225 protein-coding genes, 4 tRNA genes, 2 riboswitches and 1 other annotated feature (2 of these 232 only partly in view) are annotated in these 223181 nt (G+C 71.9%); of the genes, 170 read left to right on the forward strand and 59 right to left on the reverse strand.

All coding sequences use genetic code 11. The features are described 5' to 3' along the window. The 7 genes from QMG39_RS10355 to QMG39_RS10385 all read left to right on the forward strand — a co-directional run. A protein-coding gene (locus QMG39_RS10355) for a YcnI family copper-binding membrane protein (RefSeq protein ID WP_281884695.1) crosses the window boundary here: on the forward strand, positions 1–227 show its end. Its footprint begins 481 nt before the window's first position; only the last 227 of its 708 coding nucleotides appear in the window; its start codon lies beyond the left edge, outside the window; its stop codon occupies positions 225–227. Next, entirely contained in the window at positions 224–832 is a 609-nt protein-coding gene (locus QMG39_RS10360; protein ID WP_281884697.1) for a copper resistance CopC family protein, read from the forward strand. The genes QMG39_RS10355 and QMG39_RS10360 overlap by 4 nt, the downstream gene beginning before the upstream one ends. Before the next feature lie 91 nt (positions 833–923). Continuing rightward, positions 924–2948, forward strand: coding sequence for a DNA helicase RecQ (recQ, locus tag QMG39_RS10365; RefSeq protein WP_281884699.1), 2025 nt, complete (start codon positions 924–926; stop codon positions 2946–2948). Between the two features lie 44 nt (positions 2949–2992). After that, positions 2993–3436: a hypothetical protein gene (locus QMG39_RS10370; RefSeq protein WP_281884701.1), complete on the forward strand. Its 444-nt coding sequence runs from the start codon at positions 2993–2995 to the stop codon at positions 3434–3436. A gap of 108 nt (positions 3437–3544) precedes the next feature. Then, positions 3545–3979 (forward strand): hypothetical protein, encoded by a 435-nt coding sequence (locus QMG39_RS10375; protein ID WP_281884703.1) that lies wholly within the window; start codon positions 3545–3547, stop codon positions 3977–3979. A gap of 12 nt (positions 3980–3991) precedes the next feature. After that, on the forward strand, positions 3992–4375 hold the full coding sequence (locus QMG39_RS10380; RefSeq protein ID WP_281884705.1) for a DUF7144 family membrane protein: 384 nt from the start codon (positions 3992–3994) through the stop codon (positions 4373–4375). A 151-nt stretch (positions 4376–4526) separates the two neighbouring features. After that, entirely contained in the window at positions 4527–6602 is a 2076-nt protein-coding gene (locus QMG39_RS10385) for an acyl-CoA dehydrogenase family protein (RefSeq protein ID WP_281884707.1), read from the forward strand. 77 nt (positions 6603–6679) lie between these two features. Here QMG39_RS10385 and QMG39_RS10390 read toward each other — a convergent pair whose 3' ends face one another. Then, positions 6680–6853, reverse strand: a complete 174-nt coding sequence (locus tag QMG39_RS10390; protein WP_281884709.1) for an HPP family protein — start codon at positions 6851–6853, stop codon at positions 6680–6682. 193 nt (positions 6854–7046) lie between these two features. Here QMG39_RS10390 and QMG39_RS10395 point away from each other — a divergent pair, with 193 nt between their 5' ends. From QMG39_RS10395 to QMG39_RS10405, 3 genes are read left to right on the forward strand one after another with little or no spacing between them, the layout of a single operon-like run. Further along, a complete protein-coding gene (locus tag QMG39_RS10395; protein WP_281884711.1) occupies positions 7047–7826 on the forward strand; it encodes a M15 family metallopeptidase in 780 nt (259 codons plus the stop codon). Positions 7827–7879: 53 nt separating this feature from the next. After that, on the forward strand, positions 7880–8065 hold the full coding sequence (locus QMG39_RS10400; protein ID WP_281884713.1) for a hypothetical protein: 186 nt from the start codon (positions 7880–7882) through the stop codon (positions 8063–8065). Between the two features lie 43 nt (positions 8066–8108). After that, a complete protein-coding gene (locus tag QMG39_RS10405) occupies positions 8109–8294 on the forward strand; it encodes a hypothetical protein (protein ID WP_281884715.1) in 186 nt (61 codons plus the stop codon). A 54-nt stretch (positions 8295–8348) separates the two neighbouring features. On the opposite strand, the gene QMG39_RS10410 is transcribed toward QMG39_RS10405, so the two are convergent. Then, positions 8349–9356: a malate dehydrogenase gene (locus QMG39_RS10410; RefSeq protein ID WP_281884716.1), complete on the reverse strand. Its 1008-nt coding sequence runs from the start codon at positions 9354–9356 to the stop codon at positions 8349–8351. 39 nt (positions 9357–9395) lie between these two features. Further along, positions 9396–9890 (reverse strand): DUF427 domain-containing protein, encoded by a 495-nt coding sequence (locus QMG39_RS10415; protein WP_281884717.1) that lies wholly within the window; start codon positions 9888–9890, stop codon positions 9396–9398. A 69-nt stretch (positions 9891–9959) separates the two neighbouring features. On the opposite strand from QMG39_RS10415, the gene pip reads away from it, so the two are divergent. Then, positions 9960–10937, forward strand: coding sequence for a prolyl aminopeptidase (gene pip, locus QMG39_RS10420; protein WP_281884718.1), 978 nt, complete (start codon positions 9960–9962; stop codon positions 10935–10937). Next, a complete protein-coding gene (locus QMG39_RS10425; protein ID WP_281884719.1) occupies positions 10934–11668 on the forward strand; it encodes an alpha/beta hydrolase in 735 nt (244 codons plus the stop codon). The genes pip and QMG39_RS10425 overlap by 4 nt, the downstream gene beginning before the upstream one ends. A 22-nt stretch (positions 11669–11690) precedes the next feature. Here QMG39_RS10425 and QMG39_RS10430 read toward each other — a convergent pair whose 3' ends face one another. Beyond that, positions 11691–12653: a DMT family transporter gene (locus QMG39_RS10430; protein WP_281884720.1), complete on the reverse strand. Its 963-nt coding sequence runs from the start codon at positions 12651–12653 to the stop codon at positions 11691–11693. Between the two features lie 152 nt (positions 12654–12805). On the opposite strand from QMG39_RS10430, the gene QMG39_RS10435 reads away from it, so the two are divergent. Together QMG39_RS10435 and QMG39_RS10440 are read left to right on the forward strand one after the other, a co-directional pair. Further along, complete coding sequence (locus QMG39_RS10435) at positions 12806–13627, forward strand: GTP pyrophosphokinase (RefSeq protein WP_373878321.1); 822 nt, start codon at positions 12806–12808, stop codon at positions 13625–13627. A 17-nt stretch (positions 13628–13644) separates the two neighbouring features. After that, positions 13645–14475, forward strand: coding sequence for a DNA/RNA non-specific endonuclease (locus tag QMG39_RS10440; RefSeq protein WP_281884721.1), 831 nt, complete (start codon positions 13645–13647; stop codon positions 14473–14475). A 28-nt stretch (positions 14476–14503) separates the two neighbouring features. Here QMG39_RS10440 and QMG39_RS10445 read toward each other — a convergent pair whose 3' ends face one another. After that, a complete protein-coding gene (locus tag QMG39_RS10445; protein ID WP_281884722.1) occupies positions 14504–15442 on the reverse strand; it encodes a M48 family metalloprotease in 939 nt (312 codons plus the stop codon). Positions 15443–15616: 174 nt separating this feature from the next. Beyond that, positions 15617–15714, forward strand: a riboswitch (glycine riboswitch). Between the two features lie 3 nt (positions 15715–15717). Then, positions 15718–15801, forward strand: a riboswitch (glycine riboswitch). Between the two features lie 144 nt (positions 15802–15945). Between QMG39_RS10445 and QMG39_RS10450 the strand changes: the two genes are divergently transcribed. Continuing rightward, positions 15946–17298 carry an L-serine ammonia-lyase gene (locus tag QMG39_RS10450; RefSeq protein ID WP_281887247.1) on the forward strand — a complete coding sequence of 451 codons (1353 nt, stop codon included), beginning with the start codon at positions 15946–15948 and terminating at the stop codon, positions 17296–17298. Between the two features lie 75 nt (positions 17299–17373). Here the strand turns inward: QMG39_RS10450 and QMG39_RS10455 are convergent. The 3 genes from QMG39_RS10455 to QMG39_RS10465 form a co-directional block, all read right to left on the reverse strand. After that, positions 17374–17449: transfer RNA gene (locus QMG39_RS10455), tRNA-Phe, on the reverse strand. An 89-nt stretch (positions 17450–17538) separates the two neighbouring features. Continuing rightward, positions 17539–17612: transfer RNA gene (locus QMG39_RS10460), tRNA-Asp, on the reverse strand. Between the two features lie 31 nt (positions 17613–17643). After that, a tRNA-Glu gene (locus QMG39_RS10465) sits at positions 17644–17716 on the reverse strand. Positions 17717–18001: 285 nt separating this feature from the next. Here QMG39_RS10465 and QMG39_RS10470 point away from each other — a divergent pair. The 3 genes from QMG39_RS10470 to QMG39_RS10480 all read left to right on the forward strand — a co-directional run bounded on the left by QMG39_RS10470 (position 18002) and on the right by QMG39_RS10480 (position 21239). Next, entirely contained in the window at positions 18002–19381 is a 1380-nt protein-coding gene (locus QMG39_RS10470) for a M23 family metallopeptidase (RefSeq protein ID WP_281884723.1), read from the forward strand. A 75-nt stretch (positions 19382–19456) separates the two neighbouring features. Further along, positions 19457–20050, forward strand: a complete 594-nt coding sequence (locus tag QMG39_RS10475; protein ID WP_281884725.1) for a TetR/AcrR family transcriptional regulator — start codon at positions 19457–19459, stop codon at positions 20048–20050. Positions 20051–20054: 4 nt separating this feature from the next. Then, positions 20055–21239, forward strand: coding sequence for an FAD-dependent oxidoreductase (locus QMG39_RS10480; RefSeq protein WP_281884727.1), 1185 nt, complete (start codon positions 20055–20057; stop codon positions 21237–21239). Between the two features lie 66 nt (positions 21240–21305). On the opposite strand, the gene QMG39_RS10485 is transcribed toward QMG39_RS10480, so the two are convergent. Continuing rightward, entirely contained in the window at positions 21306–21791 is a 486-nt protein-coding gene (locus QMG39_RS10485) for an inorganic diphosphatase (RefSeq protein ID WP_281884729.1), read from the reverse strand. A 68-nt stretch (positions 21792–21859) separates the two neighbouring features. Here QMG39_RS10485 and tilS point away from each other — a divergent pair, with 68 nt between their 5' ends. After that, positions 21860–22918: a tRNA lysidine(34) synthetase TilS gene (gene tilS / locus QMG39_RS10490; protein ID WP_281884731.1), complete on the forward strand. Its 1059-nt coding sequence runs from the start codon at positions 21860–21862 to the stop codon at positions 22916–22918. A gap of 14 nt (positions 22919–22932) precedes the next feature. Here the strand turns inward: tilS and QMG39_RS10495 are convergent, their stop codons facing one another. After that, positions 22933–23151: an SCO4848 family membrane protein gene (locus QMG39_RS10495; RefSeq protein WP_281884733.1), complete on the reverse strand. Its 219-nt coding sequence runs from the start codon at positions 23149–23151 to the stop codon at positions 22933–22935. A 130-nt stretch (positions 23152–23281) separates the two neighbouring features. Here QMG39_RS10495 and hpt point away from each other — a divergent pair, with 130 nt between their 5' ends. The 20 genes from hpt to cls all read left to right on the forward strand — a co-directional run bounded on the left by hpt (position 23282) and on the right by cls (position 42305). Next, positions 23282–23833 (forward strand): hypoxanthine phosphoribosyltransferase, encoded by a 552-nt coding sequence (gene hpt, locus QMG39_RS10500; protein ID WP_281884735.1) that lies wholly within the window; start codon positions 23282–23284, stop codon positions 23831–23833. A 121-nt stretch (positions 23834–23954) separates the two neighbouring features. After that, positions 23955–25973 (forward strand): ATP-dependent zinc metalloprotease FtsH, encoded by a 2019-nt coding sequence (ftsH, locus tag QMG39_RS10505; RefSeq protein ID WP_281884737.1) that lies wholly within the window; start codon positions 23955–23957, stop codon positions 25971–25973. Between the two features lie 8 nt (positions 25974–25981). Beyond that, positions 25982–26581: a GTP cyclohydrolase I gene (folE, locus tag QMG39_RS10510; protein ID WP_281884739.1), complete on the forward strand. Its 600-nt coding sequence runs from the start codon at positions 25982–25984 to the stop codon at positions 26579–26581. Further along, the gene (folP, locus tag QMG39_RS10515; RefSeq protein ID WP_281884741.1) at positions 26574–27422 is read left to right on the forward strand and encodes a dihydropteroate synthase; all 849 of its coding nucleotides are present in this window, start codon (positions 26574–26576) and stop codon (positions 27420–27422) included. Before folE ends, folP begins: the two co-directional genes overlap by 8 nt. Continuing rightward, positions 27415–27786: a dihydroneopterin aldolase gene (folB, locus tag QMG39_RS10520; protein ID WP_281884743.1), complete on the forward strand. Its 372-nt coding sequence runs from the start codon at positions 27415–27417 to the stop codon at positions 27784–27786. The genes folP and folB overlap by 8 nt, the downstream gene beginning before the upstream one ends. After that, positions 27786–28325: a 2-amino-4-hydroxy-6-hydroxymethyldihydropteridine diphosphokinase gene (folK, locus tag QMG39_RS10525; RefSeq protein WP_281887248.1), complete on the forward strand. Its 540-nt coding sequence runs from the start codon at positions 27786–27788 to the stop codon at positions 28323–28325. The genes folB and folK overlap by 1 nt, the downstream gene beginning before the upstream one ends. Further along, positions 28322–28792: a DUF3180 domain-containing protein gene (locus QMG39_RS10530; protein WP_281884745.1), complete on the forward strand. Its 471-nt coding sequence runs from the start codon at positions 28322–28324 to the stop codon at positions 28790–28792. The genes folK and QMG39_RS10530 overlap by 4 nt, the downstream gene beginning before the upstream one ends. After that, entirely contained in the window at positions 28785–29342 is a 558-nt protein-coding gene (locus QMG39_RS10535; protein WP_281884747.1) for a PH domain-containing protein, read from the forward strand. The genes QMG39_RS10530 and QMG39_RS10535 overlap by 8 nt, the downstream gene beginning before the upstream one ends. Continuing rightward, a complete protein-coding gene (locus QMG39_RS10540; RefSeq protein ID WP_281884749.1) occupies positions 29339–30985 on the forward strand; it encodes a PH domain-containing protein in 1647 nt (548 codons plus the stop codon). Before QMG39_RS10535 ends, QMG39_RS10540 begins: the two co-directional genes overlap by 4 nt. Beyond that, a complete protein-coding gene (locus tag QMG39_RS10545; RefSeq protein ID WP_281884751.1) occupies positions 30969–31715 on the forward strand; it encodes a Rossmann-like and DUF2520 domain-containing protein in 747 nt (248 codons plus the stop codon). Before QMG39_RS10540 ends, QMG39_RS10545 begins: the two co-directional genes overlap by 17 nt. Continuing rightward, positions 31712–32596, forward strand: a complete 885-nt coding sequence (panC, locus tag QMG39_RS10550) for a pantoate--beta-alanine ligase (RefSeq protein ID WP_281884753.1) — start codon at positions 31712–31714, stop codon at positions 32594–32596. The genes QMG39_RS10545 and panC overlap by 4 nt, the downstream gene beginning before the upstream one ends. Positions 32597–32704: 108 nt before the next feature. Beyond that, positions 32705–34225: a lysine--tRNA ligase gene (gene lysS / locus QMG39_RS10555; RefSeq protein WP_281884755.1), complete on the forward strand. Its 1521-nt coding sequence runs from the start codon at positions 32705–32707 to the stop codon at positions 34223–34225. A 13-nt stretch (positions 34226–34238) separates the two neighbouring features. Next, a complete protein-coding gene (locus QMG39_RS10560; protein WP_281884757.1) occupies positions 34239–34388 on the forward strand; it encodes a hypothetical protein in 150 nt (49 codons plus the stop codon). A 10-nt stretch (positions 34389–34398) separates the two neighbouring features. Further along, complete coding sequence (locus QMG39_RS10565; protein WP_281884759.1) at positions 34399–35208, forward strand: hypothetical protein; 810 nt, start codon at positions 34399–34401, stop codon at positions 35206–35208. Between the two features lie 135 nt (positions 35209–35343). Next, on the forward strand, positions 35344–36132 hold the full coding sequence (locus QMG39_RS10570; protein WP_281884762.1) for a DeoR/GlpR family DNA-binding transcription regulator: 789 nt from the start codon (positions 35344–35346) through the stop codon (positions 36130–36132). After that, positions 36129–37118 (forward strand): 1-phosphofructokinase family hexose kinase, encoded by a 990-nt coding sequence (locus QMG39_RS10575; RefSeq protein ID WP_281884764.1) that lies wholly within the window; start codon positions 36129–36131, stop codon positions 37116–37118. The genes QMG39_RS10570 and QMG39_RS10575 overlap by 4 nt, the downstream gene beginning before the upstream one ends. Continuing rightward, entirely contained in the window at positions 37111–39168 is a 2058-nt protein-coding gene (locus QMG39_RS10580; protein ID WP_281884766.1) for a PTS fructose transporter subunit IIABC, read from the forward strand. The genes QMG39_RS10575 and QMG39_RS10580 overlap by 8 nt, the downstream gene beginning before the upstream one ends. A 544-nt stretch (positions 39169–39712) precedes the next feature. Beyond that, the gene (locus tag QMG39_RS10585) at positions 39713–40561 is read left to right on the forward strand and encodes an endonuclease domain-containing protein (RefSeq protein WP_281884768.1); all 849 of its coding nucleotides are present in this window, start codon (positions 39713–39715) and stop codon (positions 40559–40561) included. Positions 40562–40636: 75 nt separating this feature from the next. Then, positions 40637–40825 (forward strand): hypothetical protein, encoded by a 189-nt coding sequence (locus tag QMG39_RS10590; RefSeq protein ID WP_281884770.1) that lies wholly within the window; start codon positions 40637–40639, stop codon positions 40823–40825. A 4-nt stretch (positions 40826–40829) separates the two neighbouring features. Next, complete coding sequence (gene cls, locus QMG39_RS10595; RefSeq protein WP_281884772.1) at positions 40830–42305, forward strand: cardiolipin synthase; 1476 nt, start codon at positions 40830–40832, stop codon at positions 42303–42305. A gap of 73 nt (positions 42306–42378) precedes the next feature. On the opposite strand, the gene QMG39_RS10600 is transcribed toward cls, so the two are convergent. Then, entirely contained in the window at positions 42379–43386 is a 1008-nt protein-coding gene (locus tag QMG39_RS10600) for a pirin family protein (protein WP_281884774.1), read from the reverse strand. 182 nt (positions 43387–43568) lie between these two features. Here QMG39_RS10600 and QMG39_RS10605 point away from each other — a divergent pair, with 182 nt between their 5' ends. Then, on the forward strand, positions 43569–46094 hold the full coding sequence (locus QMG39_RS10605; RefSeq protein WP_281884776.1) for an ATP-dependent Clp protease ATP-binding subunit: 2526 nt from the start codon (positions 43569–43571) through the stop codon (positions 46092–46094). Positions 46095–46179: 85 nt separating this feature from the next. On the opposite strand, the gene QMG39_RS10610 is transcribed toward QMG39_RS10605, so the two are convergent. Then, positions 46180–47070: an aminoglycoside phosphotransferase family protein gene (locus QMG39_RS10610; RefSeq protein ID WP_281884778.1), complete on the reverse strand. Its 891-nt coding sequence runs from the start codon at positions 47068–47070 to the stop codon at positions 46180–46182. Positions 47071–47088: 18 nt separating this feature from the next. Between QMG39_RS10610 and QMG39_RS10615 the strand changes: the two genes are divergently transcribed. The 3 genes from QMG39_RS10615 to QMG39_RS10625 all read left to right on the forward strand — a co-directional run bounded on the left by QMG39_RS10615 (position 47089) and on the right by QMG39_RS10625 (position 48839). Continuing rightward, the gene (locus QMG39_RS10615) at positions 47089–47613 is read left to right on the forward strand and encodes an amino-acid N-acetyltransferase (protein ID WP_281884779.1); all 525 of its coding nucleotides are present in this window, start codon (positions 47089–47091) and stop codon (positions 47611–47613) included. An 81-nt stretch (positions 47614–47694) separates the two neighbouring features. Beyond that, positions 47695–48336: a hypothetical protein gene (locus QMG39_RS10620; protein ID WP_281884781.1), complete on the forward strand. Its 642-nt coding sequence runs from the start codon at positions 47695–47697 to the stop codon at positions 48334–48336. Positions 48337–48431: 95 nt separating this feature from the next. Further along, the gene (locus QMG39_RS10625; RefSeq protein ID WP_281884783.1) at positions 48432–48839 is read left to right on the forward strand and encodes a dehydrogenase; all 408 of its coding nucleotides are present in this window, start codon (positions 48432–48434) and stop codon (positions 48837–48839) included. Between the two features lie 60 nt (positions 48840–48899). On the opposite strand, the gene radA is transcribed toward QMG39_RS10625, so the two are convergent. Beyond that, complete coding sequence (gene radA, locus QMG39_RS10630) at positions 48900–50264, reverse strand: DNA repair protein RadA (RefSeq protein ID WP_281884785.1); 1365 nt, start codon at positions 50262–50264, stop codon at positions 48900–48902. A 118-nt stretch (positions 50265–50382) separates the two neighbouring features. Here radA and QMG39_RS10635 point away from each other — a divergent pair. Then, positions 50383–50469, forward strand: a tRNA-Ser gene (locus QMG39_RS10635). 50 nt (positions 50470–50519) lie between these two features. Here the strand turns inward: QMG39_RS10635 and QMG39_RS10640 are convergent. Continuing rightward, positions 50520–51233 carry a trimeric intracellular cation channel family protein gene (locus QMG39_RS10640; RefSeq protein WP_281884787.1) on the reverse strand — a complete coding sequence of 238 codons (714 nt, stop codon included), beginning with the start codon at positions 51231–51233 and terminating at the stop codon, positions 50520–50522. Between the two features lie 100 nt (positions 51234–51333). On the opposite strand from QMG39_RS10640, the gene QMG39_RS10645 reads away from it, so the two are divergent. Beyond that, the gene (locus QMG39_RS10645; protein ID WP_281884789.1) at positions 51334–54279 is read left to right on the forward strand and encodes a helix-turn-helix transcriptional regulator; all 2946 of its coding nucleotides are present in this window, start codon (positions 51334–51336) and stop codon (positions 54277–54279) included. Positions 54280–54285: 6 nt separating this feature from the next. On the opposite strand, the gene QMG39_RS10650 is transcribed toward QMG39_RS10645, so the two are convergent. Together QMG39_RS10650 and QMG39_RS10655 are read right to left on the reverse strand one after the other, a co-directional pair. Beyond that, positions 54286–55551: a multidrug effflux MFS transporter gene (locus QMG39_RS10650; RefSeq protein WP_281884790.1), complete on the reverse strand. Its 1266-nt coding sequence runs from the start codon at positions 55549–55551 to the stop codon at positions 54286–54288. Positions 55552–55620: 69 nt separating this feature from the next. Further along, a complete protein-coding gene (locus tag QMG39_RS10655; protein ID WP_281884792.1) occupies positions 55621–57120 on the reverse strand; it encodes an arylsulfatase in 1500 nt (499 codons plus the stop codon). A gap of 152 nt (positions 57121–57272) precedes the next feature. Between QMG39_RS10655 and QMG39_RS10660 the strand changes: the two genes are divergently transcribed. After that, on the forward strand, positions 57273–58745 hold the full coding sequence (locus QMG39_RS10660; protein ID WP_281884794.1) for a multicopper oxidase family protein: 1473 nt from the start codon (positions 57273–57275) through the stop codon (positions 58743–58745). Between the two features lie 27 nt (positions 58746–58772). Here QMG39_RS10660 and QMG39_RS10665 read toward each other — a convergent pair whose 3' ends face one another. Next, positions 58773–59666, reverse strand: a complete 894-nt coding sequence (locus QMG39_RS10665; protein ID WP_281887250.1) for a formylglycine-generating enzyme family protein — start codon at positions 59664–59666, stop codon at positions 58773–58775. Positions 59667–59749: 83 nt separating this feature from the next. Then, on the reverse strand, positions 59750–60511 hold the full coding sequence (locus tag QMG39_RS10670) for a GntR family transcriptional regulator (RefSeq protein ID WP_281884796.1): 762 nt from the start codon (positions 60509–60511) through the stop codon (positions 59750–59752). A gap of 206 nt (positions 60512–60717) precedes the next feature. On the opposite strand from QMG39_RS10670, the gene iolC reads away from it, so the two are divergent. Genes iolC through budC form a run of 9 tightly spaced genes read left to right on the forward strand, consistent with a single transcriptional unit; the run spans position 60718 to position 70685 of the window. Then, positions 60718–61650 carry a 5-dehydro-2-deoxygluconokinase gene (gene iolC / locus QMG39_RS10675; protein ID WP_281884798.1) on the forward strand — a complete coding sequence of 311 codons (933 nt, stop codon included), beginning with the start codon at positions 60718–60720 and terminating at the stop codon, positions 61648–61650. 1 nt (position 61651) lies between these two features. Continuing rightward, positions 61652–62563, forward strand: coding sequence for a Cgl0159 family (beta/alpha)8-fold protein (locus tag QMG39_RS10680; protein WP_281884799.1), 912 nt, complete (start codon positions 61652–61654; stop codon positions 62561–62563). 13 nt (positions 62564–62576) lie between these two features. Further along, a complete protein-coding gene (locus tag QMG39_RS10685; protein WP_281884801.1) occupies positions 62577–64127 on the forward strand; it encodes a CoA-acylating methylmalonate-semialdehyde dehydrogenase in 1551 nt (516 codons plus the stop codon). A gap of 36 nt (positions 64128–64163) precedes the next feature. Continuing rightward, positions 64164–65078, forward strand: coding sequence for a 5-deoxy-glucuronate isomerase (iolB, locus tag QMG39_RS10690; RefSeq protein WP_281884803.1), 915 nt, complete (start codon positions 64164–64166; stop codon positions 65076–65078). Further along, positions 65078–66991: a 3D-(3,5/4)-trihydroxycyclohexane-1,2-dione acylhydrolase (decyclizing) gene (gene iolD / locus QMG39_RS10695; RefSeq protein WP_281884805.1), complete on the forward strand. Its 1914-nt coding sequence runs from the start codon at positions 65078–65080 to the stop codon at positions 66989–66991. The genes iolB and iolD overlap by 1 nt, the downstream gene beginning before the upstream one ends. Positions 66992–67020: 29 nt before the next feature. Beyond that, positions 67021–67977: a sugar phosphate isomerase/epimerase family protein gene (locus tag QMG39_RS10700; RefSeq protein ID WP_281884807.1), complete on the forward strand. Its 957-nt coding sequence runs from the start codon at positions 67021–67023 to the stop codon at positions 67975–67977. Between the two features lie 26 nt (positions 67978–68003). Next, the gene (locus QMG39_RS10705; RefSeq protein WP_281884809.1) at positions 68004–69017 is read left to right on the forward strand and encodes a Gfo/Idh/MocA family protein; all 1014 of its coding nucleotides are present in this window, start codon (positions 68004–68006) and stop codon (positions 69015–69017) included. A 14-nt stretch (positions 69018–69031) separates the two neighbouring features. Further along, entirely contained in the window at positions 69032–69898 is an 867-nt protein-coding gene (locus QMG39_RS10710) for a sugar phosphate isomerase/epimerase family protein (protein WP_281884811.1), read from the forward strand. Next, the gene (gene budC, locus QMG39_RS10715; RefSeq protein ID WP_281884813.1) at positions 69882–70685 is read left to right on the forward strand and encodes a meso-2,3-butanediol dehydrogenase; all 804 of its coding nucleotides are present in this window, start codon (positions 69882–69884) and stop codon (positions 70683–70685) included. The genes QMG39_RS10710 and budC overlap by 17 nt, the downstream gene beginning before the upstream one ends. A gap of 13 nt (positions 70686–70698) precedes the next feature. On the opposite strand, the gene QMG39_RS10720 is transcribed toward budC, so the two are convergent. Both QMG39_RS10720 and QMG39_RS10725 read right to left on the reverse strand, forming a co-directional pair. Next, complete coding sequence (locus QMG39_RS10720) at positions 70699–71712, reverse strand: sugar phosphate isomerase/epimerase family protein (protein ID WP_281884815.1); 1014 nt, start codon at positions 71710–71712, stop codon at positions 70699–70701. A gap of 68 nt (positions 71713–71780) precedes the next feature. Next, positions 71781–73220, reverse strand: a complete 1440-nt coding sequence (locus tag QMG39_RS10725) for a sugar porter family MFS transporter (RefSeq protein ID WP_281884817.1) — start codon at positions 73218–73220, stop codon at positions 71781–71783. Between the two features lie 148 nt (positions 73221–73368). Here QMG39_RS10725 and QMG39_RS10730 point away from each other — a divergent pair, with 148 nt between their 5' ends. Beyond that, positions 73369–73776: a tautomerase family protein gene (locus QMG39_RS10730; protein ID WP_281884819.1), complete on the forward strand. Its 408-nt coding sequence runs from the start codon at positions 73369–73371 to the stop codon at positions 73774–73776. 48 nt (positions 73777–73824) lie between these two features. Here the strand turns inward: QMG39_RS10730 and QMG39_RS10735 are convergent, their stop codons facing one another. The 3 genes from QMG39_RS10735 to QMG39_RS10745 all read right to left on the reverse strand — a co-directional run bounded on the left by QMG39_RS10735 (position 73825) and on the right by QMG39_RS10745 (position 77076). Next, positions 73825–75042, reverse strand: coding sequence for an MFS transporter (locus QMG39_RS10735; RefSeq protein ID WP_281887252.1), 1218 nt, complete (start codon positions 75040–75042; stop codon positions 73825–73827). Positions 75043–75216: 174 nt separating this feature from the next. Beyond that, positions 75217–76092, reverse strand: coding sequence for a hypothetical protein (locus QMG39_RS10740; RefSeq protein WP_281884821.1), 876 nt, complete (start codon positions 76090–76092; stop codon positions 75217–75219). A gap of 9 nt (positions 76093–76101) precedes the next feature. Next, a complete protein-coding gene (locus tag QMG39_RS10745) occupies positions 76102–77076 on the reverse strand; it encodes a hypothetical protein (RefSeq protein ID WP_281884823.1) in 975 nt (324 codons plus the stop codon). A 157-nt stretch (positions 77077–77233) separates the two neighbouring features. Between QMG39_RS10745 and QMG39_RS10750 the strand changes: the two genes are divergently transcribed. The 4 genes from QMG39_RS10750 to QMG39_RS10765 all read left to right on the forward strand — a co-directional run bounded on the left by QMG39_RS10750 (position 77234) and on the right by QMG39_RS10765 (position 80103). Continuing rightward, on the forward strand, positions 77234–77491 hold the full coding sequence (locus QMG39_RS10750; RefSeq protein ID WP_281884825.1) for a GlsB/YeaQ/YmgE family stress response membrane protein: 258 nt from the start codon (positions 77234–77236) through the stop codon (positions 77489–77491). A 187-nt stretch (positions 77492–77678) separates the two neighbouring features. Beyond that, positions 77679–78209 carry a type IV toxin-antitoxin system AbiEi family antitoxin domain-containing protein gene (locus QMG39_RS10755; RefSeq protein WP_281884827.1) on the forward strand — a complete coding sequence of 177 codons (531 nt, stop codon included), beginning with the start codon at positions 77679–77681 and terminating at the stop codon, positions 78207–78209. A 556-nt stretch (positions 78210–78765) separates the two neighbouring features. Then, the gene (locus QMG39_RS10760; RefSeq protein ID WP_281884829.1) at positions 78766–79281 is read left to right on the forward strand and encodes a hypothetical protein; all 516 of its coding nucleotides are present in this window, start codon (positions 78766–78768) and stop codon (positions 79279–79281) included. Positions 79282–79299: 18 nt separating this feature from the next. Continuing rightward, the gene (locus QMG39_RS10765) at positions 79300–80103 is read left to right on the forward strand and encodes a hypothetical protein (RefSeq protein ID WP_281884830.1); all 804 of its coding nucleotides are present in this window, start codon (positions 79300–79302) and stop codon (positions 80101–80103) included. Here the strand turns inward: QMG39_RS10765 and QMG39_RS10770 are convergent. Next, positions 80049–81286 (reverse strand): IS3 family transposase gene (locus tag QMG39_RS10770; protein WP_373878349.1). Its coding sequence is split into 2 segments (ribosomal slippage): positions 80049–81001 and positions 81001–81286, totalling 1239 coding nucleotides; the frame shifts between segments, so codons are not numbered across the junction. The two genes, QMG39_RS10765 and QMG39_RS10770, sit on opposite strands and share 55 nt — an antisense overlap. Next, positions 80901–81014: a sequence feature (AL1L pseudoknot), on the reverse strand. It overlaps the preceding gene by 114 nt. Positions 81287–81369: 83 nt before the next feature. Between QMG39_RS10770 and QMG39_RS10775 the strand changes: the two genes are divergently transcribed. From QMG39_RS10775 to QMG39_RS10785, 3 genes are all read left to right on the forward strand, one after another. Then, the gene (locus tag QMG39_RS10775; protein WP_281884831.1) at positions 81370–82941 is read left to right on the forward strand and encodes an RHS repeat-associated core domain-containing protein; all 1572 of its coding nucleotides are present in this window, start codon (positions 81370–81372) and stop codon (positions 82939–82941) included. Further along, positions 82923–83558, forward strand: coding sequence for a hypothetical protein (locus tag QMG39_RS10780; RefSeq protein WP_281884833.1), 636 nt, complete (start codon positions 82923–82925; stop codon positions 83556–83558). The genes QMG39_RS10775 and QMG39_RS10780 overlap by 19 nt, the downstream gene beginning before the upstream one ends. A gap of 249 nt (positions 83559–83807) precedes the next feature. Further along, on the forward strand, positions 83808–84347 hold the full coding sequence (locus QMG39_RS10785; RefSeq protein WP_281884834.1) for a polymorphic toxin-type HINT domain-containing protein: 540 nt from the start codon (positions 83808–83810) through the stop codon (positions 84345–84347). An 89-nt stretch (positions 84348–84436) separates the two neighbouring features. Here the strand turns inward: QMG39_RS10785 and ku are convergent, their stop codons facing one another. Then, complete coding sequence (gene ku / locus QMG39_RS10790) at positions 84437–85237, reverse strand: non-homologous end joining protein Ku (protein WP_281884836.1); 801 nt, start codon at positions 85235–85237, stop codon at positions 84437–84439. A gap of 60 nt (positions 85238–85297) precedes the next feature. On the opposite strand from ku, the gene QMG39_RS10795 reads away from it, so the two are divergent. Continuing rightward, positions 85298–87754, forward strand: a complete 2457-nt coding sequence (locus QMG39_RS10795; RefSeq protein ID WP_281884837.1) for an ATP-dependent DNA ligase — start codon at positions 85298–85300, stop codon at positions 87752–87754. 14 nt (positions 87755–87768) lie between these two features. Here QMG39_RS10795 and QMG39_RS10800 read toward each other — a convergent pair whose 3' ends face one another. Together QMG39_RS10800 and QMG39_RS10805 are read right to left on the reverse strand one after the other, a co-directional pair. Beyond that, positions 87769–88497: a glutamine amidotransferase gene (locus QMG39_RS10800; protein ID WP_281884838.1), complete on the reverse strand. Its 729-nt coding sequence runs from the start codon at positions 88495–88497 to the stop codon at positions 87769–87771. Then, positions 88494–89180: a LysR family substrate-binding domain-containing protein gene (locus QMG39_RS10805; RefSeq protein ID WP_281884840.1), complete on the reverse strand. Its 687-nt coding sequence runs from the start codon at positions 89178–89180 to the stop codon at positions 88494–88496. The genes QMG39_RS10800 and QMG39_RS10805 overlap by 4 nt, the downstream gene beginning before the upstream one ends. Positions 89181–89244: 64 nt before the next feature. On the opposite strand from QMG39_RS10805, the gene QMG39_RS10810 reads away from it, so the two are divergent. Continuing rightward, positions 89245–89637 carry a DUF5997 family protein gene (locus tag QMG39_RS10810; protein ID WP_281884841.1) on the forward strand — a complete coding sequence of 131 codons (393 nt, stop codon included), beginning with the start codon at positions 89245–89247 and terminating at the stop codon, positions 89635–89637. A 24-nt stretch (positions 89638–89661) separates the two neighbouring features. Here QMG39_RS10810 and QMG39_RS10815 read toward each other — a convergent pair whose 3' ends face one another. Further along, positions 89662–90369: an alpha/beta hydrolase gene (locus QMG39_RS10815; RefSeq protein WP_281884843.1), complete on the reverse strand. Its 708-nt coding sequence runs from the start codon at positions 90367–90369 to the stop codon at positions 89662–89664. A 53-nt stretch (positions 90370–90422) separates the two neighbouring features. Here QMG39_RS10815 and QMG39_RS10820 point away from each other — a divergent pair, with 53 nt between their 5' ends. After that, positions 90423–91007: an NUDIX hydrolase family protein gene (locus tag QMG39_RS10820; RefSeq protein WP_281884844.1), complete on the forward strand. Its 585-nt coding sequence runs from the start codon at positions 90423–90425 to the stop codon at positions 91005–91007. Positions 91008–91029: 22 nt separating this feature from the next. Here the strand turns inward: QMG39_RS10820 and QMG39_RS10825 are convergent, their stop codons facing one another. The 3 genes from QMG39_RS10825 to QMG39_RS10835 form a co-directional block, all read right to left on the reverse strand. After that, complete coding sequence (locus QMG39_RS10825) at positions 91030–91533, reverse strand: GNAT family N-acetyltransferase (RefSeq protein WP_281884845.1); 504 nt, start codon at positions 91531–91533, stop codon at positions 91030–91032. 106 nt (positions 91534–91639) lie between these two features. Further along, positions 91640–93181 (reverse strand): DEAD/DEAH box helicase, encoded by a 1542-nt coding sequence (locus tag QMG39_RS10830; protein ID WP_281884847.1) that lies wholly within the window; start codon positions 93179–93181, stop codon positions 91640–91642. A 213-nt stretch (positions 93182–93394) separates the two neighbouring features. Then, positions 93395–93934: a hypothetical protein gene (locus QMG39_RS10835; RefSeq protein WP_281884848.1), complete on the reverse strand. Its 540-nt coding sequence runs from the start codon at positions 93932–93934 to the stop codon at positions 93395–93397. A 56-nt stretch (positions 93935–93990) separates the two neighbouring features. Between QMG39_RS10835 and QMG39_RS10840 the strand changes: the two genes are divergently transcribed. Continuing rightward, positions 93991–94734, forward strand: coding sequence for a 2-phosphosulfolactate phosphatase (locus QMG39_RS10840; RefSeq protein ID WP_281884850.1), 744 nt, complete (start codon positions 93991–93993; stop codon positions 94732–94734). A gap of 16 nt (positions 94735–94750) precedes the next feature. On the opposite strand, the gene QMG39_RS10845 is transcribed toward QMG39_RS10840, so the two are convergent. After that, on the reverse strand, positions 94751–95257 hold the full coding sequence (locus tag QMG39_RS10845; RefSeq protein WP_281884851.1) for a SprT-like domain-containing protein: 507 nt from the start codon (positions 95255–95257) through the stop codon (positions 94751–94753). On the opposite strand from QMG39_RS10845, the gene QMG39_RS10850 reads away from it, so the two are divergent. From QMG39_RS10850 to QMG39_RS10860, 3 genes are read left to right on the forward strand one after another with little or no spacing between them, the layout of a single operon-like run. After that, entirely contained in the window at positions 95256–96065 is an 810-nt protein-coding gene (locus tag QMG39_RS10850; RefSeq protein WP_281884853.1) for a LamB/YcsF family protein, read from the forward strand. The two genes, QMG39_RS10845 and QMG39_RS10850, sit on opposite strands and share 2 nt — an antisense overlap. Beyond that, on the forward strand, positions 96062–96709 hold the full coding sequence (locus QMG39_RS10855; RefSeq protein ID WP_281884854.1) for a 5-oxoprolinase subunit B family protein: 648 nt from the start codon (positions 96062–96064) through the stop codon (positions 96707–96709). The genes QMG39_RS10850 and QMG39_RS10855 overlap by 4 nt, the downstream gene beginning before the upstream one ends. Continuing rightward, a complete protein-coding gene (locus QMG39_RS10860; RefSeq protein ID WP_281884856.1) occupies positions 96706–97569 on the forward strand; it encodes a 5-oxoprolinase subunit C family protein in 864 nt (287 codons plus the stop codon). The genes QMG39_RS10855 and QMG39_RS10860 overlap by 4 nt, the downstream gene beginning before the upstream one ends. Positions 97570–97593: 24 nt before the next feature. Here the strand turns inward: QMG39_RS10860 and QMG39_RS10865 are convergent, their stop codons facing one another. Further along, positions 97594–98454: a spermidine synthase gene (locus QMG39_RS10865; RefSeq protein ID WP_281884857.1), complete on the reverse strand. Its 861-nt coding sequence runs from the start codon at positions 98452–98454 to the stop codon at positions 97594–97596. 9 nt (positions 98455–98463) lie between these two features. Beyond that, positions 98464–99222: a spermidine synthase gene (locus tag QMG39_RS10870; protein ID WP_281884859.1), complete on the reverse strand. Its 759-nt coding sequence runs from the start codon at positions 99220–99222 to the stop codon at positions 98464–98466. Positions 99223–99500: 278 nt separating this feature from the next. Between QMG39_RS10870 and rpoB the strand changes: the two genes are divergently transcribed. From rpoB to map, 43 genes are all read left to right on the forward strand, one after another. Continuing rightward, positions 99501–102992, forward strand: coding sequence for a DNA-directed RNA polymerase subunit beta (rpoB, locus tag QMG39_RS10875; protein ID WP_281884860.1), 3492 nt, complete (start codon positions 99501–99503; stop codon positions 102990–102992). 44 nt (positions 102993–103036) lie between these two features. Beyond that, complete coding sequence (gene rpoC, locus QMG39_RS10880; protein ID WP_281884862.1) at positions 103037–106948, forward strand: DNA-directed RNA polymerase subunit beta'; 3912 nt, start codon at positions 103037–103039, stop codon at positions 106946–106948. A 114-nt stretch (positions 106949–107062) separates the two neighbouring features. After that, a complete protein-coding gene (locus QMG39_RS10885; protein WP_281884864.1) occupies positions 107063–107746 on the forward strand; it encodes a hypothetical protein in 684 nt (227 codons plus the stop codon). A 123-nt stretch (positions 107747–107869) separates the two neighbouring features. Next, positions 107870–108841 carry a hypothetical protein gene (locus QMG39_RS10890; protein WP_281884865.1) on the forward strand — a complete coding sequence of 324 codons (972 nt, stop codon included), beginning with the start codon at positions 107870–107872 and terminating at the stop codon, positions 108839–108841. A 219-nt stretch (positions 108842–109060) separates the two neighbouring features. After that, complete coding sequence (locus QMG39_RS10895; RefSeq protein ID WP_281884867.1) at positions 109061–110179, forward strand: RDD family protein; 1119 nt, start codon at positions 109061–109063, stop codon at positions 110177–110179. Continuing rightward, on the forward strand, positions 110176–114645 hold the full coding sequence (locus QMG39_RS10900) for a type VII secretion EssC family protein (RefSeq protein WP_281884869.1): 4470 nt from the start codon (positions 110176–110178) through the stop codon (positions 114643–114645). Before QMG39_RS10895 ends, QMG39_RS10900 begins: the two co-directional genes overlap by 4 nt. 106 nt (positions 114646–114751) lie before the next feature. After that, the gene (locus QMG39_RS10905) at positions 114752–115078 is read left to right on the forward strand and encodes a hypothetical protein (protein WP_281884871.1); all 327 of its coding nucleotides are present in this window, start codon (positions 114752–114754) and stop codon (positions 115076–115078) included. Between the two features lie 36 nt (positions 115079–115114). Further along, positions 115115–116335 carry a UbiA family prenyltransferase gene (locus tag QMG39_RS10910; RefSeq protein WP_281884873.1) on the forward strand — a complete coding sequence of 407 codons (1221 nt, stop codon included), beginning with the start codon at positions 115115–115117 and terminating at the stop codon, positions 116333–116335. A gap of 58 nt (positions 116336–116393) precedes the next feature. Beyond that, entirely contained in the window at positions 116394–117017 is a 624-nt protein-coding gene (locus QMG39_RS10915) for a hypothetical protein (RefSeq protein ID WP_281884875.1), read from the forward strand. After that, on the forward strand, positions 117014–117604 hold the full coding sequence (locus tag QMG39_RS10920) for a hypothetical protein (protein WP_281884877.1): 591 nt from the start codon (positions 117014–117016) through the stop codon (positions 117602–117604). The genes QMG39_RS10915 and QMG39_RS10920 overlap by 4 nt, the downstream gene beginning before the upstream one ends. Beyond that, complete coding sequence (locus QMG39_RS10925) at positions 117597–118532, forward strand: hypothetical protein (RefSeq protein WP_281884879.1); 936 nt, start codon at positions 117597–117599, stop codon at positions 118530–118532. Before QMG39_RS10920 ends, QMG39_RS10925 begins: the two co-directional genes overlap by 8 nt. 116 nt (positions 118533–118648) lie before the next feature. Continuing rightward, positions 118649–118936 (forward strand): WXG100 family type VII secretion target, encoded by a 288-nt coding sequence (locus QMG39_RS10930; RefSeq protein WP_281884881.1) that lies wholly within the window; start codon positions 118649–118651, stop codon positions 118934–118936. A gap of 73 nt (positions 118937–119009) precedes the next feature. Beyond that, positions 119010–119486, forward strand: a complete 477-nt coding sequence (locus QMG39_RS10935; protein WP_281884883.1) for a DUF6121 family protein — start codon at positions 119010–119012, stop codon at positions 119484–119486. Between the two features lie 59 nt (positions 119487–119545). Next, positions 119546–120196: a spermidine/putrescine ABC transporter substrate-binding protein gene (locus QMG39_RS10940; protein WP_281884884.1), complete on the forward strand. Its 651-nt coding sequence runs from the start codon at positions 119546–119548 to the stop codon at positions 120194–120196. A 278-nt stretch (positions 120197–120474) separates the two neighbouring features. Further along, positions 120475–120849, forward strand: coding sequence for a 30S ribosomal protein S12 (rpsL, locus tag QMG39_RS10945; RefSeq protein ID WP_281884886.1), 375 nt, complete (start codon positions 120475–120477; stop codon positions 120847–120849). Next, positions 120849–121319, forward strand: a complete 471-nt coding sequence (gene rpsG, locus QMG39_RS10950; protein WP_281884888.1) for a 30S ribosomal protein S7 — start codon at positions 120849–120851, stop codon at positions 121317–121319. Before rpsL ends, rpsG begins: the two co-directional genes overlap by 1 nt. A gap of 81 nt (positions 121320–121400) precedes the next feature. Next, positions 121401–123515 (forward strand): elongation factor G, encoded by a 2115-nt coding sequence (fusA, locus tag QMG39_RS10955; protein WP_281884890.1) that lies wholly within the window; start codon positions 121401–121403, stop codon positions 123513–123515. Positions 123516–123631: 116 nt separating this feature from the next. Beyond that, positions 123632–124825, forward strand: a complete 1194-nt coding sequence (gene tuf, locus QMG39_RS10960) for an elongation factor Tu (protein ID WP_281884892.1) — start codon at positions 123632–123634, stop codon at positions 124823–124825. Between the two features lie 115 nt (positions 124826–124940). Continuing rightward, a complete protein-coding gene (locus tag QMG39_RS10965; protein WP_281884894.1) occupies positions 124941–125963 on the forward strand; it encodes an acyltransferase family protein in 1023 nt (340 codons plus the stop codon). Positions 125964–126118: 155 nt separating this feature from the next. Beyond that, a complete protein-coding gene (locus tag QMG39_RS10970) occupies positions 126119–127672 on the forward strand; it encodes a Mur ligase family protein (RefSeq protein WP_281884896.1) in 1554 nt (517 codons plus the stop codon). 456 nt (positions 127673–128128) lie between these two features. Then, positions 128129–128437, forward strand: a complete 309-nt coding sequence (gene rpsJ / locus QMG39_RS10975; protein ID WP_017201594.1) for a 30S ribosomal protein S10 — start codon at positions 128129–128131, stop codon at positions 128435–128437. 8 nt (positions 128438–128445) lie between these two features. Next, complete coding sequence (gene rplC, locus QMG39_RS10980; protein WP_281884898.1) at positions 128446–129105, forward strand: 50S ribosomal protein L3; 660 nt, start codon at positions 128446–128448, stop codon at positions 129103–129105. A gap of 3 nt (positions 129106–129108) precedes the next feature. After that, the gene (gene rplD, locus QMG39_RS10985; protein WP_281884900.1) at positions 129109–129759 is read left to right on the forward strand and encodes a 50S ribosomal protein L4; all 651 of its coding nucleotides are present in this window, start codon (positions 129109–129111) and stop codon (positions 129757–129759) included. Next, entirely contained in the window at positions 129756–130058 is a 303-nt protein-coding gene (rplW, locus tag QMG39_RS10990; RefSeq protein WP_281884903.1) for a 50S ribosomal protein L23, read from the forward strand. Before rplD ends, rplW begins: the two co-directional genes overlap by 4 nt. 14 nt (positions 130059–130072) lie before the next feature. Beyond that, complete coding sequence (gene rplB, locus QMG39_RS10995; RefSeq protein WP_281884905.1) at positions 130073–130912, forward strand: 50S ribosomal protein L2; 840 nt, start codon at positions 130073–130075, stop codon at positions 130910–130912. Positions 130913–130924: 12 nt separating this feature from the next. After that, the gene (rpsS, locus tag QMG39_RS11000) at positions 130925–131206 is read left to right on the forward strand and encodes a 30S ribosomal protein S19 (protein WP_281884907.1); all 282 of its coding nucleotides are present in this window, start codon (positions 130925–130927) and stop codon (positions 131204–131206) included. Between the two features lie 25 nt (positions 131207–131231). Then, positions 131232–131597: a 50S ribosomal protein L22 gene (rplV, locus tag QMG39_RS11005; protein WP_281884909.1), complete on the forward strand. Its 366-nt coding sequence runs from the start codon at positions 131232–131234 to the stop codon at positions 131595–131597. Beyond that, entirely contained in the window at positions 131597–132346 is a 750-nt protein-coding gene (gene rpsC / locus QMG39_RS11010) for a 30S ribosomal protein S3 (RefSeq protein WP_281884911.1), read from the forward strand. The genes rplV and rpsC overlap by 1 nt, the downstream gene beginning before the upstream one ends. A gap of 2 nt (positions 132347–132348) precedes the next feature. Next, a complete protein-coding gene (gene rplP, locus QMG39_RS11015) occupies positions 132349–132768 on the forward strand; it encodes a 50S ribosomal protein L16 (protein WP_281884913.1) in 420 nt (139 codons plus the stop codon). Further along, on the forward strand, positions 132768–133085 hold the full coding sequence (rpmC, locus tag QMG39_RS11020; RefSeq protein ID WP_281884915.1) for a 50S ribosomal protein L29: 318 nt from the start codon (positions 132768–132770) through the stop codon (positions 133083–133085). Before rplP ends, rpmC begins: the two co-directional genes overlap by 1 nt. Position 133086: 1 nt before the next feature. Then, positions 133087–133389, forward strand: coding sequence for a 30S ribosomal protein S17 (gene rpsQ, locus QMG39_RS11025; protein WP_281884917.1), 303 nt, complete (start codon positions 133087–133089; stop codon positions 133387–133389). Positions 133390–133423: 34 nt separating this feature from the next. Further along, positions 133424–133792 (forward strand): 50S ribosomal protein L14, encoded by a 369-nt coding sequence (gene rplN, locus QMG39_RS11030; RefSeq protein ID WP_281884919.1) that lies wholly within the window; start codon positions 133424–133426, stop codon positions 133790–133792. Positions 133793–133795: 3 nt separating this feature from the next. Continuing rightward, a complete protein-coding gene (gene rplX, locus QMG39_RS11035) occupies positions 133796–134155 on the forward strand; it encodes a 50S ribosomal protein L24 (protein WP_281884920.1) in 360 nt (119 codons plus the stop codon). A gap of 2 nt (positions 134156–134157) precedes the next feature. Beyond that, on the forward strand, positions 134158–134745 hold the full coding sequence (gene rplE, locus QMG39_RS11040) for a 50S ribosomal protein L5 (protein WP_281884922.1): 588 nt from the start codon (positions 134158–134160) through the stop codon (positions 134743–134745). A gap of 126 nt (positions 134746–134871) precedes the next feature. Further along, a complete protein-coding gene (rpsH, locus tag QMG39_RS11045; RefSeq protein ID WP_281884924.1) occupies positions 134872–135270 on the forward strand; it encodes a 30S ribosomal protein S8 in 399 nt (132 codons plus the stop codon). 6 nt (positions 135271–135276) lie between these two features. After that, positions 135277–135813, forward strand: a complete 537-nt coding sequence (rplF, locus tag QMG39_RS11050) for a 50S ribosomal protein L6 (RefSeq protein ID WP_281884925.1) — start codon at positions 135277–135279, stop codon at positions 135811–135813. 2 nt (positions 135814–135815) lie between these two features. Beyond that, a complete protein-coding gene (rplR, locus tag QMG39_RS11055; protein WP_281884927.1) occupies positions 135816–136175 on the forward strand; it encodes a 50S ribosomal protein L18 in 360 nt (119 codons plus the stop codon). Next, complete coding sequence (rpsE, locus tag QMG39_RS11060; RefSeq protein ID WP_281884929.1) at positions 136172–136873, forward strand: 30S ribosomal protein S5; 702 nt, start codon at positions 136172–136174, stop codon at positions 136871–136873. Before rplR ends, rpsE begins: the two co-directional genes overlap by 4 nt. Beyond that, the gene (gene rpmD, locus QMG39_RS11065) at positions 136873–137058 is read left to right on the forward strand and encodes a 50S ribosomal protein L30 (protein ID WP_281884931.1); all 186 of its coding nucleotides are present in this window, start codon (positions 136873–136875) and stop codon (positions 137056–137058) included. The genes rpsE and rpmD overlap by 1 nt, the downstream gene beginning before the upstream one ends. Continuing rightward, complete coding sequence (rplO, locus tag QMG39_RS11070; RefSeq protein WP_281884933.1) at positions 137058–137864, forward strand: 50S ribosomal protein L15; 807 nt, start codon at positions 137058–137060, stop codon at positions 137862–137864. The genes rpmD and rplO overlap by 1 nt, the downstream gene beginning before the upstream one ends. A 117-nt stretch (positions 137865–137981) precedes the next feature. Then, positions 137982–139304, forward strand: a complete 1323-nt coding sequence (secY, locus tag QMG39_RS11075) for a preprotein translocase subunit SecY (protein ID WP_281884935.1) — start codon at positions 137982–137984, stop codon at positions 139302–139304. After that, complete coding sequence (locus QMG39_RS11080; protein ID WP_281884937.1) at positions 139301–139903, forward strand: adenylate kinase; 603 nt, start codon at positions 139301–139303, stop codon at positions 139901–139903. Before secY ends, QMG39_RS11080 begins: the two co-directional genes overlap by 4 nt. Positions 139904–139908: 5 nt before the next feature. Then, positions 139909–140736: a type I methionyl aminopeptidase gene (gene map, locus QMG39_RS11085; protein WP_281884939.1), complete on the forward strand. Its 828-nt coding sequence runs from the start codon at positions 139909–139911 to the stop codon at positions 140734–140736. 27 nt (positions 140737–140763) lie between these two features. Here the strand turns inward: map and QMG39_RS11090 are convergent, their stop codons facing one another. After that, positions 140764–142662, reverse strand: a complete 1899-nt coding sequence (locus QMG39_RS11090) for a BglG family transcription antiterminator (protein ID WP_281884940.1) — start codon at positions 142660–142662, stop codon at positions 140764–140766. A 243-nt stretch (positions 142663–142905) separates the two neighbouring features. Here QMG39_RS11090 and QMG39_RS11095 point away from each other — a divergent pair, with 243 nt between their 5' ends. The 17 genes from QMG39_RS11095 (at position 142906) to glmM (ending at position 156350) form a co-directional block, all read left to right on the forward strand. Then, positions 142906–143217 (forward strand): PTS sugar transporter subunit IIB, encoded by a 312-nt coding sequence (locus QMG39_RS11095; protein WP_281884942.1) that lies wholly within the window; start codon positions 142906–142908, stop codon positions 143215–143217. 88 nt (positions 143218–143305) lie between these two features. After that, positions 143306–143572, forward strand: coding sequence for an HPr family phosphocarrier protein (locus tag QMG39_RS11100; protein ID WP_281884944.1), 267 nt, complete (start codon positions 143306–143308; stop codon positions 143570–143572). A gap of 42 nt (positions 143573–143614) precedes the next feature. After that, positions 143615–145303: a phosphoenolpyruvate--protein phosphotransferase gene (gene ptsP / locus QMG39_RS11105; protein ID WP_281884946.1), complete on the forward strand. Its 1689-nt coding sequence runs from the start codon at positions 143615–143617 to the stop codon at positions 145301–145303. A 15-nt stretch (positions 145304–145318) separates the two neighbouring features. Further along, complete coding sequence (locus tag QMG39_RS11110) at positions 145319–146857, forward strand: PTS mannitol transporter subunit IIBC (RefSeq protein WP_281884948.1); 1539 nt, start codon at positions 145319–145321, stop codon at positions 146855–146857. A gap of 39 nt (positions 146858–146896) precedes the next feature. After that, positions 146897–147334, forward strand: a complete 438-nt coding sequence (locus QMG39_RS11115) for a PTS mannitol transporter subunit IIA (RefSeq protein WP_281884949.1) — start codon at positions 146897–146899, stop codon at positions 147332–147334. After that, positions 147334–148482 carry a mannitol-1-phosphate 5-dehydrogenase gene (locus QMG39_RS11120; RefSeq protein WP_281884951.1) on the forward strand — a complete coding sequence of 383 codons (1149 nt, stop codon included), beginning with the start codon at positions 147334–147336 and terminating at the stop codon, positions 148480–148482. Before QMG39_RS11115 ends, QMG39_RS11120 begins: the two co-directional genes overlap by 1 nt. Before the next feature lie 177 nt (positions 148483–148659). Continuing rightward, positions 148660–148881 (forward strand): translation initiation factor IF-1, encoded by a 222-nt coding sequence (gene infA / locus QMG39_RS11125; RefSeq protein ID WP_021759551.1) that lies wholly within the window; start codon positions 148660–148662, stop codon positions 148879–148881. Between the two features lie 70 nt (positions 148882–148951). Continuing rightward, on the forward strand, positions 148952–149068 hold the full coding sequence (rpmJ, locus tag QMG39_RS11130) for a 50S ribosomal protein L36 (RefSeq protein ID WP_055821300.1): 117 nt from the start codon (positions 148952–148954) through the stop codon (positions 149066–149068). Between the two features lie 152 nt (positions 149069–149220). Continuing rightward, the gene (gene rpsM, locus QMG39_RS11135; protein WP_281884961.1) at positions 149221–149595 is read left to right on the forward strand and encodes a 30S ribosomal protein S13; all 375 of its coding nucleotides are present in this window, start codon (positions 149221–149223) and stop codon (positions 149593–149595) included. 33 nt (positions 149596–149628) lie between these two features. After that, positions 149629–150027, forward strand: a complete 399-nt coding sequence (gene rpsK, locus QMG39_RS11140) for a 30S ribosomal protein S11 (RefSeq protein ID WP_281884963.1) — start codon at positions 149629–149631, stop codon at positions 150025–150027. 175 nt (positions 150028–150202) lie between these two features. Then, positions 150203–151189: a DNA-directed RNA polymerase subunit alpha gene (locus QMG39_RS11145; protein ID WP_281884965.1), complete on the forward strand. Its 987-nt coding sequence runs from the start codon at positions 150203–150205 to the stop codon at positions 151187–151189. Positions 151190–151237: 48 nt separating this feature from the next. Continuing rightward, positions 151238–151750 (forward strand): 50S ribosomal protein L17, encoded by a 513-nt coding sequence (gene rplQ / locus QMG39_RS11150; RefSeq protein WP_281884967.1) that lies wholly within the window; start codon positions 151238–151240, stop codon positions 151748–151750. 94 nt (positions 151751–151844) lie between these two features. Next, the gene (locus QMG39_RS11155) at positions 151845–152888 is read left to right on the forward strand and encodes a GNAT family N-acetyltransferase (protein ID WP_281884969.1); all 1044 of its coding nucleotides are present in this window, start codon (positions 151845–151847) and stop codon (positions 152886–152888) included. A gap of 27 nt (positions 152889–152915) precedes the next feature. Beyond that, on the forward strand, positions 152916–153863 hold the full coding sequence (locus tag QMG39_RS11160) for a tRNA pseudouridine synthase A (protein WP_373878322.1): 948 nt from the start codon (positions 152916–152918) through the stop codon (positions 153861–153863). Between the two features lie 134 nt (positions 153864–153997). Further along, on the forward strand, positions 153998–154444 hold the full coding sequence (rplM, locus tag QMG39_RS11165) for a 50S ribosomal protein L13 (RefSeq protein WP_281884971.1): 447 nt from the start codon (positions 153998–154000) through the stop codon (positions 154442–154444). Positions 154445–154488: 44 nt separating this feature from the next. Further along, positions 154489–154974 carry a 30S ribosomal protein S9 gene (gene rpsI / locus QMG39_RS11170; protein WP_281884973.1) on the forward strand — a complete coding sequence of 162 codons (486 nt, stop codon included), beginning with the start codon at positions 154489–154491 and terminating at the stop codon, positions 154972–154974. Between the two features lie 14 nt (positions 154975–154988). Next, positions 154989–156350: a phosphoglucosamine mutase gene (gene glmM, locus QMG39_RS11175; protein ID WP_281884975.1), complete on the forward strand. Its 1362-nt coding sequence runs from the start codon at positions 154989–154991 to the stop codon at positions 156348–156350. Positions 156351–156395: 45 nt separating this feature from the next. Here the strand turns inward: glmM and coaA are convergent, their stop codons facing one another. Next, on the reverse strand, positions 156396–157352 hold the full coding sequence (coaA, locus tag QMG39_RS11180; protein WP_281884977.1) for a type I pantothenate kinase: 957 nt from the start codon (positions 157350–157352) through the stop codon (positions 156396–156398). A 103-nt stretch (positions 157353–157455) separates the two neighbouring features. Here coaA and glmS point away from each other — a divergent pair, with 103 nt between their 5' ends. From glmS to QMG39_RS11230, 10 genes are all read left to right on the forward strand, one after another. Continuing rightward, a complete protein-coding gene (gene glmS / locus QMG39_RS11185; RefSeq protein ID WP_281884979.1) occupies positions 157456–159306 on the forward strand; it encodes a glutamine--fructose-6-phosphate transaminase (isomerizing) in 1851 nt (616 codons plus the stop codon). 25 nt (positions 159307–159331) lie between these two features. Further along, on the forward strand, positions 159332–159688 hold the full coding sequence (locus QMG39_RS11190; RefSeq protein ID WP_281884981.1) for a holo-ACP synthase: 357 nt from the start codon (positions 159332–159334) through the stop codon (positions 159686–159688). After that, a complete protein-coding gene (gene alr / locus QMG39_RS11195) occupies positions 159685–160821 on the forward strand; it encodes an alanine racemase (RefSeq protein WP_281884983.1) in 1137 nt (378 codons plus the stop codon). Before QMG39_RS11190 ends, alr begins: the two co-directional genes overlap by 4 nt. A gap of 29 nt (positions 160822–160850) precedes the next feature. Continuing rightward, positions 160851–161336, forward strand: a complete 486-nt coding sequence (gene tsaE / locus QMG39_RS11200; RefSeq protein WP_281887256.1) for a tRNA (adenosine(37)-N6)-threonylcarbamoyltransferase complex ATPase subunit type 1 TsaE — start codon at positions 160851–160853, stop codon at positions 161334–161336. Positions 161337–161345: 9 nt separating this feature from the next. Further along, positions 161346–161966 (forward strand): tRNA (adenosine(37)-N6)-threonylcarbamoyltransferase complex dimerization subunit type 1 TsaB, encoded by a 621-nt coding sequence (tsaB, locus tag QMG39_RS11205; RefSeq protein WP_281884985.1) that lies wholly within the window; start codon positions 161346–161348, stop codon positions 161964–161966. Further along, entirely contained in the window at positions 161963–162472 is a 510-nt protein-coding gene (rimI, locus tag QMG39_RS11210; protein WP_281884987.1) for a ribosomal protein S18-alanine N-acetyltransferase, read from the forward strand. The genes tsaB and rimI overlap by 4 nt, the downstream gene beginning before the upstream one ends. Then, on the forward strand, positions 162469–163521 hold the full coding sequence (gene tsaD, locus QMG39_RS11215; RefSeq protein ID WP_281884989.1) for a tRNA (adenosine(37)-N6)-threonylcarbamoyltransferase complex transferase subunit TsaD: 1053 nt from the start codon (positions 162469–162471) through the stop codon (positions 163519–163521). Before rimI ends, tsaD begins: the two co-directional genes overlap by 4 nt. 148 nt (positions 163522–163669) lie before the next feature. Next, positions 163670–163993: a DUF4190 domain-containing protein gene (locus tag QMG39_RS11220; protein WP_281884991.1), complete on the forward strand. Its 324-nt coding sequence runs from the start codon at positions 163670–163672 to the stop codon at positions 163991–163993. A 44-nt stretch (positions 163994–164037) separates the two neighbouring features. Continuing rightward, positions 164038–164643 (forward strand): DUF4190 domain-containing protein, encoded by a 606-nt coding sequence (locus QMG39_RS11225; protein ID WP_281884993.1) that lies wholly within the window; start codon positions 164038–164040, stop codon positions 164641–164643. A gap of 8 nt (positions 164644–164651) precedes the next feature. Beyond that, a complete protein-coding gene (locus tag QMG39_RS11230) occupies positions 164652–165131 on the forward strand; it encodes a DUF4190 domain-containing protein (RefSeq protein WP_281884995.1) in 480 nt (159 codons plus the stop codon). A gap of 51 nt (positions 165132–165182) precedes the next feature. Here QMG39_RS11230 and QMG39_RS11235 read toward each other — a convergent pair whose 3' ends face one another. After that, positions 165183–166367 (reverse strand): class I SAM-dependent methyltransferase, encoded by a 1185-nt coding sequence (locus tag QMG39_RS11235; protein ID WP_281884997.1) that lies wholly within the window; start codon positions 166365–166367, stop codon positions 165183–165185. A gap of 168 nt (positions 166368–166535) precedes the next feature. Between QMG39_RS11235 and groES the strand changes: the two genes are divergently transcribed. The 3 genes from groES to QMG39_RS11250 all read left to right on the forward strand — a co-directional run bounded on the left by groES (position 166536) and on the right by QMG39_RS11250 (position 169453). Continuing rightward, positions 166536–166832: a co-chaperone GroES gene (gene groES, locus QMG39_RS11240; protein ID WP_281884999.1), complete on the forward strand. Its 297-nt coding sequence runs from the start codon at positions 166536–166538 to the stop codon at positions 166830–166832. A gap of 106 nt (positions 166833–166938) precedes the next feature. Then, on the forward strand, positions 166939–167940 hold the full coding sequence (rarD, locus tag QMG39_RS11245; protein WP_281885001.1) for an EamA family transporter RarD: 1002 nt from the start codon (positions 166939–166941) through the stop codon (positions 167938–167940). Between the two features lie 208 nt (positions 167941–168148). Then, the gene (locus QMG39_RS11250; RefSeq protein WP_281885003.1) at positions 168149–169453 is read left to right on the forward strand and encodes an ABC transporter substrate-binding protein; all 1305 of its coding nucleotides are present in this window, start codon (positions 168149–168151) and stop codon (positions 169451–169453) included. 357 nt (positions 169454–169810) lie between these two features. Here the strand turns inward: QMG39_RS11250 and QMG39_RS11255 are convergent, their stop codons facing one another. Genes QMG39_RS11255 through QMG39_RS11270 form a run of 4 tightly spaced genes read right to left on the reverse strand, consistent with a single transcriptional unit; the run spans position 169811 to position 173712 of the window. Further along, entirely contained in the window at positions 169811–170548 is a 738-nt protein-coding gene (locus tag QMG39_RS11255) for an ABC transporter ATP-binding protein (RefSeq protein WP_281887258.1), read from the reverse strand. Positions 170549–170567: 19 nt separating this feature from the next. Continuing rightward, positions 170568–171482: an ABC transporter ATP-binding protein gene (locus QMG39_RS11260; protein WP_281885005.1), complete on the reverse strand. Its 915-nt coding sequence runs from the start codon at positions 171480–171482 to the stop codon at positions 170568–170570. Next, positions 171472–172455: a branched-chain amino acid ABC transporter permease gene (locus QMG39_RS11265; RefSeq protein ID WP_281885007.1), complete on the reverse strand. Its 984-nt coding sequence runs from the start codon at positions 172453–172455 to the stop codon at positions 171472–171474. Before QMG39_RS11265 ends, QMG39_RS11260 begins: the two co-directional genes overlap by 11 nt. 12 nt (positions 172456–172467) lie before the next feature. Beyond that, positions 172468–173712 (reverse strand): ABC transporter permease subunit, encoded by a 1245-nt coding sequence (locus QMG39_RS11270; protein WP_281885009.1) that lies wholly within the window; start codon positions 173710–173712, stop codon positions 172468–172470. A gap of 317 nt (positions 173713–174029) precedes the next feature. Between QMG39_RS11270 and guaB the strand changes: the two genes are divergently transcribed. The 6 genes from guaB (at position 174030) to guaA (ending at position 181489) form a co-directional block, all read left to right on the forward strand. Next, complete coding sequence (guaB, locus tag QMG39_RS11275) at positions 174030–175535, forward strand: IMP dehydrogenase (RefSeq protein ID WP_281885011.1); 1506 nt, start codon at positions 174030–174032, stop codon at positions 175533–175535. A gap of 79 nt (positions 175536–175614) precedes the next feature. Then, complete coding sequence (locus QMG39_RS11280; RefSeq protein WP_281885013.1) at positions 175615–176739, forward strand: GuaB3 family IMP dehydrogenase-related protein; 1125 nt, start codon at positions 175615–175617, stop codon at positions 176737–176739. A gap of 74 nt (positions 176740–176813) precedes the next feature. Beyond that, positions 176814–178544, forward strand: a complete 1731-nt coding sequence (locus tag QMG39_RS11285; RefSeq protein WP_281885014.1) for a glycerol-3-phosphate dehydrogenase/oxidase — start codon at positions 176814–176816, stop codon at positions 178542–178544. Between the two features lie 81 nt (positions 178545–178625). Beyond that, a complete protein-coding gene (locus QMG39_RS11290) occupies positions 178626–179426 on the forward strand; it encodes an SURF1 family cytochrome oxidase biogenesis protein (RefSeq protein ID WP_281885017.1) in 801 nt (266 codons plus the stop codon). A 9-nt stretch (positions 179427–179435) separates the two neighbouring features. Then, the gene (locus QMG39_RS11295; RefSeq protein ID WP_281885018.1) at positions 179436–179888 is read left to right on the forward strand and encodes a DUF3817 domain-containing protein; all 453 of its coding nucleotides are present in this window, start codon (positions 179436–179438) and stop codon (positions 179886–179888) included. Then, positions 179885–181489 carry a glutamine-hydrolyzing GMP synthase gene (gene guaA / locus QMG39_RS11300; protein ID WP_281885020.1) on the forward strand — a complete coding sequence of 535 codons (1605 nt, stop codon included), beginning with the start codon at positions 179885–179887 and terminating at the stop codon, positions 181487–181489. The genes QMG39_RS11295 and guaA overlap by 4 nt, the downstream gene beginning before the upstream one ends. 16 nt (positions 181490–181505) lie before the next feature. On the opposite strand, the gene QMG39_RS11305 is transcribed toward guaA, so the two are convergent. Beyond that, the gene (locus QMG39_RS11305; protein ID WP_281885022.1) at positions 181506–181916 is read right to left on the reverse strand and encodes a type II toxin-antitoxin system VapC family toxin; all 411 of its coding nucleotides are present in this window, start codon (positions 181914–181916) and stop codon (positions 181506–181508) included. Beyond that, a complete protein-coding gene (locus QMG39_RS11310) occupies positions 181913–182146 on the reverse strand; it encodes a type II toxin-antitoxin system Phd/YefM family antitoxin (protein ID WP_281885024.1) in 234 nt (77 codons plus the stop codon). Before QMG39_RS11310 ends, QMG39_RS11305 begins: the two co-directional genes overlap by 4 nt. Before the next feature lie 132 nt (positions 182147–182278). On the opposite strand from QMG39_RS11310, the gene QMG39_RS11315 reads away from it, so the two are divergent. Both QMG39_RS11315 and QMG39_RS11320 read left to right on the forward strand, forming a co-directional pair. Beyond that, positions 182279–182695 carry a YciI family protein gene (locus QMG39_RS11315; protein ID WP_281885026.1) on the forward strand — a complete coding sequence of 139 codons (417 nt, stop codon included), beginning with the start codon at positions 182279–182281 and terminating at the stop codon, positions 182693–182695. Between the two features lie 32 nt (positions 182696–182727). Beyond that, positions 182728–184005, forward strand: coding sequence for an RNA polymerase sigma factor (locus QMG39_RS11320; protein WP_281885028.1), 1278 nt, complete (start codon positions 182728–182730; stop codon positions 184003–184005). Positions 184006–184074: 69 nt separating this feature from the next. Here QMG39_RS11320 and QMG39_RS11325 read toward each other — a convergent pair whose 3' ends face one another. After that, positions 184075–184878 carry a Bax inhibitor-1/YccA family protein gene (locus QMG39_RS11325; RefSeq protein WP_281885030.1) on the reverse strand — a complete coding sequence of 268 codons (804 nt, stop codon included), beginning with the start codon at positions 184876–184878 and terminating at the stop codon, positions 184075–184077. Between the two features lie 197 nt (positions 184879–185075). Here QMG39_RS11325 and QMG39_RS11330 point away from each other — a divergent pair, with 197 nt between their 5' ends. After that, a complete protein-coding gene (locus QMG39_RS11330) occupies positions 185076–186125 on the forward strand; it encodes a glycerophosphodiester phosphodiesterase family protein (protein ID WP_281885032.1) in 1050 nt (349 codons plus the stop codon). Positions 186126–186220: 95 nt separating this feature from the next. Continuing rightward, on the forward strand, positions 186221–187159 hold the full coding sequence (locus tag QMG39_RS11335) for a methylenetetrahydrofolate reductase (protein ID WP_281885034.1): 939 nt from the start codon (positions 186221–186223) through the stop codon (positions 187157–187159). A gap of 7 nt (positions 187160–187166) precedes the next feature. Here QMG39_RS11335 and QMG39_RS11340 read toward each other — a convergent pair whose 3' ends face one another. From QMG39_RS11340 to QMG39_RS11375, 8 genes are all read right to left on the reverse strand, one after another. Then, a complete protein-coding gene (locus QMG39_RS11340; protein ID WP_281885036.1) occupies positions 187167–187814 on the reverse strand; it encodes a pyridoxine/pyridoxamine 5'-phosphate oxidase in 648 nt (215 codons plus the stop codon). A gap of 11 nt (positions 187815–187825) precedes the next feature. Continuing rightward, on the reverse strand, positions 187826–188599 hold the full coding sequence (locus QMG39_RS11345; RefSeq protein ID WP_281885038.1) for a creatininase family protein: 774 nt from the start codon (positions 188597–188599) through the stop codon (positions 187826–187828). Next, entirely contained in the window at positions 188596–189939 is a 1344-nt protein-coding gene (locus QMG39_RS11350) for an FAD-binding oxidoreductase (RefSeq protein ID WP_281885040.1), read from the reverse strand. Before QMG39_RS11350 ends, QMG39_RS11345 begins: the two co-directional genes overlap by 4 nt. Positions 189940–189953: 14 nt before the next feature. Further along, the gene (locus QMG39_RS11355) at positions 189954–190697 is read right to left on the reverse strand and encodes an SDR family NAD(P)-dependent oxidoreductase (RefSeq protein WP_281885042.1); all 744 of its coding nucleotides are present in this window, start codon (positions 190695–190697) and stop codon (positions 189954–189956) included. Between the two features lie 79 nt (positions 190698–190776). After that, the gene (locus tag QMG39_RS11360; protein ID WP_281885044.1) at positions 190777–191946 is read right to left on the reverse strand and encodes an ABC transporter substrate-binding protein; all 1170 of its coding nucleotides are present in this window, start codon (positions 191944–191946) and stop codon (positions 190777–190779) included. 101 nt (positions 191947–192047) lie between these two features. Continuing rightward, positions 192048–192950 (reverse strand): ABC transporter permease, encoded by a 903-nt coding sequence (locus QMG39_RS11365; protein ID WP_281885046.1) that lies wholly within the window; start codon positions 192948–192950, stop codon positions 192048–192050. After that, positions 192947–193720, reverse strand: a complete 774-nt coding sequence (locus QMG39_RS11370; protein WP_281885048.1) for an ABC transporter ATP-binding protein — start codon at positions 193718–193720, stop codon at positions 192947–192949. The genes QMG39_RS11365 and QMG39_RS11370 overlap by 4 nt, the downstream gene beginning before the upstream one ends. 8 nt (positions 193721–193728) lie before the next feature. Beyond that, complete coding sequence (locus tag QMG39_RS11375) at positions 193729–194976, reverse strand: amidohydrolase family protein (RefSeq protein ID WP_281885050.1); 1248 nt, start codon at positions 194974–194976, stop codon at positions 193729–193731. Positions 194977–195133: 157 nt separating this feature from the next. Between QMG39_RS11375 and QMG39_RS11380 the strand changes: the two genes are divergently transcribed. Beyond that, entirely contained in the window at positions 195134–195742 is a 609-nt protein-coding gene (locus tag QMG39_RS11380; RefSeq protein WP_281885052.1) for a helix-turn-helix domain-containing protein, read from the forward strand. Positions 195743–195746: 4 nt separating this feature from the next. Next, positions 195747–196694 carry a PDR/VanB family oxidoreductase gene (locus QMG39_RS11385; RefSeq protein WP_281885054.1) on the forward strand — a complete coding sequence of 316 codons (948 nt, stop codon included), beginning with the start codon at positions 195747–195749 and terminating at the stop codon, positions 196692–196694. Here QMG39_RS11385 and QMG39_RS11390 read toward each other — a convergent pair. Beyond that, positions 196691–197977: an amidohydrolase family protein gene (locus tag QMG39_RS11390; RefSeq protein ID WP_281885056.1), complete on the reverse strand. Its 1287-nt coding sequence runs from the start codon at positions 197975–197977 to the stop codon at positions 196691–196693. The genes QMG39_RS11385 and QMG39_RS11390 overlap by 4 nt on opposite strands. A 57-nt stretch (positions 197978–198034) precedes the next feature. After that, entirely contained in the window at positions 198035–199354 is a 1320-nt protein-coding gene (locus QMG39_RS11395; RefSeq protein ID WP_281885058.1) for a threonine/serine exporter family protein, read from the reverse strand. 55 nt (positions 199355–199409) lie between these two features. Between QMG39_RS11395 and QMG39_RS11400 the strand changes: the two genes are divergently transcribed. The 4 genes from QMG39_RS11400 to QMG39_RS11415 are packed head-to-tail and all read left to right on the forward strand — an operon-like array spanning position 199410 to position 204698. Beyond that, on the forward strand, positions 199410–201854 hold the full coding sequence (locus tag QMG39_RS11400) for an ATP-dependent helicase (RefSeq protein WP_281885060.1): 2445 nt from the start codon (positions 199410–199412) through the stop codon (positions 201852–201854). A 55-nt stretch (positions 201855–201909) separates the two neighbouring features. Continuing rightward, positions 201910–203319 carry a ferredoxin reductase family protein gene (locus tag QMG39_RS11405; protein WP_281885062.1) on the forward strand — a complete coding sequence of 470 codons (1410 nt, stop codon included), beginning with the start codon at positions 201910–201912 and terminating at the stop codon, positions 203317–203319. Continuing rightward, a complete protein-coding gene (locus QMG39_RS11410) occupies positions 203316–203849 on the forward strand; it encodes an FMN-binding protein (RefSeq protein ID WP_281885064.1) in 534 nt (177 codons plus the stop codon). The genes QMG39_RS11405 and QMG39_RS11410 overlap by 4 nt, the downstream gene beginning before the upstream one ends. Before the next feature lie 3 nt (positions 203850–203852). Continuing rightward, positions 203853–204698 carry an FAD:protein FMN transferase gene (locus tag QMG39_RS11415; RefSeq protein WP_281885066.1) on the forward strand — a complete coding sequence of 282 codons (846 nt, stop codon included), beginning with the start codon at positions 203853–203855 and terminating at the stop codon, positions 204696–204698. On the opposite strand, the gene QMG39_RS11420 is transcribed toward QMG39_RS11415, so the two are convergent. The 3 genes from QMG39_RS11420 to QMG39_RS11430 are packed head-to-tail and all read right to left on the reverse strand — an operon-like array spanning position 204659 to position 205984. Then, entirely contained in the window at positions 204659–205393 is a 735-nt protein-coding gene (locus QMG39_RS11420) for a VIT1/CCC1 transporter family protein (protein WP_281885067.1), read from the reverse strand. The two genes, QMG39_RS11415 and QMG39_RS11420, sit on opposite strands and share 40 nt — an antisense overlap. After that, positions 205380–205664: a hypothetical protein gene (locus tag QMG39_RS11425; RefSeq protein ID WP_281885069.1), complete on the reverse strand. Its 285-nt coding sequence runs from the start codon at positions 205662–205664 to the stop codon at positions 205380–205382. The genes QMG39_RS11420 and QMG39_RS11425 overlap by 14 nt, the downstream gene beginning before the upstream one ends. Continuing rightward, a complete protein-coding gene (locus QMG39_RS11430) occupies positions 205661–205984 on the reverse strand; it encodes a DUF7882 family protein (protein ID WP_281885071.1) in 324 nt (107 codons plus the stop codon). Before QMG39_RS11430 ends, QMG39_RS11425 begins: the two co-directional genes overlap by 4 nt. Before the next feature lie 150 nt (positions 205985–206134). Here QMG39_RS11430 and QMG39_RS11435 point away from each other — a divergent pair, with 150 nt between their 5' ends. The 3 genes from QMG39_RS11435 (at position 206135) to sucD (ending at position 208721) form a co-directional block, all read left to right on the forward strand. Continuing rightward, positions 206135–206428, forward strand: coding sequence for a hypothetical protein (locus QMG39_RS11435; RefSeq protein ID WP_281885073.1), 294 nt, complete (start codon positions 206135–206137; stop codon positions 206426–206428). A 188-nt stretch (positions 206429–206616) separates the two neighbouring features. Then, the gene (gene sucC, locus QMG39_RS11440) at positions 206617–207783 is read left to right on the forward strand and encodes an ADP-forming succinate--CoA ligase subunit beta (RefSeq protein ID WP_281885075.1); all 1167 of its coding nucleotides are present in this window, start codon (positions 206617–206619) and stop codon (positions 207781–207783) included. A gap of 35 nt (positions 207784–207818) precedes the next feature. Further along, on the forward strand, positions 207819–208721 hold the full coding sequence (gene sucD, locus QMG39_RS11445) for a succinate--CoA ligase subunit alpha (RefSeq protein WP_281885077.1): 903 nt from the start codon (positions 207819–207821) through the stop codon (positions 208719–208721). 122 nt (positions 208722–208843) lie between these two features. Here the strand turns inward: sucD and QMG39_RS11450 are convergent, their stop codons facing one another. Next, positions 208844–210907 (reverse strand): MSCRAMM family protein, encoded by a 2064-nt coding sequence (locus tag QMG39_RS11450; RefSeq protein ID WP_281885079.1) that lies wholly within the window; start codon positions 210905–210907, stop codon positions 208844–208846. A gap of 292 nt (positions 210908–211199) precedes the next feature. Here QMG39_RS11450 and QMG39_RS11455 point away from each other — a divergent pair, with 292 nt between their 5' ends. From QMG39_RS11455 to QMG39_RS11490, 8 genes are all read left to right on the forward strand, one after another. Next, on the forward strand, positions 211200–212648 hold the full coding sequence (locus QMG39_RS11455) for a hypothetical protein (RefSeq protein ID WP_281885081.1): 1449 nt from the start codon (positions 211200–211202) through the stop codon (positions 212646–212648). A gap of 12 nt (positions 212649–212660) precedes the next feature. Then, on the forward strand, positions 212661–214037 hold the full coding sequence (locus QMG39_RS11460) for a cell division protein PerM (protein ID WP_281885083.1): 1377 nt from the start codon (positions 212661–212663) through the stop codon (positions 214035–214037). 10 nt (positions 214038–214047) lie between these two features. Continuing rightward, a complete protein-coding gene (gene purN, locus QMG39_RS11465) occupies positions 214048–214638 on the forward strand; it encodes a phosphoribosylglycinamide formyltransferase (protein WP_281885085.1) in 591 nt (196 codons plus the stop codon). Next, positions 214635–216236, forward strand: a complete 1602-nt coding sequence (gene purH / locus QMG39_RS11470) for a bifunctional phosphoribosylaminoimidazolecarboxamide formyltransferase/IMP cyclohydrolase (protein ID WP_281885087.1) — start codon at positions 214635–214637, stop codon at positions 216234–216236. The genes purN and purH overlap by 4 nt, the downstream gene beginning before the upstream one ends. A gap of 136 nt (positions 216237–216372) precedes the next feature. Continuing rightward, complete coding sequence (locus tag QMG39_RS11475) at positions 216373–217467, forward strand: Glu/Leu/Phe/Val dehydrogenase family protein (protein WP_281885089.1); 1095 nt, start codon at positions 216373–216375, stop codon at positions 217465–217467. Between the two features lie 28 nt (positions 217468–217495). Next, on the forward strand, positions 217496–218755 hold the full coding sequence (gene ddaH / locus QMG39_RS11480) for a dimethylargininase (RefSeq protein WP_281885091.1): 1260 nt from the start codon (positions 217496–217498) through the stop codon (positions 218753–218755). Positions 218756–219116: 361 nt separating this feature from the next. Further along, on the forward strand, positions 219117–221069 hold the full coding sequence (locus QMG39_RS11485; protein WP_281885093.1) for an ABC transporter ATP-binding protein: 1953 nt from the start codon (positions 219117–219119) through the stop codon (positions 221067–221069). Then, positions 221066–222871: an ABC transporter ATP-binding protein gene (locus QMG39_RS11490; protein WP_281885095.1), complete on the forward strand. Its 1806-nt coding sequence runs from the start codon at positions 221066–221068 to the stop codon at positions 222869–222871. The genes QMG39_RS11485 and QMG39_RS11490 overlap by 4 nt, the downstream gene beginning before the upstream one ends. Before the next feature lie 28 nt (positions 222872–222899). On the opposite strand, the gene QMG39_RS11495 is transcribed toward QMG39_RS11490, so the two are convergent. After that, positions 222900–223181 carry the 3' portion of a DUF3376 domain-containing protein gene (locus QMG39_RS11495; RefSeq protein ID WP_281885097.1) on the reverse strand. It continues 3360 nt past the right edge of the window, so 282 of the gene's 3642 nt are visible here — the last part of the coding sequence; the start codon falls outside the window, past its right edge — the gene reads right to left on this strand; its stop codon occupies positions 222900–222902.

Consider the following 223181-nt stretch of genomic DNA (forward strand, 5'->3'; position numbering starts at 1 on the left):
CGTACATCACGGTGACCGAGGCCGCCGGCGACGCGCACTCGCACGGTACGACCGAGGAGGAGACCGAGGAGGAGCACGCCGACGACGAGCACGCCGAGGCGACCGAGGCGTCGGATGCCTCCGAGACCGACGTCCTCGCCCGGGTGCTCGGTATCGGCGGCCTCGTCGTCGGCGCCGTGGGCATCGTGCTCGCGGCGACCGCCCGTCGCGGAGCGGCGAAGCAGTGACCTCCGCCCAGCCGCGCCTGGCCGGCCGCCGCATCGTCGGCGGCCTGCTCGGCGCGGCCGCGGCGCTCGCGCTCGCCCTGCTGCCGGCGATGCCGGCCGCCGCGCACAACTCCCCGATCGCGTGGAGCCCCGAGCCCGACTCGACCGTCACCGAGCAGCCGGGCACGATCTCGGTCACCACGAACGACGACCTGCTCGACCTCGGCAACGGGGGCATCGTGCAGGTGGTCGGGCCCGACGGGCTGCGCTACGGCGACGGCTGCGGCACCGTGGAAGGCCCGACGGTCGAGCTCGCGACGCTGCTCGGCGAGCCCGGTGAATACACCGTGGCGTGGCAGGCCGTCTCGACCGACGGGCACCCGATCTCGGGCGAGTTCGCGTTCACCTGGGCGCCCGCCGACGGCGTCGAGCTCGGCGCGGGCAGCGACGCCGACTTCGCCTGCGGCGCGACCACGACGGTCGACGAGGCGGATGCCGCCGAGTCGGCCGCCGACGAGTCCGGCCCACTCGTGCCGGAGGAGGCCCTCTGGATCGGGGGTGCGGTGCTCGCGATCGGCGCCGCCGTGGGCGTCACCCTGCTGCTGACCCGCCGCAAGTCCGACTGACGGCACGTCCTCCACACCGCGCCCGGCGATGGTGCGAGCGGTCGTTCGACACGGCCGCACGCCCGTCGCCGGGCCTCGTTAGGCTCGTCGGGTGACCTGGAACTCCGCCCCGGAACCCGACGACTGGTGGGACCCCGACGCCGTCGCGCCGCCGGACCCCGACGATGCGCCCCCGCCCGAGCTCGAGTGGGAGACGGCCGTGCCGGGCGGCGCGGAGTTCGCGCCGGCGGCCGGCCCCGTGGCATCCGTTGCCGCCCCTCAACCGGTCTCGGCGGCCGCGCCCGCGCGCTTCGCCGACGCGCACGAGGCGCTGCACGCGGTCTTCGGCTACGACGACTTCCGCGGCCACCAGGCCGAGGTCATCGCCCACGTGGCGGGCGGCGGCGACGCGGTCGTGCTCATGCCCACCGGCGCGGGCAAGAGCCTCTGCTACCAGGTGCCCGCGCTGCTCCGGCCCGGCACCGGCGTGGTCGTCTCGCCGCTCATCGCGCTCATGCACGACCAGGTCGACGCGCTCGTGCGCAACGGCGTGCGCGCCGCCTACCTCAACTCGTCGCAGTCTCCCGACGAGCGGCGCGAGGTGGAGCGCGCGTACCGCGCGGGCGAGCTCGACCTGCTCTACATCGCGCCCGAGCGGCTCAACACCGAGCCCGCGAAGCGCCTGCTCGAGCAGGGCACCATCGCGCTGTTCGCCATCGACGAGGCGCACTGCGTCTCGCAGTGGGGCCACGACTTCCGGCCCGACTACCTGGCCCTTGCCGAACTCGCCGAGCGCTGGCCCGACGTGCCGCGCATCGCGCTGACCGCGACCGCCACCGAGGCCACCCACCGCGAGCTCACCGAGCGCCTGTCGCTCGGCGACGCGCGCCACTTCGTCTCGAGCTTCGACCGCCCGAACATCCAGTACCGCATCGAGTCGAAGTCACAGGTGCGCCAGCAGCTGCTCGACTTCATCCGCCGCGAGGGGGTGGACGCCACGGGCGCGCCGGTCTCGGGCATCGTCTACGCGCTCTCGCGCGCGAGCACCGAGAAGCTCGCCGCGTACCTCCAGCAGAACGGGGTGAGCGCACTGGCGTACCACGCGGGCCTGCCGCCCGAGCAGCGCGCCGAGACGCAGCGCCGCTTCCAGCAGGAGGACGGCGTCGTGGTGGTCGCGACCATCGCCTTCGGCATGGGCATCGACAAGCCCGACGTGCGCTTCGTCGCCCACGTCGACCTGCCGAAGTCGGTCGAGGGGTACTACCAGGAGACCGGCCGCGCGGGCCGCGACGGCGAGCCCGCGACCGCGTGGCTCGCGTACGGCCTGCAGGACGTCGTGCAGCAGCGGCGCATGATCGACGAGAGCCCCGGCGACGTCGCCCACCGCCGGCGCATGCAGCAGCACCTCGACGCGATGCTCGCGCTCTGCGAGACGGTCTCCTGTCGCCGACAGAACCTGCTCGGCTACTTCGGCGAGCAGAGCACCCCGTGCGGCAACTGCGACACGTGCCTGAACCCGCCCGAGTCGTGGGACGGCACGGTGCCCGCGCAGAAGCTCCTCTCGACGATCGTGCGCCTCGAGCGCGAGCGCCGGCAGCGGTTCGGCGCCGGGCACCTGATCGACATCCTCCGGGGCAACGACACGGCGCGCGTGCGCCAGTACGGCCACGAGCGGCTCGCGACCTACGGCATCGGCGACGACCTCGGCGACCAGCAGTGGCGCGGCGTCGTGCGCCAGCTGCTCGCGCAGGGCCTGATCGCGGCACAGGGGGAGTACGGCACGCTGGGGCTGACGGATGCCTCGGCCGACGTGCTCTCCGGCGCGCGCACGGTCTCGCTGCGCACCGAGCCCGACCGGCCCGCACGGCGATCGCGCGCCGCTGCACCCGCAGCCGCCGACCTCGAGCCGGCCCAGGTCGAGCTCTTCGAGGCGCTCCGCGCCTGGCGCGCCGAGGAGGCGCGCACGCAGGGCGTACCCGCGTACATCGTGTTCGGCGATGCGACGTTGCGGGCGGTCGCGCAGGCGAGACCCGGCTCGATCGCCGACCTCGACGGCATCACGGGCATCGGCGCGAAGAAGCGAGAGTCGTACGGCGAGTCCCTGATTCGTGTGGTGGCGGAGCACGTCGGGCGCTAAGTCAACGGTCGTCCGCGTCGCAGCCTCGAGCGAAAGGCACCCCAATGCCGCAGCGCATGCCCGGCACCACACTCGTCGCAGTGATCGGACTCGGCGCAGGCATCCTGAACCTGCTCTTCGTCGTCCTCCTGAACCTCGGGGTCGTCGTCGCCGTGGAGCCGGGGTCACCCGTGGCCGCGTCGCCGGTGCCGACGCAGGCGGACGAGACCCGCGACCTCTGGATCATCCTCGGCGTGACGGCCTCGTCGATGGTCGCGGGCGTCGCCTCGATCGCGGCATCCGTGGGCCTGCTCGTCGGCGGTGGTCGCGTCCCGCGCGTGGCCCTCACGATCGCGCAGGCCCTCGCGCTCGCCGCGACGCTCGTGCTCATCGTGCGGGTGCCGACCTGGGTGCCGCCGTACGTGCTCGCCGTCGCCGCGCTGGCGGTGCTCGCGCTGCTCTGGCTCCCGCCGCGGGCGCCTGCACGCCCGCAGCCCGCGGCCGCGTAGGTGCGGATGGGATTTCCGCCGGGGCCGGGGCCGCGCTGTTGACGATCGTCGCGCCGCCCGAGCCGGCTCGCTAGGATCGGCCCCACGGCACGCGACGGGGGAGCGCAGATGGCACAGCAGTTCGGACCGAAGCGACCGCTGGGCGTCACGATCGTGGCGTTCCTCGTCTGGATCGGCGCCGCGATCGACATCGTCGCGGCGGTGCTGCTCTTCACGGCGGCATCCGATCCGGAGTTCGCGGAGCAGTTCGGCGGCACGGGCGCGCTGATCGCGGCATCCACCGTCTCGCTCCTGCTCGGGGTGATCGTGGTGGTCGCGGCGATCGGGCTGCTGCGGGGCAACCCGGTCTCGCGCATCGCCGTCACGGTGCTGGAGGCGCTCAGCGCCGTCGCGTCGATCGTCATCGGCGTGATGAACCCCGCGGGCGTCGCCGGCGAGATCCTGAGTGCACTCGTCGCAGTCGCGGCCATCACGCTGCTGTGGATGCCCGACTCGACCCGATTCTTCCGCGGCCTCGCGCCGGCAGAGCCGAACGTCGACTGACCGGAGGGCCACGTGGCGAAGCGACCCGGCGGCGTCACGTTCGTCGCAATCCTCACCTGGATCGGCGGCTTCTTCGACGTGCTCGCGGGAGCGCTGGTGCTGCTGTTCGGCACCGACCCCGACCTCGCAGCCGCGGTGAGCGGCTCGCTCACGACCGTCGCGATCCTGTCGATCCTGATCGGCGTCGTTGCGATCGCCGTCGCCGCGGGCCTGCTCAGCGGCAGCCGGGTCGCGCGCATCGTCGTGGCGATCGTGGAGGCGCTGTCGATCGCAGGGTCGGTGTGGGTGATCGTGGCGACGCCCACCGCCATCGCCGAGTACTTCAGCATCGGGTTCGCCGTGCTGATCCTCGCCCTGCTCTTCTCCCCGAAGGCGAACGCGTTCTTCCGGCGCTGAGGCGCCCGGCGGCTCGCGCTCCATGTGGGGAGCGCACAATCGCCGCAACGACGTGAGTGTCGCGCATTTGTGGCATCCGAACAGTGTGGTTGGTCCTTCCTTGTGAGAGACCTACCGTGATCCTCGAATATCCGTGCAGAGAGGACATCGCATGGCAGACACCGCCGTTCGCCCCGAGACCGACGCGCCGACCACGGTCGAGCAGCGCGAGGACGAGACCAGCTCCGACCCCCGCATCGACGTCGCCGTGCTCGGCCGACAGCTCCTCGGCACGTGGGCCGACATCCGCCTGTCGTCGCGCGAGGTCGCGAAGCAGCCCGAGGTGCAGCGCATCGACGGGCTCTCGATGGCGGAGCACCGCGAGCGCGTGCTCGGCCAGCTGCACTACCTGGTCGCGAACGGCCACGTGAATCGCGCCTTCCCGAAGGCCCTCGGGGGTCAGGACGACGCCGGCGGCAACATCGCTGCGTTCGAGGAACTCGTGCTCGCCGACCCGAGCCTGCAGATCAAGTCGGGCGTGCAGTGGGGCCTGTTCGGCGCCGCCGTGCTGCACCTCGGCACGGAGTACCACCACGAGACCTTCCTGCCGGGCATCATGACCCTCGACGTGCCGGGCGCGTTCGCGATGACCGAGACCGGGCACGGCTCCGACGTCGCCTCGATCGCGACGACCGCGACCTACGACCCCGACACCGAGGAGTTCGTCATCGACACGCCGTTCCGCGGGGCGTGGAAGGACTACCTCGGCAACGCGGCGCTGCACGGCAAGGACGCGGTCGTCTTCGCGCAGCTCATCACCAAGGGCGTGAACCACGGCGTGCACGCGTTCTACGTGCACCTGCGCGACGACGAGGGCGTGTTCCTCGACGGCATCGGCGGCGAGGACGACGGCCTGAAGGGCGGCCTGAACGGCATCGACAACGGCCGCCTGCACTTCTCGGGCGTGCGCGTGCCGCGCGTGAACCTGCTCAACCGCTACGGCGACGTGGCGGCCGACGGCACCTACTCGAGCCCGATCGAGAGCCCGGGCCGCCGGTTCTTCACCATGCTCGGCACGCTCGTGCAGGGTCGCGTCTCGCTCGACGGCGCAGCGACCACCGCGTCGGCCATGGCGCTGGCGATCGCCATCCGCTACGGCAGCGAGCGCCGCCAGTTCAACGCGGCGAGCGACACCGAGGAGGAGGTGCTCCTCGACTACCAGCGGCACCAGCGCCGCCTGCTGCCGCGCCTGGCGACCACGTACGCGCAGGTCTTCGCGCACGACGAGTTCCTCGTGAAGTTCGACGCGGTGTTCAGCGGCAAGGCCGACACCGACGATGACCGGCAAGACCTCGAGACCCTCGCTGCGGCCCTCAAGCCGCTCTCGACGTGGCACGCGCTCGACACCCTGCAGGAGGCGCGCGAGGCGTGCGGCGGCGCGGGCTTCCTCGCCGAGAACCGGCTCGTCGGCTTGCGCCAGGACCTCGACATCTACGTCACGTTCGAGGGCGACAACAACGTGCTACTGCAGCTCGTCGCCAAGCGCCTGCTCACCGACTTCTCGCGCAAGTTCGCGGGTGCCGACGCCGGAGCGCTGGCCCGCTACGTGGTCTCCCAGGCGGCGGACCGCGCGTACCACGGCAGCGGCCTGCGCCGCATCGCGCAGACCGTGAGCGACTTCGGCTCGACCGCCCGCTCGGTCAAGGACCTGCGCGACCCCGACACGCAGCGCGGCCTGCTGACCGACCGCGTGGAGACCATGGTCGAGGAGATCGCCGGCCGCCTGCGCGACGCCCGCAAGCTCCCCAAGGCGGAGTCCGCGGCCCTGTTCAACGCCAACCAGAACGAGCTGATCGAGGCGGCGCGCGCGCACGCCGAGCTGCTCCAGTGGGAGGCGTTCACGCGCGGCCTCGAGCAGACCGAGCACGCCGAGACGAAGCAGGTGCTGACCTGGCTGCGCGACCTGTTCGGCCTCGGGCTGCTCGAGCAGCACATGTCGTGGTACCTCATCCACGGCCGCCTCTCGCCGCAGCGCGCCCAGGCCGTCACGGCCTACGTCGACCGTCTGATCGCGCGCCTGCGCCCGCACGCCCTCGACCTGGTCGACGCGTTCGGCTTCGAGCCCGAGCACCTGCGCGCGAGCATCGCGACCGGCGCCGAGGCGGAGCGCCAGCACGAGGCGCGCGCCTACTTCGAGGCCCAGCGCGCCTCGGGCACCGCGCCGGTGCCGGAGAAGTCGAAGAAGTAGCGCGGTACCGACACGCAGGGCCGATCCGCTGAGCGGGTCGGCCCTCGTCGTCTGAGCCGCTCTGCGCTGCGCCCGGCCTACTCGGCGGGCGGCTTCATGAGCGCGCCCGTGGCGAGCCCGACCGCGGCGCCCGCCGCGAGCCACAGCCAGAAGCCGGTGATCAGGCTGATCACGACGCCCATGACGAGCCCCATGACGATGCCGACGATCATCTGCTTCCGGCGTGCTGCGGGTGAGGGTTGCGTGGCCACGCGTCGAGCCTAGACGAGCCCACGTGTCCGCGCATTTCCCGTCTGGCTGTATTCGAGCGAATATCACTTTAGAAATACGGGTAGAATACGCCGGCTATTCGTGAGAATTCGTCGGGCAATTCGATTCTGTTCGAGATATCCACAAATCCAGTGGGCTCAGATTTCGACGTCTTTGAGTCGCTACTCTCCGAATATGGATGACGAGATCGAAATCGAAGTCGAAGAAAACGGCATGACGCGAAGGATGTTCGTCTCGGCATCAGTGCTTGCCGCGGCCGGACTCACCGCGTTCGAGATCGGAGCGCTCGCTGAGCCTGCCGCCGCGGATGCGTGGGGAGGGTACTCCAACGGCCAGATCCCGTTGTCCGCACTGACACCAATTCCCTGGCGATCGCAGTATCTGCTCCGGTCGGATGCGGTCGTGGCGCTCTTGGCGTTGAACGAGAATTTCAGTACATCCTTTGGGTACGACTTGCCGATCAACGATGGCTATCGGGACTATGCGGGCCAGGTGGAAGCACGGAACTACTGGTGTGCCCAAGGCAACTGCAACTACGCAGCGGAACCCGGCACTTCGAATCATGGATGGGCCCTCGCGATCGACGTGGGCGTGGGGCGAACGGATTGGTCGAATCCGATCTACACGTGGCTCAAAGCAAACGGGCCGTCATTCGGGTGGGTTCACCCATCATGGGCTGAGCCGGGAGGTTATGCGCCGGAGGCGTGGCATTGGGAATACAACGGCACCTACGACGAAGCCTCGGCCTCAAGTCTTTTGGATGACGAAATGCCCCTCTCGTTCATCAACATCGAGGGCAAGGCCGGGGTGCGCAAGGGCGGCTGGTACACGATCGTCTCGCGTCCTGGTCAGAAGCCGCGTGCGGTCTTCACGGGCATCCACCCCGGTGTGAAGAAGCTCACCAACGAGACCTATATCGCCAACCTGCAGAAGTTCATCGATCGCCTGTACTGATTCGGTTCGGTCGACTCGACTCGTCCGATCACTCTCAAGCTGAAGGAGCACACATGCCAGTTTCATTCATCAATATCGAGGGCAAGGCCGGTGAGCGTAAGGGCGGCTGGTACGCGATCGTCTCGCGTCCTGGTCAGAAGCCGCGTGCGGTCTTCACGGGCATCCACCCCGGTGTGAAGAAGCTCACCAACGAGACCTATATCGCAAATCTGCAGAAATTCATCGATCGCCTGTACTGAATCGATCGCACCGCGGGTGCGATGCCAACTGAAGGAGAGAGAAATGCCTGTGTCGTTCATCAACATCGAGGGGAAGACCGGAGTCCGCAAGGGTGGCTGGTACGCGATCATCTCGCGTCCCGGTCAGAAGCCGCGCGCCGTCTTCACCGGGATCCACCCGGGTGAGAACAAGCTCACCAACGAGAACTACATCGCCAATCTGCAGAAGTTCATCGATCGCCTGTACTGATCCCGGCGACGAGGAGCGCGGCGCCGCACCCGCGGCGTCGCGCTCTGCTGTGCGCTAGAGCAGCCCGAGCGCGCGCACCGCGTCGCGCTCGGCGACGAGCTCCTCGACCGAGGCGGCGATGCGCTGGGCGGCGAACGCGTCGGGCTCGAGGCCAGGCACGACGTGCCAGGTGCCGTCGGCGCCGGTGACGGGGTACGAGCAGATGAGCCCCTCGGGCACGCCGTACTCGCCGGTCGAGACGACGGCCGCGCTCGTCCACGCGCCGTCGGTGCCGTGCACCCAGTCGCGCACGTGGTCGATCGTGGCCGAGGCGGCGGATGCCACCGAACTCGACCCGCGCACCCGGATGATCTCGGCGCCGCGCTGGGCCACGCGCGGGATGAACACGTCCGAGAGCCAGGTGCGCGCGGCATCCGGCCCCATCTCCTCGTCGAGCACCTCGGGCACCGGGCGACCGCGCACGGTCGCGTGCGACACGTCGGGGAACTGCGTGGCCGAGTGGTTGCCCCAGATGGCCACGCGCGAGATCTCGCCGACGGGCGCGTCGAGCGCCTCGGAGAGCTGCCCGAGCGCGCGGTTGTGGTCGAGCCGGGTGAGCGCGGTGAAGCGGTCGCGCGGCACGTCGGGCGCGTGCGCGGCGGCGATGAGCGCGTTGGTGTTCGCGGGGTTGCCGACCACGACGATGCGCACGTCGTCGGCCGCGCCGGCGTTGATCGCGGCACCCTGCGGGCCGAAGATGCCGCCGTTGGCCTCGAGCAGGTCGGCGCGCTCCATGCCCGGCCCGCGTGGGCGGGCGCCGACCAGCAGGCCGAGGTTCGCGCCGTCGAACGCGCGCCCCGCGTCATCCGTCACGTCGACCGAGTCGAGCAGCGGGAACGCCGCGTCCTGCAGCTCGAGCGCCGCGCCCTCGGCGGCCCCGAGGCCCTGCGGGATCTCGAGGAGCTTCAGCCGCACTGATGTGTCGGGCCCGAGCATCGCGCCCGAGGCGATGCGGAAGAGCAGCGCGTAGCCGATCTGCCCTCCGGCGCCGGTGATCGTGATGGTGACCGGTGATCCGCTCATGTGCGCGAGCCTACCCGTGCCGGCGGCGAGCCGTGACGCTCACCAGCCCATCGTGCCTGGCGCCCCCTTGAAGGGCCCCGCGACCCGGTCCGTGATCCAGCCGCCGTAGAAGCCGCCGGGCTGCGGCCGGACGCGCTCGCCGTCGACCGTGCAGCGGTCCATCCTCCCCGGGTACAGCGCGACGCGGTCGGCGAGCACCTCGAACCCCGCTGTCGGCGCCGGGTAGTTCCACGCCGCCCGCTCGGCCACCGTGCCGCCGCCGAGCACGTCGAAGTAGCGCGCCCCGCCCTTGAACTCGCAGAACGAGCTGCCCGCCGCCGGCCACAGCGCGCCCTCGGCGAACGCCGACATCGGCAGGTAGTAGGTCGGCGGGTGGCTCGTCTCGAGCACGCGCACGGTGTCGCGCGTCGAGGCGATGACCGCGCCGCCGAGCACGACCTCGACGAGCTCGCCGGAGGCGTCGATCGCGGGCGGCCGGGGGTAGTCCCAGACGGACTCCTGGCCTGGCAGCACTGCGTGGGGCGTCGGTCGCATGGGCCGAGGCTACGCCGACTCGCTGGGCGGCGGCCGCATGAGGCATCCTCGACCCCGATATCCTGAAGCATGCGCGAGATGTATCCGGAGATCGAGCCGCTCGAGACCGGGATGCTCGACGTGGGGGACGGACAGCACATCTACTGGGAGGTGTCCGGCAACCGCGACGGCAAGCCCGTGGTGTTCCTGCACGGGGGGCCGGGCGGGGGCACGAGCCCGGCGCACCGGCGCCTGTTCGACCCCGAGCGGTACCGCATCGTGCTGTTCGACCAGCGCGGGTGCGGCCTCAGCATCCCGCACGCCAGCGCGCCCGACGCCGACCTCAGCGTCAACACCACCTGGCACCTCGTCTCCGACATCGAGAAGCTGCGCGAGCACCTCAGCATCGACCGCTGGCAGGTGCTCGGCGGCTCGTGGGGCAGCGCGCTCGCCCTCGCGTACTGCGAGACGCACCCCGACCGCGTGACGGAGATCGTACTTCGGGGCGTGTTCACGCTGCGCCGATCCGAGCTCGAGTGGTTCTACGAGGGCGGCGCGTCGGCGATCTTCCCCGACCTGTGGGAGGACTTCCTCGACCAGGTGCCCGAGCGCGAGCGGCATCACATGATCGCCGCCTACGGTCGCCTGCTCGACGACCCGAACCCGAACGTGCACCAGCCGGCGGCGATCGCCTGGTCGCGCTGGGAGTCGTCGACCATCACGCTGCTGCCCCAGCTCGAGACCATCGCGAAGTTCACCGAGCCCGAGTACGCCACGGCGTTCGCGCGCATCGAGAACCACTACTTCCGTCACGGCGGCTGGTGGGAGGAGGGGCAGCTCATCCGCGACGCCGAGCGCCTGCGCGGCATCCCCGGCGTCATCGTGCAGGGCCGCTACGACATCTGCACGCCGGTGATGACCGCGTGGGACCTCCACCAGGCGTGGCCCGAGGCCGACCTGCGCATCATCCCCGACGCGGGGCACGCGTTCGACGAGCCGGGTATCCTCGACGCGATGATCGAGGCAACGGACCGGTTCGCGCGCGCGCCCGGCGAACACCGCGGATGAAGCACGTACTCCGATGGATCGCCGCGGCGGTCATGGCCCTCGTGCTGCTCGTCGTCGTGTTCGTCGCGTGGACGCAGACCGTGTTCCAGGGTGAGCGAGACGCCACTCTCGAGGCGTGGCGCAACCCCGCGATCACGATCACCTCGACCCCCGACTCGATCGTCATGGAGCCCGCCGACGGCGCCTCCGACACGGGCCTCGTCTTCATCCCGGGCGCGAAGGTCGACCCGTACGCCTACCTGCGCGTGCTCTCGGGCGTGGTCGAGGCCGGCGCCACCGTCGTGATCACCAAGCCGACCCTCAACCTCGCCTTCTTCGACGTCCGCAGCCTCGACGACTTCACGGCCGCGGCGCCGGGCGTCGACGAATGGTGGGTCGGCGGGCACTCGCTCGGCGGCGTGCGCGCCTGCATGCTCGCGGGCGAGGGCGAGTCGGATGCCGCGGGGCTCGTGCTCTTCGGCAGCTACTGCGCGAACGACCTGGCCGACTCGGGCCTCGAGGTGCTGAGCATCAGCGGCTCGAACGACGGGCTGACGACGCCCGACGACGTGACCGGCAACGCCGGCCTGCTACCCGTCGACGCGGTCTTCGTGGAGCTCGACGGCGCCAACCACGCCGACTTCGGCGACTACGGCGTGCAGCCCGGCGACGGCGAGTCGACCATGCCGCGCGAGGAGTCGCTCGCGGCGATCACCGAGGCCCTCGAGGCCGCGCTCCTCGGCACGCCCTGACGACCGGTCGGGCCCGAGGCGCTCACGTCGCCCGCTGCGCCCGCCGCCCGACCGGCACGGCGAGGATCGCGAGGCCCGCGGCCAGTACCGCGAGGCCGATCGCGGCCCCCACGGGGAGCTGCTCGCCGAGCAGGAACAGCCCGAGCAGGGTCGCGGTGAGCGGCTCGGCGAGCGTCAGCGTCGACACGGTCGCGGCAGTCAGGTGGCGCAGGCCCGCCGCGAAGAGCAGGTACGCGAGGGTCGTGGTGACCAGGCCCAGCCAGAGCCCCATCACGAGCCCGGAGGGCGTGGCGAGCCACGAGGCATCCGTCGCGAGCAGCAGCGGCAGACTCACCACCGCGGCGAGACCGAACTGCGCGCCCATCGCGCCCGAGCCCGACCACCCGCGCTCCAGCAGCCCCTTGCTGGCGAGCGCGTAGACGGCGTACGAGAGCCCGGCGCCGAGCGAGGCGGCGAGCCCGAGCGGGTCGATCGCGTGCTCGGCGTCGCCGCTCGCGAGGCCGAGGGTCGCGATGCCCGCGGTCGCGACGATCGTCGAGAGCGCCCAGCGGCCCGACGGGCGGTGCCCGCGGACCGCCCACTCGAGCAGGCCGGTGAGCACGGGCGCCGAGCCCAGCGCGACCACCGTGCCGACGGCGACGCCGTTGCGCTCGGTGCCCGCGAAGAACGCGGGCTGGTAGGCGAGCACGCCGAGCGCGCCCGCGACCACGATGGCAGCAGAGACGAGGCGCGCCCGGCGCGGGTCGGTCACGGGCGCCGACCCGGTGGGTGCATCGTCGAGCACGGGCATCTCGGGCACGAGCGGCTCGTCGTCGCGCGGCCGGCGGCGCGCGAGCACGAGGGCGATCAGCGCGAGCGCCCCGCCGCCGATGAGGATGCGTGCCGCGCCGAGGGAGAACGGATCGGCCTCCGGCCCGAGGGCCTGCGCCGTGCCGGTGGTGCCGAAGCACACGGCCGCCGCGAGCACGGCGAGGACTGCACGCATGGCGCTCAGTCTCGCACGCGCGCGCCGGGCGCCCGCACACGCGGCCGGAGCGACGAGGGGCGGGCGCCGGCCCTGGGGCATCCGCCGCCGTACCATGCCGCCGCACCGCGCGTGCACAGCGGACGCAGAGACAGCACCCGTAGGTTCGTCGCGTGACCCCAACGACCCCGGGCCCCGACCTCGACAGCGCTGCCGCTGCGTTCGACGGCGTCGACGACCAGAGCCTGCAGGCCCTGCGCACGCTGCAGGACGAGTTCGTGCGGTTCCTGCAGCGCTACAAGTTCGGCATCGACGAGATCGTGACGAAGCTGTCGATCCTGCGCGAGGACTTCGCCGCCTCCGACCGTGGCAACCCGATCGAGCACATCTCGAGCCGCCTCAAGTCGGCCGACTCGATCGTCGAGAAGATACAGCGCAAGGGCGTCGAGCCGACCTTCGACGCGATCCGCGAGCAGATCACCGACATCGCCGGCGTGCGGGTGACGTGCAGCTTCGTCTCCGACGTGTACCGCGTCTTCGACGTACTGACGAGCCAGTCCGACGTGCGCGTCGTGCGCGTGAAGGACTACATCGCGGAGCCGAAGGCGAACGGCTACCAGAGCCTGCACGCGATCATCGAGGTGCCGATCTTCCTGTCCGACGGCATCGTGCCGGTGCTCGTCGAGGTGCAGTTCCGCACCATCGCGATGGACTTCTGGGCCAGCCTCGAGCACAAGATCTACTACAAGTACGACGCGCAGGTGCCCGCCGAGCTGCTCGACGGGCTGAAGCAGGCCGCGGTCACGGCCGCGCAGCTCGACGCCGACATGGAGCGGCTGCACCACGAGGTGCACGGCGGCGAGGCCGTGCACCTGTCGGCCGCGTCCGACGAACCGGTGCCCGATGCCGCGGGCCAGGCGCTCGCCGAGGTGCAGCCGGGCGACCACGCGGTGCGCGCGCTGCACGACTACCGGCTCCGCACCCGGCGGGTCTGAGGCCGGGGACGCGGGCGATGGGGGAGATCGGCGCGGGCTACGACGAGGAGTTCCTCGGGGTCGCGGTGCCGCTGCCGCGGGTGACGGATGCCCCGCCGGGGCAGCACGTCCTGCTCGACTCGACGCACTTCGGCGTGCTGCTCGACACGTCGCGGCGGTTCGCCGCGGTCACGGGCGTGAACGTCGACGGCGCGGCCCTGCTCGACCTGCCGCGCGACGACGACTGGCGGCTCGACGACCGCGTGCCGGCCGACCAGCAGGCGGGCCCCGAGGTGTACCTGCGCAACGACCTCGACCGCGGCCACCTCGTGCGCCGGCGCGACCCGGTCTGGGGCGCGCCCGACGTGGCCGCGCAGGCGAACGCAGACACCTTCACCTACCCGAACGCGGCGCCCCAGGCGAGCGGCTTCAACCAGTCGCGCGAGCTCTGGCTCGGCCTCGAGGACCACGTGCTGGCCTTCGCCGAGACGACGGATGCCCGCATCAGCGTCTTCACCGCGCCGGTGCTGCGCCCGACCGACCCGGAGTACCGGGGCATCCGCGTGCCGCTGTCGTTCTGGAAGGTCGTGGCGTGGGTCTCGGGCGGCGCGCTCGTCTCGGCCGCGTTCCTGCTCGACCAGACGCCGCAGCTGAACGCGGACGAGCTCGCGCGGCGCATGGGCGTGGTGGGCGACCTCGACGTCGTGCCGCCGCTCGGCCCGTTCCGCACGTTCCAGGTGCCGGTGGCCGACGTCGCCGCCGTCGCGGGGGTCGACCTCGGCGACCTCGTACCGGCCGACGTGCTGGCCGCGCCCGCGCTCCGGCCCCGCCGCATCCGCCTCGAGTCGTTCGACGACGTCGTGCTCTGAGGCGATCCCGCGCGGGCGGGTCCCCGCCTCAGCCTTCGGCGGCCGCGGGCGGCAGGCCGACCGGCTGGGTCGGGGGCGGCACGAGCTGCGTCATCACGGCCGCGGCCTTCGGAGAGACGGCGTCGCGCAGTCGGTCGAAGTCGGCGGGTTGCACCTGGGCGATGAATGCGAGCAGCTCGAGGTAGCGATTGGTCGTGTGCGGAGTCGAGGGGAGGATCTCGGCGACTCGCAGAATGAAGGACTGGCGGACCGACCCGGCCTGCTCGATGAGTCCGCTCGGACGAAGGTCGGCGGCGGCGTCCTTCCCGACCAGCGCTCGGTGGATCGCGTTCATGCTGACGTCGACGTCGCGGGTGCAGAGGTAGGCAAGGCGGTCACCGGTGTAGACCGTCGCGCGCAGCCACGGCGCGACGAACGGCGCGAGCACCTGCTGGAGTCCGAGCCTCGTGACCGCAACGCGTGCGGGAACCCACCACGAGAATCGAGCGAGGAGGTGCCCGAACTCGGTGGCGAGCAGGAAACGCACCTCGCTCCGGCGGCGCTCCGAGTCGAGGTCCGCGATCGCCGAGCCGTCCAGGAGGATGGCGTTGACACCGAAGTAGGTGTAGGTGGCGGCGGCGGTCGCCTGCCCGCGCACGACGAAGACATCGACGCGACGGCGGTAGCCCAGTCGCGAGCGGACGTCGTCTATGACCTCCTGCAGCGCGGGGAACGACGCCGAGGTCACCGCAACAGCATGCGCGCGCATGCGCACCCGACCGATCTGGAAGTTGAGCCAGATGAAGAGCGCCACACCGACGATCGCGAGGAGGCCGCCAAGGACGGCGGGGCTGAATACGGCGAAGAGGCCGATCGCCAACACCACGCCGACTGCGGTCACGGCGAGGACGAACGCCGGCGCCTCGGACGGGTGCCGCGAGTCACGGAGGAGCTGCTCTGCGCGTGTCGCCTCATCATCGGTCTGCATGCTCATCACGGTTCCCCCCGATCGGCAGTGTGGCGGTCATGCTAGCCAGTGGCGTGGCCCGCACGGAACCCATCGAGCCGGGATTGGGCCGGCCCGGGCCGCACGTTGGCCGGGATGGCGACCGTCCCGGCATGTGCCGCGTGCGTGTTAGCGTGACGACCACAACCGAATACCCGCATCGTGGCGGGAGAGCCCGCCCGGTCCGCCGGGCGGCGCCGTAGGAGCAAGCCCCTCCCCGGGAATCTCTCAGGCACCCGTACCGCCACGACAGGGAACTCTGGAAAGCAGCAGGCCGAGGCCTGCTCACCGACGGGGCAAGGCGGCGCGAGTCGCGCGAATCTCTCAGGTCATCGACAGAGCGGGGAGGAACCACCCGACGCCGGCGCGGCCGGCCACGACCTGGGAGTTCCGATGACCTGTCCCGACGCTTCGGCACCCGAGCGGATGCCCCGGGCATCCGCACCCCTCATCGCCGGGTGCGCACCGTGCTGAGCGCACTCGACATGTTCTCGATCGGCATCGGCCCGTCGTCGTCGCACACGGTGGGGCCGATGCGCGCGGCGCGCCTGTTCGTCGACGGGCTCGCGGCCGACGGCCGGCTCGACGAGGTGGCCCGAGTGCGGGTCGAGCTCTACGGGTCCCTCGGCGCGACCGGCAGGGGGCACGGGTCGGACGCCGCGGTCATCCTCGGCCTGCTCGGCGAGCACCCGGAGACCGTCGACACCGCGACCGTGGGCGCGCGCGTGGCCCGGATCGCCGAGGAGGGCGCGCTCCGTCTCGGCGGCATCCGTGAGATCGTGTTCCGCCCCGCCGAGGACGTCGTGCTCCACCTGCGGAAGCGCCTGCCCGGCCACCCGAACGGCATGACGTTCGAGGCGTTCGACGCTCGGGGGGCGAGCGTGCGCGCGACCACCTCCTACTCGGTCGGCGGCGGGTTCGTGGCCGACGATCTCAACGGGCATCCGGCCGTCGTCGAACAGCGCGTGGAGCTCGCGTTCCCGTTCGCGACCGCGGCGGAGCTGCTCGAGCACTGCCGCCGCGAGCGGATCGACATCGCCGATGTCATGCTCGCGAACGAGCACGCGTGGCGCCCGGAGGCCGAGACGCGCGCCGAGCTGCTGCGCGTCTGGCGGGTCATGCGCGAGTGCGTCGACAACGGCTGCACGAGCGACGAGGAGCTGCTGCCCGGCTCGCTGCGGGTGCGGCGGCGCGCGCCCGGCCTGTTCCGGAAGCTGGACGCCGCGGCCGACGACGTCGACGCCATGCGCGCCATGGACTGGGTCAACCTCTACGCGCTCGCCGTGAACGAGGAGAACGCCGCCGGCGGTCGCGTCGTCACCGCCCCCACGAACGGCGCCGCGGGCATCGTGCCGGCCGTGCTGCACTACGCCGACCGGTTCGTGCGCGACCTCGACGACGACGCGGTCGTGCGGTTCCTCCTGACCGCGGCCGCGATCGGCATCCTGTTCAAGCGCAACGCCTCGATCTCGGGCGCGGAGGTCGGCTGCCAGGGCGAGGTCGGCTCGGCGTGCTCGATGGCCGCGGCGGGGCTGTGCGCGCTGCTCGGGGGCACGCCGGAGCAGGTCGAGAACGCCGCCGAGATCGGCATCGAGCACCACTTGGGGCTCACCTGCGATCCGATCGGCGGGCTCGTGCAGATCCCCTGCATCGAACGCAACGCGATCGCGAGCAGCAAGGCCATCAACGCCGCCCGCATCGCGATGCACGGCGACGGCACGCATCACGTGTCGCTCGACCAGGCCGTCACCACGATGCGCGAGACCGGCGCCGACATGAAGCGCAAGTACAAGGAGACCTCGCTCGGCGGCCTCGCCGTGAACGTCATCGAGTGCTGAGGGGCGGTCGGATGCCCCTGGGGCGGACATGCCCGCCAGACGCGAAGAAGCCCGGGCGAACCCGGGCTTCTCTTCTGGTGGCTCCGACGGGCGTCGATCCCGTGACCTCACGATTTTCAGTCGTGCGCTCTACCAACTGAGCTACAGAGCCTGGTGCATCCGAAGATGCGTATCAGGCGGGGCATCCGAAGATGTTCCCCATACGGAGATGGGCTCTCGAGGAGAGCCCATCCGCCGAAGCGACCCTGACGGGACTTGAACCCGCGACCTCCGCCGTGACAGGGCGGCACGCTAACCAACTGCGCCACAGGGCCTTGCGTATGAAATTGTATCCTTCGTTCAGCGTGACCCCAACGGGATTCGAACCCGTGCTGCCGCCGTGAAAGGGCGGTGTCCTAGGCCGCTAAACGATGGGGCCGGGTGTCGTGCTGGGCACGACCGCCGACAGCCAAGCATACGTGCACTTCCGTCAGATTCCAAAACGAGGCCGGAACCGATCGCGCGACGTGCCGGGGCGGCTCCCTCAGTCGGCCGATGAGCCCGGTAGCGTCGCGCTCGGCACGTCCCTCGTCCGGGGGCCGAGCACCACGTCGGCCGGCAATACCAAGGATCGAGCGGTCCGTTGTTACTGTGGCTGATGTTGCAGATGTGACAGATGTGACGAACGTGACCTCGCCGCCGCAGCGGCAGGATCGGGGAAGCCATGCAGGACACGGCGGGGGATGCGACGGGGGTCGCGCCGCAGCGCGCGGGCCGCGTGCGCCGGCTCGCGCCCGTGATCCGTCGCGTCGTCGGGGTGCTGGCCGCCCTGCTCATGGTGGCGACCATCTCGATCGCGACGCCCGCCCCGGCCACCGCCGCCGACTACCCCACGTGGGACGAGGTGAAGAAGGCCAAGGCCAACACCGCAGCGGGTGCGGCCGCCGTCTCGGAGATCACCGACCTCATCGCGCAACTCGAGACCCGCGTCGCCGAGACCCGGGCCGAAGCCGAGCGGCGCACCGACGAGCTGCTCGCCGCCCAGCAGGCGTTCGACGACGCGGTGCGCCGCGCCGACGAGATCCAGCAGCAGGCCGACGAGAGCGCGGCCCAGGCTGCAGAGGCCGAGGAGAACGCCGGCCAGCTCGCCGCTCAGCTGTACCGCGCGGGCGGCACCGACCTCGGCATCAACCTCATGTTCGAGGCGGGCGCGGCCGAGGAGACCGACGAGCTGCTGGCCAAGCTCGGCAACATGAGCAAGATGGTCGAGCGCGCCGCCGGCGTCTACGAGGAGGCCCAGCAGGCGGCCAACACCGCCCAGGCGCTCGGGGAGCAGGCCGCGGTCGCGCGCGACGAGCGCGAGGCGCTGCGCATCGCCGCCGAGGAGGCGCTCGTCGCCGCGCAGGAGGCGCAGGCAGCCGCCGAGGCGGCGCTGGCCGAGTCCGAGGACAAGAAGATCGAGCTGGAGCAGCAGCTCGCGTACCTCAAGGACAAGGAGAAGACCACGATCGCCGCCTACCAGGAGGGCGAGCGCAAGCGGAAGGAAGAGGAGGAGCGGCGCCGCAAGGCCGCCGAGGCGGCTGCGCGTGCCGCCGCCGCTCGTGCCGCGGCCGCCGCTGCCGCAGCCGCCGCCGCGGGAGGCGGGGGCGGGGGAGCAGGCCTGGCCGGCGGCACGACGAGCAGCCAGGGCTGGGCGGTTCCCGCGTACGGCTACATCAGCGGGGTCTACGGTCCGCGGGCGAGCATCTGCACCGCGGGCGGCTGCTCGGGCGGCTTCCACTACGCGACCGACCTCGCGACCGGCTGCTCGGCGCCCATCTACGCGGCGCACTCCGGCGTGGTCGTCTACGCCGGCTGGTCGGGCACGTACGGCAACTTCATCAAGATCGACCACGGCAACGGCATCGCCACCGGCTACGCGCACATCCGCGCCGGCGGGGTCTGGGTGGGTGTGGGCCAGACGGTGAGCGTCGGCCAGAACATCGCCAGCAGCGGCAGCACGGGCGCGTCGACCGGATGCCACCTGCACTTCGAGGTCTTCCAGAACGGCTACCGCATCAACCCGCAGCCGTTCATGGCCGCGCGCGGCGTGCCGCTGGGCTGACCGTCGCGCCCGCTGCGGACCCGTGATCTCGTCGTCGCATTTACAGACCGACCGATCAGTCTGTAGGCTGGGGGCATGCGCGAGCGAATGGATGCGGCCGAGCGACGCGAGCAGATCGCGGACGCCGCGCTGCACCTCCTCGCCACCGAGGGCGCCGATGCGCTGACCGCGGCTCGGCTCACCGAGGTGGCCGGCATCAGCCGCGGCAACCTCTTCCACCACTTCGCCACGATCGACGACGTCGTGCTCGCCGCGTTCGAGCGGTCGGTCGCGACGATCGGCAGCGTGCACGACCCGCGGGGCGGCCTGCGCGAGTGGCTGCTCGCGATGGGCGGTGACGTCGCCGGCTTCGCCGAGGAGCAGGACGCCATGATCGGCGCCACCTTCGCCTTCCTCACCCGCGCGAGGTCCGACCCCCGCCTGCGCGCCCGACTCGAGGAGCTGCTCGAGGCGACCGTCTCCGGCTTCGAGTCGGCGCTCGCGACGAGGGCAGCGGATGCCGCCGACAGCCGTGCGCTCGCGACCGCGATCGTCATCGCCGCCGACGGCGTCGCGATGCACCGCCACGTCTTCCCCGAGCGGCACGACGAGCAGCTCGCCGCCTGGCGTGCGCTCGTCGACCGCATCGCCCCGGAGCATCCGCCCGCCGCACCCGACCCGAGGAGCTGAACCCATGCACGCCGTCATCTGCGGAGCCGGAATCGCCGGCCTCGCCACCGCCATCTCGCTGCAGCGCCACGGCTGGAGCGTCACCCTGGTCGAGCACGCCGTCTCGCTGCGCGACGGCGGCTACATGATCGACTTCTTCGGGCCCGGGTACGACGCCGCCGAGCGCATCGGCATCCTCGACGACCTGCGCGAGCGCGCGCACGAGGTCGATCGCGTGGAGTGGGTCGACGAGCACGGTCGCGCCCACGCACGGCTGCGCTACGACCGCATGCGCGACGCGCTCGACGGGCGGCTGTTCTCGCTGCTGCGCGGCGACGTCGAGCGGTCGCTGCGCGAGGCCCTGCCCGCCGACGTCGAACTGCGGTTCGGCACCACCGTGACCGGTGTCACGCAGCACGACGGCGGGGTCACGGTCGAGCTCGGCGACGAGCGCGTCGAGGCCGACCTGCTGGTCGGCGCCGACGGCATCCACTCGGGCGTGCGCCGCGAGGTGTTCGGCCCCGAGGAGCGGTTCCTCCGGCCACTCGGCCTGCACACCGCGGCGTGGTTCTTCCGCAGCGACGAGGTGCACGACGCGATCGCCGACCGGTTCGTGATGATGAGCGTGCCGGGGCGCATGGCCGGCGTCTACGAGGTCGAGCCGGGCCTGTTCGCGACGTTCTTCGTCTTCGAGGAGCAGTCGACCGCGATGCCCGGCGACCCCCTCGCCGCGCTGCGCGAGCGCTTCGGCGACCTCGGCGGGTTCGTGCCCGCGATGCTCGCCGCCGACCCGGTCGACGACGTCTACTACGACGTGGTGGCGCAGGTGGAGGCGCCGGCCTGGCACGACGGCCGGGTCGTGCTCATCGGCGACAGCGCCTACGCGGTGTCGCTCGTGGCCGGCCAGGGGGCGTCGCTCGCGCTCTCGGGGGGCGTCGCGCTCGGCGAGGCGCTCGATGCTGAGTCGCTGGCGGGCGATCCTGCCGGCATCGAGGCCGCGCTGGGCGCGTTCGAGGCGCGCGTGCGGCCGTCGGTCGCCGAGAAGCAGGCGGCCGGGCGCAAGACGGCGAAGTGGTTCGTGCCCGCGACCCCGCTGCAGATCGCGCTGCGCAACCTCGCCATGCGGGTCGTCGACCTGCCCGGCATGGGCCGCCTCGTGAGCCCCGCGATCGGCGTCGACGCGAAGGGGTTCGCGCCGGCCACGCGCTGACCGCGCCGCGGAGACGACGACGGCCCGGCGCATCGCGCGCCGGGCCGTCGGTTCGAAGCAGGTGGCTCAGTGGCCGGGGAACGCCTCGTACGCCTTGGCGATGAGACGCTCGGCCTCCGCCGCATCCGCCCAGCCCTCGGTCTTGACCCACTTGCCGGGCTCGAGGTCCTTGTAGTGCTCGAAGAAGTGCTGGATCTCCTTCTTCGTGTACTCCGGCACGTCGGCGACGTCCTGGATCCAGTCCCAGCGCGGGTCGCCCGCCGGCACGCCGATCACCTTGGCGTCGCCGCCGCCGTCGTCCTCCATGAGGAAGACACCCACGGGGCGCACGGTCACGCCGACGCCCGGGAACAGCGGGTACTGGGTGAGCACGAGCACGTCGAGCGGGTCGCCGTCGTCGCCGAGGGAGTTCTCGAAGAACCCGTAGTCCGTCGGGTACATGAAGTTCGTGTACAGCACGCGGTCGAGGAAGACGCGGCCGGTCTCGTGGTCGACCTCGTACTTGTTGCGGCTGCCCTTCGGGATCTCGATGATCGCGGCGTACTCGCCCATGGTTCTCCTTGTTCTGGGGATGCCCCGGGGCTCGCGGCCGCGCGGGAAGACGGGAATAAGGTTACTTGATGCCCTCAGATCCGAAGCAGGCCGGTCGCCCCCGGCTCACGCCCGCGATCGCCGACGTGCGACGGGCGGTGCGGGGCGTGCTCGAGGGCCTCGGCGGCGGAGCGGACGGCGAGGCGGATGCCGGGGGCCCGGCCGCTCCCGCAGCCGACGCGCCGCTCGTGCTCGTCGCCCTCTCGGGCGGCCCCGACTCGCTCGCCCTCGCCGCGGGCGCCGCGTTCGAGGCGCCGCGTGCGGGCCTGCGCGCGGGCGCGGTGATCGTCGACCACGGCCTGCAGGACGGGTCGGCGGATGCCGCGGAGGCGGCCGCGAACCAGGCGCGCGCCCTGGGGCTCGACCCCGTCGTCGTCCGCACGGTCGAGGTGGCTGCGACGGGCGACGGGCCCGAGGCATCCGCCCGCACCGCCCGCTACGCCGCGCTCGATGCGGTCGCGCGCGAGACCGGCGCCGTGCGCGTGCTGCTCGGGCACACGCTCGACGACCAGGCCGAGACGGTGCTGCTCGGGCTGGCTCGCGGCTCGGGGGGAGGCAGCCTGCAGGGCATGCCCGCGACCAGCGGCAGGTACCTCCGGCCGCTGCTCGGCGTGCCCCGCCGCACGACCCGGCAGGCCTGCCACGATGCGGGGTTCGACCCGTGGGACGACCCGCAGAACCTCGACTCCGCGTACGCCCGCGTGCGCGTGCGCGAACAGGTGATGCCCGTGCTCGAGCACGCGCTCGGCCCGGGCGTCGCCGAGGCGCTCGCGCGCACCGCCGAGCAGCTGCGCGAGGACGAGGCCGCGTTCGCGGAGCAGATCGACGAGTTCATCGAGGAGATCTGCGAACCGGCCGAGGCGGGCATCGCGGTGTCGGTCGCGGCGCTCGCGGCGAATCCGGCGGCGCTGCGCCAGCGCATCATCCGGCACGTGGTCGCGAGCGAGTTCGGCACCGCGCTCTCGCGGGTGCAGACCCTCGAGGTGGCGCGCCTCGTCACCGACTGGCACGGACAGGGGCCGATCGACCTGCCCGGCTGCCGCGCCGCACGCATGGGCGCGCGGCTCGAGTTCACGGCCGCGGGCTGACGACCTCGATCGCGTCAGGCGACGAGCACGACGACGCCCGCCACCGCGGAGGCGACGCCCAGCACCATCGCGATCGCGATGAGCACGACGTGCACCGTGTAGAACGGCGTGCGGCGCCCCTCGGCGTCGCGCGCCCGCGGGTCGTTCGCGATGCGCGGGAAGAACCGCGGCCAGACGACCAGGTTGAAGACGGCGTTGGCGAACAGCAGCACGGCGGCGAGGATCTCGGGCATCACGGGCATCCTACGTGCGCCGCGGGGCGCTGCCCCGGGCGTCGGCGGCCGACCGCGGGACATGCGCCGGGGCCCACGGCCTCGTAGGCTCGTACCGAACGGCGGGCGATACACGAGGAGCAGACCCACCATGCGCGCGAGCGACATCGAAGCAGACCTGACCGAGGTGCTCTGCACCGAGGACGAGATCCACGCGAAGCTCGGCGAGCTCGCCCGCCGCATCGAGGCCGACTACGAGGGGCGCGACCTGCTGCTCGTGGGCGTGCTGAAGGGCGCCATCATGGTCATGGCCGACCTCGCCCGCGAGCTCGAGCGCCACGTGCAGACCGACTGGATGGCGGTCTCCTCCTACGGTGCGGGCACCGTGTCGAGCGGCGTCGTGCGCATCCTCAAGGACCTCGACTCCGACCTCTCGGGGCGGCACGTGCTCATCGTCGAGGACATCATCGACTCGGGGCTCACGCTCTCGTGGCTGCTGTCGAACCTCCGCACCCGCGGCGCGGCGTCGGTCGAGATCTGCGCGCTGTTCCGCAAGCCGGAGGCGCTCAAGGTGCACGTCGACGTGAAGTACGTCGGCTTCGACATCCCGAACAAGTTCGTGGTCGGCTACGGGCTCGACTTCGCCGAGAAGTACCGGAACCTCCGCGACGTGGGCGTGCTCGCGCCGCACGTGTACTCGTAGCATCCGCGCCGAGTCGCCCCGGGAGCGCCCGGAATCCCCGGTCGGACGGCGGCGCGGCACACACAGCCCACAGCGAACACTCGGCGGACGCCGAGCACCCGCGGGGTAGCCTTGCAGCACCATGAACTTCAAGAAGATCCTGCGCGGGCCGCTGCTGTACATCCTGCTCGCGGTCGTGGCCGTGTGGGTCGGTTCGAGCCTGATCACCGCCTCCGGGTTCAAGGAGGTGTCGACGCAGGAGGGCCTCGAGTTCCTCGCAGACGGCGATGTGTCGGCCGTGAAGATCGTCGACGGCGAGAACCGCGTCGACCTCACGCTCACCGAGGCCGACGCCGAGTACGGCTCGCAGGTGCGCTTCTACTACGTGACGCCCCGCGGTGAGGACGTCATCGCCGCGGTCGACGCCGCCGCCCCCGCCGAGGGCTTCACCGACGAGGTGCCCCAGTCGAACTGGTTCCTGTCGATGCTCGGCATCCTCCTGCCGCTGCTGCTGATCGGCATCTTCTTCTGGATCATGCTGTCGAGCATGCAGGGCGGCGGGAGCCGGGTCATGCAGTTCGGCAAGTCGAAGGCGAAGCTCGTCTCGAAGGAGAGCCCGAAGGTCACGTTCGAGGACGTGGCCGGCGCCGAGGAGGCCATCGAGGAGCTCCACGAGATCAAGGAGTTCCTGAAGGAGCCGGCGAAGTTCCAGGCCGTCGGAGCGCGGATCCCGAAGGGCGTGCTGCTCTACGGCCCGCCCGGCACCGGCAAGACGCTGCTCGCGCGCGCGGTCGCGGGCGAGGCCGGCGTGCCGTTCTACTCCATCTCGGGCTCCGACTTCGTCGAGATGTTCGTCGGCGTCGGCGCATCCCGCGTGCGCGACCTGTTCGAGCAGGCCAAGCAGAACGCGCCGGCCATCATCTTCGTCGACGAGATCGACGCCGTCGGGCGCCACCGCGGCGCCGGCATGGGCGGCGGCCACGACGAGCGCGAGCAGACGCTCAACCAGCTGCTCGTCGAGATGGACGGCTTCGACCCGAAGACCAACGTCATCCTCATCGCGGCGACGAACCGCCCCGACATCCTCGACCCGGCGCTGCTGCGCCCGGGCCGCTTCGACCGCCAGATCGGCGTCGACGCGCCCGACCTGAACGGCCGCCGCCGCATCCTCGAGGTGCACGGCAAGGGCAAGCCGCTCGCGAAGGGCGTCGACCTCGAGGTCGTCGCCCGCAAGACCCCCGGGTTCACGGGTGCCGACCTCGCGAACGTGCTCAACGAGGCCGCGCTGCTCACGGCGCGCTCGAACGCGCAGCTCATCGACAACCGGGCGCTCGACGAGGCGATCGACCGCGTGATCGCCGGCCCGCAGCGCCGCACCCGCGTGATGAAGGACAAGGAGAAGCTCATCACGGCGTACCACGAGGGCGGGCACGCCCTCGCCGCGGCCGCGATGAACTACACCGACCCGGTCACGAAGATCACGATCCTCCCGCGCGGGCGCGCTCTCGGCTACACCATGGTGCTGCCGCTGGAGGACAAGTACTCGGTCACCCGCAACGAGCTGCTCGACCAGCTCACCTACGCGATGGGCGGCCGCGTCGCCGAGGAGATCGTGTTCCACGACCCGTCGACGGGCGCCTCGAACGACATCGAGAAGGCCACCTCGACCGCGCGCAAGATGGTCACCGAGTACGGCATGAGCGCGAACGTCGGCGCCGTGAAGCTCGGCCAGGCGCAGGGCGAGGTCTTCCTCGGCCGCGACATGGGCCACCAGCGCGACTACTCCGAGCGCATCGCCGAGGAGGTCGACGCCGAGGTGCGCGCCCTCATCGAGCAGGCGCACGACGAGGCGTGGAAGGTGCTCAACGAGAACCGCGACATCCTCGACAAGCTGGCCGCGGAGCTCCTCGAGCACGAGACGCTCGACCACAACCAGATCGCCGAGATCTTCACGGACGTGACGAAGCTGCCCGAGCGCCCGCTCTGGCTCTCGAGCGACCAGCGCCCCGTCTCCGACCGCCCGCCGATCGCGATCCCGGTCGCGAAGGCGCCGATCGACGCCGGTGCGGTCGACGGCGGCATCGACTCCGACCCCGAGGTCGCCGCCTCGAAGGAGTCCACCCGCCCGGCGCGCTCGAACCCGCGCCCCGCGACCGCCTGACCCGGCCCATGGGGGAGGCGATCGACCGGCCGCGCATCGAGGCCGCCGTGCGCGAGCTGCTGCTCGCGATCGGCGAGGACCCCGAGCGGCCGGGGCTCGAACGCACCCCCGAGCGGGTCGCCGAGTCGTACCGCGAGCTGTTCGGGGGGCTCGCCCGGGACCCGGTCGCGGAGCTCGGCGACCCTGTGCCGCTCGGCGCGACCGACGCGGGCGGGGCCACCACCTCCGACACCGTGATCGTGCGCGACCTCGCCTTCCGCTCGGTGTGCGAGCACCACCTGCTGCCGTTCCTCGGCACGGCCCACGTCGCGTACGTGCCCGACGGCCAAGTGGTCGGCCTGGGCCGCATCCCGGCCGCGATCGACGCCCTCGCCGCCAGGCCGCAGGTGCAGGAACGCCTCGCCGAGGAGGTCGCCGACGCGCTCGAGGGCGCGCTCGCACCGCACGGCGTGCTCGTCGTGCTCGACGCGGTGCACGGCTGCGTCACGAGCCGGGGCCCGCGCCAGACGGGCAGTTCGACGGTCACGGTCGTGGCCAGGGGCCTGCTGGCCGAACCGGCCCGTCGGGCGGAGGCGATCGCCCTCATCGGCGGGCGGGCGGATGCCTGAGACCGGCGTGCCGACTCCGGCGCAGGCCCGCCCGGGGCATCCGCTCATCATGGGCGTGGTGAACGTCACGCCCGACTCGTTCAGCGACGGCGGGCAGTGGTTCGGCACCGACGCGGCGATCGCGCACGCGCTCGAGCTCGTGCGCGACGGCGCCGACATCGTCGACGTGGGCGGCGAGTCGACCCGGCCCGGCGCCGCACGCGTCGATCCCGCCGAGGAGCTCCGGCGCGTGGTGCCGGTCGTGCGCGAGCTCGCGGCGCTCGGCCTCCGCGTGAGCGTCGACACCATGCGCGCGGCCACCGCCGCAGCGGCCGTCGAGGCGGGCGCGGTGATCGTGAACGACGTCTCGGCCGGGCTCGCCGACCGGGCGATGGCCGAGGTCGTCGCGGGGTCGGATGCCACCTACGTCGCCATGCACTGGCGCGGCCACTCCGATCGCATGGACGCGCTCGCCGAGTACGACGACGTCGTGACCGAGGTGCGCGACGAGCTCGCCGCCCGCGTCGACGCGCTCGAGGGCGCCGGCGTCGCCCGGGAGCGCATCGTCATCGACCCCGGCCTCGGGTTCGCCAAGCGCGCCGAGCACAACTGGCAGCTGCTCGCACGCCTGGACGAGCTCGCCGCGCTCGGGCTCCCCGTGCTGGTCGGCGCCTCGCGCAAGCGGTTCCTCGGAGCGCTGCTCGAAGCGGATGCGCCCGTGTCGGCGCGCGACCTGCCGACCGCGGTGGTGAGCGTGCTGAGCGCCCGCGCTGGCGCCTGGGCGGTGCGGGTGCACGACGTCGCATCCACACGCCTCGCGCTGGCGGTCGGCGAGGCGTGGCAGAGTGGTGGGCGTGAGTAGTGCCCGGGACAGGATCTCGCTGCGCGGCATCCGCGTGACAGCCCACCACGGCGTCTTCGACTTCGAGCGCGAGCAGGGGCAGGAGTTCGTCATCGACGTCGAGGCCAGGCTCGACCTCGCCCCGGCCGCGTCCGGCGACGAGCTCGCCGCGACCGTGCACTACGGCGAGCTCGCGCAGGAGGTCGCCGACGCCGTGCGCAACGACCCCGTCGACCTCATCGAGACCGTCGCCGAGCGCATCGCGGCCGTCGTGCTCGCGCACGAGGCGGTCGAGGAGACGACGGTCACCGTGCACAAGCCGCAGGCGCCGATCGCCGTGCCGTTCGACGACGTCGCCGTCACGATCGTGCGGGGCCGCGCGTGATGGCGCTGTTCCGCCCGCGCCGCAACGAGCACGGCACCCGGGCCGTGCTGGCGCTCGGCAGCAGCCTCGGCGACCGCGAGGGCACCATCGGCCAGGCGATCGCCGACGTCGACATGCTGCGCGAGACGCGCGTCGAGGCGATCTCGCCGACGTACGAGACCGTCGCGATCACCGACGAGGGCGCCGACCCCGATGCGCCCGCGTACCTCAACTGCGTGATCTCGATCCGCACCGACCTCAGCCCCCACGCGCTGCTCGACGCGGTGCACACGATCGAGCGAGGCCATGGCCGCGTGCGCGACGAGCACTGGGGCCCGCGCACGCTCGACATCGACATCATCACCTTCGGCTCGCTCGAGATGATGGACGCGACGCTGACCATCCCGCATCCGCGTGCCTGGCAGCGCGCGTTCGTGCTGCAGCCGTGGCTCGACATCGAGCCCAGGGCGGTCATCCCCGGCTACGGCCGCATCGACGAGCTGCGTGCGGTCGCGTTCGACGAGGTCACGCCGTACGTGCCCGACCGGGACGACTCGTGAGGCGCACCGGCGCCCCCACCGTGCTCCTGCTCGCGGTCGGCGGCGCGGCCATGGCGTTCCTGCTCGAGGTGCTGGTCGTGAACGCGGGCCGGGCGGCGATCGTGCCGCCGATCTCGCTGGCGATCACGCTCGCGGGTGCAGGCGCCGTGGTCGTGGCGCTGGCCTGGCCGATCCGGCGCGCGGTGAAGGGCACCGGCCCGCGGCACGTCGACCCGTTCCGGGCGATGCGCACCGCGGTGCTCGCCAAGGCGAGCAGCCTCGCCGGTGCGCTCCTGCTCGGGTTCGCCGCCGGCGTGCTGCTCTACCTCGTCACGCGGACGGTGCTGCCGGGCGGCGGTGCGACGTGGCTCGCCCTCGCCTCGCTGCTCGCCGCCGGGGCGCTGCTCGCCGCCGGACTCGTGGCAGAGTTCTTCTGTACCCTCCCGCCCGACGACGACGACGAACAGACCGAGGAAGCACATGTCTGAGCCCGAGGCGCCCCCACCCGCCGCGCAGCACGAGCCGGCCGGGCAGGGCGGACCCGCCCCGCAGGACGCGCCGGCCCCGCACGTCATCGACGACGGCTGGCGGCGCGTCTCGCCGAAGTACGTGGTCGTCGAGGTCGTCGGCTCGGTCATCGGCGTCGCGATCGTGGGGATCGTGGGCGGCGTGCTGTGGTCGATCTTCCAGTGGTGGTGGATCGCCGCGATCGCCGGCGGCATCATCCTCGTCTCGCTCGTCTCGATCGCGTTCGAGCCGCGTCGCGTGCGCTCGATCGCCTACCGCCTGCGCGAGGACGACCTGCTGTTCCGCCGCGGCATCCTCTACCAGCGGCGCGTGGCCGTGCCGTACGGCCGCATGCAGCTCGTCGACATCACGCGCGGACCCGTCGCGCGCTGGCTCGGTCTCGCCGACCTGAAGCTCGTGACGGCCGCGGCGGCCAGCGGGGTCGCCGTGCCGGGGCTGCCGCTCGCCGAGGCCGAGGAGCTGCGCGACCGGCTGGTGGCCCTCGCCGAGACGCGCCGGGCGGGGCTGTGACCGCACCCGGCGCACGCGCGGGACTGTCGACGGACCTCGCCGACGGCGAGTGGCACCGCCTGCACCCGCTGACCCCGCTGCTGCGCGGCGGCATCTTCCTCATCGCGATCATCGGCTTCGTGATCGCGAACCTGCGCGAGCGCGTGGTCGACCTGTTCCTCATCGCCGTCTCGCCCGGCGAGCCCATCGACCCCGACGACTTCGACGGCGACCCGGTCTCGGTGCTCGTGCGCACGGGCAACGTCGGCTGGGGCCTGCTCATCGTCCTCGGCATCCTCCTGCTGCTGCTCGCGGGCTTCTACCTGAGCTGGCGCATGCACACGTTCCGCATCACGACCGAGGCGGTCGAGGTGCGCACCGGCATCGTGTTCCGCTCGCACCGCAGCGCCCGGCTCGATCGCATCCAGGGCATCAGCATCACCAAGTCGCTCATCCCGCGCCTGGTCGGCGCCGCGAAGCTCGAGGTCGCGGTCGCCGGCCAGTCGGCGAGCGTGCAGCTGTCGTACCTGCAGGGCGGCCTCGCCGACGCGCTGCGCGCCGACATCCTGCGGCTCGCGTCGGGGGTCAAGGCCGCGAAGGCGCGGGCGGCGGCGCCCGAGGGTGCGATGACGGATGCCGCCGAAGCCGGCGTCGTCGTCGGCGCCACGGTCGCAGCGGGCGACCCGAACGCGCCCGAGGGCGACGGCGCGCACGCCCCCGGCCTCGTGCAGCGGCGGGTCGACGACCTGCTCTCGCCCGAGCTCGACCCCGACCTCGCGCCGCCCGAGTCGGTCGTGCACATCCCGCTCGGGCGGGTGATCGGCTCGTCGGTGCTCGGCGGCTCGACGCTCGCGATGCTGATCTTCGCCGGGGTCATCGTCTGGGGGCTCACGTCGGGCTCGGCCTGGGTGCTCTTCTCGTTCGTGCCCGCGGTCATCGGTCTCGTGACGTACATGTGGTCGCGCATCACGAAGTCGCTGCGGTACTCGATCGCGGGCACGCCCGACGGCGTGCGCGTCGGGTACGGCCTGCTCTCGACCCAGAACGACACGCTGCCGCCGGGGCGCATCCATGCGATCCAGGTCGGGCAGCCGCTGCTCTGGCGGCCGTTCGGCTGGTGGACCATCCGCATCAACGTCGCGGGGCAGAGCGCGAACGCCTCGGGCGACGCGCAGCGGCGCAGCCTCGTGCTGCCCGTCGGCACGCTCGACGACGTGCGGAGGGTGCTCGGCCTGCTGCTGCCCGACACGTCCGACGAGGTGCTCGACGCGGTCACCGCCACCGGGCTCGTGGGCGCGGGCGGCGACGACACGTACGTCGGCGCGCCGCGGCAGGCGGCGTGGCTGCGCCCGTTCTCCTGGCGGCGCACCGGCTACGCGATCGCCGACGGCGTGGTGCTCATCCGGCGCGGCATCGTCTGGCGCTCGCTCATCCTCGTGCCGCTCGCGCGCACGCAGTCGGTGGCGCTGCACCACGGGCCCGTGCGACGTGCCCTCGGGCTCGGCCTCGTGCGCGTGCACACCGTGGCGGGGCCGATCGCGGCCACGCTGCCGGTCATCGGGCGCGACGAGGCCGAGGCCTGCGTCGCGGACGTCGCGGCGGGCGCGATCGAGTGGGCCCGGCTCGACGTGAGCGACCACTGGGGCGGTGCCGGTGCCCGCTGAGCGCACGGGCCGCCTCGGCGTCGGCACGGTCGGCGCCGGACGGGTCGGCCCCGTGCTCGCGTCGGCGCTGGCCGGCGCGGGGCACGCGCTGACCGGCATCACCGCGGTCTCCGACGCCAGCCGCGAGCGGGCCGACGCGATGCTCCCCGGCGTCCCGGTGCTGACCGTGCCGGAGGTGGTCGAGCGCAGCGAGCTCGTGCTGCTCGCCGTGCCCGACGACGAGCTCGAGGCGCTCGTGGCGGGGCTCGCGGAGACCGGCGCGTGGCAGCCGGGGCAGCTCGTCGCCCACACCTCGGCGCGCTACGGCACCGCGGTGCTCGAGCCCGCGCTGCGGCGCGGCGCGATCCCGCTGGCCATCCACCCCGCCATCACGTTCACGGGCACGAGCGTCGACCGCACCCGCCTGGCCGGCGCCTGGTTCGGTGTCACGGCCCCGGCGCCCGTGCTCCCGATCGCCCAGGCGCTCGTGGTCGAGATGGGCGGCGAGCCACTCGTGGTCGCCGAGGCCGACCGGCCCGCCTACGCCGAGGCGATCGAGACGGCGACGTCGTTCTCGACCGCGATCGTCGAGCAGGCGACCGGCCTGCTCGCGGGCATCGGCGTCGAGGAGCCCGGCCGGGTGATCGCGCCGCTCGTGCGCTCCGCGGTCGAGAATGCGCTCGCGCGCTGGGCCCCGAGTACCATCGACCTGTCCGCGCTCGCCGAGCCGTTCGCGGAGGAGGACGAGTGAGCACGCCAGACGCACCGCGGGTGATCCGCGAGATCGCCGCCCTGCGCGCGGAGATCTCCGCGCTCCGGGAGGGCGGGGCGGATGCCGCGGGCGGCCGTCGCCGCGTCGCGCTCGTGCCGACCATGGGGGCGCTCCACGAGGGGCATCTCGCGCTGGTGCGCCGCGCCCGCGAGCTCGCCGACGTGGTCGTCGTCTCGATCTTCGTGAACCCGCTGCAGTTCGCGCCGAGCGAGGACCTCGACCGCTACCCGCGCACGATGGACGCCGACCTCGCCGCGCTCGCGCCCGAGGGCGTCGACCTGGTCTTCGCGCCGGGCGTCGGCGACATGTACCCGAACGGCCCGAGCGAGACCCGGGTGGTCGCGGGGCACATCGGCGACCGCTACGAGGGCGCAGCGCGCCCGGGCCACTTCGACGGCGTGCTGACCGTGGTCGCGAAGCTGCTGCACATCGCCGGGCCCGACGTCGTGATGTTCGGCCGCAAGGACGCGCAGCAGTGCTTCCTCGTCACGCGCATGGTCGCCGACCTCGACCTGCCCGTCGAGGTCGTGCCGGTCGAGACCGTGCGCGAGGCGGACGGGCTCGCGCTCTCGAGCCGCAACCGCTACCTCGACGCCGACGCCCGCGCGGCCGCGCGCGCACTGCCCGACGCGCTGGAGGCCGCCCGCGAGGTCGCGGGCTCGGGACTGGCCGAGGTGCTCGCCGAGGCGGCGGGCGCGTTCGGCGACCACGAGACGGCAGTGCTCGACTACCTCGTCGTGGTCGACCCCGACACGTTCCTGCCGGTGGACGACGACCATCGCGGCCCCGCCCGGGTGCTCGTGGCGGCCGACGTGGCCGGCACGAGGCTCCTCGACAACGCCGACATCGTCCTCGGCTGACGCACGACGATAGGCTGGATGCCGCGCATCGCGCGCCGCGCGCGCCCGCTCTTCGTTCGGGCGCCGTTCCGCGGCATCCACCACCAATCGACACCCGTGAGAGAGAGCATGGCCGAGCAGCAGAGCCCCGCCGACGCGACCGAGCCCACCCCGGAGGAGATCTCCGAGCAGCAGGCGGTGCGCCTCGCCAAGCGCGAGCGGCTCATCGAGCAGGCCGACGACCTCGGCGGCGGCGCCTACCCGGTCGCGGTGCCGATCACCGATGCGATCGCCGACGTGCGGGCGAAGTTCGTCGGGCTGGGCGTCGACGAGCAGTCGGGCGAGCGGGTGGCCGTCGCCGGCCGCATCGTGCACCTGCGCAACACGGGCAAGCTGTGCTTCGCGGCGCTGCAGTCGGGCGACGGGGCGCGCATCCAGGCCATGGTCTCGCTCGCCGAGGTGGGCGAGGAGCAGCTCGCGGCCTGGAAGGAGCTCGTCGACCTCGGCGACCACGTGTTCGTGGCCGGCGAGGTGATCACGAGCCGCCGCGGCGAGCTGTCGATCATGGCGACCGAGTGGCGCATGGCGGCGAAGGCCATCCAGCCGCTGCCGAACCTGCACAACGAGCTGTCCGAGGAGACGCGCGTGCGCAGCCGCTACCTCGACCTCATCGCACGCGAGCAGGCGCGCCGCACCGTGCTCGATCGCGCGGCGGTCAACGCGAGCCTCCGCCGCACGTTCACGGAACTGGGCTTCGTCGAGGTCGAGACGCCCATGCTGCAGGTCATGCACGGCGGGGCATCCGCTCGGCCCTTCGTGACGCACTCGAACGCCTTCGACACCGAGCTCTACCTGCGCATCGCGCCCGAGCTGTACCTGAAGCGCGCCGTCGTGGGCGGCATCGATCGGGTCTACGAGATCAACCGCAACTTCCGCAACGAGGGCGCCGACTCGACCCACAGCCCCGAGTTCGCGATGCTCGAGGCGTACCAGGCGTACGGCGACTACCACTCGATCGCCGACCTCACGCAGCGACTCATCCAGGACGCCGCGCAGGCGGTGTCGGGCGGCCACGTCGTGACCTGGGCCGACGGCACCGAGTACGACCTGAGCGGCCAGTGGGACCGCATCTCGATGTACGACTCGCTGTCCGAGGCGGTGGGGGAGACCGTCTCGCCCGAGACGCCGATCGAGCGGCTGCGCGAGCTCGCCGACGCCGAGGGCATCGAGATCGACCACCCGCTGCACGGCAAGTACGTCGAGGAGCTCTGGGAGCACCACGTGAAGGGCGGCCTCGAGCGGCCGACGTTCGTGATGGACTTCCCGGTCGACACCTCGCCGCTCGTGCGCGCGCACCGGTCGATCCCGGGCGTGGTCGAGAAGTGGGACCTCTACACGCGCGGCTTCGAGCTCGCGACCGGCTACTCGGAGCTCGTCGACCCCGTCGTGCAGCGCGAGCGGTTCGTCGAGCAGGCGCGCCTGGCCGCCGGCGGCGACCCCGAGGCGATGCAGCTCGACGAGGAGTTCCTCCGCGCGCTCGAGTTCGGCATGCCGCCGACGGGCGGCATGGGCATGGGCATCGACCGGCTGCTCATGGCGCTCACGGGCCTCGGCATCCGCGAGACGATCCTCTTCCCGCTGGTCAAGTGAACGGATGCCGCTGATGAACGACTACCTGCCCAAGAAGGAGCTCGAGCCGGAGCCCGACCCGCGCAAGCCCTCGAACGCGCGCCTGATGATCTGGATCGTCGTCGGCGCGGTCGGCCTCTACCTGCTGGGGAGCGGGGTCTGGGGCATCATCACCGCAGGCTAGGCTCGTCCGCGTGACGCGGGAGCCGGACGGGACTCGAGGTCGGAGCGGACCTCTGCCGCCCGGGCACTACTGGGTGGTGCGCGACTGGTCGCCGCTCATCCTGCTGCTCGCCATGGCGGCGTCGGGCTGGCTGCTGTTCCGGGCGATCCTCGCCGGCGCGGCCGCCGACGGTGGCGACGTCGGCGGGTGGCCGAGCGGCTTCGGCCACGACCTGACGGTCGCCGGGCTGGTGGCAGTCGCGTGCGGCGTGCTGATCGTGCTCGCCTTCCTGCCGCCCGCCGAGGTGGTGGCGGGCCCGGATGCCTCGGGGCAGCCGCGCGTCGTCGTGGACGGCCTCGGCGAGGCGTCGCGGATCTGGTTCCTCATCGCGCTGCCCATCGGCGGGTTGCTCGCCCTGCTCCTGCCGCAGGCTTTCCCGCCCGTCGTCGATGCCATCCGTGCGGAACCGGGGCCATCCTGGCTCGTCGTTCCGCTGCTGGTGGTCGTCACCAGTGCATCCATCGCGTACCTCTGGGCGGTGGTGCGGGCGCTCGTGCACGGCGTCGAGCTGACGGCGACGCAACTGGTCTCGCGCGGATACGTCCGGTCGCGCCGGGTCCGTCGCGACCGGATCGCGGACGTCCGCCTCGGGCCGGTGCCGATCTGGATGGACTTCCTGTCCTCGGTCGCGAAGATCGCGGTCACGGAGACGGTGCGCATCGACCTCGCGGACGGGTCGGAAGTCGTGATCGGCCTCGCGAACTCGGGTGGTGACGACCCGGAGCGCGCGGTGGAGGTCCTCCGCGCGTGGAGCGCGGGCGCCGTCGTCGACCGGCCCTGACCGCGCGTCGCGTGCGGCCCCGGCGCACGAGCATGTGGGCAATTCTGCGTATCTGTTGCTAAATGTGGGAATCTGTGGGAACCTGAGCCTACGTCGCCGGCGACAGCCGCGGCGAGGGGAACCACCGGGGGACACATGTACGCGACGGAGCGGCACGAGCGCATCGCCCGCGCCATCGCGCGGGACGGTCGGGTCTCGGTCGCGGAGCTCTCGCGGGAGTTCGGCGTCACGGCGGAGACCATCCGCCGCGACCTCGACCAGCTGGAGCAGCAGGGCCGGCTCCGTCGCGTGCACGGCGGCGCCGTCGGCGCCGGCAGCACCACGCTCGCCGAGACGTCGCTGCTCGAGCGGCTGCCGCAGCGCTCCGACGAGAAGGACCGCATCGCGAAGGCGGCCGTGCGCTTCGTGCCGGGCAGCTTCCGCGGCTCGCTGCTGCTCGACGCCGGCAGCACCACCTCGCGACTCGCCGACCTGCTCGCGACCTGGCAGCCGGCGGCGAGCGACGCGACCATCGACGTCTCGACCAACTCGCTGCACATCGCATCGACCCTGCACGGCAGCCCGCACCTGCGCCTGCGCATCCTCGGCGGTGCCGTCCGCGGCATCACCGGCGCCGCGGTCGGCCCGGCGACCGTCCGCCAGCTCTCCGAGCTCCGGCCCGACATCGCGTTCATCGGCACGAACGGCGTGAGCGTCGAGTTCGGGCTCTCGACACCCGACGAGGCGGAGGCCGCGGCCAAGGCCGCCATGGTGCGCGCCGCCCGCCGCGTCATCGTGCTCGCCGACTCGACCAAGCTGCAGTCGGAGGCGCTCGTGCGCTTCGCCGACCTCGCCGACATCGACACGCTCATCACCGATACGTCCCCGCAGGCCGACCTCGCCGCGGCGCTCGCCGCGGCCGACGTGGAAGTGGTGCTCGCATGATCGTCACGCTCACCGCCAACCCCTCCATCGACCGCACCGTCGAGCTCGACGAGCCGCTCGAGCGCGGCGCCGTGCAGCGCGCGGTCGCGACCCGCGAGGACCCGGGCGGCAAGGGGGTCAACGTGACCCGTGCGCTCCGCGCCGCGCGCGTGACCTCGGTCGCCGTGCTCCCCGCCGCACCCGGCGACCCGATGCTCGCGGCGCTCGAGGGCGAGTCGGTGCCGTACCGCGCCGTGCCGATAGCCGGTCGCATCCGCTCCAACCTCACGATCGCCGAGGCGGGCGGCGCCACCACCAAGATCAACGAACCGGGGCCCGAGCTCGACGCCGACGCGCAGCGCGCGCTGATCGCGGCCGTGGTCGAGGAGTGCGACGGCGCCGACTGGCTGGTCCTCGCGGGGTCGCTGCCTCCGGGCGCGCCCGACGACTTCTACGCGCAGGTGGTGCGCGCGGTCCGCGCCGAGACCCACCCGTCGCCGCGCATCGCGGTCGACACCTCCGGTCCGGCGCTCGCCGCACTCGTCGAGGCGGACCTCGCGGTCGACGTCATCAAGCCCAACGCGGAGGAGCTCGCCGAGCTGCTCGGCCGATCGAGCGAAGAGGAGCTCGAGGCGGGGCCGGATGCCGCGATCGCGCTCGCCCGCACGATCCCCCCGGCGCGGGTGCGCACCAGCCTCGTCACGCTCGGCGCGGTCGGCGCCGCGGTCGTGACGCCCGAGGGCGCGTGGTTCGCCGCCGCCCCGAATATCACCGCGAGGAGCACCGTCGGCGCCGGCGACTGCTCGCTCGCGGGCTACCTCATCGCATCCGTCGAGGGTGCGCATCCGTCGGCGGCGCTCGCGAGCGCCGTCGCCTACGGCGCCGCCGCGGCCTCGTTGCCCGGCAGCGTCGTGCCCACCCGATCCCAGGTCGACCCCGACCGGGTCGTCGTCACCGAGGCCGGCACCGTCGCCGGCTCCGAACCCACAAGGAGCACCAATGAGTGAGCTCATCGAGCCCGGGCTCGTCGTCCTCGACGCCGACCTGGGCCCCGACAAGTCCGACGTCATCCGCGCGCTCGCGGGCCGCGTCGCCACGGCCGGGCGTGCGACCAGCGCCGAGGCCCTCGCGGCCGACGCGTGGAAGCGCGAGCAGCAGTCGTCGACCGGCCTGCCCGGCGGCATGGCCATCCCGCACTGCAAGTCGCCCGCGGTGACGCAGGCGAGCCTCGCGGTCGCCCGCCTGAAGCCCGGCGTCGAGTTCGACGAGGGCGAGGCGGCCGATCTCGTCTTCATGATCGCCGCGCCCGAGGGCGCCGCGCAGGACCACCTGGCCCTGCTCGCGCTGCTCGCGCGCTCGCTCATGAAGGACGAGTTCGTCGCGTCGCTGCGCGCCGCGGCGACGCCCGACGAGGTCGTCGAGATCGTGCGCGGCGCGCTGCGCGAGGACGAGGAGGCGGCTCCCGCGGCGGCCGCCACCGGTGCCGCGGCAGCGGGAGCCGCAGGTGCGACCGCCGCCTCCGCGGGCACGACCACGGCGGATGCCACCGCCGGCGCCGGTCGCTCGATCGTCGCCGTCACCGCGTGCCCCACCGGCATCGCGCACACCTACATGGCGGCCGATGCGCTCAAGGCCGCGGCTGAGCGCGCGGGCGTCGACTACCACGTCGAGACCCAGGGCTCCGCGGGAGCGACCCCGGTGCCGCCGGACGTGATCGCGGCGGCCGACGCGGTGATCTTCGCGGTCGACGTCGACGTGCGCGACAAGGCGCGCTTCGCCGGCAAGCCGGTCATCCAGGTGCCCGTGAAGCGCGGCATCGACGAGGCCGACGAGCTGGTCGCCCGGGCGCTGGCCGCGGCCGACGACCCCGACGCGACGCGCGTCGCGGCGGGCGGCGGCGGGGCGGCTGCGGCGACGTCCGCCGCCGCCAACGAATCGGTCGGCGGCAAGCTCAAGCGCTGGCTGCTCACCGGCGTGAGCTACATGATCCCGTTCGTCGCCGGCGGCGGCCTGCTCATCGCGCTCGGCTTCCTGCTCGGCGGGTATGACATCACCGACAGCGCGACCGAGATCGTGCTCGGCAGTGCGCTCTGGAACCTGCCGCCCGGCGGGCTCGGCGAGTACCTCGGTGCGGTCGCGTTCACGATCGGTGCCGCATCGATGGGCTTCCTCGTCCCGGCGCTCGCGGGCTACATCGCGTACGCGATCGCCGACCGGCCGGGCATCGCCCCGGGCTTCACGGTGGGTGCCGTCGCGCTCATCATGAACGCGGGCTTCATCGGCGGTCTGGTCGGCGGCCTGCTCGCCGGTGCGGCGGCCTACTGGATCGGCAAGATCAAGGGGCCGCGCTGGCTGCAGGGCCTCATGCCGGTGGTCATCATCCCGCTGCTCGCGTCGATCGTGGCATCCGGCATCATGCTGATGCTGCTCGGCGGCCCGATCGCGACCCTGATGACCGGGCTCACCGACTGGCTGAACTCGCTCACGGGCGTCGGCATGATCGCCCTCGGTGCGCTGCTCGGCTTCATGATGGCGTTCGACCTCGGCGGCCCGATCAACAAGGTGGCGTACTCGTTCGCGGTCGCCGGATTGTCAGCGGGGTCGATCGACAACCAGACCCCGTGGATGATCATGGCTGCGGTGATGGCGGCCGGCATGGTGCCGCCGCTCGCGCTGGCGCTCGCGACGGTGCTCGCGCCGAAGCAGTTCAACGAGCTCGAACGAGAGAACGGCACGGCCGCGTGGCTGCTGGGCGCGGCGTTCATCTCGGAGGGCGCGATCCCGTTCGCGGCGGCCGACCCGCTGCGCGTGCTGCCCGCCGGCATCCTCGGCGGCATCACGACGGGCGCGATCTGCATGGCGATGGGCGTCACCTCGCAGGCTCCGCACGGCGGCATCTTCGTGTTCTTCGCGATCGGCAACCTGCTCTGGTTCGTCATCGCGATCCTCGCGGGCATGGTCGTCTCGGCGCTCGCCGTGATCGCCCTCAAGAAGTGGACGCGTCGCGCCCCCGTGGCGGCCCCGCTGCCCACGGCTGCGGTGCCCGCCGCGGCCTGACCCACGAGCGGATGCCCCTGAGCGCCACGCGCGCCCAGGGGCATCCGTCGTTCCCGCCCGGCGCGTTCCTGCCCGGCGCGCGCCCCCGCCGCGCCGTCCGGCCGCGCCGTCCCGCCGCGCCGTCCCGCCCGCCCCCGGCGTCGTCCCGCCCGGCGTCGTCCCGCCCGGCCGCCGTCCCGCCCGGCCGCCGTCCCGCCCCGTCCCGTCCCGCCCCGCCCCGCCCGGCCGCCGTCCCGTCCCGCCCCGTCCCGTCCCGCCCCGTCCCGCCCCGCCCGGCGCCCCCCGCCCGCCTCGCTGCCGCCCAACGCGCCGCCCCCACCCTCCGGCGATGTAGCGAAAACATGCAATCGCGCGCGCGACGCGGCGTGTCTGCATGTTCTCGCCGCCAAGTGTCAGATCTGCATGTTTTCGCTACGGCGGTGGCGGTGGCGGTGGCGGTGGTGGGCGCGCGGATGCTCCTCCACAGGTGCGGAGCGCGCCGGGTGGAGCGCAGCCCGAAGCGACGTGTCGCGTGTGCGGTACGTTCGGCGCCACCGTGATGCGCATGCGCGATCTCGCCATGGACCTGTCCCGCTTCGGCGGGCTCGCGACGCAACCGCAGCTTCGACGACTCGGGCACTCGGAGCGCGCGATCCGGGAGGCCGTCGCCGCAGGCTCGGCGTGGCGAGTGGGCCGCTCGTGGCTGGCGAACGCGCGGGCGGAGGCGGAGGCGGTGCGCGCGGTCGCGCTGCGCGGCGTGCTCGGCGGCGAGAGCGCGCTCCGCAGCCACGGTGTGTGGGTGACGCACGAGACGGGGCTGTGCGTGGTCAGCCCACGCAGCGCGAGTCGGCTGCCGAGCACGCGCGCGGGGGAGTACCGCATCCGCGTCGAGCGCATCGCACGCGACGGCGAGCGGCGTTGGCGCGTCGATGTCGGCACGGCGCTCGTTCAGGCGCTGCCGCGGTTCCGCACCCGGTACGAGGCGATCGCCACCCTCGACAGCGCCCTGCACGCGCGCCGCATCGACCGCCGCCGGCTCGAGGTCGTGGCCGCCGGGATGCCCCGGCGCATCCGCCGCCTGCTCCCGCACCTCGATCCGCGCGCGGAGTCGGGGCTCGAGTCGATCCTCCGTCTCGCTGCGCTCGAGCGCGGCTGGAGCGTGCGCTCCCAAGTGCGCATCGCGGGGGTCGGCCGGGTCGACCTCGTGATCGACGGCTGGCTGGTGATCGAGGCCGACGGGGCTCGCTGGCACGACGACCCGGCCGATGCGGCGCGCGATCGCGAGCGCAACGCTGCGCTCGTGCGGCGGGGCTACCGGTGGCACCGATTCGGACACGCGCAGGTGGTGCACGACCTCGACGGATGCCTCGAGGTGATCGCCGCACTGCTCGCGCACGGGCGCCCGGCGCGATGACCGCCGCGCGCCGGACGTGACCCCCGATCGGGCGAGTCGCGCCCGCGGCGCGCGACCACGTATCCTGAAGGGGCTATGGACGATTTCTGGGCGAATGCGATCTGGTCGCTGGCGCCGACCGTGCTCATCGGGCTGGTGTTCTGGTTCGTGATGCGATCGGTGATCCGTGCCGACCGCAACGAGCGTCGCGCCTACGCCCGCATCGAGGCGGAGGAGCGCGCGAAGCTCGGCCTGGACGCCCCGCGCGACGGCTCGGCCGCCTGACCACATGACCGACGCCGGCCAGGACGCGCTCATCACGCTGATCGTCGCCGGCGCCGTCCTGCTCGTCGACCTGATCATCCGCATCGTCGCGATCATCGTCGTCCCGAGGAATCGCAAGCCCACCGCCGGCATGGCCTGGCTGCTCGCCATTTTCTTCATCCCCTTCATCGGCGTCTTCTTCTTCCTGCTGATCGGCAACCCGAAGCTGCCGAAGCACCGGCGCGAGAAGCAGTCCGAGATCGATACCTACCTGCGCGAGACCACGCACGGCATGGAGCGCGTCACGAGCACCGCGGGCTGGCCGAGCTGGTTCGAGGGCGTCGTGCGCATGAACCGCAACCTCGGCTCGATGCCGCTCATCGGCGGCAACTCCGCCCAGCTCATCGACGACTACGAGGCGAGCCTCGGCGCGATGGCCGACGCGATCGACCAGGCGAAGCGTTTCGTTCACGTCGAGTTCTACATCTTCGCGCTCGACCCCACGACCCGGCCGTTCTTCGAGGCGCTGAAGAACGCCGCCGCGCGCGGCGTCACCGTGCGGGTGCTGCTCGACCACGTGGCATCCGTTCGGGTGAAGAACTACAAGGACACGATCAAGTTCCTCACTGACGCCGGCGTCGACTGGCAGCTGATGCTGCCGGTGCAGCCGTTCAAGGGCAAGTACCAGCGCCCCGACCTGCGCAACCACCGCAAGCTCCTCGTGGTCGACAGCGAGATCGCGTTCACCGGCTCGCAGAACGTGATCGACCGCAGCTACAACAAGCCCGGCAACATCAAGCGCGGGCTGCAGTGGCAGGAACTCATGGCCCGGCTCGAGGGCCCCATCGTCTCGGGACTCAACACGATCTTCCTCACCGACTGGTACCTCGAGACCGGCGTGCTGCTGGAGCGCGACATCGTGCCGTTCTCGCAGGAGGCCGCGAGCGAGAACCTCGACTGCCAGGTCGTGCCCTCCGGCCCCGGCTACCAGAACGAGAACAACCTCAAGCTCTTCCTCTCGCTGTTCTTCGCCGCGCGCGAGAAGATCATCATCACGAGCCCCTACTTCGTGCCCGACGACGCGATGCTCTCGGCGATCTCGTCGGCCACGCAGCGCGGCGTGCACGTCGAGCTCTTCGTCTCGGAGATCGGCGACCAGGCGCTCGTCTACCACGCCCAGCGCTCGTACTACGAGGCCCTGTTGCGCGCCGGCGTGCGCATCTACATGTACAAGGCGCCGTACATCCTGCACGCCAAGCACCTCTCGATCGACGACGACGTGGCGGTGATCGGCACGAGCAACATGGACATCCGGTCGTTCCTGCTGAACATGGAGATCTCGCTGCTCGTGCGCGGTGAGCAGTTCGTCACCGACATGCGCGCGGTCGAGGCGAAGTACCGCGAGGAGAGCCGCGAGCTCACCCTCGAGGAGTGGCTGAAGCAGCCGCTCGGCTCCACCGTGCTCGACAACCTCGCGCGCCTCACCTCGGCGCTGCAGTAGCGGGCGGATGCCCCTGGGCTGGCGGATGCCCCCGAGCCGGCGCGTCCCTCCGCGGGCGCCCGCTCGGTAGCGGTCAGCCGCGGGGCTTCAGCCGCACGGTCGGCAGCTCGGGCGCGGGCAGCGGGTCGCCGTCGTAGCCGTCGACCCCGCCGAACCGGCCGCCCGGATCGCCTCCGGCGATCACGTCGCGCTGCCACTGCTCGCGGAAGGCGACCACCTCGTCGTGCGAGCGGCCGATGAAGTTCCACCACATCACGATCTGCTCGCCGAACGGCTCGCCGCCGAGCAGCAGCACGCGCACGGGCGACTCGCCTGCCGACAGGCGGATGCCTCGTGCACCGGGAGCCAGGTACGCGAGCTCGGTCGGCGCCGCAGCCGCCGCGACCGCTGCACCCTCGACGCCCGTCGCCTCGACCCGCACCGGCCCCGCGTCGACCAGCACGCCGTGCTCGAACCCCGGGTCGACGTCGAGTATCACCGACCCGAACGGCGGCAGGTCGACCTGCGCCCCGACGAGCGGCGAGAACACGGTCACGCCCGTGTCGACCCCGGCGAGCGCGCCGACGAACACCCGCACGTCGGCGTCGTCGGCCGCGACCCGCAACGCCTCGTGACGCTCGAAGAACGGGCTCGCGTGCCGCGAGGCATCCGGCAGCACCGTCCAGAGCTGTACGCCGTGGAGCGTGACGGCCGCCGGAGTCGACACCTCGGAGTGCTGGATGCCGTCGCCCGCCGTCATCAGGTTCAGCTCGCCGGGCCGCACCAGCGCATGGCTGCCGGCCGAGTCGCGGTGCTCGATCTCGCCCTCGAACAGCCAGCTCACGGTCTGCAGCCCGGTGTGCGGATGCGGCGGCACGGTCATTCCCCCGGTGGCGGCCACGTCGTCCGGTCCGTAGTGGTCGATGAAACACCACGCCCCGATGGTCGTGCGCCCGCGCTGCGGCAGCGTGCGGCGCACGGTCATCGCACGGGGGCCGCCGAGCGGCACCTCGCGCGCGGTCAGGATCTCGATCGCCGAACGCGCCCCAGGGGCATCCGGATCGCAGAGCAGTTCGCGGGGATCCCGCTCGAGGTTGCTCATGCGCCAGAGTCTATGCCTGCGCATCGACCTCGGGGCGGGTTCGCGCGACCCGAGCCGGTCGCGCGCCGACGCCCGAACCGTGATGCGCCCACGGCGAACACCGCTCCCACCGGCATCCGCCGTGGCTACCCTCGATGTATCGGAAGCCGCAACCCTGCCCGGCACCGTGAGGAGTGTGACGAATGTTCGAGAGATTCACCGACCGAGCCCGCCGTGTCGTCGTCTTGGCGCAAGAAGAAGCCAAGATGCTCAACCACAACTACATCGGCACGGAGCACATCCTGCTCGGCCTCATCCACGAGGGTGAGGGCGTCGCAGCGAAGGCGCTCGAGTCGCTCGGCATCTCGCTCGACGCCGTGCGCGAGCAGGTCCAGGACATCATCGGCCAGGGGCAGCAGCAGCCCACCGGCCACATCCCCTTCACGCCGCGCGCGAAGAAGGTGCTCGAGCTGAGCCTGCGCGAGGCGCTGCAGCTCGGCCACAACTACATCGGCACCGAGCACATCCTGCTCGGCCTCATCCGCGAGGGCGAGGGCGTCGCCGCCCAGGTGCTCGTGAAGCTGGGCGCCGACCTCAACCGCGTGCGCCAGCAGGTCATCCAGCTGCTCTCGGGCTACCAGGGCAAGGAGCAGGTGCAGGTCGGCGCCGACGAGAAGCAGGCCGCGCAGGGCGGCTCGCAGATCCTCGACCAGTTCGGCCGCAACCTCACCCAGGCCGCCCGCGACTCGAAGCTCGACCCGGTGATCGGCCGCGAGAAGGAGATCGAGCGGGTCATGCAGATCCTCTCGCGCCGCTCGAAGAACAACCCCGTGCTGATCGGCGAGCCCGGCGTCGGCAAGACCGCCGTCGTGGAGGGCCTCGCGCAGGCGATCGTGAAGAACGAGGTGCCCGAGACGCTGAAGGACAAGCAGCTCTACTCGCTCGACCTCGGTTCGCTCATCGCGGGCTCCCGCTACCGCGGCGATTTCGAGGAACGCCTCAAGAAGGTCACCAAGGAGATCCGCACCCGCGGCGACATCATCGTCTTCATCGACGAGATCCACACGCTGGTGGGCGCGGGCGCGGCCGAGGGCGCGATCGATGCGGCGAGCATCCTGAAGCCGCTGCTCGCCCGCGGTGAGCTCCAGACCATCGGTGCCACGACGCTCGACGAGTACCGCAAGCACTTCGAGAAGGATGCAGCGCTCGAGCGCCGCTTCCAGCCCATCCAGGTGGCCGAGCCGAGCCTGCCGCACGCGATCAACATCCTGAAGGGGCTGCGCGACCGCTACGAGGCGCACCACAAGGTGTCGATCACCGACGGCGCGATCGTCGCCGCGGCGAACCTCGCCGACCGCTACATCTCCGACCGCTTCCTGCCCGACAAGGCGATCGACCTGATCGACGAGGCCGGCGCCCGCCTGCGCCTGTCGATCCTGTCGAGCCCGCCCGAGCTGCGCGAGTTCGACCAGAAGATCGGCGTCGTGCGCGGCATGAAGGAGAAGGCGATCGAGGACCAGGACTTCGAGAAGGCCGCCTCCCTCCGCGACGAGGAGAAGCAGCTGCTCGGCGAGCGCCTGCGCCTCGAGAAGCAGTGGAAGTCGGGCGAGGTCACCACGACCGCGACCGTCGACGAGGGCCTGATCGCAGAGGTGCTCGCGCAGGCCACGGGCATCCCGGTGTTCAAGCTCACCGAGGAGGAGAGCTCGCGCCTGGTCTTCATGGAGAAGGCGCTGCACGAGCGCGTCATCGGCCAGGACGAGGCGATCGCCGCGCTGTCGAAGACCATCCGCCGCACGCGTGCGGGCCTGAAGGACCCGAAGCGCCCCTCGGGGTCGTTCATCTTCGCCGGCCCCACGGGCGTCGGCAAGACCGAGCTCGCCAAGGCGCTCGCGGAGTTCCTGTTCGACGACGAGTCGGCGATGATCTCGCTCGACATGTCGGAGTACGGCGAGAAGCACACGGTCTCCCGCCTGTTCGGCGCCCCTCCCGGGTTCGTCGGCTTCGAGGAGGGCGGCCAGCTCACCGAGAAGGTGCGGCGCAAGCCGTTCTCGGTCGTGCTCTTCGACGAGATCGAGAAGGCGCACCCCGACATCTTCAACTCGCTCCTGCAGATCCTGGAGGAGGGTCGTCTCACCGACGGCCAGGGACGTGTCGTCGACTTCAAGAACACCGTCATCATCATGACGACGAACCTCGGCACGAAGGACATCGCCGGCGGCCCCGTCGGCTTCCAGGTCGAGGGCAACTCGCAGAACGCGTACGAGCTCATGCGCGGCAAGGTGAACGAGGAGCTGAAGAAGAACTTCAAGCCCGAGTTCCTGAACCGCGTCGACGAGATCATCGTGTTCCCGCAGCTCTCGAAGGAGGAGCTGCTGCAGATCGTCGACCTGTTCGTGAAGCGCCTCGCCGACCGCATGCTCGACCGCGACATGACCGTCGAGCTGACGCTGCCGGCGAAGGAGCGCCTCATCGAGGTCGGGTTCGACCCGGCCCTCGGCGCCCGTCCGCTCCGCCGCGCGGTGCAGCACGAGGTCGAGGATCGCCTGAGCGAGAAGATCCTGCACGGCGAGCTCAACTCGGGCGACCACGTGCACGTCGACTACAAGGACGGCGAGTTCGTCTTCACGACCACCAAGCGCGAGCTGCCGGTGGGCGTGGGGGTCAACACCAACGCCGCGATCGGCACGGGTCCGCAGACGCCCGACCTCGCGGCATCCGGCGAGTAACCCGCATTATCGTTCGACGCCCCCGGCTCCGGCCGCCGGGGGCGTCGTCGTGTCCGCAGGCGCGGCAGAGCGAGCGGATGCCTCGTCAGGGCGTCTCGGCGAGCAGCTCGTCCATCGCATGAACGCCGATCGCGTGCATGCGCGAGTCGTCGTCGTTGCGGGTGAGGAACGCCAGCCCGAGCACGACGGCCCACGCGCGAGCGCGCACCCAGGCACGGGCACGGGGCGGATGCCACGGGGCCGCCGCCTCGCGGAACGCCGCGCGCCCCTCGGCATCGAACGCGAGCCACGCCACCGCGAGGTCGCTCGCCGGGTCGCCCGCGGTGAGGTCGCCGAAGTCGATGACGGCTGCGAGGCGCGCGTCGTCCTCGCCGACCAGGAGGTTGCCGGGGTGCACGTCGCCGTGCAGCCAGCGCCCGCGGCCGGTCTGCGGCGGCACGGAGAACCCGACCTCCCAGAGGCGGCGCAGGTGCGCCGGGTCGGGCACGCCGGGGTGCGCGAGCCGCTGCTCGAGCCGGGGCGCCGTGGCGGCGAGCGGCGTGCCGCGCACCGGGTTGTGCGGCGCATCGTCGGGAGCGATGCGGTGCAGGGGCCCGAGGAACCGACCGAGGTCGCGCGCGGTGTCGCCCCGCTTGGCGATGGGCACCTCCGTGAGCGCCCGGCCCTCGAGCCACGGGCAGATCACCCATCGCCACGGGTAGCCGAGGCCGGGTTCGCCGACACGCTGGGCTGCGGGCACCGGCACGTTCAGGCGCGACGCGAGGCGCGGCAGCCAGCGGATCTCGTGCTCGATCAGGGGCGCGGCGACGGCCCGCCGGGGCATCCGCACGCACCGATCGTCGCCCAGCCGGGCAATGGTGTTGTCCCAGCCGTTGTCGACGATCCGCACCGGCCCGGCGAGGTCGGGGTGCTGCGCGGCGACGAGCCGTTCGATCAGCGACTCGTCGATCGGGACCTCGGCTTCGGGAGCATCCACGAACGCTAGTCTGACGTGATGACCGCCGACTTTCGAGTGCGCCGTGCGCGCGCCGCCGACGTGTCCGGGATCGTGACGCTGACCGAGCCGCTCGTCGACCGACGCATCCTGCTCGGCAAGGAGCGCGTCGACCTCTACGGCGCGCTGCAGGAGTTCCGCGTGGCCGAGGCGAGCGACGGCACCCTCATCGGCTGCGGTGCGCTGCACGTCATGTGGGAGGACCTCGGCGAGGTGCGCACGCTCGCGGTCGCCGACGCGTGGCTGGGGCACGGCATCGGGCACGCGCTGCTCGACGAGCTCGAGGCGGATGCCGCGGAGCTCGGCCTCTCGCGGCTGTTCTGCCTCACCTTCGAGGTCGACTTCTTCGGCCGGCACGGGTTCGTCGACATGGGCCACGAGACCGTCGACCCCGAGGTGTACGCCGAACTCGTGCGCTCGCACGACGAGGGCGTCGCGGAGTTCCTCGACCTCGCGCGCGTGAAGCAGAACACGCTGGGCAATACGCGCATGCTGAAGCTGCTGGGGGACGCGGCGGCCCACTAGCACGGCGGGTTCGCAGGCCCGGGGAACGGCACGCCGGGGACATGGCGCGCCCCGCCGCATCCGTCGCCGTACCCTGAGGCCATGTCGACGATCCGCAAGCCCGTGGGGCCGCAGCCGGCCGCGGTGTACTGGCGTCGACGCATCATCGTGCTGCTGGGACTCGTGGCGGTGATCGCCGTGATCGTGCTCATCATCGTGCGGCCGGGCGCGAGCCAGGGCGCCCAGCCCGACGGGGCGGGCACGCCGGTCTCGACGACTGCGGCGACGGATGCCCCCGCCACCGCGCTGCCCACCGAGGAGGTCGCCGTCGACGGCGACCCGTGCGCGCCCGAGAACGTGATCGTGGAGCCCGTGACCGACGCCACGACCTACGCCGCCGGCGAGCTGCCCGAGCTCACGCTGACGCTCACGAACACGGGCCCGAACGTGTGCGTGCTGAACGCCGGCACCGCCGCCCAGGTGTTCACGATCACCAGCGGCAACGACGTCTACTGGACCTCGACCGACTGCCAGGTCGACCCGATCGACGCCGAGGTGAGCCTCACTCCGAACGAGCCGCTCAGCTCGGCCGCGGCGATCGTGTGGGACCGCACGCGCTCCGACCCCGAGACGTGCGACGACGAGGAGCGCGAGCCCGTGCCGGCCGGCGGCGCCTCGTACCACCTCTCGGTCTCGGTCGACGGCTTCGACTCGTCGGCCACGAAGCAGATGCTCCTCTACTGAGCCCGCCTTCCAGACCCGTCGATTTCCTGCGCTCTGAGCCTTCGGAGCGCAGTCGTTCGACGGGTCTGGGGAACTCGGGAACGTAGGGTGGGGGCATGGCCTCCAAGAAGAAGCGTCAACCGGCGCGCCCGCAGGAGTTCCGGTCGCAGGCGCTCGCCGAGGCCCTCGAACGGCAGGACATGGCTGCGGTCGCCCTCGCGCTGCGTCACGGCAACACCGTCGTGCCGCTGATCAAGCCGGGCCCGCGCGACAAGCCCCTCGACGGCGGCGAGGTCTGGACCTACCGCGACCCGAACACCGCCGAGGTCGCCCTGCTGCTCTTCAGCGATGCCGCGAACAAGCCCGCCAACCTGCCGCCCGCGGTCGGCCTGCACAGCCCGGCGTGGCTGCGCTCGTTCCTCAGCACGCACCGCTCGGAGATCACGACCGTGTTCCTCGACATCGCCGGCCCGCACCCGATGCAGGCGTCGCCCGGCGACCTGCTCGCCGCGCTCGACGCCTAGCTTCTCCGGCGGGGCGAGCGGATGCCCCTGAGCCGGCCGCGCCCGTGAGCCGAGCCGGCGTCAGAACACCGCGTCGAGCTCCTGCTCCCGGGCGGATGCCCGGGTCATGAGCGCGTGCTCGACGGCCGCCTTGACGCTGCCGACCTCGTCGTCGATGAGGCGGCGGTAGCCGAGCCGTCGTGCCTCGGCGGCGCGCTGCCGGGCGGCCGCGACCGGCCGCACCTCGCCGGCGAGGCTGATCTCGCCGACCGCGGCGATCTCGGCCAGCACCGCGCGGTCGCTCATCGCGCTCGCGATGGCCACCGCGATCGCGAGGTCGGCGCCCGGCTCGGCGAGCCGCACCCCGCCGACCGTCGAGACGTACACGTCGTGCGCGCCGAGCCGCGAGTACCCCGCCCGCCGCTCGAGCACCGCGATGATCATGGCCACCCGAGACGAGTCGACGCCGCTCACCACGCGCCGCGGCTGGGGCGCGTTGGTCGAGACGACGAGCGCCTGCACCTCGACCGGCAGCGCGCGCCGGCCCTCGAGCGCCACGGTCACGCAGGTGCCGCTCACCGCGACCCGCGACCGCGAGAGGAACAGTCCGCTCGGGTCGGGCACCTCGCTGATGCCCTCGCCGGTCATCTCGAAGCAGCCGACCTCGTCGGTCGGGCCGAACCGGTTCTTGAGCGCGCGCACGAAGCGCAGCGCCGTGTGCCGGTCGCCCTCGAACTGGCAGACGACGTCGACGAGATGCTCGAGCAGTCGCGGGCCCGCGATGGAGCCGTCCTTCGTGACGTGCCCGACGAGCAGCACCGGGAGGTGTCGCTGCTTCGCGAGCCGGATGAGCGTGGACGCGACCTCGCGCACCTGGCTCGGCTGCCCGGCGACGCCGTCGGACTCGGCGCTCGACACGGTCTGCACCGAGTCGACGATGAGCAGGTCGGGCTCGACCGCGTCGACCTGCCCGAGCACGGTCGCGAGGTCGGTCTCGGATGCGAGGAAGAGCGTGTCGTGCAGCGCACCCGTGCGCTCGGCGCGCAGGCGCACCTGCGCAACCGACTCCTCGGCGCTCACGTACAGCACACGGCGGCCGGATGCAGCGGCGCGCGCCGCGACCTCGAGCAGCAGCGTCGACTTGCCGACGCCCGGCTCGCCGCTCAGCAGGATGGCCGCGCCCGGCACGATGCCGCCGCCCAGCACGCGGTCGAATTCGCCGACGCCCGTCGGGCGATGCCGCGAATCCTCGGCCGCCGCCTCGGTGATGGGCCGGGCTCGCGAGGCATCCGCCACCGCCGCCGGCCGCACGGCCTTCGCCTCGGCCGCAGCAGCGCCGTGCTCGACGACGGTGCCCCACTGCTGGCACTCGCCGCAGCGGCCCACCCACTTGACCGTCGTCCAGCCGCACTCGGAGCAGCGGAACGACGTGGAGGGGCGGGCCATGCTGCGAGTGTAGGCGCGGCCCCCGACAGCCGGCGCGAGGCGCTGCGCGTGCCGCCCGGGCCCTGCGGCATCCGCCCTCGTTTTGGCGCAGCGCGCCGTCGCGGTTACGATAGTCGGCGGTACCGTGTCCGAGCGGCCTAAGGTGCAACTCTCGAAAAGTTGTGTGGGTGAAAGCCCACCGTGGGTTCAAATCCCACCGGTACCGCTCCAGAAACCCCCTCCTCGGAGGGGGTTTCGTCGTTCCCGTGGATGGGTTCAGCGGCGGAGGTCGTCCGGGTCGATCGTGGGGAGCTGCCCGGTGGGCGGCGCGTTGTAGACGAACGTCGGCACGCCCCAGCCCGTGAGCACCGAGACGATGCGGATCGTGGGGATGATCACGATCGGCACCCAGAACACGACCAGCTCGGGCACGTCGAGCTCGAGCAGCAGCACGTAGACGAGCGCGCCGACGAGTGCCGCGGTGATGTAGAACTGCCCGCCGCGCAGCACGTCGGGGATCTCGTTCGCGAGCATGTCCCGGATGATGCCGCCGCCGACACCCGCGATGACGCCGATGATCGCCGCGCCCACCGGGTTCGCCCCGGCCTGGATCGCCACGTTCGTGCCGACGACGACGAAGAGCGCCATGCCCGCGGCATCCGACAGCTGCACGATCCGGTAGCGACGCAGCAGGTCGATCGCGCGCGTCCGGGTGAGCGGCACGACGACCAGCGCGGTGATCGCGCCGACGAGCAGGAACGTGGGGTTCTGCACCCAGAACACCGGCGTGCTGCCGAGCAGCAGGTCGCGCACCGTGCCGCCGCCGACGCTGACGATGCAGGCGAGCACGATCACGCCCACGAGGTCCATCTGCTTGCGGCCTGCGGCGACCGCCCCGGAGATCGCGAACGCGACGGTGCCGGCGTACTCCAGCGACGCCTGCACCACGGCGAGTGCGGTCGAGACCGAATCGGATGCCGCTGAGATCATCGCCCCTCCCTCCGCCAGTCACTCTAGGCCGAGGCGCGAAGCCACGATGGCCCCTCGATTGGGAGGGGCTACACGGCTCGCGAACTGCCATCATGAGGGCATGCCCACGACGGTATCCGCCCCGATCATGGTGGGCAGGAGCGCCGAGCTCGGCACCCTGCGGGAGGTGTTCGCCTCGGGGCGCGACGGCCGACCGGCCGCCGTCGTGGTGCGCGGGGAGGCCGGGATCGGCAAGTCCCGGCTCGTGAGCGAGTTCCTGACGGCGGTGCGTGAGCCGGCCGACGGTGCGCCCGTCGTCGTGGCGGTGGGCCAGTGCGTCGACCTGGGGCCGATCGGCGCCCCGTTCACGCCGTTGCGACCGATGCTGCGCGACCTCATCGACGCCGTCGGCGAGGAGGCGTTCCAGTCTGCGGCTGGTGGGGGAGCGGTGCTCGGCATCCTCGCGTCGCTGCTGCCCGAACTGACGGCCGGGGAGGTGCCGGCGGCGGTCGGCGGGCCGGACCAGGTCGCCGAGTCGATCGAGCGGCTCCTCGAGCACCTCTCCTCGACCCACCACCTGGTGCTCGTGATCGAAGACCTGCACTGGGCCGACACCGCCACGCTCGCCCTGCTCAGGACGCTCGCCACGAGCCTGCGCGGGCAGCGGCTGACCCTCGTGATGACCTATCGCACCGACGACGTCGGCCGGGGGCATCCGCTGCGATCGGTGCTGGGGGAGCTCGAGCGCAGCCGCAACGTCGTACGTGTCGAGTTGACGCGGCTCACCTCCGCCGAGGTGGGCGAGCAGATCCGCGCGATCGCTGGAGATGCCGTCGCCGAGCAGCTCGCCGACCGCGTCGCGCTGCGCAGCGACGGCGTGCCGTTCCTGGTCGAGGAGGTGCTCGCCGTCGGTGACGGGCCGCTCGCCGACACCGTCGTCGACCTGGTGCTCGCGCGCTGGGAACGCCTGTCGCGCGCCGCGCAACGCGTGGTCGGGGTGCTGGCCGTAGGCGGAGTGCGGGTGTCCGACGAAGTGCTGCGCCAGGTGGCCGACATCGACGGCCTCGACGAGGCGCTGCGCGAGGCGATCGACGCGAACGTGCTGTCGGTCGAGGGTGAGGCGTATGTCTTCCGGCATGCGCTCATCCGCGAGGCGGTGCACGCCGACCTGCTGGCGGGCGAGCGCCTCGGACTGCATCGCCGGTACGCCGAGGCGCTGCAGGTCCGGCTCGACGGGGGCGACGCGTCGGTCGCCGCGGAGGCTGCGGAGCACTGGCTCGCGGCACGCGACGACGACCGCGCGTTCCGCGCCACGGTGCGGGCGTATCGCGATGCCGCGGCGAGCTTCGCCCCGCCGGCAGCGGCCCGATTCGGTGAGCGGGTGCTGGCGCTCTGGAGCAACGCGCACGACCCCGAGCAGGTCGTGGGCACGACTCATGCCGGCTTCGCGGCCGACCTCTGCGACGTGCTCAACGACCTCGGCGACATGGAGCGCCTCCGCGCGGTCGCCCTCCAGGCGCTGGAGACGCCCGGACTCGACCGGATCGTCGAGGCCCGCCTGTGCGTGCAGCTGGCCATCGCCGCCAGCACGACCGCCGACTACACGGTGCACCGCGAGTGGATGGCGCGCGCGGAGGCGGCGCTGGGATCCGCAGACGGGCCGGAGGAGAAGCGGCTGCTCGCGCTGGCGCTCTCGGGCCGGGCCGTATCGCCCGAGCTCGGGGACGCGCCGCCGGAGATGTTGGAACAGCTCGAGGCGCGCGCGCTCGCGCTCGCCCGCGAGAGCGGCGACGTCGACGCGATCGCGAACGTCGTGCAGCGGATCGGTTGGCGCTGCCTTGCGCGCGGCGACATCGAGGGTGCGGTCGAGGCGCATCTCGAGGTGACCCGCATCGCCCGCCCCGGCAACCTGCGATACATCGCGCTCTGCAACCTCTCCGACCTGTACTTCCGGCTGGGGCGGTACGACGACGCGATCGCGCTGGCCCGGGATGCCGTCGACGAGTGCGTGCGGCTGGGCGTGGAGCGACTCCACGGCTCGATCATCCGCACGAACCTGGGCGAATCGCTGATCGCCAGCGGCCACCTCGACGAGGGGATCGCCGAGGAACGGCGGGCGCTCGCGCTCCTGCCGCACGGCTCGGTGTTCCGCTCGTTCGCGCTGCGCACCATCATGTGGGCCGAGATCTGGGCCGACCGGCCGGAGGACGCAGCGCTGACCGGTGAGGGCGAAGACGGCGCCGCGAGTGCAGCGACGACCGAGGACCGCGACGAGGGGCTCGGGTGGAAGCGCACGCTCGCCACGGCCGACCTGATCGCGGCCGAGTCCGCGACCGGTGACGAGCGGAGCGCACTCATCGGCTCGGCGGTCGCGCACGCCGCGACCGTCACCGAGGACTTCGCAGAGATCACCCCCGGCTTCCGGGAGCAGATGCTGCCCACCGCGGCGTGGGCGCTGCGGGCCGCGGCCGAGGCAGGGGTGTCGAACGAGGTGACCGCCGCGCTGCGCTCGGTCGTCGAGCAGGACGTCGCCGCCATCGACGACGTCGGGCCGCGCGCGTTCTTCCGCGCCATCGTGCCCGCCGAGCTCGCGGGGGCCGACGGTGCATCGGTCGTGTCGCGCGTCGCGCTCTGGCGGGTGGTGGTCGATGCCTGCGCGAACGCCGCCGTGCCGCGACTCGCGGTGCACTACGCCCACTACCGGCTCGCCGAGCAGCTCGTCGCAGCCGGAGAGCGGGAGGAGGCTGCGGCGCTGCTCGACGGCCTCGTCGCACATGCGGGCGAAGACGGCCTCGTGGTCGTGGCACGGTGGGCGCGCGAGCTCCGCGAGCGTGCCGGCCTCGCTCGCCGGGGAGGCGGGCCGGCCGACGCCACGCAGCTGACCGCCCGCGAACGGCAGGTGCTCGACCTCGTCGCGGCCGGGCTCACGAACCGGCAGATCGGCGAGCGCCTGTTCATCTCGCACAAGACCGCGTCGGTGCACGTCTCGGCGATCCTCGCGAAGGTCGGCGCGGCGAACCGCGCCGAGGCGGCTGCCTACGCGGCCCGGCTCTCCGAGGGCGACTGACGGCCGTCAGCGCGAGGCGCGAGCGGCGACGCGCGACGCCACGGTGAACGATCCGAGCGCGAGGCCGGCGCACGCGACCATGACGATGGCGAGCGGGAGCGCCGTCGACTCGCCGCCGACGCCCACGATCGGGGCGACCGCCGCGCCCAGGGCGAACTGGGTCGCGCCGAGCACCGCCGAGCCCGTGCCCGCGGCCCGTGGCACGGCGCCGAGCGCGAGGGCGGTCGCGTTGCCCATGACCAGGCCGAGGCTGCTCACGCAGACGAACAGCGGCACCGCGAGCCAGCCGGCGGGCGCACCCGACAGGCTGAGCGCGAGGAAGGCCACCGCCCCGGTCAGGATCGCCGACAGGCCGACGGCGACGAGCCGGGCCGGTTCGACGGATGCCGCGAGCCTGGCCGCGACCCAGGTCATCGCCATGAGCCCGAGCGCGTTCACCCCGAACCCGAGGCCGTAGACGACCGGGCCCACGCCCATCATCACCTGGTACACGAACGGCGATGCGGCGATGTACGACATCATGACCGCGAAGCCGAACCCGAAGGCGAGCGTGTTGCCGACGAACACCGCCGAGCCGAGGTCGCGCGCGCCCGATCCGTGGGTCGACTGCAGCGCCCGGAGTTCGTCGCGCCGCGACCTCGGGAGCGACTCGGGCACGACGGTGAGGACGCCGGCCAGCATCAGCACGGCGAGGCCGAGCACGACGCCCAGCAGCCCGCGCCAGCCGAGCGGGTCGGCGAGGATCCCGCCGATGAGGGGTGCGATGACCGGGGCGACCCCGACCACGAGCATCATGAGGCTGAACGCGCGCGCGGCGGCACGCCCGGTCGCCAGGTCGGCGATCACGGCCCTGGCGATGACCATGCCCGCCGCGCCGGTGACGCCCTGCGCGAAGCGCGCCGCGGTGAGCACCTCCACGTTCGGCGCCAGCACCGCGATCGTGCTCGCGGCCACGTAGATCGCTGCGCCGACGATGAGCGGCACGCGCCGTCCGAAGCGGTCGGATACCGGGCCGAAGACGAGCTGGCCGACGGCCAGCCCGAGCAGGAACGCCGTGAGGGTGACCTGCACGCCGCTCGCGGTCGTGTCGAGGTCGTCCAGCATCTCGGGGAACGCGGGCAGGTACAGGTCGGTCGCGAACGGCGCGACCGCGGTGAGGAGGCCGAGCGTGACGAGCAGGAGCGGCGTCACGCGCAGTCCGGCCGGTGCGGGCGAGGTGCCGGGGATACGGTGCTGCTCCGGCGACGCCGGCGGGTCCTGGTGCGTGCTCATCGTCTGACAACCTATCGCCGGTGATCGTCACCGGTGAGCCGCGGCGTCCGTCCCGCCCACGGCGCGGCGTCAGGAGTTCCCGGCGACGTCTTGCAGCTTCTCCAGCACCTGGTCGATCGTGAACGACGCCGGCCGCTGGCGCACCGGGAACTCCTCGAGCGTCGAGAGCATCTTCGCCACGTACGCCTGCGCGGGCACGAACAGGAAGACGCGGTCGAGCAGCCAGTCGTAGTAGGTGTTCGACGTCTGGTCGGCGCGTTCGTACGGGTCGGTGCGCAGGTTGAAGAGCTTCGGCGCGCGCAGCTCGACCCACGGGTCGAGCCAGACGGCGAGCGTGCCCTGGGTGCGCTGCTCGAGGAAGACGATCTTCCAGTTGTCGTAGCGGATGGCCGTGAGGTCACCCTCGTCGGAGACGTAGAAGAAGTGCTTGCGCGGGCTCTCGTCGACCTCGCCCGTGAGGTACGGCATCAGGTCGTGCCCGTCGAGATGCACCTTGAAGTGCGAGCCCGCGAGCTCGGTGCCCGCGGCGAGGCGGTCGGCCACGTCGTGGTCGCCGACGGCCGAGAGCAGCGTGACGAACCAGTCGTCGTGGCTCGCGATGCCGTTCAGCACCGTGCCCTCCGGGATGTGCCCGGGCCAGCGCACCATCGCCGGCACGCGATAGGCGCCCTCCCAGTTCGAGTTCTTCTCGTTGCGGAACGGTGTCATGCCGGCATCCGGCCAGCTGTTCATGTGCGGCCCGTTGTCGGTCGAGTACATGACGATCGTGTTCTCGGCCAGGCCCAGCTCGTCGAGCAGGTCGAGCAGGTCGCCGACCAGGTTGTCGTGGTCGATCATCGTGTCGTGGTACTCCGACTGCCACCGACCGGCCTGGCCGCGACTCGACTCCTTGGTGTGGGTGCGGAAGTGCATGTGCGTAGAGTTGAACCAGACGAAGAACGGGGTGTCGTCGGCGGCCTGCGTGCGGATGAAGTCGGCCGCCGCATCGCGGAACTCCTCGTCGCAGGTCTCCATGCGCTTCCGGGTGAGGGGCCCGGTGTCCTCGACGCGCTGCGTGCCGTCGCCGTTCGCCCAGGAGTGGATGACCCCGCGCGGGCGGAACCGCTCGCTGAAGTTCGGGATCTCGTCGTCGGTGGGGTAGTCGGGGTGCTCCGGCTCCTCCTCGGCGTTCAGGTGGTACAGGTTGCCGAAGAACTCGTCGAACCCGTGCATCGTGGGCAGGAACTCGTCGCGGTCGCCGAGGTGGTTCTTGCCGAACTGGCCGGTGGCGTAGCCGTGCTCCTTGAGCGCGGTGGCGATGGTCGGGTCCTCGGCGCGCAGGCCGATGTCCGCACCCGGCATGCCGACCTTCGTGAGTCCCGTGCGGTACGGGTTCTGCCCGGTGATGAAGGCGGCGCGACCGGCCGTGCAGCTCTGCTCGCCGTAGTAGTCCGTGAAGCGCACGCCCTCCTCGCCCACGCGGTCGATGTTCGGGGTGCGGTACCCCATCAACCCGTCGGAGTAGGCGCTGACATTCGAGATGCCGATGTCGTCGCCCCAGATGATGAGGATGTTGGGCGTGTCGGCCATGACGTGTCCTTCCTGCGTCGATGGGGGAACCGTCGAGTGGGGGAACACGGCCATCCAACCATCGCCGAACGCCGGGCGACAGGGGCGGAGGGTGAACTTTCGACATAGCATGGAGGCGCGAGGATAGCCCGGGGGTATCGGTGAGTGGTTCGATGACACGTCGACAGGTGCTGGCGCTGGGCGCGGTCGGCGTCGGCGCGGTCGCCGTGGGGGGAACCGCGCTCGTCGTCGCCAATCTCGGCTCCGAGGCGCCGGAGGGCACCGATCAGGGCGCGTCCGACGACGCGACGTCCTCGCCGGCCGGCGCGACGGGATGGCACGAGCCCGAGGTGATCGAGTCGGTCGACGGCGTGCTCGATCTCGACCTCGAGCTCGCCCCGGCCGACGTCGTGCTGGGCGGCACCTCGGTGCGCATGCTCGCGTACAACGGCACCGTGCCGGGACCGACCCTGCACCTGCGACCGGGTGACCTGCTGCGCGTGCGCCTGCGCAACGGGCTCGACGAACCCACCAACCTCCACACGCACGGGCTCGTCGTCTCCGCAGCGGAGAACAGCGACAACCCGTTCGTGCACATCGCGCCCGGCGACACGTTCGACTACGAGATCGCCCTGCCGGACGACCACCCGGTCGGCGTGTGCTGGTACCACCCGCACCACCACGGCATGGTGACAGACCAGCTGTTCGCCGGGCTGTACGGGGCGATCGTGGTGGACGACGAGGACTGGGCCGAGGTCGCGCCCCGGATCGTCGTCGTGTCGGACACCACGATCGCCGACGGCGCCGTCGCGACCGTGTCGCGGGCGGAGCGCATGCTGGGACGCACCGGCGAGACCCTGCTCACGAACGGAGGGGTCGCTCCCGAACTCGCAGCACCGCCCGGCGAGGACCAGCGGCTCCTCATCGTGAACGCCTGCGCGAGCCGGTACCTCGACCTGCGGTTCGACGGCCTCGGCGCGCGCCTGCGCGGTCTCGACTCCGGCCACCTCGCCGAGTCGCCCGCGGACCGCCTCGTACTGGCTCCCGGCAACCGCGCCGACATGGTGGTCACGGTCCCGGACTCCGCCACGGCCGTGACGGCCGTCGGCTACGACCGCGGCGGCATGGGCATGGGCATGATGAGCGGCGCATCCACGGTCGCACCCGACGCCGTCGTGCTCACCGTCGTGCCGGATGCCGCGGCCCCGGCGCCGAGCGTCGCCGACGCGACCCCGGAGTCGCACCCCGACCTGCGCGACGCGGCGATCGACGGTACGCGCGCGCTCACGATGGAGATGAGCGCGGGTGCGGGCGCCGGCGGCATGCGCTTCCTGATCGACGGACGGGAATTCGCGCCTGGGCGCGTCGACCAGCAGGTGCGCATCGGCACGGTCGAGGAGTGGACGATCGAGAACACCTCGCCCATGGACCATCCGTTCCACCTGCACATCTGGCCCATGCAGGTCGTGCGCGAAGGCGGCGGCGAGGTGCCGGGTCTCGATCTGCGCGACGTCGTCGACGTGCCCGCGGGCGGCGCCGTCACCGTGCGGATCGCGTTCGACCGCTTCCCCGGCCGCACGGTCTACCACTGCCATATCCTCGACCACGAAGACCTCGGCATGATGGGCGTGATCGAGGCCGGCTGACGCCCGAGATCACGGCGATCGGATGCCTCAGGCGTCGCGCGCGCACCGGAAGCCGATGTGCGACTGCCCGGTGTCCTCGGCCTGGGGCGAGCGCGCGGCGGGCCGGAATCGCAGGCAGTAGTCGGGCGAGCAGAGGTGCGAGCCGCCCTTCAGCACCCGGCGGGGCATGTTCGGGAAGCCGTCCTGGGCGCTCGCCGAGGCGAGCAGGTTGGTGCGGCGGCCCGGGTCGACCGGGGTGTCCGACAGCTGCACGTGCCGGGGCGTGTAGTAGTCGCTCGTCCACTCCCAGACGTTGCCGGTCATGTCGTACAGGCCGTAGCCGTTGGCGGGGTAGGAGCCGACCGGCGCCGTGCCGCCGACGCCGCGGTTGTCGTACGGGAAGCGCCCGAGCCACGAGTTGGCGAGCGCCTCGCCCCCGGGGTACGGTTCGTCGCCCCACGCGAACCGGGCGCCGTCGAGGCCGCCGCGCGCGGCGTACTCGTGCTCGGCCTCGGTGGGCAGGCGCACGCCGGCCCACTCGGCGTAGGCGGTCGCGTCCTCGAAGGCGACGTGCACGACCGGATGCTGCGCGAGGTCGTCGATGCCTGAGTCCGGGCCGGACGGATGCCGCCAGCTCGCGCCGGGCTCCCACCGCCACCAGTTCCGCCAGTCGCGCAGGTCGACCGGGCCGGGCGTCGGGGTGAAGACCATCGCACCGGGAACGAGCTCGGCGGGGTCGACGCCCGGGAACTCGGCGGGGTCGAGCGGGCGCTCGGCGACGGTGACGTACCCGGTCGCATCCACGAACTCGGCGTACTGCGCGTTCGTCACCTCGTACCGGTCGATCTCGAAGGTCGCCACTGCGCGCTCGTGCACGGGCTGCTCGTCGGGGTAGAACTCCGTCGAGCCCATGCGGAACGTGCCGCCGGGGATCCGCACCATGTCCCTGGTCGAGGTCGCCATGCCTCCACGTTAGTCCGGGGCCGGTGCCCCGGTCCGCGCGACGGCCGTTCCGGCCGGCGCGCTCACTTCGCCACGAGCGTCGTCTCGAACGCGTAGAGGTCCGGGCGGTAGCAGTGGTGGCCGTACTCGACCGCGCGGCCCGAGTTGTCGAAGGCGACGCGCTCCATCGTGAGCACGGGGCCGCCGCGGTCGATGTCGAGCAGGTCGGACTCGTCGCCGTGGGCCCGCCGCGCGCCGATGCGCTGGTTGGCGACCTTGATCGTCACCCCGCGACCGCGGAGGATCTGGTAGAGCCCGCGCGCCTCGAGCTGCTCGGTCGTGATGTCGGCGAACTCGACCGGCAGGTAGTTCTCGAGCACCGCGACCGGCACGCCGTCGGTCGAGCGCTGCCGGCGCAAGTAGACGACGTCGCTGCCGACGGCCACGCCGAGCGCCTCTGCGGTGGCCTCGTCGGCCGGCTTCGTGTCGTGCTCGAGGACCCGGGTGCTCGGCTCGTGGTCCGACCCCTGCAGGTCCTCGTACAGGCTCGTCAGCTCCACCTGCCGGGTCACCTGGCCCTGCACCACCTGGGTGCCGATGCCGCGTCGCCGCACCAGCAGGCCCTTGTCGACGAGCTCCTGCATCGCGCGGCGGATGGTCGGCCGCGAGAGGCCGAGGCGCTTGCCGATGGCGATCTCGTTCTCGAGCCTCGCGCCCGCCGGCACCTCACCCGACCGGATCGCCCGCTCCAGCGCCTGGGCGACCTGGAAGTAGAGCGGCACCGGGCCCGTGCGGTCGATGTCGGTGAGCAGGTCGTCGAGTCGGATCGTGTCGGCATCGGGCATGGTCCGCTCCTCCGGGGGCATGACGTCGTTATGTCATGACAATGATACGTCCACGACGGTTTGTCCGTGCGAGCGGGCCGCCGGAGCGTCGCCCACTTGCGCTGCATCCGGCTTGTGCTATTGTTAGGACATATAGACCGAATCCGGTCGACGACGACGAGACACAGAGGGGTGTACAGCGGAGTATGACGGTGCACACGGATCCCATGGACGTCCTGGCGATCGGTCGCCTCGGCGTCGACATCTACCCCCTCCAGGACGGAGTGGGCCTCGAGGACGTCGAGACGTTCGGCAAGTACCTCGGCGGCAGCGCGGCGAACGTGACGGTGGCCGGCGCGCGCCACGGTCGGCGCACCGCGCTGGTCTCCCGGGTGGGCGACGATCCGTTCGGCCGTTACCTCCTGCGCGAGCTCGAGCGGCTCGGCGTCGACAACCGGTACGTTCCGGTCGACCCCGACCTGCCCACCCCGGTCACGTTCTGCGAGATCTTCCCGCCCGACGACTTCCCGATCTACTTCTACCGCGAGCCGAAGGCGCCCGACCTCGCCATCACCGAGGCCGACCTCGACCTCGATGCAGTGCGTGCGGCGCGCATCCTCTGGTTCACGGCAACCGGGCTCACCCAGGAGCCGAGCCGCTCGACGCACCTCGCGGCCCTCGCCGCGCGAACCGAGGGGCACACGATCTTCGACCTCGACTACCGTGCGATCTTCTGGCCCGGCGTCGAGGTGGCGCGCGAGCAGGTCGGTCGTGCGCTCGAGCACGCCACGATCGCGATCGGCAACCGCGAGGAGTGCGAGGTCGCGGTCGGCGAGACCGAGCCCATGCGCGCCGCCGACGCCCTGCTGGAGCGCGGCGTCGAGCTCGCGGTGGTCAAGCAGGGCCCGAAGGGCGTGCTCGCGAAGACGCGCGACGAGACCGTCGAGGTGCCGCCCCACTGGGTGGACGTCATCAACGGGCTCGGCGCGGGCGACGCGTTCGGCGGCGCCTTCTGCCACGGCCTGCTCGCGGGCTGGGACCTGGAGCGGATGCTGCGGTTCGCGAACGTGGCCGGCGCGGTCGTCGCGTCCCGCCGCGAGTGCTCGACGGCGATGCCGACCGAATCCGAGGTGCTGGCGCTCCTCGGGGAGGAGGACTGAGATGACCTCGTCGATTCCGGGGCCGGCCGACTTCGCGCGACTGCGCGAACTGCGCGCCCGCCACCCCGAGCAGCTGCAGGCGGCGTACGAGCGTCGCACGCGCAGGGACATCCTGCGGGGCGACGGGCGGCTGTTCATCGTGGCCGCGGACCACCCCGCGCGCGGCGCGCTCGCCGTGGGGCGGAACGCGACCGCGATGGCCGACCGGTACGACCTCCTCGAGCGTCTGGCCGTCGCACTCGACCGCCCGGGCGTGGACGGCGTGCTCGGCACGCCCGACATCCTCGACGACCTCGCCGGCCTCGGGCTGCTCGACGACAAGATCCTCGTCGGCTCGATGAACCGGGGCGGGCTGCGCGGCGCGCGCTTCGAGATGGACGACCGCTACACCGGCTACGACGTGGACTCCATGGTCGCGTCGGGCATCGACTTCGCAAAGACGCTCATCCGCGTGAACCTCGACGACCCCGGCACGGCGGCGACGCTCGAGGCGACCGCCGCCGCCGTCACCGAGGCCGCCGGGGCCCGCCTGCCGATCATGCTCGAGCCGTTCATGAGCCGCTGGGCCGACGGGCGGATCGTCAACGACCTCACCACCGACGACGTGATCCTCTCGATCGCGATCGCCTCGGGGCTCGGGGCGAGCAGCGCCTACACGTGGATGAAGCTGCCCGTCGTCGACGACATGGAGCGCGTCATGGCGTCCACGACCATGCCCACGCTGCTGCTCGGCGGCGACTCGGGCGCCGACCCCGACCAGACGTTCGCGGCCTGGGAGGACGCGCTCGCCCTGCCCGGGGTGCGCGGCCTCACCGTCGGCCGCACGCTGCTCTACCCGCCCGACGGCGACGTCGCCGCGGCCGTCGACATCGCCGCCGGCCTCGTCCACGCCGACCTGCTCACCGCACGCTGAAGGAGATCCCCGCATGAGCCTCACCGAGACCGCCGCCGCAGGCGTCACCACGCCCGATGCGCCCGTCATCCCGCACTGGATCGACGGCGCCGAGCGGCCCTCGACGAGCGGGCGCACCGCGCCCGTGTACAACCCCGCCACCGGCCGGGTCGCGGCGCACGTCGCGCTGGCCGACCAGGCCGAGATCGACGAGGCGATCGCCTCGGCGCAGCGCGGGTTCGAGGTCTGGAGCGGCTGGTCCATCGCCAAGCGCCAGACCGTGCTGTTCGCGTTCCGCGAGCTGCTGAACGCCCGCAAGGGCGAGCTGGCCGAGATCATCACGGCCGAGCACGGCAAGGTCGTCTCCGACGCGATGGGCGAGATCCTTCGCGGGCAGGAGGTCGTCGAGCTCGCGACGGGCTTCCCGCACCTGCTGAAGGGCGCGTACACCGAGAACGCGTCGACCGGCGTCGACGTCTACTCGCTGCGGCAGCCGCTCGGCGTCGTCGGCGTGATCAGCCCGTTCAACTTCCCGGCGATGGTGCCGATGTGGTTCTTCCCGATCGCGATCGCGGCGGGCAACGCGGTGGTCGTGAAGCCCAGCGAGAAGGACCCGTCCGCCTCGCTCTGGCTGGCGCGGCTGTGGGCCGAGGCAGGCCTGCCCGAGGGCGTGTTCACCGTGCTGCAGGGCGACAAGCTCGCGGTCGACGGGCTGCTGACCAGCCCGACCGTGCAGTCGATCTCGTTCGTCGGGTCGACGCCGATCGCGCAGTACATCTACGAGACCGCGTCGAAGCACGGCAAGCGCGTGCAGGCACTCGGCGGTGCGAAGAACCACATGCTCGTGCTGCCCGACGCCGACCTCGACCTGGTCGCCGACCAGGCGGTGAACGCCGGGTACGGCGCCGCGGGCGAGCGGTGCATGGCCATCTCGGTCGTGCTCGCCGTCGAGCCGGTCGCCGACGACCTGATCGCGAAGATCCGCGAGCGCATCGGCCGTCTGCGGATCGGAAACGGCGCAGGCGGCCCGGCCGGCGAGCCCGACATGGGGCCGTTGATCACCGACGTGCACCGTGACAAGGTGTCGGGATATGTGGACATCGCCGAGGCGGACGGTGCCACGGTCGTCGTCGACGGCCGCGGGCTCGGTGTCGACGGCCACGAGGACGGCTTCTGGTTCGGGCCGACGCTGCTCGACCGTGTGCCCACCACGTCGCGGGCGTACACCGAGGAGATCTTCGGCCCGGTGCTCTCGGTCGTGCGGGTCGAGTCGTTCCAGGAGGGCATGGACCTCATCAACTCCGGCGCGTTCGGCAACGGCACCGCGATCTTCACCAACGACGGCGGCGCCGCACGCCGCTTCCAGACCGAGGTGCAGGTCGGCATGATCGGCATCAACGTGCCGATCCCGGTCCCGGTCGCGTACCACTCGTTCGGCGGCTGGAAGTCGTCGCTGTTCGGCGACGCGAAGGCGTACGGGGTCCACGGGTTCGACTTCTTCACCCGCGAGAAGGCCATCACCAGCCGCTGGCTCGACCCCGCCACCCACGGCGGCATCAACCTCGGCTTCCCCCAGAACCACTAGGCCGCGCACGCGGTTCGAGAGACAGGACAGGGCACGATGAGCACCACCGACCAGCGCTGGTTCCACCCCCGCGGCGCCCTCGCGCGCGACGGGTGGGAGAGCGTCGTCGATGCGTCGACGCCCGGGTGGGCGCACACCGGCCTCCGCGTCGCGGAGCTCCGCGACGGCGACCGCCTGGACCTCGACGGCGGCGACGTCGAGCGCATCGTGGTGCCGCTCGCCGGAGCGTTCCGGGTGACCCACGATGACGGCTCCGGCATCGCCGAGACCGTGCTCGAGGGTCGCCGCTCGGTGTTCCACGGCCCGACCGACGTGCTCTACCTCGGAGCCGGCACGAGCGCTGCCGTCACCGGCGAGGGTCGCGTCGCGGTGGCCGAGGCACCGACCGCTGAGCGCCGGCCCGCCCGGTCCATCCCGGCGGCGTCCACCCCGGTCGAGCTGCGGGGCGCGGGGGCGTCGAGTCGCCAGGTGCACAACTTCGGCACCCCGGAGGCGCTCGACGCCGCCCGGCTCATCGTGTGCGAGGTCGTGACCCCCGCCGAGAACTGGTCGTCCTACCCGCCGCACAAGCACGACGAGCACGTGCCGGGGCACGAGTCGCGCCTCGAGGAGATCTACTACTTCGAGGCCGCGCCGACTCGCGGAGCACAGGCGGGAGCGGATGCCGCCTTCGGCATGTTCAGCGCGTACTCGTCGCCCGCCGGCGAGATCGACATCAACGCGATGGTGCGCACGGGCGACATCGCGCTCGTGCCGTACGGCTACCACGGGCCCGCGGTCGCGGCCCCGGGGTACGACCTCTACTACCTGAACGTGATGGCGGGGCCCGACCCCGAGCGCGAATGGCGCATCAGCGACGACCCGGCGCACGCCTGGGTCCGCGACACCTGGGCGGACCAGCCGTTCGATCCCAGGCTTCCCTATGGCGACGACGAGGAGGGCCGGCACTGATGGCGGCGACGAGGCGGATGACGGTGAGCCAGGCGCTCGTGGAGTTCCTGGCGCACCAGTGGACGGTCGACGGCGACGTGCGCGAGCGCACGATCCCGGGGATGTTCGGCATCTTCGGGCACGGCAACGTCGCGGGCATCGGGCAGGCGCTCAAGCAGGCGAACGTCGAGCAGCCCGATCTGATGCCCTACTACCAGGCCCGCAACGAGCAGGCGATGGTGCACCAGTCGGTGGGCTTCGCGCGGATGCACCGCCGTCGCGCGACGCTCGCCTCCGCGGCATCCGTGGGGCCGGGCGCGGCGAACATGCTGACCGGCGCGGCGCTCGCGACCACCAACCGGCTCCCCGCGCTGCTGCTGCCGAGCGACACGTTCGCCACCCGCGTGGCCGACCCGGTGCTGCAGCAGCTCGAGCAGCCCTGGGACATCGGCCTGACCGTCAACGACGCGTTCCGGCCGCTCTCGAAGTTCTTCGACCGGGTGCAGCGCCCCGAGCAGCTGCCCTCGATCGCGCTCGCCGCGATGCGCGTGCTGACCGATCCGGCCGAGACCGGCGCGGTCACGATTGCGCTCCCCGAGGACGTGCAGGCCGAGGCGTTCGACGTGCCGGTCGAGTTCCTGCAGGACCGCGAGTGGCACATCCGCCGGCCCCTGCCGGAGCGCGGGGCGCTCGCGCGGGCCGTCGCCGCGATCCGCGGGGCACGGCGGCCGTTCATCGTCGCCGGCGGCGGCGTGCTCTACTCGGGCGCGGAGGCGCAGCTGCGCGCGCTCGTCGAGGCCACCGGCATCCCCGTGGGCACCTCGCAGGCTGGCGGCGGCGTGCTGGACTGGGACCACCCGCAGTACCTCGGCGGCGTCGGGGCGACCGGCACGTCCGCGGCGAACCGCCGGGCGGCCGAGGCCGACGTCGTGATCGGCATCGGCACGCGCTACAGCGACTTCACGACGTCGTCGCGCACGGCGTTCCAGGACCCGGACGTGGTCTTCGTGAACGTCAACGTGGCCGCGTTCGACGCGTACAAGCACGGCTCCCAGCTGCCGGTGGTGGCGGATGCCCGAGAGGCGATCGACGCCCTCGCCGAAGCGCTCGCCGGGTGGACCGTCGACGACGCGTACCGTGCGCAGGTCGCTTCGGAGAAGGCGGCCTGGGACGCCGCCGTCGACCGTGCGTTCGCGCCGTCGAGGCTCGACCTGCCCGGGCAGCCGGAGATCATCGGCGCGGTCCAGTCGTCGACCGGGCCGAAGGACGTCATCGTCCAGGCGGCCGGCTCGCTGCCCGGCGACCTGCACAAGCTCTGGCGGGTGCGCGATCCGCTCGGCTACCACGTCGAGTACGCGTTCTCCTGCATGGGGTACGAGATCGCGGGCGGCCTCGGCGCCAAGCGCGGCCTGCTCGCCGACGGCGACGACCGCGACGTCGTGGTCATGGTCGGCGACGGCTCGTACCTCATGCTCAACACCGAGCTGGTCACCGCGGTCGCCGAGGGCATCAAGCTGATCGTCGTGCTCATCCAGAACCACGGCTACGCCTCGATCGGCCACCTCTCCGAGACGGTGGGCTCCGAGCGCTTCGGCACCTGGTACCGCGAGTACGACCCGGAGGCCCGGAACTTCCAGGGCGATCAGGTGCTGCCGGTCGACCTCGCGGCGAACGCACGCAGCTACGGGCTCGACGTGATCGAGGTGGAACCCGGCCCCGGCGCGATCGACGACCTGAAGCGGGCGATGGCGACGGCGAAGGCCTCGACCCGCTCGACGTTCATCCACGTGCACAGCGACCCCCTGGTCTACGCGCCCGACGGCGAGGGCTGGTGGGACGTGCCGGTACCCGAGGCATCCACGCTCGACTCCACGCTGCGGGCGCGCGGCGAGTACGAGCAGCAGCGTGCCGCGCAGCGTCCGCTGCTCGGCTGAGCGACCACGACGACTCGACGGAGAGACACATGACGGACACGACCTCGATCGACCGGGCACCCGGCGGGGCGACCGGCGCCGGCCCGGGCCTGCGCATCGGCACCGCACCCGACAGCTGGGGCGTCTGGTTCCCCGACGACCCGGCCCAGGTGCCCTGGGACCGCTTCCTCGACGAGGCGGCCGCGGCGGGCTACTCGTGGATCGAGCTCGGCCCGTACGGCTACCTGCCCACCGACCCGCACCGGCTCGCCGACGAGCTCGGCTCGCGCGGGCTCCAGCTCTGCGCGGGCACGGTGTTCACCGGGTTCCACAAGGGCGACGACCAGTGGCAGCGGGCCTGGGACCAGGCGCTGCAGGTCGCGGGACTCGTCTCGCAGCTGGGCGCCGAGCACCTCGTCGTGATCCCCGACCTCTGGCGCAGCGACGCCACCGGCGAGGCGCTCGAGTCGCGCACGCTCGACGACGCGCAGTGGGCGAAGCTCGCGGCCGGCCACGACCGGCTCGGGAGGGCGCTCTGGGAGGAGTTCGGCATCCGCCAGCAGTTCCACTCGCACGCCGACAGCCACGTCGGCACGACCCGCGAGGTGCTGCGATTCCTCGACGAGACCGACCCGCGCTACACCAACCTCTGCCTCGACACCGGGCACTTCGCGTACTACGGCGGCGACAGCCTCGGGCTCGTGCGCGAGCGCCCCGACCGCATCGGCTACCTGCACCTCAAGCAGGTCGACCCCACGCGCCTGTTCGACGTGCTGAAGAACGACGTCTCGTGGGCCGACGCCGCGGCCGAGGGCATCATGGTCGAACCGCCCGGGGGCGTCCCCGAGCTCGGCCCGGTGATCGAGGCCGTCGCGGCGATCGATCCGGAGATCTTCGCGATCGTCGAGCAGGACATGTACGGATGCCACGTCGACGCGCCCTTCCCCATCGCCTCCCGCACGCGGGAGCACATCTTCGCCTGCACGCACCTGGCGCGCGTGCGGTGACCGAACGGACACCCGGGAGAGACACCATGACCAACGACCTGCGGATCGGCGTCGTCGGCGCCGGGCTCATGGGAGCCGACCACATCGCACGCATCACGGGGCGCATCAGCGGCGCCGTCGTCTCGGCCGTCGTCGAGCCCGACGCCGGCCGCGCCGCGGCTGCCGCCGAGGCAGCCCCCGGCTCGCGGGCGTTCAGCCGGATCGAGGAGGCGATCGACGCCGACGCGCTCGACGCAGTGCTGATCGCGACGCCCGGGCGGTTCCACGAGCCCGTGCTCGCGCCGTCGCTCGAGGCGGGGCTCCCGATCCTCTGCGAGAAGCCGCTCACGCCCGACTCGGAGTCGTCGTGGCGCATCCTCGAGCTCGAGCAGCGGCTCGACCGGCCGCACATCCAGGTCGGCTTCATGCGCCGGTTCGACGCCGAGTACGAGGAGCTCCGCGCGCTCATCGCCTCGGGCGACGCGGGCGAGCTGCTCATGCTCCGCGGCGTGCACCGGAACCCCTCGGTGCCCGCGAGCTACGTGCAGGAGATGCTCATCAACGACTCGGTCGTGCACGAGTTCGACGTCGTGCCCTGGCTGGCGGGTTCGCCCGTCGCATCCGTCGAGGTGAAGTACCCCCGCCGGAACCCGCTGTCGCCTGCGCACCTGCGCGAGCCGATCCTCGTGCTGATGGAGCTGCAGAACGGCGTCTACGTCGACGTGGAGATGAACGTCAGCGTGCAGTTCGGGTACCAGGTGGGCACCGAGGCGGTGTTCGACCGCGGCCTCGCCCGCATCGGCCAGCCGTCGGGGCTGCAGCGGTGGGACGCCGGGCGCTTCGGCGTCGCCGAGCACGAGAGCTTCGTGACCCGCTTCGCCGACGCGTACGACCGGCAGGTCCAGCGCTGGGTGGACGCCGTGCGCGCCGGCACCCTGGTCGACGGGCCGAACGCCTGGGACGGCTACCGCGTCGCGATCGCCTGCGAGGCGGGCGTGCGGGCGCTCGCCGGGGGCGTCGTTCCCGTGGAGGCCCCCGACCGACCCGAGTTCTACGCCTGATCGAAGGAGATCCGATGGTCCGCATCGCACTCGACCCCACGCCCTACCACCACGACCACGGCCTGCTGGAGTTCCCCGAGGTCGCCGCGCGGCTGGGGTACGAGCACCTGCAGCTCACGCCGCACGTCGACTTCTCGCCGTTCTTCCGGCACCCGAGGGCCGACGACGCGCTCGTCGCGAAGTTCAGGAAGGCCGCATCCGACGCCGGGGTGTCGATCCCCGCGATCCTGCCCGTGCAGCGCATCTCCTGGCCGGACGAGCCGGAGCGCCAGGCCGCGGTGCGGAACTTCCGGCGCATCATCCAGCTGGCGGTCGAGCTCGAGGTCCCGGCGATCAACACCGAGTTCTCCGGCCGCCCCGAGCGCTCCGAGGAGTCGGAGGCCGCGTTCTACCGCTCGATGGACGAGCTGCTGCCGATCATCCAGTCGGAGGGCCTGCGCCTGAACGTCGACCCGCACCCCGACGACTTCGTCGAGGACGGGCTCGAGGCGTGGCGGGTGCTCCGCGGGCTGAATTCGGACGCGGTCGGCTTCGTCTACGTGGCCTCGCACACGTTCCACTACGGCGACCGCGCCACGACCCTGCTCCCCGAGATCGGCGATCGGCTCGGCGCCGTGTACGCGGCCGACACGTTCGACCACACCCGGTCGCACGGGCTCCGCTACATCTCGAACCCGCCGGGCAACACCGCTCGGGTGCACCAGCACCTCCGCATCGGCGACGGCGACGTCGACTGGACGGAGCTGTTCGCGACCCTGCGCTCGACCGGCTACCTCGACCGCCCCGACGCGCTGATCGTGTCGAACGTCTTCGCCGAGGACGAGTCGGCCGACGAGGTGTCGCGCTACCAGCTGGAGCGGCTGCGTGCCCTCGTCGGCTGAGCGGCCGATCGCCTGGGCGAGCTACCCGTACGACGGCGCCGTCGTCCTCGTCACCGGCGGCGGCTCGGGCATCGGCCGCGCGACCGCGCGCGCATTCCTCGAGCAGGGCGCGCGCGTCGCGGTCGCGGGCCGGGGCGAGGCGCCGCTGCGCGAGACGGTCGACGCCGTCCCGGACGCGGAGTCCTGCGTCGTCGTCGCGGACCTCGCGACCGCCGAGGGCGTGCGGGCCACGGTCGACGAGGTCGGTGCGCGGTGGGGGAGCATCGACGTCGTGATCGCGAACGCCGGCCTCTCCGAGCCCGGCACCATCGACGACCTCGACGAGGCCGCCTGGTCGCGCCTGCGCTCGATCAACCTCGACGGGCTGATCCTGCTGGCGCGGGAGGTCGTGCCCTGGTTGCGTCGCTCGAGGGGCACCTTCCTCGCCATGTCGTCGGTCGCCGGCTTCGGCGGCGACTGGAACCAGGCCGGCTACAACGCCACGAAGGGTGCGGTGAACGCGCTCGTGCAGTCGATGGCGCTCGACCTGGGACGCGACGGCGTGCGGGTCAACGCGATCGCACCGGCGTTCACGGCGACCCGGCTCACGCAGGAGCGGCTCGACGACCCCGGGTTCCGCCGCGCGCTGCTGGATCGCCTCGCGCTCGACCGGCCGGGCGTCCCGGAGGACGTCGCGCGCGCCGCGCTCTTCCTCGCGAGCCCCGACGCCGCCTACCTGACCGGGGTGATCCTGCCGGTCGACGGCGGCACGACCGCATCGACCGGAACGCCGCGCCCGGTGCGCTGAGGCGCGTCGCCCGTCACTCCGCCAGCGACGCGGTCAGTCGCGAGTCCGCCTCCCGCAGCACGCGCGCGGCGACCTCGAGGCCCTCGATCCGCCCGAGCGAGACGTCCTCGTGCTCGATGTTCACGAGCATGCCCGGATCGACCTCGTGCAGTGCGCGCAGGAACTCGGTCCAGTAGGCGACGTCGTGCCCCCTGCCGAGCGCGACGAAGTCCCACGCCGACTCGGCGGGCCACTCGTTGGCCCACTCGTCACCGCCGAGGTTGGTGCGCGCCTCGTCGGGGGAGAGGCGGCGGAAGCGGTTGTCGAGCACGCCGTAGAGCGCGGCGTGCTCGACATTGACCCGCACGTCCTTCGCGGCGGCGTGCACGACGAGCTCGCCGAGGTGGCGGATGACCGCGACCGGGTCCATCTGCTGCCAGAACAGGTGCGACGCGTCGAGCTCGACGCCGAGGTGGGTCGAGCCGGTGAGTTCCACGAGCTTGTGGACGTCGGCGGAGTTGAACACGAGGTTCTGCGGATGCAGCTCGAGGGCGATCTTCACGTCGTGGTCGGCGGCCATGCGGTCGAGTTCCCGCCAGAACGGGACGGCGACGTCCCACTGGTAGTCGAGCACGTCGAGCGCGGCCGAGTTCCACGCGTTCACGATCCAGTTCGGCCGGCGCGAGCCCGGCTCGCCGCCCGGCAGGCCTGACATGGTGACGACGCGGTGCTGCCCGAGGCGCTCGGCGAGACGGATGCTGCGGGCGACGTCGGCCGCATGGCGCTCGCCGATGACGGGGTTCGGATGCAGCGGGTTGCCGTTGCAGTTGAGTCCGGCGATCTCCACGCCGGTGCCGTCGAAGACCGCGAGGAAGTCGTCGCGCGCGGCATCCGACTCGAGGATCTGCTCGATGCCGGGGATGTGCGCCGCGGGAAGGAACCCGCCGGAGTTCAGCTCGATGCCGGTGAGCCCCAGGTCGGCCACTGCCGCGATGGCGGCGGGCAGGTCGCGGTCGTGGAGGATCGCGTCGTAGACGCCCAGCTTCATGTCGTGCTCCTTCTCGTGCGGGCCGCGTGCGGCGGGACCGTTGCCGGCCCCGCCGCACGCGGGTCGGGTCAGCGGCGGACGAGGCGCTCGCGCCGGCTCACGGTCGAGATCGCCTGGGTGCGGAAGTCGGTCTCCAGCGTCTCGAGCGAGCGGCCCTTGGTCTCGGGCACGGCGGACCAGACGAAGAAGAACGAGATCGCGTTGACGCCGGCGAAGATGAGGAACGTCGGCATCGATCCCAGCGACTCCACGATGATCGGGAAGACGAACGAGATCGTCGCGTTCACCGTCCAGAGCACGAACACGGCGAGCCCCATCGCGAGGCCGCGGATCGCCAGCGGGAAGATCTCGCTGAGCAGCAGCCACACGCAGGTGCCGATGAAGGCCTGGACGAACGCCACGAACACCATCATGCAGCCGAGGATGACGTAGCTGGTGGCATCCGACGGGGGCAGGGTGAACGCGAGGGCGAGCACCAGCTGCGAGCCGACCACGCCGCCGAAGCCGATCATGAGCATCACGCGGCGCGGCACGAAGCCGAGCAGCCAGATGCCGAGGATCGTCATGGTCACGCTCGTGACGCCGACCCCGATGGTCGCGATGAGCGCGGCCTCGTCGCCGAGCCCGGTGCGGGTCAGGATGCTCGGGGCGTAGTAGTTCACGGTGTTGATGCCGGTCGCCTGCTGCACCGCGGCGAGACCGAATCCGATCCAGAGCAGGCGCCGCATCCAGCGGTTCTCGCGCAGCGCGCGCCACGCGTGCTTGCGGCTGTTGCCCTCGGCGCGGGCGGTGGCGACGATCTCCTCGATCTCCGCGTCCGCCTCGGCGGGGCTGCGGCTGAAGCCGAGCACGCGGCGCGCCTGGTCCATGAGTCCGCGGGCACCGAACCAGCGGGGCGACTCGGGCAGCAGGAACATGCCGAACAGCAGCGCGACGGCGGGCACCGCCGCGACGGCGAGCATGATGCGCCAGACGTGCGGGTCGCTGATCAGCACCGCGAGCAGCGCGTTGATCATGAAGGCGAGCATCTGGCCGGTGACGATCATCAGCTCGTTGATGGTCACCATGCGACCGCGCGTCTCGGCGGGCGCCATCTCGGCCAGGTACAGCGGGGCGGCGACCGCCGCGGCGCCGACGCCGAAGCCGAGCAGGATGCGCGCGACGACCATGAGCGCGACGTTCGGCGCGATGGCACAGGCGATCGCACCCACGAGGAAGATCACGGCGCAGACGATGAGGCTGCGTTTGCGGCCGAGCGCGTCGGCGATGCGGCCGCCGAGCAGGGCTCCGATCGCAGCACCGGGGAAGAGGAGGGAGCTGACGACCCACGCCTCCTCGACCGCGTTCATCGCGAGGTCGTCGCGCATGTAGAGGAGGGCACCGGAGATGACGCCGGTGTCGTAGCCGAACAGCAGCCCGCCGAGCGTGGAGATGACGGTGAGCTTGACCAGGAATCCCTTGCGGCCGGCCGGCGTGGCGGTCTCGGCTGGGGCGGTGGAGTGCGACACGGGGACGCTCCTTTGCGTAGGTCGGCGATCGCAGTCGATCGTGATTTGTAAGGACATACTGTCATATTGCGCGGAGGCGCGCAACAGGGTTTGCACCCGCTGCGGCATTAAGTAAGAATGTCAGGACAAAGTTACGGAAGGAGCGATCATGCCGCTCGTCAGGATCGACCACAGTGATGCACGACCCAACCCCGCCGAGATCGCGAATGCCGTCCATGAGGCGATCGTCGCCGTGTACGGCATCCCGCAGCGAGACCGCTTCCAGGTCGTGACCGCCCGCCCCGCCACGACCATCGTCGCCGAGGACGCCGGGCTCGGGTTCGAGCGCATCGACCCGGTCGTGATCCAGATCTTCACGCAGCGCGGTCGCAGCGACGCCATGAAGCAGTCGCTCTACGCGACCATCGCCGAACGCCTCGGCGAGGTGGGCGTCGCGCCCGAGGACGTCTTCATCGGCTATGTCGAGAACGGGCCGCAGGACTGGTCGTTCGGCTTCGGTCGCGCGCAGTACCTGACCGGCGAACTCGCCGTCCCCGCGGCGGTTCCCGCCGGCTGAGCCGACCGGGGGCGCGTCGTGGCGTCCCCGGTCGTCCGGCGACCGGCGTCACCGCCGGTGCGGCACGAGCCTCGGCACCCAGACCGTGAACCCGGCCGCGCCGAGCAGCCCGATGACGCCGATCACCGCGGTGGCCGCGGGGAGGCTCCAGGCGGCGGCGACGGCCGCGACGATCAGCGGCGCGGACGCCCCGCCGGCGTCGTGCAGCGTGCGCCAGGAGCCGAGGAACGGCGCCGGGTCCTCGGGCGGTGCGAGATCGGCACCGAGGGTCATGAGGATGCCGCTGGAGAGCCCGTTGCCGATGCCGACCACGACCGCCGCGACGACGAACCAGCCCGTCGCGTGCGTCAGGTCGTGCGTGAGCGCGAGGCCGAGGAACGCCCCGCCCATCAGCACCATCGCAGGCAGGGCCGCCCACAGCCGGCCGAAGCGGTCCATGATCTGCCCGCTGGTGTAGAACAGCGCGAACTCGAGCGCGCCGGTCAGCCCCACGACCAGGGCGATCACCTCGCCCGGGAGCCCGATCGACACGCCCCAGAGCGGCAGCAGCGAGATGCGCGCCTGCCGGACGGCAGCGAGGGATGCCGCGGGCAGGCCGACCCGGGCGAGCAGTCCCCGGTTCCGCCACATCGTGCGCAGCACCCCGTCGGATCGAGGTCGCCGCTCCGCGCCCGCGCGAGCGGCGGTGGGGAGCAGCCCCTCCGAGCGCAGCTGCTCCTCGGGGTCGCGGCCGAACAGCACGAGGGCGACGAGCATGGCGAGCGCGGCGATGAAGCACCAGGCGGCCGCGGTCTCGGTGCCGGTGAGGGCCAGCAGGCCGGCTGCGGCGAACGGGCCCGTGAACATCCCCAGCCGGAACGCGCCGCCCAGCACCGAGAGCGCCCGAGCCCGGTAGTGCAGCGGCACGCGCGTGGTCATGAACGCGTGCCGTGCCAGTCCGAACACCGCGGCGCTGAGCCCGATGAGCACGACCGCGGCCGCGAGCAGCAGCAGCGTGGGCGCCAACAGCACCGCGATGCCACCGGCCAGGGCGAGGCATCCGGCGATCGCCATCGCCCGCCGCTCGCCGATGCGGGCGACCAGCCAGCCCGCGGGCAGGTTGCCGAGCATGCGCGCGGCCACCACGGCGCCGGCGATGAGCGCGGCCTGCGCGATGTCGGCGCCCAGGGAGGTCGCGATGACGGGCAGCAGGGGGAGCAGCGCGCCCTCGCCCAGTCCGAACAGCATCGTCGGCCCGTAGATCATGGGCGCGAAGCGCGCGAGCATACGACGGGTGCCGGGGTCGACGGTCGAATCGCCCGCGGGGATGCGCGAGGTCACGACGCCGGTCGGGCGAGCTGGTGCGCGGCGATCCCCATCGGTTCAGCATCCACGGTCTCCTCGCCGCGGGCAAGCCGGGACGGGCGGTGCGGCACTGAATCGGGGCGCCCGCGGGCGCCCTCAGCCCGCGGCCGCGAGGAAGTGGCTCGCGCGGGCCATCTCGATCTCCGCCTCGGTGAGGGCGACGCCGTAGGTACTGCGCTCCATGAGCCGCGCGGGCGAGTCCTGGTCGTAGGTGTACGGCACTCCCAGGTTCGCGGCGAGGTACATCGCGGGGAGCTTCCCGGCCGGGTCGGGCTCGCCGTACTTCACCACGAAGCCGTTGAAGCCCGTCCAGGCGTGCCCCGCGCCCACGCGCTCGCAGTCCGCGACGTAGTACCGGATCGGCGCCGGGTCCTCGTAGCTGTCGCCGGCGACGTGCGCCGCGGTCAGGAACTCCCGGCCGCACCCGCCGGTCACGAGTGACGACCGGTGCAGCTCGACCGTCGGCAGAACCTCGACGGTGATGCCGGCCGGTTCGAGGATCTCGTTCGTTCGCGCCTCGAACGCGCCCACCGGGGCGCACTGGCTGCCGTCGTCGTAGCAGACCGAGATCGGCTGCACGCTCACCCGGAGCTGCTGCACTCCGCCGTCGGCCGTGCCATCGCCGCCGCTTCCGTCGTCGGCGCCGCCGGCGGGAGGCGCAGGCGCCGGGGCGGCGGCCGTCGAGTCCTCGGGCGACGGGGTCGGCGACGCCGATGGCGTTTCCGGAGCCGGCGTCTCAGGGGCATCCGTCGCGCTCGCCGCCTCGACCACGGGCGCAGCCTGCGACCGGACCATGGCTGCACCCGCGACCATGCCCAGCGCGACCGATCCCGAGATCAGCAGCACCAGCGCGCCTGCGCCCGCTGCGATGAGGCCGATCGTGCGCTTCGACGGCCCTGCGCCGGTGCGGGGCTGTGCGTTGGTGGCGGCCTCGTCGTCGGTGCGGGGCGCCTCGTCGGCTCCGTCGCTCATGCGGCCACCCTAGCCAGCGACCGGCTCCAGGAACCGGGATTCGCGAGCCTGTGAGATCTCGTCCTCGAGGAGCAGGTTCCCGGAGTCCAGGATCGTGGGATTCATCAGCGCACCCGGCTGGTAGGCGGGATCGGCGAGTTGCCGGGTCGACAGCCCGAGGTTGTAGCCGACGTACCTGGCGACGACGATCGGTGCCGCGTCGATCAGCTCGGGATGCACGCTCATGCCGTTGAACCCCACCCAGCCGTTGCCGCCCACCTCAGCGCAGTTCGCGATGAACAGCTTCAGCGGGGCCGGCTCGCGGAGGCTGTCGGGCAGTACGGCCTCCACCTCGTCGAGGAACGCCCCGCCGCATTCCGCCTCGACGAGTCTGGTCGAGTCGAGCGTCTCGGCGGGCAGGACGACGACGTCGATCGCCGCCTGCGCCCAGATCTCGTCGAGCAGTGCCTCGTCGACCGCTGCGGGCGCGCACTCCGTGCCGTCGTCGAGGCACACCGAGATGGGCTGCACGCGCACCTGCAGCGGTGTCAACGACTGGGGTGCGTGGTCGCCCTCGAGCGTGCTGCACGCGAGCACGCCGTCGGCGATGCCGGTGACGAAGGTGCCCTCGGGGCACTGCTGGTCGGGTAGTTCGCCGGGCTCGCCCTGCGGGCCTGCGGGACCGGGTTCGCCCTGCTCGCCCTGCGGGCCCGGCTCGCCCTTCGGCCCGGCAACGCCCTCCGCCCCCCTGGCGCTCCACGACACCGCGGTCGCCTTCGCTCCGCACTCGGGAGCCTCGCCACCGAAGGTCACGTCGGCGAGCCGCCCCTTGTCATCGAGGCAGGCGTGGAACTCTGTCGGCGTCTCGTCTGCGGCCACCGCGGTCCCGGTCACGAGCACCGCCGCGAGTGCGACGAGCGTCGCCCCTGTCGCGGCGGTCCGCCGCCCCGGGGCTCGGCTGCGGGACGGGCGAACAGGGGTTCCGGGGTGGTCGGTGCTGCGCATGCTCGCACGCTATTGGCGCCGCATCCGCCCCCGCATCGGTCGTCCGACCGATCATGGCCGCAGGGTTACCAGTCGGAACACACCGCGGGCAAGGGCTTCCCCCGGACGCCCGGTGGTGGTTTGCTGAGCACTACCTGAATGAAAGAAGGGCACCCCCATGGGATTCTTCGCATTTCTCATCCTCGGCCTCATCGCCGGAGCGATCGCCAAGCTGATCCTCCCCGGCAAGCAGGGCGGGGGCTGGTTCATCACGCTGCTGCTCGGCGTGGTCGGCGCGCTCCTCGGCGGCTGGCTGGGCAGCGTCCTCTTCGGCATCGGTCTGGAGAACTTCTGGAGCTGGCAGACGTGGATCGTCGCCATCCTCGGATCGATCGTCGTCCTCCTCATCTTCGGCCTGTTCACGCGCAAGCGCTGAGCACGAACGAGGGATGCCGCGGCGGAACGTCCCGCCGCGGCATCCGTCGTTCTTGGGTGGAAAACTTCTCCCCTGCGTGGCGCCATTCACGCGTGGAATGCGAGTGCCGAGCTCTGTCAAAATCATCTCATTTTTGCTATGTTTTTGACACTGAGGTATTGGGGACATGACTGCTCGCACAGAACTGATGGCCATCGCAGCCGAACAAGACGGCTACGTCACCCTCGACGACGCGCGCGCCCTCGGGATCGCTGCGCGTGACCTGCAACAGCTCGCGTACCGCGGCAAGATCATGCGTGAAGCCACCGGCGTCTATAGGTTCGAGGAGTTCCCTGTGACTCGAGCCGCCAGCTTCCGGTTCGCCGTGCTCTGGACCGGCAGGCCGGAGGCGGCGCTCTCGCACGACACCGCGCTGAGTCTCCTCGAGCTCTCGGACATCAACCCGCCCAAGACGCACGTCACGGTGGGAGTGGGAGAGCGCATTCGACGAGCGGGAGGCGTGGGGATCGTCGTCCACAACGAGGACCTTGCGTCCAAGGACCTCGGTTGGTGGGAGGGTATTCGCTGCGTGAAGCCATACACGGCGATCCGGCAGGCTATCGACACGCACGTGCCGTTCCAGCTCGTCAACCAGGCGATCGGGGAAGCCCGCGCTCGAGGCAGCATTACGGACGCCGAGCAGGTCACGCTCCGCAGCAGGCTCGAAGGAGAACGGTGAGCGATCCATTCTCGGCGTTGCCCGCGAAAGACCGCACCCCGGCCAGTGCGTCGATCCTGAGCGAACGTCGTGCATTTATCGAGAGCACGACGGCCCGATAGCCAGACTGGGCCTGCTCATGATCTGGCGGCGTGGACAACGACCCCTACCCGTTACATGCGCGCCCGCGCCGAGTCGCCGAACGTTCCGTCGCGGCATCCGTCGTCTCCGGGCGATGACGGGGCGGCGACGTCATCGACGGTCCCGCCCTCTGCGCGCTCGCCGTCGAGCGCAACTCCCGCCGTGTGACGCTGAATGCGTGCTCGAGTGTCATCCTCGAACGCCAAAATGTTCGTCAACCATGACTTGTGTGTAGTTTCGACCTACCAGCTCGTCAAACTCGGCGCCGTCGCGGCGGGTGCGGGCGGATGCCTCGGAGGTGGCGTCCGCCGAGGACTGACAACTGCTCACTATTTCTGCACAGGCTGCAATACGGGGCTCTCGGGTCCGCTAGATTTCGGGCGCGGCCGTGTAGTCAGCCGTATTGCGGTGAGGCGTGCGGAGGTCGAGACGGTTGATGCGGTGGGTGCTCGGGTCGGGTCGGTATTGGCTGGCGGGGGCACTTGCGGTGCTGTTGGTCGCGGGCGTCGCGTTCACCGCGACAGGGGGCTTCGGCACCGGCGCTGACGATGCCGATGCGGTGGACTGTTCTGCGAGTGAGGCGGAGTCGGCGGCGGATGCGGCGAGGGTTGCGGTCGCGTGCGGGTTCGAGGTCGAGGTCACGGGGGAGCGTACGCCGTGGGAGACGTCGTGGGCGCAGCCTGATGGTCTGAGCCGTTTGGATGTCTCGGCGGTTCCGGTGCGTGTCGAGGTCGATGGCGAGTGGGTCGAGCCTGATTCGTCGCTGGTGGTGGACGAGAACGGCGATGTTGCTGTGGCTGCGCCGGTGTATCCGACGGTGCTGAACCCTGGTGGTGCCGCCGGTGCGGGGCGTGCGTTGGGGGTGATCGAGCGTGAGGGGATGCGTCTGGAGGTCGGGTTCCCGTTGGATCTGCCGATCCCGGAGGTGTCGGGCACGCAGGCGGTGTACTAGCTCGCCGAGGGTGTCCGGATGATTGTCTCGGTCAATGCGGATGGGGCGGGCTTCATGCCGGTCATCGAGCTGGCGGACCCTGATGCCGCCGACCGGCTCGCCACCCTGCTGGAGGGGGCCGAGGCGTCACGGACCGCGCCGGGCGCGCAGGGCCTTGATGTGACGTTCGGGATGCGGATGTCGGATGGTCTCCGGATGCGTTCGGACCCGCAGGACGGCGGTGCGGTGTTCGTCGTGGACGATGCGGATGAGGTGCACTTCACGGTTGCACCTCCGGTGATGTGGGACTCGAGCGGTCCGAACCCGGTGCTGGGTAGGGAGGTGACCGAGGTCGGCCAGGCCGATCGGACCCGGTCGCCGGCCGAGGGGGACGTGATCGTTCCGATGGCTACGACGATCTCCGACGATGCGCTGGTGATCTCCCCGGACGAGGGCATGCTGAGCGATCCGGATACGACGTGGCCGGTGTACATCGATCCGAACTACGGGCCCCGGACCCCGAGTGAGTGGGTGGCGGTGCGCACGGGCGGGTACACCGGGACGCTGTATAAGTGGAGCGACATCAGCTCGACGATGCAGGGGCAGGGCGTTGGCCTGTGCAGTCACGTGGCGTCGTGCAACACGGTGTTCACGCAGCGGCTGGCGTGGGAGTTCGGTGGGATGGCGACCATCCGCAACCTGGATGAGGACGACATCGTGAGTGCGTCATTCCGTGTCAACGGGGTGCACGCGGCCTCCTGCGAGGTGATTCGGCCTGGGTTTCGTTCCTATCGGTTTCCCTGTCCGGCGGTTGCCGGCAGGCCTGATTCTTGGTCAGCGTAGTAGGCCTGCTCGACCTCGATCGGGGTGCGCAGGTCGAGTTCGCCGTGCAGCCGCTGGTTGTTCCACCACCACACGTACTCGAGGGTGGCCAGTTCGACCTGCTCGACGGTCCGCCATGGCCCGCGGCGGCGGATCAGCTCGGTCTTGTAGAGCCCATTGACGGCTTCGGCGAGGGCGTTGTCGTACGAGTCGCCGACGGTTCCGGTGGACGGTTGCGCGCCGAGCTCGGCGATCCGGTCGGTGTACACCACGGCGAGGTAGTTCGACCCGTGATCGGCATGATGGACCAGCCCGTCCAGGTTCCCGCCGGCGGCCCACGCGGCCATGTTCAGCGCCTGCAACGGCAGGATGTCTGCCTTCAACGTGGCGGCGACGTTCCAGCCGACGATCCGGCGCGAGTACACGTCGGTCACGAACGCGACGTACGCGAACCCGGACCAGGTGGCGACGTAGGTGACGTCGGCCACCCATAGCCGCCGCGGACCGGGTGCGGTGAACCGTCGCTGGACGAGATCCTTCGGCTTGGCTTGCGCCTGATCGGGCTTCGTCGTGAAAATCTTCTTCGACCGCCGCACTCCACGGACTCCGGCCAGCCGCATCAGCCGCTCGGTCTGGTCCCGGCCGACATCCCAGCCCTGCCGGCACAGCAGGGCGTGCATCTTGCGGCGCCCGTACACGCCGTAGTTCTCCGCATGCAGTCGAGCGACTTCCGGTATGAGCAACTCATCGCGCAACGCCCTGGCCGAGGGCACACGGGCCCTCGCCGCCCGGTACCCGCGGGCGGTGACGAACCCTCGCACGGCCGGGCGCAGCACCCGGCAGATGAGCTCGACCCCGAAACGATCCCGGTGCTCGTCGATGAACCGGATCATCTCGTCGAGGGTCGGTCGAGCTCCTTCGCGAAAAACACGCTCGCCGCTTTGAGCACCTCGTTCGCCCTGCGCAGTTCAGCGACCTCGCGCTTCAGGCGACGATTCTCCTCGAGCACGTCCGTCGGCGTGCCAGCGGCGCGGCCCTCGTCCACCTCAACCCGGCGCGCCCAGGTCCGCAGCGTTTCGGGGCTCATCCCGAGCAGATCGGCGACATGCCGCACCGCGGCGGTCTTGTTCACATGCGACGGCATCGCCTCAGCGAGCATCCGCAACGCTCGCTCGCGCATCTCGGGTTCAAACTTCTTCGGCATCGTCATCCATCCTGAATTAGAGGACGGAACGAAACCCAGGCCGAATCACGGCGGTCCCGAACACCGTCTGGACCGGGAGCAGTGTGCAACGCCTGTACACCGATCCGTTCGGTGCGGCCCGTGGCGCCTCGGACGCGGGCACGGTGCCCGGCGACACCCAGTTCCTCGGCAAGACCCGCGACACCAGCACCGGGCTGACGCTCCTCGGCGCGAGGTACTACGACGAGGCGCTGGGGCGGTTCATCAGCGTCGATCCGTTGTTGGATCCGGGGTTGCCGGCGCAGTTCAACGCGTACGTGTACGCGGCGAACAACCCGCACACCTGGGCCGACCCGTCGGGCCTGTTCTGGGGCGACATGTGGAACAACATCGGCAACGCGGTTGGTACCGCGGGGAAGGCGGTCGGCGGGTTCGTCGACAAATACCAGGCCGAGATCGTCGGTGCCGTTGTCGGCATCGGCGTCACGATCGGCTGCACGGTCGCCACCGGCGGCGCCGGTGTCATCGGCTGCGCCGTGCTCGGCGGGGCCGCCGGCGGTGCGGTCACGAACCTCTGGAAGACACAGGTCACCAAACGGGAACAGTTCACCTGGAGCGGGTTCGCCGCCGACGTCGGCATCGGAATGGTCGGCGGGCTCGTCGGCGGTGCCGCAGGTGTCGGCCTCAGCAAAGCCCTCACCGTCGCGGCACCAGCAGCGAAGCAAGCACTGAACGCGGTCTCGACGGCGCTGCGCAACACCACATCGCGTACGGCCTCGAGCACCGCGGCCACCACACAGCGCGTCACCCAGAGCATCCGGCTCTCCCCGCAGAAGCCGACCAGTGGCGCCTCCTGCGCCTTCAACAGCTTCGTGCCCGGCACCACGGTGCTCATGGCCGACGGCTCGGAGGTGCCGATCGAGGAGGTCGGGCTCGGGGACGTGGTGTGGGCGTCGGATCCGGTGTCGGGGGAGTCGGCGCCGCGTGAGGTGGTGCGGCTGATCACCGGTGACGGGGTGAAGGACCTGGTCACGGTCACCGTCGCGGACGAGGGCGGGGTGTCTGGGAGCGTGGTGGCCACGGCGGGGCATCCGTTCTGGGTGCCGGATGCCGGGGCGTGGGTCGATGCCGGCCAGCTGCGGGCCGGGCAGTGGTTGCAGACCAGTGCGGGCACGTGGGTGCAGATCACCGCGGTCGCGCACGAGCGGCGGGTGCAGACCGTGCACAACCTCACCGTCGCGGTCGACCACACGTACTACGTCGCCGCCGGCGACCTCGCGCTCCTCACGCACAACACCAACTGCGGCGGGGGCGCAGGAAGCGCTGGAGCACGGCTCTCAGCGAATGCCGCGGCAGGCAATACCGCGCGAGACTCGATCGCGGCGGCGAACTCTGGCTCGCGGATCGAACAGAGCCTGAGCACCGCATTTGGTGCCCGACGAATCGATGTGTTGACTCGTGGTGGTGTGGGGATCGAGTCGAAAGTGGGGCGCACCTACCTGACGTCGGCGACCCGGTCGCAGATTGCGAAGGACTCGTGGTTGCTGCAAAACGAGGAAGTGGCGGGGATCCACTGGGTCTTCTCGCGCAGCGCCGCGACGGGTCGGATAGGCCCGTCGGGGCCGCTCGCCGACGCGTTGAGGAACGCAGGAATCCCATGGAGTCTTGGACGGTGAGCATTGTATGGGACGAGTACGAGCCCGTTGTGTCGAGTCCGACGGGCCAGCTGGAGACTCTGCCGCGTGTGGAAGCGCGGCGGCTGTTTGAGCAATGCATGGAATCTGTGCCGGCGAGGCTGGAAGCCCTACGGCGGCTGCTCGCAGCAAACGGAGTCGAACTCACGAGCAGCGACGCGTCGATTCGTGAGCTGAATGAGTGGTTCATCACGCATGTGGAGGCACATCCTGATCTGCCGGGCCGATTGCATCCATCCTGGGAGTCGATTTGCCACGATGTCGCACTGTTCCTTGGCGAAGCAATGATCGAGCGCCATTCGAACCTACGCTGGGAGTTCTTCATTTGGGGGCGAACAAACGTTGCCTACCAACGGCACGTAATAATGGGGTTCGGCACTGAGGACCCCAAGCGACACACCAATCTCGACATTGATCGGAGTGTCACTGCGTACGCGCATCGAATTGTGGAGAGCGGTGGTTCGGTGTCGACCTCCGGGAGCGTATGCATACGGGGGACTGAGATCGACGTTGATCTCATCGCGGCACAGCATCGCATGCGGGACATCGACCCCGATGCGTTCTTGCGCTGGCTCCGATCGGCTGCCCGGCGGGCTTGAGAACAAGGCCGGTCAGACGTGGCCCGGGCGGAGTTGGCGCTTGAGCGCCTCAGGCTGCTGCGAGATAGCAATTCGGCACGAGATGCTGCTTGAAAGAAATGCACTGACGATCGTGTCGCTGACATTGACAGCAGTCTCGCCTCGGACTTCGGCCTGCCGACGGTGAACGTGTGGAGCGGTTGGTCGTGCAGCGGTGAGTCGTGGGAGGCTGCCTCGGTGGCATCCGCTCAGCTTGTTCTGCGTCGATGGGTGGCCCGAGCGCTGACGGGTGTCGCGGTGGCGGTGGTGGTGCTGCTGGCCGCCCCGATGCTCGCCGTCGCCCACGAGGGCGGTGCGCGTGCCGCGTGCGACGGCTCGGAGGTGCCGATCGAGGAGGTCGGGCTCGGGGTCGTGGTGTGGGCGTCGGATCCGGTGTCGGGGGAGTCGGCGCCGCGTGAGGTGGTGCGGCTGATCACCGGTGACGGGGTGAAGGACCTGGTCACGGTCACCGTCGCGGACGAGGGCGGGGTGTCTGGGAGCGTGGTGGCCACGGCGGGGCATCCGTTCTGGGTGCCGGATGCCGGGGTGTGGGTCGATGCCGGCCAGCTGCGGGCGGGGCAGTGGTTGCAGACCAGTGCGGGCACGTGGGTGCAGATCACCGCGGTCGCGCACGAGCGGCGGGTGCAGACGGTGCACAACCTCACCGTCGCGGTCGACCACACGTACTACGTCGCCGCCGGCGACCTCGCGCTCCTCACGCACGCCCACCAGGGTGTCGAGGCGCCACTCGATGCAGCGCCCACAGTTTGACCACAGGTGGAGATCCAGTCGCTATGCCAGCCGACGCCGATCTCCTCGTGGAATTCGAACCACAATGGGAGGAGTCGGCGGCGCGCCACCTACCCGCTCTTGCGCGCCCGCGCCGAGTCGACGCTGCGCCGCAGCGCCTCCATGAGGTCGATGACCTCGCCGCCTGCCTCGCCCTCCTCGCGCTCGCCGAAGGTCGCGGCGGTGTCGATCGCCTCGCCCTGGTCGATCTTCGCGTCGATGAGCTTGCGCAGCTCGACCTGGTACTCGTCCTCGAAGTTCTCCGGGTGGAAGTCGTCGGCGAAGCTCTCGACGAGGCTGTTCGAGAGGTCGAGCTCCTTCTGCGAGATCTTCACCTCCTCGTCGATGGACGGGAACTTCGCTTCGCGCACCTCGTCGGCCCAGAGCAGCGTCTGCAGCACGAGCACGTCGTCGCGTACGCGCAGCGCGGCGAGCCGCGTCTTCTGCCGCAGCGCGAAGCGCACGATCGCGGTGCGGTCGGTCGACTCGAGGGTGCGGCGCAGCAGCACGTACGCCTTGGGCGACTTCGAGTCGGGCTCGAGGTAGTAGCTGCGCTCGAACATGAGCGGGTCGATCTGGTCGTTCGGCACGAATTCGACGACCTCGATCTCGCGGCTGCGCTCGGCGGGCAGCGCGTCGAAGTCGTCCTTGGTGAGGATCACCGTGTGCTCGCCGTCGTCGTACGCCTTGTCGATGTCCTGGTACTTCACGACCTTGCCGCACACCTCGCACCGCCGCTCGTAGCGGATCCGCCCGCCGTCGGCCTCGTGCACCTGGTGCAGCGACACGTCGTGGTCCTCGGTGGCGCTGTACAACTTCACCGGCACGTTGACGAGCCCGAAGGTCAGCGCGCCCTTCCAGATGGAACGCATACCCCTTAGTGAACACCCGAACGGATGCCACGGCCAGCCCTCGCGCGGCAGGATGGGGGCATGCCGGGGTCGGGGGAGCAGGTCGTGCAGGTCGGCGGACGCCGCCTGCGCATCACGAGCCTCGACAAGGTCATGTACCCCGAGGCGGGCACGACCAAGGGCGACGTGATCGGCTACTCCGCCGAGATCGCGCCCGTGATGCTGCCGTACGTGGCCGGGCGCCCGTGCACCCGCAAGCGCTGGGTCGACGGGGTGGGCACGGCGGATGCCCCTGGCGGCACGTTCTTCGCGAAGGACCTCGGCCAGGGCACACCCGACTGGGTGCGGCGCGCGCGCATCCCGCACTCCGACCACGACAACACCTACCCCGTGGTCGACGACCTGCCGACGCTCGTCTGGCTCGCGCAACTCGCGGCGCTCGAACTGCACGTGCCGCAGTGGCGGTTCGACGCGGCCGGCACCCCGCAGCACCCCGACCGGCTGGTGCTCGACCTCGACCCGGGCGAGGGGGTGGGGCTCGGCGGATGCGCCGAGGTGGCGTTCCTCGTCCGCGAGATCCTCGACGGCATGGGCCTTTCCTCGGTGCCCGTGACGAGCGGGTCCAAGGGCATCCACCTCTACGCGCCGCTCGACGGCTCGCTCTCGAGCGACCAGGCCAGCGCGCTGGCCCGCGAGCTCGCCCGCAGCCTCGAGGCCGACCACCCGAAGCTCGTCGTGAGCTCCATGAGCAAGGCGGTGCGCCCCGGCCGCGTGTTCCTCGACTGGAGCCAGAACAACGGCAAGAAGACGACCATCGCGCCGTACTCGCTGCGCGGCCGGTTCCGCCCGACTGTCGCGGCGCCCCGCACGTGGGAGGAACTCGCCGACCCCGACCTGCGCCACCTCGAGTACGGCGAGGTGCTCGCGCTGGTCGCCCGGCGCGGCGACCCGATGGAGCCGCTCCGCCAGGGACACGTGGGCGCGTCGCCGGGGGAGTTCATGGCGACCGTGGCGGACGCCGCCGCCCAGGGGGCATCCGATCGCCTCGGCCGCTACCGCGAGAAGCGCTCGGCCGACCGCACGCCCGAGCCGGTGCCCGCCGCAGGTGCCGCGCCGCCCGCGCCCGGCGATCTGCCGAGGTTCGTGATCCAGCATCACTTCGCCAGCCGCGAGCACTACGACTTCCGCCTCGAGCACGACGGCGTGCTGGTGAGCTGGGCGGTGCCGAAGGGGCTGCCCGAGGAGTCGGGGCGCAACCACCTCGCGGTCATGACCGAGGACCACCCGCTCGAGTACGCCACGTTCGAGGGCACCATTCCGAAGGGGGAATACGGCGCCGGGCGGGTCGACCTGTGGGACACCGGCGTGTACGACCTCGAGAAGTGGCGCGACGACGAGGTGATCGTGACGCTGCACACCGACCGCGGCGGGCCTGCGGGGGACGGGCGATTCGCGCTCATCCGCACCGACGGGTCGGGCGAGAAGTCGACGTGGCTGCTGCACCGCATGAAGCGGCCGGCGGTGCGCACGAGGCGGCTGCCGCGGCCCGAGCCCGTGGCCGCCGAACCCGAGCGGCCGTTCACGTGGCAGCCGATGCTCGCCGCCACCGCGAAGCCGCACGACCTCGACCACGGCGAGTGGGTCGCCGAGATGAAGTGGGACGGCATGCGCGCCCTCGTCGAGGTCGACGGCGGGCGGCTGCGCATGTTCACCCGCAACGGCATCGAGGTGTCGGCCCGCTACCCCGAGCTCGAGGGGCTGCCCGCTCGGGTGGCGGCCGGCTCGGCGGTGCTCGACGGCGAGGTGGTCGCGCTCGACGCGACCGGCCGCCCCGACTTCGGACGCATGCAGCAGCGGATGCACCTGACGGCGCCGCGCGAGATCCGGCGCGCGGCCGAGGAGCTGCCCGTGCGGCTGCTGCTGTTCGACGTGCTGGAGGTCGACGGCGAGTCGGTGGTCGACCGGCCGTACCGCGAGCGCCGCGACCTGCTCGAACGCCTCGTGCCGCCCGCGGCGGCCTCGCCCGTGCAGGTACCGCCCGCGTTCGACGGCGACGTCGCCGCCGCGATCGAGCAGAGCCGCGCGCTCGGCCTCGAGGGCGTCGTCGCGAAGGACGCCGACTCGCGCTATCGGCCCGGCGCCCGCTCGACCGACTGGCTGAAGGTCAAGCACGGGCGCGTGCAGTCCGTGGTGATCGGCGGCTGGCGCCCGGGCAAGGGCATGCGGGGCGACACCTTCGGGTCGCTGCTCATCGGCATCCCCGGCGCCGGGGGCCTCCGCTACGCGGGCCGGGTCGGCACGGGCTTCACCGACGCGCAGCTCGCCCGCATCGCGGGGCTGCTCGAGCCGCTGCGCCGCACGGACAGCCCGTTCGCCGAGGTGCCGCCGGCGGAGGCATCCGATGCCGTGTGGGTCGAGCCCCGCCTCGTCGGCGAGATCGCGTTCGGCGAGTGGACGCCCGCGGGCGTCGCCCGCCACCCCACCTGGCGGGGCCTGCGCCCCGACGTCGACCCCGCCGAGGTCACCGAGGAGGCGTGACGGCCCCGGTCCGCTCAGCCGAACAGTTCGGCGAAGCGCGCGAGCATGGTGCGCGGCCAGGTGACGGATGCCCCGTGGATGCGCGCCTCGACCGCGGCCATCTCGCGCGCCGGGAAGTACCCGTGGTGCCGGTAGACGCGCGCACGCGCCACGAAGTCGGCCGGCGTCACCTCGGGGTGGAACTGCGTGGCGTAGACGCGCGTGCCGACCCGGTAGACCTGCACCGGGCAGCTCGCCGATCCCGCGAGCAGCGTGGCGCGCTCGGGCAGCCGGGTCGTCGCCTCCTTGTGCCCGACCAGCGCGTCGAACCCGGGCGGCAGCACTCCCGTGAGCGGGTCGCGCACGCCGTCGTCGGTCAGCGTCACGCGCACGGCCTGCGCCTCCTCGCCGTGATCGAGCCCGACCTCGCCGCCGAGCACCCGGGTGAGCACGCCGATGCCGTAGCAGGTGAACAGCACCGGCACGTCGCCCGCGAGGCCGCGCTCGGCGACCCACGCGAGGTCCTCCTCGACCCGGCGCTGCACCTCGGAGACGTGCTCGGGCGCGCTGGTGACGTTGAACGGGCTGCCGCCGACCACGATGCCCGCGAAGGCGTCGAGGCGCTGCCGCTCGAGCGCGGCGACGTCGAGCCGATGGTGCTCGAGGCGGCCGGCGTCGAGGTCCATGGCCGAGCGCACCGACTCGTACTCGGGGCCGACCGCCTCCACCTCGGGCCGGGCGGAGAGGAACAGGAAGGGCTTCACCGGCGACGCCCCCGTCGGCTGCGGCTGTCGCGGCCCGAGCCGGGTGCGCGCCGTGCGCGGCGGTCGCGGCTCGCGCGGCCGGGCTTGGCGCCCTTCGGTGCGCGGGCCTCGTCGCGGGTGAGCTCGGGGGCATCGGATGCCTCGTCGGCGGCGCCGCGCGACGAGCGCGCCGTGCGTCCGCGCACGACGCCCACGAACTCCTGGATGTCGTCGTCGTCGCGCTCGACGCGCCAGACCAGCGCGATGCGGGTCGTCGGTGCATCCGTCACCGGCACCGCCGCGACGTCACGACGATGGTGCAGGCGCGCGATCGAGTGCGGCACGATCGCGACACCGGTGCCCGCCGCGACCAGCTCGATCGTGCCCTCGGGCGACGGCTGCACGGGCGCCCGCGGCTCGTCGTCGAGGTCGGCGAGCACCACCTCGTCGACCGCGGCGATGGCGTGGTCCTTGGGGGCGACGACGACGGCGACCTCCTCCCAGAGGGGGATCGCGTGCAGCCCGTCGGTCGCAACGGGCAGGCGCACGAAGGCCAGGTCGATGTCGCCGGCCTCGACGCCCGCGAGCTGCTCGGCCTCGGGGACCCGGGCGGCCTCGAGCGGGAGGTCGGGGCGACGGTCGGCCCACGCGCGCAACCACTTCGCGGGGCTCACGCCCTCGACGTAGGTCAGCCTGAGCGCCACGAGCCCGATCGCCTTCCCGGCCGCGTCCGTGCCGCGGCCACGCCCAAGGTTATACGCTGGCGAGATGAGTGCAGGCGGGCAGCAGACCATGAAGCCGGAGACCGCGGCGAAGAAGCTGGGCATCCTGCTCGCGGCCGCGCCCGAGGAGTTCCGTTCCGCCCCGGTCACCCGCGACGCGCTCGACGCGCTGCAGGCCGACCCGCCCGAGTGGCTGCAGGTGCTGCGCCGCGAGGGCCCGCACCCGCGCCCGGTCGTGGCCCGCAAGCTCGGCGTCTCGAACTCGGGCCTCGCGCGCGCGGGCATCGACGAGCCGCTCACGACCGCGCAGATCCAGGAGCTGCTCGCCGAGATGCCCGACTGGCTGTCGGCCGAGCGGGCGACGCAGGCGCAGGTGCGCGCCGAGAACCGCCGGGTCAAGGAGCGCGACGCCGAGCGCGCGGCCCGCGAGACCGACTGACCCGCGTCGCCGCGGTCGCCGCGCTCAGGCGTAGCGCTCGCGCAGGAACCCGGTGACGTCCGCGAGCTCCTGCTCGGACACCGAGTGGCCGACCCCCTCGTAGATGCGCGCGTCGAGCGCGACCCGCTCGGGCAGCCACTCCTGGGTGCGCGCGACCGCATCGGCCGGGATCACGACGTCCTCCGTGCCACGGCCCCAGAACACCGGCGGGCGGCGGTCGGCCAGCTCGGCGTCCCCCGCGCGCTCGCCGGGCAGCACGAATCCCGCGAGCGAGACCGCGAACCCGAAGAGGTCGCTGCGCCGGCGCAGCAGCTCGATCGCGAGCGCGCCGCCCTGCGAGAAACCGAGCAGGCCGATCGCGGGCGGCGCCGGGTCGAGCGACTCCGCCCACGCGATGACGGCGTCGGCCGCGGCCTCGGCCCGCCGCGCCTCCGCCTCGCCGAGGCCCACGCCGCCGTCGGCGTCGACCTGCAGCGGGAACCAGGCGAAGCCGTAGCCGGTGTGCAGGGGCGCGCGCAGCGACGCGATGACGGGCTGCAGCGGCAGGTACGGCGAGAGTCCGAAGAGGTCGCCCTCGTGCGAGTTGTACCCGTGCAGCAGCGCGAGCAGCGGTCGGCCCTCGCGGTCGGCGCCGGAGGCCGACCAGAGCACCGAGCCCTGGTCGATGGTCACGTGGTCGCGTGCGTCGATGTCGGTCCCCTCCCGTCGCGCCCGTCGGGGCGCGCGCTCCATCCTCGCATCCGCGATGCACTGGACAGCCGCAGCCGCTGAGACACAATGGAGCCATGAGCGTGCGCACCCCCGACCCCGATCCCGACTGGGAGTCCCAGGGCGAGCCGGCCGCGCCGCCGGCCAACCCGGCGTGGCTGAGCGACATCGAGCTCGAGGAGGTGCGGCAGCGTTTGCCGCTCATCTACGTCGAGGCCGTGCCGGTGCGCGTCGACGGGCTCGGCACGGTCGTCGAGGTCGGCGTGCTGCTGCGCGGCACCCCGACCGGCGAGATCACCCGCACCCTCGTCTCGGGTCGCGTGATGTACGGCGAGACGCTGCGCGATGCGCTCTTCCGCCACCTCGAGAAGGACCTCGGGCCGATGGCGTTCCCGCTGCTGCCGGCGAGCCCGGTGCCGTTCGCGGTCGCCGAGTACTTCCCGATGCCGGGCATCTCGCAGTTCACCGACGACCGCCAGCACGCCGTCTCGCTCGCGTACGTCGTGCCTGTCACGGGCACGTGCGAGCCCCGGCAGGACGCGCTCGAGGTCACCTGGATGACCCCCGAGGAGGCGTCGGCGCCCGAGGTCGCCGCCGAGATGGAGGGCGGCCGCGGCGCGCTCATCCGCCAGGCGCTCGCCTCGGTGGGTCGCCTGCCCTAGCGGCATCCGCCCGCCTGCCGCATCAGCGGACCAGGCGTACCTCGTGGATGGTCTCGCCGAGGAACGGCTCGTCGTGCTCGACGCCGTCGCGCGTGAAGCCGTTGCGGTCGTAGAAGTGCAGCGCGTACTCGTTGGCGCTCGGCACCCAGCAGTAGACGGATGCCTCGCCGACGGTCGCGTCGAACAGCTGCTGCCCGATGCCGCGCCCGTGGAACGCGTCGAGCAGGTGGATGTAGAACAGCTCGCGCTCGCGCGGGGCGTCTTCGTCGCGCGCGGGGCCGGCACCGGCGAAGCCGACGATCTCGCCGTCGACGAGTGCGGCGATGTGCGTGTAGTCCTCGCCCTGGTTCATCCAGTGGGTCCAGAGCTCGGCCATGCGGCGGGGCGACAGGTTCGCGAGCGTCGCCTGGTCGACCAGCTGGTCGTAGTCCTCGTGCCAGCACTGCGCGTGGACCCTGCCGAGCGCTTCGGCGTCCACATCGCGAACGGGACGGATGACGACTTCTGCAACGACATCGGTGCTCATGGCACAGAGGCTAGGCCAGCCCGGGCCGGATGCGAAATCGAGCGGATGCGGGTGCCGGGCGTCGCCCGCCGGCACCCGCATCGCGGGGCTCGTCGTGCCGCGGGGCTCAGCCCTGGGCGCGCCGGTTCGTGCGCGGGCGGCCCTGCGACTGCGCGGCCTGCGGGCGCTGGCGCTGCGCACCGGTGGTCTGGGCGCCGCGGCTGTGGCCGGAGCCGCGGCGGGGCGCCTGCGCCTTCGCCTCGGCGGGCCGGCCGGAACGGTCCCTGCGCGGACGCGCCGGAGCCTGGTCGGCGGTGCCCGGCTGCACGGCGTCGCGTCCTCCGCGCCCGCGACCGCCGCGGCGCGAGCCCTGCCCGCCGCCCTGGCCGTTCCCCCGGGCATCGCGCGCGGCGCGCTTGCGCTGCGCGTTCGCACCCTGCGAGCGGCCGCCGCCCTGCTGCTGGCGCTGCTCGCGCGGCGCGGGCTTCACGTACGGGGCGACCTCGCCGATGAGCGCGACCACGGAGGCCGAGTCGGGCGTCACCTGCTCGGGCGTCACGGTGATGGCGGCCTTGCGCAGCAGCGACTTCAGGTCGGCGCGCTGGCCGGGCAGGCAGATCGTCACGACGTCGCCGTCGCTGCCGGCGCGGGCGGTGCGGCCCGAGCGGTGCAGGTACGCCTTGTGCTCCATCGGCGGGTCGACGTGGATCACGAGCTCGACGTCGTCGACGTGCACGCCGCGCGCGGCCACGTCGGTCGCGACCATGACCTTCACCGAGCCGTCGTGGAACGCCGCGAGGTTGCGGTCGCGCGCCGGCTGCGACAGGTTGCCGTGCAGGTCGACGGCCGGGATGCCGGCATCCGTCAGCTTCTTCGCGAGCTTCTTCGCGTGGTGCTTGGTGCGCATGAAGAGGATGCGGCGGCCGGTGCCCGACGCGAGCGCGCGGACGAGGTCGTTCTTCGCATCGACGTCGGCGACCTCGAACACGTGGTGGGTCATCGCGGCGACCGGCGAGTTGGCCTCGTCGACCGAGTGCAGCACCTCGTTCTCGAGGTAGCGCTTCACGAGCTTGTCCACGCCGTTGTCGAGGGTCGCGGAGAACAGCATGCGCTGGCCGCGGTTCGGCGTCTTGTCCATGAGGCGGGTGACGACCGGCAGGAAGCCGAGGTCGGCCATGTGGTCGGCCTCGTCGAGCACGGTGATCTCGATCGCGTCGAGCGCGCAGTGGCCCTGCGAGATGAGGTCCTCGAGGCGGCCCGGGGTGGCCACGACGATGTCGACGCCGCGGTTCAGCGCCTCGACCTGGCGCTTCTGGTTGATGCCGCCGTAGATCGTGGTGGTCGCGAGGCCGTACGCGTCGGCGAGGGGCGTGATGGTCGCGGTGATCTGGGTGGCGAGCTCGCGGGTGGGGGCCAGGACGAGGCCGAGCGGGCGGCCCGCGCGGCGACGGCCGCCGGCGAGCTCGCCGCCGAGGCGCGCGACCATGGGCAGCGAGAACGCGAGCGTCTTGCCCGAGCCGGTCTTGCCGCGGCCGAGCACGTCGCGGCCCGCGAGCGTGTCCGGCAGCGTGTCCTGCTGGATGGGGAACGGCTCGGTCTTGCCGTCGGCCGCGAGGGCGGCGACGAGCGGGGCGGGCACGCCAAGGGCGCTGAAGGTGGGGGAAGTCATCTGGGTGGTGCCTTTCCGGCATCGAGCTCCGCCCGCGCAGGGTGCTGCGGGGGAGCGGGTGGCGAAGGCGCGGGGATCTCGCGCATCCGATTCGCCGTACGAAGAGTCATCGGGCGCATGCCCGGCAGAAGCGTTCTACGACGCGTGGCGGGCGCGACGGCGCACCGGCCGTGGTCGAGCCTACTGGATGCGCGCTGTGGGTGTGCTGTGCGTTCAGCGCGGCGCCGCAGCGGCGGCCGCGGCCGCGTCCGCATCGGCGGTGCCCGGAGGGTCGTACGACCAGGTCGGCGCGAGCTGTCGCAGCCGCACCCCGCGCCACTGCCAGAACGCCCAGGTCGGGTACCAGGCGAGCACGTCGATCGCGCCGCCGCCCGCGAGCAGCTGGTCGCGGTACAGCGTGCGCCCGCTGCCGTCCGGCGCCGGCGAGACCGCCATCCGGTGATCCCAGCGGTCGAACGCCGCGAACACGCCGCTGCGGCCGCCGCCCGTGTCGCGCAGCATCCGCACCCCCTCGGGCAGCCCGGCGGGGTGGCTCAGGTCGATGACCTCCTCGCCCGAGGGGAAGCGGCGGAACGCGAGCGACATGACCCGGTGCGGGCCGTCCGCCTCCCACCGCGTGGGCAGTCCGCCCTCCTCGAGCGACGAGAAGTCGAGCCACGGCGCGGTGACCTCGCGGAGCACCGCGGGGCTGTGCAGGGCACGCCACGCGGCATCCGGGGTGCAGTCGAGCACCAGCTTCAGCAGCAGCCGCATGACCCCACGCTACGTGCGCGTCCGGCACGGCGGAAGGGGGCGGCTAGCCTGTGCGGGTGAATGCGCCCCAGACCGATCCGTTCGACCAGACGACGTACCAGGTGCGCCTCGAGTGGGGCGGCGCCGGGGTCGGCGCCGTGGCGGCGCATGCCGACGTGGTCGTGCTCGTCGACGCGGTGCAGTTCACGACCGCGGTGGTCGTGGCCGCCGAGCGCGGCATCGCCGTCGCGCCGTGGTGGGGCGACGGGGCGGCGGAGCGCGCCGCGGAGCTCGGCGCCGAGCTGGTCGCACGCCCGTCGACGGCGGCGCTCGCCGCGGAACCCGCAGCCGGCGACGACCGCGTCGTCGTGCTGCCCACGATCAACGGCTCGCGCCTCGCGCACCTGCTCGCCGACTCGCCGGCCCGGGTGATCGCCGCGTCGCTGCGCAACCGCACCGCGGTCGCCCGCCACATCCACGCGTACCAGGAGGAGCGCGGCGCACGCACCTCGGTCGCGATCATCGCCGCGGGCGAGCAGTGGCCCGACGGTAGCCTGCGCGTCTCGGTCGAGGACCAGCTCACCGCGGGTGCCGTCGTCGACGCGCTGATGGAGCTCGGCATCGACCACACCTCGCCCGAGGCCGCGGTCGCCTCGGCCGCCTACACCGGCCTCGGCCGCGCCGCGCACCACCTGATCAGCGCGACCGGCAGCGCGCGCGAGCTCACCGCCGACGGCCGGCGCGCCGACGTCGCGTTCGCGACCAAGGCGGACGTGACCGACCTCGTGCCCGTGCTGCAGGGCGGAGTGTTCCGGGTCTGACGCCGGACGGGGCCGCCTACGACCGGCCAGGGTCGGCGCTCGCCGCGGCGCGGCGGCGCATCGCCGGCGTGATCTCGCGGTGCCGCCAGGTGATGAGGTTCGCCCGGTCGAAGCCGCGCGAGCACTCGCCGCAGCTGAGCGCGCGCGTGGGCTTGCGGTAGCGCACGTGCCGGTGACCGGCGGGGCAGGTGCCGACCCACGGGGCGAGCTCGTCGGCGATCTCACCGTCGTGGGTGCGCCGGCCGACGTAGCCGATGCGCGCCGCCTCGGCTTTCCAGCGCGGCCCGTGCCCGGCGTTCGGCCCGGCGAGCGCGTGCGCGACCTCGTGCAACAGGATCTGGTGGATCTCGTCGTCGTCGTAGCGGGCCGCCAGGTACCGCGACACCGAGATGCGCCTGGCCTGGAAGTCGCACAGCCCCGCGCGCTTCTTGGCGTTGTCGAACGCGAAGGTCCAGACGGCCGGGTCGAGGTGCAGCACGATCAGCGCGTCCGCCCACGTGCGCACCCGGTCCAGTTCCGCCATGGCACGAGGATATGCGCGGCCGCCGTCAGCGCGAGACAATGGAGACGTGTCCCGCACGATCGACGTCAACAGCGACCTGGGTGAGTCGTTCGGGCAGTGGCGCATGGGCGACGACGAGCAGATGCTCCGCGCGGTCTCGAGCGCGAACGTCGCCTGCGGGTTCCACGGCGGCGACCCGACGACCATGCTCGAGACCTGCCGGATCGCCGCCGCCTCGGGCGTCGTGATCGGGGCGCATCCGTCGTTCCCCGACCTCGTCGGCTTCGGCCGCAGGCACCTGCGCGTCTCGCCCGCCGAGCTCGCCGCCGACACCGTCTACCAGCTCGGCGCGCTCGCGGGCGTCGCGACGGCGGCGTCGACCGCCATGCGCTACGTGAAGCCGCACGGCGCGATGTACGCGGCCGTGGCCGCCGACCCCGACCTCGCGCAGGCGTTCGTGCGTGCGGTCGCCGCGTTCGACTCCCGGCTCGCCGTGCTCGGCATGCCGGGTTCCGAGGTGGAGCGGGCGGCGGATGCCGCGGGGCTGCGCTTCGTGGCGGAGGCGTTCGCCGACCGGGGCTACCTCGCGAGCGGCCACCTCGCGCCGCGCGACGCGCCGGGCGCGCTCGTCACCGACCCCGAGGCCGCCGCGGCCCGCGTGCTGCGGATGGTCGCCGACGGCGAGGTCGAGGCCGTCGGCGGCGGCACGGTGCGCATCGCGGCCGAGTCCGTGTGCGTGCACGGCGACACCCCCGGCGCGGTCGGCATCGCGCGTGCGGTGCGTGCGGCGCTCGCCGACGCCGGCATCCCGGTCGGGTCGTTCGCATGACCGCCGCGACGGGCACCGGCGCCCGGCGCCTCCTGCCGTCGGGGGAGCACGCCGTGCTCGTCGAGTGCGGCTCGGCCGAGGAGGTGCTCGGCCTGCACGCGGCCCTCGTCGCCACGCGTCCCGACGGCGTGGTCGACCTCGTGCCCGCCGCGCGCACCGTGCTGGTCTCGGTCGACACGTCCCGGATCGCCCTCGAGACGGCCTCGGCGTGGGTGGCGCGCACCGAGCCGGCGGCGGCCGGGTCGGCGGCCGCCGAGCCCGTCGAGCTGCCCGCACGCTACGACGGCGACGACCTCGCCGCGGCCGCGGACGCCCTCGGCATCTCACCGGACGAGCTGGTCGAGGCTCACCTCGCCGCGACCTGGCGGGTCGCGTTCACCGGCTTCGCCCCGGGCTTCGGCTACCTCGTGAGCGACGACTGGCCCTACGACGTGCCTCGCCTGGCGAGCCCCCGCACGCGGGTCCCCGCCGGTTCGATCGGGCTCGCCGGGTCGTACTCGGGCGTCTACCCCCGCGAGAGCCCCGGCGGCTGGCAGCTGATCGGCCGCACCGACGCCGTGCTGTGGGACGCCGCCGCCGATCCGCCCGCGCGCCTCGTGCCGGGTGCGGCCGTGCGCTTCGTCCGCGGGGAGGTCGGGTCGTGAGCGGCCGGCTGACCGTGGTCGAGCCCGGCCCCCTGACCCTCGTCGAGGATCGCGGCCGACCGGGCTGGGCGCACCTCGGGGTGGGCGGGTCCGGCGCGGCCGACCGGGCGGCGCTCGGTCTGGCCAACCGACTCGTCGGCAACGCCCCGCACGCCGCGGCGCTCGAGTGCACGATCGGCGGGCTGCGACTGCGCTTCGACGACGACGCGTGGTTCGCGGTCGCGGGCGCGTGGGGCGACGTCGCCCTCGACGGCGTCGCGGTACGCCCCGAGACGGCGACGCGGGCCGTCGCGGGCGCCGAGCTCGTGCTGCCGACGGCCGCGCACGGCCTGCGCTACGTCGTCGCGGTGCGCGGCGGCATCGCCGTGCCGCGGGTGCTCGGCTCGCGCTCGCGCGACACGCTCGCCGGCCTCGGGCCGGACCCGCTCGCCGCGGGCGACGCGCTGCCGGTCGGCGACGCGGTCTCGGGTGCCATCCCCGCGCTCGACCGGCTCACCGCCTGGGCGCCGGTCGACGACCAGGTCGAGGCGGGGCTGCTGCCCGGCCCGCGCGCCGACTGGTTCACCGAGGAGTCCCGGCTCGCGCTCTTCGACTCGGTCTGGCGGGTGTCGCCGAACTCCGACCGCATCGGCGTGCGCCTCGAGGGCCCGCCGCTCGAGCGGCTCGTGCCGGGCGAGCTCGCGAGCGAGGGCGTCGTGCGGGGCTCGGTGCAGGTGCCGCCCGAGGGCACGCCGACCGTGCTGCTCGCCGACCACCCGGTCACGGGCGGGTACCCGGTGGTCGCGGTCGTGTCGGAGGCTTCGGTCGACCGCTTCGCGCAGCTGCGACCCGGGCAGTCCGTGCGGTTCCGGCACGCCTGAGCGGGCACGCCCGCTGCCGCGGCGTCAGGCGTTCGGCTTGGTGAGGAAGATCGACCGCGCTGGCGGCGGCGACGGCACCGCGGTGGCATCGGTCACGAACGGGGCGCCGGCGGTGAACCGGCGCAGCTCCTCGCCGGACACGACCTTCGCCGGGGCGGGGTCGCTCGCGAGCAGGCGCGGCAGCTGCGCGAACGGCAGCTCGTGCGGGCTCGCGTAGGCCACCACGTTGCCGAAGCGCCGGCCCTTGAGCATGCCGGGGTCCGCGGCGATCGCCACCTCCGGCAGCACCCGCGAGAGCGTCGCGACCTGGCCGCGCGCGAACGCGAGCCCGGCGCCGTCGGCGATGTTCACGACGAGGATGCCCCGGGGCGCGAGCAGCGGCGTCAGCAGCTCGTAGAACTCGGTGCTCGTGACGTGGGCCGGAGTGCGCGAGCCCGAGAAGATGTCGACCACCACGATGTCGGCGCGGCCGTGCAGCCCGCGCGGCAGGCGCGCGGCGACCTCGCGCGCGTCGCCGTGCCGCACGCGGATCTGCGCGCCGCGCGGCAGCGGCAGGTGCTCGCGCACGAACTCCACGAGGTCGGACTCGAGCTCCACCACCTGCTGCCGGGAGCCCGGGCGGGTCGCGGCCACGTAGCGGGGCAGCGTCAGCGCGCCGCCGCCGAGGTGCACCGCCGTGATCGGCTCGCCCGCATCGGCGACGAGGTCGATCGCGTGCCCGATGCGCCGCACGTACTCGAAGCCGAGCCACTCGGGCCGTTCGAGGTCGACGTGCGACTGCGGGGTGCCGTCGACGTAGAGGGTCCACGAGCCGGGCCGGCCGCGCTCCTCCTCGAGCCGGGCGCGATGCCCGCTCGCGGCGAGGGTGCGTTCGGGCTCGGACATGCGGCCACGCTACCCGAGCGGGCCGGCCCCGAGCCGGTCGCGGACCTCGTCGGGGCCGAACACGAACGCGGGGTGGGGGCCGGCCTGCCGCAGCGCGTCGAGCCGGCCGGCCATCCGCGCGCCGCCGCCGCCGACGAGCACGACGTTGCCGCCGCGCTCGCCCGCGAGCAGGTCGCTCGGCCCGAGCGCCAGGAGGTCGCCGAACACCTCCGCGAGCACCGCCGCGACCGCGCGCACGCGGCGGAGGTCCCCCTCGTCCACCACGTTGGCGATCACGATGCCGCCGGGCACGAGCCCGCGCACGCGCCGGTACCAGTCCGCCGAGTCCGCGAAGCCCGGCGCCTCGAGGCCCACGTAGGCGTCGACGATCGCCACGTCGTAGGGCCCGGCCAGCGTTGGCAGCACCTCGGCCGCGTCGCCCACCCGCACGCGGACCGACCGGGCGGTCGCCGCATCCAGGGGCATCCGCTCGTCGACCGCCCGCACCACCTCGGGGTCGGCCTCGATCACCACCTGCCGCGAGCCCGGCCGGGTCGCCGCCACGTGCCGAGCGAGCGTCATGGCCCCGCCGCCGACGTGCAGCACCCGCATCGGCTCGCCGGGCGGGCGCGCGACCGCGAGCACGGCGCCGACGCGGTGGGCGTAGTCGTAGTGCAGTCGCACCGGGCGCGACGGGTCGACCACGGACTGGGGGCGGTCGTCGACGATCAGCTCGAGCGCCCCCGCGAACACGGGACTCGGCTCGACGCGCACGCGGGATCGGTTCATCGGCACCCCTTCAGCGGTGATGCATCCGGCTTATACCCCAGCAATCGCGGGAGGTCAAGAATCGGACTGGACACGGCGTGGCATCCGACCTATAGTTAACCTTTGCGCTCCCAGACCATCTCTGCCTTCATATTGCGGTCGGCTTCGTGTGTCCGGAGACATCGGCGGATTCGGCGTCCGTCGGCGTGCCCGGCACCTACGCAACACGTGAGTCTGCGGGGTACTTCCACCACTACTGACGGTAATCCGGCCCGACGGGGCCCATGGAGGTAATTTCCTTGGCTGCTGCGCGTAACGCGAACATGCCCACTCCCAAGAACGGACGCAACGCGAAGCGACTGTCTTTCGCGAAGGTCACCGACACCCTCACCGTACCCGATCTCCTCGCCCTCCAGACCGAGTCGTTCGACTGGCTCGTGGGCAACGACGCGTGGAAGACGCGTGTGGAGGAGGGCCTCGAGTCCGGTCGCACCGACCTGGCCGAGGCGAGCGGCCTCGAGGAGATCTTCGAGGAGATCTCGCCCATCGAGGACCTCGGCGAGACCATGCAGCTGAGCTTCACCAACCCGGAGCTCGAGCCCGCCAAGTACTCGATCGACGAGTGCAAGGAGAAGAGCAAGACCTACTCGGCGCCGCTCTACGTGAACGCCGAGTTCATGAACCACCTCACCGGCGAGATCAAGACCCAGACGGTCTTCATGGGCGACTTCCCGCTCATGACCCCGAAGGGCACCTTCGTCATCAACGGCACCGAGCGCGTCGTCGTCTCGCAGCTCGTGCGCTCGCCCGGCGTGTACTTCGAGCGCGCGCAGGAGAAGACCTCCGACAAGGACATCTACTCCGCCCGCGTCATCCCGAGCCGCGGCGCCTGGCTCGAGTTCGAGATCGACAAGCGCGACCAGGTCGGCGTGCGCATCGACCGCAAGCGCAAGCAGTCGGTCACCGTGTTCCTCAAGGCCCTCGGCCTCACCTCGGAGGAGATCCTCGAGGAGTTCGCCGGCTACGAGTCGATCGCCCTCACCCTCGAGAAGGACAACATCCTCACGAAGGAAGAGGCGCTCAAGGACATCTACCGCAAGCTCCGTCCGGGCGAGCAGGTCGCCGCCGAGGCCGCCCGCGCGCTGCTGGACAACTTCTACTTCAACCCGAAGCGCTACGACCTCGCCAAGGTCGGCCGGTACAAGATCAACAACAAGCTCGGCCTCGAGGCCCCGCTGTCCGACTCGGTGCTGACCGTCCAGGACATCGTCTCGACGATCAAGTACCTGGTCGCGCTGCACGACGAGCGCAAGACCCTGCCGGGTCGCCGCGGTGGCAAGGACGTCGAGCTCCGCCTCGACGTCGACGACATCGACAACTTCGGCAACCGTCGCATCCGCGCCGTCGGCGAACTGATCCAGAACCAGGTCCGCACCGGCCTCTCGCGCATGGAGCGCGTGGTCCGCGAGCGCATGACCACCCAGGACATCGAGGCGATCACGCCGCAGACCCTGATCAACGTGCGCCCCGTCGTGGCCGCGATCAAGGAGTTCTTCGGCACCTCGCAGCTGTCGCAGTTCATGGACCAGAACAACCCGCTGGCCGGCCTGACGCACAAGCGCCGCCTGTCGGCGCTCGGCCCGGGCGGCCTCTCGCGCGACCGCGCGGGCGTCGAGGTCCGCGACGTGCACCCCTCGCACTACGGCCGCATGTGCCCGATCGAGACGCCGGAAGGCCCGAACATCGGCCTCATCGGCTCGCTCGCGTCGTTCGCGCGCATCAACTCGTTCGGCTTCATCGAGACCCCGTACCGCCGGGTCGAGAACGGCCGGGTCACCGAGCACATCGACTACCTGACCGCGATGGACGAGAAGGACCACGTCGTCGCCCAGGCGAACGCCCCCCTGAAGAAGGACGGGCACTTCGTCGAGGAGCGCGTGCTGGCCCGCAAGACCGGCGGCGAGGTCGACCTCATCCCCGCCGACGAGATCGGCTACATGGACGTCTCGCCCCGCCAGATGGTGTCGGTCGCGACCTCGCTCATCCCGTTCCTCGAGCACGACGACGCGAACCGCGCCCTCATGGGCGCGAACATGCAGCGCCAGGCCGTGCCGCTGCTGCGCAGCGACTCGCCCTACGTCGGCACCGGCATGGAGGGCTACGCCGCGATCGACGCCGGTGACGTGCTCACCGCCGACGCCTCGGGCGTCGTCTCGGAGGTCTCCGCGGACTTCGTGACCGTGCAGCTCGACGAGGGCGGCACGCACACCTACTGGCTGCGCAAGTTCGACCGCTCGAACCAGGGCACCTCGTACAACCACCGCGTGATCGTCAACGCCGGTGAGCGCATCGAGGCCGGCGAGGTCATCGCCGACGGCCCCGCGACCGACAACGGCGAGCTCGCGCTCGGCAAGAACCTCCTCGTGGCGTTCATGCCGTGGGAGGGCCACAACTTCGAGGACGCGATCATCCTCAGCCAGAACCTGGTGAAGGACGACGTCCTCTCCTCGATCCACATCGAGGAGTACGAGGTCGACGCCCGCGACACCAAGCTCGGCAAGGAGGAGATCACCCGCGACCTCCCGAACGTGAGCCCCGACCTGCTGGCCGACCTCGACGAGCGCGGCATCATCCGCATCGGCGCCGAGGTCCGCCCCGGCGACATCCTCGTCGGCAAGGTCACGCCGAAGGGCGAGACCGAGCTCAGCGCCGAGGAGCGCCTGCTCCGCGCGATCTTCAACGAGAAGAGCCGCGAGGTGCGCGACACGTCGCTCAAGGTCCCCCACGGCGAGCAGGGCACGATCATCGGCGTCAAGGTGTTCGACGCGCAGGACGGCGACGACGAGCTCGGCTCGGGCGTCAACCAGCGCGTGGTCGTCTACATCGCCCAGAAGCGCAAGATCACCGAGGGCGACAAGCTCGCCGGCCGCCACGGCAACAAGGGCGTCATCTCGAAGATCCTGCCGGTCGAGGACATGCCGTTCCTCGCCGACGGCACGCCGGTCGACGTGATCCTGAACCCGCTCGGCATCCCCGGCCGCATGAACTTCGGCCAGGTGCTGGAGACCCACCTCGGGTGGGTCGCCAAGCAGGGCTGGAAGGTCGAGGGCGAGCCGGAGTGGGCCGCGCGCCTGCCCGAGGTCGCCCGCGAGGCGGAGCCCGGCTCGAAGGTTGCCACCCCCGTGTTCGACGGTGCGCTCGAGGAGGAGATCGCAGGTCTCCTCGACTCGACCCACCCGAACCGCGACGGCGAGCGCCTGATCGACTCCAGCGGCAAGACGCAGCTGTTCGACGGCCGCTCGGGCGAGCCCTTCCCGTACCCCACCTCGGTCGGCTACATGTACATCCTGAAGCTGCACCACCTCGTGGACGACAAGATCCACGCGCGCTCGACGGGCCCGTACTCGATGATCACCCAGCAGCCGCTCGGCGGTAAGGCCCAGTTCGGCGGCCAGCGCTTCGGTGAGATGGAGGTCTGGGCGCTCGAGGCGTACGGCGCCGCATACGCGCTGCAGGAGCTGCTCACCATCAAGTCCGACGACATCCTCGGCCGCGTCAAGGTGTACGAGGCGATCGTCAAGGGCGAGAACATCCAGGAGCCCGGCATCCCCGAGTCCTTCAAGGTGCTCATGAAGGAGATGCAGTCGCTCTGCCTGAACGTCGAGGTGCTGTCGGCAGACGGCACGGCGGTCAGCCTGCGCGACACGGATGACGAGGCCTTCCGCGCTGCGGAGGAGCTCGGCATCAACATCTCCACCCGGTTCGAGTCGTCGAACATCGACGAGATCTGAACCAGGCCGATAGAAGAACCTCAGGAACATCTCTAGGAGAGAAATTGCTCGACGCAACCACTTTTGACGAGCTTCGCATCGGCCTGGCAACCGCCGAGGACATCCGCCGCTGGTCGTACGGCGAGGTCAAGAAGCCCGAGACGATCAACTACCGCACGCTCAAGCCCGAGAAGGACGGCCTCTTCGGCGAGCAGATCTTCGGACCGAGCCGCGACTGGGAGTGCTCGTGCGGCAAGTACAAGCGCGTCCGCTTCAAGGGCATCGTCTGCGAGCGCTGCGGTGTCGAGGTCACGAAGTCGTCCGTGCGCCGTGAGCGCATGGGCCACATCGAGCTGGCCGCGCCCGTCACGCACATCTGGTACTTCAAGGGCGTGCCCTCGCGCCTCGGGTACCTGCTCGACATGGCCCCGAAGGACCTCGAGAAGGTCATCTACTTCGCGGCGTACATGATCATCGACATCGACGAGGAGGGTCGCCACGCCGACCTGCCCGGGCTCGAGAACGAGCTCCGCCTCGAGATCAAGACGATCGGCGACCAGCGCGACGCGCGCATCGCCGAGCTCATGACCCGCAAGGAGGAGGAGCTCGCGCAGCTCGAGGCCGACGGTGCCAAGAGCGACCAGAAGAAGCGCGCCGAGGCCGCCGCCGACAAGGAGATGGCCGGCGTCCGCAAGTCGGCCGACGAGCAGGTCGCGCACCTCGAGCGCGTCTGGGACGAGTTCCGCACGCTGAAGGTCGGCGACCTGAAGCCCGAGGACCCGGTGTTCCACGAGCTCCAGGACCGCTTCGGCATCTACTTCGACGCCTACATGGGCGCCGAGGCGATCAAGCAGCGCCTCGAGAGCTTCGACCTGAAGGCCGAGGCCGACGACCTGCACCTGCAGATCGCCGAGGGCAAGGGCCAGAAGAAGATCCGTGCGATCAAGCGCCTGCGCGTGGTCAACTCGTTCCTCGCCACCGGCAACTCGCCGGCCGCGATGGTCCTGGACGTCGTCCCGGTCATCCCGCCGGAGCTGCGTCCGATGGTGCAGCTCGACGGTGGCCGCTTCGCGACCTCCGACCTGAACGACCTGTACCGCCGCGTGATCAACCGCAACAACCGCCTCCGTCGCCTGCTCGACCTCGGCGCGCCCGAGATCATCGTGAACAACGAGAAGCGGATGCTGCAGGAGGCCGTCGACGCGCTGTTCGACAACGGCCGTCGTGGCCGCCCGGTCACGGGTACCGGCAACCGCGCGCTCAAGTCGCTGTCCGACATGCTCAAGGGCAAGCAGGGCCGGTTCCGCCAGAACCTGCTCGGCAAGCGCGTCGACTACTCGGGCCGTTCGGTCATCGTGGTCGGCCCGCAGCTGAAGCTGCACCAGTGCGGCCTGCCCAAGCAGATGGCGCTCGAGCTGTTCAAGCCGTTCGTCATCAAGCGCCTGATCGACCTGAGCCACGCGCAGAACATCAAGGCCGCCAAGCGCATGGTGGAGCGTTCGCGCCCGCAGGTGTGGGACGTGCTCGAGGAGATCATCCGCGAGCGCCCCGTGCTGCTGAACCGCGCGCCCACGCTGCACCGCCTCGGCATCCAGGCCTTCGAGCCGCAGCTCGTCGAGGGCAAGGCCATCCAGCTGCACCCGCTCGTCTGCGCCGCGTTCAACGCGGACTTCGACGGCGACCAGATGGCCGTGCACCTGCCGCTGTCGGTCGAGGCCCAGGCCGAGGCCCGCATCCTGATGCTCGCCTCGAACAACATCCTGAAGCCGTCGGACGGCCGTCCGGTGACCCTGCCCTCGCAGGACATGATCATCGGCCTGCACCACCTGACGACGGTGCGCAAGGAGGCCGAGCGCGAGAACGGCGAGTTCCGCGGCAAGTCGTTCGCGTCGATCGCCGAGGCGATCCTCGCGTTCGATCAGAACCGTCCGGGCGACATCCGCCTGGACCTCGGCGAGGAGGTGAAGATCCGTCTCGACGGTCTGCACTTCGCCGAGGGCGACGCGCCCGAGGGCTTCGAGCCGGGCAAGCCGTTCGCGCTGGAGACGACCCTCGGTCGTGCCCTCTTCAACGAGGCGCTGCCGACGGACTACCCGTACTTCAACGCGCAGGCCGGCAAGGGCCAGATCTCGCAGATCGTCAACGACCTCGCCGAGCGCTACCCCAAGGTGGAGGTCGCCGCGACCCTCGACCGGATCAAGGACGCCGGCTTCCGCTGGGCGACCCGCTCCGGCGTGACCGTCGCGCTCTCCGACGTCGTGGCGCCCCCGCAGAAGGCGGAGATCGTGGCGAAGCACGAGAAGGAGGCCGCGAAGGTCCAGGCGCAGTTCGAGAAGGGTCTGACGACCGACCTCGAGCGTCGCCAGGAGCTCATCCAGATCTGGACGAAGGCCACCGACGAGGTCGCCCACGCCATGCGCGAGAACTTCCCCGAGGACAACACCATCAACCGCATGGTGTCGTCGGGTGCTCGTGGTAACTGGCTGCAGGTGCGCAACATCGCCGGTATGCGAGGCCTGGTGAACAACCCGAAGGGTGAGATCATCCCGCGCCCGATCATCTCGAGCTACCGCGAGGGCCTGACCGTGGCGGAGTACTTCATCGCCACGCACGGTGCCCGCAAGGGCCTCGCCGACACCGCGCTCCGCACCGCGGACTCGGGCTACCTGACGCGTCGTCTGGTCGACGTCTCGCAGGACGTCATCATCCGCGAGGAGGACTGCGGCACGACTCGCGGCCTGGCGTTCACGATCGCCGAGGCCGACGAGGCGGGCGTGCTCCGCGAGGCGGCCGACGTCGACAACTCGGTGTACTCGCGCAACCTGGCATCCGACGCCGTCGACGCCAAGGGCGAGGTGCTGGCCGAGGCCGGCGCCGACGTGGGCGACGTGCTCATCGACCGCCTGGTCAAGGCGGGCGTCGAGTCGATCAAGGTCCGCTCGGTGCTTACCTGCGAGTCGAGCGTCGGCGTCTGCGCGAAGTGCTACGGCCGTTCGCTCGCGACCGGCAAGCTCGTCGACATCGGCGAGGCCGTCGGCATCATCGCGGCCCAGTCGATCGGCGAGCCCGGCACGCAGCTGACCATGCGTACCTTCCACACCGGTGGTTCCGCGTCGGCGGACGACATCACGCAGGGTCTGCCCCGCGTGCAGGAGCTCTTCGAGGCCCGCACCCCCAAGGGCGCGTCGCCGATCGCGGAGGCCCCCGGCAAGATCACGATCGACGAGACCGAGAAGCAGCGCAAGGTGATCCTCACCCCCGACAACGGGGACGAGCCGATCGCGTACAACGTGCTCAAGCGCTCGACCCTCCTGGTCGAGGACGGCCAGCACGTCGAGCTCGGCGAGCAGATCATCGTCGGTACGGTCGACCCGAAGGAGGTGCTCCGCGTCAAGGGCGTCCGCGCCGTGCAGAAGCACCTCGTCGAGGGCGTGCAGGACGTGTACCGCTCGCAGGGCGTGCCGATCCACGACAAGCACATCGAGGTCATCGTGCGCCAGATGCTGCGCAAGGTCACCGTCGTCGACCACGGCGACACCGACCTGCTGCCGGGCGAGCTCGTCGACCGCAGCCGGTACAACGAGATCAACCGCGCGTCGCTGACCGAGGGCAAGAAGACCGCCTCGGCCCGCCAGGAGGTCATGGGCATCACCAAGGCCTCGCTCGCGACCGAGTCGTGGCTGTCGGCCGCGTCCTTCCAGGAGACGACCCGCGTGCTCACGCAGGCCGCCATGGAGGGCAAGTCCGACCCGCTCGTCGGCCTCAAGGAGAACGTCATCATCGGAAAGCTGATCCCGGCCGGTACCGGGCTCGGCAAGTACCGCAACGTGACGGTCGAGGCGACCGAGGAGGCGAAGGCGGAGCGCTACCCGAACCGCATCTTCTCCGAGGACGCGGTCTTCTCCGAGGGCGACCTGAGCTTCGTCGACTTCGACTCGTTCTCGAGCGACGACTTCACCCCCGGCAACTACCAGTAGTCACGCCGACACGCACGAGGGCCCCGGAGCGATCCGGGGCCCTCGTCGTGTGTGGAGAACGTGCGGACCGGATGAGGTGCTCGTCTAGGCTCGCCGGGGCGAAGGGAACCTGCGATGGCGAGTGACAACGGGGCGGCCGGCGGGCGCCGGTCCCGCACCATCCCGATCCTGATCTCCGTGGCGAGCGTGCTCGCGGTCGCGAGCGCGGTGATGGTCGCGCTGCTCCTCGTCGCCCCGGCGGACGCGTCGGACCCCGTCGCCGTGCCGTCGAGCGCTGCGACTCCCGAGCCGACGACGGATGCCGCTCCGAGCGAGCCATCGCCGTCGGCGGCGACGGATCCGCGTGCGCTGGTGCCGGACACCTGCGAGGGGATCTACACGCGCGACTGGGCGACCGAGCTGGACCCGCTGGTGCTGAACCCCGCGTGGGCGGCGCCCGAGGGACTGCGCGGCTCGAAGGACCCGGTGCTCACCGGGCTCCTCGACCGGGGCACGACGGAACTCATCTGCACATGGGGCTTTCCCACCCACCCCGGCCACTTCGGCATCACCACCGAGATCGCGACTGTGGGCGAGGCGCTCGCCGAAGAGTCGGTGGTGGCCGCTGCCGGTCAGGGCTACGACTGCTATGACGAGCTCACCGGCACCCGGTGCATCATCCAGTGGGAGCACTCCGAGGGTGACGGTCGGGGCGGCGAATCGCACTTCCTCCGCGACGGGCTGTGGTCGGCGACCTCCTGGGTGAACGTCCCCGCCGACGGCTACACCCACGACATCGTCGCGGCGATCTGGGGCTGAGCCCACCGGCCGTCCGACCGGCGGCACACCCCGCGACACCCGTGCGCGGCGCCCGGCTGAGGGCGGCTCGCGTTGCTAGAGTGACCGCGACGGGGCGCTCGGCGCGCCCGGAAGGGGTGCCACATGAGCGACACGACGCCCGGATCTCGGCCCGAGGACGAGCCCACGAGCACGCCGCAGGCCGACACCGGTGAGACCGACACGACGACGGGTGCGGATGCCGCGCCGGCCGACGCCGCACCGGCGTCCGAGCCGCCCGCACCGCCTGCGCCGCCCGCCGAGACCCCGCAGGAGTCGGACACCTCCGAGCTCGATGCCGCCGTGCAGCGCGCCCAGGCCGACCACCCGGCGCCCGCGGCCGAGGCCGCCGAGGAGCCCGCTGCCGAGGCCGAGGCCCCGCAGTCCGAGGAGACGCCCGCCGCCGAGGAGTCCGAGGCGCCCACCGAGCGCATGCCCGCCGCCGACGAGGCTCCGACGACCGAGCCGCCCGCTCCGGTGGCACCGGCCGCGCCGGCACCGCCCGAGTCCGAGCAGCAGCGCGCCATCTACGTGCAGGCCCCCACGCCGCCGCGCGCGAAGGGCAACCGCGGGTTCGGCGTGCTCGTCGGACTGATCGCGACCGTCGCATTCGCCGCGCTCTACGCGCTCGCCGGCTACCTGCTGGTGTTCGTGCAGGGCTCGACCGCCGAACCGGTGGACGCGTTCGTGCAGTTCCTCGGCCACCCCGCGTTCTGGGTGCCCGTGCTCGTATTCTTCCTGGCCTTCATCCTGCTGGCCGCGATCGTCAACCGGAACGGCTGGTGGGCGTACGCGGTGTTCGGCCTGCTGGTCGGCATCGTCGTCTACTTCTCGTACGTCGGCGGCGCGCTGGTGGGCGAGGCCTGGAACCTGACCCCCGCCGAGGTCGGCGACTTCGTCGCGGCGCGCTGGCTCGACCCGCGCGCGATCCTCGCCGGCGTCTTCGCCCGCGAGGTGACGCTGTGGTTCGGCGCCTGGGTCGCCGCCCGCGGCCGCACCGTGACCGCCCGCAACCGCGCGGCGGTCGAGGAGTACGACCGCCAGCTCCAGGCGGGACCGCAGCTGTCGCGCCCCTGAGTCGCAGACGACGGATGCCGCGGACGGATGCCGTCCGCGGCATCCGTCTGTCCACGGTCGGTGCCCGATGCGCATCGGCCGCCTCGCCGCGCACGTAGGGTGGAACCCCGGTGGTGAGCGCTCCCCATCGACAGCGCCCCGCCGAGGTGGTCTCCTCGAGTGCGGGCGTCTCGTCACCGGCAGCGGTGCGCGTATGCGCCGACGAGGAAGGAAGCCGGCGTGAGCGTCACCACCCCGACGGATGCCCCGGGCGAGCCCGGGACGATCACGGCCGCCATCACGGGACTGGCGGACGCCGACGCGCTCGGGGTGCGATCGGCGCCGACCGGTCGCCGCGCGCTCGCGTTCACGATCGACGCCGCGATCTGGTCGGTGCTCGCCGCACCGGGAGTGATCGGCGCGGTCGTGCTGCTGCGCGTCCTGCTCCCCGCCGCGCTGGGCGAGGCATCCGCCGCCCCCGCCGATCTCCTGCTGCCCTCGATCCTCGTGCTCGTGAGCCAGGTGCTCCTCGCGGCGTTCGGGCTGGTGCAGCTCGTCCTGCACGGTCGGCGCGGCGTCACCGTGGGCAAGGCGAGCCTGGGCCTGCGCAGCGTCGGCGTGGTCGCACTCGGCCGCCCCGGCTTCTGGCGCATCACCGGGCGGGCGACCGTGCTGTGGCTGGCCTGGTCGGTCCTCCCGGTCGTCGGGCCCGCGCTGCTGTTCGCGTCGGGCCTGTGGGACCCGAGCGGGCGCGGGCGCAGCTGGCTCGACCGGCTCGGATCGGTCTGGCTCGTCGACGCGCGCCACGGGCTCGACCCGGCCGACCCGAAGGCCGTGCGGCAGGCGCGACGTGCGCTCGTCCCGCCGCCGTCCACCCGGCGCGAGTCGCTGCCGTCGCTGGCAACGGATGCCGCGGGCGCACCCGCACTCGTCCCCGCGGCGCGCTCCGCGTCGGGCGTGGTCACCGCCCCCGCCGCAGAGTCCGCCTGGGTACCGCCCGAGCTCGCCGGCAACCCGCGCGACGCGGTGCTCGTGCTCGACGACGGCAGCCGGGTCGACGTCGCCGGCGACGGGCTGCTCGGCCGCGCCCCGGAGCCGCGTGTCGGCGAGCGGGTGGTGCAGCTGCTGCCGCTCGACGATCCGCGCATGGAGATCTCGAAGACGCATGCCGCGTTCGGCATCGACGACGCCGGGTTCTGGATCGCCGATCGCGGATCCACGAACGGCACCTCGGTCGCCGAGCCGGGTCGGGCCGCGGTCGTCCTCGCCGCGGGGGAGCGCACCGTGCTCGCGTGGGGTGCGCGCGTGGAGGTCGGCGGCAGGTCGTTCACGGTCGAGCGCGCGGAGGTCGGCGCATGAAGGTCAAGCTCACCTACCGGCGGCCCGGAGGCGACGACGTCGACATCGTCGTGACCTCGGACGCCACGGCGACGGTCGCGGACGTCGCCCGGGCGATCGCGGCGGGCGACCCGCGTGGCACCGGCACGGCGGGCGTGCCGGTCACGCTCGCGGTGGCCGCCCCGACCGCGCGTGAGGCGGTCACGCTGGCGCCGGGCACGCTCTTCGCGGATGCGGCGGTCGGCTCCGGGTTCCGCGCCGCGGTGGTGCCCGACACGGGGGCCGGTGCGCGCCGCACCGCGCCGGCGGCGGAGCTCCGCGTGCACAGCGGCCCGGACGCGGGCCGGCGCATCGACCTCCCCGAGGGGCACAGCGTCATCGGCCGTGGCGGCGACGCCGACGTGGTGCTGGCGGATCCGCTCGTCTCCAAGCGCCACGCGCGCATCGAGGTCGGGCACGGCATCGAACTCGTCGACCTGAACTCGGCGAACGGCATCCTCGTCGACGGCGGGCTCGTGCCGCGCCTCACGGTGATGCCCGGGCAGCCCATCGTGCTGGGCGACACCGAGCTCTCGATCGCCCCGCTGTCCGCAGCGGATGCCGCGGACGACCCGGTGCTCGAGCGCGGCGGTGCGCTCGTGTTCAACCGGTCGCCGCGGGTCGAGCCGCGCTACCCGGGCACCGAGTACCCGCACCCGGACGTGCCGACCGAGGCATCCCCCCGCATGTTCCCGTGGCCGATGATCGTCGCGCCCGTGATCATGGGGCTCTCGATCTACGCGCTCACCCAGCGCGTGCTGTCGCTCGTGATCGTCGCGATGGCCCCGCTCATGCTGCTCGCCAACTGGTTCGGGCAGCGCAGCTTCACGAGTCGCAAGCTCCGGCAGGAGATCGAGACCTTCGAGATCCAGGCCGAGGCCCTCGAGGAGCGCCTGACGGCCGAGGTCGAGGTCGAGTTCGCCCGGCGGCAGGGGGAGGCGCCCGCGGTCGCGACGATCTACGAGCAGGCGATGGGCCTCGGCCCCATGCTCTGGACCCGGCGGCCCGAGCACTGGAACTTCCTGTCGTTCCGGCTCGGCACGGGCCGGGCGGCGAGCCGCAACTCGATCGCGCCGGCGCCCGGCGGGGGCGGCATCCCCGAGTACACGGCCCGGGTCGAGGAACTGCGCGACCGGTTCGCGACCATCGACGACGTGCCCGTCGTCGAGCTGCTGCCGAGCGCGGGCGCCATCGGCATCGCGGGCCCGCGCGCCGTCGCCGCCGACGTCGTGCGCGGCCTCGGCGTGCAGCTGTTCGGACTGCACGCCCCGAACGAGATCATCACCGCCGCGATCGTCGACCCCGGCTGGGCCCGCGAGCTCGAGTGGCTGAAGTGGCTGCCGCACACCACGAGCCCGCGTTCGCCGTTCGCGCAGTTCGCGCTGGCGGACAGCCAGGCGACCGGCACCGCCCTGCTGAACGCGCTCGAGGAGACCATCCTGCAGCGCCTCACCGGCACGACGACCCGCCGCGGCCCGCTGCGCGACGCCGACACCGCAATGGAGCTCGGCGCACAGGTCGGCGAGGCGATCGAGCAGGGCGACTCGGGCGACGGCGACATGGCGCTCGTGCTGTTCGTGTCGGCGGATGCCCCGGTGGACCGGCCGCGCCTCACCCAGGTGATCGAACGCGGTGCCGACGCGGGCATCTACACGATCTTCCTCGGCCCGAGCGTCGAGGCGCTGCCCGCCGCGTGCCGCACGTTCGTCGACGCGTCCGGCGGACTCGAGGACGCCACCGTCGGTCTCGTCCGCGCCGGGCGCACGTACGAGCACGTGCGCGTCGAGGGCGTGTCGGCCGCCTACGCCGACGTGTTCGCGAAGCGCCTCGCGCCGGTCGTCGACGCGAGCACCGTCGTCGCCGACTCGAGCGACCTGCCCCGATCGGTGTCGATGCTCGGGCTCATCGGGCACGACCTCGCCGAGACGTGTTCGAGCGTCGTCGAGCGCTGGCGCCAGAACGACTCGGTCGCCGACCGCTCCGGTACGGCGCTTCCGCGGCTGAAGCGCGCCGGCACCCTCAAGGCGTTCGTCGGCCAGTCGACCCCCGACGCCATGACGCTCGACCTGCGCAGCCAGGGACCGCACGCGCTCGTCGGGGGCACCACGGGCTCCGGCAAATCGGAGTTCCTGCAGGCGTGGGTGCTCGGCATGGCCGCCGAGTACAGCCCCGACCGGGTGACGTTCCTGTTCGTCGACTACAAGGGCGGCTCGGCGTTCGCCGACTGCGTCGACCTGCCGCACTGCGTCGGGCTCGTGACCGACCTGAACCCCCACCTCGTGCGCCGCGCGCTCACGAGCCTGCGGGCCGAGCTGCACCACCGCGAACGGCTCTTCCACCGCAAGAAGGCGAAGGACCTGCTCGAGCTCGAGCGGCGGCGCGACCCCGAGTGCCCGCCGGCGCTCGTGCTCGTGATCGACGAGTTCGCCGCGCTCGCGAACGAGGTGCCCGAGTTCGTCGACGGCGTCGTCGACATCGCCCAGCGCGGGCGCTCGCTCGGCATCCACCTGATCATGGCGACGCAGCGGCCCGCCGGCGTCATCAAGGACAACCTCCGCGCGAACACGAACCTGCGTGTCGCGCTGCGCATGGCCGACGAGTCCGACTCGCGCGACGTGGTCGGCGACGCGGTCGCGGCCGGCTTCGACCCCGCGCTGCCGGGCCGGGCGATCGCGAAGACGGGCCCCGGTCGACTCGTGCCGTTCCAGTCCGCCTACGCGGGCGGCTGGAGCGTCGAGGAGCGCGTCGAGGCCGAGGTGCGCGTCGCCGAGCTCCGTTTCGGCGGCGTGCTCCTCTGGGAGGTCGAAGCCGGGCCGGAAGAGGCCGAGCTCGCCGTCGACCCCGGTCCGAACGACCAGCGGCGCATGGTGCGCAGCCTCGTCGCGGCGGCCACGGAGGCATCGATCCCCACGCCGCGCCGGCCCTGGCTCGACGACCTCGCCGACGCCGTCGACCTCGTCGACCTCCCGGTCGCGGGCGACTCGCAGGTGGTCGTCGGGCTGGCCGACCGGCCGGAGCGCCAGCTGCAGGAGCCGGTGCACTTCGTGCCGGACCGCGACGGCTCGATGCTCGTCTACGGCACGAGCGGCTCGGGCAAGTCGACCGCGCTGCGCACGGTCGCGATCGCGGCGGGCATGCGGCCGGACGCGGGCGCGGCGCAGGTGTACGCGCTCGACTTCGGGTCGGGCTCGCTGCGGTCGCTCGAGGTGCTGCCGCACGTCGGCGCGGTCATCCCGGGCGACGACACCGAGCGGGTGCAGCGGCTGCTCCGCACGATCGGCGACCTGATCGATCGTCGGGGTCGGGCGTTCAGCGCGGTCGACGCGGCGAGCCTGACCGAGTACCGCGACCTCACCGGGGCGGCCGAGCCGCGCGTGTTCGTGCTCGTCGACGGGTTCGCGCAGTTCCGTTCCGAGTGGGACGGCGCTGCGGTCCGCGCGCCGTACTACAACGCGTTCATGCGCATCCTCGGCGAGGGTCGCCCGCTGGGTGTGCACGTGGTCGCCACCGCCGACCGGGCCGGCGCGGTGCCGACGGCGGTCGCGGCGAACGTGACGAAGCGCATCGTGCTCCGCCTGTCGGAGGAGACCGCCTACCAGGTGCTGGGCGTGCCGAAGGACGTGCTCGACGAGCGCACCGTGCCGGGGCGGGCGATCGTCGACGGCGCGGAAGCCCAGGTCGCCGTGCTCGGCGGCTCGACGAACGTGGCGACCCAGACGGCGGCGCTGGGGGCCCTCGCTGCACGCCTGCGCCACGAGGGTGCTCCCGAGGCGCCCGGCATCGGCGCGCTGCCGGCCGCATTCCCGGGTGCGCACCTGCCCGAGTCGGTCTCGGGCGAACCCGTGCTCGGCCTCGCCGACGAGACGCTCGGGCCGATCGGCTTCGAGCCGGTGGGCACGTTCGCGGTCACCGGCCCGCCGCAGAGCGGCAAGTCGCAGGCGCTCCGCGGGCTCGTCGACGCGATGCGGCGATTCGACCCCGACGTGCGCCTGTTCCACTTCGCGGGCCGCCGCGCGCAACTCGCCGACCACGCGCCCTGGACCCGGAGCGCCACGAACGTCGCCGACGCGAAGGCGCTGGCGAAGGAGCTCGTCGAGCTCGTCCCCGACGAGCGGCTCGGCCATCGCATCATGGTCGTGGTCGAGCAGGTCACCCAGTTCGCCGACACCGAGGCGGAGCGCCCGCTCAAGGAGCTCTTCCAGGCGATCAACCGCAGCGACCACTTCCTCGTGGGCGACGCCGACGTGTCGCTGCTGTCGAGCGGCTTCGGCTTCATCGGCGACTTCAAGGCGGGTCGGCGGGGGGTTGCCCTGCGGCCCGACGCGTTCGACGGCGACTCGGTGTTCAAGGTGCCGTTCCCGAAGGTCAGGCGCGCGGACTTCCCCGAGGGCCGGGGCATCTTCGTGCAGCACGGGCGCATCCAGACGGTGCAGCTGCCGCTGTCATGACACGGATGCCGCCGATGGGGATCGCTCCCCATGTCCCCGATGCCCGGGCCGGCAGTAGGCTCGCGACCGCCGGAGCGGAACCGGCCGAGACCCGAGGAGGCGCCACATGTCGGACGTGCTGATCAGCTACTCGGTGCTGAACGAGCTCAACGGCTCGCTCAAGCAGATCCTGGTCGAGCTCGACGAGGCGTCGAACCGGTCGGACCAGCTCGAGGAGGCCATCGGCACGCCGTGCGGGCGCGGCGAGCTCCGGTCGAGGGCGAGCAGCTTCGAGTCGGGCTGGGACGACCGCCGCCGATACCTGCGGGACGACATCGCGAAGGTGCAGCAGCACGTCGAAGAGACCGGCGCCGCGTGGGAGGACTGGGACGTCGAGGCGTCGAAGTCCCTGAGCGTCGACGCCGGCGAGACCCGCGACCTGCCCCGCGCCTGACCCGCCGACGACCGACCCCGACGAGGAGCGAGACGCATGGACCCCACCCGCCTGGGCCGCATGATCGAGTGGATCGAGGGCCACCCCGGCGACATCACGCGCCGCGGCGACGAGATCGTCGACCTGGGCATGCAGATGCGCGAGTCCGCCGGGCTGCTCGAGGCGATCGCCGAGGGTGCCGAGGGCATGGAGGGCCTCAGCGTCGATGCGCTCCGCGAGGTCATCGGCGAGGTGCACGAGGAACTGCGGCTCGCGGGGGAACGATACTCGCCCACGGGTCTCGCGCTGAAGACGTACGCGGGGTCGCTCGAGGAGGTGCAGACCGGGCTCCGCATGCTCCTGGACGACTGCGAGCAGGCGTGGAACGCGTACACCGCGCGCCGGCTGGAGTACATGTCGACACCGCAGCCCACGCCGGACCCCGAGACCGGCGTGGTCGACGCCACCGCGCACGACGACGCGCTCCTGCGTCGCGAGCAGGCGCACGACGCCTGGGAGATGCTCGCCGACGACTACGACGCGAGGTACGACACCTGGGAGGCCGCGTTCGAGCGCGCGACCGACGCGATCGGTTCAGCGAACGACGGCGGCATCGAGGACTCCTGGCGGGACGATCTCGCCGGCTTCTCGGATGCGGCGCTCGGCTTCCTCCAGTTCGCCGGCATCGTGCTCGCGGTGCTCGCGATCATCATCGGCGGTCCGCTCATCGCGGTGCTCGGCACCATCGTCGGCATCCTCACGCTCGTGCTCACGCTGTACATGAAGTACTACGGCCGCCGTTCCTGGGGCGACGTGGCCTGGGCGGTCGTCGGCGTCATCCCGATCGGCAAGCTCGGCGCCTTCGCCGAGGGCGCCGAGACGGGCACCAGGGCGTTCCTCAGGGGGTTCGTCGCAGCGGACGAGATCGGCCCCGCGATCAGCCAGGCCCGGAACGGCTGGACGGCGATCCGCACCGGCTTCACCGCGGCCGGGAGCGGGGTGCCCGGTCTGGCCGGCGCAGGGCGGTCGCTGTTCACCGAGATCGCCGACGAGATGGGCAGCGGCGCCGACATCTTCGCCCGCTACATGGGCGCGGCCGACCGCGCCGCGCTCGAGGCGGCCACCGACAACGGGGTCAATGCGGCGCACTTCCTCGCGGGCAGCATGGATGTGCGCATCAAGACGATCCTCGCGAACCTCAAGGAGATGCCCGGAATCGATGCCCCGCCCGCGCCGCCCGTCGACACGTGGCGCGAGCAGCTCGCCGCGAGCTCGTGACCCGTACCCGCGACGCCCAGGTTCGCACGAGCACCGCCGACCGGGAAGGATGTGACGGATGTCACTGAGAGACGAGCTCCTCGGCACCGGCCCGGAGGTCCCCCCGTACCAGCTCGTGCTCCCGCCGGGATGGGTCGAGCACGCGCCCGATGCGGCGGGGGAGCAGGCGATGCTGGCACGGGCATCCGACCGCCTGCGTCACCAGCACCGGCCCGACCTGAACGCGCAGCTGCGCACCCTGGCCCGCCAGGCGTTCGCCGACCTCCGCCGCCTCGACGCGGTCGCGTACTTCGTGCAGGAGTCCGCGCCCGAGGACGCGATCATGCCGATGTCGATCACCGCGACCCGCATGACCGCGCCCGACGGCGGCACCCTCGACGCGCAGGTGTCCGAGCTGATCCGCAGCCACGGCGCGCGCGCACTGAACGACGACCGGGCCATGATCCGCTGGGTGCGCTCCGGCACGAACGAGCTGAACGGCGAGCGCATCGGCGCGCACACCGTCTCCTACCTCACGCCGATCCCGGGCACGCGCCGCCGCAGCGCCCTGCGCTTCGCGGCGGTCATCGCGCACCCGGTGGGCATGGCCGCGACGGAGCATCCGCTCGCCGGCTTCATCCACACCGCCGACGCGATCATGGGCACCTTCGCGTGGATTCCGCGACGGGAGGCCACCGCGTGAGCGCGCCCGCCTCGATGGACGTCGACCTGCAGATTCCGGATGCCTCCTGGAGCGTCGTGCCCCCCGAGGCGACCGGCGAGCAGTGGGACGCCTTCACGTCCGAGCTCGCGGCGGGCTACGCGGCCGTGCGCGGCGGCCTGACCGACGACCAGCGCATGGCGCTGCGGGTGATGCTCGACGAGGTGCGCGCGCAGGTCGCGCCCGACGACGCGATCACCCTGCTGTTCCGCCCGTACCTGCTGCCGGTCACCGCGGTCGTGCACGTGCGCGTAGCGGCGATCGCCGACGGCGACGACGTCGAGGCGGGGCTGCGGCTCGCCCTCACGCCCGACCTGCCGCTCGCGCTCCCGCCCGTGTACGAGGACGTCGTGGCGGCGGGACTCGGCGCCGGGCGCAGGTCGACCTTCGTCGCTGCGGCACCGGATGCCGCGGGGCACCCCGTCGGCGGCATCAGCTACGCCTTCGCGACCGACGGGCTCGCCGTGCATGTGCTGACCTCGCCCACGCGGCCGACGGTGCTCGGCCTGCTCGAGGAGCAGCTCGAGCAGATCGTGCAGACCCTGCGCATCCTGCCGGCCGATGCCTGACCCGGTCGAGGGCGGGCGGATGCCCCGGGCCGACGACCTCGCAGCATGGGCCCGGTCCGTGCCCGCCGCCGGCCCCGCCGAACTGGCCGACCTCGACCGCCGGCTACTCGCCTCCGCGCCCGACGTGCTGTCCGCCGTCGAGCGCGAGGCGCGCGCGTACGGTGACGACGTGGCGGCCGCCGACCGCGCGCACGGCGGCGCCGCCGCGGTCGCGCGCATCGCCGCACGTGCCGAGTTCGACCACCCCCGTGCCGGCTGCGCCTCGCTGCTGCTCACCGGGGCGCTCCTGCTGCCGGTCACCGTCGCATTCGCCCTGCTGGTCGGGCGCGGCACCATCGGGCTCGCCGACGCGCTCACGGCCGGCGGCGTGCTCGCGGGAGTCTCGGGCGTCGCCGCGCTCGTGCTGCTCGTCGCCGCGCTGGCCGCGCCGCGGCTGCTGCAGCCCCTGCCGCGGGTCGCCATCGGCAGCGCCGCGGTGGGGGTGGTGACCGCGGGCCTCGCGCTCCGGCGGGCCGCGGACGACCCGCTGAACGCGGCCTCGGCCGACGGCTCGCTCCCGCTGATCGTGCTGTCCGCCGTCCCCATGCTGGTGCTCGCGGTCGTGGACGCGGTGCGTCGGGTACGGATGCGCGCGGCCCTCGTGGCGGACACGGCCGACGACCGGGCGGTGGCCGATCCGTTCCTCGCCGCGGTCGCCGGCGCGAGGGGGCACACGATCGAGGCGATGGAGGCGACGCTCGCGGCGCTGTCGGACGAGGAACGAGCGGCGATGGAGGCCGCACGCGCGGGCGCGCTCGAGCGAATGTCCCGGCGCGGCCTGCTTCCCCAGCGACGGGTGCACGCGATCGTCTCCGAGCCGGTGGGGGCCCTGCTGCTCGCCGAGGCGGACCCGCCGCAGCTGCCGACGCCGAGCCCCCGCTCGGCGTGAGCGGCCGCTGTCCACGGGTGGGCAGTGCTGCCCATCGCCCGCGCCCACCGCGCGGGCTACCGTAGGGGCGTCCGGTCCGGCAGGGACCGGCGGAGACGATCGGGAAGGTGGTACCCATGGCGGACTTCGGAGCGTCGTACGGCGAGATGGAGGCCATGGCGGCGAAGCTCGGCGATGCGCGGGACGACATCCAGGCGCAGCTCGACCAGCTCAAGGCGTCGGTGGACAACCTGCTGGGCGAGGACTTCCGGACGCAGCACGCGTCCGGCCGCTTCGGGCAGGGCTACGAGGAGCTGACGACGGGCCTGAAGTCGGCCGTGGACGGCATCGGCGAGATGGGCGAGTCGCTGCGCGCGATGATGCACGCGATCCAGGACCTCGACCAGCAGCTCGCGGGCGGCTGACGGTCGCAAGCCGGAGCGAGGGGGAGGCGCGAGCCTCCCCCTCGGCGCGTCCGGGCGACGTAGGCTCGGGACGATGGACGCCGACCAGCGGAGCTACGCGCGGGCGCTCGCCCCGTTCGCGACCGCGACCTACCTCGCCGCGCTGGTGTGCGCCTTCGGGTTCCTGGCCCTGCTCTTCGGCGGCGACCCGATCACGCTGCCCGACGCCGGCCTGCTGCTCGGTCCCGCCATGGTCGGCGTCGCGGTGCTGGTGCTGCTCGCGATCCTGCTGTTCGCCGTGCCCGGGCGCCGGTTCCGCGACCAGGCCGCGTCGACCTGGTTCGGCATCTGGACGGGCGTGGCCGCGTGGGCCGGCTACGTGGGGACCGGGGTGGTCGCCTACGGCGGCGTCGTCGAGTCGTTCGACTTCCTGGTCACGCTCGTCCTGAGTCCGTTCACCTCGATCGTCGCGCTGTTCGCCGCCGCCGTCACGTGGGCCGACATCGCGCTCGTGCGCCGGCGCGGTCGCAGCGCGGGGCCGCCGCGATGGCCGTGGGAGGATCGCACGTGACGCGCCGCTCGTCCGCCGCTGGCTGCGACCGGGGCCCGCACGCGCTAGCGTGAACCGCGATGGACGGGTCGATCGAGGCTCGGGTCAGCCACGAGGTCGACAACTGGCTCCGCTGGCTCCCGCGATGGCGCCCCGGCACCGCGCGTGCCCGGGCGCGGCTCTGCCGACGCTGCTTCGGATCGCCGATCCTCGCCGCCGCCGGGCTCGAGGTCGACGTGCCGCACGGCGTGCAGCACGCGCTCTCGATGCGCATGAAGGGCATCATCGACGTCGCGGTCGACGACTACACCGACCGCAACCTCCCGCTGCTGCACCGTGAGCTGCGGCAGGCGGAGGAGCGCAAGGCGCGGCGGCCCTACCGTCCCGGCGAGGGCCTCGACCCGGAGTACCGCGGCCTCGAGCTCGACCCCGACCCGGCGCCCGACCAGCCGTTCCTGTTCACGATCGGCGGGCTCGAGCGCGACGTCGCGGCCGGCACCGAGCCCGAGCAGCCGCGCCCGCTGTCGCAGGAGGAGAAGGCGGCCATCCGTGAGGAGGTCCGGCTCGCCGACGAGTTCGCCAAGCAGATCGGGCGCCGGATCTGCGCCGCCCTGCGGGACCACCGCGCGCGGATCGCCGAGGGGATCGCCGGCATCGTGGAGCCCCAGGTGGCCGAGCTGCTCGCCGACCTCGACCGCGAGCTGGACTCGCCGATGTGGCCGGGACCCTGACCCGCCCCTGTGTGGACGCTGGGGGACTCCGCGGCCATTTGACCACCCAGAACGCCCCGGGTAACATTGATCTGGTGTGCGCTTCGCCGCGCGCCTGACGCATGCCCCCGGGCGTGCGCCGGGAAGCGAACGGAAACCACACTCCAAGGGAGCTCTGGATGAGCATCCCCCACGGCATACCCACCATTCGAAGGCACTGCAGCTCTGCGGTGCCGGTGGGTCATGATGCGACACAATCCATCACCGCTGTCACCGTGCAGCATGAACAAGGAGAACGAGTGCCCACCATTCAGCAGCTGGTCCGCAAGGGCCGCTCGCCGAAGGTCGACAAGACCAAGGCCCCGGCCCTGAAGGCCAACCCCCAGCAGCGCGGCGTCTGCACGCGCGTCTACACCACCACCCCGAAGAAGCCGAACTCGGCCCTGCGCAAGGTCGCCCGAGTGAAGCTCTCCAACGGCACCGAGGTCACCGCCTACATCCCCGGCGAGGGCCACAACCTGCAGGAGCACTCGATGGTGCTCGTCCGCGGCGGCCGTGTGAAGGACCTCCCCGGCGTCCGCTACAAGATCATCCGCGGCGCGCTCGACACGCAGGCGGTCAAGAACCGCAAGCAGTCGCGCAGCCGCTACGGCGCGAAGATGGAGAAGAAGTAATGCCTCGCAAGGGACCCGCTCCGAAGCGCCCCGTCGTCGCCGACCCCGTCTACGGGTCGCCGGTCGTCAGCCAGCTCGTCAACAAGATCCTGATCGACGGCAAGAAGGACCTCGCGCAGCGCATCGTCTACGACGCGCTCGAGACCGTCGCCTCGAAGTCCGGCCAGGACGCCGTCGTGACCCTCAAGAAGGCCCTGGACAACGTGCGCCCGACCCTCGAGGTCCGCTCGCGCCGCGTCGGCGGCTCGACCTACCAGGTCCCCGTCGAGGTCAAGCCGCACCGTGCGAACACCCTGGCGCTGCGCTGGCTCACCAGCTACGCCAAGGCCCGCCGCGAGAAGACCATGACCGAGCGTCTCACCAACGAGATCCTCGACGCCTCGAACGGCCTGGGTGCCGCGGTCAAGCGCCGCGAGGACACCCACAAGATGGCCGAGTCGAACCGCGCCTTCGCCCACTACCGCTGGTAGCCGGCGAGCGGATGCCGCGAGGCGACGCCCCGCGGCATCCGCTCCCCCCAACCCCACCTACGAGATCCCCCGGAGGAACCTGTGGCACAGGATGTGCTCACCGACCTGAACAAGGTCCGCAACTTCGGCATCATGGCCCACATCGATGCCGGCAAGACCACCACGACCGAGCGCATCCTGTTCTACACGGGCATCACGCACAAGATCGGCGAGGTGCACGACGGCGCCGCGACGATGGACTGGATGGCGCAGGAGCAGGAGCGCGGCATCACCATCACGTCGGCCGCGACGACGTGCTTCTGGAACAACATCCAGCTGAACATCATCGACACGCCCGGTCACGTCGACTTCACCGTCGAGGTGGAGCGCAACCTCCGCGTGCTCGACGGCGCGGTCGCCGTCTTCGACGGCAAGGAGGGCGTCGAGCCCCAGTCCGAGACCGTCTGGCGCCAGGCCGACAAGTACAACGTGCCGCGCATCTGCTTCGTCAACAAGATGGACAAGCTCGGTGCGGACTTCTACTTCACCGTCGACACCATCGTCAGCCGCCTGGGCGCGAAGCCGCTCGTGCTGCAGCTGCCGATCGGCGCCGAGAACGACTTCCTCGGCGTGATCGACCTGGTCGAGATGCGCGCCCTGGTGTGGCCCGGCGACGCGAAGGGCGACGTGACGCTCGGCGCGAAGTACGAGGTCCAGGAGATCCCGGCCGACCTCAAGGACAAGGCCGAGGAGTACCGCCAGACGCTGCTCGAGACCGTCGCCGAGACCGACGACGCGCTGCTCGAGAAGTACTTCGGCGGCGAGGAGCTCACGGTCGCCGAGATCAAGGGCGCGATCCGCAAGCTCACGATCAACAGCGAGATCTACCCGGTGCTCTGCGGCTCGGCGTTCAAGAACCGCGGCGTGCAGCCGATGCTCGACGCGGTCGTGGACTACCTGCCCTCGCCGCTGGACATGCCGGCGATCGAGGCGCACGACGCCCGCGACGAGGAGACCATCATCGAGCGTCACGCCGACGCCGACGAGCCCTTCGCCGCGCTCGCGTTCAAGATCATGACGCACCCGTTCTTCGGGCGCCTCACCTACATCCGCGTGTACTCGGGTCGCCTCGACTCGGGCGGCCAGGTCATCAACACGGCCAAGGGCAAGAAGGAGCGCATCGGGAAGATCTTCCAGATGCACGCCAACAAGGAGAACCCGGTCGACTTCCTGACCGCCGGCCACATCTACGCGGTCATCGGCCTGAAGGACACCACCACGGGCGACACCCTGTCCGACCCGAGCGAGCAGGTCGTGCTCGAGTCGATGACCTTCCCCGAGCCCGTGATCGAGGTGGCCATCGAGCCGAAGACCAAGGCCGACCAGGAGAAGCTCGGCACGGCGATCCAGAAGCTCGCCGAGGAGGACCCGACCTTCCGCACCGAGCACGTCGCGGAGACCGGCCAGACCGTCATCAAGGGCATGGGCGAGCTGCACCTCGACATCCTCGTCGACCGCATGAAGCGGGAGTTCAAGGTCGAGGCGAACGTCGGCAAGCCGCAGGTCGCGTACCGCGAGACCCTGAAGCGCAAGGTCGAGAAGCACGACTACACCCACAAGAAGCAGACGGGTGGTTCGGGCCAGTTCGCGAAGATCCAGTTCGCGATCGAGCCCCTCGAGGTCACGGCCGACACGACCTACGAGTTCGAGAACAAGGTCACCGGTGGTCGCATCCCGCGGGAGTACATCCCCTCGGTCGACGCCGGATTCCAGGACGCGATGCAGTACGGCATCCTCGCCGGATACCCCATGGTGGGCGTCAAGGCGACCCTGCTGGACGGTGCCTCGCACGACGTCGACTCCTCGGAGATGGCGTTCAAGATCGCCGGCTCGATGGGCTTCAAGGAAGCCGCTCGGAAGGCGAACCCGGTTCTGCTCGAGCCGCTGATGGCCGTCGAGGTGCGTACGCCCGAGGAGTACATGGGCGACGTCATCGGCGACCTGAACTCGCGCCGCGGGCAGATCCAGTCGATGGAGGACGCCAGTGGTGTGAAGGTGATTCGCGCCAACGTCCCGCTGTCGGAGATGTTCGGATACATCGGCGACCTGCGGTCGAAGACCTCGGGCCGTGCGGTGTACTCGATGACCTTCGAGAGCTACGCGGAGGTCCCGAAGGCGGTCGCCGACGAGATCGTCCAGAAGAACAAGGGCGAGTAGCCCTCGCACAGCGCGCAACCAGCCGGTTCGCGTAACATACCCAACACACCCCGTAGATCACCGAGCGCAATCCAGCGCCCGGCGCTTCTACACGTAAGTCCTGAGGAGGACCCACAGTGGCTAAGGCCAAGTTCGAGCGGACCAAGCCGCACGTCAACATCGGAACGATCGGTCACGTCGACCACGGCAAGACCACGCTCACCGCTGCGATCTCGAAGGTGCTCGCCGAGAAGTACCCGTCGGACGTCAACGTGCTGCGCGACTTCGCTTCGATCGACTCCGCTCCCGAGGAGCGCCAGCGCGGCATCACGATCAACATCTCGCACGTCGAGTACGAGACGCCGAAGCGCCACTACGCGCACGTCGACGCCCCGGGTCACGCCGACTACATCAAGAACATGATCACCGGTGCGGCCCAGATGGACGGCGCGATCCTCGTGGTCGCGGCGACCGACGGCCCCATGGCCCAGACGCGTGAGCACGTGCTGCTCGCCAAGCAGGTCGGCGTGCCCTACCTGCTCGTCGCGCTGAACAAGGCCGACATGGTCGACGACGAGGAGATCCTCGAGCTCGTCGAGCTCGAGGTGCGCGAGCTGCTCTCGAGCCAGGGCTTCCCGGGCGACGACGCTCCGGTCGTGCGCGTCTCGGGCCTCAAGGCCCTCGAGGGCGACGAGCAGTGGGTCAACTCGGTGCTCGAGCTCATGGAGGCCGTGGACGACTCGATCCCCGACCCCGTGCGCGACAAGGACAAGCCGTTCCTCATGCCGATCGAGGACGTCTTCACGATCACCGGTCGTGGAACCGTCGTCACCGGCCGTGCGGAGCGCGGCACCCTGAAGATCAACTCCGAGGTCGAGATCGTCGGCATCCGCCCGACGCAGAAGACCACGGTCACCGGTATCGAGATGTTCCACAAGCAGCTCGACGAGGCGTGGGCCGGCGAGAACTGCGGTCTCCTGCTCCGCGGTCTCAAGCGCGAGGAGGTCGAGCGCGGCCAGGTCGTCGTCGCTCCGGGTTCCGTCACGCCGCACACCGAGTTCGAGGGCACCGCGTACATCCTGTCCAAGGACGAGGGTGGCCGCCACAACCCGTTCTACGCGAACTACCGTCCGCAGTTCTACTTCCGCACCACCGACGTCACCGGCGTCATCACGCTGCCCGAGGGCACCGAGATGGTCATGCCCGGCGACACCACCGACATGACGGTCGACCTGATCCAGCCGATCGCCATGGAGGAGGGCCTCGGCTTCGCCATCCGTGAGGGTGGTCGCACCGTGGGTGCCGGTACGGTCACGAAGATCATCAAGTAGCGAACCGCTCCGACAGGAGCATCGCGACCGACAGGGGTCGGGCCTTCGGGCCCGGCCCCTTCGTCGTTCACACGGCGCCGTCGACGGCGCCCCGGGACGTGCGAGGATTGGGCGCATGTCGGCGGCACGATGGCGGGGACTCGACGGCCTCCGAGGCGTCGCGGTCATCGCCGTCGTGCTCTTCCACGCCGGGCTCGCGCCGGGCGGCTTCCTCGGCGTCGACGTGTTCTTCGTCCTGTCCGGCTTCCTCATCACGCGGCTGCTGCGCAACGAGTACGACCGCACCGGCACGATCCGCCTCGCGCGCTTCACCGCGCGCCGGCTCCTCCGGCTCTACCCCGCGCTGCTCGCGGCCTGCACGTTCGTGATGACCGTCGCGCTCGTCACCGGCCGTGCGGTGCCGGAGCTCACGCGCGACGTCGTGGTGTCGCTCACCTACACCTCGAACCTGTTCGCGATGCAGGGCGGTCTGCTCGACCACACCTGGACGCTGAGCCTCGAGGAGCAGTTCTACCTCGTCTGGCCCGCGCTGCTCCTGCTGGCCCTGTGGTCGCGCGCGTGGTGGGGGTGGCTGCCCGTGGTCGCGCTCATCGCGACGATCCTCGTGCTCGACCTGCTGCCGGGCGCGCCGCCCGCGCTGCACAGCTACGTGCGCGCGATGGGCTTGCCGCTCGGCTGCGCGCTCGCGTTCGCCGGCCCGCGCACCCTCGCCGGCATCGGGCGGCTGGCCCCGATCGCGGCCGTCGGATTCGTCGTGGCGGTCTTCGTCCCGCTCCCGGCCGCGCTCACCACCGGATGGCCGATCTCGATCGGGGCGGTCGTCGCCGCGCCGATGGTGGCCCTGCTCGTCTCGCGCACGGTTCCGCCGGCCGAGTGGACGCCCCTGCGCTGGTTCGGGCTCCGCTCGTACAGCCTCTACCTCTGGCACCTGCCGATCATGTCGCTCGCGCTGCACCACGCGCCCGAGGGCGTGCCCGAGTGGCTCCGGGTCGTCGCGGGCGTCGCGGCATCCCTGCTCGTGGCGGAGGCGTCGTACCGCTGGATCGAGCAGCCCGTGCTCCGGCTGCGCGACCGGCGTCGCCCGGCCCCGGTCCCCGACCCGGGACCGCGCCGTGCGGAGGGCGCCGACGCGGAGTGACCGGCGGCCTCGGGGGAGCGCGGAGGGCGCCCCGCTCGCCTAGAATCGCTGGGAACGCATGCGCGGGTGACCCGCCCGCGCGACGGGTGCCGGGCACGAGCCGGTGGCCGACGCGACTGACGCCGTGGCCGCCTGCGGCCTCGAGAGGAGCCCCCTTGACCGAGATCGCCCCCGCGCCGATCACCCTGCGCCCGGAACGCACCGAGGCGGTCGCGCTCGGCGACGTCGCGGACGCGGTCGGTGCGCAGGTGGTGCCCGGGGCCGCTGAGGTGCGGGTCACCGGCGTCACCTTCGCATCGGGGCAAGTGCGCCCGGGCGACCTGTACGTGGGCATCCGCGGCGCGCACGCGCACGGCGCGCAGTTCGCGGGCCAGGCGGCCGAGGCGGGTGCCGTCGCGCTGCTGACGGATGCCGAGGGTGCGGCGCTGGCAGGGGCATCCGCCCTGCCCGTGCTGGTCGTGCCCGCACCGCGCGAGGTGCTCGGCGCCGCGGCCGCGAAGGTGTACGACTACGTCGAGGGCGACCCGCAGCTGCTCGGGGTGACCGGCACCAACGGCAAGACGAGCACCGTCCACCTCCTGGAGGGCATGCTCGGCGCGCTGGGCGAGGTGGCCGGGCTCAGCTCGACGGCCGAGCGCCGCGTCGCGGGCGAGGTCGTCGTCGCCGGGCTCACCACGCCCGAGTCCAGCGACATGCACGCGCTCATCGCCACGATGCGCGAGCGGGGCGTGACGGCCGCGGCGATCGAGGTCTCCGCGCAGGCGCTCACGCGGCACCGCATCGACGGGGTGCGCTTCCAGGTCGCCGGGTTCACCAACCTCAGCCACGACCACCTCGACGACTACGCGTCGATGGAGGAGTACTTCGACCAGAAGGTCGCGCTGTTCCAGCCCGACCGCGCGGAGACGGGCGTCGTCTCGCTGGACACGGCGTGGGGCGCGCAGGTCGTCGAGCGCTCGGGCATCCCGGTGCAGACCATCACCTCGCGCGACGACGTCGACGCCGACTGGCGTGTGCGCACGACGGCCGTGTCGCGCGAGGGCACGCGGTTCGCGCTGGACGGCCCCGACGGCGCGCACCTCGAGGCCATGATCCCGGCGATCGGGGAGCACCACGCGGCCAACGCGGGTCTCGCGATCGTCATGCTCGTCGCCGGCGGGCGCCCGTTCGAGCGGGTCGCCGCCGCGCTCGCCCACGACGGCGCCATCCCGCCGATCCCCGGTCGCACGGAGAACGTCGCGGCGCCCGGCTCGCCCGCGATCTACGTCGACTTCGGCCACAGCGCCGACGCGTTCGCGAAGACGCTGGACGCGGTCCGGGCGGTGACCTCGGGCAAGGTGATCATGGTGTTCGGCGCCGACGGCGACCGCGACAAGACGAAGCGCCACGACATGGCCGCCGAGGCGGTGCGGCGCAGCGACATCCTGGTGGTCACCGACCACCATCCGCGGTTCGAGGATGCCGCGTCCATCCGCCGCACGCTGGCCGAGGGTGCGCTCGCGGCGAGGCCCGACGCCGAGCTGCACGTGGTGTCGCCGCCGCCCCGGGCGATCCGCCTCGCCGTGTCGCTCTGCGAGGCCGAGGACTCCATCCTCTGGGCCGGCCCCGGTCACCAGAACTACCGCGAGATCCGCGGCGTCAAGACCGCGTACTCCGCCCGGGAGCAGGCACGCCAGGCGCTCCGCGAGCAGGGCTGGGAGGCCCGCTGACGCCGTTCGCTGTGAGTCCGCTGGGCGACACGCCGTGCGCGACACGCCCGGGTTGCACGGGACGCGTGCGATGTGGCAAACTCGTTGAGTTCAACATTTCGAACGCGTGGCGAACGTGCGCGCGTTTCGGATCACTGCCAGGCAGTGCATAACCACCTCGGGCGATGCTCACGGGGGTCAGGTTAGGCCGCGGGCAGCAGGACACGACTCAACCGACAACTGCAAGGACACGGCGCAGCCGTGTCCGCGAGCGGGTTCGCGCCCGCGTGCGCGAGTCGGTGACAGGTTCGACGGTCGAGCGTGTCGAGGCGATCGGATCCGCGAGGAATCGCGGTGGTCTCGACAGGCTCGATCACGGGCCGTTGACAGAAGAACAGTGGTGCACCACACGGAGTGCTACGACGGCGTCCAATGCAGCGCGAGCTGTACGACGCCTTGACAGAGAGAGAGTCAGCCATGGCGGGACAGAAGATCCGCATTCGACTGAAGTCGTACGACCACGAGGTCATCGACACCTCGGCGCGCAAGATCGTCGACACGGTGACCCGCGCGGGTGCGACCGTGGTCGGCCCGGTGCCGCTCCCCACGGAGAAGAACGTGGTGTGCGTCATCCGCTCGCCCCACAAGTACAAGGACAGCCGCGAGCACTTCGAGATGCGCACCCACAAGCGCCTGATCGACATCGTCGACCCGACCCCCAAGGCGGTCGACTCGCTCATGCGCCTCGACCTTCCGGCCGACGTCAACATCGAGATCAAGCTCTGAGGTAACCCATGTCCACGACTGCTACCAAGACCGTCAAGGGTCTCCTGGGCACGAAGCTCGGCATGACCCAGGTGTGGGACGACCAGAACCGCGTCATCCCCGTGACCGTGATCGAGATCGCCCCCAACGTCGTCACCCAGCTCCGCACCCCCGAGAAGGACGGCTACAGCGCCGTCCAGATCGCCGCGGGCCAGATCGACCCCCGCAAGGTCCTCAAGCCGGCCGCCGGCCACTTCGAGGCCGCCGGGGTCACCCCGCGCCGCCACCTCGCCGAGGTGCGCACGGCTGACGCCGCCGACTACTCGCTGGGCCAGGAGCTCACCGTCGAGGAGACCTTCGAGGCCGGCCAGCTGGTCGACGTCGTCGGCACCTCGAAGGGCAAGGGCTTCGCCGGTGTCATGAAGCGCCACAACTTCAAGGGCGTGTCCGCTTCGCACGGTGCCCACCGCAACCACCGCAAGCCCGGTTCGATCGGCGCGTCCTCGACCCCGAGCCGCGTCTTCAAGGGCATGCGCATGGCCGGCCGCATGGGCGGCGAGCGCGTGACCGTGCTCAACCTCAAGGTGCACTCGGTCGACGCCGAGAAGGGCCTGCTGCTCGTCAAGGGCGCCGTCCCCGGTGCTCGTGGCCGCCTCGTTTTCGTCCGCAACGCAGTGAAGGGAGCGTAGTCCATGGCTACCTCACTCGACATCGTCGACGTCAAGGGCAAGAAGGCCGGCTCGATCGAGCTGCCCGCCGAGCTCTTCGACGTGCAGACCAACGTCCCGCTGATCCACCAGGTCGTCGTCGCCCAGCTCGCCGCTGCGCGCCAGGGCACGCACAAGACCAAGAACCGCGGTGAGGTCTCCGGTGCCGGCCGCAAGCCCTTCAAGCAGAAGGGCACCGGTCGCGCCCGCCAGGGTTCGATCCGCGCGCCGCACATGACCGGCGGTGGCGTCGTCCACGGCCCGACCCCGCGCGACTACTCGCAGCGCACGCCCAAGAAGATGATCGCCGCAGCCCTGCTCGGCGCGCTCTCCGACCGTGCCCGCGGCAGCCGCGTGCACGCCGTCGAGGGCCTCTTCGCCGGCGAGACGCCGAAGACGAAGGCCGCGATCGAGCTGCTCGACTCCGTGGCAGCGTCGAAGCACGTCCTGGTGGTGCTCACCCGCGACGACGAGCTCAGCGAGCGCGCCGTCCGCAACATCCCGACCGTGCACGTGCTGCCGTTCGACCAGCTGAACGCCTACGACGTGCTCGTCTCCGACGACATCGTCTTCACCAAGGCCGCGCTCGAGGGCTTCATCGCCTCGAAGGCCACGAAGGAAGAGGTCTCCGCATGAGCGCCGCATGGAACAAGGACCCCCGCGAGATCATCATCGCGCCGGTGGTCTCCGAGAAGAGCTACAACCTGATCGACGAGGGCAAGTACACGTTCATCGTGGACCCCCGCGCCAACAAGACCGAGATCAAGCTCGCCATCGAGCAGATCTTCAAGGTCGAGGTCGCGCAGGTGAACACCCTCAACCGCCAGGGCAAGACCCGCCGCACCCGCTTCGGCATGGGCAAGCGCAAGGACACCAAGCGCGCCATCATCACGCTGAAGTCGGGCTCGATCGACATCTTCACGGCTGTCGGCTAAGGAGCAACCGAGAAATGGCTATTCGCAAGTACAAGCCCACGACCCCGGGTCGTCGCGGTTCGTCCGTCGCCGACTTCGCGGAGATCACCCGGTCGACGCCGGAGAAGTCGCTGCTGAAGCCCCTGTCCAAGTCGGGCGGGCGCAACAACCAGGGCCGGATCACCACCCGCCACATCGGCGGTGGCCACAAGCGCCAGTACCGCGTCATCGACTTCCGTCGCAACGACAAGGACGGCGTGCCCGCCAAGGTCGCGCACATCGAGTACGACCCGAACCGCACCGCGCGCATCGCGCTGCTGCACTTCGTCGACGGCACCAAGCGCTACATCCTGGCGCCGAGCCGCCTCTCGCAGGGCGACGTCGTCGAGTCGGGTCCCTCGGCCGACATCAAGCCGGGCAACAACCTGCCGCTGCGCAACATCCCGACCGGTACCGTCGTGCACGCCATCGAGCTCCGCCCCGGCGGCGGCGCCAAGATGGCCCGCTCGGCAGGCGCCTCGGTGCGCCTCGTCGCCAAGGACGGCCCCTACGCGCAGCTCCGCCTGCCGTCGGGCGAGATCCGCAACGTCGACGCGCGCTGCCGCGCGACCGTCGGCGAGGTCGGCAACGCCGAGCAGTCGAACATCAACTGGGGCAAGGCCGGCCGCAAGCGGTGGAAGGGCGTCCGCCCGACCGTCCGCGGTGTCGCCATGAACCCGATCGACCACCCGCACGGTGGTGGCGAGGGCAAGACCTCCGGTGGTCGCCACCCGGTCAGCCCCTGGGGTCAGGCCGAGGGCCGCACCCGTCGCCCCAACAAGGAGAGCGACAAGCTCATCGTCCGTCGTCGCACCGTCGGCAAGAAGCGCAAGTAGGAGTAAGAGAAGATGCCGCGCAGTCTCAAGAAGGGCCCCTTCGTCGACGAGCACCTGCTTCGCAAGGTCGTCACGCAGAACGAGGCCGGTTCCAAGAACGTCATCAAGACGTGGTCGCGTCGCTCGATGATCGTCCCCGCAATGCTGGGTCACACGATCGCCGTGCACGACGGCCGCAAGCACATCCCGGTGTTCGTCACCGAGACCATGGTGGGCCACAAGCTCGGCGAGTTCGCGCCCACCCGCACCTTCCGTGGACACGTGAAGGACGACAAGAAGGGCCGCCGCCGCTGACGCGGTGGCGTGAAGGAGGAGAGAAATGGTGGAGTCGATCGCACGCGTGCGTCACATCCGCGTGACCCCCATGAAGGCCCGCCGCGTCGTCAACATGATCCGCGGCAAGCAGGCACAGGAGGCCCTGGCCATCCTGAAGTTCGCGCCCCAGGGTGCGAGCGAGCCGGTGTACAAGCTCGTCGCCTCGGCCATCGCGAACGCTCGCGTCAAGGCCGATGCCTCGAACACCTACCTGGACGAGCAGGACCTCTACGTGTCGCGCGCCTTCGTCGACGAGGGTGTCACCCTCAAGCGATTCCAGCCGCGTGCCCAGGGTCGTGCGTTCCGCATCAACAAGCGCACCAGCCACATCACTGTTGTGCTCGCCACTCCCGAGGAGGGTACGAAGTAATGGGTCAGAAGGTAAACCCGTACGGCTTCCGTCTCGGCGTGACCACCGACCACGTGTCGCGTTGGTTCTCCGACTCGAACAAGCCCGGCCAGCGCTACTCGGACTACCTCGCAGAGGACGTCCGCATCCGTCGCCTGCTGCAGACCTCGCTCGACCGCGCGGGTGTCTCGCGCATCGAGATCGAGCGCACCCGTGACCGCGTCCGCGTCGACATCCACACCGCCCGCCCGGGCATCGTGATCGGTCGCCGAGGCGCCGAGGCCGAGCGCATCCGCGCCGACCTCGAGAAGCTCACCGGCAAGCAGATCCAGCTCAACATCCTCGAGGTGAAGAACCCCGAGGCCGACGCCCAGCTCGTCGCGCAGGGCATCGCCGAGCAGCTCTCCGCACGCGTGGCCTTCCGCCGCGCGATGCGCAAGGGCCTGCAGGGCGCGCAGCGCGCCGGCGCCAAGGGCGTCCGCATCCAGGTCTCCGGCCGCCTCGGCGGCGCCGAGATGAGCCGTTCGGAGTTCTACCGCGAGGGTCGCGTGCCGCTGCACACCCTCCGCGCGAACATCGACTACGGCTTCTACGAGGCGAAGACCACCTTCGGCCGCATCGGCGTGAAGGTCTGGATCTACAAGGGCGACATCACCAACAAGGAGCTCGCCCGCGAGCAGGCCAACCAGAAGTCGTCGCGCCCCGAGCGCGGAGACCGTCGTCGTGCGCCCAAGGCGCAGGAGCCGGTCGCAGCAGGAGTTGAGGCATAACCATGTTGATTCCCCGTCGAGTCAAGTACCGCAAGCAGCACCACCCGGGTCGCCGTGGCCAGGCCACCGGCGGCACCAAGGTGTCGTTCGGCGAGTACGGCATCCAGGCCCTGACGCCCGCCTACGTGACCAACCGCCAGATCGAGTCCGCTCGTATCGCGGTGACGCGTCACATCAAGCGCGGCGGCAAGGTGTGGATCAACATCTACCCCGACCGTCCGCTCACCAAGAAGCCGGCCGAGACCCGCATGGGTTCCGGTAAGGGTTCGCCCGAGTGGTGGGTCGCCAACGTCAAGCCGGGCCGTGTCATGTTCGAGGTCTCGGGTGTCTCCGAGGAACTCGCACGTGAGGCGCTGACCCGTGCAATCCACAAGCTGCCCCTGAAGGCACGCATCATCAAGCGCGAGGAGGGCGACGCATAATGGCCGTCGGATCCAAGGAGCTCGCCCCCGCCGAGCTCGACACCTTCGAAGACGAGCGACTCGTCGACGAGCTGAAGAAGGCCAAGGAGGAGCTGTTCAACCTCCGCTTCCAGGCCGCAACGGGTCAGCTCGAGAGCCACGGCCGCCTGAAGGCCGTCAAGCGCGACATCGCGCGCATCTACACCGTGATCCGCGAGCGCGAGCTCGGCATCCGCGCCACCCCGGCCCCGGTCGAGGTGCCCGCGAAGGCCGAGAAGCCCGCGAAGAAGACCAAGAAGGCGGCGGCCGAGGCCGACGCCGAGACGAAGGAGGCCTGACATGGCTGAGACCAAGAAGGCTGCGGCCGAGGTCGCCGAGAAGGCCGAGCTCGTCCGCCCGTACCGCAAGGTGCGTCGTGGCTACGTCGTCAGCGACAAGATGGAGAAGACCATCGTCGTCGAGGTCGAGGACCGCGTGAAGCACCCGCTCTACGGCAAGGTCATCCGCCGCACCTCCAAGGTGAAGGCGCACGACGAGCAGAACACCGCCGGCATCGGCGACCTGGTCGTCATCAGCGAGACCCGGCCCCTGAGCGCCACCAAGCGCTGGCGCCTTGTCGAGATCCTCGAGAAGGCCAAGTAAGCCCCGCGGGCTTGCTTCGTAGAAGGAGTACACAGTGATTCAGCAGGAATCCCGGCTCAAGGTCGCCGACAACACCGGCGCCAAGGAGCTGCTCACCATCCGCGTGCTCGGCGGGTCGAGCCGGCGCTACGCCGGCCTCGGCGACACCATCGTCGCGACCGTCAAGGACGCGATCCCCGGTGGCAACGTGAAGAAGGGCGACGTCGTCAAGGCGGTCATCGTCCGCACGGTCAAGCAGACCCGTCGTCCCGACGGCTCGTACATCAAGTTCGACGAGAACGCCGCAGTGATCCTCAAGAACGACGGTGACCCCCGTGGCACCCGCATCTTCGGCCCGGTGGGCCGCGAGCTGCGCGACAAGAAGTTCATGAAGATCATCTCGCTGGCGCCGGAGGTCATCTAAGTCATGGCGAAGATCAAGAAGGGCGACCTCGTCGAGGTCATCTCGGGCAAGAGCCAGGACCGCGGCGGAGACCGCGGCAAGCAGGGTCGTGTCATCGAGGTGTTCCCGAACGACGACCGCATCGTCGTCGAGGGCGTCAACTACGTCACCAAGCACGTGCGGGTCGGCCAGACCCAGCGCGGCTCGAAGACCGGCGGCCTCGAGACCCACGAGGCCCCGATCCACGTCTCGAACGTCGCGATCGTCGACCCCGAGACCAAGAAGCCGACGCGCGTCGGCTTCCGCAACGAGACCGTGACGAAGGACGGCGTCGAGAAGACGGTCCGCGTTCGTTACGCCAAGAAGTCAGGTAAGGACCTGTAGCAATGACCGACACTGCAGTGGGAACTGGCAAAATCCAGCCCCGTCTCAAGCAGAAGTACCAGAGCGAGATCATCGCGAAGCTGACCGAGGAGCACGGATACACCAACGTGCACCAGGTGCCCGGCCTCACGAAGATCGTCGTGAACATGGGCGTCGGCGAGGCCGCGCGCGATGGCAAGGTCATCGACGGCGCGATCGCCGACCTGACCAAGATCACCGGCCAGAAGCCGCAGGTGACCAAGGCACGCAAGTCGATCGCGCAGTTCAAGCTGCGCGAGGGCCAGCCCATCGGCGCGCACGTCACGCTCCGTGGCGACCGCATGTGGGAGTTCCTCGACCGCCTGCTCTCGCTCGCGCTGCCCCGCATCCGGGACTTCCGCGGCCTCTCGGACCGCCAGTTCGACGGTCACGGCAACTACACCTTCGGTCTCACGGAGCAGTCCGTGTTCCACGAGATCGACCAGGACAAGATCGACCGCGTCCGCGGCATGGACATCACCGTGGTGACCACCGCGACCACCGACGAGGAGGGTCGCGCGCTGCTCACGGCGCTCGGCTTCCCCTACTCGGCCGGCTCGAACGCACAGTAGGACCCCGCGGATGCCGCGCCCGAGCGCGCGGCATCCGCACCCGATCCGGGCGACCGTCCGGATCACCACCACAGGTCAGTTCCCGTGTAACGGGCCCTGAAACCTGGTGAACGAAGGAAACACATCATGACGATGACCGATCCGGTCGCTGACATGCTGACCCGGCTGCGCAACGCCAACTCCGCGCACCACGACAGCGTGTCCATGCCGAACTCGAAGCTCAAGGCGCACATCGCCGAGATCCTGAAGAACGAGGGCTACATCGCCGACTTCGAGGTCTCCGACGCGCGCGTGGGCACCACGCTGACGCTGCAGCTGAAGTTCGGCCCCAACCGCGAGCGTTCGATCGCGGGCATCAAGCGGGTCTCGAAGCCCGGACTCCGCGTGTACGCGAAGTCGACCGAGCTCCCCAAGGTGCTCGGCGGCCTCGGCGTCGCGATCCTGTCCACCTCCAGCGGTCTGCTCACCGACCGCCAGGCCGAGAAGAAGGGCGTGGGTGGGGAAGTCCTCGCCTACGTGTGGTAACCCGACATGTCACGAATCGGACGTCTCCCCATCGACATCCCTGCCGGCGTCACCGTCTCGGTCGACGGCCGTCAGGTCACCGTGAAGGGCCCGAAGGGCGAGCTCTCGCTCGTCGTCGCGGCTCCCATCGAGGCCAAGGTCGAAGACGGTCAGGTCCTCGTCAGCCGCCCGGACGACGAGCGCGAGTCGCGTTCGCTCCACGGCCTCACCCGTTCGCTCATCAACAACCAGATCGTCGGCGTGACGCAGGGCTACTCCAAGGCCCTCGAGATCGTCGGTACCGGGTACCGCGTGCAGCAGAAGGGCAGCTCGATCGAGTTCGCCCTCGGCTTCTCGCACCCGGTCACCGTCGAGCCGCCGGCCGGGATCACGTTCACGGTCGAGGGCAACAACAAGCTCACCGTCGCCGGCATCGACAAGCAGGCCGTCGGCGAGACCGCAGCGAACATCCGCAAGATCAAGAAGCCGGAGCCCTACAAGGGCAAGGGCATCCGCTACGCCGGTGAGGTCGTTCGCCGCAAGGCCGGAAAGGCTGGTAAGTAATCATGGCCGTCAAGAGCAAGTCGGCTGCGCGTTCGCGCCGCCACGCCCGCCTGCGCAAGAAGGTCGTCGGCACCGAGCAGCGTCCGCGCCTCGTCGTGACCCGCTCGGCTCGCCACGTCTTCGTCCAGGTGGTCGACGACAGCAAGGGCCACACGGTCGCCTCGGCGTCCACCATGGAGGCCGACCTCCGCACGTTCGACGGTGACAAGACCGCCAAGGCCCGCAAGGTCGGCGAGCTCGTCGCCGAGCGCGCGAAGAGCGCCGGTGTCGAGGCAGTCATCTTCGACCGCGGTGGCAACAAGTACGCCGGTCGTGTCGCAGCGATCGCCGATGGAGCGCGAGAGGCAGGGCTGAACCTGTGAGCGAGAAGATCAACAAGGAAGCAGACGTGGTCTCGGAGACCCCCGTCGAGACGGCCGCCTCGAGCGAGTCGTCGAAGAACGAGGCGCCCCGCGAGGGTCGTCGTGGCGGCGGTCGCGACCGCAACCAGGGCCGTGGCCGTGACCGCGACAGCGACAAGAGCCAGTTCCTCGAGCGCGTGGTGACCATCAACCGCGTCTCGAAGGTCGTCAAGGGCGGCCGCCGGTTCAGCTTCACGGCGCTCGTCGTCGTGGGCGACGGCAACGGCATGGTCGGCGTCGGCTACGGCAAGGCCCGCGAGGTCCCGACCGCGATCTCGAAGGGCGTCGAGGAGGCGAAGAAGAACTTCTTCCGCGTCCCGCGCGTCGCCGCGACCATCCCGCACCCGGTGCAGGGCGAGGCCGCTGCCGGCGTCGTGCTGCTGCGCCCGGCCGCTCCCGGTACCGGTGTCATCGCCGGTGGTCCGGTGCGTGCCGTGCTCGAGTGCGCCGGCATCCACGACGTGCTGAGCAAGTCGCTCGGTTCGTCGAACACCCTCAACATCGTGCACGCGACCGTCGAGGCGCTGCAGCAGCTCGAGGAGCCCCGTGCCGTCGCAGCTCGCCGCGGCCTCGACTACGACGAGGTCGCCCCGGCCCGTCTGCTGCGTGCTGAGGCCCAGGCAGCCGAGGCTGCCGCTGCAGCGAAGGCAGGTGCCTGATGGCCGGTCGGCTCAAGGTGACCCAGATCAAGTCCAAGGTGAGCGAGAAGCAGTACCAGCGCGACACGCTGCGCAGTCTCGGACTCAAGCGCATCGGTGACGTCGTGGTCCGCGAGGACACCCCGCAGAACCGCGGGTACGTCAACACCGTCGCTCACCTCGTCAAGGTTGAGGAGATCGACTAATGGCAGAAGAGAAGAAGGACGCCGCCGAGGCTCCGAAGAAGGCTCCGGCCAAGAAGGCTCCGGCCAAGGCCGCCGCCGAGAAGGCTCCGGCAGCGAAGGCTCCGGCGAAGAAGGCTCCGGCGAAGGCCGCTGCCGACAAGCCGGCCGCTGAGAAGGCTCCGGCCGCCAAGGCTCCGGCGAAGAAGGCTCCGGCGAAGGCCGCTGCCGACAAGCCGGCCGCTGAGAAGGCTCCGGCCGCCAAGGCTCCGGCCAAGAAGGCTCCGGCCAAGGCCGCCGCCGACAAGGCCCCGGCCGCCAAGGCTCCGGCAGCCAAGGCTCCGGCGAAGAAGGCCCCGGCGAAGAAGGCCGAGGCCGAGACCGCCGAGCGCGAGCAGGTCCTCAAGGTCCACCACCTCCGCCCGGCGCCCGGCGCCAAGAAGGCGAAGACCCGCGTGGGTCGCGGTGAGGGCTCGAAGGGCAAGACCGCGGGTCGCGGCACCAAGGGCACGAAGGCCCGCAACACGGTGCGCGTCGGCTTCGAGGGTGGCCAGCTGCCCTACCACATGCGTGCGCCGAAGCTGCGCGGGTTCAAGAACCCGTTCCGCGTCGAGTACCAGGTGGTCAACCTGGCGAAGCTCGCCGAGCTCTACCCGAAGGGCGGGGACGTCACCGTCTCCGACCTCGTTGCCAAGGGCGCGGTGCGCAAGAACGAGAAGGTCAAGGTGCTGGGCGACGGCGACATCGCGGTCAAGCTCAACGTCACGGTCGACAAGGTCTCCGGTTCCGCGGAGGAGAAGATCGTGGCGGCCGGCGGATCCGTCAAGTAACACCCGCACAGCAGCACGGTTGTCGAGCCTGTCGGGGCCTCGCGTAGTATTACGGGGGCCCTGACAGGCTCGAGCCGCAACAACGACCTGCTCCACGAGGGAGCAACAGGAGGACAGGTGTTCAACGCCATCGGGCGGATCTTCCGCACGCCGGATCTTCGCAGGAAGATCGGCTTCACCCTGGGGATCATCGCCCTGTTCCGGCTCGGCTCGTTCATCCCGGCGCCGTTCGTCGACTTCGGCAACGTCCAGGCGTGCCTCGCAGCCAACCAGGGCACGTCCGGCCTCTACGAGCTGGTCAACGTCTTCTCCGGCGGCGCGCTGCTCCAGCTGTCGATCTTCGCGCTCGGCATCATGCCGTACATCACCGCGTCGATCATCACGCAGCTGCTGCGCGTCGTCATCCCGCACTTCGAGACCCTGTACAAGGAGGGCCAGGCCGGCCAGGCCCGCCTGACCCAGTACACGCGGTACCTCACCATCGCGCTTGCCGTGCTCCAGTCGACGACGCTGATCACGGTCGCTCGCAGCGGCGCGCTGTTCAACACGAACCCGATCGCCGAGTGCTCACAGCTGCTCACCAACGACGCCTGGTACGCGGTGATGCTCATGGTCATCACCATGACCGCCGGCACCGGCCTCATCATGTGGCTGGGCGAGCTCATCACCGAGCGCGGCATCGGCAACGGCATGTCGCTGCTCATCTTCACGTCGATCGCGGCGACCTTCCCCGGCTCGCTCTGGGCCATCGGCGTCGCACGCGGCTGGGACATCTTCGCGCTCGTGCTCGTCGTGGGCATCGCGATCGTCGTCGCCGTCGTCTTCGTCGAGCAGTCGCAGCGCCGCATCCCGGTGCAGTACGCCAAGCGCATGGTCGGCCGACGCACCTACGGCGGCAACAACACCTACATCCCGATCAAGGTGAACATGGCCGGCGTCGTGCCCGTCATCTTCGCCTCGTCGCTGCTGTACCTGCCGGCCCTGATCGCGCAGTTCAACCAGCCGCAGCCGGGCGAGGAGCCCGCGGCGTGGGTGGTCTGGATCCAGAACTACCTCGTCAATGGCGACCACCCGCTGTACATGCTGATGTACTTCCTGCTCATCGTGGGCTTCACCTACTTCTACGTGGCGATCACCTTCAACCCGGAGGACGTCGCGGAGAACATGAAGAAGTACGGCGGGTTCATCCCCGGCATCCGCGCCGGCCGTCCGACGGCCGAGTACCTCGACTACGTCCTGACGCGCGTCACGCTGCCCGGCTCGGTGTACCTCGGCATCGTCGCGCTCATCCCGCTCATCGCGCTCGGACTCGTCGGCGCGAACGCGAACTTCCCGTTCGGCGGCGCGTCCATCCTCATCATCGTGGGCGTCGGACTCGAGACCGTGAAGCAGATCGACGCGCAGCTGCAGCAGCGCCACTACGAAGGGCTCCTCCGATGACCCGCCTCCTCCTGATCGGCCCGCCCGGCGCGGGCAAGGGCACCCAGGCCGCACGCCTGGCCCAGGCCTACGACGTGCCGGCGGTCTCCACCGGAGACATCTTCCGCGCGAACGTCCAGGGCGGCACCACGCTCGGCCTCGAGGCCAAGGCGTACATGGACCGCGGCGAGTACGTGCCCGACTCGCTCACCAACGCGATCGTCCACGACCGGCTGCAGCACGCGGACGCGACGACCGGGTTTCTGCTCGACGGCTACCCGCGCACGATCGAGCAGGTGCACGAGCTCGACCGCATCCTCCAGGAGGACGGCACCGCGCTCGACGCCGTCATCCAGCTCGTGGCCGACACCGACGAGGTCGTCGCGCGACTGCTGAAGCGCGCCGCCGAGCAGGGGCGGTCGGATGACACGGAGGACGTCATCCGCCACCGCATGGCGCTCTACGCCGAGCAGACCGCACCGCTGGTCGAGGTCTACGGCGAGCGCGGGCTCGTCGTCGAGATCGACGGGCTCGGCGCGGTCGAGGACGTCACCGAGCGCATCCTCGACGCGATGGCCGCGCGCGGGCTGCGCGCGGTGGCATCCGTCGACGACGCCTGAGCGACGTGTTCAAGCGCTCGATCTACAAGACGCCCGAGCAGCTGCGCGCGATGCGCGCTCCCGGCGAGGCGACGCGGGCGGCGCTCGCAGCCGCACGCGCGGCGATCCGCCCCGGCGTCACGCCGATCGAGCTCGACGCGATCGCCGAGGCGGTCATCCACGAGCACGGCGGGGAGTCGAACTTCAAGCTCGTCCCCGGCTACCGGCACACGCTCTGCGTGTCGGTGAACGACGAGGTCGTGCACGGCATCCCCGGCAGCCGCCCGTTCGCCCCCGGTGACATCGTCTCGGTCGACGGCGGAGCGCAGATCGACGGCTGGAACGGCGACTCGGCGTTCACCGTGGTGATCGACGACCCCGGGAACGCCGAGCTCGTCGCCGCCCGGCGCGAGCTCTCCGAGGTCACCGAGTCCGCCCTCTGGCGCGGCGTCGCGGCCCTCGCGAGCGCGCGTCACCTGAACGAGGTGGGCGCGGCGATCCAGGAGCACGTCGAGTCCCGCGGCCGCTGGGGCATCCTCACCGACTACGTCGGCCACGGCATCGGCCGCACGATGCACGAGGAGCCGCCGGTGTTCAACTATCGCGTGCGTCCGCGGGGGCCCGAGGTGCGTCCCGGCCTCGTCGTCGCGATCGAACCGATGATCGTCGCGGGCTCCATCGACACCGTCGTGCACGACGACGAGTGGACCGTCGCGACGGCCGACGGCGCCGACGCGGCCCACTGGGAGCACTCGATCGCCGTGCACGAGGACGGCGTCTGGGTGCTCACGGCGGCCGACGGCGGCGCGGCCGGGCTGGCCCCGCACGGCATCGTGCCGGCCCCGCCGCGCTGATCGGGCGGATGCCCCGGGCCCACGCGCTCAGGACTCCATGACGTGCGACAGCGCGTCGATGAACGACGGGAAGTCCGTCGACGCGGCGACGAGCTCGCGCACGTGGTCGGGCTCCGAGAACACCTCGACGAACTGGTCGAACACGCGCTGGAACGCGGCGCGCCCCTCCTCGCTGAACGCGATCAGCGCCACCACCTGCACGGCCTCGTCGCCCCAGCGCAGCGGCGAGGGACTCACCACGATCGAGATGGCCGTGCGGCGCGCGGTCATCGCCATGGCGTGCGGCACCGCGAGGTGCTCGGTGAACGCGGTGGACGACAGCCGCTCGCGCTCGAGCGCGCCCTCGACGTACGCGTCGTCGATGAGGCCCTGCGCGACCATCTCGCGCCCGAGCTCGCGGATGATCCCCTCGGGGCCGACGTCGGGCGCGCTGCGCCGGAACAGCGCTGGATCGAAGTACTCGAGCAGCTCCGTCGCGATGCGACCGCGCCGGCGCGCGCGACGCGCCTGCCCGATGCCCGTGCGCACGAGGTCGAGGTCGTCGTCGCGCACGAACGGCGTGACCACGATCGTGCGGTCGTCGGGCCGGGGGCCGGGCATGGTCGTGACGACGATCTCGCCCGACAGCGCGGCCCAGTCGACGTCGCTGCGCGTGATCACGTCGACGATCCTGGCGTCGTCGGCGAGCACCCCGCGGATGCGGCGGAGCGCGCTCAGGTGCAGGTCCTGGTAGGCGGGGACGACGACCGACACGTCGACGCGGTCGCCGCCGGCGGTGGCGTCCTCGAGCCTGGCGCCGACGTGCATCGCGATGTAGGCGATCTCGTCCTCGTTGACGTCGATGCCCTCCTCGCGCTGGAGCTCGCCCGCGATGAACACCGCGAGCTCGTAGATCATCGGGTACGACGACTTCAGCGACCCGGCGACGGGGTTGCGCGCGTACGACTGCTCGCCCGCGCGCGCGACGAGGTGCTGCACGTGCATCGCCAGCCGGCCGAGGAACTCCTCGTCGTCGAGGTCGACGAGATACCTGCGCGTGGCCTCCAGCACGATGCGACGCACCGACTCCAGGCGCTCGCGGTCGACGTAGCGCTCCAGGTCCGCGGCCGGCCCGGCGACCGGGGTCGCCGCACGCGTGGCGATGAGCGAGGCGAGGTAGCGCACGTCCGCCTCGCCGAGGTCGATGCCGAAGTGCGCCGGCACGAGTTCGCGCAGGATCGCCGCCAGCGGGGCGGTCTCGGCCGTCTCCGGCACGTCGGGCTCGGCCAGCACGTGGTCGCGCGTGATCCGGTCGACCGCGACGGCGACGTGCAGGAGCACGTTGCTCAGGCCGTAGTCGTTGACGAGGTAGCCCGACTCGGTGAGCCGCTCGAGCAGGGCGGTCTTGAAGTCGGCCAGGCGGTCGGTGGCGAACGCCTCCTGCAGGTGCTCGACCTCGAGCATGCCGCGGCTCGACTCCTCGCGGAAGAGCGTGCCGAGCATGCGCCTGCGTGCGGTCTCGGTGCCCGTGACGCGCACGGCGTCGCCGTGCCGCTCGAGGCGCAGGCCCGACCCCTGCAGGCGCGCGCGGGCGTGCGCGAGGTCGGCCTCGATCGTGGACTCGCTCACGAAGAGCCCGGCCGCGAGGTCGTGCACCCCGACCGGGTCGTGCGCGTCGACGAGACGGCGCAGCACGCGGCCGCGGCGCGCGCGGGGGGAGTCGGCGGGGTCGCGCTCGAGTTCGCGGTAGCGCGCGAGCGCGGCGGCGTCGACGCGATAGCCGCTCGGGCCCGAGACGATGACCGGGGCATCCGCCGCGCCGTTCGTCGCCGCCACGTAGTTGCGCACCGTGCGCGGCGTGACCCCGAGGCGGTCGGCGAGCTCGCCCGCGGTGAGCGTGCCGCCGCGCTCCAGCAGCGCGAGCATGCGCTCCTGCCGCTCGACCACGGCCCCTCCTCCCGCGTGCGACGGCCCGGCGGCGTCGCACGTCCCATGCCGAGTCAACCACCTCGGAGCGTCGCGCGGGTCCCGGCGGACGGGATTTCCGGGGATGCGGAAACAGGTCTGGTGGTGACGGCGGGTGCGTGCTCGCCACACTGGTGACACGCACCGCCGGACGATCGGCGGAGCGGTCGGCCCCTTGGGGGGCCGGCACCGACTTGGGAATCACGGGAGACGGTGAGCGGATCGATGAGGATCCTGGTGGTGTGCGGCGCGGGCGCGTCGAGCACGTTCGTCGCCCAGCGTGTGCGTCGCAGCGCGCGCGATCGCGGACTCGACCTGACGGTCGAGGCGGCAGGGTCGACGCGGCTGGACGCCGGCCTCGACGAGGTCGACGTGGTGCTGCTCGGCGCGCACGTCGGCACGCTCGCCGACACGGTGCGGGAGCGCGCCGCCGAGGCATCCGTCGCCGTCGCCGTCATGCCCGAGCGCGTCTTCGCGGCGCGCGACGGCGAGGAGGCCCTCGATCTCGCCCTCGCCGTGAGCGGGGGGCGATCGTGAACCCGGCAGAGCGCGTCGCCGTTCCCGTGCGCGCGGGCCGGGTCTATGGTGAGAACGGGAACGGACGCCAACGACGGAGGCCGGAATCATGGTGGAACGCACTGTCCAGATCGGATCGAGCCACGGACTGCACGCCAGGCCGGCGAAGCTCTTCACCCAAGCCGCTGCCGAGTCGGGAGCCCAGGTCACGATCGCGAAGGACGGCGGGTCTCCCGTCAACGCCGCGAGCATCCTGGCGGTCATCTCGCAGGGCATCGACCACGGTGACACCGTCACCCTCACCGTCGACGGCGGTGACGAGGACGCGGTCCTCGAACGACTCGTGGAGCTGCTCAGCACCGACCACGACGAGTAGCGGGCGCCCGCTCCCATTCGCGAACAGGATGGGAGACGCGTGATGGAACTGCACGGAACCGGGATCGGACTGGGCGTCGCGCTCGGGCCGGTGGTCCGGATGGCCGAGCCCCTGCCCGAGCCGGTGGACCGGCCGAGCCACCTCGACCCGGAGAAGGAGGCCGAGCGCGCCCGCGGGTCGCTCTCGGTCGTCGCCGCCGAGCTGCAGGGTCGCGGCAAGAAGGCCGGCGGCTCGGCGCAGGACGTGCTCGAGGCCCAGGCCATGATGGCCGAGGACCCGACGCTCATGGACGACATCGTGAAGCGCCTGGGCGAGGGCAAGACCGCCGAGCGCGCGGTGTTCGAGGCGTTCGCCTCGTTCCGCGAGATGCTGGCCGCGATGGGCGGCTACATGGGGGAGCGCGCCGCCGACCTCGACGACGTCTCGCAGCGGGTCATCGCGAACCTGCTGAAGCTGCCCGCGCCGGGCGTGCCCAACCCGGGGCATCCGTTCGTGCTCGTCGCCCGCGACCTCGCGCCCGCCGACACCGCGACCCTCGACCTCGACCAGGTGCTCGGCCTCGTGACCATCGACGGCGGACCGACCTCGCACACCGCGATCCTCGCGCGAGAGAAGTCGATCGTCGCGGTGGTCGGCGCGACGGATGCCGGTCAGCTGGACTCCGGCGACCAGGTGATCGTCGACGCCGAGAACGACCTCGTCGTCGTCGGCCCGACAGAGGACGAGCGGGTCGCCGCCCAGGAGCGCATCGCCGAGCGCAAGGCGCGTGCGGCCGCCCCGATCACCCCGGGCGCCCTGGCCGACGGCACGCCCGTGCCCCTGCTGGCGAACCTCGGCTCGGCCGACGGTGCTGCCGGTGCGGTCGAGCTCGGCGCAGAGGGCGTGGGCCTGTTCCGCACCGAGTTCCTCTTCCTCGACGCGCAGCAGGCGCCGACGGTGGTCGAGCAGCAGGAGCAGTACACGCGCCTGCTGAGCGCCTTCGGCGGGAAGAAGGTCGTCGTGCGCGTGCTCGATGCCGGCGCCGACAAGCCGCTGTCGTTCCTGAACGACGCCGAGGAGGAGAACCCGGCGCTGGGCCTGCGCGGCATCCGTGCCCTCCGCGAGTCGGAGACGATCCTGCGCGAGCAGCTCACGGCCCTGGCGGCGGCGGATGCGGCGACCGACGCCGACCTCTGGGTCATGGCGCCCATGGTCGCCAACGTCGAGGAGGCCAGGTACTTCACCGCGCTGGCGAAGGAGCTCGGCATCCGCACCGCGGGCGTCATGATCGAGGTGCCGAGCGCGGCGCTGCTCGCCGATCGCCTGCTGGCCGCGACCGACTTCGCCTCGATCGGCACGAACGACCTGACCCAGTACACGATGGCCGCGGACCGCATGCTCGGCACGGTCGCGACGTTCCAGAACCCGTGGCATCCGGCGGTGCTGTCGCTCGTCGCCTCCGTGGGGGAGGCGGGCCGGGAACTCGGTCGTCCGGTCGGCATCTGCGGCGAGGCCGCCGCGGACCCGATGCTCGCCGTCGTGCTCGTCGGCCTCGGCGCCACCACCCTGTCGATGTCCCCGTCGGCACTCGCAGACGTCCGCGCGTCCCTGGCGCGGTACACGAAGGACGACGCGATCGCGATCGCCCGCGCAGCACTGGCCGCAGAGGGAGCGGCCGAAGCCCAGCAGGCGGCGAAGGACGCCGCAGGCTCCGTCACGGCCGGGCACGACGTGTCCGCGCCCACGTCCTAAAGGAGAGGCACCATCATGACGACGACGTCATCCCCCGACGCCACCAAGCCCAAGGGCGGCGCGCGCGTCGGGATCCAGCGCTTCGGCGCGTTCCTGAGCGGCATGGTCATGCCGAACATCTCGGCATTCATCGCGTGGGGGCTCATCACCGCGTTCTTCATCGAGACCGGGTGGACCCCCGTGCCGCAGCTCGGCGGGTTCCCGGGCCCCGACGGCACCGAGTACACCGGCCTCGTCGGGCCGATGATCATCTACCTGCTGCCGCTGCTGCTGGCGAACATGGGCGGGCGCCTCGTCTACGACACCCGAGGCGGCGTGGTCGGCACGATCGCGACGGTCGGCGTGATCGTGGGCACCGACATCCCGATGTTCCTCGGCGCGATGGTCATGGGCCCGCTCGCGGCGTACCTCATGAAGCAGGTCGACCGCATCTGGGAGGGGAAGATCAAGGCGGGCTTCGAGATGCTCGTCAACAACTTCTCCGCCGGCATCCTCGCAGGCATCATGGCGATCGTCGGCTACTTCGCCTTCGGCCCCGCGGTCGAGTGGATCAGCAACGTCCTCGAGGCGGGTGTCGACTGGCTGATCTCGCTGTCGCTGCTGCCGCTCGTGTCGATCCTGGTCGAGCCCGGCAAGATCCTCTTCCTGAACAACGCCATCAACCACGGCGTGTTCACCCCGCTCGGCACGCAGCAGGCGGCCGAGGAGGGCAAGTCGATCCTGTTCCTCATCGAGGCGAACCCCGGCCCGGGCCTCGGCCTGCTGCTCGCGTTCGCGATCTTCGGCGTCGGAATGGCGCGGGCGAGCGCACCCGGTGCGATCATCATCCAGTTCTTCGGCGGCATCCACGAGATCTACTTCCCGTACGTGCTCATGAAGCCGCTCACGGTGCTGGCCGTGATCGCCGGCGGCATGACCGGCGTCGCCACGAACGTGCTGTTCGACTCGGGCCTTCGAGCGCCGGCGGCACCGGGCAGCATCATCGCGGTGCTCATCCAGACCGCGAACGACAGCTACCTCGGCGTCGTGCTCTCGGTGGTGCTCTCCGCGACCGTGTCGTTCATCATCGCGTCGATCATCCTCCGGGCGAGCCGGAAGAAGGACCTCGAGCGCGAGAACGCCGGCGACCTGAGCGCCGCGATCGCCCAGACCGAGGCCAACAAGGGCAAGGAGAGCTCGGTGCTCGGCGGCCTGCAGGCCGAGGGCGTCGCCGCGGGCGGCGCGCTGGTCGAGGAGGGCGAGCGTGCGGCCTTCGAGCACAAGCCGATCCACACGATCGTGTTCGCCTGCGACGCGGGCATGGGCTCCAGTGCCATGGGCGCCACCGTGCTCCGCAACAAGATCAAGAAGGCGGGCATCGACAGCGTGAAGGTGACCAACCAGTCGATCGCCAACCTGAAGGACGACGTGGACCTGGTGATCACCCACCAGGACCTGACCGACCGCGCCAAGCTGCAGTCGCCCAGCGCACTGCACGTCTCGGTGGAGAACTTCATGAACTCCCCGAAGTACGACGAGGTCGTGCACATGCTGCAGTCCGAAGGGGTGCGCTGACCGCACGGCGCGGCGGCGGGAACGAAGGGAATGGATGACATGAGCGACCAGGTGCTGTCACCCGGGAACGTCCGACTCGCCGCCGCGCCGGCCGACCGCGAGGAGGCCATCCGCGCCGCGGGCGGTGTCCTCGTGGAGGCCGGCGCGGTCACTCCCGCGTACGTCGACGCGATGCTCGAGCGCGAGCAGTCGGTGTCGACCTACATGGGCAACCTGCTGGCGATCCCGCACGGGACGAACGAGTCGAAGGACGCGATCCTGCGGTCGGCGCTCTCGTTCACGCGCTACGACCAGCCCGTCGACTGGGGCGGGGACGAGGTGCGCTTCGTGGTCGGGATCGCGGGGGTCGGCGACGAGCACCTCGACATCCTGTCGCGGATCGCGATCGTCTTCTCCGACGAGGACGAGGTCGAGCGACTGCTCCTCGCGGACGGCGCCGACGCCCTCTACGCGATCCTCGAGGAGGTCAACGGCTGATGAAGGCCGTCCACTTCGGCGCCGGGAACATCGGCCGCGGCTTCGTGGGGCTGCTGCTCCACGAGGCCGGGTACGAGGTGGTGTTCGCCGACGTGAACGCCGAGCTGATCGATGCGCTCGCGGCGGCGGACTCCTACGAGGTCCACGCCGTGGGCGCGTCGTCGACCACGACCCGGGTCGACGGCTTCCGCGCGGTCAACAGCGCGACGGATCCCGAGCGGGTCGTGAGCGAGATCGCGTCGGCCGACGTGCTCACCACCGCGGTGGGGCCCACCATCCTGCGCTTCATCGCGCCGCACCTGCTCGCCGGGCTGCGCGCGCGCCCGGCGGAACTGCCGCCGCTGCAGGTCATGGCCTGCGAGAACGCGATCAACGCGACCGACGTGCTCCACGACGAGACCGCCGCGCTCTGCACTCCGGCAGAGTGGACGAAGCTGGCCGGGCGCGCGGTGTTCGCGAACACCGCGGTCGATCGCATCGTGCCCGGTCAGGACCCCGACGCAGGGCTCGACGTGACCGTCGAGACGTTCTTCGAGTGGGCGATCGAGCGCACGCCGTTCGGCGACGACGTGCCCGCCATCCCCGGCGCGCACTTCGTCGACGACCTGGCGCCGTACATCGAGCGCAAGCTCTTCACCGTGAACACCGGCCACGCGTCGATCGCGTACTTCGGCTTCATCGCCGGGTACGAGCGCATCGCCGAGGCCCTCGCCGACCCGGTCGTCGAGGCCGCGGTCGCGGGCGTGCTCGAGGAGACCTCGGCGCTGCTGGTCGCCAAGCACGAGTTCGCCGAGGAGGCGCAGACGCGCTACCGCGAGACGATCCTGGAACGGTTCCGCAACGAGGCGCTGCCCGACACGGTCGAGCGGGTCGGGCGCCAGCCGCTGCGCAAGCTCGGCCGGCACGAGCGCTTCGTCGGGCCCGCGGCCGAGCTGTCGGAGCGCGGCATGGCGCCGCGCGCGCTGCTCGACGCGATGGCGGCCGCGCTGCGGTTCGACGTGCCGGCCGACGAGCAGAGCGTCGAGCTCCAGCGGATGCTGCGCGAGCGCGACGCCGAGGCGATCGTCGCCGACGTGACCGGGCTCGCGCCGACCCACGCCCTCTTCGCGCCGATCGTCGAGCGCGTGCGCGAGCGCCAGCAGGCGTGACGCGCGGGGCCCCGGGGCCGATCGTCTCAGGGGCATCCGATTGGATTAACCACGCCCGATGGCGTAATGTTGACCCTTGGTGTTTCGCACCTCGATACCGCCATGCCCCCGGGCATGCGATCGGCGCGCGAGACGATCGCACGACCAGCAGATTCCAACCCTAGCGATAGTGAGGCTATGGCCAAGAAAGACGGTGTCATCGAGATCGAAGGTTCGGTCGTCGAGGCTCTCCCGAACGCCATGTTCCGGGTCGAGCTGACGAACGGGCACAAGGTGCTCGCCCACATCTCGGGCAAGATGCGTCAGCACTACATCCGCATCCTCCCCGAGGACCGCGTGATCGTGGAGCTGAGCCCCTACGATCTGACCCGCGGCCGCATCGTCTACCGCTACAAGTAGGTCTCTGCTGTAAGTAACGGCCCCCGGCTCCCCGCGGGCACGAAGACAGCGATGCAACAAGGAACCCCAAATGAAGGTCAATCCCTCCGTCAAGCCCATCTGCGACCACTGCAAGGTCATTCGCCGCAACGGTCGCGTCATGGTCATCTGCAAGTCGAACCCGCGCCACAAGCAGCGCCAGGGCTGACCTGCGCCGCCCGCGGGCGGCACGACGAACCCCACAACTGAATACGACACGGCAACGCCAGGATTCCGCGCGACGCGGATGACACCTCGGGAGAGAGGCCCGGGCACCGGCGTTGCTCCACACCTCTCGATCACCATTCAGGAGAAGCCAACATGGCACGTCTGGCAGGCGTCGACATCCCGCGCGAGAAGCGCGTGGAGATCGCACTGACGTACATCTACGGCGTGGGCCGCACCCGCGCGCTCGCCACCCTCGCGGAGACCGGGATCTCCGGCGACATCCGCGTGAAGGACCTCACCGACGACCAGCTCGTCGCCCTCCGCGACCACATCGAGGGCACCTACAAGGTCGAGGGCGACCTCCGCCGCGAGGTGGCCGCCGACATCCGCCGCAAGGTCGAGATCGGTTCCTACGAGGGCATCCGCCACCGTCGCGGCCTCCCGGTCCGCGGCCAGCGCACCAAGACCAACGCGCGCACCCGCAAGGGCCCGAAGCGCACCGTCGCCGGCAAGAAGAAGGCTCGCTAGCCCCCGGCCAGCGACGAGGATTCAGGAGAAGTCATGGCAGCACCCAAGTCGGCGGCTCGCAAGCCCCGCAAGAAGGACAAGAAGAACGTCGCCGTGGGCCAGGCCCACATCAAGTCGACCTTCAACAACACGATCGTCTCGATCACCGACACGACCGGCGCGGTCATCAGCTGGGCCTCCTCGGGCGGCGTCGGCTTCAAGGGCTCGCGCAAGTCGACCCCGTTCGCCGCGCAGCTGGCCGCCGAGTCGGCCGCCCGCCAGGCGCAGGAGCACGGCATGAAGAAGGTCGACGTCTTCGTGAAGGGCCCGGGCTCGGGCCGCGAGACCGCGATCCGCTCGCTCCAGGCCGCAGGCCTCGAGGTCGGCAGCATCAACGACGTGACGCCGCAGGCGCACAACGGCTGCCGCCCGCCGAAGCGCCGCCGCGTCTGACGCACGTCCGCCGGTCGGGCGCCGGCGGAACGGCCGGACCAGTGGTCCGTCGCGCCACCGCCAGCGCCCCGACCGGCGCATCCGTTCTCTCATAACTCCATATCCGGCCGGGCCAGCCACCCGGCCTCCATCGCAAAGTGTCATATAGCGGGCACTGAGCCGAAAGGAATCCATAGTGCTGATCGCACAGCGTCCCACGCTCACGGAAGAGAACATCTCGGAGTTCCGTTCGCGTTTCGTGATCGAGCCCCTCGAGCCGGGCTTCGGTTACACCCTCGGCAACTCGCTTCGCCGCACCCTCCTGTCGTCGATCCCCGGTGCCGCCGTCACGAGCATCCGCATCGACGGCGTGCTGCACGAGTTCTCCACCGTGCCGGGCGTGAAGGAGGATGTCACCGAGATCATCCTCAACATCAAGAACCTGGTCGTCTCCAGCGAGCACGACGAGCCCATCACCGCGTACCTGCGCAAGCAGGGCTCCGGTGAGGTCACCGCGGCCGACATCTCGGCCCCGGCCGGCGTCGAGGTGCACAACCCCGAGCTCGTCATCGCGACCCTGAACGACACCGCGAAGTTCGAGCTCGAGCTGACCATCGAGCGCGGCCGCGGCTACGTCTCGGCCAGCCAGAACCGCAGCGAGTTCTCCGAGGCCGGCCAGATCCCGGTCGACTCGATCTACTCGCCCGTGCTCAAGGTCACCTACCGCGTCGAGGCGACGCGTGCCGGTGAGCGCACCGACTTCGACCGCCTCGTGGTCGACGTCGAGACCAAGGCGGCCATCAGCCCGCGCGACGCGATCGCGTCGGCCGGCCGCACGCTGACCGAGCTGTTCGGCCTCGCCCGCGAGCTGAACAACGCCGCCGAGGGCATCGAGATCGGCCCCGCGCCGGTCGACGCCGTGCTCTCGAGCGAGCTCTCGATCCCGATCGAGGACCTCGACCTGTCGGTCCGCTCCTACAACTGCCTGAAGCGCGAGGGCATCAACACGGTCTCGGAGCTCGTCGCTCTGAGCGAGACCCAGCTGATGAACATCCGCAACTTCGGCCAGAAGTCGGTCGACGAGGTCAAGGACAAGCTCACCGAGATGGGCCTGTCGCTGAAGGACTCGGTCCCCGGCTTCGACGGCGCGCACTTCTACACCGGGTTCGACGAAGAGAACTAGGCACGCCGCGCGCGCCTCGCACACCCCCACCACTGGAGATACAGAACAATGCCCAAGCCCACCAAGGGCCCCCGCCTCGGAGGCGGACCCGCGCACGAGCGTCTCATGCTCGCGAACCTCGCCAGCAGCCTGTTCACGCACAAGCGCATCACGACGACCGAGACCAAGGCCAAGCGCCTGCGTCCGTTCGCCGAGCGCCTGGTCACCTTCGCCAAGCGCGGTGACCTGCACGCCCGTCGTCGCGTCCTCTCGGTCATCGGCGACAAGAGCGTCGTGCACGAGCTCTTCGCGGAGATCGCGCCGCAGGTGGCCGACCGCGACGGCGGCTACACCCGCATCACCAAGATCGGCAACCGCAAGGGCGACAACGCCCCCATGGCCGTGATCGAGCTCGTGCTCGAGCCCGTCACCCCGAAGGCGAAGCCCGCGAAGGCCGCTCCGGCCGAGGAGCCGGCCGCCGAGGAGCCCGTCGCCGAGGAGGCCGTGGTCGAGGAGGCGCCCGTCGCCGAGGAGACCGCCGCGGAGCCTGCCGCCGAGGAGGCCGACGCCGACGCCAAGTGACGTCGCGTCCACGCCGTATGAACGCCCCGGGCACCCGTGCCCGGGGCGTTCGTCGTCGAATGATCTGTCCCGCCCGCCGGAGAGGATGAGCACGATGACCGACAACCTGCACCCCGAGCCCCGCCAGGAGCCCCTGCGCGACCGTGTCGCCGGAGCCCGGCGCACCGTCGTGCCCGCCCATCCGGAGATCGCGTCGTGGCGCCCGGTGACGCTCGACGACGTCGACCTGCTCACGGAGTTCGAGCACGCCCTCGCCGCGGCCGACCACCCCGAGTGGCGATCCAGCCGCGACGAGGTCGCCGACATGCTCGGGCGCAGCGAGCTCGACCTCGAGCGCGACACGCTGCTCGGGTTCGCGGCCGACGGCCGGCTCGCCGCGCACGGGCTCGTGCTGAGCCCCGCCGAGGCCGAGCTCATGGTGCGCAGCTTCGTGTTCGGCGGGGTGCACCCCGACTTCCGCGGGCGCGGCATCGGGCGCGTGCTCCTCGACTGGGAGCTCGCGCGCGCCGTCGAGCAGTTCTCCACGAGCGACTCGCTGCTGCCCGGCGTGGTCTTCGGGTACGCGCAGGAGCGCACGCCGGCCCACCGCCGGCTTCTCGAGCGCGCCGGCATGGAGGCCAAGCGCTGGTTCCTGAAGTTCTCCCGGGACCTGCGCGAGCCGCTGCCCGAGGTGCCCGAGGCGGATGCCGCGGTGCGGCCGTACCGCGACGAGGACGCCGAGGCCGTGCGCCACGCCCGCAACGACGCCTTCCGCGACCACTGGGGCAGCGACGTCATGAGCTCCGAGCAGTGGGGGCACCTGGTGGGTGCCGAGGGGTTCCGCGGCGACCTGTCGCTGGTCTCGGTCGACGGCGACCGCGTCGTCGGCTTCCTGCTCGCGAGCGAGTACGAGGCGACCGACGCCCACGAGGGCGAGACCGGCATCTACGTCGAGTACGTCGGGGTGCGCCGCGAGGGTCGCGGGCGCGGCATCGCCCGCCGCCTCCTCGCCGGCCACCTGCACGCCGCAGCGGGCGCGGGCTTCACGTCGAGCGTGCTCGAGGTCGACGCCGACAGCCCGACCGGCGCGAACGCGCTCTACGAGTCGATGGGGTACCGCGAGAAGCACCGCGAGCTCGCGTACTCGCTCGAGTACTGACGCGGGCCCGACCGTAGGCTGGGGATCGTGAGCGACGAGCAGGCGGATGCCACGGGCGGCGAGCCCGTGCCGGAACCCGCGCCGCCCACCCGCATCCGCCTCGACCTCGCCTACGACGGCACGGCGTTCAACGGGTGGAGCGCCCAGCCGGGGCAGCGCACCGTGCAGGGCGTGGTCGAGCAGGCCCTCGCGACGCTCTTCCGGCGCACCGGGACGGCGCCGCGGCTGACCGTGGCCGGTCGCACCGACTCCGGCGTGCACGCCCGCGGCCAGGTCGCCCACCTCGACGTGGACCCCGACGCGCTCGAGGCCGTGACGCGTCCCCGGCGCGGCGACCCCGCCTCGGGCCGCGCCGTCGACCCGGCCGGCGTGCTCCTGCGGCGCCTCACGGGCATCCTCGGCGCGCACGACGCCGACGTCGTGGTGCACGCGGCATCGTTCGCGCCCGAAGGCTTCGACGCGCGCTTCTCGGCGGTGTGGCGGCGTTACAAGTACCGCGTGGCGGACGCCGCGGCCGTGCGGGACCCCCTGGCCCGGGCGTTCACGGTGTGGCATCCGACGACCCTCGACGCCGACGCCATGGGCGCGGCCGCGCACTCGCTGCTCGGGCTCGGGGATTTCGCCGCGTTCTGCCGGCCGCGCGAGGGGGCGACCACCATCCGCACCCTGCAGGCGTTCGACTGGCGGCGCGAGGCCGACGGGGTGCTCGTCGCCGCGCTGCAGGCCGACGCCTTCTGCCACTCGATGGTGCGCGCCCTGGTCGGCGCGTGCGTCGCGGTCGGGCAGGGGCGGCTCGCGGCCGACGAGCCGCTCGCGCTCATGCGGGCGGGGGAGCGCACGAGCGCGTTCCGGGTGATGCCCGCGAAGGGGCTCGTGCTGACCGAGGTCGGCTACCCCGACGACACGGAGCTCGCGGCCCGGGCACGGCAGACCCGGGCGCGGCGCGAATTGCACGCGGATGGGGTCGTGGGCTAAGCTGTCTCTTTGGTGCCGCCATCTGCGTCGGCATCCGAAGATGAGCCCTCCACCGGGCGTTCGACCGCATCGCGGGCGAACTCCCACGGAGTGGGATTCACGAACCCCTCTCTCGATCAGAAAGCAGCACTTCCGTGACGCGCACCTACACCCCCAAGCCGAATGAGATCCAGCGCGACTGGGTCGTCATCGACGCGACCGACATCGTGCTCGGCCGCCTCGCCAGCCACACCGCAGCCCTGCTGCGCGGCAAGCACAAGGCGATCTTCGCGAACCACGTCGACACCGGCGACTTCGTGATCATCGTCAACGCCGAGAAGGTGGCCCTCACCGGCCAGAAGCTCGAGCAGAAGAAGGCCTACCGCCACTCGGGCTACCCGGGCGGCCTGTCGGCCGTCGGCTACGCCGAGCTCCTCGAGAAGAACCCCGTCCGCGCCGTCGAGAAGGCGGTTCGCGGCATGCTCCCGAAGAACTCGCTCGGTCGCGCCCAGATCAAGAAGCTGAAGGTCTACGCAGGCCCGGAGCACCCGCACGCCGCGCAGCAGCCGAAGGCGTACACCCTCACCCAGATCGCCCAGTAACGGCGCTCCCTTCTCGACGTACAAGACCAAAGGATTCATTCATCGTGGCGAAGATCGCAGACCAGATCGACCAGGCTCCCGAGAGCTACACCACCGAGAGCGCGCCGACCGAGACCCCGGCCTCGGAGCGCGTCATCCTCAACGTGTCCGGCGCGGCCGTGGGCCGTCGCAAGCAGGCCATCGCCCGCGTGCGCGTCGTCCCCGGCGCCGGCTCCATCACGGTCAACGGCCGTGAGTTCGCGGACTACTTCCCGAACAAGCTGCACCAGCAGCTCATCACCGACCCGTTCACCGTGCTCGACCTGCGCGGCAGCTACGACGTCGTCGCCCGCATCACCGGCGGCGGCCCCTCGGGCCAGGCCGGCGCGCTGCGCCTCGCGATCGCTCGTGCGCTGAACGAGATCGACCGCGAGCACAACCGCCCGACCCTCAAGAAGGCCGGCTTCCTCACCCGCGACGCGCGCGTCATCGAGCGCAAGAAGGCCGGTCTCAAGAAGGCCCGCAAGGCTCCGCAGTTCTCCAAGCGCTGAGGCGCGACGGCTCGATGCCTCGCCTCTTCGGCACCGACGGCGTTCGGGGGCTGGCCAACCGGGAACTCTCGGCTGGGCTGGCCCTCGAACTCGCCCAGGCTGCCGCGCTCGTGCTCACGCAGGGCCGGCACGCCGATTCGATCCGCGCCGAGGGCCGCAAGCCCGTCGCGGTCGTCGCGCGCGACCCGCGCATCTCGGGTGAGTTCCTCACCTCGGCGGTCGTCGCGGGTCTCGCCAGTTCCGGCATCGACGTGCTCGATGCCGGCGTGCTGCCGACCCCGGCCACCGCGTACCTCATCGCGAGCGAGCACGCCGACTTCGGCGTGATGATCTCGGCGTCGCACAACCCGGCGCCCGACAACGGCATCAAGTTCTTCTCCTTCGGCGGCACCAAGCTGCCCGACGAGGTCGAGGACCGCATCGAGGCCCGGCTCGGTGAGGAGAAGCTCACGCCGATCGGCGACGGCGTCGGCCGCATCCGCCGCTTCTCCGACGCGGAGGACCGGTACGTGCTGCACCTCGTGAGCACGCTGCCGAACCGCCTCGACGGACTCCACGTCGTCATCGACTGCGCGCACGGTGCCGCCTCGGGCGTGTCGCCGGAGGCGTTCGCCCTCGCCGGCGCGAAGGTGACCGTGATCGGTGCCGATCCCGACGGCCTCAACATCAACGACGGCGTGGGGTCGACCCACCTCGAGGTGCTCCAGGCCGCGGTCGTCGAGCACCGCGCCGACCTCGGCATCGCCCACGACGGCGATGCCGACCGCTGCCTCGCGGTCGACCACCGGGGCCAGGTCGTCGACGGCGACCGCATCATGGCGATCCTCGCGATCGCGATGCAGCAGCGCGGGCAGCTGGCGGACGACACGCTCGTGACCACGGTCATGAGCAACATCGGCCTGCGGCAGGCGATGGCCGAGCACGGCATCTCCGTCGTGGAGACGAAGGTCGGCGACCGCTACGTGCTCGAGGAGCTCAGCGCCCACGGGTACACCCTCGGCGGCGAGCAGAGCGGGCACGTGATCATGACCGACCATGCGACGACCGGCGACGGCGTCCTGACCGGACTGCACCTCGCCGCCGAGGTCGCGCGCACCGGGCACTCGCTGGCATCCCTCGCCGACGTGATGACCGTCTACCCCCAGGTGCTCCTCAACGTGCGCGGCGTCGACCGCGACGCGCTCGCCGGCAACGAGGCGATCGACGAGGCGACGCGCGCCGTCGAGGCCGAGCTGGGCGGCTCGGGTCGCGTGCTGCTGCGCCCCTCGGGCACCGAGCCGATGGTCCGGGTCATGGTCGAGGCCGCCGAGCAGGAGGACGCGCAGCGCCACGCCGAGGCGCTGGCCGAGGTCGTGCGCGCCGAGCTCGCGGTCTGATCCGGGCTGGCCGGCCCGCAGGCCGGACGAGGGCTGCGGAGCGCCTCAGATCTTGCGCAGCAGCACGCTCGACACGGCGTGGTCCGAGTCCTTGCGCAGCACGAGAGATGCCCGCGACCGCGTGGGGCGCACGTTCTGCTCGAGGTTCGGTTCGTTGATCGAGCTCCAGATCTCGCGGGCGCGCGCACGCGCCTGCTCCTCGCTCAGCTCCGCGTAGCGGTGGAAGTACGAGTTGGGGTTCGCGAACGCGCCGCGCTGGAGGCGCAGGAACCGCTCCTCGTACCAGCTCGCGATGTCCTGCGTGCGGGCGTCGACGTAGATCGAGAAGTCGAACAGGTCGCTCACCGCGAGGCGATGCCCGGGCGCGGCCGGCTGCAGCACGTTCAGCCCCTCGACGATGAGCACGTCGGGCTGCCGCACGGTGATCTGCGCGTCGGGCACGATGTCGTAGCTGAGGTGCGAGTAGAACGGCGCGCGCACCTCCGGAGCCCCGGCCTTCACGTCGCTCACGAAGCGGAGCAGTGCCCGCCGGTCGTACGACTCGGGGAAGCCCTTGCGGCTCATCAGGCCGCGGCGCTCGAGCTCGGCGTTCGGCAGCAGGAACCCGTCGGTGGTGACGAGCTCGACGCGCGGCGTGTGCTCCCACCGGGAGAGGAGCTCGCGCAGCAGGCGCGCGATCGTCGACTTGCCCACCGCGACCGATCCGGCGACCCCGATCACGAACGGCGTGCGCTCGGCGCGGGCGCCGAGGAAGTCGCTGGTGAGCCGGTGCAGGTGGGTCATGCCCCCGACGTAGAGGTTCAGCAGCCTGCTCAGCGGGAGGTAGACCTCGGCGACCTCGTCGAGGTCGAGCGGCTCGCCGAGGCCACGCAGCTGGACGAGCTCCACCTCGGTGAGCGGGAGCGGCATCGAGGGCGCGAGCGCGGCCCAGTCCGCCCGGTCGAGCTCGACGAAGGGGGAGATGTGCTGCGTCGCGACGGGGGAGGTCGTCGGATCGGACATCCCGGACAGTCTAGTCGTGGCGATGCGACGCGTCCGCCGGTGTCCACCGCCGCCGGCACCACGTGCAGCCGCCGCACGGCTCCGCGCCGATACAATCGCCCCCATGTGTGGAATCGTCGGGTACGTCGGGCCTGCCAGCAGCCTGGACGTCCTTCTCGGAGGCCTGCGTCGCCTCGAATACCGCGGCTACGACTCGGCCGGGGTCGCCGTCATCGATGACGAGGGCAACCTCGGCACGAGCAAGAAGGCGGGCAAGCTGCAGACGCTCGTCGACGAGCTCGCCGAGCACCCCGTGCCCCGGGGCGGCACCGGCATCGGCCACACCCGCTGGGCGACGCACGGCGGCCCGACCGACGTGAACGCGCACCCGCACCTGGCCGACGGCGGCCGGCTCGCCGTGATCCACAACGGCATCATCGAGAACTTCTCCGAGCTGCGCGACGAGCTGCTCGCCGAGGGCGCGGAGTTCGCGAGCGAGACCGACACCGAGGTCGCCGCGGTGCTGCTCGGTCGCGAGTACCGGGCGACCGGCGACCTGGTCGAGGCGTTCCGCCGGACGGTGGTGCGCCTCGACGGCGCGTTCACGCTGCTCGCGGTGCACCGCGACTCGCCGGGGCTCGTCGTGGGCGCCCGCCGCAACTCGCCGCTCGTGATCGGCCTGGGGGAGGGCGAGAACTTCCTGGGCTCGGATGTCGCGGCGTTCGTCGAGCACACCCGCAACGCCGTCGCCATCGGCCAGGACCAGATCGTGGCCATCACCGCCGACGAGGTCGTCGTGACCGACTTCGACGGCGGGCCGGTGACGGTGGAGCCGTTCGAGGTCGCCTGGAACGCCGACGCCGCCGACAAGGGCGGCTGGTCGAGCTTCATGCAGAAGGAGGTCAGCGAGCAGCCCACGGCCGTCGCCGACACCCTGCGCGGACGACTCCACGACGGCAGGGTGGTCGTGGGCGAGCTCGAGGAGCTGGGCGACGACGTGCTCCGCAGCATCCGCCGCATCACCGTGATCGCCTGCGGCACGGCCGCCTACGCGGGCATGGTCGCCAAGTACGCGATCGAGAAGTGGGCGCGCGTGCCCGTCGAGGTCGAGCTGAGCCACGAGTTCCGCTACCGCGAGCCGGTCATCGGCCCGGACACGCTCGTCATCTCGGTCAGCCAGTCGGGCGAGACCATGGACACGCTGATGGCCGTGAAGTACGCCCGCGAGGCCGGTGCCCGCACGATCTCGGTCTGCAACACGCAGGGCGCGACCATCCCGCGCGAGTCCGACGCGGCGATCTACACGCACGCCGGGCCCGAGGTCGCGGTCGCGTCGACCAAGGCGTTCGTCGCGCAGATCGCGGCGCTCTACCTGTTCGGCCTCCACCTCGCGCGCGTGCTCGGCACCGCGTCGGCGGAGGAGCTCGAGACCGCCGCGTACGAGCTGGAGCACGTGCCGGCCAAGCTCGCCACCGTGCTCGAGCAGGGCGAGCGCATCGCGCAGCTCGCGCACTGGATGGCGGACACGCGCTCGGTGCTCTTCCTCGGGCGCCACGTGGGCTACCCGATCGCGCTCGAGGGGGCGCTGAAGCTCAAGGAGCTCGCCTACATCCACGCCGAGGGGTTCGCCGCGGGCGAGCTGAAGCACGGCCCGATCGCGCTGATCGAACCCGGTCAGCCGGTGTTCGTGGTCGTGCCGAGCCCGCGCAACTCCGGTTCGCTGCACCCCAAGGTCGTCTCGAACATCCAGGAGATCCGCGCCCGCGGCGCGCGCGTCATCGCGATCGCCGAGGCGGGGGATGCCGCGGTGCTGCCGTTCGCCGACGAGGTGCTGCGCATCCCGCTGGCCGGCCCGCTCTTCGAGCCGCTGCTCGCCGTGGTGCCGCTGCAGATCTTCGCCATGGAGCTGTCGGCCGCGAAGGGGCTCGACGTCGACCAGCCGCGCAACCTCGCCAAGTCGGTCACGGTCGAGTAGCGAGAGACGACGGGGAGCGGGCACGATGATCGCCGGGATCGGGGTGGACGTCGTCGACGTCGCGCGCTTCGAGCGCGCGATCACGCGTACCCCCGGCCTGCGCGAGCGGCTCTTCGCGGCGGGTGAGCGCGACCGGCCGACCCGGTCGCTGGCCGCCCGGTTCGCCGCGAAGGAGGCGCTCATCAAGGCCCTCGGCGGCCCCGACCTCATGCGCTGGCACGACATGGAGGTCGTGAACGACGCCGACGGCAACCCCGACTTCGTGCTGCACGGCGCGCTCGACGCGCACGTGCGCGAGCGGGGCATCGGGCGCGTGCACGTCTCGATGAGCCACGACGCCGGCATCGCGACGGCGTTCGTCGTGCTCGAGGGGGCGTCGTGAGCGCGGGCGGGCCCGGCCCGTTCCGCGAGGCCGTCGTCGACCTCGGCGCGATCCGCGCGAACATCGCGCGCATCGCCGAGGAGGCGGCGCCCGCCGCGGTCATGGCCGTCGTGAAGGCCGACGCCTACGGGCACGGCGCGCTGCCGGTCGCGCGCGCCGCGCTCGAGGGCGGGGCGCGCATGCTCGGGGTGGCCGACGTCGACGAGGCCCTCGCGCTCCGCGCCGCCGGTGTCACCGCCCCGATCCTCGCCTGGCTGCACGACCCCGGGCTCGACTTCGTGCCCGCACTGGAGGCCGGCATCGCCGTCGGCGTCTCCTCGGCGCACCAGCTCGAGCAGGTCGCCGCCGCGGTCGAGCGGGGTGCGCCGCCGGCGTCCGTGCACCTGAAGGTCGACACGGGGCTCAGCCGGAACGGCGTCGAGCCCGCCCGCTGGGACGCGGTCGTCCGGCGCGCACGCGAGCTCGAGGCATCCGGCCTGCTCACCGTCGACGGCGTGTTCAGCCACCTCGCGAACGCCTCCGACGCCGACGACGACGCGCAGCTGGCGGCGTTCCGGGCGGCGCTCGAGGCGGCGGATGCCGCGGGCCTGCGCCCCGGCCTGCGCCACCTCGCCTCGACCGCGGCCGCGCTGCGACGGCCCGACGCCCGGTTCGACCTCGTGCGCGTCGGCATCGGCATGTACGGCCTGACGCCCTACGGCGACGGCACGACCGGGGCCGACCTCGGCCTGGTGCCCGCGATGACGCTGCGGGGCAGGGTGGCCGCCGTGCGGCGCATCGCCGCCGGCGCCGGGGTGTCGTACGACCTGACCTGGCGCGCGGGCGCGCCGACCACGCTGGCGCTCGTGCCGCTCGGGTACGCCGACGGGGTTCCCCGGCACGCCTCGGGCACCGGCCGGGTGCTGCTCGGCGGCGAGGTGCGTCCGATCGTGGGCCGCGTCGCGATGGACCAGTTCCTGGTCGACGCGGGTGACGCGCCGGTGGCGACGGGCGACGAGGTCGTGCTGTTCGGCGACCCCGCGAGCGGTGCGCCGACGGCCGACGAGTGGGCGGATGCCGCGGGCACGATCGGCTACGAGATCGTGACGCGCATCGGGCCGCGCGTGCCCCGCACGTACCGGGAGGCGCCGTGATCGCCCGCGAGGTCGCCACGCCGGAGGCGATGGAGGAGGCCGGCCGCGAGCTCGCCGCCGACCTGCGCCGCGGCGACCTCGTCGTGCTCACGGGGCCGCTCGGCGCGGGCAAGACGACGCTCACTCGGGGCATCGGCGACGGGCTCGAGGTGCGCGGGCCGGTGCAGAGCCCGACGTTCGTGCTCGCGCGCACGCACCCGAGCCTGGTCGGCGGACCGCCGCTCGTGCACGTCGACGCGTACCGGCTCGGCAGCGCGATGGAGCTCGACGACCTCGACATCGACTTCGCGGGTTCGGTCGTCGTGGTCGAGTGGGGTGCCGGCATGCTCGACGGGGTCGCCGACTCGTGGCTCGAGGTCGAGATCGCGCGTCCGACGGGCGGCGCCGGGCACGGGGCGTCCGACGGCCGCGACGCCGACGACCCGGTGGACCTCGACGCCGACGAGCCGCGCACGCTGCGCGTGACCGGCCGCGGCCCGCGCTGGGCGGGCGGCCGGTACGGCGAGCCGACGTAGGCTGTGTCCATGCTGCTCGCGATCGACACCTCGGCGGGGTCCGGTGTCGCCGTGGTCGACGAGACCGGCCTCGTGCGCGCCGAGCGCGCCACCGACGACACCATGCGCCACGCCGAGGCGATCGGCGTGCTCATCGCCGAGGCGCTCGCCGCGGCGGGCGTCGACGCGGCCGACGTCGACGGCGTGGTCGCGGGCGTGGGACCCGGGCCGTTCACGGGCCTGCGGGTCGGCATCGCCGCGGCGCACGCGTTCGCCTTCGGCGCCGGATGCCGGATGCTGCCGGTGGTGAGCCACGATGCGCTCGCGCTCGCGTGGTACCTCGAGGGCGGCGATGGGCCGCTCCTCGTGGTGACCGACGCGAGGCGCCGCGAGCGCTACTGGAGCAGCTACGAGGGGCTCGACCTGCACGGGCTGCCCGTGCGCGCCGGGGGCCCGGGGCTCGCCAAGCCCCACGCGCTGCCCGAGACGGCCGGCACCCGGCTGGACGCGCACCACGTCTCGGCCGCCTCGCTCGGCATGGTCGCCGCGCGCACGCTCGCTGCCGGCATCGCGTTCGCGCCCGACGAGCCGCTCTACCTGCGCTCGCCCGACGTGACCCCCGCCGCGGCGCCGAAGCGGGTGAGCGCATGAGCTGGATGCTGCGCCGTGCCGCCGCCGCCGACCTCGGCCCGATCATGGAGCTCGAGCGCGCGACCTTCGCGAACGACGCCTGGTCGGCCGACTCGATGTCGCGCGAACTCGTCGACGAGCACGGGTACTACCTCGTCGCGACGCCCGCCGACGAGCCCGACGCCGTGGTCGCGTACGCGGGGCTCCTCGCGCCGCGCGGTTCCGGCCAGGGTGACATCCAGACCATCGCCGTCGCGCCCGGCGCGCGCTCGGCCGGCCTCGGCCGCGCGCTCATGCAGGCGCTGCTCGCCGAGGCGTGGCGGCGCGGCGCGCGGGACGTCTTCCTCGAGGTGCGCGCGGACAACCCGGTCGCGCAGGCGCTCTACCGCTCCCTCGGGTTCGCCGAGCTCGGTCGCCGGCGGGCGTACTACCAGCCCGACGGCGTGGACGCGATCGTCATGCGCGCGCAGCTGACCGCGCCCGTCACCCGCCCCGCGGCATCCGTGGTCTCGGAGGTGGGCGAGTGAACCGCAGCGATCCCGTGGTGCTCGGCATCGAGACCAGCTGCGACGAGACCGGCGTCGGCATCGTGCGCGGCTCGACGCTCCTCGCCAACGTCATCGCCTCGTCGATGGAGGAGCACGCCCGCTACGGCGGAGTCGTTCCCGAGGTGGCCGCCCGCGCCCACCTCGAGGCGCTCGGCCCCACCCTCCGCAGCGCGGTCGACGAGGCCGGCATCACGCTCGACGAGGTCGACGCGATCGCCGTGACCAACGGGCCGGGCCTCGCCGGCGCGCTCATGGTCGGCGTGGGCGCGGCCAAGGCGCTCGCGCTGTCGCTCGACGTGCCGATCTACGCCGTGAACCACCTCGTGGGGCACGTGGGCGCGGACGTCCTCGCCGACGACGAGCCGTTCGAGTACCCGACGATCGCGCTCCTGGTCTCGGGCGGGCACACGTCGCTGCTGCTCGTGCACGACCTCACCAGCGACGTCGAGCTGCTCGGCGAGACCATCGACGACGCCGCGGGCGAGGCGTTCGACAAGGTCGCGCGCGTGCTCGGGCTCGCGTACCCCGGCGGCCCGCGCATCGACGCGGCGGCGGTCGACGGCGACCCGCGCGCCATCCGCTTCCCGCGCGGCCTGACCAAGCCCAAGGACCTCGTGCGGCACCGCTACGACTTCAGCTTCTCGGGCCTGAAGACCGCGGTCGCGCGCTGGGTCGAGCAGCGCCAGGACGCGGGCGAGCCGCTGCCGGTGGGCGACGTGGCGGCGAGCTTCCGCGAGGCGGTCGCCGACGTGCTGGTCGGCAAGGCGATCGCGGCCTGCGTCGACCTGGGCGTGCCCCGGCTGCTGCTGGGCGGCGGCGTCGTGGCGAACGCGCGCGTGCGCGCCCTCGCGGCCGAGCGGGCGGATGCGGCGGGCATCGCCCTGCGCATCCCGCCGCTCTCGCTCTGCACCGACAACGGCGCGATGATCGCCGCGCTCGGCGCGCAGCGCATCATGGCCGGCCACGAGCCCTCGGACCTCGGGTTCGGCGCGGACTCGACCCTGCCGGTGACGACCATCCAGTCCTGACGACGCCGGGCGACATACTCGGGTTAACCCTCCTGCGCCCCGGTGTCGTGCACCGCTATGGTGAGGTACGAGCACCGCGCTGCAGTGGTGCCCGGGTGCGTGCGCGCCGCAGCATCCGTCGTCCTGCACCGTCCTCGAGGAGTTCACCGTGACCGACCCCAACACGCCGCAGCAGCCCGACTACTCCGCCGCGCCCGCGCCCTCCGGCCAGTACGCCGCCGCGCCGAACACGCAGAAGACGAACGTCCTCGCGATCATCTCGCTCGTGTCGGCGTTCTTCATCTCGCTCGTCGCGGTCATCACCGGCCACATCGCGCTCAGCCAGATCAAGAAGACGGGCGAGCAGGGCCGCGGCCTCGCGATCGCCGGCCTCGTCATCGGCTACATCGGCCTGGTGGTCGGCGTCATCGTCTTCATCTTCTGGATCGCCGTGATCGGCTTCGCGGCCTCGAGCGGCAACCTGAACTACTGACCCGTGGCCCGCCGGGCGGGCCGCGCGAGCGCAAGGGACGCATCATGACCGACCCGAAGACCCCGTCCGACCAGCCGGAGGAGCCGGAGACCCCGGCCCCCACCGAGCCGGACACGCCCGCACCCGCCGAGCCGACGGTGCCGACCCCCGCCGAGCCGGCGCCGCCGGCCCCAGAGGAGCCGCTCGCGCCGACCCCGGCCGAGCCGGTCGTGCCGACGCCGCCGCCCGCACCCGAGCCGACGTCACCGCCGGCGGCTCCGCAGGCGTCGACCCCGCCGCCGCCCGCGCCACCGGCGTACGGCCCGCCGGCCGGGCAGGTGTCGTACGCGGCGTCGCCGACGCCGGCGCCCGCGGCCGGCGCGGCGAGCCCGTCGCCGGTGCTCTCGATCATCTCGCTGGTCGCGGGCGTCCTGGGCGTCGTGGGATCGATCGTGGTCGTGTGGATCCCGATCGTGGGCGGCATCCTGCAGCTCTTCATCCCCGCCGCGGCGGTCGTCCTGGGCTTCCTGGGGCGCCGCAAGGAGCCGACGGGCAAGGGCATGGCGCTCGCCGGCATCATCACCGGCTTCGTGGGCATCGCGATCGGCATCATCTCGATCATCGGCTGGATCGCGATCTTCGCGGCCGCGCCGTACAGCTACTACTACTGACGCCAGCGATGTACGCCGACGCCGACGACGCCCGGCCGCAGGAGGACCCTGCGGCCGGGCGTCCGGCGTCCGCGGGCCCGCCGGCGGGCGGCAGCCTCCCCGAGCCCCCGCCTCCCGCGCGCGAGTTCGAGGAGGTGTACGACACGGGCGTCATCTCGCGCCTCCCGACCGGGGAACTGCTGGTCGTGCACCGCGACTGGGACCCCTCGCCGGCCGACGAGCACGCCTCCGAGGAGGAGGTCGTGGAGCGCTCGCTCTACGGCACCGTGGCATCCGCGAGCGGCATCATCGGCGTGCTCGCTGCGCTGTTCGTCGGGTGGGCCGTGCCGCTGTCGATCGCGGCGATCGTGTTCGGCGTGCTCGGCATCCGACGCGGCACGGGAGACGGCGCGCGCTCGGCCATCGGGATCGCCACGGGCGCGGCGGGCACGCTCTTCTCGATGATCTGGATCTTCACCTACGTCACCGCGGCCGGCGTGCTCGGCTGACCGCATCGCGTCGCTGCGCGCTGGGGCCGCGCGCCTGCGGCCGACGGGGGATCAGACGCGCTCGGCGAGCAGCGCGACGTGGCGTCCCTGCGCCCGGGTCAGGATGATCGTCGCACTGCGGTCGCCGCGGAGCTTCAGCCGGCGTCGGAGCGCGGCCGGGTCGACGTCCACCCCGCGCTTCTTGATCTCGAGCACGCCGACCTCGCGATCGCGGAGTGCGCGCCGGAGGTCCTGCTCGTCGGGCGGGAGCTGATCGAGCACGCGGAAGCCGGTAGCGAACGGGGTCGCGGCGGGCTCGTCTGCGGTGAGGTACGCGATGCCGTCGCCGACCATCCGCGCGCCGAGCGTGCGGGCGAGGTCGCCGATGAGCCGGGAGCGGATCACGGCGGGGTCGGGCTCGAAGACGTACTCGCCGAGCGGACCCGTCTCCACGTCGGGGCTGTCGGCCGCGGCGACCATCTCGTGCGCGCCGTCGTCGCGCAGCACCAGGGCGGCGCGCCGCACGCCGTCGCGCGCGAGCACGCCGGTCCAGAGCACGAGCTCCACCAGGTCGCCGTCGACCGAGACCCACTGGGCCTCGGCGTCGCCGGGGATCACGTCGCGATCGGTCCCCGGCCCGAGCTTGACGCCCACCGGCATCCGCTCGGCGATCGAGAACACCGTCTCCAGGCTCGGGGAGTAGTCCGCGGCCCGCAGCCGCGTCGTCGTGCCCTGCTCGGTGCGACGGCGGGCGGGATCGAGCCAGGCGGCGTCGACATCGTCGAGGGGCACGGATGCCGCGTCCGCGTGCACGACCTCCGCCTGCGCGAACGGGGTGAGGTTGAAGGCCGCGATCGCGGCGGTCACCTCGTCGGCCTCGACCGCGGTGACCTGCAGGTCGATCGCCGCCATCGCGAGCGCGTCGCCGCCGATGCCGCAGCCGAGGTCGGCGACCCGGCGCAGGCCCGCCGCGTCGAACCGGCCGGCGTGCAGCGCCGCCACCCGCAGCCGGGTGGCCTGCTCGAGCCCGGCCTCGGTGAACAGCATCCGCTCCGCGAAGGGACCGAACTTCGCCTCGGCCTTCGCGCGCAGCCGCGACTGGGTGAGCGCGGCCGCGACCACGCCCGGGGAGTGGCCCTCCCTGCGGAGCGCGGCGACGGTCTGGACGACCTGGTCGCGACCCGTCCAGCGGGGGAGCGAATCGAGGAGCCGGAGGCCCTCCGGGCTCAGCAGCTCGACCAGCTCGGCGCGATCCATCCCGCCACGCTAGCACCGGCGGAGCCGGCGTCCGGAGGCCGCTCCGGGGCATCCGCCACCCTGCTGGCACTCACGTTGCACGAGTGCCAACAGACCCCTAGACTCGACGTAGCACTCTCAGTCTGCGAGTGCTAAACAGTCTTCGTTTCTTCAAGAAAGAGGTCAACCGTGTCGGTCTCCATCAAGCCGCTCGAGGATCGCATCGTCATCCAGCAGGTCGAAGCGGAGCAGACCACCGCTTCGGGTCTCGTCATCCCGGACACCGCGAAGGAGAAGCCCCAGGAGGGCGAGGTCGTCGCGGTCGGCCCGGGCCGCATCGACGACAACGGCAACCGCGTCCCGCTCGACGTCGCAGTCGGCGACAAGGTGATCTACTCGAAGTACGGCGGAACCGAGGTCAAGTTCGGCGGCCAGGACTACCTGGTGCTCTCGGCCCGCGACGTGCTCGCGGTGGTCGTGCGCTAGTCGCATCCGCACCTCACGAACGGCCCGCTCGCCTCGCGCGAGCGGGCCGTTCGTCATCTCCGGGGCGTGGAGCGCGGTCGTGCCGGGTGCGGCGTAGCATCGAGCGGTGACCGACTCTCCACGGCGCGCGTCGCGCGCGACGGTCGACGCCCCCGCCGGCTCGCGCCGGGCGGGCTTCGCCTACGCGTTCACGGCATACGGGCTGTGGGGCGTCCTCCCCCTGTACTTCCTCGCGCTCGCGCCCACCGGACCGTTCGAGATCGTGGCCTGGCGCGTGCTCCTCTCGCTCGGGTTCTGCGCGATCCTGCTCACGGTCGGGCGGGCGTGGCGAGCGCTCGGCGTGCTCGTGCGCGACCGCCGGGTGATGTTCGTCATGGCCGCCGCCGGCGCCCTCATCTACGTGAACTGGCAGACCTACGTCTACGCCACGGCGACCGGCCGGGTGGTCGAGACCTCGCTCGGCTACTTCATCAACCCGATCGTCACGGTGTTCCTCGGCGTGCTCGTGCTGGGGGAGCGGCTCCGCGTGCTCCAGTGGGTCGCCGTGGGGATCTCGTTCGTCGCGGTCGTGGTGCTCACGGTCGCACACGGCGGCCCGCCGTGGATCGCGCTCGTGCTCGCCTTCTCGTTCGGCCTCTACGGCCTCATCAAGAAGCGCGTCGGCGCGCGCGTCGACGCGGTGGCCGGGCTCACCCTCGAGACCGCGTGGCTCGCGCCGGTCGCGCTCGTGCAGCTCGTGGTCGTCGCCGTCACCTCCGGGCTCACGCTCGGCACGGCCGGGCCCTGGCACGCGCTGCTCCTGCTCTGCGCGGGGGCGGTCACGGCCGTGCCGCTGCTCGCGTTCGCGGCGGGATCGCGGCGGCTGCCGCTGGTGTCGATGGGCTTCATCCAGTACCTCGCGCCCGTGCTGCAGTTCATCGTCGGCGTCGCGGTGCTCGGCGAGCCCATGCCGCTCGAGCGATGGATCGGATTCGCGCTCGTCTGGATCGCGATCGGCGTGCTGCTGGCGGACCTCGCACGGGCCGCAGGACGCGACAGGAGGGCCCGCCGGGCCCTCGCCGCATCGGAGGACCGGGATGCCCCGGAAGCGCCCGTGGGGCCGCTCTGAGCGCCTCACGATCGTTGCGTGAATGTTGCCCGGAGCGCAGATTCGCGTCGTTCGGGGGGCGTTTATGACGCCCACGTAACGATTCATCCGGTGTTACATGGTTGTGATCGCCCTGACTTGTTCCCGTCTCACGGGCCTGACTACTGTGAACGCACGGCACCCGTCTGGGTGCCGCACCAAACAGTGTCCTTCAGTCCCTAGGAGCATGATGAGCGTAATCGCGAAGGCCTCGGCCAAGCGCTCGGCTCGCGCGGCCTGGACGGGGATCGCCCTTGCGGGTGTATCCGCCCTCCTCCTCACCGCGTGCAGTTCGGGTGAGACGACCGAGCCCACCGAGTCCGACGAGGCTGCCGCCTCCGGCGACGCCCTGCCGATCGAGCCCGGCGAGCGTGACCTCACCCTGAAGATCGGTACGATCCTCCCGCAGTCGGGTGCGCTCGCGTTCCTCGGCCCGCCCGAGGAGGCCGGCGTGGCCCTCGCCGCGCAGGAGATCAACGACGCCGACCTCGGCATCACCGTGGACGTGGTCTACCGCGACTCCGGTGACACCACCACCGACACCGCGACCGTCTCGGTGACCGACCTCCTCTCGCAGGACGTCTCGGGCATCGTCGGCGCCGCCTCGTCGGGCGTCTCGAAGACCGTCATCGACCAGATCGTGGCCGCCGGCGTCGTGCAGTTCTCGCCGGCCAACACCTCGGCCGACTTCACCGAGTACGACGACGACAACCTCTACTGGCGCACCGCTCCGTCGGACACGCTCCAGGGCGAGGTGCTCGGCAACCTGATCGCGTCGGACGGCAACGCCACCCTCGGCATGATCGTGCTGAACGACCCGTACGGCACCGGCCTGGCGGAGTTCACCAAGACCGCGTTCGAGGCCGCTGGCGGCGAGGTCGTCGCCGAGGAGCTCTTCAACGAGGGCGACTCGAACTTCGACTCGCAGATCGCCGGCGTCACCGCCGCGAACCCGGACGCGATCGCGCTGATCACGTTCGACCAGGCGAAGATCGTCACGCCGGCGCTGGTCGGCGAGGGCTTCCCCGGCGACAAGCTGTACTTCGTGGACGGCAACCTGGCCGACTACAGTGCGGACTTCGCCCCGGGCCTCGTCACGGGCGCCAAGGGCACCCTGCCCGGTCTCGACGTGAGCACGCTCGGTGACTTCACCGACAACCTGCTCTCGATCGACGACTCGCTGACGGACTTCAGCTACGCGGCTGAGTCCTACGACGCGGTCATCCTGCTGGCGCTCGCGGCCTACGCCGCGAACAGCACCGACGGTGCCGACATTGCGTCGTACCTGCAGCAGGTGTCGGGCGGCTCGGGTGACGGCGAGGTCGTCACCACGTTCGCCGACGCCGCCGCGCTCCTCAGCGAGGGCGAGCAGATCGACTACGACGGTCCTTCGGGCCCGATCACGTTCGACGAGCACGGTGACCCGACCGAGGCGACCATCGGTATCTTCCAGTACCTGGACGACGGTACCTACGAGCGCATCGGCGACGGATAGTCTCCACTGCTGACGCTCCTCGGAGCTGACGCGCAGGCGAAGGGCCCCGGCTTCGGCCGGGGCCCTTCGTCGTACCCGCTGTCGACCCCACGGTGTGGCGGGCGCTTTTCAGGAGCCGGCGGAGCGGCCGCGGAGCATCGGTGCGCATCAATGACGGTGGCGCGCGATCATGCTGTCGGGAGCCCGGTCGGCGCAGCGATGCACCGTCGGCCCTCGGACGGCTCCTGAAAAGCACCCTGTTTCGCAGGGGAGGCGCCTGGACGGGACGGGGACGACGCGTGCGTGCGGAGCGACGAGAGCGGGGCGGATGCCCGTGGCATCCGCCCCGCTCGTCGAGGTCGTGTCGGAGGGACCCGGCTACTCCTCCTGGCCGAGCGTGCCGAGGTAGAGGCCGATGACCTTGGGGTCGTTCAGCAGCTCGCGCCCGGTGCCCGTGTAGGCGTCGTGGCCCTGGTCGAGCACGTAGCCGCGGTCGCAGATCTGCAGGCAGCGGCGGGCGTTCTGCTCGACCATGATCGTGGTGACGCCCGCGCGGTTGATCTCCTTGACGCGCAGGAACGCCTCGTCCTGGCGCACGGGGGAGAGACCGGCCGACGGCTCGTCGAGCAGCAGGACGTGCGGGCCCATCATGAGCGCGCGCGACATGGCGACCATCTGCCGCTCGCCGCCCGACAGCGAGCCCGCGCGCTGCGCGAGGCGCTTGCCGAGTTCGGGGAAGATGTCGACCACGAACTCGAGGCGGTGCTTGAGGTCCTTCGGGCGCTGGAAGACGCCCATCTCGAGGTTCTCCTGGATGGTGAGCGTCGGGAAGACGTTGTTCGTCTGCGGCACGAAGCCCACACCCTTGGCGACGAGCTTGTTCGCCTTGAGGTTGGTGATCTCCTCGCCGCGGAGGTAGATGCCGCCATCGCGCACCTTCACGAGCCCGAAGATCGACTTGAGCAGCGTCGACTTGCCGGCACCGTTCGGGCCGATGATGCCGATGAGCTCGCCGTCGCGGGCCTGCAGGGAGCAGTCGTTCAGGATGTTCACGCCCGGCAGGTAGCCCGCGGTGACGCCGCGGACGTCGACGACCATCTCGCGCTCGGGCTCCATCACCGGCGCGGCGCTGGGTTCACTGTTCGTCATCGATGAGCTCCTTCATCGCCGTGACGTGCTCGGTCTCGGTCTCGCCGAGGTCGCTGTCGTGGTGGCTGCCCAGGTAGGCGTCGATCACGGCCGGGTTCTGCATGACCTCGTGCGGGTCGCCCTCGGCGACCACGCGTCCCTCGGCCATGACGATGACCCAGTCCGCGATGTGGCGCACCATGTGCATGTCGTGCTCGACGAACAGCACGGTCATGCCCTGGGCCTTGAGGTCGAGGATGTGGTCGAGCAGCGACTGCGTGAGCGCCGGGTTCACGCCCGCCATCGGCTCGTCGAGCATGACGAGCGTGGGGTCGCTCATGAGCGCGCGCGCCATCTCGAGCAGCTTCCGCTGGCCGCCGGAGAGGCTGGCCGCGTAGTCGTCCTTCTTGGCGTCGAGCTTGAACCGGGTGAGCAGGTCGAGCGCCTTCTCCTCGTTCGCCTTCTCCTCGCCGCTCCAGAGGAACGGCAGGAGTGCGCGGAAGAAGTTCTCGCCCGACTGGCCCTTCGCGCCGAGCTTCATGTTGTCCATGACGGTCAGCAGGCCCAGCGACTTGGTCAGCTGGAAGGTGCGGATGAGCCCCATGCGCGCGACCCGGTAGGCCGGGACGTGCGCGAGCGGGCGCCCGTCGAACTCCCAGGTGCCCGTGTCGGGCCGGTCGAAGCCGGTGAGCAGGTTGAAGAAGGTCGTCTTGCCCGCACCGTTCGGCCCGATGAGGGCCGTGATGGCGTTGCGCGGGATCTCGACGTGCTCGACGTCGACCGCGGTGAGGCCGCCGAAGGTGCGCTTCACGTGGTCGGCGACGAGGATCGGATCGACCTTCTTCACACCCGGCGCGGGATCGCCGACGTGCAGCCCGGTCGTCTTCTCGGGGCGCTTCGAGGGAACGGTGTCACTTGACAAAGGCCAACTCCTTCTTGTTGCCGAGTATGCCCTGTGGCATGAACACGACGATCAGGATGATCGCCACGCCCACGAGGATGAACCGGAGCTGCCCGGCCTGCACCTGGGTCATGAACGGGAACCAGCCGGCCGCGACCGCACGGGCGACGAAGCCGGAGAAGAACGACAGCAGCACCCAGAAGACCATCGAGCCGACGATCGGCCCGAGGATCGTGGCCGCGCCGCCGAGCAGCAGGATCGCGTAGATGAAGAACGTCAGCGTCGGCTGGAAGTAGCTCGGCACGACCGCGCGGGGGAACACGAAGAGCATGCCCGCCAGGGTGCCGAAGACGCCACCGAGGATGAGGCTCTGCATCTTGTACGAGTAGACGTTCTTGCCGAGCGAGCGCACGGCGTCCTCGTCCTCGCGGATGCCCTTGATGACGCGGCCCCACGGGCTGCGCATGAGCATCCAGGTGAGCAGCGCGCAGAGCGCCACGACCACCCACGCGATCATGAGGAAGAACCAGGTGCGGTCGCTGAAGTTCCACGGGCCGAACCCGTACGAGCCGTCCGGCAGCGGGTTCAGGGCCTCCAGGTCGCGCTGGAAGGCCGAGAGGCCGCTCGCGGAGCCCGTGAAGGCGTCGAACTCGTTGGTCGTGAACAGCAGCCTGACGATCTCGGCGGCCGCGATCGTCACGATCGCGAGGTAGTCGGCGCGCAGTCGCAGCGTCGGGATACCGAGGATCAGGGCGAAGATGACGGATGCGCCGATGCCGATGAGCACGCAGGCCCAGATCGGCAGCCCGAAGCGCAGCGCCGAGAGCGCGTAGCCGTAGGCGCCGATGGCCATGAACCCGGCCTGACCGAAGTTCAGCAGGCCGGTGTAGCCGAAGTGGACGGCGAGGCCCAGAGCCGCGAGCGCGTACGCCGCGGTGGTCGGGCTGATGAATTCCAGTGCGGCATTGCCGAAGATGGCTCCCCAGTCGAGCATGTCTGGCCCCTCCTATCCGATTCTCTCTCGACGGCCCAGGATGCCCTGTGGCCGGAACAGCAGCACCAGGATGAGCACCACCAGCGCGCCGACGTACTTCAGGTCGCTCGGCAGCCAGAGCGTCGACAGCTCGACGAACAGGCCGACGATCAGCGAGCCGACGAGCGCGCCGAACGCGGTGCCGAGGCCGCCCAGCGTGACCGCCGCGAAGATCAGCAGCAGGAGCTGGAAGCCCATGTCCCAGCTGACGCCCGGACGGTAGTAGGCGAAGAGGATGCCGCTGATGCCGGCGAGCAGCGCGCCGAGGATCCAGACGATGCGGATGACCCGGTCGACGTCGATGCCGCTGGCGGACGCGAGGCTCGGGTTGTCGGAGACCGCGCGGGTCGCCTTGCCGATGCGGGTGCGGGTCAGGAAGTAGCCGAACGCGAGCAGCGCGACGACGCTCACGCCCATGCTGAGCACGTCGATCCACGACAGCGAGATCGGCCCGAGGATGATCGTCGGTGGGATCGTCGCGCCCGGGAGCTGCTGGGTCGTGCCGCCGTAGAACAGCTGGTACGTGTATCGCATCGCCAGCGAGAGGCCGATCGAGACGATCATCAGCGGCACGATCGCCACGCCGCGCCTTCGGAGCGGTTTCCACAGGCCGGCGTCGAGCACCCAGCCGAGCGCCGCGCTGAGGACGAGCGACAGGATGATCGCGATCCACACCGGCCACCCGAGGTAGACCGAGAACGTCAGCATGATCAGCGCGCCGAACGTGACCATCTCCGCGTGCGCGAAGTTCGACAGCCCGGTCGTGCCGAAGATGAGCGAGAGGCCGATCGATGCGAGCGCGAGCAGCAGGCCGAAGTTGAGGCCCGTGACCGCGCGGTCGAGCACCTGGCTCCAGATGTTCTGGGTGACGCGCTGGCCCTCGCCGAGGAAGAAGTTGACCGAGGCGTTGCTGGTCTGGCCAAACTCCGCCTCGCGAGTCGCGCCGCCCTCCGCGACGATGACGCCCTCGGGGAGCGTCTCCTCGTCGAGCGTGACGGTGTAGACCACCTTCTCGGGGACGCCGACCTCCCAGCGGCCGTCGGCGTCGGTCTGCACGGTCGAACTGAACCCGCCGGGGCCCTCGATCGTGATCACGACGTCGGCGAGCGGCTCGCCCTCGTACTGGACGTTGCCGCGGAAGAAGAGGGTGTACTCCTCCTCGACCTCCTCGACCAGGTCGTCCTGGCTCTCCTCCGCCGAGGCGGGAGCCGGCGCCATCACCGCGAGTGTGAGTGCGGCGAAGAGTATGCCGAGAATGGCCAGTATGCGACCGGACCAGGGTCTGGTCGCTGACAGAGTCGGTTCCACTGCACCTCCATGGGGACCCGCGCCGGTGGCCGGTCGGGATCCGGTCTGCTACTGCCGGCTGCGATGACGACAGTACGTGCTGATTATGTCCTAGGTGTTTCCGCAGGACGGCACTGGTGCCCGATTGTTATGGGGGAATGTCGGGCTCGCAAACTCGCTTACCATGGGTATACTCGCGCGCCCACGACGCTCGCGGGTCCCCTCTCTGGCGCTCGCGAAAGGACCACATGGACGAGCAGGCCGATCCGTTCGGTTTCACGGGACTCACCTACGACGACGTGCTGCTGCTGCCCGGGCAGACCGACGTCATCCCGAGCGAGGCGGACACGACCTCGCGCCTCACCCGCCGGATCGAGGTGGCCACGCCGCTGCTCTCGTCGGCGATGGACACCGTCACCGAGCAGCGCATGGCGATCGCCATGGCGCGCGAGGGCGGCATCGGCATCCTGCACCGCAACCTCTCCATCGAGGACCAGGCGCAGCAGGTCGACCAGGTCAAGCGCTCCGAGTCGGGCATGATCACGAACCCGGTCACGACCCATCCGGACGCCACGGTGGCCGAGGTCGACGCGATGTGCGGCCGCTACCGCGTCTCGGGCCTCCCGGTGATCGACGACGACGGCATCCTGGTCGGCATCATCACGAACCGCGACATGCGCTTCGTCTCCGACTTCGAGAAGCCGACCGCGCGCGTGCGCGACGTCATGACCAAGGCGCCGCTCATCACCGGCCGGGTCGGCATCGACCCCGACGACGCCGTGGCGATCTTCGCGCAGCACAAGATCGAGAAGCTGCCCCTGATCGACGCCGACGGGCGCCTGACGGGCCTCATCACCGTCAAGGACTTCGACAAGTCGGAGAAGTACCCGCACGCGACCAAGGACGCGGAGGGCCGGCTCCGCGTCGGCGCCGCGATCGGGTTCTTCGGCGACGCGTGGGAGCGCGCCGGCAGGCTGCGCGACGCGGGCGTCGACGTGCTCGTCGTCGACACCGCGAACGGCCAGAGCCGCGGCGTGCTCGAGATCATCTCGAAGCTGAAGGCCGACCCGGCGTTCGCCGACATCGACGTGATCGGCGGCAACGTCGCCACGCGCGCCGGCGCGCAGGCGATCATCGACGCCGGCGCGGACGCCGTGAAGGTCGGCGTCGGCCCCGGCTCGATCTGCACCACGCGCGTGGTCGCGGGCGTCGGGGTGCCGCAGGTCACCGCCGTCTACGAGGCCTCGCTCGCCGCCCGCCAGGCCGGCGTGCCGCTCATCGCCGACGGCGGCCTGCAGTACTCGGGCGACATCGCGAAGGCGCTCGTCGCGGGCGCCGACACCGTGATGCTCGGGTCGCTGCTCGCCGGCACGGCCGAGAGCCCGGGCGAGCTGATCTTCGTCAACGGCAAGCAGTTCAAGCAGTACCGCGGCATGGGGTCGCTCGGCGCGCTCCAGACCCGCGGCGAGAAGACCTCGTACTCGAAGGACCGCTACTTCCAGGCCGACGTGCCCAACGACGACAAGCTGATCCCCGAGGGCATCGAGGGGCAGGTGCCGTACCGGGGACCGCTCTCGGCGGTCGCGTACCAGCTCGTCGGCGGGCTGCGGCAGTCCATGTTCTACGTCGGTGCGCGCACCATCCCGGAGCTGAAGGCGCAGGGCAAGTTCGTGCGCATCACGCCGGCCGGGCTCAAGGAGTCGCACCCGCACGACGTGCAGATCGTCGTCGAGGCGCCGAACTACCGGAAGTAGGGGGCGCGACCGGGAGCGCACCGCGCGCGACCGGCCCCGCCTCGGCGGTCGCGTCGCAGCCGTTCGCTAGGGTTGATCCGTGACCCAGGAGATCGAGATCGGCCGTGCCAAGCGCGGCCGCCGCGTGTACGCGTTCGACGACGTCGCGATCGTGCCGAGCCGTCGCACGCGCAACCCCGAGGACGTCTCGGTCTCGTGGACCATCGACGCCTACCAGTTCGACATCCCGATCCTCGCCGCCCCCATGGACTCGGTGGTCTCGCCGACGACCGCGATCATGATCGGCCAGCTGGGCGGCCTCGGCGTGCTCGACCTCGAGGGCCTGTGGACCCGGTACGAGGACCCGGCGCCGCTGCTCGCCGAGATCCGGTCGCTGCCGCCCGAGACGGCCACGGCGCGGATGCAGCAGATCTACTCGGAGCCCATCAAGCCCGAGCTCGTGACGGCCCGCCTGGCCGAGATCCGCGCCGCGGGCGTCACGGTCGCGGGTGCCCTGTCGCCGCAGCGCACGCAGGAGCTGTACGAGACCGTCGTCGCGGCCGGCGTCGACCTCTTCGTCATCCGCGGCACGACGGTCTCGGCCGAGCACGTGTCGAAGGGCGACGAGCCGCTCAACCTGAAGAAGTTCATCTACGAGCTCGACGTGCCCGTCATCGTGGGCGGCGCGGCCACCTACACCGCGGCCCTCCACCTCATGCGCACCGGCGCTGCCGGCGTGCTCGTCGGCTTCGGCGGCGGGGCCGCGTCGACCACCCGCGCCGCGCTCGGCATCCACGCCCCGATGGCGACCGCGGTGGCCGACGTCGCCGGTGCGCGTCGCGACTACCTCGACGAGTCGGGCGGGCGCTACGTGCACGTCATCGCCGACGGCGGGCTCGGGCACTCGGGCGACATCGTGAAGGCCGTCGCGTGCGGAGCCGACGCCGTCATGCTGGGCTCGGCGCTGGCGAGGGCGACGGATGCCCCGGGCGGCGGGTTCCACTGGGGCGCCGAGGCGCACCACCCCAAGCTCCCGCGCGGCAAGCGCGTGCACGTCGGCCAGATCGCGCCGCTCGAGGAGGTGCTCTACGGGCCGGCGACGGCGGCCGAGGGCACCGCGAACCTGATCGGCGCGCTGCGCAAGTCGATGGCCACGACCGGCTACTCCGACCTGAAGGAGTTCCAGCGCGTCGAGGTCGTCGCGGCGCCCTACGGGCTGCAGTGACCCTCGCCCGTCGCCCCTGAGCGAACCCCGCGAGTCCGGCGCCCGCACGATCGGCGCGGACTAGCGTAGAGGCCATGGGGGATCGCAGGACGGTCGCGAGATCGAACCGGCTGGGGCCGGCCGAGCGGGATGCCGCGCTCACGCGATTGCGCGCGAAGGAGGTCGACGTCCTCGTCATCGGCGGGGGCATCGTCGGCACCGGCGCTGCGCTCGACGCGGTGACGCGCGGCCTCAGCGTGGGCCTGCTCGAGGCGCGGGACTGGGCGTCCGGCACCTCGAGCCGGTCGTCGAAGCTCGTGCACGGCGGCATCCGCTACCTCGAGCAGCTCGACTTCCGGCTCGTGCGCGAGGCCCTGATCGAGCGCGGGCTGCTGCTGCAGCGGCTCGCCCCGCACCTCGTCAAGCCCGTGCGGTTCCTCTACCCGCTCACGCGGCCGGTGTTCGAGCGGCTCTACGTGGGCGCCGGCATGCTGCTCTACGACCTCTTCAGCTACTCGGGCGGCCGCCCGCCCGGGGTGCCGCACCACCGCCATCTCTCGAAGCGGCAGGTGCAGAAGTCGATGCCGTCGCTCGCGCGCGACGCCCTGATCGGGGGCATCACGTACTACGACGCGCAGGTCGACGACGCGCGGTACGTGGCCTCGCTCGCGCGTACCGCCTCGTTCTACGGCGCGCACGTCGCGAGCCGGGTCAAGGTCATCGGGTTCCTCAAGGTGGGGGAGCGCGTGGTGGGAGTGCGTGCACGCGACCTGCAGACCGACGAGGAGTTCGAGGTGCGCGCCCGCCAGGTCGTCAACGCGACCGGCGTGTGGACCGACGACACCCAGCGCATGGTCGGCGAGCGCGGCACGTTCAAGGTCCGTGCGTCGAAGGGCGTGCACCTCGTGGTGCCGCGCGACCGGTTCCAGTCGACCATGGGCCTGCTGCTGCGCACCGAGAAGAGCGTGCTCTTCGTCATCCCGTGGGGCAGGCACTGGCTGGTCGGCACGACCGACACCGACTGGAACCTCGACAAGGCGCATCCGGCCGCGACCGCCGCCGACATCGACTACCTGCTGGAGCGCGTCAACCAGGTGCTCGCGATCCCGCTCACCCGCGCCGACGTCGAGGGCGTGTTCGCCGGGCTGCGCCCGCTGCTCGCGGGCGAGTCCGATGAGACCTCGAAGCTCTCCCGCGAGCACCTCGTCGCGCACACGGTGCCCGGCCTGGTCGTGATCGCGGGCGGCAAGTGGACCACGTACCGGGTGATGGCGAAGGACGCCATCGACGCGGCGGCCGACGCGCTCGACGGTCGCGTGCCGGCCTCGACCACCGAGGACATCCCGCTGCTCGGGGCCGAGGGGTACCGGGCCGCCTGGAACAAGCGCGGCAAGCTGGCACGGGCCTTCGGCGTGCACAAGGTGCGCATCGAGCACCTGCTGAACCGGTACGGCACGCTCACCGACGAGCTGCTCGACCTGATCCGCGACGACCCGGAACTGGTCGAGCCGCTGCCGGGTGCCGACGACTACATCGGCGCCGAGGTCGTGTACGCGGCGTCGCACGAGGGCGCGCTGCACCTCGACGACGTGCTGGCCCGCCGCACCCGCATCTCGATCGAGGCCTGGGACCGCGGGGTCTCCGCCGCGCCCGTTGCCGCGAGGCTGATGGGTCGCGTCCACGGCTGGGACGAGGCGCGGGAGCAACTCGAGGTGGACCGTTACCTGCAGCGCGTGGAGGCGGAGATCGCCTCGCAGCAGCAGCCCGACGACGCCTCGGCCGACCGGGTGCGCCGCGAGGCCCCCGACATCGTCAACGCCGACTGACCGGCGTCGGGTCCCGCCCTGCTCGGGCGTCCCTGTTCGGGCATCCGGTTCCCAGCCCGGCGCGGGTAGACTCTCCGGCTGATGCTCCGGATGATGCTGCGCCCCCAGTGGCTGCTCGCGCTGATGCTCGCGCTGGCGATCGCCGCCGCGTTCGCACTGCTCGGCCAGTGGCAGGTGGAGCGCGCGGTGGAGCAGGGCCGCGTCGTCGAGCGCCCGACCGAGGACGTGCAGCCCCTGGCCGACGTCGCCGAGCCCGACGGGCCCACGACCGAGGCCTCGACCGGCCAGATGGTCGCGTTCGACGCCGACGTGGTCGCGGGCGACACGGTGCTCCTCGAGGGCCGCCTGCACGAGGGCGAGGCGGGCTACTGGGTCGTCGCGCACGCCGAGGTCACGGGCGACGGCATCCCCGCGGGCATCCCGCTCGCGCTGGGCTGGGCGCCCGATGTCGAGACCGCCGAGGCCGTGGCGGCCCGCGTCGACGCCGGCGACTACGACCCGGGCCGCATCGAGGGCAGGTTCGTGCCGAGCGAGGCGCCGGAGGTGCCCGACGAGGACGGCGACCCGCAGGCGATGTCGACGCTCGCGGTGGCGCAGCTCATCAACGTGTGGGGCGACTTCGACGACCGCCCGGTGTACTTCGCCTACGTGATCGTGCCCGACGCGGCATCCGACCTGGGCCTCACCGCGATCGACGCGCCCGCGCCCGAGCAGGAGCGCGAGCTGAACTGGCTGAACGTCTTCTACGCGCTCGAGTGGGCGGTGTTCGCGGGCTTCGCCGTCTACCTCTGGTACCGCCTCGTGCGCGACGCGGTCGAGCGCGAGCGCGAGGAGGCCGAGCAGGGCGCGGACTCGGCCGATTCCGAGGCGCCGCCCGCGTAGAATCGACGCATGCCCCTCGAGCCGAAGTCCGCCGATCTGCCGCGCATCCGCGGCGCGCTCCGCTTCTACCAGGTCTGCTCGGTCATTACCGGCGTGCTGCTGCTCGCGCTCGTCGGCGAGATGGTCATGAAGTACGGGTTCGGGCTGGAGCTCGAGCTCGCCGGCCCGCAGGGCTTCCTGGCCTTCGTGCCGAGCGACGCGGTGACCGCGGTGAACCTCTCCACCGGCATCCTGATGGTGCACGGCTGGTTCTACGTCGTCTACCTGTTCAGCGACTTCCGCCTCTGGAGCCTCATGCGCTGGCCGTTCTGGAAGTTCCTGCTCATCGCGTCCGGCGGCATCGTGCCGTTCCTGTCGTTCTTCCTCGAGGCGCGCGTGGGCCGCGAGGTCACCGCCTACCTCGCCGAGCGCGAGGCGCGTGACGCCGAGCCCGCCGCCGCACCGGCGGGAGCGAGCGCGTGAGCGAGGCGCCGGCCGAGGAGGTCGGGGCGGGCACCGCGCAGCGACCCGTGCTCGTGGTCGACTTCGGCGCGCAGTACGCGCAGCTGATCGCGCGGCGCGTGCGCGAGGCATCCGTCTACTCGGAGATCGTGCCGCACACCATCACCGCCGAGGAGGTCGCCGCGAAGAACCCCGTGGGCATCGTGCTCTCGGGCGGCCCGAGCTCGGTGTACGCCGAGGGTGCGCCGTCGCTCGACGAGGGCATCCTGCAGCTCGGGGTGCCGACGCTCGGCATCTGCTACGGCTTCCAGGTCATGGCCAAGCAGCTCGGCGGCGAGGTCGCGCACACCGGCCACCGCGAGTACGGCTCGACGCCGGTCACCGCGCGCACCGACGACGGCAACGCGCTGCTCGACGGGCAGCCCGAGCACCAGACCGTGTGGATGAGCCACGGCGACTCGGTCGCGGTCGCGCCCGACGGCTTCGACGTGCTCGCGTCGACCGACTCCACGCCCGTCGCCGCGTTCGCGAGCGACGAGCTCGGCTTCTACGGCGTGCAGTGGCACCCCGAGGTCAAGCACTCCGAGTTCGGCCAGCGCGTCATCGAGAACTTCCTGCACCGCGCCGCGGGCATCCCCGACGACTGGAACGCCGACAACGTCATCGCCGAGCAGGTCGAGCGCATCCGCGCCCAGATCGGCAGCGCGAAGGTCATCTGCGGGCTCTCGGGCGGGGTCGACTCGGCCGTCGCCGCGGCGCTCGTGCACGAGGCCGTGGGCGACCAGCTCACCTGCGTGTTCGTCGACCACGGGCTGCTCCGCAAGGACGAGCGCCGCCAGGTGGAGGAGGACTACGCGAAGTCCACCGGCGTGCGCATCGTCACGGTCGACGCGTCCGAGCGGTTCCTCGGCGCGCTCGCGGGCGTCAGCGACCCCGAGGAGAAGCGCAAGATCATCGGGCGCGAGTTCATCCGCACCTTCGAGCAGGCCGAGCGCGACCTGGTGGCCGAGGCGGCGGATGCCGGTGAGCCGATCCGGTTCCTCGTGCAGGGCACGCTCTACCCCGACGTCGTCGAGTCGGGCGGCGGCTCGGGCACCGCGAACATCAAGAGCCACCACAACGTCGGCGGCCTGCCGGACGACCTGCAGTTCGAGCTCGTCGAGCCGCTGCGCACCCTGTTCAAGGACGAGGTCCGCGCGATCGGCCGCGAGCTCGGCCTGCCCGAGGTCATCGTCGGCCGCCAGCCGTTCCCCGGCCCGGGCCTCGGCATCCGCATCGTCGGCGAGGTCACTGCGGAGCGCCTCGCGATCCTGCGCGAGGCCGACGCGATCGTGCGCGCCGAGCTGTCGGCCGCGGGCCTCGACGCCGAGATCTGGCAGTGCCCGGTGGTGCTGCTGGCCGACGTGCGTTCGGTGGGCGTGCAGGGCGACGGGCGCACCTACGGGCATCCGATCGTGCTGCGCCCCGTCTCGAGCGAGGACGCCATGACCGCGGACTGGACCCGAGTGCCCTACGACGTGCTCGCGAAGATCTCGAACCGCATCACCAACGAGGTGCCCGACGTCAACCGCGTCACGGTCGACATCACGTCGAAGCCGCCCGGCACCATCGAGTGGGAGTAGCCGGCGCCGGTTCGTCTCAGGCCGGGAGGATCTCGACCCCTGCCGCCTCGGCGGCGCTCGCGAGCGCTCGGTCGCGCGTCGCGAGCGGCACGCCCTCGCGCTCGGCGAGCACGAGGTAGGCGGCGTCGTACGCGGTCAGGTCGTGTCGGCGCGCGGCGTGGAGCAGCGCACCCGGGTCCAGGTCGCGCACGATGTGGATCGGCAGGCCGTACAGGAGCCTGGATCGCCGCGACGCCTCGGCCTCGGTGATCCGCGCGCGACGCTCGGCGATGGCCAGGACGTTCGCGGTCTCGTACTCCCAGATGACCGGAACCAGGCCGCCGGACGCGCCGAGGCGGTCGAGCAGGGCCTCGGACTCATCGCTCGCCTCGTCGTCGAAGCACCAGGCCAGGCTGACCGACGCGTCGACCACGAACGGTCCCGTCACGCCCTGCCCTCCTCGATCAGTTCGCGCACGTCGGCGTCGAGGCGCGTGCCCGCTCGGGCCGCGCGCAGCGCCGCGATCGTCTCGGCGACGGGCGTGGTCGCGGGCTCGGCCGACACCAGCCGCGCCACAGGCGTGCCGTGGCGTGTGATGGTGATCTCCTCGCCGCGCGCGGCACGCTCGAGCAGCGCGGGCAGGTGCGTCTTGGCCTCGTAGGCGCCGATGCTCGTCATGAGTTCAGACTAGTCGCCGACCAGTCGGAAATCCATCCGAATTCCACGGCGCACGATGTCGATCCGGCCCCTTCCCGTTCGACGTCTGTGGTGAGAGGGTCGAGATGCGACCCCTGCACCCGGGAGGGAACCATGAAGTACATGCTGATCATGCGTGCCGACGAGCGCGCGGTCGAGGCCTACAAGGACATCCCGTTCGACGAGGTGATCGCACGGATGGGCGCCTACAACGAGCAGCTCATGAAGGCCGGCGTGATGGTGGGCGGCGAAGGCCTGTCCGAGGCGGACGAGGGCTTCGTGGTCGACTTCGACGCCGATCCGCCGCTCGTGACCGACGGCCCGTACGGTGAGGTGAAGGAGCTGTTCAACGGCTTCTGGATCCTCGAGGTGTCGTCGAAGGAGGAGGCCGCGGAGTGGGCGAAGCGCTGCCCGCTGGGCCCCGGCTCGAAGCTCGAGGTGCGCCGCGTGACCGGCGAGGACGACTTCCCCGCCGACAACGAGTGGATCCAGAAGGAGTCCGAGTGGCGCGAGCAGCTCGGCACGAACTGAGCGGATGCCGCTGAGCCGGCGGTGAAGCGCAGATGACGGATGCGACGTCGCGGCGCCCGCCCGACGAGGCAGCGGTGCGCCGCGCGGTCGCGGCCGTCTGGCGCATCGAGTCGGCGCACGTCGTCGCGACGCTCACGCGCATGTCGGGCGACTTCGACCTCGCCGAGGAGCTGGCGCAGGAGGCGTTCGTCGAGGCGCTCGAGCAGTGGCCCCGGCAGGGCGTCCCGCGCAACGGCGGGGCTTGGCTCACGACGACCGCGAAGCGCCGGCTGATCGACACGTGGCGCCGGCGCGAGCGGCTCGACGAGCGGTACCGCGCGCTGGCCCGCGACCTCGAGCAGCAGGCGGATGCCCCGGGCTACGACCCCGACCGGATCGACGACGACGTGCTGCGGCTCGTGTTCACCGCGTGCCACCCGGTGCTCTCGCGCGAGGCGCGCGTCGCGCTCACGCTCCGCGTGGTCGGCGGCCTCACCACCGAGGAGATCGCGCGGGCGTTCGTGGTGCCGGTCGCGACCGTGCAGCAGCGCATCGTGCGCGCCAAGAAGACGCTCGGGGCCGCGCACGTGCCGTTCGCGGTGCCCGAGCGCGACGAGTTCGCCGACCGGCTCGGCTCGGTGCTCGGCGTGCTGTACCTGATCTTCAACGAGGCGCACTCGGCGAGCTCGGGCGAGGAGCTGCTGCGGCCGGAGCTCGGCCGCGAGGCCCTGCGGCTCGCGCGGATGGTCGCCGAGCTGGTGCCCGGGGAACCCGAGGCGCACGGGCTCGTCGCGCTGATGGAGTTCACCGCGGCCCGGTTCCCGGCGCGCGTGACCGCCGACGGCGCGCCCGTGCTGCTCGCCGACCAGGACCGGAGCCGCTGGGACCGCAGCGCGATCGCGCGCGGTCGCGCCGCGCTCGCACGGGCCGACGCGACCGGCCGCGGCCGTGGCGCGTACGGCCTGCAGGCGGCGATCGCCGAGTGCCACGACGTGGCTGCGTCGGTCGACGACACCGACTGGGAGCGGATCGTGCTGCTGTACGAGGCGCTCGGCCGGATCGCACCATCACCGGTGGTCGAGCTGAACCGCGCGGTCGCGGTGTCGATGGCCGAGGGGCCCGCGACGGCGCTGCGGATGGTCGACGACCTCGCGGCATCCGGGGCCCTGCGCGCCACGCACCTGCTGCCGAGCGTGCGCGGCGAGCTGCTCGCGCGGCTCGGGCGGGGCGATGAGGCCCGGGCGGAGTTCCTGGAGGCCGCGGCACGATGCGGCAACCTGCGCGAGCGCGCGGTGCTCGAGCGCAAGGCGGCGGAGGCCGTCACCGCCTGAGACGACGAACGGGCCGCCTGCGGAGGACGGCCCGTTCGCGTGATTCGTCAGCCTCGCGGCATCCGCTCGCTAGTCGCGTGCGATGGCGAGGATGCGCAGCAGCTCGAGGTAGAGCCAGATGACCGTGACCATGATGCCGAAGGCGCCCGACCAGGCGAAGGGCTTGGGCGCGCGGTTGCGCACGCCGCGCTGGATGAAGTCGAAGTCGAGCACGAGCGAATAGCCCGCCATGATCACGATGAGCGGGGCGAGCACGAGGCCCAGCGGGATGCCGAAGATCTCGACGCCGCTGCGCATGCCCCACGGGTCGTCGGAGACGCCGAAGATCATGAGGCCGACGTTGATCAGCGAGAACAGCACGTAGCCGATCATCGCGACGAGGAAGACCTTGGTCGCGCGCTTCGACGCGCGGATCTTGCCCGAGGCGAACAGCGCCAGCGTCACGCCGACGACCGCGAGGGTCGCGATGACGGCCTGGGCCACGATGCCCGGGAACATCGCCTCGTAGAACGCGGAGATGCCGCCGACGAACACGCCCTGCGCCGCCGAGTAGGCCAGCACGAGGCCGCCCGAGGGCTGCTTCTTGAAGATGTTGACGAGGGCGAGCACGAAGCCGACGATGCCGGCGCCGATCCAGAGGAACGGGATCATGTCGATCGTGAGCCAGCCCACGGCCGCGCCGACCAGCAGCACGCCGAACGCGACCGCGGACTTCGCGATCGTGTCCTCCATGGTCATCGGCTCCTCGACGGGGGCCGACGGGCGGTTGTACATCTCGTGCAGGTCCTGCGCCGACGCGTTCTGCGCGGCTGCGAGCTGGCCCTGCCCGGTCGTGAAGGCCTCGTTGCGGAAGGCCGGGTTGTTGATCGCCATGGGGTCTGAGGTGTCCTCTGCGTTCGCTGGGGAATTCGGCGGGACGTCGCGCGACGCCCCTGTCCGTACGAATCTACCCGAGCCGGGTGCGTGGCGGGCGGGGGAGCGCCCCCGTATCGGGCGGATTCACGGGATGTTCGCCGCGGGCGGAGCGGTGACGCGTTCCCGCCGCGGCCCGGCGCGCCTACGCTGTTCGAATGGCGTTCGGTCACGGCCCGGCCCCGCTCGTGATCGGTCACCGTGGCGCGAGCGGGTACCGACCCGAGCACACGGCAGCCGCGTACTCGCTGGCGGTCGCCCTCGGCGCCGACGCGGTCGAGCCCGACCTGGTCGCGACGCGCGACGGCGTGCTGGTCGTGCGGCACGAGAACGAGATCTCGGGCACGACGGATGTCGCGACCCGGCCCGAGTTCGCCGCCCGGCGCACGACCCGCGAGATCGACGGCCGGCGCGTCGCCGGCTGGTTCACGGAGGACTTCACCTGGGCGGAGCTGGCGACCCTGCGCGCGCGCGAGCGCATGGGGAAGACCCGCCCCCAGAGCGCGACGTTCGACGGGCGCCTCCCGCTGCTGCGCCTGCGCGACCTGCTCGGGCTGCTCGACCGGGACGCCGAGCGGTCCGGCCGCGGGGTCGGCCTCGTCGCCGAGTTCAAGCACGCGAGCCACTTCGCCGAGCTGGGCCTGCCGCTCGACGAGCTGTTCGCCGACGAGCTCGCCGCGGCCGGCTGGGACGACGGGCGCCCGGTCGTGGCGGAGGCGTTCGAGCTCGACGTGCTCGACCGGCTGGCACGCCGGGGCGTCGCGGGGAAGCGGGTGTTCCTGCTCGAGGCATCCGGAGCCCCCGCCGACCTGGTGCGCGCGCTCGGGTCGACGGCGCCGCGCTTCGACGTGTTCGCGACGAACGACGGGCTGGCCGGTCTCGCCGGGCGCGTGCACGGGGTGAGCGTCGACACCGGGCGACTCGTGGGGCGCGACGCGGGGGCGGTTGTGCCGGCGGGTGCGCCGCTCGCGGGCACGGGTCTCGTCGATGCGGCGCACGACCACGGGCTCGACGTCTACGCCTGGACCCTGCGCCCCGAGAACCGGTTCCTGCGGCAGGGGTTCCGCCGGGGCAGCGCGAAGTCGGGCTGGGGCGACTGGCTCGGCGCGTTCGCGCGCGTGCTCGAGACCGGCGTGGACGGCGTGTTCGCCGATCACCCCGACCTTGCTGTGGAGGCGCGAAACACGCTCGACACGACCCGCGGCTAGCCTTCGGGTTCGTGGGGTGTCCGAAACATATGGAGTACGGCCCGTGCGGCGGGGTGGGAGCCGACGGGACATGCGAGGCGGGGCCCTTCCCGTGCGTGTTCCTCGACGAGACGACGAGGCAGTGGGAGGGCGTCGACGGCGAGCGACCCGTCGCGGCGGGCCGGCGCACGGCCGCGGCCCTCGCCACGCTCGAACGGGTCGACGCCGGCCGACTCGTGGTCGCCGACATGCCCGCGCGGGCGGCCGATGAGCACGCGCTCGAGGAGTGCGCCGCGATCCTGTCCGGCCGGGTCGACGCCGTGCTGCTGGGCGACGCGCCCGACGCGCGGGTGCAGTACCCGCCCAGCCTGCGCGCGATGCTCCTCGCACGACAGGGCATCGCGGTGTGGTCGGGCGTGAACTGCCGCGACCGCAACCGCGTGGCGCTCGAGGGCGAGGTCGCCGGCCTCGCGGTCGCCGGCGTGGCCGCGGTGCACTGCGTGACCGGCGACCACACGAGCATCGGGCACCGCCCCGACGCGATGCCGGTCTTCGACCTCGACGGGGTCGAGCTCGCTGCGGTCGCGCGGGGCGCGGGTCACCTCGTGTCGGTCGCCGAGGCGCCGGCCGCGCCACCGGTCGGCGACCGGGTGGCCCGGCTGCGCGTGAAGGAGGACGCCGGCGCCGACGTCTGCTTCATCGACCACTGCGGCGGCACCGCCCCCGTGCGCCGGTTCGTTCGGGCCGCGCGCGACGCCGGGTCGGAGCTGCGCTTCATCGCGTGCGTGCCGGCCGTGTTCGACGTCGAGAGCGCGAGCGAGCTCGACTCGTTCCCGGGCCTCGTGCTCCCCGCCGGGTTCATGCAGCGCATCGCCGGCGCACGCGACCCGCGACGCGCGGGCATCGACTCGGCGATCGCGCTCGCCGAGGAGCTGCTCGAGGTCGACGGCGTCGACGGGGTCGACCTCTCGGGCGGCTCGGGACCCGGCGGCGAACTCGCGTACGCCGAGGCGGTCGCCGAGGTCGCCGACGGCATCACGGGCGTCGCCGCGTAGCCGGGGCTCAGCCGGGCAGCCGCGCCGCCGTCCACGCGCCCGAGGCGTCGCGCGTGTACTCGACGCGGTTGCTGGGGCCCTCGAGGTCGCCGCGCCAGAAGGTGAGGCGGTGCGGACGCACCCGGTAGCCGACCCAGTGCTCGGGCGGGTCGAGCTCGCCCTCGGGATGCGCGGCGGCGAACGCCTCCCACCGGGCCACGCGCTCGGCGCGGGGGAGCTGCGCGAGCTCGGCCGAGTTCATCCACGCGAGCAGCTGGAGGTAGCGCGAGCGGACGCGGAAGACGGCGGCCGCCTCGTCGGCGCCGACCGGTGCGGCGTCGCCCGCGACCGTCAGCTGGCGCGCGTGCTCGACCCACGGGAGCACGAGCGAGACGCGGCTGTCGGCGGCGAGCTCGCGCGCCTTGCGCGTGCGCGCGTCGGTGTGGAAGGTGAGCCCCTGCGCGTCGAAGTCGCTGAGCAGCACGCTGCGCGAGTCGGGGTACCCGTCGGCACCGATCGTCGTGAGCGTCATCAGCGGGCGCAGTTCGTCGTCGTTGGCCGGCAGCCACGCGGCGAGCAGCTGCATCGGGTCGGCGAGCACCTCGTCGGGATTCTGCTGGTCGTGCCCGAACCGGTTGGTGCTGGTGATGATGACGGGGGGGTCGTCGTGGTGCATGGTTCCTCTTCCTACTGCGCGGCGCGGAAGCGCGCCACCTCGCCGAGCGCACGGGCGGCCTGGTCGACCGCGGACTCGAACAGCGCGGCGCCGTGCGCGGCGTTCGCCCGCGTCGGGTCGCCGATCACGCCGCCGGAGCCGAAGTCGTCGCTCAGCCAGCCGAACGTGACGGGCGTACCGGCGAAGCCGATCATCGGCGTGTCGAGCAGGTGCTCGGGCACGGCGCGCTCGGCGGACGAGAGATCGACGAGCTCGGGGCGCAGGTGCAGCAGCAGCGAGGTCTCGCCGTGGCCGCCGTGGATGCCCATGCCCAGCTCGTCACCGCCCTCGTCGCCGTCGCCCGGCGGCACGCGGATGCCCGTGAAGAACGTCTGCAGCCCGAACCGGCGCCGCAGCTCGCGCAGCGCCACCCCGAGCGGGGCCACGTTGCCGCCGTGGCCGTTCAGGAACACCACGCGCCGGGCGGGTGTGGCGGCGATCGCGCGGCCGAGGTCGACGAGCGTGGCGTGGAACGTCTCGGCCGAGAGCCACATCGTGCCGGGGGCCCAGGCGTGCTCGTCGGACTTCGTGTACGCGAGCGACGGCAGCAGCCATGCGTCCACGCCCGCCGCGGCCGCGCGGTCGACGGCGGCCGCGGCGACCTCCTCGGCCATGATGCGATCGGTCGCGAGCGGCAGGTGCGGGCCGTGGTGCTCGATCGCGCCGGTCGGCACGACCACCACGGAGTCGGCGGTGAGGTGCTCCGCGACCCACGGGCCGCTGCGCTCGTCGAGGCGCCTGCTCACGCCGGGGCCTTGCCGTACATGAGCGGGTTCGAGGCGGCATCCGACTCGGGCAGCTTGCCCGGGTTCAGGATGCCCGACGGGTCGGTCAGCGCCTTGCGCGCCCGGGTCTCCTCGACCCGCACGTCGACGAACCACTGGTGCGGGTTGTGCGTGTGCACGCCGAGCTCGCCGAGCGCGGCCATGCCCGCGAGCACCGCCTCCTCGCTCTCGTAGCGGCCGGCGAGCATGCCGATCGGGCGGCCCTTCTGCGCCTCGGCGTGCAGCATCGCGCCCGGGTACACCTGGTGCACCTCGTCGATGCGCTCGATGAGCGCCATGCCGCCGACCTCCACGTGGAAGTACTCGCCCGGGTACGCCTTCTGCAGCCACTCGATCGGGTGGTTGTACGAGATCATGCTGAGGCGCATGACCTCCTTGGCGCCCTCGGCGACCAGCTCCACCCGCCCGCCCGCGGCCTCCACGAGCGCGGTCGCATCGGCGACGGATGCCTCGTCGAGGATGCCCCGCAGGCTCACCCGCCCCGCGGGGATGCCCGGGTTCGACGGCAGCGCGTCGGCGAGCGTCGGCAGGTCGGTCGAGACCAGCCGGGGGGTCGGCTCGAGGTCGGCGAACGGCATCAGCAGCCCGAGCGCGGCGGGGAAGGCGTCGGCGTCGAAGCTCGCGTAGAACGCCCGCCACTGCTGCAGCGGCTCGAGGGCGACCGTCGCACGGGCGATGACGCCCGCGGTGCCGTAGTTGTGCAGGTACTCCTGCGCCTCGTCGCCGGTCACATGGTGCAGGCCGGACCCGTCGGCGTGCACGACGTCGAGCGCGATCACGAACGGCCCGCCGGCGATCACGCCGTGCGCGATCGACCCGGTGCCGCCCGACCCTCCCGACAGGAACCCGCCGAGCGTCGACTGCGCCGTCGACGGGTACATCAGGAGCTGCTGCCCGGCGGCCCAGGCCGCGTTCTCGATCTGCGCCATCACCGCGCCGGCCTCGGCCGTGACGAAGCCGTCGCCGACCTCGACGATGGCCCGTGCGCGGCTGAGGTCGAGCACGAGGCCGTCCGCCATCGGGATGCCCTGCCCGTAGTTGCCGGTGCCCTTGCCGCGCGGCGTCACGGGAACCCCGTGGCGCGCGGCCGCCTGCACGACGAGCGCGACCTGCTCGGCGTTCGCCGGATACGCGACCGCGTCGGCGAGTCCGAGCGGCAGCTTCGCGCTCACGACCGGCGAGAGCGCGCAGCCGTCGACCGACGCCCGCTCGCGGGTCGCGGGGTCGACGCTCACGCCGCGCGCGCCGAGCAGCTCGGCGAGCTCGGCGACGAGGGCGTCCAGTGCGGGGGTGGTGGGCATGCGTGGATCTCCGTTCAGTGCATGATCATGCCGCCGGTGACGTTGAGGGCCTGCCCGGTGAGGTAGGCCCCGTCGTCGGAGGCGAGGAAGAGCGCGGCGCCGGCGACGTCGGCGGGGTCGCCGAGCCGGCCGAGCGGGGAGCGGGCCGACCAGCGCGCGACGTCGTCGTCGGTGCGGGTGGCGGCGCCCATGTCGGTGAGGATGTAGCCCGGGCAGAGCGCGTTCGCGGTGATGCCGTGCGGGCCGAGTTCGAGGGCGGTCGCGCGGGTGAGGGCGACGACGGCGGCCTTGGATGCGGCGTAGGCGGCCTCGTTCGCGCCGCCGGACTTCGCGGCCATGCTCGCGAGGTTCACGATGCGGCCGGCGCCGGCGGCGATCATGACCGGCGCGGCGGCCTGGGTGGTGCTGAGCATGGAACGGGCGTTCACGCGCTGCACGAGGTCCCACTCGTCGGCGGTGATCTCGAGCAGCGGCCCGAGGCGCAGGACGCCCGCGTTGTTCACGAGCACGTCGAGGCCGCCGAGCGCCTCTGCCGCCCCCGCGACGGCCGCACGGGCGGCGTCGTGGTCGGCCAGGTCGACCGGGAACGCGCGCGCGCCGATCTCGTGCGCGGTCGCCCGGGCGGCATCCGCATCGAGGTCGAGCACCGCGACCGACGCCCCCTCGGCGGCGAACCGCTCCGCGATCGCGCGCCCGATGCCGCGTGCGGCGCCCGTGACGATCGCACGGCGGCCGTCGAGGCGACGTGCTGCGGTCATGGTGCGCTCCAGGTGCGGGGAAGGGGTGGGAGGGAACGGGCGCGGCGGCCCGGCCGGAGCCGGACCGCCGCGGGGTCGATCAGAACCCGATCGACTCGTCGATGAACTCGTTGGTGTAGATGTCCTCAGCGGTCAGGTCCTCGGGGATCTCGAAGCCCTGCTCGGTGTAGATCGGCACCACGATGTCGAACAGCTCCTGCACGCGGGCCTCGTCGAGGTTGCCGAGGGTGTCGTCCTCGCCGTTGCCGACGAGCTCCGCCTTCAGCGTCTCGACCGAGTACTCCGCCACGCCGGCCGAGTAGACCCAGCCGGTGTCGTAGGCCTCGACCAGCTCGAGGATGAGCTCGTTGGTCTCGGTCGGGTCGTCGAAGAAGTCGATCTCCGCCTGCTGCAGCACCGGCACGAGCTCGGTGAGGCAGTCGCTGTACTCGGTGACGTCGTCCGGACGCAGCGACATGACGGCCGCGTACTTCGGGTAGCCCGCGTCGTTGATCAGCTCGTACGAGACCGTCTTGCCCCACTCCGGGACCTCGTTCTCGTAGATGAACGGCTCGGCCGAGGCGAAGCCCTGCTGCGCGATCGCGCCGTCCTCCGACACGAACACGGCGGGCAGGCCGTCGTAGGTCGAGTCGATCTGGTCCTCCGAGAGGATGCCCACGCCGACGAAGTAGTCGATGTAGGTGCCGCCCGGGAAGACGCGGATGGTGACGCCCTCCTCGCCGAGGCCCGCGATGCCGTCGACGCCGGGGTAGGTCTCCGGGTCCCACATGATCATCTGCGGGTCCTTCTCGAGCGGCGCGAAGACGCCGACGGTGGGCAGGTCGCCCGCGTGGGCGATCGCCTCGTCGGTGCCGACGTACGCCATGAAGATGGAGTCGTCGTTGTACATCTGCGCGTTCGGCTGCGTGAAGCCGGTCGCCGGGCCGCCCGCCAGGATGGTCACGTCGACGCCGGTGTACTCGCCCGAGGCGTAGAGCGGGCCGGTGACGGACTTCACCGAGTCGTCGATCTCGGGGTCGGGGCCGACGAGCTCGTACAGGTGGCCGTGCTCCGACTCGGGGTTCCAGTCGGTCTGGATGCGGATGTCGGCGGGGCAGCCGGCCGCGGCGAGGTCGATCGAGCCGATCGTCATCTCGTCGGAGCCGGTGTCCTCCGACGACGCGTCGCCGCTCGAGGCGCACGAGGCGAGGGCGAGCGTGCCGGCCATGAAGCCGACGGCGACGACCGCCCGGGGCGTGTGCTTGCGCATGGGTTCTCCTCTTGGTGGATGGTGCGGTGATGGTGCGGTGGTGATGGTGGTGCGCCGGGATCCCGCGTCGCGCGCGCGTCCCGGGGGATCCGGCCGGACGGTCAGGCGAAGTCGTACCACTTGCCGACGACCCGCTTGCCGAGCCAGCCGAAGAACCAGAACACGACGACGCCGAACAGCGACGCGAGGATGATCGAGGCGAACAGGGGATCCGCGTTGAGGCGGGCCTGGTACTTCGAGATCAACGCGCCGATGCCGGGCGTGCCGCGCTGGAAGAAGAAGTCGCCGACGATCGCGCCGACGACGGCGAGGCCGGCCGAGATGCGCATGCCGGCGAAGATCGCCGGGAGCGCGGCCGGGAACTGCAGCTTCTTGAGCACCGTCCAGCGGTTGGCCCGCTGGAGGGTGAACAGCTCGCGCTGCCCCTTGTCGACCGACTGCAGGCCGAAGAGCGTGTTCGAGACCATGGGGAACAGCGCGATCAGCACGGCCACGATGACGCGGGCGGTGAAGTCGAAGCCGAACCAGAACCCGATCAGCGGCACCAGGGCCAGGATCGGGATGGTCTGCAGGATCACGGCGTAGGGGTAGAGCGAGCGCTCGACCCACTTCGCCTGGTTCATCGCGATCGCCCAGACCACGCCGAGCACGATGGCGATGAACAGGCCCGTGAGGGCCACGACCGCGCTGTTCCAGAGGGCCTCGAACATCTCCGGCCCGAGCCGCGGGTCGAAGTAGGTCGCGATGACGTCGTGCGGCGGGGGCAGCAGGTACGACTTCGACGGGTCGAGCACGAACGAGCCGACGAAGTACCAGATGCCGATGATGAGCGCCGCGACGGCGAGCGGCGGCCCCCAGGTGACGATGCCGCGGGCGCGGCGCCGGCGCAGCGGCACGGGGGCGGCGGTGCCGGGCGAGAGCTCGTGCTCGACCACCTCGGCCGTGGGCACCTCCTCGGCCAGCTCGTTCTCGACCGCGACCTGGTCGGTGTCGTTCGTGCTCATGCGCCGTGTCCTTCCCGGAGTGCGTGCGAGACCTCGCCGACGAGTGCGGCGTACTCCGCGGTGTAGCGGATCTCGGGATCCCGGGGCATCGGGAACGGCACGTCGAACGCGTCGACGATGCGTCCCGGCCGCCCCGACATCACGATGACCTTGGTCGAGAGGTAGACCGCCTCGGAGACGGAATGGGTGATGAAGAGCCCGCCGAACCGCCGGGCCGCGAACAGCTTCAGCAGCTCGTCGTTGAGGTACTCGCGTGTGATCTCGTCGAGCGCGCCGAACGGCTCGTCGAAGAGGAACAGCTCGGGGTCGAGGGTGAGCGAGCGGGCGAGCGAGGTGCGCATGCGCATGCCGCCCGACAGCTGGCGCGGCAGGTGCTTCTCGAACCCGGTGAGTCCGACGAGGTCGATGGCCTGCTTCGCCTTCGCGCGGCGCTCGGCCTTGGTCTGCCACTGCAGCTCGGCGAGGAGCTCGACGTTCGTCTGCACGTCGCGCCAGGGCAGCAGCGTCGCGTCCTGGAACACGTAGCCGACGCGGTCGGTCGCGACCGCGGCGTCGCCGTGCGAGGCCTGCTCGAGACCCGATGCGATGCGCAGCAGCGTCGACTTGCCGCATCCGCTCGGCCCGACGACCGTGACGAACTCGCCACGGTCGACCCTGAGGTCGACGCCCGAGAGCGCGATCGTGCCGTTCGGATACGTGAGCTGCACGTCCCGGAAGTCGAGCAGCGTGGTCGCCTCCGTGGTCGGGGCTGCCGGTTCGGTGATGGCCATGGCGGCGCTCACCCCTTTCCCTCGAGTGAGCCGGCCGGGACCTGTCCCGGCCGGGCGATCGTCTGGTCGACGGTGCTGCGGGCCACGACGCGCCCGCGGTGGATGACGGTGCGGGTGGCGGGCGCGTGGGCGATCGCCTCGCCGACGCTCGACGCGTCGATCGCCACGAACTCGGCGGCGGCTCCCGGGGCGGGTCCGGCCTCCGGCAGCCCCATGACGCGGCGGGCGCCGGACGAGACGAGGTCCCACGACTCCTCGAGCCCGAGGTGGCCGGCCGCGACGAGCAGCGCGGCGGTCTCGAACGGGTCGCTGCGGCCGATCGGGTTGAACGGGTCGCGCACGTTGTCGGCACCCGCCCCGACGATCGCGCCCGCGTCGATCAGCGCGCGCAGCGCGGTGATGCCGCGCGGGGTGGAGACGGGGTGCTCCCAGCCCTGCAGGTAGAGGTTGGTGATCGGCAGGCCGACGACCCCGATGCCGGATGCCACGACGGCGTCGACCGCCGCGCGCAGCTCGTCGGCGCCGAGCGTGCCGAGGCGAACGCTGTGCCCGGCGGTGCGCACGCGGTCGGCGGGCCAGTCGCGCACGGCGGACGCGTACTCGGTGATCGTCACCGGACCGTCGAGCGACTCGTCGGTGTGCAGGTCGATGCCGATGCCGCGCCGCTCGGCGAGGGCGACCAGGCGCAGCACGTCGGCGACGGGCTCCGGGTCGAGGTGCGGCGCGCCGCCGACGAGGTCGAGGCCTCGGTCGAGGGCGGCCTCGATCGTGGCGTCGTCCATGCCGATCGGGGGGAGCGCGACGAGTTCGAGGTCGAGCAGGCCGTCGAGCTCGGCGCGCAGGCGCACCATGGCGTCGACGCCGCGGAACGGGCGGTCGCCGGGCAGGAGGTTCACGTGGCTGCGGATCGCGGTCGTGCCGTTGGCGAGCAGGCGCAGGGCGGCGCGCCGGGCCCGGGCGAGGATGTCCTCCTCGGTGAGCTGCTCCTGGAAGGCGTGGAAGCTCTCGATCGCGCCGACCAGGTCGCCGAACGGGGGCTCGATCGCGTCCCAGGTGTAGGCCTTGTCGAGGTGCGCGTGCGGCTCGGCACCCGCGGTCAGCAGGAGAGCCCCGTCGAGGTCGAGGACCTCGCCCGAGGTGCCGCCGGAGCCCGCCGGGAGCACGTCGGCCACGACCGGGCCGTCGAGCGCGACGTCGCGCAGCTCGCCGGATGCGAGGCGGGCGTTGCGCAGGAGGGAGACGGGCTGGGGGAGCACTCGGTGACCTTCGGTACGTGGCGGGCCGCGCGTCATCGAGCGGTGCGGAATGTTGATACTGTCAACATCGACGACGATAGGGATGCGTCGTTTCAACCGTGTTTCCCGAGGATTTCGGTCCGGGGAAAGCGCCCGATGAGCGAGAGGAACCGCGCCGATGAGCCTCGACGCGCAGGTCGACCAGGCCGAGCTGCTCGGTGGTCGCATCCGCGCCCTCCGGCGCGATCGCGGACTCACGCTGGTGCAGCTGTCGGAGCTCTCGGGGCTCTCGCATCCCTTCCTCAGCCAGGTCGAGAACGGCCGCGCCCGGCCGAGCTTCACCTCGCTCGACCGCATCGCGACCGCGCTCTCGACCACCCAGTTCGAGCTCTTCGCCGAGATCGCACGCGCGGGACGCGGCGACGACAACCCGGGGTTCGCCGCGGGCGACGGCGTGGTCGTCGACGAGGGCGGCGGCGTCACCGGCCGCACCTACGCCGAAGGTTCGGTGCGCGCGTTCGCCGGTCGGCCCGCCGGGTTCACGCCGATGGAGATCACGGCCGACAACACCGCGTTCGGGGAGTACTTCACGCACCCCGAGGAGGAGTTCTGCTACGTGCTCGACGGCGTGGCCGAGGCGCAGGTCGCCGACCGCACCGTGCGGCTGCCCGCGGGCACGACCATCTACTACCCGGGCGGGACCCGGCACCGCTGGCGCTCGGGCGACGGCGGCCCGTTCCGCATCCTGTACGTCAAGGGCGCCGCGCCCGCACGAGAGGACGACTGAGCCCATGGACGCCGCCCCCGAGTTCGACGTCGTGGTGCGTCGCCGCACCGATCCCGTCGACCGGGTCGCCGTCCTCGAGCTGGTCCGTGCCGATGGCCTGCCGTTCCCCGCGTGGGAGCCGGGCGCGCACCTCGACCTGCTCGCGGGCGACGACCTCGTGCGCCAGTACTCGCTCTGCGGCGACCCCGCCGACGCGGGCACATGGCGTATCGCGGTGCTGCGCGAGCAGGACGGCCGCGGCGGCTCCGCCTGGGCGCACGAGCACCTCGTCGACGGCGCGGTCGTGCGCGCGCGCGGCCCGTGGAACCACTTCGCGATGGCGGATGCCCGCGCCTATCGCTTCATCGCCGGCGGCATCGGCATCACGCCGCTGCTGCCGATGCTCGCCGTCGCCGAGGCGTCAGGCACGCCCTGGTCGCTCGACTACTGCGGGCGCAGCAGGGCCACCATGGCCTTCCTCGACGAGCTGGCCCGCTTCGGCGACCGGGTGCGGGTGCACGCGTCGGATGCCGGCACCCGGATGGACCTCGGCACCGTCGCGCCCGCGCCGGGCGAGCTGGTCTTCGCGTGCGGTCCGCACGGCCTGCTGGACGAGCTCGACGCGCGCGCGGCCGCGTGGGCGCCGGGCACCCTGCACGTCGAGCGCTTCGAGGCGCGCGAGCAGGGCGAGCCGGTGCTGCACGAGTCGTTCGAGGTCGAGCTGGCCGCCAGCGGCGTCACGGTCACGGTGCCGCCGGACCGGTCGATCCTCGACGTGATCGAGGAGGAGACCGACGCGTTCGTGATCTCGTCGTGCCGCGAGGGCACCTGCGGCACCTGCGAGACGCCCGTGCTCGAGGGCGAGGTCGACCATCGCGACTCGATCCTCACGCCCGAGGAGCAGGAGGCGAACGACCGCATGATGATCTGCTGCTCGCGGTCGGCCTGCCCGAAGCTGGTGCTGGACCTCTAGCGGCTCACGCGCTCGCGGAGCGCCCCGACGATCTCGCGCTCGTCGCCCGACACCAGCACGCCGTCGCGCACCACGACCCGCCCAGCGACCACGACGTGGCGGGGCCGCCGGCCGGGTGCCGCCCAGAGCAGGCCCGCGACGGGGTCGGCGACACCCGCGTCGGCGACGCCCGAGACGTCCCAGACGCACAGGTCGGCGGCCGATCCCACGGTCAGGCGCCCGAGCTCGGGTCGGCCGAGCCCGTCGGCCGACCCCGCGGTGGCCATGGCCAGCACGTCGGCCGCCGCGAGCGCGGGGGCGCGCAGCCCGGAGACCTGCATCGCGAGTCGCGCGTCGGCGAGCAGGTGGCCGGCGTCGTTCGATCCGCCGCCCGAGGTGCCGAGCCCGACCGCGATGCCGGCGTCGCGGAGCCGGGCGACCGGGGCGACGCCCCAGCCCATGACGACGTCGCACCCGGGGGCGTGCGTGGCCGAGGCTCCGGATGCCGCGATGCGGCCGATCTCGTCGTCGCCGATGTCGCACAGGTGGGCGAGCGTCACGTCGGGCGCGAGCCAGCCCCACTCCTCGAGCAGCTCGAGCGGGCGGCGGCCGTACCGCTCGGCGGCCACCTCGACGTCGACCTGCTCGTTCGACTGCGTGCGGCGTCGCAGCCCGCGCCGGGCGGCGACCTCGCCCATGAGGCGGAAGGTCGCCTCGACGTCGCTGTGCACGCCGGCCGGGCCGACCGCGACCTGGAGCATGCCGTCGCCGGAGACCCCGCCGGTGCCCGGTACGAGCGCCTCGGCGATCGCGTCGGCCGACGCCGCCGCGGTCTCCGGGTCGTCGCGCGCCGACCCGCGGACGAAGGCCAGCCGGCCGCCGAGTCCGCCCGCCGCATCGGCGACCGCCGTCGCGACGCCGACGTCGTCGACGCCGGCGGGCCAGGTGAGGTGGTGGTCGGCGACCGTGGTGACGCCCGAGAGCAGGCCCTCGGCGATGCCGACGCGGGCGGCCGCTCGAGCGAGGTCCGGGTCGATGCCGGCGGCGGCATATGCGCTCGCCATGGCCGGCAGCCAGTCGCGCATGGGCACGCTGCGCGTGCCCGGCAGCGTGCGGAACGCCGACTGCAGCAGGTGGTGGTGGGCGTTCACGAGGCCGGGCGTGACGACGCAGCCCGAGGCGTCGAGCGTCTCCGCGGCGTCGGCGGCAGCGGCTGCGACGACTCCGCCGGCGAGGTGCACGTCGCCGCCGCGCACGACGCCGAGGGATTCGAGGACGGCGGTCGCGCCGGTCACGCTGAGCATGCGGCCGATTCTCGCAGCATCCGTGTGTCGGGCTCGTGAACGCAGTCGGCCGCCCGCTCAGCGACGCCGGGGCAGCCAGCGCAGCCAGCCGGGCCGCTCGTCGTCCGCCGGGGCGCTGGGCGCCGCGGGCTCCACGTAGAGGTTCGCCACCTGCTGCACGCCGCGCTGCGCGGCCCGGTGCGCGGCGGTGCCGATGAGGACTCCGAGGGCGATCGCCATGATCGACGTGAGCGCGGACGCGAAGTCGGCGAGACCCTCGGTCGTGCCGATGGCCTCGGTGAGGCCCGCGAGCCCGGAGGCGCCGGGAACGAGCAGCCAGAACGCCGGCAGGAACAGCAGCTGCGACGGGGCTCCGATGCGCAGCCCAGAGATCCACAGCACGAGCGGCGTCATGGCGAGCGCGCCGAGGAACCCGCCGACCGATGGGCCGGCGAGGCTCGCGCCGACCGCCTGCCCCGCGTAGGCGACCGAGAGCGCGAGCAGCACCCAGCCGAAGGTGCGCCCCGGCGCGGAGAAGTGCAGCAGGTCGCCGACCGCGATGAGCAGCACGCCGAGCACGGCCACCCACCACGGGAAGCGGCTCGGCGCGTCGAGGGCGACGTAGCTCGCGTCGCCGACGCCGAGCATCGTGCCGGCGGCGAGGATGCCGAAGGCGAGCAGCGCGAGCTGCACGAGGCCCGTGACCAGGCGCGACGCGCCGGCGATCATCTGGCCCGCCGCGAGTTCCATGGTCGCGGTCGTGATCACGCCGCCGGGGAGGAAGGTCACGAGCGGGGCGATGAGGAGCACGATCGGGTCGCCGACGGGCACGTGCGGCGCGAGCAGGAAGACCGCGGTCGCCGAGCCGAACGCCGCCACGACGGGGAACACGAGGGCGAGGGTGGGGGAGCGCACGAGCTTCGCGAGGCCCAGCACGGCACCGAGGCCGAACGCGATCAGCGCACCCTGCCAGGTCGGGGTGAGCAGCATCGAGAGGCCGGCCGTGAGCACGGCATGGCCGAGCACGCGCACGAACCACGGGTACCGCGGCTGCGCCGTGCCGATCGCGTTCAGCTCGTCGATGCCCGCGGCCGGCTCGACCTCGCCGCGCCGGGCGCGCCCGACCAGGTCGTAGAGCGCGGCGATCTGGTCGAACCGCAGCGCCGTCACCCGGCTGGTGCGCAGCGCCACGCGGTCGGTGCGGCCATGGCGCGACTGCACGAGGATGACGGTCGGCAGCACCACGAAGTCGGTGTCGTCGGCGCCGTAGGCCCGGGCGATCGCGCGCATCGTGTCGTCGACCCGGTCGACCGACTCCATGGCCGCGTTCAGCCCCTCGGCGATGCCGAGCAGGAACCGCCGCAGCGTGTCCTCGTCGCCCTCGTCCCGGGCCTCCATGCAGGTCAGGCTATCGGCAGGGTCGTCGGATGCCCCGCCTAGACTTGACCCCGCCATGACCTTGATCCTCGATCCCGACGAACCCGGCGGCTGGCGCGAGCCCGCCGGACAGGCCGCGACCGACGAGGCCCCGCGCGTCTCCGAGCACTTGCTGGACGGGCTCAACCCGCAGCAGCGCGCGGCGGTCGAGTACCGGGGCCCTGCGCTGCTCATCGTCGCCGGCGCGGGCTCGGGCAAGACGCGCGTGCTGACGCACCGCGTCGCGAGCCTCATCGAGACGAAGGAGGCGTGGCCGAGCCAGATCCTCGCGATCACGTTCACGAACAAGGCCGCGGCCGAGATGCGCGAGCGGGTCGAGGCACTGCTCGGCGAGGCATCCGGCGGCATGTGGATCTCGACGTTCCACTCGGCCTGCGTGCGCATCCTCCGCCGCGAGGCCGAGGCGATCGGGCTGTCCAAGGCCTTCACGATCTACGACTCGGCCGACCAGCGGGTGATCCTCAAGCGCATCATCAAGGACACCTCGGCCGACACCCTCGGGTTCACCCCCGCGGGCGCGGCCGCGAAGATCTCCAAGCTCAAGAACGAGCTCGCCGACGTCGAGTCGTACGCGCGCAACGCGAACCTCGACGACCCGCAGGAGGCGATGTTCCTCGACATCTTCCGGCAGTACACCCGGCGCCTGCGCGACGCGAGCGCGCTCGACTTCGACGACCTCATCGCCGAGACGGTGTACCTGTTCCGGGCGTTCCCGAAGGTCGCCGCGCTCTACCAGCGGCGGTTCCGGCACATCCTGGTCGACGAGTACCAGGACACGAACCACGCGCAGTACGCCCTCATCCGCGAGCTCACCCGGCCGGTCGAGCCCGACGTGGTCGCCGAGCTCGAGACCCACGGCGTGCGCATGCGCGTGCTCGCCGACGACGACGGCCGCATCCCCGGCGCGAGCCTCACCGTGGTCGGCGACTCCGACCAGTCGATCTACGCGTTCCGCGGCGCCGACATCCGCAACATCGTCGAGTTCGAGCGCGACTACCCCGGCGCGAAGGTCGTGCTGCTCGAGCAGAACTACCGGTCGACCCAGAACATCCTCTCCGCGGCGAACGCGGTCATCGCCAACAACTTCGACCGCAAGGACAAGAAGCTCTGGACGGCCGACGGCGACGGCGCGAAGATCGTCGGCTACACCGGCTACTCCGCCCACGACGAGGCGCAGTTCATCGCCGACGAGATCGACGCGCTGCACCGGTCGGGCGTCGCGTACCGCGACATCGCCGTGTTCTACCGCACCAACGCGCAGACGCGTGCGCTGGAGGAGATCTTCGTGCGCTCCGCGCTGCCGTATCGGGTGGTCGGCGGCACGAAGTTCTACGAGCGCGCCGAGATCAAGGACGCGATGGCGTACCTCATCGCGGTCGCGAACCCGCTCGACGAGCTCGCGCTGCGGCGCATCCTGAACACCCCCAAGCGCGGCATCGGCCCGGCCACCGAGACGCAGCTGGCGAACTTCGCCGACGAGAACGGCATGACCTTCCGCGAGGCGATGCGCGTGGCATCCGGCCTCGGTCTCGGGCCGAAGGTCACCGCCGCAATCACCGCGCTCGCCGAGCTGCTCGACGAGGCGGCCGAGCTCGCCGACCCCGCGCGCGAGGGCGGCCCGACGAAGGTCGCCGACGTGTTGCTGCACCTCATGGCGGGCAGCGGACTGCTCGATACACTCCGCAACAGCCGCGACCCGCAGGACGAGACCCGCGCCGAGAACGTCGAGGAGCTCGTCGCCCAGACCCGCGACTTCGACCGCGAGAACCCGGGTGCGACGCTGCTCGACTTCCTCACCCAGGTGTCGCTCGTGGCCGCGGCCGACGAGATCGACGACGAGTCGGGCACGGTCTCGCTCATGACGCTGCACACCGCCAAGGGTCTGGAGTACCACGCGGTGTTCCTCACCGGCATCGAGGAGGGGCTGCTGCCGCACCAGATGTCGGCGACCGAGCCCGGCGGGCCGGCCGAGGAGCGCCGGCTGTTCTACGTGGGCATCACGCGCGCACGTCGCAGGCTCTACCTCTCGCTCGCGATGAGCCGCGCCCAGTTCGGCGAGGTCTCCGTCGCCATGCCGAGCCGGTACCTGCAGGAGATCCCCGACGAGCTCATCGACTGGCGGCAGTCCCCGGGCGACGCGACCAGCCGCGGCGGCACCCGCCCGCGTGCGCTCAACGCCCGGCAGTCGCGCGAGCAGCAGCGTCGCGACCGCTTCAGCGTCGCGTCGGCGACCAAGGCCAAGACCGAGTGGACGAACCGGGTCACCGCGAACGTGCGCGACAACGGCGATCTCGAGCTGGAGGCCGGCGACCGCATCCGCCACGCCGACTTCGGCGAGGGGCGGGTCACCCAGGTGACCGGCATCGGCGCCAAGCGCGTCGCGCACGTGTCGTTCGACACCGCGGGCCAGAAGAAGCTGCTCATCAAGATCGCGCCGATCGAGAAGCTCGCAACTCCATAGCCACTCCATAGGCCACGCCCGAGCGGTGCAGAGGGTGCGGGCGCAGCATGGCGTCATGGCACTCCTCCACCACGACGCCCGGCGAACCGGCCTCCGCGCCCGTTCGCTCGGCGAGTACGCGCCGCGGGCGGCCCGCCGCCGCCTGCACGAGGACCTCATCCAGGCCGGCATCGTCACCTCGGTCGCGGTCGTGATCGCCCTCTACATCGCCGACGGCGGGCTCTCCCGCATCACCGGCATCGGCGACGCCGTCGGCGCGCTCGGGATCGCCGCGGGCCTCGTCGGCACCGACCTCGTGCTCATCATGCTGCTGCTCGCGGCCCGTACGCCGTTCGTCGACCGCACGATCGGCCACGACCGGGCGATGGCGATCCACGGCTCGCTCGGCAAGCCGGCGTTCCTGCTGATCGTCGCGCACGTCGTGCTGCTGCTGGCCTCGTACGCGATGGCTTCGGGTGCCGACCTCGTGACCGAGGCGGTCGCGATGTGGAGCCTGCCCGACATGCCGCTCGCAGTGCTCGGGTTCGCGCTCATGGGCGTCGTCGTGGTCACCTCGCTCGTCGCGGTGCGGCGCCGGTTCCGCTACGAGGTCTGGCACCTCGTGCACCTCAGCGCCTATGCGGCCGCCCTCGCCGCGCTGCCGCACCAGTTCTCGCTCGGCGGCATGTTCGCCGAGGGCACCTGGCAGCGCTGGTTCTGGATGGCCGCGATCGCGGCCGTGCTCGCCGCGCTCCTCGTCTTCCGGTTCGCGATGCCGGTCGTGCAGACGCTCCGGCACCGGCTCGAGGTGATCGGCATCGAGCCCCTCGCCGACGGCGTCGTGTCGATCGTGATGACCGGGCGGCGACTCGACGCGCTCGCGGCGCGCGGCGGGCAGTTCTTCATCTGGCGCTTCCTCGCCGGCGGCCAGTGGTGGCAGGCGCACCCGTACTCGCTGAGCGAGGCGCCGCGCCCCGACCGGCTGCGCATCACCGTGCGTGCGCTCGGCGACGGGTCGGCATCGCTCGCCCGCATCCGCCCCGGCACCCGGGTCGCGATCGAGGGGCCGTACGGCGTGTTCACCGACGACGCCCGCACGAGCGAGCGCATCGCGTTCATCGGCGCGGGCATCGGGGTCACGCCGATCCGCTCGATGCTCGAGGACGCCAGGTTCCGCCCCGGGCAGGCGACCGTGGTGCTGCGCAGCCCCGACGACGCGCCGCCCTACCTCTTCGACGAGATCGCGGGCCTCTGCCGGGCCAAGGGCGCGACGTGCATCACGGTGCCCGGTCCGCGCGGCCGGTCGGGCTGGCTGACGGATGCGGCCGATGCCGCCGGGCACTCGCTGGTCGGGTTCGTGCCCGACGCGCGCGACACCGACCTGTACATCTGCGGGCCCCGGGACTGGGCCGACCACGTGGTGGCGGACGCCGCCGCGGCCGGCGTTCCCGAGGAGCGCATCCATCGAGAGAGGTTCGACTGGTGAGACGACGCGCAGCAGTGGTGGCATGGCTGGCCTCGAGCACGGCGATCATGGCCGCATGGGCCTGGTCCGCGGTGGCGACGGGCGACACGGTGGCGACGGAGGCGTCCGGCACGGTCAGCACGACCTCGTCGTCGGGCTCGTCGGGTTCGTCATCCGACACGTCGTCGGACTCCTCGGCGTCCTCCGACACCTCGACGGGCACGACGGATGCCACGCAGGGCACGACGGATGCCTCGACCGACGCCTCGGCGACCGACGGCACCTACACGGGCGACGCGGTGTCCACGAAGTTCGGCGACGTGCAGGTGCAGGTGACCGTCTCGGGCGGCACGATCACCGACGTGACCGCGCTCGCGCTGCCCAGCCGCGACGGCCACTCCGCCCGCATCAGCCAGCAGGTCGAGGAGCCGCTGGCATCGGCCGCGCTCCAGGCCCAGTCGGCGGACATCTCCATCATCAGCGGGGCGACCTACACGAGCCGCGGGTACGCCCAGTCGCTGCAGTCGGCCCTCGACCAGGCGGGGCTCTAGGCCGTGCGGATCGGACGGAACGGGCGGGCGGCCTTCCCCGCGATGGGCACCGTGGTCACGGTGGTGCTGCCCGGCGCGGTGCCTGCCGACGGCCACGCGCCGGTGCTCGGTCGCGTCGTCGACGCGTTCGCGGCACTCGAGGCGCGATTCAGCCTCTACCGGGACGACACCGACCTCGCGCGCATCCGTGACGGGGCGCTCCGGCTCACCGACGCCGACGAGGTCGTCCGCGACGCGTACGCCCTGGCGCTGCGCTGGCGCTCCGCGACCGAGGGCGTGTTCAGCCCGCACCGGCCCGACGGGGTGCTCGACCTGGACGGCGTCGTGAAGGCGCTCGCGATCGAACAGGCGGGCGACGTGCTCGACGACGCGGGCGTGGCCGACTGGTGCGTCGACGCCGGCGGCGATGCGCTGGTGCGCGGGCACGGACCCGGCGGAGGGCCCTGGGTCGCGGGGATCGTCGACCCCGGCGATCGCGCCCGCGTCGCGACGACCGCGGTGCTCGACGGCGCACGCCGGGCGATCGCGACCTCGGGCACCGCCGAGCGCGGCGCGCACGTGTGGAGCACCCCGGGGCGCCGACCGCTGGTGCAGTCGAGCGTGGTGGCGCCCGACATCGTGACGGCCGACGTGCTGGCGACCGCGGTGCTCGCGGGCGGGCGGGCGATGCTCGACCTCGTCCAGCGCGACTGGGACGTCGACGTGTTCGCGGTGACGGACGACGACCGGGTCGTGCGGTCGGCGGGGTGGCCGTCGGCCCCGTCGCATCCGCTCGCCGCTCTCGGGTCCGCGCCCGCGGACCGGCCGGATCAGGCCACGCTCACGCCGAGCAGCGCGCCGATCGCGTAGGTGACCGCGAGCGCGAGCGCGCCGCCGATCGTGACCCTGAGGATCGCGCGCGGGCGCGGGCTGCCGCCGATCCAGGCGCTCAGCCAGCCGGTGATCGCGAGCGCGACGACGACCGCGACGAACGTGAGCGGGATGCGCCACTCGGGCGGGGGCAGCAGGATGGCCAGCATCGGCAGCACCGCGCCGATCGTGAACGACAGGGCCGACGCGCCTGCGGCGTGCCACGGGTTCGTGAGCTCGTCCTCGGCGATGTGCAGCTCGACCTCGAGGTGGGCGGCGAGCGCGTCGTGCGCGGTGAGCTCGCGGGCGACCCGCTCGGCGGTGTCGGACGACAGCCCCTTCGCGCGGTAGAGCTCGGCCAGTTCCGCCAGCTCCTGCTCGGGCATGTGCTCGAGCTCCCACTTCTCCTTGGCGATGAGCGCGCGCTCGGTGTCGCGCTGGCTGTTGACCGAGACGTACTCGCCGAGGCCCATCGAGATCGCGCCCGCGAGCACGGCCGCGACGCCCGCGATCAGGATCGCCGCGGTGTCGGTCGTCGCGGCGGCGACGCCGACCACGAGGGCGGCCACCGAGACGATGCCGTCGTTCGCGCCGAGCACGCCGGCGCGCAGCCAGTTCAGCCGCGACGCGACGTCGCCCGAGTGCGGGTCGGTGCCGTGCTCGGGCTCGGCGGCCCCCCGGTCAGCCGTCGTCATCCGTGCCGGTGCCGTGGTCGCTCGGGTCGTCCGGGTCGGGCTCGGGGTGGTCGAGGTCGTCGATGCCCGGCGCGATGGGGATGAGCGCGATCGGGATGCCCGGGGCGATCAGCAGGTCGGCCGGCTGCGGCCGGCCCTCGCCGTAGTTGACCCGCAGCCAGAACGGCTCGTTGTGCTCGTGCGCCGCCGTGATGCGGTCGCGGTACTCCTCGAACTCCTGCTCGCCGATCGAGTAGACCGCACCGTCGTAGGCGATGTTGATCCGCTTCACTTCGCCTCCTCCGCGCTGCCCTGCCCGGTGGGCTCCCGCACGATCTGGAGCCCGCTCGACGAGTTCGCGGTCGACATCAGCGCGTCGATCCACGCTCGGTTGATCGACGGCGGCCGGCCGCCGGAGAACTTGAAGTGCAGGGAGATCGACGGATGCATCCAGAGCGCGCTCCGCCCGTTGCCGATCGAGGTGTCGTCGCGCCACGAGAAGTAGAACGACTCGCCGCGGCGGAGCTTCGCGCCGATGACCAGCTGCAGGTGCGCGAGCACGCGGTCGTCGAAGTCGACCGTGAGGGTCGAGTCGTAGGTGAGCTTGCCCATGGGGTCGGGTACCTCCAGCGGCCGCGCCCCGCGCACGGCCGTCACCCATCATGTACCGCGACACCCCCGTGATCGCAACCCCTTTGCTCGCGCGCGCGAGTGGTGCAACCTGCCGGTATGCATCGGGTGTGGTACGGGGGGACCTCGTTCATGATGGCCGACCGGGCCGTCGTGGGCCTGTTCGACTTCGCCGCGTCGGCCGCGGGGGCGCGGCAGTCGGCGCACGTGGAGCTGCCGATCGTCGACGTCGACGGCAGCACCGGCATGATGCGCGCGGTGATCGGCCCGGCGAGCCAGATGCTCGCCCGCCGAATCGACGACGGGAGCGACGACCCCGACGTCGACGCCTTCCTGGCCGAGCTCGGGGAGCGTGCGCTGCCGTACGGCCACGCGCGGGCGGCGCCCGACGGCGCGCATCCGCTTCCCGACATAGACCTGGAGTGATCGCGCCGCTGCGCATCGTGCACGCAGCGGTTGCGGGCCGGCGATCCCCACGTTTCGTGAGGTCCCCCGGTGGAGGGGTAGGCTACTGGCTGGCCCGAACCCTCTCGACGTCGAGTCATTCGAGGGTGCGTGGGCCGCTCACCCCACCAGCCCCACGCAGGCGTTGACCAGCGGATAGGAAGTACAGCGTGGATCTCTACGAGTACCAGGCCAGAGACGTGTTCGAGAAGTACGGGGTGCCGGTGCTGCCGGGCATCATCGCGGATACCCCGGAGGAGGTGCGCGCCGCTGCCGAGCAGCTCGGCGGCGTGGTCGTCGTCAAGGCCCAGGTGAAGATCGGCGGCCGCGGCAAGGCCGGCGGCGTCAAGGTCGCGAAGACCCCCGACGAGGCGGAGGAGGCCGCGAAGGCGATCCTCGGCCTCGACATCAAGGGCCACGTCGTCAAGCGCGTCATGGTCGCGGGCGGCGCCCGCATCGCCGAGGAGTACTACTTCTCGGTGCTGCTCGACCGCGCCAACCGCTCCTACCTGTCGCTCACGAGCTTCGAGGGTGGCATGGAGATCGAGCAGCTCGCGGTGGAGAAGCCCGAGGCGCTCGCACGCATCGAGGTCGACCCGAACACGGGCCTCGACCTCGAGGGCGCGAAGGCCATCGCCGTCGCCGCCAAGTTCCCCGCCGAGATCGTCGACAAGGTCGCGCCGGTCTTCGTGAAGCTCTACGAGGTCTACACCGGCGAGGACGCCACGCTCGTCGAGGTCAACCCGCTCGTGCTGACCGAGGAGGGCGACATCATCGCCCTCGACGGCAAGGTCTCGCTCGACGAGAACGCCGAGTTCCGCCACCCGATGCACGCCGAGCTCGAGGACGCGGCCGCGGCCGACCCGCTCGAGGCGAAGGCCAAGGCGCAGGACCTCAACTACGTCAAGCTCGACGGCGAGGTCGGCATCATCGGCAACGGCGCGGGCCTCGTCATGTCGACGCTCGACGTGGTCGCCTACGCGGGCGAGGAGCACGGCGGCGTGAAGCCGGCGAACTTCCTCGACATCGGCGGCGGCGCCTCGGCGGAGGTCATGGCCAACGGCCTCGACGTCATCCTCGGCGACCCGCAGGTCAAGGCCGTGTTCGTCAACGTGTTCGGCGGCATCACCGCCTGCGACGCCGTCGCCAAGGGCATCGTCGGCGCGCTCGCCGAGCTGGGCTCGGCCGCCAACAAGCCGCTGGTCGTGCGCCTCGACGGCAACAACGTCGAGGAGGGCCGCCGCATCCTGAACGAGGCGAACCACCCGCTGGTCACGCTCGCCGCGACGATGGACGAGGGCGCCGCGAAGGCCGCCGAGCTCGCCAACGCCGCCTAGGTCCCGGACGACAGAGAACAGGAAACCGCGAAACCATGTCGATCTTCCTCAACAAGGACTCCAAGGTCATCGTCCAGGGCATCACCGGCGGCGAGGGCACCAAGCACACCGCGCTCATGCTGAAGGCCGGAACCCAGGTCGTCGGCGGCGTGAACGCCCGCAAGGCCGGCACCACGGTGCTCCACCACGACGCCGCGGGCGAGCCCGTCGAGCTGCCCGTCTACGGGTCGGTCGCCGAGGCCATGGCCGAGACCGGCGCCGACGTCTCGATCGCCTTCGTGCCGCCGGCGTTCACCAAGGACGCCATGATCGAGGCCATCGACGCGGGCATCGGCCTGCTCGTGGTCATCACCGAGGGCGTGCCCGTGCAGGACACGGCCGAGGCCTGGGCCTACAACAAGGCCAAGGGCGAGCAGACCCGCATCATCGGGCCGAACTGCCCGGGCGTCATCACCCCCGGTGAGTCGCTCGTCGGCATCACGCCCGCCACGATCACCGGAAAGGGCCCGATCGGCCTCGTCTCGAAGTCGGGCACGCTCACGTACCAGATGATGTACGAGCTGCGCGACCTCGGCTTCTCGACCGCCATCGGCATCGGCGGCGACCCGATCATCGGCACCACGCACATCGACGCGCTCGCCGCGTTCGAGGCCGACCCCGAGACCAAGGCGATCGTGATGATCGGCGAGATCGGCGGCGACGCCGAGGAGCGCGCGGCCGACTTCATCAAGGCCAACGTGACCAAGCCGGTCGTGGGCTACGTCGCGGGCTTCACCGCCCCCGAGGGCAAGACGATGGGCCACGCCGGCGCGATCGTCTCGGGCTCGGCGGGCACCGCGCAGGCCAAGAAGGAGGCCCTCGAGGCCGCCGGCGTCAAGGTCGGCAAGACCCCGTCGGAGACCGCCACGCTCCTGCGCGAGGTCTACGAGGCGCTCTAGGACCGTCCGCACCCGGTGAAGCGTCCCGGGGGCGTACGCGGAGGGCCCCGCAGGCGAACGCCTGCGGGGCCCTCGTTTCATGCGCGGCCCTCAGCGCGGGCCGCTCGTGCGGCTCCTCTCCGTCACGGGTCGATCACGACCACGCAGGTGTAGGTGCCCGGCTCGAGGTCGTTGATCGTGACGCTCGGGTCGTCCTGCATGGCCGAGAGCGGGATGTCCGGATCGGAGTCCGGATCCTCCTCGGTCGCGTCGCACTCGATGCTCGAGAACGTCCCGCCGTCGACCTGCGAGTCGACGCTCACCGTGAGGTTCGTGAGCGGGATGTTCTTGAACGTCTTGACGGCGCCCGCGCTGGTGTCGGCGCAGTCGGTCGCCGTCGCCTCGCCCACCGCAGCGGTCTGCGCCTGCGGCGTGGTCGGGTCGAGCACGTATCCGTTCGGGATCGTCTCGGTCACCGTGTAGTTCCCGGCGACCGCGCTCACGACGAGGCCTGTCACGCAGGCGACCCCGTTCGCGTCGGTCTGCACCGAGATCGGCTCGCTGAGACCGCCGCCCGTGATATCGAAGGTGACACCCTCGTGGGCGTGGTCACCCGAGCCGTCCGCCGCGTGCTTGCGCGTCTTCACGATCTTGATCGAGCCCCGTTCGAGCTCGTTCACGAAGGTGCACGTCACGGTCTCGCCCGCGCTCAGGCCGATGGACGAAGGATCGGACGAGTCGTCGCACGTGGCCGACGTGAGGTTCCAGTTCGCCGGAACGGTCTCGTCCACGTCGTACGTGCCCGGTGTCAGGCCCGCGTAGGTGTTCGAGTCCTTCCCACCGTCGCCCGATCCGGTCGTCGTCAGGGTGAAGCTCGCGTCGGGCAGCGTGTTCGACGTGAAGTCGAACGCGCCGGAGCCGTCGGTCGTCACCTTCTCGACCACGATCGTGCCGCGCGCCTGGTTGGTGAACGTGCAGTCGACGATCTGGTTGGCGTTCGTGAGGTCGAACGTCGCCGTTCCGGCCAACTCGTTCTCCACCGGCGTGATGTTCGTGCTGGCGGAGCAGTCGATGTCGACCAGGTCCCATCCGCTGGGCGGCCCCGACTCGGTCACCGTGAGCCCGTTGCCGAAGAACACGTTGTCGTACGTCACCGATTCGCCGTCGGCCAGGCTGAACGTGGGATTCGTCCCGTCGTTCAGGGTGGCGAACGCCGTCGTGAAGTCGAAGTCCGTCGTGTCACCCGTCGGATCGGTCACCTTCCGCACGATCACCTTGGCGCAGTTCGTCAGGCCGATGTCGGTCGGCGCGATGAAGTCCTTCAGTGCGGCCGTGAACGAGTCGGAGGACCGGCTCTTCAGGTACGCGCTGCCGAACGAGACGCACTGGGCGTTGCCGACGATGGCCGAGAAGTCGACCGTCGCCTCACCGAAGGTCCGCGGCGAGATCGGCCCGAGCCCGTCGGAGTCGCCGGCCGCAATGGCCGTGGTGTTGATCGACCCGGTCGCGTCGCCCGCAGCGGTCAGGTCCTCACGCAGGCCCCAACACGGCAGCTTGTTCGACGAGACGCAGTCGTCCTTGCTCACCGGCGTACCGTTGAAGTCGGAATCGGTCAGCCACCTCGCGAGGAACAGCTCCGGGTTCGTACCGCCCTGCGCGAGGTCGTACTGCAGCAGCAGGTCGGCCTCGGTGCGCACCGGTGTGACGCCGTTCGCCGAGGTCTCCTCCGACTGGTTGAACTCGAAGTCCATGTTCGTCGTGCCGGACGGCTCCTGGACGCGGTGCCAGTAGAGGTGCAGGAAGTCGCCGGCCGGCGTCTCCTCGAGGAATCCGCCGAAGGTCAGCAGGTCGCTCTTGTTCGGCGGGATGCTGCCGTCGACCACGGTCGGCACGGCGGTGTCCTCCTTGGAGCCCTGGCCGAACGAGTCGTCGTTCGCGCCGGTCGGCTCGTCGGGCTGCCGGATCTCGGTGACATCCTCCCAGTCGAACGAGGGGTCGGCGTGATCGGCGACGAGGTTCGCGTCCTCGTCGATCTCGAAGTTGCTGCCGGCCAGGCTGACGAGGCCGTGCGCCGCGAATGCCGGGCCGGCGACGAACGCCGTGCCGACGAGGGCGAGGCCGGCGCCGACCGCGGTGAGTCGACGGAGGCCGCGCCGTCTGCGGGCGCCGGGTGGAAGGTGTCGTTGGGCGATCTCGGACGTGGGCATCGTTGCCTCCGATGGTGCGGAACGTCACCCGGCCCGGGCAGGCCGGATGGGTGATCCTGAGGTCGGGTGGAGGCACCGGAGAAGGTCGCGCTGAATGGCCTCCCGATGGGTGTCGGGGAAGGTCCATCTGCCGTCGGGTCACGACTCCCGAAGCGTACTGCGGCGGACCCGGCACCCGCTACCCCAAACTGAGGAAAGCTCGAAAACTTGCAGTGAGTGGAAACTCGGCCGTCCGCACCGCCCACGCGCACCCGCGTGCTCGCTAGTCTGGGCGCGACGGAAGAGGGTGGGGATGGCCCAGGCCGAGGATCGCGCGCTCGCGGAGCGCATCGCAGCACTCGAGGCGGAGAACGCGCGGCTGCGCGCGTCGATGGAGGAGACCGCGGCGGCGGCGGCCGAGGAGCGACCGGCGCGCACGCGGAGCTCCGGTCGCGGCCGCACGGTCGTGGCGGCGATCCTGCTGATCGTCGGCATCGTGCTCGCGCCGATCGCGGTGCTCGGGGGCTGGGCGCGCGCGCAGCTGGTCGACACCGACCAGTTCGTCGCCACGTTCGGCCCGCTCGCCGAGGACCCGGCCGTGCAGGCCTACGTCGCCGACCAGGCGACCGCGGTCGTGCTCGAGCAGGTCGACGTGGAGGGACTCACCGGGTCGGTCTTCGACGGCATCCGCGACCTCGACATCCCGGATGCCGCGAAGCAGGCGCTCACCCTGCTCGAGGGCCCCGCCGTGCAGGGCATCGAGAACCTCGTCGGCACCGTGGTCGAACGGCTCGTCGAGTCCGACGCGTTCGTGGAGGTCTTCCAGACCGCGCTGCGCACGAGCCACACCCAGCTCGTGGCGGCGCTGCAGGGCGACCCGGACGCCGCCCTCTCGTTCGACGAGTCCGGGCAGATCGGCATCCAGCTCGCCCCGGTCATCGCCGAGGTCAAGGACCGACTCGTCGACGCGGGCGTCGGCTTCGCCGCGTCGATCCCCGAGGTCGATCGCACGATCGTGATCGCGCAGGCCGACGCGCTGGTCACCGTGCAGCTCGTCTACGCGCTCGCCGTGACCGCGGGCACCTGGTTGCCGTGGGTCGTGATCGGCCTGCTCGTGATCGGCGTGGTCGCGGCCCGCAACCGGCCGCGCACGCTGGTCTGGACCGGCGCCGGCCTCGCGGTCTCCCTCGGGCTGCTCGCCGGCGGCTTCGGCATCGCCCGGCTCTACTTCCTCGCGAGCGTCTCCCCGTCGCTCATGCCGCTCGGTGCCGCCGAGGCTGTCTACGACCAGATCGTGGACCGGATGGCGGCGACCGCCGTCGCGCTCGCGCTGTTCGGCGTCGCGGTCGCGGTCATCGCGTGGTTCGCGGGCGGCTCGGAGACCGCCGGCCGCATCCGCGAGCTGGGCTCGGCCGGGTTCGGCAGCGTCCGTCGCGCCGGACTCGCCCGCGGCGTCTCGACCGGCGGGTTCGGGCGCTGGCTCGACCGCCAGGCGCTCCTGGTGCGGATCGCCGTGCTCGTGATCGGCGCGGCCGTCGTGCTGTTCACGCGGCCGGTCACCGTGGGCCTCGTGATCGGCACGGTGATCGTCGTGCTGGTCGTGCTCGCGCTCCTCGAGCTGCTGCGCCTGCCCGAGGAGGACGAGCTCGCGGTCGCGGCCGCGACCGAGGAGGTCGCGGAAGCGGAGGCGGAGCGCGAGGCGGACGGCGACGATGACGACGCGTCGGCGGATGCGCCGGTGACGGGGGCGAACGCCCGGTAGGCTCACCGCGGCATGTCACGCACGACCACCATCCTGCTCGCCGCCCTCGAGGCGTTCGTCGTCGCGGCCGCCGGGGTCGGGCTCGCGGTGGTGCCGCTCGCGCTGGTCTGGGCGATCAGCACCGGCATGGCCGCCGACCCGGCGATGTTCTGGGGCGCCGCCGCACTCGCCTGGCTCGTTGGCAACGGCGTCGATCTCGCCGTCTCGCTCGACCCGGTCGCCGCTGCCGCGCTCGGCGTGCCCGAGGACTCCGCCGCGTTCGGTGTCACGATCGCCGTGCTCGGCTTCTCGGTGCTCACGGTCGGCACGGGGGCGCACGTGGGCCGGCGCTCGGCGGGCGGCGGCCATGCCGCGAGCGGCGTGCTCGCGGCGGCCGTCGTGACGGGCATTGCCGGGTTCGCGCTGGGGCTGACTGCGGGCGTGCCGGGCATCGCGCCGTCGGCCTGGCAGTCGGCCGTCGTGCCCGCGCTCCTGGTGTTCGCGGGCGGGGCGGTGGGCGCGGGGATCGAGGCGACCCGGCTCGGGGCGCGGGGCACGGATGCCACGACCGGCCGGCTCCGCCGGTGGCTGTCCGCACTCGACCCCGCGTGGCGGGACGCCCTGCGCGTCGCCCTCCGCGCCGGCACGGCCGCCGCCGTCGGCATCGTGGGGGCCGCCGCCGTGGCCGTCGCGGTCGCGCTCGCCGTCGACTACGCCACCGTCGTCGGGCTCTGGCAGTCGCTCCGCGCCGACGTGCCGGGCGGGATCGTGCTGGCGCTCGGCCAGCTCGCCCTGCTGCCGAACCTCGTCGCGTGGGCGGCGGCGTGGATCGTCGGCCCCGGCTTCGCGATCGGCGCGGGCACGTCGGTCTCCGCGGGCGGCACCCTGCTCGGGCCGGTGCCCGGACTGCCGGTCCTCGGCGCGATCCCGAAGCTCGACCCCGGGCTCGGCTACCTCGCGCTGCTCGTGCCGGTGCTGCTCGGGTTCGCGGCGGGCTTCCTCGTGCACCGCAGCGTCGACGCCCGCAGGTCGCGGCGCGCGGCGGGGCGTCCCGAGCAGCGCCCGGCCCGCCGGCCGGCGGCATGGACCTGGGCGTTCGCGGTCGGGGAGGGTCTGGCCGCCGGCGTCGTCGCGGGCGTGCTACTCGGGGCGCTCGCGTGGTGGTCGAGCGGTGCCGCGGGCCCCGGGCGTCTCGACGAGGTCGGTCCCGAGTGGTGGACGGTCGCCGTCGCGACGGCGACGCTGGTCGGCGTGCCCGCCGTGCTCGGCGCGGTGGCCTCGCGCGTCGCCGGCCCCCGGCCCGGTCCCGCCCCGTCGGGCGCTGCGCCGGGCTCCCCGGCGACTCCGGCGGCGGATGCCCCGGATGCCCGCGACCTCAGCGAGACCGACGTGATCCGCACCACCGAGTAGGCTCGACGACGTGCTCAAGCTCGTCGTGCTGATCTCCGGCGGCGGAACGAACCTCCGCGCCCTGCTCGAGGCGTCGGAGGACGCCGAGTATCCCGCCCGGGTCGTCGCGATCGGCGCCGATCGCGAGGCCGACGGGCTGGCCCTGGGGGAGGAGTTCGGCATCCCCGCCTTCACGGTGCCCTTCCGGGGCGCGGCCGATCGCGACCGCTGGGGCGAGGAGCTCCTCGCGCAGGTGCGCTTCTGGGAGCCCGACCTCGTCGTGCTGAGCGGCTTCATGCGCATCGTGCCCCCGGTGATGGTCGATGCGCTCTCGCCCCGCATGATCAACACGCACCCCGCGTACCTGCCCGAGTTCCCCGGGGCGCACGGCGTGCGCGACGCGCTGGCCGCCGGCGTCACCCAGACCGGGGCGAGCCTCATCGTGGTCGACGACTCGGTCGACGGCGGCCCGATCATCGCGCAGGAGCGCGTGCCGGTGCACGCGGGCGACACCGAGCAGACCCTGCACGAGCGCATCAAGCCCGTCGAGCGCCGCCTGCTCGTGCAGGCCGTGATCGACATCGCCAACGGAACCGTGAACCTGGAGGACCTCGACGCATGAGCGGACCGAGCCACGACCACTCCCTCTACCGCGAGCGCGACCTCGTGCCGGTGCGACGCGCACTCGTCTCCGTCAGCGACAAGTCCGGGCTGCTCGAGCTCGCCGGCGCGCTCGCCGCGGCGGGCGTGGAGATCGTGTCGACCGGGTCGACCGCCGCGACGATCCGCGACGCGGGGCACGACGTGACCGACGTCGCGAGCGTCACCGGGTTCGCCGAGGCGCTCGACGGCCGCGTGAAGACCCTGCACCCTGCGGTGCACGCGGGCCTCCTCGCCGACCTGCGCCTCGAGCACCACGAGGCACAGCTCGCCGAGCTCGGCATCGCCGCGTTCGACCTCGTCGTGGTGAACCTCTACCCGTTCCGCCAGACGGTCGCCTCGGGTGCGCCCGCGCTCGACGTCGTCGAGCAGATCGACATCGGTGGGCCGGCGATGGTGCGCGCCTCGGCGAAGAACCACGCCAACGTCGCCATCGTCGTCTCGCCCGAGCGCTACGGCGAGATCGCCGAGGCCGTGGCCGCCGGCGGCACCACCCTCGCGCAGCGGCAGCGCCTCGCCGTCGAGGCGTTCCGCCACACCGCCGGGTACGACGTCGCCGTCGCCTCCTGGCTCGGCAACGTCGTGGCGCCCGACGACAAGGGCACGGGCTTCCCGGGCTGGGTCGGCGGCACCTGGGACCGTGCGCAGTCGCTGCGCTACGGCGAGAACTCGCACCAGGCCGCGGCGCTCTACGCCACGCCCGAGGGCCGGGGCATCGCGCAGTCGGTGCAGCTGCACGGCAAGGAGATGTCGTACAACAACTACGTCGACGCGGATGCCGCGGTGCGGGCCGCGTACGACTTCGACGAGCCCGCCGTGGCGATCATCAAGCACGCGAACCCGTGCGGCATCGCGATCGCCGGGCCCGGGGCATCCGACCCCATCGCGAGCGCCCACGAGCGCGCCCACGCCTGCGACCCGGTGTCGGCGTTCGGCGGGGTCATCGCCGCGAACCGCACCGTCACGCGGGCCATGGCCGAGACCGTGAGCGGCATCTTCACCGAGGTGCTCATCGCCCCGGCGTTCGAGGCCGAGGCGGTCGAGGTGCTGACGCGGAAGAAGAACATCCGCCTGCTCACGCTGCCCGAGGGATTCCAGCCCACCGTGCTCGAGCAGAAGCAGGTGTCGGGCGGGCTGCTGCTGCAGCAGGCCGACCGCGAGTTCGCGCCGTTCTCGTCGTGGACGCTCGCGGCGGGGGAGCCCGCCGACGATGCGCTGGCCGCGGAGCTCGAGTTCGCCTGGCGCGCGTGCCGCGCGGTCAAGTCGAACGCCATCCTGCTCGCCTCGGGCGGCGCCTCGGTGGGCGTCGGCATGGGCCAGGTCAACCGCGTCGACTCGTGCCGGCTCGCGGTCGAGCGGGCGGGGGAGCGCGCGAGCGGCTCGGTCGCGGCATCCGACGCGTTCTTCCCCTTCGCCGACGGGCCGCAGATCCTCTTCGACGCGGGCGTGCGCGCGGTCGTGCAGCCCGGCGGCTCGGTGCGCGACGAGGAGGTCGTCGCCGCCGCGAAGGCGGCGGGCGTGACCATGTACCTCACCGGCGAGCGGCACTTCTTCCACTGAGCGGCACGAGTGATGCGCCGCGAGGCGCCTCACGGGGGTGCGCGCGGCGTATCCTGAGGTGATTCCGGCGCTCACGAGGCGCCGTCCACCACAGCAGTGCCGCCCACGAGGCGCCACGGACCAGGAGCGAACTCCCATGCCCCTCGCGCACCCCGCAACGACGCCGGACGCGGCGACCGCCCACATCCTCGCCGAGGAGACCCCCGACCACGAGCGCATCCTCGTCACGACGGGCGCCCGGTCGGGCCTCACGATCATCGTCGCCGTGCACTCGACGCGGCTGGGCCAGGCGCTCGGCGGTGCACGACTCTGGCACTACGACCACTGGACCGACGCCCTCGCCGACGCGCTGCGCCTCTCGCGCGCGATGACGCTGAAGAACGCGGCGGCCGGCCTCGCCCGCGGCGGCGGCAAGTCCGTCATCCGGGTCCCCCGGGGCGTCACCCTCACCGCGGACGAGCGCGTCGCGGCCATGCGCGACCTCGGCGACGCGGTCGAGAGCCTGGGCGGCGCCTACATGACCGCCGAGGACGTCGGCACGAGCGCCGAGCTCATGGCGGTCGTCGCCGAGCGCACCGAGCACGTCTGCGGGCTCCCGCCCGAGCAGGGCGGCGTGGGCGAGCCGGCGGATGCCACCGCGGCCGGCGTGCTCGCGGGCATCCGCGCGACCGTGGCCGAGCTCTTCGGCGACGCGGATCTGTCGGGCCGGCACCTCGTGATCTCGGGCCTCGGGCAGGTGGGCGGCCGCCTCGCGCGCGCCCTCGCCGCCGAGGGCGCGCGACTCACCGTGACCGACGTGGTCGACGCGCGGCGGGAGCTCGCCGCGGAGCTCGACGCCGACTGGGTGGCGCCCGAGGACGCCCACCGCGTCGAGGCCGACCTGTTCGTGCCGTGCGGGCTCGGCGGGGTGCTCTCTGCCGAGGTCATCGGCGAGCTCCGCGTGCGCGCGGTGGTCGGCGCGGCGAACAACCAGCTCGCGCGCCGGGAATCCGCGTCGCTGCTCGCCGAGCGCGGCATCCTCTGGGCACCCGATTTCGTCGTGAACGCGGGCGGCGTGATCTACCTCGACCTCGCCTCGGAGCCCGACGCCGACCAGGCGGCGATCGACGCCCGGGTGGCGACGATCGGCGACACCGTGCGTGCGGTCTACCGCGAGGCGGCGGCCTCGGGCACGACCACGCTCGCGGCCGCCGAGCGCCTCGCGCGGGGCCGCCTCGACCGCGCGCGGTGAGCCGCGCCCGGGCCGCTAGGCTCGGTGCGTGACCGACTCCGTCGAGCTTCCCCCCGCCCGAACGATCGTGTCGGGCGACCGTGCGCACCGGCAGCGCGTGCTCGCCGTGTTCGCCTCCGCGGGGGCGGTCGCGGCCATCGCACTGGGCGCGGCGCTGCTCGGGGTCTTCGTCGCGGGCGGCCAGGCGCCTACCGTGTTCACCCAGGTCGGCGGCCACTTCCTGCTGCTCGCGACGCTCGCCTTCCTGCTGCTGTCGGCCGCGAACGCGGTCGGGGCCACGCGCGCCTGGTTCCTCGCCGTCGCCGCGGGACTCACCTCGGCGGGTCTCGCCGCGCTCGTGGGCACGACGATCACCGTGCTCGCAGGCGGAGCCGCGCCCGACCTGCGCATGTTCGCCTTCGTGCTCGGTTCGCTCGTGGGCATCAACCTCGTCTTCATCGTCTCCGCCGTGCTCGCCGAGGTGTTCGTCGCCCCGCGCGTGCTCCGGGCCGTCGAGGCGCACGCGCCGCGCCGCGGCTCCGCCGAGCAGCGGCTGGCCCTCGTGCGCATCCCCGCGTCGAACCTCGACGAGGCCGAGCTCACGCACGTCGAGCGCGAGCCGGTCGACGCCGAGCTGGCCGACGAGCAGTGGGACAACTACTGCGCGGCGCTCGTCGCCGAGGGCTGGCGCACGGTCGAGGTCGACAGCGCGCCCGACCTCGCCGACTCCGTCTTCGTGGAGGACCAGGTCGTGCTCTTCGACGACCTCGCGGTGATCACGCGCTCGGGCGCCGAGTCACGGCGCGCCGAGGCCGAGGCCGTCGAGCGCGTGGTGCGCTCCCTCCGCGGAGTGCAGGTGGCCCGCATCGACGAGCCCGGCACCCTCGACGGCGGCGACGTGCTGAAGGTCGGTCGCACGGTCTACGTCGGCAGTTCCTCGCGCACCGACGCCGAGGGCATCCGCCAGCTGCGCGAGCTCCTGTCTCCGCGCGGCTGGACCGTGGTCGCGGTGCCGGTGACCCGCACGCTCCACCTGAAGGGCGCGGTCACCGCGCTGCCCGACGGCACCATCCTCGGTCACCCCGACCTGCTCGCGCACCGCGACCTGTTCCCGCGACTCCTCGAGGTGCCCGAGCCCGCGGGCGTCGCGGTCGTCGAACTGGCCGACGACACGGTGCTCATGGCGGCCTCCGCCCCCGAGTCCGCGGCCATGGTGTCGGGGCTCGGCTATCGCGTCGTCACGGTCGACATCAGCGAGTTCGAGAAGCTCGAGGGCAGCGTGACCTGCCTCTCGGTACGGGTACGCTGAACCGGTCCGCTCCGAACCCTTGCACACTCGCGAGAAGCGGGCATATCCTGTAAGGCTGCTCGCCGCCGTCCACCAGATGCGCGCGGGCACAGGGACATCCACCACAAGCGCCCGGGAGGAAGCGATGAAGACGACGTATGGCATGACTGCCGGCACCTGGACAGCCGGCGGGGTCGTCGCGCTCATTCGACCCCGGCGCCGCGCGGCCTAGCACCGCGCCCACGGCCGCACCGCGCGGCCCACTCCCTGCGGCACCGACCGCAGTCCGGCGGGACGACCTCGTCCCCGTCGATCTCCCACCCCTCGCTCGATACGGATGCCCGCGCACGCGCGCGTCCGACCGCCCAGAAGGATTCCCGTCATGCCCGCCATCACGGCCGACGACAGACCCGATTCCGCGTCCGCGCCGCAGCGCCTGAGCACGCCCCGCACGCTGCTGCGCCTCTACCCCTACGCCCGTCCCGCGGTGCCGTTCCTCGTGCTCGGCATGGTCGCGGCGCTGCTGGCGAGCCTCGTCGCGCTCGCGATCCCGCAGGTGCTCCAGGTGCTCGTCGACGGTCCGCTCTCCGAGGGCGACCCCGACCAGATCGTGCCCGCGGTGCTCGTCGTGCTCGCGCTCGGCGTCACCGAGGCCATCATGATCGCGCTCCGGCGCTGGTTCGTGCTGACCCCGGGCACGCGCGTCGAGGCAGACATGCGCAACGCGCTGTACGCGCAGCTGCAGGACCTCCCGGTGAGCTTCCACGACCGCTGGCCGAGCGGGCAGCTGCTCTCGCGCGCGGTCTCCGACCTCGGCCGCATCCGTCGCTGGCTGTCCTTCGGCCTCGTGCTGCTCGTGGTCAACCTCGTCACGATCGTCGTGGGCGTCGGCATCCTGATCTGGATGAACTGGCTGCTCGGCCTCGTGTTCATGGTGCTCTCGCTGCCGCTGTGGATCATCGGGTTCCGGTTCGAGGGCCGGTACTCGGAGGTCGCGCGGCGCAGCCAGGACCAGGCCGGCGACCTCGCGACCGCGGTCGAGGAGTCGGTGCACGGCATCCGCGTGCTGAAGGCGTTCGGACGCGGCAAGCACGCGCTCGGCACGTTCACGGCGCAGGCGGAGGAGCTCCGCGGCACCGAGATGGAGAAGGCGAAGCTCGAGGCGGGCATCTGGCTCTGGCTGCTGCTCATCCCGAACGTCGCGCTGGCGGTCTGCCTCGTGCTCGGCGTGTGGCTCGCGTCGGTCGACGTGATGAGCGTCGGCCAGGTCGTCGCGTTCTTCGCGACCGCGACCGTGCTGGCGTGGCCGATCGAGTCGATCGGCTTCCTGCTGGCGTTCTCGCTCGACACGCGCACCGCGACCGACCGCTTCTTCGAGGTCATCGACGAGGTCAACCAGATCACCGACCCGGAGCGGCCGTCGACCATCCGGGCGCCGCGCGGCGAGCTGGCGTTCGAGGGCGTGCACTTCCGGTACGCGGATGCCCCCGGGCGCACGCCCGACCTCATCGACGGCGTCGACCTGCGCCTCGAGCCCGGCGAGACCATGGCGCTGGTGGGCCTCACCGGCAGCGGCAAGTCCACGCTGACGTCGCTGACCACGCGCCTCTACGAGGTGACGGGCGGCGCGGTCACGCTCGACGGCGTGGACATCCGTGCGCTCGGGCGCGAGGAGCTGCGCACGCACGTCGCGATGGCGTTCGAGGACGCCACGCTGTTCTCGGCGTCGGTGCGCGACAACGTGCTGCTGGGCCGCCCCGAGCTGGCGGGCGACGAGCCCGCCGTGCGCGCCGAGGCCGACGCGGTGCTCGCGCAGGCGCTGCAGATCGCGCAGGCGCAGTTCGCGCACGACCTGCCCGACGGCGTCGACACCAAGGTCGGCGAGGAGGGCATGAGCCTGTCGGGCGGCCAGCGCCAGCGGCTCGCGCTCGCGCGCGCCGTCGCGGCCGACCCCGCCGTGCTCGTGCTCGACGACCCGCTTTCGGCGCTCGACGTCGAGACGGAGGCCCTCGTCGAGGACGCGCTGCGCGAGATCCTCGCGACGACCACCGCGCTCGTGGTGGCGCACCGCCCGTCGACCGTCATGCTGGCCGACCGGGTCGCGCTGCTCGAGGACGGGCGCATCACCGCCGTCGGCACCCACTCCGAACTGCTCGCCTCGAGCGAGCACTACCGCTTCGTGATCACGTCCCTGGAGGACGAGGAGCGCGAGCGGAAGGCCGAGGAACTCGACACGGCCGCCATCCCCGTCATCGGCCTCGATCCCCGCGACGAGGCCGCCGGGGCCACCTCGCAGTCCGCGAGCACGAACGAGCACCAGGAGGTGACCCGATGAGCGTCGTCGGCGTACAGGGCGAGGAGCGCCACGACTTCACCAAGGAGGAGTCGCGGCAGATCCGCCGGCGCTCGCTGCGCCTGCTCGGCTCGCTGCTGAAGCCCCTGCGGTGGCAGGTGGCGTGGACGGCGCTGGTCGTCACGGTCTCGACCGGCGCCCAGGTCGCGGGCCCGGCGCTCATCGGCTACGGCGTGGCCGAGGGGCTGCCGGCCCTGCTCGACCAGGACTGGCTGCCGCTGGCGTGGGCCGGTGCGGCCTACCTCGCGACCGCGGTCGTGGGCGCGTTGCTCGTGGCCGTCTACATCCGGCAGTCGGCGCGCATCAGCCAGGCGATCCTGATCGACCTGCGCAAGCGCGTCTTCCTGCACACCCAGAAGCTGAGCCTCGAGTTCCACGAGTCGTACACGTCGGGCCGCATCATCTCGCGCCAGACGAGCGACCTCGACGCGATCCGCGAGCTGCTCGACTCGGGCATCAACCAGCTCGTGCAGGGCGTGCTGTACATGACGTTCACCGCGATCGCGCTGGTCGCGCTCGACTGGCAGTCGGGGCTCGTGCTCGCCGTGGCGCTCGTGCCGCTGTTCGTGCTCACGCGCTGGTTCCAGCAGCGCTCGCAGGTGCTGTTCCGGCGCTCGCGCGAGGCATCCGCCAAGCTCATCGTGCACTTCGTGGAGACCATGACCGGCATCCGCGCGGTCAAGGCGTTCCGCAAGGAGAAGCGCAACGAGAAGGAGTTCGGCGACCTGGTCGAGGACTACCGCGACGTGAACGCGAAGGTCATCCAGGTCTTCGGCGTCTACGACCCGGGCCTCGTGTTCATCGGCAACGTGACGGTCGCGATGGTGCTGCTCTGGGGCGGCTTCCGCGTGGTCGACGGCTCGCTCGCGATCGGCTTCCTGCTCGCCGCGGTGCTGTACACCCGTCGGTTCTTCGACCCGATGGAGGACATGGCGATGTTCTACAACTCGTACCAGTCCGCCGCATCAGCGCTCGAGAAGATCTCGGGCGTGCTCGAGGAGCGGCCGAGCGTGCCCGACCCGGTTCGCCCGGTCGACCTCTGGAGCGCGCGCGGCGACATCGCGTTCGACGACGTGGAGTTCGCCTACACCGACGACCGGGTGGTGCTGCCGGCCTTCGACCTCGCCATCCCGGCGGGCCAGACCATCGCGCTCGTCGGGTCGACCGGAGCCGGGAAGTCGACGCTGGCGAAGCTGATCTCGCGGTTCTACGACCCGAGCCGGGGCGCGGTGCGCCTCGACGGCGTCGACCTGCGGGACCTCCACCCGAAGGACCTGCGCCGCGCGATCGTCATGGTCACGCAGGAGGCCTACCTGTTCTCGGGCTCGGTGGCCGACAACATCGCGCTGGGCAAGCCCGACGCGAGCTTCGACGAGATCGTGGCGGCGGCGAGGGCGGTCGGCGCACACGAGTTCATCGAGGGCCTGCCGAACGGGTACGACACCGACGTGAACAAGCGCGGTGGCCGGGTGAGCGCCGGGCAGCGGCAGCTCATCTCGTTCGCGCGCGCGTTCCTCGCCGACCCGGCGGTGCTGATCCTCGACGAGGCGACGAGCTCGCTCGACATCCCGAGCGAGCGCGCGGTGCAGGAGGGGCTGACCACCCTGCTCGCCGACCGCACCGCGGTGATCATCGCGCACCGGCTCTCGACGGTCGCGATCGCCGACCGCGTGCTGGTCATGGAGTGGGGCCGCATCGTCGAGGACGGCTCGCCGGCCGAGCTGATCGGCGGCGAGGGCCGGTTCGCCCGGCTGCACGCGGCCTGGCGGGACAGCCTGGTCTAGGAACCGCGGGAGGCGGCGGCGCGGCGGCTCAGCCCGTGCGCGCCGCCGCCCGTCGCGGGGCGTCGTCTGGCGTGAATCCCTCGGTCACGCGATCGGGCATCCACCACACGACGTTCGCCCACGCGATCAGGAACGCGACCGCCTGCCAGCCGGGTGCCGCGGTCGGGTCGCCGGTCGCGGCCCACGCCACGCCGGCCGGCACGATCCAGGCGACCGCGCCCGCCGCGACGGCGTACGCGGTGACCCGCACGAGGTCGACCGGGCGCGCCCGGCGGCGCCGCCAGAAGGGCGGCAGCCAGCCGGCGAGCAG

The organism is Agromyces rhizosphaerae, from assembly GCF_027925245.1.
Taxonomy (GTDB): Bacteria; Actinomycetota; Actinomycetes; order Actinomycetales; family Microbacteriaceae; genus Agromyces; species Agromyces rhizosphaerae.

Excerpts from the sequence above, each read along its gene's own strand:
- QMG39_RS10845 (WP_281884851.1), bottom strand. The coding sequence starts at position 95,257 with ATGGCGGAACTGGACCGGGTGCGCACGTGGGCGGACGCGCTGATCGTG.
- guaB (WP_281885011.1), top strand. The coding sequence starts at position 174,030 with ATGGACGAGCAGGCCGATCCGTTCGGTTTCACGGGACTCACCTACGAC.
- QMG39_RS11485 (WP_281885093.1), top strand. The coding sequence starts at position 219,117 with ATGCCCGCCATCACGGCCGACGACAGACCCGATTCCGCGTCCGCGCCG.
- QMG39_RS11190 (WP_281884981.1), top strand. The coding sequence starts at position 159,332 with ATGATCGCCGGGATCGGGGTGGACGTCGTCGACGTCGCGCGCTTCGAG.
- rplO (WP_281884933.1), top strand. The coding sequence starts at position 137,058 with ATGGCAGAAGAGAAGAAGGACGCCGCCGAGGCTCCGAAGAAGGCTCCG.
- rplC (WP_281884898.1), top strand. The coding sequence starts at position 128,446 with ATGTCCACGACTGCTACCAAGACCGTCAAGGGTCTCCTGGGCACGAAG.
- QMG39_RS11475 (WP_281885089.1), top strand. The coding sequence starts at position 216,373 with ATGCCCCTCGCGCACCCCGCAACGACGCCGGACGCGGCGACCGCCCAC.
- rplW (WP_281884903.1), top strand. The coding sequence starts at position 129,756 with ATGAGCGCCGCATGGAACAAGGACCCCCGCGAGATCATCATCGCGCCG.
- QMG39_RS10570 (WP_281884762.1), top strand. The coding sequence starts at position 35,344 with ATGTACGCGACGGAGCGGCACGAGCGCATCGCCCGCGCCATCGCGCGG.
- QMG39_RS11400 (WP_281885060.1), top strand. The coding sequence starts at position 199,410 with ATGACCTTGATCCTCGATCCCGACGAACCCGGCGGCTGGCGCGAGCCC.
- QMG39_RS11235 (WP_281884997.1), bottom strand. The coding sequence starts at position 166,367 with ATGGATCGCGCCGAGCTGGTCGAGCTGCTGAGCCCGGAGGGCCTCCGG.
- QMG39_RS11100 (WP_281884944.1), top strand. The coding sequence starts at position 143,306 with ATGGTGGAACGCACTGTCCAGATCGGATCGAGCCACGGACTGCACGCC.
- tsaE (WP_281887256.1), top strand. The coding sequence starts at position 160,851 with ATGGAGGAGGCCGGCCGCGAGCTCGCCGCCGACCTGCGCCGCGGCGAC.
- QMG39_RS10585 (WP_281884768.1), top strand. The coding sequence starts at position 39,713 with ATGCGCGATCTCGCCATGGACCTGTCCCGCTTCGGCGGGCTCGCGACG.
- rplP (WP_281884913.1), top strand. The coding sequence starts at position 132,349 with ATGTTGATTCCCCGTCGAGTCAAGTACCGCAAGCAGCACCACCCGGGT.
- QMG39_RS11450 (WP_281885079.1), bottom strand. The coding sequence starts at position 210,907 with ATGCCCACGTCCGAGATCGCCCAACGACACCTTCCACCCGGCGCCCGC.
- QMG39_RS10795 (WP_281884837.1), top strand. The coding sequence starts at position 85,298 with ATGCCGGGGTCGGGGGAGCAGGTCGTGCAGGTCGGCGGACGCCGCCTG.
- folE (WP_281884739.1), top strand. The coding sequence starts at position 25,982 with ATGGGGGAGGCGATCGACCGGCCGCGCATCGAGGCCGCCGTGCGCGAG.
- QMG39_RS10625 (WP_281884783.1), top strand. The coding sequence starts at position 48,432 with ATGGCCTCCAAGAAGAAGCGTCAACCGGCGCGCCCGCAGGAGTTCCGG.
- iolD (WP_281884805.1), top strand. The coding sequence starts at position 65,078 with ATGGCGGCGACGAGGCGGATGACGGTGAGCCAGGCGCTCGTGGAGTTC.
- QMG39_RS10925 (WP_281884879.1), top strand. The coding sequence starts at position 117,597 with ATGCCTGACCCGGTCGAGGGCGGGCGGATGCCCCGGGCCGACGACCTC.
- QMG39_RS10485 (WP_281884729.1), bottom strand. The coding sequence starts at position 21,791 with ATGGGCGAGTACGCCGCGATCATCGAGATCCCGAAGGGCAGCCGCAAC.
- QMG39_RS10735 (WP_281887252.1), bottom strand. The coding sequence starts at position 75,042 with ATGCTCGCGCGCTTCGCGCCCATGATCTACGGGCCGACGATGCTGTTC.
- ftsH (WP_281884737.1), top strand. The coding sequence starts at position 23,955 with ATGAACTTCAAGAAGATCCTGCGCGGGCCGCTGCTGTACATCCTGCTC.
- QMG39_RS10935 (WP_281884883.1), top strand. The coding sequence starts at position 119,010 with ATGGACGCCGACCAGCGGAGCTACGCGCGGGCGCTCGCCCCGTTCGCG.
- QMG39_RS10480 (WP_281884727.1), top strand. The coding sequence starts at position 20,055 with ATGCACGCCGTCATCTGCGGAGCCGGAATCGCCGGCCTCGCCACCGCC.
- QMG39_RS10410 (WP_281884716.1), bottom strand. The coding sequence starts at position 9,356 with ATGAGCGGATCACCGGTCACCATCACGATCACCGGCGCCGGAGGGCAG.
- QMG39_RS11110 (WP_281884948.1), top strand. The coding sequence starts at position 145,319 with ATGACGACGACGTCATCCCCCGACGCCACCAAGCCCAAGGGCGGCGCG.
- QMG39_RS11350 (WP_281885040.1), bottom strand. The coding sequence starts at position 189,939 with ATGCCCACCACCCCCGCACTGGACGCCCTCGTCGCCGAGCTCGCCGAG.
- QMG39_RS11435 (WP_281885073.1), top strand. The coding sequence starts at position 206,135 with ATGATGGCCGACCGGGCCGTCGTGGGCCTGTTCGACTTCGCCGCGTCG.
- QMG39_RS11320 (WP_281885028.1), top strand. The coding sequence starts at position 182,728 with ATGACGGATGCGACGTCGCGGCGCCCGCCCGACGAGGCAGCGGTGCGC.
- QMG39_RS10575 (WP_281884764.1), top strand. The coding sequence starts at position 36,129 with ATGATCGTCACGCTCACCGCCAACCCCTCCATCGACCGCACCGTCGAG.
- QMG39_RS11315 (WP_281885026.1), top strand. The coding sequence starts at position 182,279 with ATGAAGTACATGCTGATCATGCGTGCCGACGAGCGCGCGGTCGAGGCC.
- QMG39_RS10670 (WP_281884796.1), bottom strand. The coding sequence starts at position 60,511 with ATGCCCGATGCCGACACGATCCGACTCGACGACCTGCTCACCGACATC.
- QMG39_RS10370 (WP_281884701.1), top strand. The coding sequence starts at position 2,993 with ATGCCGCAGCGCATGCCCGGCACCACACTCGTCGCAGTGATCGGACTC.
- QMG39_RS11255 (WP_281887258.1), bottom strand. The coding sequence starts at position 170,548 with ATGGAGCCCGAGCGCGAGATGGTCGTCGACGTCCGCGGCGTCACCGCG.
- QMG39_RS10430 (WP_281884720.1), bottom strand. The coding sequence starts at position 12,653 with ATGCGTGCAGTCCTCGCCGTGCTCGCGGCGGCCGTGTGCTTCGGCACC.
- rpsH (WP_281884924.1), top strand. The coding sequence starts at position 134,872 with ATGACGATGACCGATCCGGTCGCTGACATGCTGACCCGGCTGCGCAAC.
- QMG39_RS10400 (WP_281884713.1), top strand. The coding sequence starts at position 7,880 with ATGCCAGTTTCATTCATCAATATCGAGGGCAAGGCCGGTGAGCGTAAG.
- QMG39_RS10405 (WP_281884715.1), top strand. The coding sequence starts at position 8,109 with ATGCCTGTGTCGTTCATCAACATCGAGGGGAAGACCGGAGTCCGCAAG.
- QMG39_RS11270 (WP_281885009.1), bottom strand. The coding sequence starts at position 173,712 with ATGGCGCCGGCTCCCGCCTCGGCGGAGGAGAGCCAGGACGACCTGGTC.
- QMG39_RS10835 (WP_281884848.1), bottom strand. The coding sequence starts at position 93,934 with ATGCGGCTGCTGCTGAAGCTGGTGCTCGACTGCACCCCGGATGCCGCG.
- QMG39_RS10660 (WP_281884794.1), top strand. The coding sequence starts at position 57,273 with ATGACACGTCGACAGGTGCTGGCGCTGGGCGCGGTCGGCGTCGGCGCG.
- QMG39_RS10855 (WP_281884854.1), top strand. The coding sequence starts at position 96,062 with ATGACCGCCGCGACGGGCACCGGCGCCCGGCGCCTCCTGCCGTCGGGG.
- iolC (WP_281884798.1), top strand. The coding sequence starts at position 60,718 with ATGGACGTCCTGGCGATCGGTCGCCTCGGCGTCGACATCTACCCCCTC.
- QMG39_RS11340 (WP_281885036.1), bottom strand. The coding sequence starts at position 187,814 with ATGCACCACGACGACCCCCCCGTCATCATCACCAGCACCAACCGGTTC.
- QMG39_RS11120 (WP_281884951.1), top strand. The coding sequence starts at position 147,334 with ATGAAGGCCGTCCACTTCGGCGCCGGGAACATCGGCCGCGGCTTCGTG.
- QMG39_RS11405 (WP_281885062.1), top strand. The coding sequence starts at position 201,910 with ATGGCACTCCTCCACCACGACGCCCGGCGAACCGGCCTCCGCGCCCGT.
- QMG39_RS10445 (WP_281884722.1), bottom strand. The coding sequence starts at position 15,442 with ATGCAGACCGATGATGAGGCGACACGCGCAGAGCAGCTCCTCCGTGAC.
- QMG39_RS11250 (WP_281885003.1), top strand. The coding sequence starts at position 168,149 with ATGAGCGTAATCGCGAAGGCCTCGGCCAAGCGCTCGGCTCGCGCGGCC.
- QMG39_RS11490 (WP_281885095.1), top strand. The coding sequence starts at position 221,066 with ATGAGCGTCGTCGGCGTACAGGGCGAGGAGCGCCACGACTTCACCAAG.
- QMG39_RS10940 (WP_281884884.1), top strand. The coding sequence starts at position 119,546 with ATGGACGGGTCGATCGAGGCTCGGGTCAGCCACGAGGTCGACAACTGG.
- QMG39_RS11225 (WP_281884993.1), top strand. The coding sequence starts at position 164,038 with ATGACCGACCCGAAGACCCCGTCCGACCAGCCGGAGGAGCCGGAGACC.
- QMG39_RS11460 (WP_281885083.1), top strand. The coding sequence starts at position 212,661 with ATGTCACGCACGACCACCATCCTGCTCGCCGCCCTCGAGGCGTTCGTC.
- QMG39_RS10680 (WP_281884799.1), top strand. The coding sequence starts at position 61,652 with ATGACCTCGTCGATTCCGGGGCCGGCCGACTTCGCGCGACTGCGCGAA.
- QMG39_RS11265 (WP_281885007.1), bottom strand. The coding sequence starts at position 172,455 with ATGCTCGACTGGGGAGCCATCTTCGGCAATGCCGCACTGGAATTCATC.
- tsaB (WP_281884985.1), top strand. The coding sequence starts at position 161,346 with ATGCTGCTCGCGATCGACACCTCGGCGGGGTCCGGTGTCGCCGTGGTC.
- rpmD (WP_281884931.1), top strand. The coding sequence starts at position 136,873 with ATGGCCGGTCGGCTCAAGGTGACCCAGATCAAGTCCAAGGTGAGCGAG.
- QMG39_RS11395 (WP_281885058.1), bottom strand. The coding sequence starts at position 199,354 with ATGGAGGCCCGGGACGAGGGCGACGAGGACACGCTGCGGCGGTTCCTG.
- radA (WP_281884785.1), bottom strand. The coding sequence starts at position 50,264 with ATGGCCCGCCCCTCCACGTCGTTCCGCTGCTCCGAGTGCGGCTGGACG.
- QMG39_RS10580 (WP_281884766.1), top strand. The coding sequence starts at position 37,111 with ATGAGTGAGCTCATCGAGCCCGGGCTCGTCGTCCTCGACGCCGACCTG.
- QMG39_RS10820 (WP_281884844.1), top strand. The coding sequence starts at position 90,423 with ATGAGCGTGCGCACCCCCGACCCCGATCCCGACTGGGAGTCCCAGGGC.
- rplR (WP_281884927.1), top strand. The coding sequence starts at position 135,816 with ATGGCCGTCAAGAGCAAGTCGGCTGCGCGTTCGCGCCGCCACGCCCGC.
- QMG39_RS10655 (WP_281884792.1), bottom strand. The coding sequence starts at position 57,120 with ATGGCCGACACGCCCAACATCCTCATCATCTGGGGCGACGACATCGGC.
- folP (WP_281884741.1), top strand. The coding sequence starts at position 26,574 with ATGCCTGAGACCGGCGTGCCGACTCCGGCGCAGGCCCGCCCGGGGCAT.
- QMG39_RS10730 (WP_281884819.1), top strand. The coding sequence starts at position 73,369 with ATGCCGCTCGTCAGGATCGACCACAGTGATGCACGACCCAACCCCGCC.
- rplX (WP_281884920.1), top strand. The coding sequence starts at position 133,796 with ATGGCGAAGATCAAGAAGGGCGACCTCGTCGAGGTCATCTCGGGCAAG.
- QMG39_RS10650 (WP_281884790.1), bottom strand. The coding sequence starts at position 55,551 with ATGAGCACGCACCAGGACCCGCCGGCGTCGCCGGAGCAGCACCGTATC.
- QMG39_RS11355 (WP_281885042.1), bottom strand. The coding sequence starts at position 190,697 with ATGACCGCAGCACGTCGCCTCGACGGCCGCCGTGCGATCGTCACGGGC.
- QMG39_RS11115 (WP_281884949.1), top strand. The coding sequence starts at position 146,897 with ATGAGCGACCAGGTGCTGTCACCCGGGAACGTCCGACTCGCCGCCGCG.
- QMG39_RS10645 (WP_281884789.1), top strand. The coding sequence starts at position 51,334 with ATGCCCACGACGGTATCCGCCCCGATCATGGTGGGCAGGAGCGCCGAG.
- lysS (WP_281884755.1), top strand. The coding sequence starts at position 32,705 with ATGGCCGAGCAGCAGAGCCCCGCCGACGCGACCGAGCCCACCCCGGAG.
- ku (WP_281884836.1), bottom strand. The coding sequence starts at position 85,237 with ATGCGTTCCATCTGGAAGGGCGCGCTGACCTTCGGGCTCGTCAACGTG.
- QMG39_RS10605 (WP_281884776.1), top strand. The coding sequence starts at position 43,569 with ATGTTCGAGAGATTCACCGACCGAGCCCGCCGTGTCGTCGTCTTGGCG.
- rplV (WP_281884909.1), top strand. The coding sequence starts at position 131,232 with ATGGTGGAGTCGATCGCACGCGTGCGTCACATCCGCGTGACCCCCATG.
- rpmJ (WP_055821300.1), top strand. The coding sequence starts at position 148,952 with ATGAAGGTCAATCCCTCCGTCAAGCCCATCTGCGACCACTGCAAGGTC.
- QMG39_RS10535 (WP_281884747.1), top strand. The coding sequence starts at position 28,785 with ATGTCTGAGCCCGAGGCGCCCCCACCCGCCGCGCAGCACGAGCCGGCC.
- QMG39_RS10905 (WP_281884871.1), top strand. The coding sequence starts at position 114,752 with ATGTCGGACGTGCTGATCAGCTACTCGGTGCTGAACGAGCTCAACGGC.
- QMG39_RS10700 (WP_281884807.1), top strand. The coding sequence starts at position 67,021 with ATGACGGACACGACCTCGATCGACCGGGCACCCGGCGGGGCGACCGGC.
- QMG39_RS10600 (WP_281884774.1), bottom strand. The coding sequence starts at position 43,386 with ATGAGCAACCTCGAGCGGGATCCCCGCGAACTGCTCTGCGATCCGGAT.
- QMG39_RS10930 (WP_281884881.1), top strand. The coding sequence starts at position 118,649 with ATGGCGGACTTCGGAGCGTCGTACGGCGAGATGGAGGCCATGGCGGCG.
- folK (WP_281887248.1), top strand. The coding sequence starts at position 27,786 with ATGGCGCTGTTCCGCCCGCGCCGCAACGAGCACGGCACCCGGGCCGTG.
- QMG39_RS11295 (WP_281885018.1), top strand. The coding sequence starts at position 179,436 with ATGCCCCTCGAGCCGAAGTCCGCCGATCTGCCGCGCATCCGCGGCGCG.
- QMG39_RS10705 (WP_281884809.1), top strand. The coding sequence starts at position 68,004 with ATGACCAACGACCTGCGGATCGGCGTCGTCGGCGCCGGGCTCATGGGA.
- rpsC (WP_281884911.1), top strand. The coding sequence starts at position 131,597 with ATGGGTCAGAAGGTAAACCCGTACGGCTTCCGTCTCGGCGTGACCACC.
- hpt (WP_281884735.1), top strand. The coding sequence starts at position 23,282 with ATGCGCGCGAGCGACATCGAAGCAGACCTGACCGAGGTGCTCTGCACC.
- QMG39_RS10965 (WP_281884894.1), top strand. The coding sequence starts at position 124,941 with ATGTCGGCGGCACGATGGCGGGGACTCGACGGCCTCCGAGGCGTCGCG.
- QMG39_RS11095 (WP_281884942.1), top strand. The coding sequence starts at position 142,906 with ATGAGGATCCTGGTGGTGTGCGGCGCGGGCGCGTCGAGCACGTTCGTC.
- QMG39_RS10590 (WP_281884770.1), top strand. The coding sequence starts at position 40,637 with ATGGACGATTTCTGGGCGAATGCGATCTGGTCGCTGGCGCCGACCGTG.
- QMG39_RS10440 (WP_281884721.1), top strand. The coding sequence starts at position 13,645 with ATGGGGGAGATCGGCGCGGGCTACGACGAGGAGTTCCTCGGGGTCGCG.
- rpmC (WP_281884915.1), top strand. The coding sequence starts at position 132,768 with ATGGCCGTCGGATCCAAGGAGCTCGCCCCCGCCGAGCTCGACACCTTC.
- QMG39_RS11330 (WP_281885032.1), top strand. The coding sequence starts at position 185,076 with ATGGCGTTCGGTCACGGCCCGGCCCCGCTCGTGATCGGTCACCGTGGC.
- QMG39_RS10395 (WP_281884711.1), top strand. The coding sequence starts at position 7,047 with ATGGATGACGAGATCGAAATCGAAGTCGAAGAAAACGGCATGACGCGA.
- QMG39_RS10825 (WP_281884845.1), bottom strand. The coding sequence starts at position 91,533 with ATGAGCACCGATGTCGTTGCAGAAGTCGTCATCCGTCCCGTTCGCGAT.
- QMG39_RS11285 (WP_281885014.1), top strand. The coding sequence starts at position 176,814 with ATGGGGGATCGCAGGACGGTCGCGAGATCGAACCGGCTGGGGCCGGCC.
- QMG39_RS10780 (WP_281884833.1), top strand. The coding sequence starts at position 82,923 with ATGGAGTCTTGGACGGTGAGCATTGTATGGGACGAGTACGAGCCCGTT.
- QMG39_RS10475 (WP_281884725.1), top strand. The coding sequence starts at position 19,457 with ATGCGCGAGCGAATGGATGCGGCCGAGCGACGCGAGCAGATCGCGGAC.
- purH (WP_281885087.1), top strand. The coding sequence starts at position 214,635 with ATGAGCGGACCGAGCCACGACCACTCCCTCTACCGCGAGCGCGACCTC.
- QMG39_RS10710 (WP_281884811.1), top strand. The coding sequence starts at position 69,032 with ATGGTCCGCATCGCACTCGACCCCACGCCCTACCACCACGACCACGGC.
- rplQ (WP_281884967.1), top strand. The coding sequence starts at position 151,238 with ATGCCCAAGCCCACCAAGGGCCCCCGCCTCGGAGGCGGACCCGCGCAC.
- rplE (WP_281884922.1), top strand. The coding sequence starts at position 134,158 with ATGACCGACACTGCAGTGGGAACTGGCAAAATCCAGCCCCGTCTCAAG.
- cls (WP_281884772.1), top strand. The coding sequence starts at position 40,830 with ATGACCGACGCCGGCCAGGACGCGCTCATCACGCTGATCGTCGCCGGC.
- QMG39_RS11080 (WP_281884937.1), top strand. The coding sequence starts at position 139,301 with ATGACCCGCCTCCTCCTGATCGGCCCGCCCGGCGCGGGCAAGGGCACC.
- QMG39_RS11155 (WP_281884969.1), top strand. The coding sequence starts at position 151,845 with ATGACCGACAACCTGCACCCCGAGCCCCGCCAGGAGCCCCTGCGCGAC.
- glmS (WP_281884979.1), top strand. The coding sequence starts at position 157,456 with ATGTGTGGAATCGTCGGGTACGTCGGGCCTGCCAGCAGCCTGGACGTC.
- QMG39_RS10745 (WP_281884823.1), bottom strand. The coding sequence starts at position 77,076 with ATGCGCAGCACCGACCACCCCGGAACCCCTGTTCGCCCGTCCCGCAGC.
- QMG39_RS10915 (WP_281884875.1), top strand. The coding sequence starts at position 116,394 with ATGTCACTGAGAGACGAGCTCCTCGGCACCGGCCCGGAGGTCCCCCCG.
- QMG39_RS10750 (WP_281884825.1), top strand. The coding sequence starts at position 77,234 with ATGGGATTCTTCGCATTTCTCATCCTCGGCCTCATCGCCGGAGCGATC.
- QMG39_RS11455 (WP_281885081.1), top strand. The coding sequence starts at position 211,200 with ATGGCCCAGGCCGAGGATCGCGCGCTCGCGGAGCGCATCGCAGCACTC.
- rpsQ (WP_281884917.1), top strand. The coding sequence starts at position 133,087 with ATGGCTGAGACCAAGAAGGCTGCGGCCGAGGTCGCCGAGAAGGCCGAG.
- infA (WP_021759551.1), top strand. The coding sequence starts at position 148,660 with ATGGCCAAGAAAGACGGTGTCATCGAGATCGAAGGTTCGGTCGTCGAG.
- rpsS (WP_281884907.1), top strand. The coding sequence starts at position 130,925 with ATGCCGCGCAGTCTCAAGAAGGGCCCCTTCGTCGACGAGCACCTGCTT.
- QMG39_RS11370 (WP_281885048.1), bottom strand. The coding sequence starts at position 193,720 with ATGGCCATCACCGAACCGGCAGCCCCGACCACGGAGGCGACCACGCTG.
- QMG39_RS10375 (WP_281884703.1), top strand. The coding sequence starts at position 3,545 with ATGGCACAGCAGTTCGGACCGAAGCGACCGCTGGGCGTCACGATCGTG.
- QMG39_RS10415 (WP_281884717.1), bottom strand. The coding sequence starts at position 9,890 with ATGCGACCGACGCCCCACGCAGTGCTGCCAGGCCAGGAGTCCGTCTGG.
- QMG39_RS11385 (WP_281885054.1), top strand. The coding sequence starts at position 195,747 with ATGGACGCCGCCCCCGAGTTCGACGTCGTGGTGCGTCGCCGCACCGAT.
- QMG39_RS10900 (WP_281884869.1), top strand. The coding sequence starts at position 110,176 with ATGAAGGTCAAGCTCACCTACCGGCGGCCCGGAGGCGACGACGTCGAC.
- QMG39_RS10740 (WP_281884821.1), bottom strand. The coding sequence starts at position 76,092 with ATGAGCGACGGAGCCGACGAGGCGCCCCGCACCGACGACGAGGCCGCC.
- QMG39_RS11365 (WP_281885046.1), bottom strand. The coding sequence starts at position 192,950 with ATGAGCACGAACGACACCGACCAGGTCGCGGTCGAGAACGAGCTGGCC.
- QMG39_RS10815 (WP_281884843.1), bottom strand. The coding sequence starts at position 90,369 with ATGGAGCGCGCGCCCCGACGGGCGCGACGGGAGGGGACCGACATCGAC.
- QMG39_RS10765 (WP_281884830.1), top strand. The coding sequence starts at position 79,300 with ATGATTGTCTCGGTCAATGCGGATGGGGCGGGCTTCATGCCGGTCATC.
- QMG39_RS10910 (WP_281884873.1), top strand. The coding sequence starts at position 115,115 with ATGGACCCCACCCGCCTGGGCCGCATGATCGAGTGGATCGAGGGCCAC.
- QMG39_RS10470 (WP_281884723.1), top strand. The coding sequence starts at position 18,002 with ATGCAGGACACGGCGGGGGATGCGACGGGGGTCGCGCCGCAGCGCGCG.
- QMG39_RS10665 (WP_281887250.1), bottom strand. The coding sequence starts at position 59,666 with ATGGTGCGGATCCCCGGCGGCACGTTCCGCATGGGCTCGACGGAGTTC.
- QMG39_RS10885 (WP_281884864.1), top strand. The coding sequence starts at position 107,063 with ATGGCGAGTGACAACGGGGCGGCCGGCGGGCGCCGGTCCCGCACCATC.
- QMG39_RS10640 (WP_281884787.1), bottom strand. The coding sequence starts at position 51,233 with ATGATCTCAGCGGCATCCGATTCGGTCTCGACCGCACTCGCCGTGGTG.
- rplD (WP_281884900.1), top strand. The coding sequence starts at position 129,109 with ATGGCTACCTCACTCGACATCGTCGACGTCAAGGGCAAGAAGGCCGGC.
- QMG39_RS11290 (WP_281885017.1), top strand. The coding sequence starts at position 178,626 with ATGCTCCGGATGATGCTGCGCCCCCAGTGGCTGCTCGCGCTGATGCTC.
- QMG39_RS11430 (WP_281885071.1), bottom strand. The coding sequence starts at position 205,984 with ATGGGCAAGCTCACCTACGACTCGACCCTCACGGTCGACTTCGACGAC.
- QMG39_RS10685 (WP_281884801.1), top strand. The coding sequence starts at position 62,577 with ATGAGCCTCACCGAGACCGCCGCCGCAGGCGTCACCACGCCCGATGCG.
- QMG39_RS10810 (WP_281884841.1), top strand. The coding sequence starts at position 89,245 with ATGAGTGCAGGCGGGCAGCAGACCATGAAGCCGGAGACCGCGGCGAAG.
- QMG39_RS11390 (WP_281885056.1), bottom strand. The coding sequence starts at position 197,977 with ATGCTCAGCGTGACCGGCGCGACCGCCGTCCTCGAATCCCTCGGCGTC.
- pip (WP_281884718.1), top strand. The coding sequence starts at position 9,960 with ATGCGCGAGATGTATCCGGAGATCGAGCCGCTCGAGACCGGGATGCTC.
- QMG39_RS10615 (WP_281884779.1), top strand. The coding sequence starts at position 47,089 with ATGACCGCCGACTTTCGAGTGCGCCGTGCGCGCGCCGCCGACGTGTCC.
- QMG39_RS11230 (WP_281884995.1), top strand. The coding sequence starts at position 164,652 with ATGTACGCCGACGCCGACGACGCCCGGCCGCAGGAGGACCCTGCGGCC.
- QMG39_RS10760 (WP_281884829.1), top strand. The coding sequence starts at position 78,766 with ATGCGGTGGGTGCTCGGGTCGGGTCGGTATTGGCTGGCGGGGGCACTT.
- QMG39_RS10385 (WP_281884707.1), top strand. The coding sequence starts at position 4,527 with ATGGCAGACACCGCCGTTCGCCCCGAGACCGACGCGCCGACCACGGTC.
- rimI (WP_281884987.1), top strand. The coding sequence starts at position 161,963 with ATGAGCTGGATGCTGCGCCGTGCCGCCGCCGCCGACCTCGGCCCGATC.
- QMG39_RS10755 (WP_281884827.1), top strand. The coding sequence starts at position 77,679 with ATGGCCATCGCAGCCGAACAAGACGGCTACGTCACCCTCGACGACGCG.
- rpsK (WP_281884963.1), top strand. The coding sequence starts at position 149,629 with ATGGCAGCACCCAAGTCGGCGGCTCGCAAGCCCCGCAAGAAGGACAAG.
- QMG39_RS11325 (WP_281885030.1), bottom strand. The coding sequence starts at position 184,878 with ATGGCGATCAACAACCCGGCCTTCCGCAACGAGGCCTTCACGACCGGG.
- rpsJ (WP_017201594.1), top strand. The coding sequence starts at position 128,129 with ATGGCGGGACAGAAGATCCGCATTCGACTGAAGTCGTACGACCACGAG.
- QMG39_RS10870 (WP_281884859.1), bottom strand. The coding sequence starts at position 99,222 with ATGAACCGATCCCGCGTGCGCGTCGAGCCGAGTCCCGTGTTCGCGGGG.
- QMG39_RS10560 (WP_281884757.1), top strand. The coding sequence starts at position 34,239 with ATGAACGACTACCTGCCCAAGAAGGAGCTCGAGCCGGAGCCCGACCCG.
- rpsG (WP_281884888.1), top strand. The coding sequence starts at position 120,849 with ATGCCTCGCAAGGGACCCGCTCCGAAGCGCCCCGTCGTCGCCGACCCC.
- QMG39_RS11380 (WP_281885052.1), top strand. The coding sequence starts at position 195,134 with ATGAGCCTCGACGCGCAGGTCGACCAGGCCGAGCTGCTCGGTGGTCGC.
- QMG39_RS10830 (WP_281884847.1), bottom strand. The coding sequence starts at position 93,181 with ATGACTTCCCCCACCTTCAGCGCCCTTGGCGTGCCCGCCCCGCTCGTC.
- rplB (WP_281884905.1), top strand. The coding sequence starts at position 130,073 with ATGGCTATTCGCAAGTACAAGCCCACGACCCCGGGTCGTCGCGGTTCG.
- QMG39_RS11360 (WP_281885044.1), bottom strand. The coding sequence starts at position 191,946 with ATGCGCAAGCACACGCCCCGGGCGGTCGTCGCCGTCGGCTTCATGGCC.
- rplF (WP_281884925.1), top strand. The coding sequence starts at position 135,277 with ATGTCACGAATCGGACGTCTCCCCATCGACATCCCTGCCGGCGTCACC.
- iolB (WP_281884803.1), top strand. The coding sequence starts at position 64,164 with ATGAGCACCACCGACCAGCGCTGGTTCCACCCCCGCGGCGCCCTCGCG.
- QMG39_RS10890 (WP_281884865.1), top strand. The coding sequence starts at position 107,870 with ATGAGCGACACGACGCCCGGATCTCGGCCCGAGGACGAGCCCACGAGC.
- QMG39_RS11310 (WP_281885024.1), bottom strand. The coding sequence starts at position 182,146 with ATGACGAGCATCGGCGCCTACGAGGCCAAGACGCACCTGCCCGCGCTG.
- QMG39_RS10620 (WP_281884781.1), top strand. The coding sequence starts at position 47,695 with ATGTCGACGATCCGCAAGCCCGTGGGGCCGCAGCCGGCCGCGGTGTAC.
- tilS (WP_281884731.1), top strand. The coding sequence starts at position 21,860 with ATGCCCTCAGATCCGAAGCAGGCCGGTCGCCCCCGGCTCACGCCCGCG.
- sucD (WP_281885077.1), top strand. The coding sequence starts at position 207,819 with ATGTCGATCTTCCTCAACAAGGACTCCAAGGTCATCGTCCAGGGCATC.
- QMG39_RS10850 (WP_281884853.1), top strand. The coding sequence starts at position 95,256 with ATGGCACGAGGATATGCGCGGCCGCCGTCAGCGCGAGACAATGGAGAC.
- QMG39_RS10450 (WP_281887247.1), top strand. The coding sequence starts at position 15,946 with ATGTTCTCGATCGGCATCGGCCCGTCGTCGTCGCACACGGTGGGGCCG.
- ptsP (WP_281884946.1), top strand. The coding sequence starts at position 143,615 with ATGGAACTGCACGGAACCGGGATCGGACTGGGCGTCGCGCTCGGGCCG.
- QMG39_RS10865 (WP_281884857.1), bottom strand. The coding sequence starts at position 98,454 with ATGTCCGAGCCCGAACGCACCCTCGCCGCGAGCGGGCATCGCGCCCGG.
- QMG39_RS10425 (WP_281884719.1), top strand. The coding sequence starts at position 10,934 with ATGAAGCACGTACTCCGATGGATCGCCGCGGCGGTCATGGCCCTCGTG.
- QMG39_RS10720 (WP_281884815.1), bottom strand. The coding sequence starts at position 71,712 with ATGAAGCTGGGCGTCTACGACGCGATCCTCCACGACCGCGACCTGCCC.
- rpsM (WP_281884961.1), top strand. The coding sequence starts at position 149,221 with ATGGCACGTCTGGCAGGCGTCGACATCCCGCGCGAGAAGCGCGTGGAG.
- glmM (WP_281884975.1), top strand. The coding sequence starts at position 154,989 with ATGCCTCGCCTCTTCGGCACCGACGGCGTTCGGGGGCTGGCCAACCGG.
- QMG39_RS11420 (WP_281885067.1), bottom strand. The coding sequence starts at position 205,393 with ATGACGACGGCTGACCGGGGGGCCGCCGAGCCCGAGCACGGCACCGAC.
- QMG39_RS10495 (WP_281884733.1), bottom strand. The coding sequence starts at position 23,151 with ATGCCCGAGATCCTCGCCGCCGTGCTGCTGTTCGCCAACGCCGTCTTC.
- coaA (WP_281884977.1), bottom strand. The coding sequence starts at position 157,352 with ATGTCCGATCCGACGACCTCCCCCGTCGCGACGCAGCACATCTCCCCC.